Origin of the sequence: Cobetia sp. cqz5-12 (assembly GCF_016495405.1) — a bacterium.
In the GTDB taxonomy this organism is placed as follows: domain Bacteria; phylum Pseudomonadota; class Gammaproteobacteria; order Pseudomonadales; family Halomonadaceae; genus Cobetia.
This window is the reverse complement of sequence record NZ_CP044522.1, coordinates 2,244,062-2,474,747: the sequence shown is the minus strand read 5'-3', so window position 1 is coordinate 2,474,747 and position 230,686 is coordinate 2,244,062. Positions and strand designations below refer to the sequence as shown.

177 protein-coding genes, 1 tRNA gene and 1 pseudogene (2 of these 179 cut by a window edge) are annotated in these 230,686 nt (G+C 61.4%); 87 read left to right on the top strand and 92 right to left on the bottom strand.

All coding sequences use genetic code 11. The features are described 5' to 3' along the window. Together cydD and cydC are read left to right on the top strand one after the other, a co-directional pair. Positions 1 to 1,652, top strand: the 3' portion of a protein-coding gene (gene cydD / locus F8A90_RS10360; protein WP_233593278.1) for a thiol reductant ABC exporter subunit CydD. It extends 196 nt beyond the left edge of the window; only the last 1,652 of its 1,848 coding nucleotides appear in the window; its start codon lies beyond the left edge, outside the window; the stop codon is at positions 1,650 to 1,652. Then, positions 1,649 to 3,412, top strand: coding sequence for a thiol reductant ABC exporter subunit CydC (gene cydC / locus F8A90_RS10355; RefSeq protein WP_200017009.1), 1,764 nt, complete (start codon positions 1,649 to 1,651; stop codon positions 3,410 to 3,412). Before cydD ends, cydC begins: the two co-directional genes overlap by 4 nt. Before the next feature lie 167 nt (positions 3,413 to 3,579). On the opposite strand, the gene dkgB is transcribed toward cydC, so the two are convergent. The 4 genes from dkgB to F8A90_RS10335 form a co-directional block, all read right to left on the bottom strand. Next, the gene (gene dkgB, locus F8A90_RS10350) at positions 3,580 to 4,386 is read right to left on the bottom strand and encodes a 2,5-didehydrogluconate reductase DkgB (protein WP_200017001.1); all 807 of its coding nucleotides are present in this window, start codon (positions 4,384 to 4,386) and stop codon (positions 3,580 to 3,582) included. 157 nt (positions 4,387 to 4,543) lie between these two features. Further along, on the bottom strand, positions 4,544 to 5,551 hold the full coding sequence (locus F8A90_RS10345; protein ID WP_200016999.1) for an alcohol dehydrogenase catalytic domain-containing protein: 1,008 nt from the start codon (positions 5,549 to 5,551) through the stop codon (positions 4,544 to 4,546). A gap of 120 nt (positions 5,552 to 5,671) precedes the next feature. Then, complete coding sequence (locus F8A90_RS10340) at positions 5,672 to 6,586, bottom strand: TIGR03571 family LLM class oxidoreductase (RefSeq protein WP_200016997.1); 915 nt, start codon at positions 6,584 to 6,586, stop codon at positions 5,672 to 5,674. A gap of 108 nt (positions 6,587 to 6,694) precedes the next feature. Then, entirely contained in the window at positions 6,695 to 7,876 is a 1,182-nt protein-coding gene (locus tag F8A90_RS10335) for an MFS transporter (protein ID WP_200016995.1), read from the bottom strand. A 458-nt stretch (positions 7,877 to 8,334) separates the two neighbouring features. On the opposite strand from F8A90_RS10335, the gene F8A90_RS10330 reads away from it, so the two are divergent. From F8A90_RS10330 to F8A90_RS10320, 3 genes are all read left to right on the top strand, one after another. Then, entirely contained in the window at positions 8,335 to 8,535 is a 201-nt protein-coding gene (locus F8A90_RS10330) for a hypothetical protein (RefSeq protein WP_233593277.1), read from the top strand. A gap of 19 nt (positions 8,536 to 8,554) precedes the next feature. After that, positions 8,555 to 10,027 carry a sodium:solute symporter family protein gene (locus tag F8A90_RS10325; protein WP_200016991.1) on the top strand — a complete coding sequence of 491 codons (1,473 nt, stop codon included), beginning with the start codon at positions 8,555 to 8,557 and terminating at the stop codon, positions 10,025 to 10,027. Positions 10,028 to 10,243: 216 nt separating this feature from the next. Further along, entirely contained in the window at positions 10,244 to 11,473 is a 1,230-nt protein-coding gene (locus tag F8A90_RS10320) for a GGDEF domain-containing protein (protein ID WP_200016989.1), read from the top strand. Positions 11,474 to 11,526: 53 nt separating this feature from the next. Here the strand turns inward: F8A90_RS10320 and F8A90_RS10315 are convergent, their stop codons facing one another. Further along, positions 11,527 to 12,438 carry a LysR substrate-binding domain-containing protein gene (locus tag F8A90_RS10315; protein WP_200016987.1) on the bottom strand — a complete coding sequence of 304 codons (912 nt, stop codon included), beginning with the start codon at positions 12,436 to 12,438 and terminating at the stop codon, positions 11,527 to 11,529. 295 nt (positions 12,439 to 12,733) lie between these two features. Here F8A90_RS10315 and F8A90_RS10310 point away from each other — a divergent pair, with 295 nt between their 5' ends. The 5 genes and pseudogenes from F8A90_RS10310 to F8A90_RS10290 all read left to right on the top strand — a co-directional run bounded on the left by F8A90_RS10310 (position 12,734) and on the right by F8A90_RS10290 (position 18,942). Further along, on the top strand, positions 12,734 to 13,717 hold the full coding sequence (locus F8A90_RS10310) for a DMT family transporter (protein WP_200016985.1): 984 nt from the start codon (positions 12,734 to 12,736) through the stop codon (positions 13,715 to 13,717). Between the two features lie 330 nt (positions 13,718 to 14,047). Beyond that, on the top strand, positions 14,048 to 15,109 hold the full coding sequence (locus F8A90_RS10305) for a GlxA family transcriptional regulator (RefSeq protein WP_200016984.1): 1,062 nt from the start codon (positions 14,048 to 14,050) through the stop codon (positions 15,107 to 15,109). A gap of 204 nt (positions 15,110 to 15,313) precedes the next feature. Beyond that, a pseudogene (locus tag F8A90_RS10300) lies at positions 15,314 to 15,934 on the top strand (trimeric intracellular cation channel family protein); the annotation flags it as partial. A 435-nt stretch (positions 15,935 to 16,369) separates the two neighbouring features. Continuing rightward, positions 16,370 to 17,260: a LysR family transcriptional regulator gene (locus tag F8A90_RS10295; protein WP_200016980.1), complete on the top strand. Its 891-nt coding sequence runs from the start codon at positions 16,370 to 16,372 to the stop codon at positions 17,258 to 17,260. Positions 17,261 to 17,508: 248 nt separating this feature from the next. Continuing rightward, positions 17,509 to 18,942, top strand: coding sequence for a nuclease-related domain-containing protein (locus F8A90_RS10290; protein WP_200016978.1), 1,434 nt, complete (start codon positions 17,509 to 17,511; stop codon positions 18,940 to 18,942). Between the two features lie 110 nt (positions 18,943 to 19,052). Here the strand turns inward: F8A90_RS10290 and F8A90_RS10285 are convergent, their stop codons facing one another. Further along, entirely contained in the window at positions 19,053 to 20,183 is a 1,131-nt protein-coding gene (locus F8A90_RS10285; protein ID WP_200016976.1) for an L-dopachrome tautomerase-related protein, read from the bottom strand. A 542-nt stretch (positions 20,184 to 20,725) separates the two neighbouring features. Between F8A90_RS10285 and F8A90_RS10280 the strand changes: the two genes are divergently transcribed. The 3 genes from F8A90_RS10280 (at position 20,726) to F8A90_RS10270 (ending at position 22,778) form a co-directional block, all read left to right on the top strand. After that, positions 20,726 to 21,052, top strand: coding sequence for a thioredoxin family protein (locus F8A90_RS10280; protein WP_200016974.1), 327 nt, complete (start codon positions 20,726 to 20,728; stop codon positions 21,050 to 21,052). 14 nt (positions 21,053 to 21,066) lie between these two features. Beyond that, positions 21,067 to 22,014 (top strand): thioredoxin-disulfide reductase, encoded by a 948-nt coding sequence (gene trxB / locus F8A90_RS10275; protein WP_442778865.1) that lies wholly within the window; start codon positions 21,067 to 21,069, stop codon positions 22,012 to 22,014. Positions 22,015 to 22,124: 110 nt separating this feature from the next. Then, positions 22,125 to 22,778: a TetR/AcrR family transcriptional regulator gene (locus F8A90_RS10270; protein ID WP_200016972.1), complete on the top strand. Its 654-nt coding sequence runs from the start codon at positions 22,125 to 22,127 to the stop codon at positions 22,776 to 22,778. 108 nt (positions 22,779 to 22,886) lie between these two features. Here F8A90_RS10270 and trxA read toward each other — a convergent pair whose 3' ends face one another. Further along, a complete protein-coding gene (trxA, locus tag F8A90_RS10265; protein WP_054557199.1) occupies positions 22,887 to 23,210 on the bottom strand; it encodes a thioredoxin in 324 nt (107 codons plus the stop codon). Between the two features lie 481 nt (positions 23,211 to 23,691). Here trxA and F8A90_RS10260 point away from each other — a divergent pair, with 481 nt between their 5' ends. The 4 genes from F8A90_RS10260 (at position 23,692) to chrA (ending at position 28,164) form a co-directional block, all read left to right on the top strand. Further along, positions 23,692 to 24,096 carry a metalloregulator ArsR/SmtB family transcription factor gene (locus F8A90_RS10260; protein ID WP_325096913.1) on the top strand — a complete coding sequence of 135 codons (405 nt, stop codon included), beginning with the start codon at positions 23,692 to 23,694 and terminating at the stop codon, positions 24,094 to 24,096. A 114-nt stretch (positions 24,097 to 24,210) separates the two neighbouring features. Next, positions 24,211 to 25,260, top strand: a complete 1,050-nt coding sequence (locus F8A90_RS10255; RefSeq protein WP_200019981.1) for an ArsJ-associated glyceraldehyde-3-phosphate dehydrogenase — start codon at positions 24,211 to 24,213, stop codon at positions 25,258 to 25,260. Position 25,261: 1 nt separating this feature from the next. Further along, complete coding sequence (gene arsJ / locus F8A90_RS10250; RefSeq protein WP_200016970.1) at positions 25,262 to 26,581, top strand: organoarsenical effux MFS transporter ArsJ; 1,320 nt, start codon at positions 25,262 to 25,264, stop codon at positions 26,579 to 26,581. Positions 26,582 to 26,886: 305 nt separating this feature from the next. Continuing rightward, positions 26,887 to 28,164: a chromate efflux transporter gene (chrA, locus tag F8A90_RS10245; RefSeq protein ID WP_200016963.1), complete on the top strand. Its 1,278-nt coding sequence runs from the start codon at positions 26,887 to 26,889 to the stop codon at positions 28,162 to 28,164. Between the two features lie 147 nt (positions 28,165 to 28,311). Here chrA and F8A90_RS10240 read toward each other — a convergent pair whose 3' ends face one another. From F8A90_RS10240 to F8A90_RS10210, 7 genes are all read right to left on the bottom strand, one after another. Beyond that, entirely contained in the window at positions 28,312 to 29,472 is a 1,161-nt protein-coding gene (locus F8A90_RS10240; RefSeq protein ID WP_233593276.1) for a GAK system CofD-like protein, read from the bottom strand. 247 nt (positions 29,473 to 29,719) lie between these two features. Next, positions 29,720 to 30,394 (bottom strand): HAD family hydrolase, encoded by a 675-nt coding sequence (locus F8A90_RS10235; RefSeq protein ID WP_200016949.1) that lies wholly within the window; start codon positions 30,392 to 30,394, stop codon positions 29,720 to 29,722. Continuing rightward, entirely contained in the window at positions 30,387 to 31,574 is a 1,188-nt protein-coding gene (locus tag F8A90_RS10230; protein ID WP_200016947.1) for an ABC transporter ATP-binding protein, read from the bottom strand. Before F8A90_RS10230 ends, F8A90_RS10235 begins: the two co-directional genes overlap by 8 nt. Then, on the bottom strand, positions 31,574 to 32,554 hold the full coding sequence (locus F8A90_RS10225; RefSeq protein ID WP_233593275.1) for an ABC transporter permease: 981 nt from the start codon (positions 32,552 to 32,554) through the stop codon (positions 31,574 to 31,576). The genes F8A90_RS10230 and F8A90_RS10225 overlap by 1 nt, the downstream gene beginning before the upstream one ends. Then, positions 32,538 to 33,386: an ABC transporter permease gene (locus F8A90_RS10220; protein ID WP_200016945.1), complete on the bottom strand. Its 849-nt coding sequence runs from the start codon at positions 33,384 to 33,386 to the stop codon at positions 32,538 to 32,540. The genes F8A90_RS10225 and F8A90_RS10220 overlap by 17 nt, the downstream gene beginning before the upstream one ends. Next, a complete protein-coding gene (locus tag F8A90_RS10215; protein ID WP_200016943.1) occupies positions 33,386 to 34,219 on the bottom strand; it encodes an alkaline phosphatase family protein in 834 nt (277 codons plus the stop codon). The genes F8A90_RS10220 and F8A90_RS10215 overlap by 1 nt, the downstream gene beginning before the upstream one ends. 92 nt (positions 34,220 to 34,311) lie before the next feature. Further along, positions 34,312 to 35,400: an ABC transporter substrate-binding protein gene (locus F8A90_RS10210; protein WP_233593274.1), complete on the bottom strand. Its 1,089-nt coding sequence runs from the start codon at positions 35,398 to 35,400 to the stop codon at positions 34,312 to 34,314. Between the two features lie 640 nt (positions 35,401 to 36,040). On the opposite strand from F8A90_RS10210, the gene F8A90_RS10205 reads away from it, so the two are divergent. Continuing rightward, on the top strand, positions 36,041 to 36,811 hold the full coding sequence (locus tag F8A90_RS10205; protein ID WP_200016941.1) for a UTRA domain-containing protein: 771 nt from the start codon (positions 36,041 to 36,043) through the stop codon (positions 36,809 to 36,811). 151 nt (positions 36,812 to 36,962) lie between these two features. Here the strand turns inward: F8A90_RS10205 and F8A90_RS10200 are convergent, their stop codons facing one another. Continuing rightward, positions 36,963 to 37,520, bottom strand: a complete 558-nt coding sequence (locus F8A90_RS10200; protein WP_200016939.1) for a LabA-like NYN domain-containing protein — start codon at positions 37,518 to 37,520, stop codon at positions 36,963 to 36,965. Positions 37,521 to 37,725: 205 nt separating this feature from the next. Further along, positions 37,726 to 37,914 (bottom strand): hypothetical protein, encoded by a 189-nt coding sequence (locus tag F8A90_RS10195; protein ID WP_084589604.1) that lies wholly within the window; start codon positions 37,912 to 37,914, stop codon positions 37,726 to 37,728. Between the two features lie 330 nt (positions 37,915 to 38,244). Here F8A90_RS10195 and F8A90_RS10190 point away from each other — a divergent pair, with 330 nt between their 5' ends. The 5 genes from F8A90_RS10190 (at position 38,245) to F8A90_RS10170 (ending at position 42,879) form a co-directional block, all read left to right on the top strand. Further along, positions 38,245 to 39,330: an NAD(P)-dependent alcohol dehydrogenase gene (locus tag F8A90_RS10190; protein ID WP_200016937.1), complete on the top strand. Its 1,086-nt coding sequence runs from the start codon at positions 38,245 to 38,247 to the stop codon at positions 39,328 to 39,330. A gap of 148 nt (positions 39,331 to 39,478) precedes the next feature. After that, positions 39,479 to 40,342, top strand: a complete 864-nt coding sequence (locus tag F8A90_RS10185; RefSeq protein ID WP_200016935.1) for a PA4780 family RIO1-like protein kinase — start codon at positions 39,479 to 39,481, stop codon at positions 40,340 to 40,342. Between the two features lie 480 nt (positions 40,343 to 40,822). Then, positions 40,823 to 41,839 (top strand): substrate-binding domain-containing protein, encoded by a 1,017-nt coding sequence (locus F8A90_RS10180; RefSeq protein ID WP_200016933.1) that lies wholly within the window; start codon positions 40,823 to 40,825, stop codon positions 41,837 to 41,839. Positions 41,840 to 42,102: 263 nt separating this feature from the next. Further along, positions 42,103 to 42,516: an arsenate-mycothiol transferase ArsC gene (locus F8A90_RS10175; RefSeq protein WP_200016931.1), complete on the top strand. Its 414-nt coding sequence runs from the start codon at positions 42,103 to 42,105 to the stop codon at positions 42,514 to 42,516. 81 nt (positions 42,517 to 42,597) lie between these two features. After that, positions 42,598 to 42,879 (top strand): metalloregulator ArsR/SmtB family transcription factor, encoded by a 282-nt coding sequence (locus tag F8A90_RS10170; protein ID WP_442778907.1) that lies wholly within the window; start codon positions 42,598 to 42,600, stop codon positions 42,877 to 42,879. 89 nt (positions 42,880 to 42,968) lie between these two features. On the opposite strand, the gene F8A90_RS10165 is transcribed toward F8A90_RS10170, so the two are convergent. From F8A90_RS10165 to F8A90_RS10150, 4 genes are all read right to left on the bottom strand, one after another. Then, complete coding sequence (locus F8A90_RS10165) at positions 42,969 to 43,469, bottom strand: DUF1456 family protein (protein WP_054557257.1); 501 nt, start codon at positions 43,467 to 43,469, stop codon at positions 42,969 to 42,971. Between the two features lie 130 nt (positions 43,470 to 43,599). After that, a complete protein-coding gene (locus F8A90_RS10160; protein WP_200016923.1) occupies positions 43,600 to 44,364 on the bottom strand; it encodes a YiiX/YebB-like N1pC/P60 family cysteine hydrolase in 765 nt (254 codons plus the stop codon). 87 nt (positions 44,365 to 44,451) lie between these two features. Further along, on the bottom strand, positions 44,452 to 45,558 hold the full coding sequence (locus tag F8A90_RS10155) for an endonuclease/exonuclease/phosphatase family protein (protein WP_200016922.1): 1,107 nt from the start codon (positions 45,556 to 45,558) through the stop codon (positions 44,452 to 44,454). A 95-nt stretch (positions 45,559 to 45,653) separates the two neighbouring features. Beyond that, a complete protein-coding gene (locus tag F8A90_RS10150; RefSeq protein WP_200016921.1) occupies positions 45,654 to 46,583 on the bottom strand; it encodes a DMT family transporter in 930 nt (309 codons plus the stop codon). A gap of 208 nt (positions 46,584 to 46,791) precedes the next feature. On the opposite strand from F8A90_RS10150, the gene F8A90_RS17570 reads away from it, so the two are divergent. Together F8A90_RS17570 and F8A90_RS10145 are read left to right on the top strand one after the other, a co-directional pair. Next, entirely contained in the window at positions 46,792 to 46,989 is a 198-nt protein-coding gene (locus F8A90_RS17570) for a hypothetical protein (protein WP_233593273.1), read from the top strand. After that, positions 46,986 to 47,852: a cation diffusion facilitator family transporter gene (locus F8A90_RS10145; RefSeq protein WP_233593272.1), complete on the top strand. Its 867-nt coding sequence runs from the start codon at positions 46,986 to 46,988 to the stop codon at positions 47,850 to 47,852. Before F8A90_RS17570 ends, F8A90_RS10145 begins: the two co-directional genes overlap by 4 nt. 183 nt (positions 47,853 to 48,035) lie before the next feature. On the opposite strand, the gene F8A90_RS10140 is transcribed toward F8A90_RS10145, so the two are convergent. After that, a complete protein-coding gene (locus F8A90_RS10140; RefSeq protein ID WP_200016919.1) occupies positions 48,036 to 49,418 on the bottom strand; it encodes an NAD-dependent succinate-semialdehyde dehydrogenase in 1,383 nt (460 codons plus the stop codon). Positions 49,419 to 49,763: 345 nt separating this feature from the next. On the opposite strand from F8A90_RS10140, the gene F8A90_RS10135 reads away from it, so the two are divergent. From F8A90_RS10135 to F8A90_RS10110, 6 genes are all read left to right on the top strand, one after another. After that, the gene (locus F8A90_RS10135) at positions 49,764 to 50,204 is read left to right on the top strand and encodes an arsenate reductase/protein-tyrosine-phosphatase family protein (protein ID WP_077375822.1); all 441 of its coding nucleotides are present in this window, start codon (positions 49,764 to 49,766) and stop codon (positions 50,202 to 50,204) included. Between the two features lie 278 nt (positions 50,205 to 50,482). Further along, on the top strand, positions 50,483 to 70,879 hold the full coding sequence (locus F8A90_RS10130) for a VCBS domain-containing protein (protein ID WP_200016918.1): 20,397 nt from the start codon (positions 50,483 to 50,485) through the stop codon (positions 70,877 to 70,879). 126 nt (positions 70,880 to 71,005) lie between these two features. After that, a complete protein-coding gene (locus F8A90_RS10125) occupies positions 71,006 to 72,637 on the top strand; it encodes a TolC family protein (RefSeq protein ID WP_166019926.1) in 1,632 nt (543 codons plus the stop codon). A gap of 37 nt (positions 72,638 to 72,674) precedes the next feature. Then, positions 72,675 to 73,487: an efflux RND transporter periplasmic adaptor subunit gene (locus F8A90_RS10120; RefSeq protein ID WP_200016917.1), complete on the top strand. Its 813-nt coding sequence runs from the start codon at positions 72,675 to 72,677 to the stop codon at positions 73,485 to 73,487. Between the two features lie 74 nt (positions 73,488 to 73,561). Further along, positions 73,562 to 74,860 carry an efflux RND transporter periplasmic adaptor subunit gene (locus tag F8A90_RS10115; protein WP_200016916.1) on the top strand — a complete coding sequence of 433 codons (1,299 nt, stop codon included), beginning with the start codon at positions 73,562 to 73,564 and terminating at the stop codon, positions 74,858 to 74,860. A 3-nt stretch (positions 74,861 to 74,863) separates the two neighbouring features. Beyond that, positions 74,864 to 76,966, top strand: coding sequence for an HlyD family efflux transporter periplasmic adaptor subunit (locus F8A90_RS10110; protein ID WP_200016915.1), 2,103 nt, complete (start codon positions 74,864 to 74,866; stop codon positions 76,964 to 76,966). Between the two features lie 342 nt (positions 76,967 to 77,308). Here F8A90_RS10110 and F8A90_RS10105 read toward each other — a convergent pair whose 3' ends face one another. Beyond that, complete coding sequence (locus tag F8A90_RS10105; RefSeq protein ID WP_200016914.1) at positions 77,309 to 80,734, bottom strand: sensor domain-containing phosphodiesterase; 3,426 nt, start codon at positions 80,732 to 80,734, stop codon at positions 77,309 to 77,311. Between the two features lie 44 nt (positions 80,735 to 80,778). On the opposite strand from F8A90_RS10105, the gene F8A90_RS10100 reads away from it, so the two are divergent. The 6 genes from F8A90_RS10100 (at position 80,779) to F8A90_RS10075 (ending at position 86,457) form a co-directional block, all read left to right on the top strand. Beyond that, a complete protein-coding gene (locus F8A90_RS10100) occupies positions 80,779 to 81,300 on the top strand; it encodes a CidA/LrgA family protein (protein ID WP_200016913.1) in 522 nt (173 codons plus the stop codon). Beyond that, complete coding sequence (locus tag F8A90_RS10095) at positions 81,297 to 82,025, top strand: LrgB family protein (RefSeq protein ID WP_200016912.1); 729 nt, start codon at positions 81,297 to 81,299, stop codon at positions 82,023 to 82,025. The genes F8A90_RS10100 and F8A90_RS10095 overlap by 4 nt, the downstream gene beginning before the upstream one ends. 333 nt (positions 82,026 to 82,358) lie before the next feature. Further along, complete coding sequence (locus tag F8A90_RS10090) at positions 82,359 to 83,234, top strand: hypothetical protein (protein WP_200016911.1); 876 nt, start codon at positions 82,359 to 82,361, stop codon at positions 83,232 to 83,234. 148 nt (positions 83,235 to 83,382) lie between these two features. Beyond that, positions 83,383 to 84,045: a response regulator gene (locus tag F8A90_RS10085; RefSeq protein WP_107334631.1), complete on the top strand. Its 663-nt coding sequence runs from the start codon at positions 83,383 to 83,385 to the stop codon at positions 84,043 to 84,045. Next, positions 84,042 to 85,460 carry an ATP-binding protein gene (locus F8A90_RS10080; RefSeq protein WP_200016910.1) on the top strand — a complete coding sequence of 473 codons (1,419 nt, stop codon included), beginning with the start codon at positions 84,042 to 84,044 and terminating at the stop codon, positions 85,458 to 85,460. The genes F8A90_RS10085 and F8A90_RS10080 overlap by 4 nt, the downstream gene beginning before the upstream one ends. Positions 85,461 to 85,683: 223 nt before the next feature. Then, entirely contained in the window at positions 85,684 to 86,457 is a 774-nt protein-coding gene (locus F8A90_RS10075) for a 3-hydroxybutyrate dehydrogenase (protein ID WP_166019935.1), read from the top strand. A gap of 152 nt (positions 86,458 to 86,609) precedes the next feature. Here F8A90_RS10075 and F8A90_RS10070 read toward each other — a convergent pair whose 3' ends face one another. The 5 genes from F8A90_RS10070 to F8A90_RS10050 all read right to left on the bottom strand — a co-directional run bounded on the left by F8A90_RS10070 (position 86,610) and on the right by F8A90_RS10050 (position 90,954). Further along, positions 86,610 to 87,146 carry a response regulator transcription factor gene (locus F8A90_RS10070; protein WP_200016909.1) on the bottom strand — a complete coding sequence of 179 codons (537 nt, stop codon included), beginning with the start codon at positions 87,144 to 87,146 and terminating at the stop codon, positions 86,610 to 86,612. A 32-nt stretch (positions 87,147 to 87,178) separates the two neighbouring features. Continuing rightward, positions 87,179 to 88,450: an ATP-binding protein gene (locus F8A90_RS10065; protein ID WP_200016908.1), complete on the bottom strand. Its 1,272-nt coding sequence runs from the start codon at positions 88,448 to 88,450 to the stop codon at positions 87,179 to 87,181. 169 nt (positions 88,451 to 88,619) lie between these two features. Then, on the bottom strand, positions 88,620 to 90,167 hold the full coding sequence (locus F8A90_RS10060) for a DASH family cryptochrome (protein WP_200016907.1): 1,548 nt from the start codon (positions 90,165 to 90,167) through the stop codon (positions 88,620 to 88,622). Beyond that, complete coding sequence (locus tag F8A90_RS10055; protein ID WP_200016906.1) at positions 90,154 to 90,321, bottom strand: DUF2256 domain-containing protein; 168 nt, start codon at positions 90,319 to 90,321, stop codon at positions 90,154 to 90,156. The genes F8A90_RS10060 and F8A90_RS10055 overlap by 14 nt, the downstream gene beginning before the upstream one ends. A gap of 114 nt (positions 90,322 to 90,435) precedes the next feature. Continuing rightward, positions 90,436 to 90,954, bottom strand: coding sequence for a MarR family winged helix-turn-helix transcriptional regulator (locus F8A90_RS10050; RefSeq protein ID WP_200016905.1), 519 nt, complete (start codon positions 90,952 to 90,954; stop codon positions 90,436 to 90,438). Between the two features lie 247 nt (positions 90,955 to 91,201). On the opposite strand from F8A90_RS10050, the gene hmgA reads away from it, so the two are divergent. The 3 genes from hmgA to maiA all read left to right on the top strand — a co-directional run bounded on the left by hmgA (position 91,202) and on the right by maiA (position 94,430). After that, on the top strand, positions 91,202 to 92,539 hold the full coding sequence (hmgA, locus tag F8A90_RS10045) for a homogentisate 1,2-dioxygenase (protein ID WP_200016904.1): 1,338 nt from the start codon (positions 91,202 to 91,204) through the stop codon (positions 92,537 to 92,539). Positions 92,540 to 92,615: 76 nt separating this feature from the next. Further along, positions 92,616 to 93,635, top strand: coding sequence for a fumarylacetoacetate hydrolase family protein (locus F8A90_RS10040; RefSeq protein ID WP_200016903.1), 1,020 nt, complete (start codon positions 92,616 to 92,618; stop codon positions 93,633 to 93,635). A gap of 144 nt (positions 93,636 to 93,779) precedes the next feature. Continuing rightward, positions 93,780 to 94,430 (top strand): maleylacetoacetate isomerase, encoded by a 651-nt coding sequence (gene maiA, locus F8A90_RS10035; RefSeq protein WP_200019978.1) that lies wholly within the window; start codon positions 93,780 to 93,782, stop codon positions 94,428 to 94,430. A gap of 57 nt (positions 94,431 to 94,487) precedes the next feature. On the opposite strand, the gene F8A90_RS10030 is transcribed toward maiA, so the two are convergent. Beyond that, positions 94,488 to 95,387 (bottom strand): LysR family transcriptional regulator, encoded by a 900-nt coding sequence (locus F8A90_RS10030; protein WP_200016902.1) that lies wholly within the window; start codon positions 95,385 to 95,387, stop codon positions 94,488 to 94,490. A gap of 88 nt (positions 95,388 to 95,475) precedes the next feature. On the opposite strand from F8A90_RS10030, the gene F8A90_RS10025 reads away from it, so the two are divergent. The 3 genes from F8A90_RS10025 (at position 95,476) to F8A90_RS10015 (ending at position 100,053) form a co-directional block, all read left to right on the top strand. After that, the gene (locus F8A90_RS10025) at positions 95,476 to 96,495 is read left to right on the top strand and encodes a TAXI family TRAP transporter solute-binding subunit (protein ID WP_200016901.1); all 1,020 of its coding nucleotides are present in this window, start codon (positions 95,476 to 95,478) and stop codon (positions 96,493 to 96,495) included. 144 nt (positions 96,496 to 96,639) lie between these two features. Further along, positions 96,640 to 98,478: a TRAP transporter permease gene (locus tag F8A90_RS10020; protein ID WP_200016900.1), complete on the top strand. Its 1,839-nt coding sequence runs from the start codon at positions 96,640 to 96,642 to the stop codon at positions 98,476 to 98,478. A 3-nt stretch (positions 98,479 to 98,481) separates the two neighbouring features. Continuing rightward, complete coding sequence (locus tag F8A90_RS10015; protein ID WP_200016899.1) at positions 98,482 to 100,053, top strand: sulfatase family protein; 1,572 nt, start codon at positions 98,482 to 98,484, stop codon at positions 100,051 to 100,053. A 207-nt stretch (positions 100,054 to 100,260) separates the two neighbouring features. Here F8A90_RS10015 and F8A90_RS10010 read toward each other — a convergent pair whose 3' ends face one another. After that, positions 100,261 to 101,010: a cation transporter gene (locus F8A90_RS10010; protein ID WP_166019946.1), complete on the bottom strand. Its 750-nt coding sequence runs from the start codon at positions 101,008 to 101,010 to the stop codon at positions 100,261 to 100,263. A 160-nt stretch (positions 101,011 to 101,170) separates the two neighbouring features. On the opposite strand from F8A90_RS10010, the gene F8A90_RS10005 reads away from it, so the two are divergent. Further along, positions 101,171 to 101,590: a MerR family transcriptional regulator gene (locus F8A90_RS10005; RefSeq protein ID WP_233593271.1), complete on the top strand. Its 420-nt coding sequence runs from the start codon at positions 101,171 to 101,173 to the stop codon at positions 101,588 to 101,590. Positions 101,591 to 101,671: 81 nt separating this feature from the next. Here the strand turns inward: F8A90_RS10005 and F8A90_RS10000 are convergent, their stop codons facing one another. Together F8A90_RS10000 and F8A90_RS09995 are read right to left on the bottom strand one after the other, a co-directional pair. Further along, positions 101,672 to 102,412, bottom strand: a complete 741-nt coding sequence (locus tag F8A90_RS10000) for an aspartate/glutamate racemase family protein (protein ID WP_200016898.1) — start codon at positions 102,410 to 102,412, stop codon at positions 101,672 to 101,674. Between the two features lie 91 nt (positions 102,413 to 102,503). Then, a complete protein-coding gene (locus tag F8A90_RS09995) occupies positions 102,504 to 103,991 on the bottom strand; it encodes a Na+/H+ antiporter NhaC family protein (protein WP_200016897.1) in 1,488 nt (495 codons plus the stop codon). Positions 103,992 to 104,195: 204 nt separating this feature from the next. On the opposite strand from F8A90_RS09995, the gene F8A90_RS09990 reads away from it, so the two are divergent. From F8A90_RS09990 to F8A90_RS09970, 5 genes are all read left to right on the top strand, one after another. Next, positions 104,196 to 105,026, top strand: coding sequence for a helix-turn-helix transcriptional regulator (locus F8A90_RS09990; protein WP_200016896.1), 831 nt, complete (start codon positions 104,196 to 104,198; stop codon positions 105,024 to 105,026). Between the two features lie 132 nt (positions 105,027 to 105,158). Next, entirely contained in the window at positions 105,159 to 106,748 is a 1,590-nt protein-coding gene (locus F8A90_RS09985) for a peptide chain release factor 3 (RefSeq protein ID WP_153635928.1), read from the top strand. 398 nt (positions 106,749 to 107,146) lie between these two features. After that, positions 107,147 to 107,629, top strand: a complete 483-nt coding sequence (mscL, locus tag F8A90_RS09980) for a large conductance mechanosensitive channel protein MscL (protein WP_200016895.1) — start codon at positions 107,147 to 107,149, stop codon at positions 107,627 to 107,629. Between the two features lie 140 nt (positions 107,630 to 107,769). After that, positions 107,770 to 108,537 carry a TatD family hydrolase gene (locus F8A90_RS09975; protein ID WP_200016894.1) on the top strand — a complete coding sequence of 256 codons (768 nt, stop codon included), beginning with the start codon at positions 107,770 to 107,772 and terminating at the stop codon, positions 108,535 to 108,537. 74 nt (positions 108,538 to 108,611) lie between these two features. Further along, entirely contained in the window at positions 108,612 to 111,455 is a 2,844-nt protein-coding gene (locus tag F8A90_RS09970; protein WP_200016893.1) for a bifunctional diguanylate cyclase/phosphodiesterase, read from the top strand. A 92-nt stretch (positions 111,456 to 111,547) separates the two neighbouring features. On the opposite strand, the gene ygfZ is transcribed toward F8A90_RS09970, so the two are convergent. After that, complete coding sequence (ygfZ, locus tag F8A90_RS09965) at positions 111,548 to 112,684, bottom strand: CAF17-like 4Fe-4S cluster assembly/insertion protein YgfZ (protein WP_233593270.1); 1,137 nt, start codon at positions 112,682 to 112,684, stop codon at positions 111,548 to 111,550. A gap of 282 nt (positions 112,685 to 112,966) precedes the next feature. Here ygfZ and F8A90_RS09960 point away from each other — a divergent pair, with 282 nt between their 5' ends. The 8 genes from F8A90_RS09960 (at position 112,967) to F8A90_RS09925 (ending at position 121,681) form a co-directional block, all read left to right on the top strand. Beyond that, positions 112,967 to 113,158, top strand: coding sequence for a hypothetical protein (locus tag F8A90_RS09960; RefSeq protein ID WP_054557000.1), 192 nt, complete (start codon positions 112,967 to 112,969; stop codon positions 113,156 to 113,158). 87 nt (positions 113,159 to 113,245) lie between these two features. After that, positions 113,246 to 113,680, top strand: coding sequence for an OsmC family protein (locus F8A90_RS09955; RefSeq protein ID WP_166019954.1), 435 nt, complete (start codon positions 113,246 to 113,248; stop codon positions 113,678 to 113,680). Positions 113,681 to 113,746: 66 nt separating this feature from the next. Then, positions 113,747 to 115,774: an excinuclease ABC subunit UvrB gene (gene uvrB, locus F8A90_RS09950; RefSeq protein ID WP_166019955.1), complete on the top strand. Its 2,028-nt coding sequence runs from the start codon at positions 113,747 to 113,749 to the stop codon at positions 115,772 to 115,774. A gap of 653 nt (positions 115,775 to 116,427) precedes the next feature. Continuing rightward, positions 116,428 to 117,528, top strand: coding sequence for a branched-chain amino acid ABC transporter substrate-binding protein (locus F8A90_RS09945; RefSeq protein ID WP_442778905.1), 1,101 nt, complete (start codon positions 116,428 to 116,430; stop codon positions 117,526 to 117,528). Positions 117,529 to 117,821: 293 nt separating this feature from the next. Further along, positions 117,822 to 118,742 carry a high-affinity branched-chain amino acid ABC transporter permease LivH gene (livH, locus tag F8A90_RS09940; protein ID WP_043336883.1) on the top strand — a complete coding sequence of 307 codons (921 nt, stop codon included), beginning with the start codon at positions 117,822 to 117,824 and terminating at the stop codon, positions 118,740 to 118,742. After that, entirely contained in the window at positions 118,742 to 120,067 is a 1,326-nt protein-coding gene (gene livM, locus F8A90_RS09935; protein WP_200016891.1) for a high-affinity branched-chain amino acid ABC transporter permease LivM, read from the top strand. Before livH ends, livM begins: the two co-directional genes overlap by 1 nt. A gap of 82 nt (positions 120,068 to 120,149) precedes the next feature. Then, entirely contained in the window at positions 120,150 to 120,905 is a 756-nt protein-coding gene (gene livG, locus F8A90_RS09930; RefSeq protein WP_267906766.1) for a high-affinity branched-chain amino acid ABC transporter ATP-binding protein LivG, read from the top strand. A gap of 74 nt (positions 120,906 to 120,979) precedes the next feature. Further along, complete coding sequence (locus F8A90_RS09925; RefSeq protein ID WP_043336899.1) at positions 120,980 to 121,681, top strand: ABC transporter ATP-binding protein; 702 nt, start codon at positions 120,980 to 120,982, stop codon at positions 121,679 to 121,681. Positions 121,682 to 121,834: 153 nt separating this feature from the next. Here F8A90_RS09925 and F8A90_RS09920 read toward each other — a convergent pair whose 3' ends face one another. After that, entirely contained in the window at positions 121,835 to 122,194 is a 360-nt protein-coding gene (locus F8A90_RS09920; RefSeq protein ID WP_200016890.1) for a hypothetical protein, read from the bottom strand. Positions 122,195 to 122,373: 179 nt separating this feature from the next. Continuing rightward, complete coding sequence (locus F8A90_RS09915; RefSeq protein WP_200016889.1) at positions 122,374 to 123,303, bottom strand: N-acetylmuramoyl-L-alanine amidase; 930 nt, start codon at positions 123,301 to 123,303, stop codon at positions 122,374 to 122,376. 417 nt (positions 123,304 to 123,720) lie between these two features. Between F8A90_RS09915 and F8A90_RS09910 the strand changes: the two genes are divergently transcribed. From F8A90_RS09910 to F8A90_RS09895, 4 genes are all read left to right on the top strand, one after another. Further along, positions 123,721 to 125,226 carry a fumarate hydratase gene (locus F8A90_RS09910; protein WP_166019959.1) on the top strand — a complete coding sequence of 502 codons (1,506 nt, stop codon included), beginning with the start codon at positions 123,721 to 123,723 and terminating at the stop codon, positions 125,224 to 125,226. Between the two features lie 168 nt (positions 125,227 to 125,394). Continuing rightward, the gene (gene cls / locus F8A90_RS09905; RefSeq protein WP_166019960.1) at positions 125,395 to 126,822 is read left to right on the top strand and encodes a cardiolipin synthase; all 1,428 of its coding nucleotides are present in this window, start codon (positions 125,395 to 125,397) and stop codon (positions 126,820 to 126,822) included. Positions 126,823 to 127,035: 213 nt separating this feature from the next. Beyond that, complete coding sequence (gene mtnK, locus F8A90_RS09900; protein ID WP_200016888.1) at positions 127,036 to 128,286, top strand: S-methyl-5-thioribose kinase; 1,251 nt, start codon at positions 127,036 to 127,038, stop codon at positions 128,284 to 128,286. A gap of 182 nt (positions 128,287 to 128,468) precedes the next feature. Beyond that, complete coding sequence (locus tag F8A90_RS09895) at positions 128,469 to 129,008, top strand: YaeQ family protein (protein ID WP_166019962.1); 540 nt, start codon at positions 128,469 to 128,471, stop codon at positions 129,006 to 129,008. A 78-nt stretch (positions 129,009 to 129,086) separates the two neighbouring features. Here F8A90_RS09895 and F8A90_RS09890 read toward each other — a convergent pair whose 3' ends face one another. Both F8A90_RS09890 and F8A90_RS09885 read right to left on the bottom strand, forming a co-directional pair. Further along, complete coding sequence (locus F8A90_RS09890; RefSeq protein WP_200016887.1) at positions 129,087 to 130,178, bottom strand: GGDEF domain-containing protein; 1,092 nt, start codon at positions 130,176 to 130,178, stop codon at positions 129,087 to 129,089. 280 nt (positions 130,179 to 130,458) lie between these two features. Next, positions 130,459 to 130,728 (bottom strand): hypothetical protein, encoded by a 270-nt coding sequence (locus F8A90_RS09885; RefSeq protein ID WP_200016886.1) that lies wholly within the window; start codon positions 130,726 to 130,728, stop codon positions 130,459 to 130,461. 244 nt (positions 130,729 to 130,972) lie between these two features. Here F8A90_RS09885 and F8A90_RS09880 point away from each other — a divergent pair. Next, positions 130,973 to 131,049: transfer RNA gene (locus tag F8A90_RS09880), tRNA-Pro, on the top strand. A 508-nt stretch (positions 131,050 to 131,557) separates the two neighbouring features. Beyond that, positions 131,558 to 131,938, top strand: a complete 381-nt coding sequence (locus F8A90_RS09875) for a hypothetical protein (RefSeq protein ID WP_200016885.1) — start codon at positions 131,558 to 131,560, stop codon at positions 131,936 to 131,938. Positions 131,939 to 132,244: 306 nt separating this feature from the next. Here the strand turns inward: F8A90_RS09875 and F8A90_RS09870 are convergent, their stop codons facing one another. From F8A90_RS09870 to arfB, 4 genes are all read right to left on the bottom strand, one after another. Beyond that, positions 132,245 to 132,547, bottom strand: a complete 303-nt coding sequence (locus F8A90_RS09870) for a hypothetical protein (RefSeq protein ID WP_200016884.1) — start codon at positions 132,545 to 132,547, stop codon at positions 132,245 to 132,247. Between the two features lie 189 nt (positions 132,548 to 132,736). After that, on the bottom strand, positions 132,737 to 133,039 hold the full coding sequence (locus F8A90_RS09865) for a winged helix-turn-helix domain-containing protein (RefSeq protein ID WP_200016883.1): 303 nt from the start codon (positions 133,037 to 133,039) through the stop codon (positions 132,737 to 132,739). 41 nt (positions 133,040 to 133,080) lie between these two features. Beyond that, positions 133,081 to 133,788 (bottom strand): SIMPL domain-containing protein, encoded by a 708-nt coding sequence (locus F8A90_RS09860; RefSeq protein ID WP_200016882.1) that lies wholly within the window; start codon positions 133,786 to 133,788, stop codon positions 133,081 to 133,083. A gap of 51 nt (positions 133,789 to 133,839) precedes the next feature. Continuing rightward, on the bottom strand, positions 133,840 to 134,253 hold the full coding sequence (gene arfB / locus F8A90_RS09855) for an alternative ribosome rescue aminoacyl-tRNA hydrolase ArfB (RefSeq protein ID WP_043334927.1): 414 nt from the start codon (positions 134,251 to 134,253) through the stop codon (positions 133,840 to 133,842). 379 nt (positions 134,254 to 134,632) lie between these two features. Here arfB and F8A90_RS09850 point away from each other — a divergent pair, with 379 nt between their 5' ends. Next, positions 134,633 to 135,553, top strand: a complete 921-nt coding sequence (locus tag F8A90_RS09850) for a LysR family transcriptional regulator (protein ID WP_200016881.1) — start codon at positions 134,633 to 134,635, stop codon at positions 135,551 to 135,553. A gap of 59 nt (positions 135,554 to 135,612) precedes the next feature. On the opposite strand, the gene F8A90_RS09845 is transcribed toward F8A90_RS09850, so the two are convergent. The 11 genes from F8A90_RS09845 to F8A90_RS09795 form a co-directional block, all read right to left on the bottom strand. Beyond that, positions 135,613 to 136,554: an NAD(P)-dependent oxidoreductase gene (locus F8A90_RS09845; RefSeq protein WP_200016880.1), complete on the bottom strand. Its 942-nt coding sequence runs from the start codon at positions 136,552 to 136,554 to the stop codon at positions 135,613 to 135,615. A gap of 102 nt (positions 136,555 to 136,656) precedes the next feature. Further along, positions 136,657 to 137,820 (bottom strand): M20 aminoacylase family protein, encoded by a 1,164-nt coding sequence (locus F8A90_RS09840; RefSeq protein ID WP_200016879.1) that lies wholly within the window; start codon positions 137,818 to 137,820, stop codon positions 136,657 to 136,659. A gap of 110 nt (positions 137,821 to 137,930) precedes the next feature. After that, positions 137,931 to 139,226, bottom strand: coding sequence for a DUF3100 domain-containing protein (locus F8A90_RS09835; protein WP_200016878.1), 1,296 nt, complete (start codon positions 139,224 to 139,226; stop codon positions 137,931 to 137,933). 272 nt (positions 139,227 to 139,498) lie between these two features. Beyond that, positions 139,499 to 140,797 (bottom strand): AGE family epimerase/isomerase, encoded by a 1,299-nt coding sequence (locus F8A90_RS09830; protein WP_325096910.1) that lies wholly within the window; start codon positions 140,795 to 140,797, stop codon positions 139,499 to 139,501. After that, positions 140,797 to 142,140, bottom strand: coding sequence for an MGH1-like glycoside hydrolase domain-containing protein (locus tag F8A90_RS09825; protein ID WP_200016877.1), 1,344 nt, complete (start codon positions 142,138 to 142,140; stop codon positions 140,797 to 140,799). The genes F8A90_RS09830 and F8A90_RS09825 overlap by 1 nt, the downstream gene beginning before the upstream one ends. 67 nt (positions 142,141 to 142,207) lie before the next feature. Continuing rightward, positions 142,208 to 143,242: an ABC transporter ATP-binding protein gene (locus F8A90_RS09820; RefSeq protein ID WP_200016876.1), complete on the bottom strand. Its 1,035-nt coding sequence runs from the start codon at positions 143,240 to 143,242 to the stop codon at positions 142,208 to 142,210. Between the two features lie 87 nt (positions 143,243 to 143,329). Then, positions 143,330 to 144,247 (bottom strand): carbohydrate ABC transporter permease, encoded by a 918-nt coding sequence (locus tag F8A90_RS09815; RefSeq protein WP_200016875.1) that lies wholly within the window; start codon positions 144,245 to 144,247, stop codon positions 143,330 to 143,332. Further along, on the bottom strand, positions 144,247 to 145,095 hold the full coding sequence (locus F8A90_RS09810; protein WP_200016874.1) for a carbohydrate ABC transporter permease: 849 nt from the start codon (positions 145,093 to 145,095) through the stop codon (positions 144,247 to 144,249). Before F8A90_RS09810 ends, F8A90_RS09815 begins: the two co-directional genes overlap by 1 nt. 196 nt (positions 145,096 to 145,291) lie before the next feature. Then, positions 145,292 to 146,560 (bottom strand): extracellular solute-binding protein, encoded by a 1,269-nt coding sequence (locus tag F8A90_RS09805; protein WP_200016873.1) that lies wholly within the window; start codon positions 146,558 to 146,560, stop codon positions 145,292 to 145,294. Between the two features lie 143 nt (positions 146,561 to 146,703). Beyond that, on the bottom strand, positions 146,704 to 147,705 hold the full coding sequence (locus F8A90_RS09800) for a substrate-binding domain-containing protein (protein ID WP_200016872.1): 1,002 nt from the start codon (positions 147,703 to 147,705) through the stop codon (positions 146,704 to 146,706). Positions 147,706 to 148,173: 468 nt separating this feature from the next. After that, entirely contained in the window at positions 148,174 to 149,577 is a 1,404-nt protein-coding gene (locus F8A90_RS09795) for a sugar porter family MFS transporter (RefSeq protein WP_200016871.1), read from the bottom strand. A 464-nt stretch (positions 149,578 to 150,041) separates the two neighbouring features. Here F8A90_RS09795 and F8A90_RS09790 point away from each other — a divergent pair, with 464 nt between their 5' ends. The 3 genes from F8A90_RS09790 to F8A90_RS09780 all read left to right on the top strand — a co-directional run bounded on the left by F8A90_RS09790 (position 150,042) and on the right by F8A90_RS09780 (position 154,078). After that, on the top strand, positions 150,042 to 150,851 hold the full coding sequence (locus F8A90_RS09790) for an MBL fold metallo-hydrolase (protein ID WP_233593648.1): 810 nt from the start codon (positions 150,042 to 150,044) through the stop codon (positions 150,849 to 150,851). 79 nt (positions 150,852 to 150,930) lie between these two features. After that, positions 150,931 to 152,244, top strand: a complete 1,314-nt coding sequence (locus F8A90_RS09785) for an NAD(P)/FAD-dependent oxidoreductase (protein WP_200016870.1) — start codon at positions 150,931 to 150,933, stop codon at positions 152,242 to 152,244. Then, positions 152,237 to 154,078: a SulP family inorganic anion transporter gene (locus F8A90_RS09780; RefSeq protein WP_200016869.1), complete on the top strand. Its 1,842-nt coding sequence runs from the start codon at positions 152,237 to 152,239 to the stop codon at positions 154,076 to 154,078. Before F8A90_RS09785 ends, F8A90_RS09780 begins: the two co-directional genes overlap by 8 nt. Before the next feature lie 153 nt (positions 154,079 to 154,231). Here F8A90_RS09780 and F8A90_RS09775 read toward each other — a convergent pair whose 3' ends face one another. From F8A90_RS09775 to speB, 4 genes are all read right to left on the bottom strand, one after another. Then, entirely contained in the window at positions 154,232 to 155,683 is a 1,452-nt protein-coding gene (locus tag F8A90_RS09775; RefSeq protein ID WP_200016868.1) for an aldehyde dehydrogenase family protein, read from the bottom strand. Between the two features lie 94 nt (positions 155,684 to 155,777). Next, positions 155,778 to 157,430 (bottom strand): 5-guanidino-2-oxopentanoate decarboxylase, encoded by a 1,653-nt coding sequence (locus F8A90_RS09770; protein WP_200016867.1) that lies wholly within the window; start codon positions 157,428 to 157,430, stop codon positions 155,778 to 155,780. Between the two features lie 112 nt (positions 157,431 to 157,542). Beyond that, positions 157,543 to 158,859, bottom strand: coding sequence for a YjiH family protein (locus tag F8A90_RS09765; protein ID WP_442778903.1), 1,317 nt, complete (start codon positions 158,857 to 158,859; stop codon positions 157,543 to 157,545). 317 nt (positions 158,860 to 159,176) lie between these two features. Continuing rightward, on the bottom strand, positions 159,177 to 160,127 hold the full coding sequence (gene speB, locus F8A90_RS09760; RefSeq protein WP_077376000.1) for an agmatinase: 951 nt from the start codon (positions 160,125 to 160,127) through the stop codon (positions 159,177 to 159,179). A gap of 413 nt (positions 160,128 to 160,540) precedes the next feature. Here speB and F8A90_RS09755 point away from each other — a divergent pair, with 413 nt between their 5' ends. The 4 genes from F8A90_RS09755 to F8A90_RS09740 all read left to right on the top strand — a co-directional run bounded on the left by F8A90_RS09755 (position 160,541) and on the right by F8A90_RS09740 (position 165,098). Continuing rightward, on the top strand, positions 160,541 to 162,196 hold the full coding sequence (locus F8A90_RS09755) for a sigma-54 interaction domain-containing protein (RefSeq protein WP_233593268.1): 1,656 nt from the start codon (positions 160,541 to 160,543) through the stop codon (positions 162,194 to 162,196). A 74-nt stretch (positions 162,197 to 162,270) separates the two neighbouring features. Next, positions 162,271 to 163,344 carry a dsDNA nuclease domain-containing protein gene (locus F8A90_RS09750; RefSeq protein ID WP_200016865.1) on the top strand — a complete coding sequence of 358 codons (1,074 nt, stop codon included), beginning with the start codon at positions 162,271 to 162,273 and terminating at the stop codon, positions 163,342 to 163,344. A 50-nt stretch (positions 163,345 to 163,394) separates the two neighbouring features. Further along, complete coding sequence (locus tag F8A90_RS09745; RefSeq protein ID WP_200016864.1) at positions 163,395 to 163,856, top strand: hypothetical protein; 462 nt, start codon at positions 163,395 to 163,397, stop codon at positions 163,854 to 163,856. Positions 163,857 to 163,958: 102 nt separating this feature from the next. Further along, positions 163,959 to 165,098: a hypothetical protein gene (locus tag F8A90_RS09740; RefSeq protein ID WP_200016863.1), complete on the top strand. Its 1,140-nt coding sequence runs from the start codon at positions 163,959 to 163,961 to the stop codon at positions 165,096 to 165,098. 114 nt (positions 165,099 to 165,212) lie between these two features. Here F8A90_RS09740 and F8A90_RS09735 read toward each other — a convergent pair whose 3' ends face one another. Next, positions 165,213 to 166,307: a hypothetical protein gene (locus F8A90_RS09735; RefSeq protein WP_200016862.1), complete on the bottom strand. Its 1,095-nt coding sequence runs from the start codon at positions 166,305 to 166,307 to the stop codon at positions 165,213 to 165,215. A 157-nt stretch (positions 166,308 to 166,464) separates the two neighbouring features. Here F8A90_RS09735 and F8A90_RS09730 point away from each other — a divergent pair, with 157 nt between their 5' ends. Together F8A90_RS09730 and F8A90_RS09725 are read left to right on the top strand one after the other, a co-directional pair. After that, positions 166,465 to 166,971, top strand: a complete 507-nt coding sequence (locus F8A90_RS09730; RefSeq protein WP_200016861.1) for an OsmC family protein — start codon at positions 166,465 to 166,467, stop codon at positions 166,969 to 166,971. Positions 166,972 to 167,428: 457 nt separating this feature from the next. Beyond that, positions 167,429 to 167,680 (top strand): hypothetical protein, encoded by a 252-nt coding sequence (locus F8A90_RS09725; RefSeq protein ID WP_200016860.1) that lies wholly within the window; start codon positions 167,429 to 167,431, stop codon positions 167,678 to 167,680. Between the two features lie 131 nt (positions 167,681 to 167,811). Here F8A90_RS09725 and F8A90_RS09720 read toward each other — a convergent pair whose 3' ends face one another. The 5 genes from F8A90_RS09720 to F8A90_RS09700 all read right to left on the bottom strand — a co-directional run bounded on the left by F8A90_RS09720 (position 167,812) and on the right by F8A90_RS09700 (position 173,309). Beyond that, positions 167,812 to 168,480, bottom strand: a complete 669-nt coding sequence (locus tag F8A90_RS09720; protein ID WP_233593267.1) for an RraA family protein — start codon at positions 168,478 to 168,480, stop codon at positions 167,812 to 167,814. A gap of 22 nt (positions 168,481 to 168,502) precedes the next feature. Further along, on the bottom strand, positions 168,503 to 169,807 hold the full coding sequence (locus F8A90_RS09715; protein ID WP_200016859.1) for a TRAP transporter large permease: 1,305 nt from the start codon (positions 169,805 to 169,807) through the stop codon (positions 168,503 to 168,505). A 3-nt stretch (positions 169,808 to 169,810) separates the two neighbouring features. Next, positions 169,811 to 170,323, bottom strand: a complete 513-nt coding sequence (locus F8A90_RS09710) for a TRAP transporter small permease (RefSeq protein ID WP_200016858.1) — start codon at positions 170,321 to 170,323, stop codon at positions 169,811 to 169,813. A 10-nt stretch (positions 170,324 to 170,333) separates the two neighbouring features. Then, on the bottom strand, positions 170,334 to 171,323 hold the full coding sequence (gene dctP, locus F8A90_RS09705) for a TRAP transporter substrate-binding protein DctP (RefSeq protein ID WP_166018217.1): 990 nt from the start codon (positions 171,321 to 171,323) through the stop codon (positions 170,334 to 170,336). 615 nt (positions 171,324 to 171,938) lie between these two features. After that, positions 171,939 to 173,309 carry a sodium:solute symporter family protein gene (locus F8A90_RS09700; RefSeq protein ID WP_200016857.1) on the bottom strand — a complete coding sequence of 457 codons (1,371 nt, stop codon included), beginning with the start codon at positions 173,307 to 173,309 and terminating at the stop codon, positions 171,939 to 171,941. Positions 173,310 to 173,559: 250 nt separating this feature from the next. On the opposite strand from F8A90_RS09700, the gene F8A90_RS09695 reads away from it, so the two are divergent. Continuing rightward, complete coding sequence (locus F8A90_RS09695; protein ID WP_166018213.1) at positions 173,560 to 174,564, top strand: LysR family transcriptional regulator; 1,005 nt, start codon at positions 173,560 to 173,562, stop codon at positions 174,562 to 174,564. A 149-nt stretch (positions 174,565 to 174,713) separates the two neighbouring features. Here the strand turns inward: F8A90_RS09695 and F8A90_RS09690 are convergent, their stop codons facing one another. The 9 genes from F8A90_RS09690 to F8A90_RS09650 all read right to left on the bottom strand — a co-directional run bounded on the left by F8A90_RS09690 (position 174,714) and on the right by F8A90_RS09650 (position 186,058). After that, positions 174,714 to 176,246 (bottom strand): aldehyde dehydrogenase, encoded by a 1,533-nt coding sequence (locus tag F8A90_RS09690; RefSeq protein ID WP_200016856.1) that lies wholly within the window; start codon positions 176,244 to 176,246, stop codon positions 174,714 to 174,716. After that, positions 176,243 to 177,589, bottom strand: coding sequence for a Zn-dependent hydrolase (locus tag F8A90_RS09685; protein WP_200016855.1), 1,347 nt, complete (start codon positions 177,587 to 177,589; stop codon positions 176,243 to 176,245). The genes F8A90_RS09690 and F8A90_RS09685 overlap by 4 nt, the downstream gene beginning before the upstream one ends. Before the next feature lies 1 nt (position 177,590). Further along, positions 177,591 to 179,324 (bottom strand): thiamine pyrophosphate-binding protein, encoded by a 1,734-nt coding sequence (locus F8A90_RS09680; RefSeq protein ID WP_200016854.1) that lies wholly within the window; start codon positions 179,322 to 179,324, stop codon positions 177,591 to 177,593. A 152-nt stretch (positions 179,325 to 179,476) separates the two neighbouring features. Continuing rightward, positions 179,477 to 180,274 (bottom strand): aldolase/citrate lyase family protein, encoded by a 798-nt coding sequence (locus F8A90_RS09675; RefSeq protein WP_200016853.1) that lies wholly within the window; start codon positions 180,272 to 180,274, stop codon positions 179,477 to 179,479. Between the two features lie 3 nt (positions 180,275 to 180,277). Further along, complete coding sequence (locus F8A90_RS09670) at positions 180,278 to 181,567, bottom strand: TRAP transporter large permease (RefSeq protein ID WP_054556959.1); 1,290 nt, start codon at positions 181,565 to 181,567, stop codon at positions 180,278 to 180,280. Further along, positions 181,564 to 182,157, bottom strand: a complete 594-nt coding sequence (locus F8A90_RS09665) for a TRAP transporter small permease (protein WP_233593266.1) — start codon at positions 182,155 to 182,157, stop codon at positions 181,564 to 181,566. The genes F8A90_RS09670 and F8A90_RS09665 overlap by 4 nt, the downstream gene beginning before the upstream one ends. A 2-nt stretch (positions 182,158 to 182,159) precedes the next feature. Continuing rightward, on the bottom strand, positions 182,160 to 183,152 hold the full coding sequence (locus tag F8A90_RS09660; RefSeq protein WP_233593265.1) for a TRAP transporter substrate-binding protein: 993 nt from the start codon (positions 183,150 to 183,152) through the stop codon (positions 182,160 to 182,162). A 370-nt stretch (positions 183,153 to 183,522) separates the two neighbouring features. Further along, on the bottom strand, positions 183,523 to 184,830 hold the full coding sequence (locus F8A90_RS09655; RefSeq protein ID WP_200019969.1) for an O-acetylhomoserine aminocarboxypropyltransferase/cysteine synthase family protein: 1,308 nt from the start codon (positions 184,828 to 184,830) through the stop codon (positions 183,523 to 183,525). A 187-nt stretch (positions 184,831 to 185,017) separates the two neighbouring features. Next, positions 185,018 to 186,058, bottom strand: a complete 1,041-nt coding sequence (locus F8A90_RS09650; protein WP_200016852.1) for a helix-turn-helix transcriptional regulator — start codon at positions 186,056 to 186,058, stop codon at positions 185,018 to 185,020. A 141-nt stretch (positions 186,059 to 186,199) separates the two neighbouring features. Between F8A90_RS09650 and F8A90_RS09645 the strand changes: the two genes are divergently transcribed. After that, positions 186,200 to 188,371, top strand: a complete 2,172-nt coding sequence (locus tag F8A90_RS09645; RefSeq protein ID WP_233593264.1) for a TonB-dependent siderophore receptor — start codon at positions 186,200 to 186,202, stop codon at positions 188,369 to 188,371. Between the two features lie 194 nt (positions 188,372 to 188,565). Next, positions 188,566 to 189,423 carry an alpha/beta hydrolase gene (locus F8A90_RS09640; protein ID WP_200016851.1) on the top strand — a complete coding sequence of 286 codons (858 nt, stop codon included), beginning with the start codon at positions 188,566 to 188,568 and terminating at the stop codon, positions 189,421 to 189,423. 194 nt (positions 189,424 to 189,617) lie between these two features. Here the strand turns inward: F8A90_RS09640 and madM are convergent, their stop codons facing one another. From madM to F8A90_RS09620, 4 genes are all read right to left on the bottom strand, one after another. Beyond that, on the bottom strand, positions 189,618 to 190,379 hold the full coding sequence (gene madM, locus F8A90_RS09635) for a malonate transporter subunit MadM (protein WP_077376060.1): 762 nt from the start codon (positions 190,377 to 190,379) through the stop codon (positions 189,618 to 189,620). 10 nt (positions 190,380 to 190,389) lie between these two features. Beyond that, positions 190,390 to 190,872, bottom strand: a complete 483-nt coding sequence (gene madL / locus F8A90_RS09630; RefSeq protein WP_166018193.1) for a malonate transporter subunit MadL — start codon at positions 190,870 to 190,872, stop codon at positions 190,390 to 190,392. A gap of 288 nt (positions 190,873 to 191,160) precedes the next feature. After that, positions 191,161 to 192,720, bottom strand: a complete 1,560-nt coding sequence (locus F8A90_RS09625) for a malonate--CoA ligase (RefSeq protein ID WP_200016850.1) — start codon at positions 192,718 to 192,720, stop codon at positions 191,161 to 191,163. 164 nt (positions 192,721 to 192,884) lie between these two features. Beyond that, positions 192,885 to 194,351, bottom strand: coding sequence for a malonyl-CoA decarboxylase (locus tag F8A90_RS09620; protein ID WP_325096909.1), 1,467 nt, complete (start codon positions 194,349 to 194,351; stop codon positions 192,885 to 192,887). Positions 194,352 to 194,742: 391 nt separating this feature from the next. Here F8A90_RS09620 and F8A90_RS09615 point away from each other — a divergent pair, with 391 nt between their 5' ends. Continuing rightward, positions 194,743 to 195,408, top strand: coding sequence for a GntR family transcriptional regulator (locus F8A90_RS09615; RefSeq protein WP_200016849.1), 666 nt, complete (start codon positions 194,743 to 194,745; stop codon positions 195,406 to 195,408). A gap of 487 nt (positions 195,409 to 195,895) precedes the next feature. After that, complete coding sequence (locus F8A90_RS09610; RefSeq protein WP_200016848.1) at positions 195,896 to 197,635, top strand: DUF262 domain-containing protein; 1,740 nt, start codon at positions 195,896 to 195,898, stop codon at positions 197,633 to 197,635. Positions 197,636 to 198,083: 448 nt separating this feature from the next. Here the strand turns inward: F8A90_RS09610 and F8A90_RS09605 are convergent, their stop codons facing one another. From F8A90_RS09605 to F8A90_RS09565, 9 genes are all read right to left on the bottom strand, one after another. Then, a complete protein-coding gene (locus tag F8A90_RS09605) occupies positions 198,084 to 198,314 on the bottom strand; it encodes a glutaredoxin family protein (protein WP_200016847.1) in 231 nt (76 codons plus the stop codon). Between the two features lie 153 nt (positions 198,315 to 198,467). Next, positions 198,468 to 200,153 (bottom strand): GMC family oxidoreductase, encoded by a 1,686-nt coding sequence (locus tag F8A90_RS09600; RefSeq protein WP_200016846.1) that lies wholly within the window; start codon positions 200,151 to 200,153, stop codon positions 198,468 to 198,470. 16 nt (positions 200,154 to 200,169) lie between these two features. Next, positions 200,170 to 201,105, bottom strand: coding sequence for a pyrimidine-specific ribonucleoside hydrolase RihA (rihA, locus tag F8A90_RS09595; RefSeq protein WP_200016845.1), 936 nt, complete (start codon positions 201,103 to 201,105; stop codon positions 200,170 to 200,172). Positions 201,106 to 201,283: 178 nt separating this feature from the next. Continuing rightward, positions 201,284 to 201,937 carry a DsbA family oxidoreductase gene (locus tag F8A90_RS09590; protein WP_200016844.1) on the bottom strand — a complete coding sequence of 218 codons (654 nt, stop codon included), beginning with the start codon at positions 201,935 to 201,937 and terminating at the stop codon, positions 201,284 to 201,286. Between the two features lie 227 nt (positions 201,938 to 202,164). Then, on the bottom strand, positions 202,165 to 203,184 hold the full coding sequence (gene mmuM / locus F8A90_RS09585) for a homocysteine S-methyltransferase (RefSeq protein ID WP_200016843.1): 1,020 nt from the start codon (positions 203,182 to 203,184) through the stop codon (positions 202,165 to 202,167). Beyond that, positions 203,174 to 204,598 carry an amino acid permease gene (locus F8A90_RS09580; protein WP_200016842.1) on the bottom strand — a complete coding sequence of 475 codons (1,425 nt, stop codon included), beginning with the start codon at positions 204,596 to 204,598 and terminating at the stop codon, positions 203,174 to 203,176. The genes mmuM and F8A90_RS09580 overlap by 11 nt, the downstream gene beginning before the upstream one ends. A gap of 306 nt (positions 204,599 to 204,904) precedes the next feature. Next, positions 204,905 to 206,191: a 4-aminobutyrate--2-oxoglutarate transaminase gene (gene gabT / locus F8A90_RS09575; protein ID WP_442778863.1), complete on the bottom strand. Its 1,287-nt coding sequence runs from the start codon at positions 206,189 to 206,191 to the stop codon at positions 204,905 to 204,907. A 138-nt stretch (positions 206,192 to 206,329) separates the two neighbouring features. Next, on the bottom strand, positions 206,330 to 207,823 hold the full coding sequence (locus tag F8A90_RS09570) for an NAD-dependent succinate-semialdehyde dehydrogenase (RefSeq protein ID WP_200016841.1): 1,494 nt from the start codon (positions 207,821 to 207,823) through the stop codon (positions 206,330 to 206,332). Positions 207,824 to 207,981: 158 nt separating this feature from the next. Next, positions 207,982 to 209,406: an APC family permease gene (locus tag F8A90_RS09565; RefSeq protein ID WP_200016840.1), complete on the bottom strand. Its 1,425-nt coding sequence runs from the start codon at positions 209,404 to 209,406 to the stop codon at positions 207,982 to 207,984. Between the two features lie 415 nt (positions 209,407 to 209,821). Between F8A90_RS09565 and F8A90_RS09560 the strand changes: the two genes are divergently transcribed. Then, positions 209,822 to 211,288, top strand: a complete 1,467-nt coding sequence (locus tag F8A90_RS09560) for an aminotransferase-like domain-containing protein (RefSeq protein WP_200016839.1) — start codon at positions 209,822 to 209,824, stop codon at positions 211,286 to 211,288. Between the two features lie 111 nt (positions 211,289 to 211,399). On the opposite strand, the gene F8A90_RS09555 is transcribed toward F8A90_RS09560, so the two are convergent. The 4 genes from F8A90_RS09555 to F8A90_RS09540 all read right to left on the bottom strand — a co-directional run bounded on the left by F8A90_RS09555 (position 211,400) and on the right by F8A90_RS09540 (position 215,459). Beyond that, complete coding sequence (locus tag F8A90_RS09555) at positions 211,400 to 212,587, bottom strand: hypothetical protein (protein WP_200016838.1); 1,188 nt, start codon at positions 212,585 to 212,587, stop codon at positions 211,400 to 211,402. A 110-nt stretch (positions 212,588 to 212,697) separates the two neighbouring features. After that, positions 212,698 to 213,720: a patatin-like phospholipase family protein gene (locus tag F8A90_RS09550; protein ID WP_200016837.1), complete on the bottom strand. Its 1,023-nt coding sequence runs from the start codon at positions 213,718 to 213,720 to the stop codon at positions 212,698 to 212,700. A gap of 333 nt (positions 213,721 to 214,053) precedes the next feature. Beyond that, positions 214,054 to 214,908 (bottom strand): SDR family oxidoreductase, encoded by an 855-nt coding sequence (locus F8A90_RS09545; protein ID WP_200016836.1) that lies wholly within the window; start codon positions 214,906 to 214,908, stop codon positions 214,054 to 214,056. 197 nt (positions 214,909 to 215,105) lie between these two features. Continuing rightward, complete coding sequence (locus F8A90_RS09540) at positions 215,106 to 215,459, bottom strand: hypothetical protein (RefSeq protein ID WP_166018162.1); 354 nt, start codon at positions 215,457 to 215,459, stop codon at positions 215,106 to 215,108. Positions 215,460 to 215,930: 471 nt separating this feature from the next. Here F8A90_RS09540 and F8A90_RS09535 point away from each other — a divergent pair, with 471 nt between their 5' ends. After that, complete coding sequence (locus tag F8A90_RS09535; protein ID WP_200016835.1) at positions 215,931 to 216,734, top strand: hypothetical protein; 804 nt, start codon at positions 215,931 to 215,933, stop codon at positions 216,732 to 216,734. Positions 216,735 to 216,879: 145 nt separating this feature from the next. On the opposite strand, the gene F8A90_RS09530 is transcribed toward F8A90_RS09535, so the two are convergent. After that, positions 216,880 to 217,320, bottom strand: coding sequence for a hemerythrin domain-containing protein (locus tag F8A90_RS09530; protein WP_200016834.1), 441 nt, complete (start codon positions 217,318 to 217,320; stop codon positions 216,880 to 216,882). A gap of 337 nt (positions 217,321 to 217,657) precedes the next feature. Between F8A90_RS09530 and F8A90_RS09525 the strand changes: the two genes are divergently transcribed. From F8A90_RS09525 to F8A90_RS09510, 4 genes are all read left to right on the top strand, one after another. Continuing rightward, positions 217,658 to 220,108: an FdhF/YdeP family oxidoreductase gene (locus F8A90_RS09525; RefSeq protein WP_200016833.1), complete on the top strand. Its 2,451-nt coding sequence runs from the start codon at positions 217,658 to 217,660 to the stop codon at positions 220,106 to 220,108. Positions 220,109 to 220,645: 537 nt separating this feature from the next. Next, complete coding sequence (codB, locus tag F8A90_RS09520) at positions 220,646 to 221,947, top strand: cytosine permease (RefSeq protein WP_200016832.1); 1,302 nt, start codon at positions 220,646 to 220,648, stop codon at positions 221,945 to 221,947. A gap of 168 nt (positions 221,948 to 222,115) precedes the next feature. Then, on the top strand, positions 222,116 to 222,409 hold the full coding sequence (locus F8A90_RS09515; RefSeq protein ID WP_200016831.1) for a type II toxin-antitoxin system RelE/ParE family toxin: 294 nt from the start codon (positions 222,116 to 222,118) through the stop codon (positions 222,407 to 222,409). A gap of 14 nt (positions 222,410 to 222,423) precedes the next feature. Continuing rightward, entirely contained in the window at positions 222,424 to 222,753 is a 330-nt protein-coding gene (locus F8A90_RS09510) for a HigA family addiction module antitoxin (protein WP_166018152.1), read from the top strand. Between the two features lie 119 nt (positions 222,754 to 222,872). Here the strand turns inward: F8A90_RS09510 and F8A90_RS09505 are convergent, their stop codons facing one another. The 4 genes from F8A90_RS09505 to F8A90_RS09490 all read right to left on the bottom strand — a co-directional run bounded on the left by F8A90_RS09505 (position 222,873) and on the right by F8A90_RS09490 (position 226,625). Then, positions 222,873 to 223,871, bottom strand: a complete 999-nt coding sequence (locus F8A90_RS09505; RefSeq protein ID WP_200016830.1) for a DMT family transporter — start codon at positions 223,869 to 223,871, stop codon at positions 222,873 to 222,875. A 172-nt stretch (positions 223,872 to 224,043) separates the two neighbouring features. Beyond that, on the bottom strand, positions 224,044 to 225,171 hold the full coding sequence (locus tag F8A90_RS09500; protein WP_200016829.1) for a DMT family transporter: 1,128 nt from the start codon (positions 225,169 to 225,171) through the stop codon (positions 224,044 to 224,046). A gap of 190 nt (positions 225,172 to 225,361) precedes the next feature. Next, complete coding sequence (locus F8A90_RS09495; RefSeq protein WP_200016828.1) at positions 225,362 to 226,096, bottom strand: AraC family transcriptional regulator; 735 nt, start codon at positions 226,094 to 226,096, stop codon at positions 225,362 to 225,364. 64 nt (positions 226,097 to 226,160) lie between these two features. Next, complete coding sequence (locus tag F8A90_RS09490; RefSeq protein WP_200016827.1) at positions 226,161 to 226,625, bottom strand: carboxypeptidase regulatory-like domain-containing protein; 465 nt, start codon at positions 226,623 to 226,625, stop codon at positions 226,161 to 226,163. Positions 226,626 to 227,186: 561 nt separating this feature from the next. Between F8A90_RS09490 and F8A90_RS09485 the strand changes: the two genes are divergently transcribed. The 3 genes from F8A90_RS09485 to F8A90_RS09475 all read left to right on the top strand — a co-directional run. Then, positions 227,187 to 227,735: a sugar dehydrogenase complex small subunit gene (locus tag F8A90_RS09485; RefSeq protein WP_200016826.1), complete on the top strand. Its 549-nt coding sequence runs from the start codon at positions 227,187 to 227,189 to the stop codon at positions 227,733 to 227,735. A gap of 154 nt (positions 227,736 to 227,889) precedes the next feature. Next, positions 227,890 to 229,503: a GMC family oxidoreductase gene (locus F8A90_RS09480; RefSeq protein ID WP_200016825.1), complete on the top strand. Its 1,614-nt coding sequence runs from the start codon at positions 227,890 to 227,892 to the stop codon at positions 229,501 to 229,503. A gap of 2 nt (positions 229,504 to 229,505) precedes the next feature. Then, a protein-coding gene (locus F8A90_RS09475) for a c-type cytochrome (RefSeq protein WP_200016824.1) crosses the window boundary here: on the top strand, positions 229,506 to 230,686 show its 5' portion. Its footprint extends 349 nt past the window's final position; 1,181 of the gene's 1,530 nt are visible here — the first part of the coding sequence; its start codon is at positions 229,506 to 229,508; its stop codon lies off the right edge, out of view.

Sequence of the window (230,686 nt, the reverse complement as noted above, 5' to 3'; positions counted from 1 at the left end):
GTCGCCTGTTGGCTATGGCGGCGCTGTGCGGCGCATTAGCAAGTCTTGCGACCGTCGCACAGCTGGTGTGGCTTGCCTGGATTGTGGCCGAGGTGATCGAGCAGCCCGAGGCGTTGGCTCGTCTGTGGTGGCCGTTCGCGGGTCTGATCGCGCTGCTGGGGTTACGCGCCATGCTGAGCGCCGCGCAGGAGCTATGCGCCCAGAAGGCCAGTCAGCGTCTGCGCCAGCGGGTACGTCGTGATGTGCTCGATCACCTGCAGTCGCTGGGGCCGGTGCGGGCGGCGCAGTTTCATGGCGCCGATGTGGCCCAGCGCTGGGTCGAGCAGGTCGAGGCGCTGGAAGGTTACTTCGCGCGTTTCTACGTTCAGCTGCGCCTGGTATTGATCAGCCCGCTGGTGATTCTGGCCATCGTGGTCAATCAGGACTGGCTGGCGGCGATTCTGCTCGCGCTGACCGCACCGCTGATTCCGCTGTTCATGGCACTGGTCGGCATGGGGGCCGAGTCGCTCAATCGCGAGCAGTTCGTCGCGGTCGCGCGCCTGTCGCGCCACTTCGTCGATCGCGTACGCGGAATCACCACACTGCGGCTGTTCGGCCTGGGCGAGCAGGCCACGCGTGAGGTCACGCTGGTCGCCGATGATTATCGTCGCCGCAGTCTGCGCACGCTGCGCCTCGCCTTTCTCTCATCAGCAGTACTGGAGTTCTTCTCGTCGGTGTCGATCGCGGTGGTCGCGATCTATATCGGCTTCGGCCTGCTGGGCGACATTCCCTTCGGGCCCGCCCAGTCGCTGACCCTGTTCAGCGGGCTGCTGATCCTGCTGCTGGCACCGGAATTCTTCCAGCCGTTGCGCACCCTGTCTCAGCACTATCATGATCGCGCCTCGGCGTTGGCCGCCGCAGACTCGCTGCTGGAGCTGCTCGACACGCCCATTGCGCCAGCACGTCAGACCTCCATGACGGCGTCGGCCAGTGCCACGCTGCCCGAGGATGTGATGTTGCAGCTGGAGGCCGTCACGCTGGCGCATCCCGGGCGGGGCAGGGTGCTTGGTCCGCTGGATCTCACCCTGAAGGCCCACGAGGTGCTGGTGATCAGCGGTCCTTCCGGGGCCGGCAAGTCATCGCTGCTCCAGCTGATGGCGGGATTCGTGGCGCCTGATGATGGCCACTGTCATCGCCATGCGGCCACACGCCTTGCCTGGATGGATCAACGCCCGCTGCTGATGCAGGGCAGTCTGGCCGACAACCTGCGCATCACCGCGCCGGACGCCAGTGATGACGACATCGCGCAGGCGCTGACGCGCGCCGGCCTTGCCGAGGTGCTGGCGGCCTTGCCGCAGGGCATCGATAGCCCGTTGGGCGAAGGCGGGCGTGGGCTGTCCGGCGGCCAGGCTCAGCGTCTGGCGTTGGCGCGGGTTTTCCTGAGTGACGCGCCGCTGGTGTTGCTGGATGAGCCGACCGCCAGTCTGGATGCCGAGACCGAGCAGCGCCTGATCGCCGGTTTCCGAGCATTGGCCGAAGAAGGCCGTACGCTGGTCATCGCCACCCACCATCCGGCCTTGAGGGCCATGGCGACGCGGCAGCTGCCTCTGACCCGTGATGGGGTCGTTGGCACCGCTGGAAAGAAGCAGGATGTTGGGGAGGGTGCATCATGATCGACCCCGCTCTCATTCCCTCAACGCGCGAGGCACTGACTGCGCTGGCGCCCTGGTGGCGGGTGCATGAGCGCTACCGCCGTCGACTGCTGCTGGGCGTGGTGCTGATGACGATGACCGCGCTGTCGGCACTCGGACTGCTCGCGGTCTCGGGCTGGTTCATCACGGCGTCGGCCCTGACCGGGGCGACGTTGGCTGCCGGTGCCGTTGCGGTGCTGGATGTCTACACGCCGGGCAGCGCGATTCGTCTGTTTGCCGTCTCGCGTACCGTCTCGCGCTATCTGGAGCGTCTCTACAATCACGACACCATCCTGCGACTGCTGGCCAGCCTGCGTGGCAGTGCCTTTGCTTCGCTGGTCAGCATGGACCCCGCACGGCTGGCCTCGCGTCGCTCCAGTGACTGGCTCAACCGACTGACGGCGGATATCGACACCCTCGATGCGCTCTATCTGCGTCTGGCGGCGCCTCCGGTGATGGCCTTGCTGCTGATCGTGGCGCTGCTGGGCATCACGCTGGTCTGGCTACCGACCGCGACGCCATGGCTGGCGCTCTTGCTGCTGGCCGGCTGGGCATGGCTGACGCTGGGGCAGGCACGCTGGGGGCTGATGGCCAGCCGTCGGCGTGTGACCACTCTGGAGACATTGCGCTCAAGCCTGATGGAGGCGCTGCGCGGGCATGCCGAACTCGAGGCCTACGCGGCGCTTGGCCATGTGCGTGAGCGGCTGGAGGCGGTGGAGGCACGCCTGCTGGCGGACCAATGGCGGCTGGCGGTCATCAGTGCCGTCGGCAATGCGCTGGCCGTGCTGGTGATCGGGCTTGCCTGGTTGCTGTTGCTGGCGATGGGCATGTTCGCACTGCGTGATAGCCAGCTCAGCGGCCCGATGATGGTGATGCTGCCGCTTGCGGCGATGGCGCTGGGTGAGGGGCTGGCGGGGCTACCGGCCGCCTTCACTCAGGCTGGCGCGACATTGGGGGCCGCGGAGCGCCTCAATGACATCGAGCACGCCGCGGGTATCGTGCATGGCGATGCTCGCCTGTCAGCAGGACCGATCACAGTGACGCTGGAGCACGTCAGCTACCGCTATCCGGGCGCCTTGTTCGCTGCATTTTCAAACGTCTCGCTTACTGTCGAGGCCGGTGAGCAGGTCGCGATCTGTGGCGCCTCCGGTGCTGGCAAGTCGACGTTGGCGGCGCTGCTGACCGGGCAGACCAGCCTGGCCTCACGCGGCCTGCAGAGCAGAACAAGTGAAGAACCGAAAAGTGACGAGCAGAGCGGGCGGGTACTGCTCAATGGCCGTGAGGTGCATCATTACGCGCCGCTGGCGATTGCCGATGGCGTGGGCTGCCTTACCCAGCAGGTCGATCTGTTCGATGCCAGTCTGGCCGACAACCTGCGACTGGGGGCCGCCGATGCCGATGATGCCGCGCTGTGGCGGGTGCTGGATGCGGTGGATCTCGCCGACTGGGTCGCGAGTCTGCCACAGGGGCTGTCAACGCGTGTCGGTGAGGGTGGTCGTCAGGTATCGGGTGGTCAAGCCCGACGCATCAGTCTGGCGCGCCTGGCGCTGACCAACCCCGGCCTCGTGTTGCTGGATGAGCCCTTCTCGGGGCTGGATGCCACGACGGCGCAACGCGTCGCGCAAGGTCTTGCTGACTGGCTGGCGGGCAGGACGGTGATCTATCTGCTGCATGAGCATGACCTGGCTACGCCACGGCCCGGCACCGAGGGCGTGACCAGGGTGTGGTGGTTGGATCGCTGAGCCGCTCCGCAGATGGGGCAAGGCGGGGTGGAAAGCAGGACAGGGTAGAAAACTGAAAAAGCCTCCCGGGCAGGGTGCCCGGGAGGCTTTCGTTGTCACTGGCCCCGTCGATCAGGTTCAGTCAATCAATTCAGTCAAACGGTACCAGTCGATCAAATGCCAGACCATCAGTCCCAGTTCGGGGCGAAGTCCGGGTTGGCGATACGCTCGCCGCGGTCCAGCTCGGCAATCTTGGCCATGTCCTCGCCGGTCAGCGTCAGCGAGAAGGCCTCGATATTGCTGCGGATGTTCCTGGACTTGGTGGAGGACGGGAAGGTCACGATGTCCTGCATCTTGAGCCATGCCAGAGCGATCTGCGCGGGGCTGACACCGTGACGGTCCGCGATGATCTTGAGGGTCTCGTCTTCCATCACCTTGCCGACGGCCAGCGGCATGAAGGCGCTGACCTCAAGCCCCAGCTCCTGACACTTGTCGAGCACCTTGCGGTTCTGCAGGAAGGGATGCACCTCGACCTGATTGGTCAGCAGCTCATCACGCCCCAGAATGCCGACGGCGCGTTCCATCTGCTCGCAGGTGAAGTTGGAGATGCCGATATGGCGCGCCTTCTCCTCGGCCTTCATCTTGGCGAGCGCCGGCAGGTAGTCCTCCATGGCGACTTCGTCATTGGGTGACGGCCAGTGGATCAACAGCAGGTCGACATAGTCCATCTGGAGCTTCTCGAGGCTTTCCTCGACGCTCTTTTCCAGGTCACCTGGCTGGAGGCGGTCGTGCCAGATCTTGGTGGTGACGAACAGCTCGCTGCGCGGGATGCCGCTGTCGGCGAGCACCTGTCCCACTTCGGCTTCGTTGCCGTAGAACTGGGCGGTATCGAAGTGGCGATAACCGGCGTCCAGCGCTGCCTGCATGCTTTCACGCAGGGTGTCGCCTTCCAGACGGAAGGTGCCAAAGCCGGGATTCGGTAGGGTAGTCGACATGCGGTAACTCCTGTTGACGTTCCCGTAGAGCGCGGTGGGAACGATTCCATGTGTGGTGTCATCTTTACTGGGGCTATGAAACTGACGCGACAATGGCGTACCTACGCATCAGTCATGTGCCGGTTGCGCAACAATCCTGCGCCTCCCGCCATGCGCCTCATTCGTTGGCCGTGATCACGAATTTCAAGGCGCGACGCTCACCGCGCTTCAGTTCGGCGAGGCAGGTCGGCAGTGCCGTGAACGGCTCGATGCAGGGCGCCGGCTGATTCATGGAGCCATCGGCGATCGCTTCGAGCAGACTTTCCCCCGCCTCGACCAGGCGTGCCCAGTCCTCGTCGTCACCCGCCCAGTGCAGCGCGCCCAGCGCGACTTCATGCTGCGAGATGGCGCGATCGAAGGCAGGCGCGGCCGCCTGCTCCAGACGGTCCTGGATACAGATGATGTGGCCGTTGGCCCCCAGATGGCGGGTCATCTTGCGGGCGTGATCCCCATTGACGGTATCGATCACGGCGTAGACCGGGGCATCCAGCTGCTCGGCGTCCGCAAGCGTCTCGTCGGCGCCCAGCGCCTTGAGGTCCGCGTGGCGCTTCTCGGAGGCAACACCAATGACGTGGAAGTCGCGCTGTCTGGCCAGCTGGATCAGCCAGCGGCCCACGCTGCCGGAGGCACCGGTGATCAGCAGGCGTCGCCCGGCCTTGATGGGCAGCTTGTCGATGGCAAGCCAGGCGGTCAGCGCCGGGCACGGGAAGGCGGCGGCGTCATTGAAGCCCAGGGTGACGGGCAGGCGCATCACGGCGCGCGCCGGAACCCGCAGGCGTTTGCTGAAGGTGCCCGGCCCCGCCAGGGTGGTGTGGACCGCGATGCGATCGCCCGGCGATACGTGACTGACATTGGCACCGCAGGCAATCACCTCGCCGGAGGCATCGACGCCGGGAATCTGGCCGGCTTGCCACAGCTCGCTGTCCATCGCCATGAACTTCCAGTCGACGGGATTGAGGCCGATGGCACGCGTGGCGACCAGTACCTCGTCGTCTGCCGGGGCGCCGATGTCCACCTCTGACTGCTCGAGCGCCTCAGGCTCGCCCGGGCCTTGCCATACCCAGGCGGGTGCCCGGGTGGCGCTGTGACTGATGTCTTGTGTGGTGGTCTCTGTGGAATCTGACATGGGATCTCCTTGCAGCGTGAACGGTGAATCCTTTCCGCCATGGCGGGGGCAGGTCGCGCGACCCGCCCGGCTTACCAGTGCGTTCAGTCAGCCGGGCAGATCAGTGCAACCCTTGCGCCCTCATGAGAAGTGCGGCAGCACCTCACGCCCCAGTTCCTCGAGGGTTTCCGTGAGCGGGCGGCGATTGCGACGCAGGTGGAAGCCGATGTGATTCACCCCGGCATCCTGCATGGCCGACAATTCTTCCATGAGGGCAAGGCGGCCACTCGACAACCCGAAGCGATGACGACGCACCGGGGCGTGCGGATCTTCTTCCAGATTGAGGTGGATGAAACTGACGTAGGGTTTGTCGCCGGCGACCTGACGCCAGAGCGCCACGCGACGGATGTGGTCCTCCGGCGTGCCCGGATAGGCCAGCCAGCCGTCCATCTCGCGACCGATCCACTCGGGCGTCTGCTGGGAGAGCCCGGCACTCAACAGCGGCGGACGCGTCGCGGCAGGCAGGATGGCCTGACCGTCGCTCAGGGCGTCGTCCGCCTGGCCCTTGATGACATCCACCGCATGACGGAAGGCGGCACCACGGGTCGCGAACTCCTCGCCGAACAGCGGGTATTCCGCCGGTCGGTCGCCACTGGCGACGCCCAGCAGCAGGCGGTCTTCGCTCAGGGCCTGCACGCTGGCGGCGGCCTTTCTCACCAGCCACGGCTGGCGCAGCGGCAGCACCGCGGCGGCAGTACCCAGCAGCAGGTTGTCGGTGTGACTGGCCAGATAGCCCAGGTAGGTGAACAGCTCGAAGACCTGACCGGCGTCGCCGAAGGCGGGGTCGAACAGCGGCACGTCACGCAACCAGGCGGCGCGAAAGCCGAGCCTGTCGACCTGGCCGATCAGCTCGGCATGGGCGCGTATGTCAGGCACGCCGAAGGGCGTGGAGGGGGCTCTGTCAGTGCGGACCCAGTCATTGTCGAGGGGCAGTTCGACGCCCAGGGTCAGGGGGCCTTGAGTGAGACGATCCAGCGGGCGGGTCGGGGAGATCATGATGGACTCCATCAGCAAGCAAGTGGGTAGACGACGGTGCCCCCGAGCCAGCAGGCTGAGCTGTCGGAATCGGGGGCACGTCGTGATGGCGGGAGGCTTCGCGGCGGATCAGGCGGTCGCGATGGAAGACGCGTGACGCTTGTCGAGGCGACCGGCCAGCAGGGTCAGCAGCAGGGCGGCGGTGACGATCAGCGCGCCGATCCAGGCGGTGTCGGTCAGTGCCATCCCGGAGACCACCTGGCCACCGACGATGGAGCCCAGCGCGATGCCGATGTTGAAGGCGGCGATGTTGAGGCCGGAGGCCACGTCAACGGCCTGCGGCACGAAGCGTTCGGCCTGCTGCACGACGTAGACCTGCAGGCCCGGCACGTTGCCGAAGGCGAAGGCACCCCAGATCAGGATGGTGATCACGGCGGTGATCGGGTTGGCGGCAGTGAAGGTCAGCACGCCGAGGATGACGATCAGGCCACCGAAGATCAGGGTCAGGGCGCGGATCGGGCCCATGCGGTCGGCCAGCTTGCCGCCCTGGATGTTGCCGATGGCGACCGAGACGCCGTAGACCAGCATGATCAGACTGATGGCGCCTTCATTGAAGCCACTGACGTCCTGCAGCAGCGGGGCCAGGTAGGTGAAGGCCGTGAAGGTGCCGCCGTAGCCGAGAATGGTGATCAGGTAGACCAGCAGCAGACGTGGATGGGTCAGAACCTTGAGCTGTTGGGCGAAGGTGGCCGGTACGCTCTTCTTGAGATTGTTGGGCACCAGGATGGCGCTGCCGATCAATGCTAGCAAACCGAGGACCGAGACCACGAGGAAGGTGGCGCGCCAGCCGAAGTGCTGACCGATCCAGGTGCCCAGCGGCACGCCGGTGACCAGAGCCACGGTCAGGCCGGTGAACATGATGGCGATCGCACTGGCTTCCTTGTCCTTGCTCACCAGGCTTGTCGCGATGGTGGAGCCGATGGAGAAGAAGACCCCGTGGGCCAGGCCAGTCAGGATGCGCGCCGTGATCAGCGAGCTGTAGCTGGGTGCCTGCCAGGCCAGCAGGTTGCCGGCGATGAACAGTGCCATCAGTCCCAGCAGTACCAGCTTGCGATTGAAGCGGCCGGTCATGGCGGTCAGCACGGGGGCGCCGATTGCGACACCGACGGCATACAGGCTGACCAGCAGGCCAGCGGAAGGCAGAGAGACGCTCAGGTCCTGAGCGATGGTGGGTACCAGTCCGACGATCACGAACTCGGTGGTCCCGATGGCAAAGGCGCTCAATGTCAGCGCCAGCAGGGCAAGGGGCATGGCAGTTCTCCATCAGCAATGGGTGGGTCTTGGATGCTGTGCAGTCTGCCGTGAGATACCTTTGTGATAAACGCACGAAATGATGAAAGACTTTTGCATTTTTCGTAAAGATTGCCTGTGACGGCGTCCTTTCTCCCATCCTTGCAGCGCCTATCTCTGTCCCTGTCGGCTTGTGTCGCCATCTCGATCTCGTGTCACATGGCGTCACTGGCTGATTCAACAGGGCGACTCAACCGGGTAACTCAACAGCGTGATTCACCAGGGCGACTCCACAGGGCAGGGCGCAGCGGCTACACTGCGCGCCGAGAATTTTCATTCACTCCCTGTTCACATCGGAGATCGTCTTGGCCGCGCCTGACACCCCGTCTTCCTCTCAGCCTGATGCCCGCACTGCAGAGACTCCCTGTTCCTTGCCGCGCCTCGTCATGCCCTCGACCTGGCGAGGGTGGAGCTTGCTGGTGATCTTTGCACTGCTGGTCGTGATGGGCATCTGGCCGGTAATCGGTTGGGTCAATCAACAGACCCTGTTGTGGGGCATGCCGTCATTGATCATCTGGAGTTACCTGATCATCTTCGCGTGCAGTGGCGCGATGTTGCTGGGCAATCGATTGCTGACCAGGCGTGGTGATGCACAGCACGAGGAGGCCTCGCGTGATTGATCCGGATGCCTTTTCATCTATGCATGACAGCGTGCCCTTGCTGGTCACGTTGGGCTATATCGTGATTGCCATGCTCATCGGGCTTGGTGCCAGGGGCGGTCGGCGCATGGATACGCTGGAGCAATGGGGTGTGGCGGGGCGCTCGATGGGGCCGGTGACGCTGTATCTGTTGATCGCCGCGGGCAGTGTCAGTGCCTACACCTTCATGGGCGCACCGGGCTGGGCCTACAGCAAGGGTGTGCCGGTATTCTATGTCGCCATCTATCTGGCCTACCTGGCGCTGGTGGCCTGGTACTTCGGGCCCAAGGTGTGGAAGTTCGGTGAGCAATTCGGACATGTCACCCAGGCAAGCGCGATCGCGGACCGTTATCAGAGCCCGGTGCTGGGCGCGTTATCGGCGCTGGTGATGTCGATTGCCTCCATCGCCTACGCCGTCCTGCAGACCATCGGCTCGGCCTACATCCTGCTGGTGATGAGCGGCGGGCGTATTCCGTTATGGGCTGGTGTGCTGCTGGTGTTGAGCGCGATCGCCGTCTATCTGTTCGTTAGTGGTCAGCGTGCCATCGGCCGTACCAATGCCTTTCAAGGGGTATTGATGCTGGTGGTCGCCTGGGTGATCGGGCTATGGGCCACTCATCTTTCAACAGGAGAGTGGGGCTTCAGCGGCGTGTTCGCGCGTCTTGAAGCCAGCCATCCAGAGTATCTGCGCCTGCCCGGCGCTGGCGGAGACATGAGCTTCAGCTTCTGGACCACCTCGATCATCGTCTCGATGCTGTCGTTCATGCCGCCGGTATGGACGCAATGGATGAGTGCCGCCTCCGCCGGCACCCTCCGTCGCAGCGCCAGCTGGCTGCCGACCTATTATGTGGTGATCCTGCCGCTGGTGGTGGTCGGCTTCATCGGCATCTACAGCCTGCCGGAGCTTGCGCGCGCCGACACAGTGGTGCTCGAATATGCGATGGCCAACATGCCGGTCTGGCTGGTGGGCCTGTTGGGCGCGGGCACGCTGGCGGCCTCGATGTCCTCCAGCGAGCCCTTCATTCACTCGGTGGCCCTGAGCCTGAGTCGTGATGTGCTGCAGCCAGGCCTCAAGCTTGATGACCAATGCGCTGGCAAGCTGGCGCGCTGGCTGATCTTCCCGGTGATGTTCCTGATCGTGGCGCCGCTTGCGATCTGGGAGCCGGGCAATCTGGTGATGATTCTGTTGATCGGGCTGGGCTTTGCGTCTCAGGTATTGCCGGCATTCATCGGAATGTTCTTCTGGCCGCGTGCGTCGGCGGCCGGTGTCATCAGTGGTATCTGTGCCGGCTTCGTGGTCACGGTGCTGTTCACCGCTGTGTGGCCACATCCGTATGGCCTGCATGCCGGCTTCTGGGGGCTGATGCTCAACCTGCCGGTCTTCGTGCTGGTGTCACTGCTGACCCGTCCGGTGGAAGAGTCTGTCACGCTGCGCTTCTTCCGCATCGCCGCCCCCTGGAGTCTCAAGCGCTGATAGTCAGCAGGGAAGATCAGGAGCGGAGTGATGTCGGGGGAAGCACTCCGCTCTGCAAGGCTGCGTTCGGCTCGCCAACACGGTTGTCTAGAATTTGGACAAGCGTTTGACAAGGTTGTGAACGATTGTCACGTTTGCGCGCGAGCGCTTATTGATCCGTGTCGCCTTGTATAGAGTGTGATCATTGATTGGCTGTCCTCAAGGGAGGGGACGTGAATGAATGATCTGATGGTGCAGGTGGACAGACAGATACAGCGTGAGGGCGGTCTGGGAGTGCATTTCCCGGCCGAGATTGAAGCGCGCTTCGAGCGTGACATCCATGTCGCGCGCAGCCACAAGCTTGCCTGCATGGGGGCGGTGGCGATCAGTATCTATGTGCTGTTTCTGCTCAATGACTGGCGCTTTCGCCCAGACCACATGCTGGAGGCCATCGTCATTCGCGTCGGTGTCATGACGCCCATCGCCCTGATCTGTATCTATATGCTCAAGCGGGGTATCTCGCCGGTATTGCGTGAGATGTTGATGACTGCGCTGGTGTGCTTCGCGATGATCTTCACGGCCCTCTTGATCCAGTTGTCAGTCTCGCCACATTCCTTCCTCGACCTGTTTGCACTCGGGCTTATCGTGCTGGTGGGCAATGTCCTGTTTCAGCTGCGTTTCTGGTATGCCCTGTGCTCTTCGGCCTTCCATTTCGGCGTGATGCTGTATCTGGTCAATGCCCATCCTGCGCCTTATGCCTCGGCGGGTTTCATGGCGTTGATGGTCTTCTTGTCCATCACGCTGTTTTCGATCATTTCCAATCTGCGCAGCGAAAAGGCCGAGCGCCTTTCCTACCTGTTGTTGCTGCGTGAGCAGCTCAGGGTCGAGGAGTTCACTGAGAAGAATGAAGAGTTCCGACGCCTGGCCTCGATCGATCCTTTGACCGAAGTCTATAACCGGCGTCACTTCGACAGCCTCGTGAGTTCGCTGCTGGGCAAGCAGCTGGACAGCCGTCTTCAATACGGTGTGGCCATGATCGATGTCGACCATTTCAAGGCCTACAACGATCACTATGGTCACGTGAAAGGGGATCTGTGCCTAAAGCGTATCGCGACGGCCATCTTCGAAAGTGTGCACCCCGATGTCGATATCGTGGCGCGTTTCGGAGGCGAGGAATTCGTGGTACTGCTGCCATCCTGTACACCGCAACAGGCATTGGCGCGCGCAGAAGAGATCCGCCGCCACGTTCGCGACCTGGCACTACCCCATGCGGGAAGTTCATGCCAGGGCATCGCCACCATCAGCATTGGCGTCTCTGCCACCGGTACCGGTCAGGACTGCAGCTTCGAGGCCATTCTCAAGCAGGCCGATGAGGCGCTTTATCATGCCAAGGCATCGGGACGAGATCGCTGCGAGTTGTTTGCTCAGCAGGACCAGCAGGCACTGGGCCGAGCCTCTGCCGGCTAGCGTCCTGGTCGTGATGGTGTCGTGGAGTCTGCGACGAGAGCCCGCGGGCGTGCTCACGTCTCATGCGACAGTCCCAGCTGCTGGCGAAGCCACGGCAGCATGATCTGCTCTGCCTGATGCGCTCGCGCCCCGGGGTAGACCAGATAGAATCCCTGGCCCTGATCCGGCAGGCCACACAAGGTGACCAGTTTCCCCTTCGCAATGCCTTCCGTTGCCATCAGGCGCGGTGTCAGCGCGACCCCCTGATCCGCGAGAGCGGCATCGATCGCGAGACTGGTGTGATTGACCCAGAGGCGATCGGCCTTCTCAAGCCCCGAGAAGTGCGCCGCAAAGGTATGCCACCCCTGATGACTGTCCTCGATCAATACGCACCCGCGCATATCGAGCCTATCCAGCCGCTCGCCCAGCTGTTCCCGATAGCCGGGACTGCAGACGGCGATACGCTCAAGTCCCGTCAACCATATCGCCTTGAGTCCGGCGTCATGCTGGCCGTAGCCCTGACGAATGGCGAGATCGATTCCGTCCTGATGCAGATTCGAAAGTCCCTCGCTGGCGTGTACCCGCAGCTGCCATTCGGGGTGTGCGTGGCGAAAGCTTGCCAGCCGGGGCATCAGCCACTTGGCGGCAAAGGAGGGCGGTACGCTCAATGACAGGGTGGTGTCAGCGGGGTCATGGCTGGCATCGCGCACGGCCTTGTCGATATTGCCCAGCGCCAGGACGATCTGTTCATGGAAACGCTGGCCAGCGGGAGTCAATGCCAGACCACGCGGGAGACGATGGAAAAGCTTTACTCCAAGCTGTGTTTCCAGTTCGCGAACACGCTGCGCCACGGCGCTCTGGGTGAGCGACAGCTCTTGCGCCGCGCGGCGGAAGTTGAGATGGCGCGCTGCCGCATCGAAGGCTGGCAGCGCCCCCAAGCGCAGTTTCGTGCTCAGGTTCTTGCTCACGTTCTGGGGCGTGCTCATGTTCAGGCTCATGTCAGAGTCATGCTCATGCTTATGTTAAGCGCCATGGGCGATGGGTCGGCAGGGGGTGATGATGCCCCTCTGGTACCGGCACGCTATCTGAGCGGGAAGTGGCGCACCGCGTGTATCGCCAAGCGGCACAAGAGTGAAGATTTTCTACAGGGTAGTGCAAATAATGCTCGCTTGTCGCGGCGCGGAGCACAGCCGAACATGGCGATATCGACCTCACATGGCGCTATCGCTAAGAGCACCATGTAGTTGGCTCCCCAAGTATCCTCGCCACAAGGAGTACCCCATGCCTCGCTCACGTTTCTCGGCACATCTTGCCTTTCTGGCGCTCGGTACCATCTGGGGCAGCAACTTCCTGTTCATGAAATGGGCGGCGGAGTGGATCACCCCGGGTCAGGTGACCCTGCTGCGTGTCGTAGCAGGCTTCATCCCTCTGGCTATCTATGCTGCCTGTCAGGGTGTTCTGCACTGGGCGCACTGGCGTCATCTGCATCACTTCGTTGTCATGGCCCTGCTAGCGACGGCCCTGTACTACCTGGCATTCGCCTATGGCAGTTCAGTATTGCTGTCGAGTGTCGCGGGCATGCTCAGCGGCGCCATCCCGCTCTTCACCTTCGTGGCGGCGGCATTGCTCCTGCGCAACGAGCCGATCAATGCACGTTCGATCACCGCGACCTTGCTCGGTATCATCGGTATCGCGCTGATTGCCCGCCCATGGCAGGGGCTGCAGGCAGATGTCTCGTTGGCAGGCGTGGCCGCCATGCTCGGCGGCGCGATGTGTGTCGGCTTGTCATTCGTCTATGCCAAGCGCTTCGTGATGCCGTTGGCGATTCCTTCGCTGGCCCTGGCTACCTATCAGACGGGGATTGCCACTCTGCTGCTGCTCGCTGTCATCGAGCTTGAGGGTATCCAGGCGCTGAGCAACGATGGCGTTGCCTTGACCGGGCTGGTAATCGGCCTCGGGGTGTTGGGAACCGGCTTGGCCTATGTGCTTTATTACTTCATCGTCGGCGAACTTGGTGCCATCAAGGCCTCCGGCGTGACCTACCTGCCCCCGGTGGTCGCCGTCATCATCGGAGTGCTGCTGATAGGGGAGCCCATCCGCGGACTCGACCTGCTGGCAATGGCGATCATTCTGGTAGGCGTCATCCTGTTGCAATCCGCACGTCAGAAGCAGGAGGTTGCGCCTCCCAAGGCAGGCGGCAGCGAGACTGGACAGGCACTGCCTCGCTCAGGTGGACTCGAGGCCTCGAATCACTCGGCGCGATGAACAACACTGGGGATCACGACTGAGGGCCGCAGCTGAGACGCACAACCGAGAACCGCAACTGAAGCTCGCGATAGTGATGGTTTAATTATCGAACGCCTGATGATGCACCCCGCCTGTGTGCGGGGTGCATCATCAGGTCTCAGCCGTTGTACTTATCTCACCCCCGTGCCACTTACCTCGAGTGCCTGACACGGGTAAGGTTGAGGCAAATGGCCACAGGTTGATGAAATTTGCCTCATGTCTGAACCGCAGTCCGACCCCTCTGAACCCTCTGGGCTTTCAGCACGGTCTGAATTGTCAGGGGACTCTGAACGGCCCGCGCCATCCCGCATGCCCCCGCAAGGGGCGGCGACGGCGTCGGAGGCTCTCTCTGCGCCGTATCCGCGCCCGGATTCACCGCCGCTGCTGGCACCCGGGGCTGCCGAGCACACGCTGAATGTCTGGTTGGTGCCGCGCTTCTCGATGTTGACGTTGTTCTGCCTGCTGGAGCCGCTACGGGTCGCCAATCGCTTTGGACGGCCGCTGTTTGCCTGGCGCCTGCTGTCCAGTGATGGTGAGGCTGTCGTGGCCAGCAATGGCGTGCGTATCGACGTCGATGGTGCCTTGTCGTCTCTGGTCAATGAGCTGCCGTCGGGTTGCCAGAATGGGGCGCAGACTCGCTTGATGGTGGTGTCATCCTACGGACCGGAAGTCAGCGTCGGCAGCCAGGCGCGTGGCGTGATTCGCCATCTGGCGGCCCATGGCGCCTGGTTGGGAGGCTTGGATACCGCCCCCTTCATTCTGGCGCGCGCTGGGGTGCTGGCCGGCCATCGGGTCGCCCTGCATTGGGAGAGCGTGCCGGCCTTTCGCGAGGAATTCCCTCAACTCGAGATCAGTCGGGCCGACTATGAATGGCAGGGCGAGCGGCTGACGGGGTCTGGCGGCGCGGCCAGTATCGACATGATGCTGGCGTGGATCGAGTTTCTGTACGGGCCGTCGCTGGCGGACGCCATCGGGCGGCAGCTGGTGCATCAGCGCGGACATCTGGTTACGCCTGCTGCTGTCAGTAGTCGAGACGATTCGCTGCCACGCGGTGTGGTCAAGGCGCTGGCCGTGATGGAGGCCAATCTTGCGCAGGTGCTGACGATCCCCGATATCTGCCGTCTGGTCGGCCAGTCCCAGCGCCAGTTGACGCGCCTGTTCATGGCGCATCTTGAGGAAACCCCCAAGCAGCGCTATCTCGGCATGCGCCTGGATCATGCACGGTGCGTATTGGCCGACAGCAGTCGCAGTGTTTCCCAGGCGGCCCTCGGCGTCGGATTCACGCATCTGGCGCACTTCTCGCGTGCCTATCGTCAGCGATTCGGTGAGCCGCCCAGCGCGACCGCGCGCCGTGGCCAGGCCACGACCTGAGACGGATCGTTTCTTTTGCCGCTCAAGGCCTCGCGGATGACATCAAGGCCACAAAAAGCGCCGCAAAAGGGAGTATGATCGCGCCGCGCCGCCGAAACGGAATCGCAGAAGACGACTTGGCAGAAGGTGCCATCACGGTTCGCGACAAGCATATTCGCCATTGTTTCATGCGCACGCCAGCGCACTGCAGGAGGCTTCACGAGAATGAACTGGATAACCTGGCTCGACCTGGCCGGTGTGATGATCTTTGCCCTGACAGGTGTCGTCGTGGCGTGCCGTTCACGCATGGACCCGATCGGCATGCTGGTGCTGGGGGCCGTGACCGGTATCGGCGGCGGTACGTTGCGCGATCTCGTGCTGGGGATCGGCCCGGTGTTCTGGGTCGAGCAGCCGATCTATCTGTGGGTCATCCTGTTGACGGTGCTGGTGGCGACGCTCGGCTTTCATTATATCCATCGTCTGACGCGGATCTTCCTGCCGGTGACCGATGCCTTCGGGCTGGCGCTGTTCACGGTGTTGGGCGCGCACAAGGCGCGCATGCTGGGCGTGGATGGCATCGTGGCCGTCTTGATGGGCACCATGAGCGGTGTCGCGGGTGGCATGATCCGCGATGTGCTCGCGCGCCGTGTGCCGATGGTGCTGCGTCAGGAAATCTACGCCTCGGCGTCGCTGGCGGGTGGCATTCTCTATATCGCGCTTCTCGAGGCTGGCGTTGGCCTGGCGTGGGCCACCGGTGCTGCCATCGTGCTGATACTCGCGATTCGCCTGCCGGCGATCTATTGGCACCTGACCTTGCCGACCTTTGCCTGGGTGATCATTCCGCCGCCTCCGCTGGCTTCGCAGCCCACAGGTCATGAGCATGATCCATCCCCATCGAGGGCAGAGGGCAATGGCCTCGCAACTGACGATAGCGGCGGTGGTACGGCGGCCGAGAAAGATGGGTCTCCGTCCGCTCTGATCGAGGGCAAGCCGTCCCGGCGTTCGGAATTCGCGACGACACTGGGTGGCTCGATCGGCACTAGCGATGTCCCCCCTTCGGATCAGCTGGAGACGCCTCCTGCGCCACCCTCATTGCCGCGGCGCACGCCCAAGGCACGCGTCAGGATGCTGCGCCCCGGAGAGCGCCGCCGTGGTGGGTTCTAGAGGCCGTGACCCGATCGTCAAGCAATATCGCGGAAGTGAACATGAAGCGGATGATCATTGTGATTTCTGCAAAGATGCATGGGACCATGCGTTTTGAACTTTCCAGGAGATCACAGCATGCGCAGCCGTTCGGATGACCTCGAGTTGCTACTGGCCGTGGTGGATAGCGGGGGCTTCAGCGCCGCCGCCAATCGGTTGAATATTCCGGTGGCCAAGGTGTCGCGGGCCATCCAACGCCTGGAAGGTGAGCTGGAAACGCCGCTGCTGAATCGCACCACACGCAGCGTGGCGCTCACCGATGAGGGGCGCGGCTTCGTCGAGCGCGTGCGCGAGGGTTTGTTGCTGCTCGGCAGTGCCGAAGAGGCCCTGTTGCAGCAGCGCGATCAGCCCAGCGGGCGACTGCGCGTCGATGCCGCAAGTCCCTTCGTGCTGCATCAGCTGGTGCCGCTGGTCGCGGAGTTCTCCCGATGCTATCCCGGCATCGCGCTGGAGCTGTCAGCGGCCGATGACATCATCAATCTGCTGGAACAGCGGACCGACGTGGCCATCCGTATCGGCGAGCTGGATGACTCCACACTGCACGCCAAGGTGCTGGGCCGCTCCACGCTGCATCTGGTCGCAAGCCCCGCCTATCTGGCCGAGCATGGGGTGCCGTCCAGTGTCGCGGCGCTGCAGGCCCATCAGCTGCTGGGTTTCCTGCCCCCCAGTCGTCTCAATCGCTGGCCGCTCAAGGGGGCCGCAAAGGGGTTTGACACGACCCCTCATCTGCCGACCACCAGTGGCGAAGTCATGCGTCAGCTGTGCCTGGCCGGACATGGTATCGCGCTGATATCGTGCTTCATGCTGGGCAATGACCTCAAGACCGGTGCTCTGGTGGAAGTGTTGCCCGGCCAGATCCAGAGCCCCAATCCCCGCGAGCAGATCCAGGCGGTCTATTACCGCAACAGTACGCTGTCGCCGCGCATCAGCGCCTTCGTCGAGTTTCTCGCCACCCGCTTGACGCTGTGAGTGGCTGATGTCTGGCGCTTCAGACTTGTCCTGACAACAGCGGATTAAGGGGCGCTGATTTGTCCTGGCACAGAGTTTTAACGATTACCCCACTCCAGAAACATGGCAGTGGAGCCGGGCTGATTTAAATAAAGTTTATAATCTCTTGATGGAATCTGGTTATTGGCGCATGTTGCATGGCGTATTTTACGTGCAATAGCGATATATTGGGCTGACAAGGGTGTAATCAGCGCTTCAGGGACGAGCAGATGATAGCCAAGGAAAAAGAGGCCTACAGTGGCGACGATGAGCGCGCCAGGTACGGTCACCGCCAGGAAGAGGATGTGGCCTTCCATCTACGGCGTGCCTTCGGGGACGACCCCGAGGTCGTGATCTTCAATGATCTGCGACTGAAACACGGTGAGGAGAATGCCCAGATCGATCATCTGGTCATGCATCCCTTCGGCTTCATCATCATCGAGTCGAAAAGCATCACTGGTGAAGTCAGGGTCAATGCGGCAGGTGAATGGCAGCGCAGCTATCGAGGCAATTGGACTGGGCTCAAGTCACCACTGCGTCAGGCGGAATTGCAGCAGGATATTCTCAAGCGCCTGTTGATCGAACATCGCACTCATTTGATGAACAAGACCTTCGGGCTGCAAGGTGGCTTTGCCGGTCGGCAATGGAGAGTGCTGTGCGCCGTCTCGAGCAATGCCATCGTGCACCGTGACGAGATGGACAAGGGTGTCTCGGCTCAGGTGGTGAAGCCGGAGTTTCTCCACGAGCAGGTCAGTGGTCTGATCGGGGCGCGCTCGATGGTCAAGCGTGCCTTGCTGTTCGATACGCGTCCGGAGTTCACCAAGGATGAGCTTGAGCGTGTCAGCGAGTTCCTCCTCAAGCAGGACGCCCGTTCGCGTCGCGCGCATGCCGTCGAGACCGTTCGTCGCGAGGTGAGTCGCCGCCCGCAGCCTGCAGCGAAGACGCCTGACGCCGCTGACAGTGCCGCGAGTCGATGGGCGATCAACGAGGGGGGTATCCGCGAATCTGACGGCAAAGCCCTCGCCAACAAAGACCTCGGTACCGAAGCTCTCGGTATCGAAGATCTCGATAACAACGGCGCGGGCTACAGTGCTCATGGCGGCAATGGCATTGGCGACAAAGCGCCTGGCAACCACGAGCGTGGCGCCCAGAAGCGCGGCAGCCAGGAGCGCTGTAAAAAGCGGCTGGGAGGCGATTTGAGTGCAATGGCGGTTGCCATACCCGCCGCCGCGGCAGTCAATGAGGCGAAGACAAGCGCCGAGAGCGTCGCTGAGCCCAACGCTGAACCCAGCGCCGAAACAACAGCGGCGCCAGCCGAAGTACCTGTCGAATCGCCAGTACCTGAAGCGTGTCTGACCTCGCCACAGTTGAGCGAGCATCTCGACAGAATCACCGCACGCCTGAAGGCTTCCGCCACTACGCAAGCGCCACCGGAAGTGCGTGTCCAGTGCCAGAAGTGTCAGGAAAAAGATGCACTGCTGGGGCGTTACGGTCCTTACGGTTATTACGTCAAATGTCAGGTCTGCAACGCCAATACATCACTCAAGCAGGGCTGTCCGGCCTGCGAGCATCACAGTGTACGCCTGAGCAAGTCCGGGGCGGTCTATTCGGGGCATTGCCCGCAATGTGAGCACGAGTTCGTGATATTCCGTCAGCCCGATTGATGTGATGCCTTGCAGACAGACAACGCCCGCACTCCTTTATCAGGAATGCGGGCGTTGTCTTTCAGGGGGGCGACTCGACGGACCTCTCTATTTCCGACTCAATTGTCGACTCAATTGTCGACGGGCCAGACCTTGAAGATACGGTACGGCGCCTTGCCGCTGTCCTTGCCGTCATTGAAGGGCGGCGTGCTGTCGAGCTGATTGACGGTGACGTAGAGCCAGCCGTCGGCTGCCATGCGCACGCCATCCGGCCAGTCGAGACGCTCATCGCGCACCAGCGGCGTCAGCCTCCCATCGGCACCCAGCACATCCAGTCCATGCTGGTTGAGATTGGTGAAGTAGTGAGTGCCACCGGCGGTGTCCGCGCCATCGGAAACAGGCTTGTCGCCAACGCGCGTGATGGCAGCGGCGATAGTGGCGTGATCGGTGCCTTCGCGCAGCAGTCTGGCCGGTACGCTGTACCAGCTGTGGCCGGTCATGGCGCCGAAGAAGACCGTTTCGCCATCACCGGACAGAGTGATCGGGTCGACGCCGACCTTGGCAGGCTTGCCATTGAACTGGACGTCCTTGCCATCGATCTTGAGCTTGGCACCGGGTTCTGCCTCAAGCGCCGGGTGCTCGCTGAAGCGGGTGGCCTCGCCGCTCTCCAGGTCGACGGTGATCAAGCCCGGATTGGCGATGTCTGCCAGATAGGCCACGCCACGGCTGCGGTCCACTGCCAGGTCCTGCACGAAGCTGCCCTCGGGGGCGATATTCTCAGGCAAAGTCAGCTTGGTGATCAGCTTGCCCGAGGCAATATCGAAGCCCCACAGGCGGGTCTTGCCCAGATGCAGCCCCATGTCGGTAATCCAAAGCCCGCCTTGGCCATCCTGATAGATGCCCAGCGGGGAATCGATGGTGGCGTCGCTGTAGCGTCCGGCATGCGTCTGCAAGGCGGGAGAGGGCCAGGCGCGATAGCTGTTCTGACCGGTGATCTCGACCAGTTGCACGTCGTGATCCCCATCCATCGGGTGAATGGTGGCGAAGACCTGTCCATTGGGCGTCACTGCCACATTGCCGGGGCGAATCTGCATGACGGCGACAGAGCGCATCTCACCGTAGGCAGGTCCGGCCTTGAGCGCTGAGGTGGTGGCCGGCAGCGTCGTATGGCCGTTGGCACAGCCCGTCAGCAAACTACTGACCAGGGCGATGGCACCCAGAAACCGAGGGGAGCGTTTGACGCCAATGACTGCTGTGTACATCGATGCTTCCTTGTTGCTGTGAAGATAGCGCGCGGCATGCCATGAAACCTTCAGACATGTCTGGCTTGGGAGCGAATGGACCCCGGTCCCGGGCCCGGGCGGGGGCGGTGTTGTCATGCCCCCGCGATTGCCCACCTTGGGCATGCCAGCGACTCTGCACAAGTACACATAATAAAATCATGCGAATCAATCGGTTGTGCAAGGTTTCCTGAGATTGATGCGAGCGCCTTCCCAGTCAGTCGGTCTGGGGCTGTGGAGGGTGTGTCCAAGCGGTAGGAGTGCCGCGGCATGCAGCCATTTTGGATCGAGTGATCCAAAAGTTGTTGACACTGACTGGCTGGCTCAATATCTTATGGATCAATTGATCCACAACATGTGTCATTCATCGCCATGCCTCTGTCGATTTCTGGTGTGTAGCTGGTAGTCGTCAAGATGATCGAGCACGCTTGCCCCATGTTTTTGGCCACTGACAAGTGAGCGAGTGGCAGGCCACATGATGGGTTGATGGATCGCCACAGACCTATTTATCAGGAGTCAGACTCATGACAACCAACGTCGTCAATCTCAACGAAAAGGAATTTCAGTCTCTCAGCGATAAAGGCGTGACCTTTGCCGTGCGGCTCTGGGCTGAATGGTGCGCACCGTGTCGCATGATGTCACCGATATATCATCAGGTAGCCGAGGCCATCGCGAATGATGACCTGGTGATGGCAGAGCTGAACATCGATGATCATCCGGCCATTGCGGAAAGACTCGGGGTGCGTAGCATTCCGACCGTCGTCATCTTCAAGGATGGCAAGGAGGTCAATCGCTCTGTTGGCATGCTACCGACTCCTGAACTTCAGAAGCTGATTACACGCTACGCATAGGGCAAGGGCTCATCATGAGTACACACCGAAAATTGATAATACTCGGGTCCGGGCCGGCGGGTTACACTGCAGCCATCTATGCGGCCCGTGCGAATCTTTCCCCCATGTTGATTACGGGAATGGAAGTGGGTGGTCAGCTGACATCGACGACGGACGTCGAGAACTGGCCCGGTTATCCCAAGGGAGTGCAGGGTCCTGAGTTGATGTTGCAGCTCAAGGAACATGCGGAAAGTTTTGATACCGAGATCGCTTACGATCATATCACCGAAGTGGACCTCGACAATCGACCTTTCATCTTGAAGGGAGAAGATACCTATACCGCAGATGCGCTTATCATTTCGACCGGAGCATCCGCGAGATATCTCGGTCTAGAAAGTGAGCAAGTCTATATGGGGAAGGGGGTATCAGCCTGCGCTACCTGTGATGGATTCTTTTACAGAAACAATGAAGTTGCGGTCGTAGGAGGGGGCAACACTGCCGTGGAAGAGGCATTGTTCCTGTCCAATATCGTTTCTCATGTGACCCTTGTGCATCGTCGTGATCAGCTGAGTGCAGAGAAAGTGCTGCAGAAGCGGCTCTTTGACAAGGTTGAACAAGGCAAGATCACGATTCGATGGGACAGGCAGGTAAAGGAAGTACTGGGCGATGACACCGGTGTCACGGCGGTCTCCCTGACTTCCACGCTGACGGGGGAGGTGGAGGAGGTGCCTGTGGCGGGAGTTTTCATCGCCATTGGTCATGATCCCAATACATCGATCTTCAAGGGCGCATTGGCCATGACGGACGGGTATATCAATGTCTATTCCGGTATTGGAGGAGGCCAGACCTTGACCAGTAAATCAGGCGTCTTCGCGGCAGGAGATGTCAGTGATAACCACTATCGTCAGGCTATCACGTCTGCCGGTACGGGGTGCATGGCCGCACTGGATGCAGAGCAGTATCTTGCAGAGCTCAAGGGGTAGTCTGACATTATCGTGATATAGTATCCCCCGCCGATAATGAAACATGCCTGAGGATAGTGAATATCCAACGACGGAATGACTATTCTCAGGTATGACGACGGTGGGATGTCATGGCGAGTATTATCATGTGTAATACTTGCTTTCACTTTGCAGGTTGCTATCGAGATTATGCTATGGCTAGAACAGGTCGTCCACGTCAGTTTGATCGCGAAGATGCTGTGAGAAAGGCCATGGAGCTATTCTGGAAAAATGGCTTTGAAGGCACTTCGCTGGCCGAGCTGAGAAAGGAGCTGGGCAATTTGTCTTCCGCGAGTTTCTATTCGGCATTTGAATCGAAGCAGGCGCTTTATCGCGAATGTCTGGAGATGTATACCCGGACCTGTGAACAAGTGTTTGTGGAGCTCGAGAATGAAAAGGTCTCTGCTAGAGATGCCATCAAGAACATGTTGATCAAATATGTCACCATGCAAACGTCCTCAAGCCAGCCCTCGGGATGCATGATCGTGCTGTCAGGATTGAACTGTGGTGATGACAACAAGGACGTCGAATACATGGCACTCTCGGTGCGCAATGATATTCGTGCTTCCCTGATGACGTGCATTGCGCGAGGGCAGGAAAGGGGGGAGTGGCGTTATGAAAAACCATTGGATCAATTTGTTCTGATGCTGGATACCTTCGTCAATGGAATTGCCATCCAGGCGAGAGATGGTGTGCCTGGTGACAAGCTCAAGGAAGCCTGTGATCTCTTCATGGAAATCTGGTAGTCCGCCCGCGCGCCCCACTCCATGATCTGTTGTAGCAATGAAAAAACGCCCCCATGGAGGCGTTTTTTCATTGCGGCGTCAGTGCCTTGCGGCCAGAACCTGTTTCGATCAGGCGTGACGCGAGATCATGGCGTCGAAGTTTTCCTTCGGCTGGACGCCGGTCAGGGCTTCGAGCTTCTCGCCGGACTTGAACAGCGCGATGGTCGGCAGGCCACGGACGCCATTCTGGGCGGCGAGGTCCGGTGCATCATCGACATTGATGGCAACGACCTTGAGGGCATCGCCCTGTTCTTCGGCGATGGATTCGACGATCGGGTCGAGCATCTTGCACGGGCCGCACCACGGTGCCCAGAACTTGACCAGCACCGGCTGCTCGCTCTCGATGACTTCCTGGGTGTAGTTGCTGTCGACGACTTGTGCGAAATCCGCCATTTGACTCTCCTGTGCATCTTCGTGGATGCGTAATTCAAAAGGGCACTGGGTGTGCTTGATGGGCACACACTAACGCTGCTCGACTTTTGTTCGCAAGCGCATTCGCTTTTGAGCCCAGGCAACATATGCGTGCCGTTTGCGCAACAGTGGCGATGGTGTGGCCACCTATCCGCTGCTACACCCAGCCAGGCGATGCTCTGATCGCTCTACATTCGTCCTCAATCCTCTCTTCACTCGCCCTCCATCGCTGCTATCGCTGCCATCAATTCCCGCGCCTGCTGTCATCCAACTGTCATGCATGTGTCACTTGATATATGGAAAAACACATATATGATATTTCGTATGTCGCCGCGCTTCCGCTGGCTGGCAGGCAACCTGCCTCGCCATGCGTCAGGTGCCGGTGAGAGGGGGGCGGGAGAGGGAATCGGGTGGGGGATCGAGAGGGGAGCAGGATGGCTCAGGCATACGCGAGGACATCGCCATGAAACCGTCAACCAATGACGTTATTGATGGAGTGGAAGGCATGGCGGCCTGCCTGACACCGTTGCAGGTCTTCAAGTGCCTTGCTGAAGACACTCGCCTGACCATCGTGCAGCTGTTGGCCCAGATGGAAGAGTTGTGTGTCTGTGAACTCATCTGGCTGCTGGAGCAGCGCGCCATGCCCATCTCCCAACCCAAGGTCTCGCGGCATCTCGCCCAGCTGAGAGATGCTGGCCTGCTGACCAGTCAGCGGCGTGGTCAGTGGGTGCACTACCGCCTGGCACCTGATCTGCCGGCCTGGTGCCATCAGATTCTCGCGACTCTCTGTCAGGCCAACGCCCGCGAGGTGTCGCGCTGGATGGCGTGGCTGGAGACGATGCCCAACCGCCCTGTGCGCTGCTGCTGAGCGTACAGGCCGTAGAACGTTAGCCGAATCTTTTCGAACACTCTCAAGGAAATGCCCATGTGTCCTGCTCATAGCGCTCCGTCCTATTCCTCGTCCATCAGCGTGCCGGAGGGCATGCCGGCCCTGCGCGTCGGTATCAACGGCTTCGGGCGCATCGGTCGTCTCGCACTGCGCGCGCTGTGGAAGCTGCGCGAGGATATCGCGCTGGACGTGGTGCGTATCAATGACCCGGGTGGCGATGCCGCAACCTTCGCCCATCTGCTGGAATTCGATTCCGTGCATGGCCAGTGGTCGCCGGGCGCGGGAATCACCAGTGACGAGGATTCCATCACCCTCGATGGTCAGCGCACGGCGTTCTCAAGCCAGCGTGAGATCGGTGACACCGACTGGTCGGGTTGTGACGTGGTGATCGAGGCCTCCGGCAAGAAGAAGAGCACCGACGTGCTGAATGCCTATCTCGAGCAGGGTGTCGGTCGCGTCGTGGTCTCTGCGCCGGTCAAGGAAGAGGGTGTGCTCAACATCGTCATGGGCGTGAATGATCATCTTTACAGCGCTGATGAGCATCGCATCGTCACTGCTGCCAGCTGCACCACCAATTGCCTGGCGCCGGTGATCAAGGTGATCCAGTCGCAGTTCGGCATTCGTCATGGCTCCATGACCACCGTGCACGACATCACCAATACCCAGACGATTCTGGATGCGCCGCACAAGGACCTGCGCCGCGCGCGTGCCTGCGGCATGAGCCTGATTCCGACGACCACCGGCTCCGCCAAGGCGATCAGTGCCATCTTCCCGGAGCTGGAAGGCCGCTTGAACGGCCACGCCATTCGCGTGCCACTGGCCAATGCCTCCCTCACCGACATGGTATTCGAGCTCAACCGCGAAGTGACGGTGGAAGAGGTCAATCAGGCGCTCAAGAGCGCGGCGGAAGGCGAGCTGGCCGGCGTGCTGGGCTACGAGACACGCCCGCTGGTATCGATCGATTTCCGTACCGATTCCCGCTCCAGCATCATCGATGCGCCCTCGACCATGGTCGTCGCGGGCACCCAGCTCAAGCTGTACGCCTGGTATGACAACGAGTGGGGCTATGCCAACCGCACCGCGGAGCTGGCCTTGAAAGTTGGCCTGGGCGATCTGACCAAAGCCGCCTCACAGGAGCGCTGAAATGCTTGCCCGCCTGCGAGAGCTGCCCCATGAGGTGCGCCAGTACCTGCTGGTGACGGGGAATTACTGGGCCTTCACGCTGACGGATGGCGCCCTGCGCATGCTGGTGGTGCTGCATTTCCATTCGCTGGGCTATTCGGCGCTAGACATCGCGCTGCTGTTCCTGTTCTACGAAGCCTTCGGTGTCGTCACCAATCTGGTCGGTGGCTGGCTGGGGGCGCGGCTAGGCCTAAATCGCACCATGAATGCCGGGCTTGCGATGCAGCTGGTAGCGCTCGGCATGCTGTTGGTGCCGGAGCCCATGCTGACGGTGGTGTGGGTGATGATCGCTCAGGCGCTGTCGGGCATCGCCAAGGACCTCAACAAGATGAGCGCCAAGAGCGCCATCAAGGTGCTGGTGCCCAAGGGGCAGCAGGCAGCGGAATCGCAAAGCGCGCTGTATCGTTGGGTCGCGCTGCTGACCGGCTCCAAGAATGCCCTCAAGGGTCTGGGCTTCTTCCTCGGTGGTGCGGCGCTCAGTCTCATCGGCTTCCAGGGGACGGTGTTGGCCATGTGGCTCATGCTGGCCGTGGTGCTGGTGCTGTCACTGCGCAAGCTCTCGGCATCGCTGGGGCAAAGCAAGGCCAGCCGCAAGCCGGCGTTTCGTGAGATGTTCTCGACTTCGCGTGCGGTCAATGTGCTGTCGGCGGCGCGCATGTGCCTGTTCGCTGCACGCGATGTCTGGTTCGTGGTCGCCTTGCCGGTCTATCTGGCCGAGGTACATGGCTGGAACTTCTGGACGGTCGGTATCCTGATGGCCGCATGGGTGATCGGTTATGGCGGGGTGCAGACCCAGGCCCCGCGCATCACCGGGCCGATCTCGCGTCGCTTGCACGGTGATGCCGGCGTGCGCTGGATGACCGTGCTGCTGGCTGGCGTGCTGGCCCTGTTGCCCGCGCTGATGGCGAGCATGTCGCTGGATGTGCAGCAGGGAGGCGACAGCAGTGCGGCCCTCCTGCTGGGACTGGCACCTCTCGAGTGGCTGATCATCGGTCTGTTGGTGTTCGGCGTCATCTTCGCTGTCAATTCCAGCTGGCACAGCTACCTGATCGTGCGCTTCGCGCGCAGTGAGGGCGTGTCGATGGATGTCGGCTTCTATTACATGGCCAACGCCATGGGCCGATTGCTGGGCACCTTGCTGTCCGGTTGGCTCTATCAGGCCTATGGGCTGGAAGCCTGCCTGTGGTGGTCGGCGGCACTGGTGGCGGCAAGTGCCGTAATGGCCATCGCGCTGCCATCGGACACGCAGTATGCCTCTACTCAGGAGACGTCGGCCAACTGATACGCCGTGTCTCAAGGCGCCATGCACTTGATAGGCAGGTGCCAGAAAGACATGTTGCTGACGCCTGAGCCCTTGTGCAGGAAGCCCGTCCCATCATTGGGGCGGGCTTCCTGTCATCTGGCAGCGATAGTCTAGTGGGTGATGCCAGTGGCGAGAGGGGCAAGTGATTGTGCCGTCACCTGATCTCACCGTAGCGTAAGCAACTGAACGTTCTTTCGTGTAGCTCTCATATAAGCCCCTCGTATATAAGCCCCTCGCTGGATTTCTGGTCGTTAGCCTTTCCTTTCCGTTCCAAGAGAAACGTCATGTCACATCCGGATGAAACAGCAAAGCGTGAGCGCGACCATGCGACGCGTGATGCTCCACTTGCGAGCGACAAGGCGCGGCGCAGTGAAGTGCTGCGCACCTTTCTCACGCTGGGGCTGACCAGCTTCGGCGGCCCGATTGCTCACCTCGGATACTTCCACGATGAGCTGGTCCGCAGACGAGGCTGGTTGAGTGACAAGGCCTACGCCGAGCTGGTCGCGCTCTGTCAGTTCCTGCCGGGGCCGGCCAGCAGTCAGGTCGGGTTCGCGCTGGGCATGGTGCGTGGCGGTGGCGTGATAGGCGGGATACTGGCGTGGGTCGGCTTCACCTTGCCATCTGCGTTGGCGTTGCTGGTATTGGCGCTGGTGGCGGGCAGTCTCGACGGGCCGCTGGCTTCCGGGGTGATCCACGGCTTGAAGCTGGTGGCGGTGGCCGTCGTGGCCCAGGCGATCTGGGGCATGGCGCGCAAGCTGTGCCCGGATATGCGGCGTACCTGTCTGGCACTCCTGGCCATGCTGGGACTGGCGTTGGCGCATACCGCCTGGACGCAGGTCGCCTGGGCGCAGGTCGGGGTGATCGCGATGGGCGCAGCGCTCGGCAGCCTGCTGTGTCGTGATGACAAGGCGGCCTCCGTGCGCCAGCAAGCCCAGGCAGCTGGGCTGTCACTGCCGGTCTCGGCGCGCCTGGCACGCTACTGCCTGGTTGCGTTCTTCATGTTGTTGATCGGCCTGCCGCTGATGGCCTCCGACAGTCAGGTCGATATCTTCTACCGTGCCGGGGCGCTGGTGTTCGGGGGCGGGCACGTGGTGCTGCCGCTGCTGGAGGCCTCCACCGTCGAGACAGGCCAGATCGCGGCCGATACCTTCCTCACGGGATACGGTGCCGCCCAGGCGGTGCCGGGGCCGCTGTTCACCTTTGCCGCCTGGTTGGGGGCTGGCATGGCGCAGGTGGGCGGAGGTTCGGCACTGCTCGGTGCCGTCATTGCGCTGTTGAGCATCTTCCTGCCGGGGATTCTGCTGCTGATCGGTGTGGCACCATTGTGGGGGCGTCTGCGCGCCCGCGCCGGGGCGCGCGCTGCGCTCGCCGGCGCCAATGCAGCCGTCGTGGGCGTGCTGGGCATGGCGCTCTATGACCCGCTATGGACCACCAGCGTGCTGAGCCGCATGGACATGGTGATCGCGCTGGCCGCCTTCATCGCTCTGATACGTTTCTCGCTGGCACCCTGGAAGCTGGTGCTGGGGATGGTGATCCTCGGCGCGCTGCGTGGCGTGATCTAAGTCCCGACGTCGTATCTGACAACAGAACGCCCCCGTCTGCCGTTGGCAGGCGGGGGCGTTCCTGTTCTGTAGAGCCGTTCATGTAGAGCAAATCATGCAGAGCAACTCATGCCGAACATCTTCATGCCGAGCAGCTCGCGGTTGGCGTCACACCAGCGACAGCAGCGCGGTGACCAGCAGCTCGTTGTCGTAGTAGGGCGCGCTCTGCTCACTGATCAGCTTGGTGTCGATCACGGTGATGCCCATGCGCTCGAGCGCCTCGATGCAGGGGCCGCCGGGGTAGTCGCCGCGTTGGCTATCGAGGAGCACGATGTTGAGCAGGTTCTCGGTGGGGCAGTCTTCCATGCGGCTGGTGAGGTCGGCACACAGGGTGTCGAGCAACATGCTGACCAGCTCATCCATGCGCTTGCCGGTCTGCTCCGGGTCCGGGCAGCAGTTGGGGATGTAGACCTTGGGGCAGGGGTTGGCCAGCACCGCGCGCCCGACGCCCTTGGGCAGCAGATTGGCGAGCACGCTGGAATAGAAGCTGCCGGGAGGGAAGCAGATCAGTTCGGCCGACTCGATCAACTGGCGATTGTTGGCGTGCAGCTCTGGCACCACGGGCACATGGTGGTCACCGTCTGCCGCGGCCAGACGCATGCGCGTGATGGGCGAATCGAGTGGGGCGACTTCCTTGCCGGTGATGCGGTGCTGACCGATGATCTCACGACCATCTTCCAGCGTCACCGCCAGATGACAATCGGCATTGACCACGGCGCGAACCGTGCCGCGCACGTGTACCAGCTTGGAGAACAGGAAGATGATCTGATCCAGCTGCTGGTGATGGTTCAGATAGCCACCGGCAATGATCAGGTTGCCGATGCTGGCGCCGCGCAGATCGAAGCCTTCCGGCATGGCATCGATGAGAAAGCCCAGCTGATGGCAGATCAGGGTGCGCATCGGTTCCGCGACCGCCATGGTCAATGGATGACGCCCGGCAGCCAGTTCGCGCAGCGTGGCGTGCAGCATCTCGGGGCGCGCTTCACGCGGCAGGCGGTGAGTAAACAGGCGATAGATATCGGGATGGCCCAGGACGCTGTCATCGGCCAGCGCCATCAGGCGTGAACGCAGATCACCGATGGCGGGCATCGAGAAGGCGTCGCGTAGTTTGGCCGAGCTGCCACCGGAGTCGAAGGGCGTCACCAGATGGATGCTGTGGTGGGTATAGCGGGTCAGGGTGCGCGAAACCCCGGTCAGCGCGGTGCCGCCACTGAAGAACAGTACCCGCGGGCCGACTTCGGGGGCTTTCAGATAGCGCCTGACGCGCATGGGATCGGGGACTCGTGCGGTCCGACTGACCCTGACCTTGGCCATTGCATGGCTTCCTTTATGCTTGCATTTTTGGCATAGAGTGCCTTTTTTTACGCCCAGCGTCGCCTATTATGCACTTTCTCTCAATTTCAGTGCAGCGGTTCTCGATTCCGGTCCATCCCCTAATTCCAGCGCAGTCCTTCTCGATCCCAGCCCAGCGTCTCTTGCGCCAGCTCGGTTTCCTTCATTGCCAACCCGGTTGCCTTCATTGCCAGCGTAGTGTCTGCCAGGCGCGCTGTTGCGCCAGGCTGGCGAGGGTCGGATCCGGGTGGACGGCGAAGGGGTGATCGACGAATTCCAGCAAGGCCAGATCATTGCGTGAATCCGAATAGCCCCAGCTGGGCACTCCGGTGCTGTGGCTTGCGTGTTGCTGCTGCCATGCCTTGAGTGCCGCGAGCTTGCCCTCACGGAAGGTGCGAATGCCACGGGCTCGCCCGTTGTAGCAGCCTTGCTCGGTCTCGAGGGCCGTGGCCAGGGCCGTGTCCAGCGCCAGGCGCTCGGCGAGTGGTGCGACCAGATGCGCCGTCGAGGCCGAGATGATCACGACCTGATGGTGCTGCGCGCGGTGCCAGTGAATTCGCTCCAGGCCCTCACGATACAGGCGCGGCATCAGTTCGGCATCGAGAAAGCGTGCCACCTCGGCATCGACCTCACTGACGGCGCGCCCTGCCAGCGGGGCCAGCAGGTGGGTCAGGTGCGTCTCCATGTCCAGCTGACCGGCCGCGTAGTCCAGCATCTGTTGTGCCCAGATTGCGCGATATTCCTCGCCATTGGCGATCCAGCCCTGCGCGATCAACCAGTCGGTCCAGAGTCCCGTGGCATCGCCTTCGAGCAAGGTGTCATCGAGATCGAAGATGGCAAGCCCCGTGATGTTATCCATGGGACACCCGCGACGTGGCGACGGTCTCGTTCCCGCCCAGCGCCTGAACCTCATCCAGATCGGCATGCAGCATCACGCGCAGATGGCACGGCAGTAGCTGCCGAGCACTGCGATTGAGGACATCGACATTCAGGCGAAGTCCCTGACAGTCCACCTCGTAACGCACGATATTGCCGAGCAGCTGGTGGCGGCGAATCACGCCCGGGCAGCCGGGGCCGGCATTGTCCGGCAAGGGGTGGACCGGGAAGTTGGCGCATTCATCCTGCTGCCCCTGGGAGCTGGTGTCCGGTTGCAGATACAGCGCTTCCGGACGCAGTGCCACGCGCGGGCTGTCGCTTTCGTAGCCAAGCAGCGGACGCGCCAGCTCGCGACCGATCAGATTGTAATGCCCCATGAAGCCTGCCGCGGTGGCATCCACCGGGCGGGTATACAGCGACTCGGCATTGCCCTGTTGCAGGATGCGCCCCTGATGCATCAGGAAGATGCGGTCCGACAGCAGCAGCGCCTCTTCCTGATCGTGGGTCACGAACAGGGTGGTGAGGCCGAGGCTCTTCTGGATGTCCCGGATCTGATCGCGCAGATGGCGTCGGATACGCGCATCGAGTGCCGACAGCGGCTCATCCAGCAGCAGGATCTGCGGCTCGACTACCAGCGCACGCGCCAGTGCCACACGCTGACGCTGGCCACCCGACAATTGGTGCGGGAAGCGCTGCGCCTGATCGGTCAGCTCCACCAATCTGAGCACCTCGCTGACACGCCGTTCGCGCTCTTCCGGGCGCACCTTCTTCATGCGCAGCCCGAAGGCCACATTGTCCGCCACGCGCATGTTGGGGAACAGCGCATAGTGCTGGAAGACCATGCCGATGCCACGTCGCTGCGGCGGCAGCTGCGTGATGTCGTGACCATCGACGATGATCTGGCCGGCATCGACATCATTGAGGCCGGCGATGGCGCGCAGCAGGGTCGACTTGCCGCAGCCGGAGGGGCCGAGCAGGGTGATGAATTCTCCACGCGCGATCTCGGCCTCTATCTCGGCGAACACCTGGGTCTTGCCGAAGCTCTTGGCCAGGCCATTGAGCTTGAGGTAGTGCTGGTCGGCGGCGCGTTCGCGCAGGGCGCTGGTCAGAAGGCCACCGGCGCTCTGGCTATCGAATGTGGTGGCGGTGTCGATGGCAAGCATCAGCGGTCCCCTCGGGGTGCGGAGTCTGACGACTGGTGAATGGTGTGGCGCGGCTCGGGTTCGGCGCTCGGAAGCGGGACGGGCAAGCCGTCGGTCATGGTGGTGGTCAGTGCCTCGTCGGGGTCATCCGCGGGCATCTCCTGCTCGGCGGGCTGACGGTTGCCGAGCCAGGTCAGGATCAGGGTGAACACGAACAGGGTGATGACCAGGGCGCTGGTGAAGTGGCCGCTGGCGCCGCGGATATTGTTCAGATAGACCTGCAGGGTCTCGAAGCGTGTGCCTACCAGCATGTTGGCGAACACGAATTCGCCGGCCAGGAACGAGAAGGCCAGGAAGACGGCAATCTGTATGCCGACGCGGATATTGGGCAGCACGACCAGAAAGAACGCCTTGAGCGGGCTTGCCCCCAGCAGTTGAGCGGCCTCCATCAGGGACGCTACATCCAGTGCGCGCAGGCTGTTGGCCAGGGCGCGGTACATGAAGGGCAGCACGATGGTGAAATAGGTGGGGATCAGGATCCACGGCGTGCCGACGATGGCCAGCGGGCCGCCTGCGTAGAGCTGCAGCAGGCCAACGGATGACACGATGGGCGGCACGGCGAAGGGCAGCAGGATCAGTCCATTCATCACGCTATCCAGGCGCGGATAGCGTGTGTGGGCGAGAAACACCACCGGCACGATCAGCAGCAGCGACAGTGCCAGTGCGCCGACGGCGACCAGCAGCGAGCGTCCGAATGCTGCCAGAAAACGCGGCGTGGTCCAGAGTTCCAGAAACCATTTCACGGTCAGGGCGTCGGGGGTCAGGCTGGCGCCCCAGCGTGTCGCCAGGGCGTAGAACAGCGTCGCGATCAGCGGCAGTGCCAGCAGCGCGAAGACACTGGTGACGATGAAGGTGTAGATGTTCACGCGGCGCAGGCGCGCCATCAGGCTGGGCAGCAGGGGCTTGCCGTGGCGATAGGGTAGTTCAGCGGGAAGTGACATGGTAGCTCCTGCGCATCAGCCATTGCTGAATCAGCGTGACGATTACGAGAATGACGACCAGCACCAGAGCCAGCGCGCTGGCCAGTTCCGGCTGCAGGAACAGGTCCCCGGAGACCAGATTGGCGATGCGGATGGTCATCAGGTTGTAGCTGGTGTTCACCAGCGCATAGACGGTGGCGTAGGCCCCCATGGCATTGGCGAAGAGTACGGTGAGCGTGCCCGCCAGTGACGGCCACAGCACCGGCAGGCCGATGTGCTGCCAGTAGGCGAGGCGATTGGCGCCCAGCAGGCTGGCGGCTTCACGCCACTCCGTCTTCAGGGTGCTGAAAGCGGGATACAGCAACAGGATGCCCAACGGAATCTGGAACCAGGTGTAGATGACGATCAGGCCGGTGCGCGAGTAGAGATTGAAGTCCTCGAGCAGACCGAAGTGCTCCAGCATCAGGGTCAGCATGCCGTTGGCACCCATCAGGATGATGAAGGCGAAGGCCAGCGGGACACCGGCGAAGTTGCTGGTCATGTTGGTGAAGGCGATCATCATGCGCGTCAGGCGCGGACCACAGCGGTGCATGCTGTGACAGGTCACGGCGGCGATCGCCAGCCCCAGCACGCTCGACATGAAGGAGATCTCGAGGCTGCGCCAGATGGCCTGTCGGAAGAAGGCCGAGGAGGCGATCTCGTGGAAATTGGCCAGTCCCCAGCCCGTTGGGGTCTTGAAGGCGCTGACCATCACCCACACCAGCGGCGCGATCTGGAAGGCGCCGAAGATCAGCGCAAACGGCAGCAGCCACATGACGGGGCTGGTCAGGCGGCGCTTGAAGGCGGCAGACATCACTTTAGGCCTCGCGTGGCAGCATGGCTCGCCAGCAGCGACGGATTGCTCGCCTTGCTGTGCTCAAGCCCCAGCAGTGTGGCCAGGGTGCCGCAGAGCTCACGTTGCCTGAGATCCGTCGCGGCGTCGTTGGCGAAGGCGTTGCCGAAGGTCCACAGCGGCACGTGCCGCTCCTCTTCCAGCAGGCCGGAGTGTGATCGGTCGGCATTCATGCCGTGATCAGCGGTGATCATCACTTGATAGCCGGCTTCCAGCCATGCCGGTAGGTAGTCGGCCAGGGCGACGTCGGCATGCCGCGCGGCGTTGCGGTACTGCGGCGTGTCGCCGCCATGACGATGGCCGGCATCGTCGATGTTCATGCTATGCACTAGCAGGAAATCCGGGTCGTGACGCAGGCGCAGCATTTCGGCGTCACTGAACAGATGGTCATCCGGATAATGGTCCTGCCAGTAGAAGATGCCCGCCTGGATGGCGGATTCCGGGTTGTCGAGCCAGCGATGGCGGGCCGGCACGAAGGGGGCCGCGACATAGAGTTCGCTGACCCAGTGATAGGCGGCGGCAGCCGTGCGCTTGCCCTGCTGGCTGGCAAGGTCGAACAGGCTGGTGCCGCGTGAGCGACGCACGATACCGTTGTTGACGATACCTGAGTCGACAGGCAGGTCGCCGGTCAGCAGGCATTCATAGAGCGGGCGCGACATGGCCGGCAGCTCGCAGTCCAGTGATTGGTACTGGCCACGGCCGGCCTCGATCAGGGCGCTCAGATAGCCCATGGCATGGTGACCCACGGCGTGGTTGAGGCCGTCGAGCACGACAAGAATGACACGCTGAGACATGGTGACTCCGTGAAGCTCAAGACGGCACCGCAAAGGCGATGCCGTCTGACAGGATGGTGCGCGCTCTGCTCACGTGAAGCAGAAGCCGGGGATCACTGCTGGTGGATCAGTACCTGGGACTGCCACTGACGCGGCAGCTGCTTGGCACTGGCTTCCCAGCCCGCGAAGTCCTGGACCGGACGTGCATTGGCGTACTGTTCGTTGGGCAGCAGCTTGGCGGCGATATCCTCGGGCAGGGTGAGGTGCTCGGCGCGGATGGGACGGGCATAGCCCTTGGCCAGATTCAGCTGACCGGCATCGGAAAGGATGTACTCACGGGCCAGCTTGGCGGCATTCGGGTGCGCGGCATGCTTGTTGATGATGGTGGCATAGCCGGAGGTGACGGAGGCATCAGACGGGATGACGACCTCGAAGGTGTCGCGGTTGATCTGATCGCGATAGTTCAGGGCATTGAAGTCCCACAGCAGGGCGACTTCGACTTCGCCTTTCTCCAGGTTGGCGATGCTCGGCTCTGCCAGTGACAGACGGCCCTGGCGCGCCAGTTCCGCGAAGACTTCCAGGCCCGGTGTCAGGTCGGATTCCTTGCCGCCATTGGCGAAGGCAGCGGCCAGAATGGCGTTGTTGGCCTGGGAGGCCTTGCCCACGGCGCCGACGGACACCTTGTAGTCACCCTTGGCGAGGTCGGCGAAGGAGGTCGGGCGCTCATCTTCACTGACCAGCGTCTTGTTGATCATGAAGGAAATGGTGCCGGTGTAGCCCAGTACCCAGTGGCCATCCTTGTCCTTGGCCCACTCCGGGATCTGCTCCCAGGTCGTTGTCTTGTAGGCCTGGGTCACGCCTTGCTGCACCGCGATCGGGCCGAAGGCGAAGCCGACGTCACCGATATCGGCGGTGGCATTCTCCCCCTCGGCCTTGAACTTGGCGACTTCTTCAGCGGAGCTCATGTCGGTATCGCTATGCGCGATGGAATACTTCGACTCGAGGTCTGCCCAGGTGTCCTTCCAGTTGGCCCAGCTGTCCGGCATGCCGACGCTATCGACACGGCCTTCGGACTGAGCGGCCGCGAGAAGGTCTGCCGGGATGTCGGCGGCACTGACGGAGGCACTGCCCAACAGGGCGGCCATGCAGGTGGACACCAGCAGGCCGGTGGAGCGGGATGAGGTAGTGGCAATCGACTTCAAGGAGATTTCCCCAGTAGATGATGAACAATCGCTGCGCTGAAGGTATGGCGTGACGGGTATCAGACACCCCATCGACGCGCTGAGAGCACATCCGGGTGCTCAGGTCATTGCTCAGGCCGGTTCTCGGATCATTGATCAGACCAGTGCTCTGCCAAGTGCTCAAGCTAATGCCGAGACAGCCGAGACTGTGTGGTCTAGTTCAGCTCGAAAGGCACGATCGACTCTAGCGCTCGCCTGTGACAGTTGCGTGTCGTCAACATGTCGTTGTCATGGCATGGGGTGGCAGCTCTGCCTCTGCCTCTTTCATACCTTCCCCGTGCCTTCTTCGTGCCTTGTCGCAGGCTCCAGTCCTCACTATCTTCCACAGCTATAGGCGTGCAAGGTACAAGTCAGCGCGTGATGGCTGACCTGGCGTGCCAGCCAGAGCTGCGCTGTCATCGAGTTGTCATGCCGATGCCACTATTCTCCTCATGCGTGTCTCGGCATGCATGACTCGAAAAGTGACACTGAGCTTTGCGGGCCTTCTGAACTAGACCACAGAAATCGCTTTGCTCTGACCCTCTCCATCCTGGACGCCCTGGATGTCATGCAAGTGACTCGCCAGAAATTGCTGTCTTTCGTTATCTTTCAGGAACTTCGCATGCCTTCATCTTCGCTTGAGCCCCAGAGTGACGCCGCTTCAGCGGCAAATCCTGACTCGGATGTCCCCGTGGCAGGGCTCAAGGGCAAGTTGCTGAACCATCTTGAGGCAGCGCCGCTACGCGCTTCACAGCGCCTGCCTTCCGAGCGCGAGATGATCGAACGCTTTGCCACGACGCGGGTCACCCTGCGCGACACCTTGCTGCAGCTGGAGGCGGAGGGGCGTATCTATCGCGAGAATCGGCGGGGCTGGTTCGTCTCGCCGCCACGACTGCGCTATGACTTGCTGGCGTGCCTGCCATTTCGTGACATGGTCGAGTCACAGCAGCGGATGGCAAGCACCGAGGTACTGGCGGCAGGAGAAGTCGCTGCCAACGCGGTGATCGCGCGGCGACTGGGGATTGCGGAGGGCTCAGTGGTCTATCGCATCACTCGCGTGCGACGTATCGATGGGCGGCGCGTGCTGCATGTCTGCCATCACCTGCGACGTGACTGCTTCCCGGGTATCCTCGATTTCGACCTCGCTGCCCACTCCCTGACCGACCTCTACCGGCACGAATACGCCATTCGCGTCAGTCGCGTCAGCTTCGAACTGGCCTCCACGGTGTTCGACGCTGAGGCCGCCGCCGCGCTGAACGCCGCACAAGGCAGCCCCGCGCAGCGCATCACTCGCATCAACTTCGATCAGAATGGCCGCGCGGTGGACTGCGATGATGAACACTGGCGCCACGATGCCATCGAATTGACGCTGAGTGCCGCACCACAAAGCTAGTTGGCAAGTTCGCGGTAAAGCCTGAATGACTCACAAGTCGCTGGCGGCCCAGACGAAAACGCCCGCACATCCTCCTGTCAGTGGAGGGCGTGCGGGCGTCTTTTGTGCAATGGGTAAGCTTCGAGCGAGGGTGAGTCGTGACTGATCGGTTTCAGCGCATCAGCAGGCTTTCATCGACTTCGCGGAAGTGATGGGCGCTTTTCATCAGGGCGAGGGCGGTGAGGTCTTCGACGCCATAGACGCGTGTGGTGATGGCGTGGCGGGTGGCGACATGGTCCAGAAGCAGGGCGAAGTCGCCATCGCCGGAGGCGAGGATGATCTCATCGACCTCGGGGGCGGCTTCCATCACGTCGATGGTGATGCCGACATCCCAGTCGCCCTTGGCCGAGCCGTCGCCGCGCTGGATGAAGGGCTTGAGTTTGACCTCAAAGCCTATCTCGCGCAGACGCTGCTGAAATTGCTGTTGCTTGGGGTCGCCACGGTCGATCGCGTAGGCGTAAGCATGCTGAATCGAGCCGAGACGCTCGAGTTCTGCCCACAGGCGACGATAATCGAACTGCCGACCGAAGGTATCGCGGGTGGTGTAGTAGATGTTCTGCACATCGATGAAGACGGCCAGGCGTGTGCGTGCCCCATCCGCGTCGCGAGTGCCATGCGCGCTATTCTGGCGGGAGTCGAGAGAGCTGTCGCGCGAAGAGGATGCTGACATGGGCGTCGCCGTGGCGGGAGGGGCAATGGCAGGCAAGAGGCGGTTTTCCTCTCCCTAGAAAGAAGCCGGCCGCTACCTGATGATGCAGGGCAGCGGCTGGAGGTCCAGCGATGAACGTCGCTGTCACCGGTCAGTGACTCGATGGCAGATGCCAGTTGAGCGAGGCGAGCAGTGCGTTCGGGCACCAAGGCTTGATGGGCAAGCCTCAGCTCTTGGCAGCAGGGTTTGACGGCTTGGTCGGCTTGACGCCAATGACCTGGCCGCTGACACCGGATTCAATCACATCCACCTTGCCACCACGGTCCAGGAAGGCCTGCATCTGAGCTTCAAGCGAGGCTGAGGTTTCGACAGCAGCCGGTGCTTTTTTCTTTGCAGCAGTACGAGTATTCGCCATGTGGGACTCCGTTCCAAGACGTGAGGGGTGAAGGTGCATGATAACACAGTGGCAACTTTGCTGCTTGATGGCGTCAATTTGGAATCAGAAGCGGGATGTTTTGCGTCGCGTTCCCTTGTGCTGGCAAGCCCTGCAAAGCTTGGTGGGGCGCTGTTGCGATCTGACCAACACAGTGATGCAGAGTGGCCTAGCCATTGAAAAGTCGGGCCGCCGGCAAGAGGTCAGTGGGCATGATCGTGAGTGCCGCATGGCATGCAAATCCTTTTACGGGCGCTGAATCATCTTTGATGACCAGGCTGTCCGACGCTCAGCCAAGCAAGGAGAGACTCCATGACAAGCCCTTCCAACGGTGATTTTGACGGCCAGACACGCGCTTATGCCGTGGCATCCGAAACGGCAGACCTGGCGCCCTGGAACTTCGAGCGTCGCCAGCCGCGCCCGGATGACGTGGCCATCGAGATTCTCTACTGCGGTGTCTGTCACTCGGATCTGCACGTCGGGCGCAATGACTGGGGCTTTTCTCAGTATCCGCTGGTCCCGGGGCACGAGATCGTGGGTCGGGTGACCCATGTGGGCAATGACGTCAGTCAGTACAAGGTGGGCGACATGGTCGGCGTCGGCTGCATGGTGGATTCCTGCCGTGAATGCAGCGCCTGTCAGAAGGGGCTCGAGCAATACTGCCTCGACGGCATGACCATGACCTACGGCAGCCCGGACCGTCATGATGGCAGTCTCACTCAGGGCGGCTATTCCGACAAGATCGTCGTCAGTGAACGCTTCGTGGTCTCCATTCCGGACAAGCTCGACCCGGCTGTGGCCGCGCCGCTGCTGTGTGCGGGTGTCACGACCTATTCGCCTCTGCGTCACTATGGCGTGAAGTCCGGCGACAAGGTCGGGGTGATCGGCATGGGTGGCCTGGGCCACATGGGCATCAAGTTCGCCAAGGCGATGGGCTGTGAAGTGACGCTCTTCACCCGCAGCGAGAGCAAGGTCGAGGAGGCGCGCGAGAATGGTGTCGATCATGTGATCGTCTCGGGTGATGACGAGCAGATGGCAGCCGCCACCGAAACCTTCGACTTCCTGCTCGACACGGTGCCGGTACCGCATGATCTCAACCCCTACCTCAATACCCTGAAATATGATGGCACGCATATCCTCGTCGGCCTGGTGCAGGAAGTGGACCCCGCACTGCAGGGCGGCAACCTGGTCATGAAGCGGCGTGTACTGGCGGGCTCGTTGATCGGTGGCATGCCGGAGACCCAGGAAGTGCTCGACTACTGCGCCGAGCACGACATTGGCTGCGATATCGAGATGATCGATATCGACACCATCAATGATGCCTGGAAGCGCATGCAGGAAGGCAAGGTCAAGTATCGTTTCGTGATTGACATGCAGAGCCTCAAGAACGCCCAATAAGCGCTGGCGCTGCTGCCGACCAGGCAGTCTGTCAGTGAAGGCTGAAACCCCCGCCAATGACGCATTGGCGGGGGTTTTGTCGTAAGGTATGTCACAAAATTGCTACAGGGTGATTCCCGATGTATCGCAAAACGCGTATAAGAACGCGATGAAAACGCCAAAGAGAATCCAGCCGCTCATAGATGACGGTCTGGTCGATGAAGTGCTCCGCCCCTTGATGAGTGGCAAGGAAGCCTCGGTTTACGTCGTGCGCTGCGGAGAAGAGATTCGCTGCGCCAAGGTCTACAAGGATGCTGCCCAGCGCAGCTTCAAGCAGGCTGTGCTGTATCAGGAAGGCCGCAAGGTGCGTAACAGTCGCCGTCAACGGGCGATGGAGAAGGGCTCCGGCTTCGGACGCAACCAGCAGGAGGCCGCCTGGCAGAATGCCGAGGTCGATGCGCTGTATCGTCTGGCCGATGCCGGTGTGCGCGTGCCGCAGCCGTTCGGCTGCTTCGATGGCGTGCTGCTGATGGAGCTGGTCACCGATGATGACGGCAACGTGGCACCGCGCCTGAATGATGTCTCGATGTCCGCTGAGCAGGCGCGGGAAGATCATGCGCTGATGATGCAGTACATCGTGCGCATGCTGCATGCCGGTCTGGTGCATGGTGACCTGTCCGAGTTCAACGTGCTGGTCGATGACTATGGCCCGGTGATCATTGATCTGCCCCAGGCGGTCGATGCCGCGGCCAACAACAATGCCAAGAGCATGTTGGCACGTGATGTCGCCAACATCACCGCCTACTACGCGATGTTCGCGCCTGAACTGGCGCAGACACGCTACGCCGACGAGATCTGGGCATTGTTCGAGGCCGGCGACATGGACCCGGATGTCGAGCTGACAGGCCTTTATGAGGACGACGGCGAAGCACCGGACGTGGATGCGCTGCTCGAGAACATCATGGCGGCCATGGAAGAAGAGCAGGAGCGCAAGGCGCGCCAGAAGAGTGCCGAAGAGGGCGACGATGACTAGCGGCAACCTTTAGCGGCGAGCCGGAGCTGCTAGCCCCTGTTAAGACTCGAGCTCGCTCGGGAAGCTCTGAGGCGGGGCTCTCCACTGGTCAGTTGGACCACATGCTTCCGTTTCGATGGCCTGACCTCCCCGCAAGCTGACTGGGAAGATCAGGCCATTTCCGTTGGGGGCTTGTCTCGGCCGGAGGTAAAGCGGAGAGAGGGAAGCGGAAGGGATAAAGATAGAGAGGCAAGGCAATCCGCGACAGAGTTCTGAGCGGAGACGTCACGCGACTGCAATAAAAAAATGCTTATATGTGCCTATGCGTATTTTGAGACGTTGCCTGACGCCAAAATACGTGTGCAGCATGCCGAGGGTGATTCTCATCTCTGGCATGTGGCGATTGGCGAGGAGTCGCGTCAATCGGGATGGCGGAGTCGTGAGGGATTCCGTGACCATACATATGCTTATTCATATAAATCAATGCATCGGAGCACCGCAATGAATCGCCCTCTCAAACAGCTCGCTCTCGTGATCGCCTCTGCGGCCATCGTGTCCAGTGCCCAGGCGCGTGACCAGGTTCGCATCGTCGGTTCCAGCACCGTCTATCCCTTCTCGAGCTATGTGGCGGAAGAGTTCGGTGTCACCACGGATCATCCCACTCCGGTCATCGAAGCCACGGGGTCTGGTGGTGGCATGAAGCTTTTCTGTGAAGGTGTCGGCAGCAACACACCGGATATCACCAATGCCTCACGCCGCATGAAGGCCTCCGAATTCGAGCGCTGCCAGGAAAATGGCGTGACCGATATCACCGAAGCCTTCATCGGTTATGACGGCATCGCCTTTGCGCAGTCCAATACCAACGACGCAGCCGCCTTCACGCTGGAGCAGATCGCGCTGGCGGTCGCGGCCCAGGTACCGGTCGATGGCAAACTGGTGGCCAACCCCTATACCCGTTGGAACCAGATCGATCCCAGCCTGCCTGACCGCAAGATCACCATCTATGGGCCGCCCAGCACCTCCGGGACACGCGATTCCTTTGAAGAGCTGGTGTTGGAAGCCGCCACTGAAAAGATGGACGGCTATGGTGGCGAAGGCTACTCCAAGGTGCGCAACGATGGCGTCTTCGTGCCGGCCGGCGAGAACGACAATCTGATCGTGCAGAAGCTGTCGGAAGATACCGAGGCATTCGGTGTCTTCGGCTATTCCTTCCTCGAGGAGAACGAAGACTCGTTGAGCGGCGCCACCATCGACGGCATCGCCCCGTCTCCGGAGGCCATCTCGGAAGAGACCTACCCGGTCGCACGTACCATGTTCTTTTACATCAAGAATCAGCACGCGGAAGAAGCCCCGGTCATGTATGACTACGCGGATCTGTTCATGAGCGAGAAGATGGTCGGCAATCTGGGCTACCTGAAAGGTATCGGCCTGATTCCGGCGCACGAAGAAGCGCGCAAGGCGGCGCGTCAAGCCGTCGCCGACAGGAAGACCCTGACGCTTTCGGATTTGCAGGGCTGATGTCGTGAGCCACGCGGTGCGGCGGTCGAGCGCGTAGCGAGTGGCGACCTTCGCGGGCTGGCGTGGTGTGCCTGGCAGTTGCCGGTCACTGCGTCGGCCCGTTCGCGTCTGTTGCACGGTCTGTTGCAGGGGGGGGGCAGAAAGTGGTCTGAAGGTAGGGCGCAGTGCCCTGAAAGGCGACTGACATCAGTTTGTTATACAAGCGCGGTACTTCTGATATGCGACCCTATGGTAAGGTAAAATTGCAGCTCTGGAGATGAGTCATGACCAAACAGCGAGTGCTTTTTCTGTGCAATGCCAACTCTGCCCGCTCCCTGATGGGGGAGGCATTGCTGCGCAACATGGCGGGGGAAGAGTTTGACGCCTTCAGTGCCGGTGTCGCGCCTGATGCCCCGCAACAGCATGCGTTGGACGCTCTGGCGCGCGCCGGGGTGGAGACTTCGGGTCTGGCGAGCGAGTCGATCGATCGCTACCTCTCTCAGTCCTTCGATGCCGTCATCGTGCTGTGTCAAAAGGCGCAGCAGCAGTGTCGCCAGTGGGAGGGTCAGACCGATGAGCTGTTGTTCTGGGATATCGAAGATCCGCGCAATGAGGATACTGCGGTGTCCTATGGGCGCGCCTTGAACGAAATTCGCACTCGCTTGCAGCTGTGGTTGGCGGCACGCTCACATCATTGAATCAGGTGGAATTCTGCATTGTCTCTTCTGACCCCGACACGTCTTTTCAAATGCCTCAGCGACGATACGCGCCTTGTGCTGATGTTGCTTATCCATGCAGAAGGCGAGCTTTGCGTATGTGAGATGACCTACGTGTTGCAGGAGTCGCAGCCCAAGGTGTCACGCCATCTGGCCCAGTTACGCAATTGTGGTCTGCTGCTGGATCGCCGCCAAGGGCAATGGGTCTATTACCGTCTGATGCCTGATCTGCCGACCTGGGTATTGCCGGCGCTGGTCGCGGCGGCGGAAGGGAGTCAGCACCGCATGGCGCCGTTGATGGAGCGCCTGGCTACCATGGAAGGGCGCCCCAACCGCGAATGCTGAGCCGCTGTTGGTACCGCCACTGCCGTCATGCAACAACGCCGCCCCGGATTCCGGGGCGGCGTTGTTGTTGAGAGCCCTTCAAGGTCTGATCAGACCGGATCGACGGCGTGCTGCTCGGTCTCGGGGTCATGGCGACGATGACGCAGCTCGATGCCCTTGAGCAGGTTGCGCAGGATCTGGTCCTTGCACTCGCGGTAGTGGCGATGATCGGGCTTGCGGAAGAAGGCAGACAGCTCGGACTTGGTGATCAGCTCGAAACCGGCCAGTGCCAGCAGCTCGAGCATGTCGTCATCCTTGAGCTCGAAGGCGATCTTGAGCTTGCGCAGAATCACGTTGTTGTCTAGACGCTTCTCAGGCGCCGGCTGGGCGCCTTCGCGCTTGCCGCGACGCACGTTGATCAAGCCATTGAGGAATCTGGCCAGGTCGATGTCCTTGATGCGCTGCTGAGCTTCATCATCATCGCGCTTGAGCCAATCGCTGATCTGGGCACGAGAAACCTCGTGGTCCGCGGCAGCGAAGGTGTTGATCATGTCGGTGTCGGAGAGATTCAGCGCGTAGCGCAGGCGACGGATGATGTCGTTGTTGGTCACGGGCGTGGTTCCGGTCGTGAAGAGTGTCAGAGGGCGGCAGGCGGCTCAGTCGGCACAGGAGCTGATGTACAGGAGAATTGATGCACAGGTGCTGGCCAGCCAGGCCGCGGATGGCGCGCAGCATACCAGATCAGGCGGGCGGTTCGCTCCACTGCAGGCGATGGGGATCGAATCCGGCGCACAGGGTGGGCTTGATGATGTCGAAGTAGGGCGAGATATCGAAGTCGCAGGGCGCATACAGGCTGTGATGGCGGATATGCAGCAACTCCTGATAGCAGTGCAGACACGCCGGGTCACTGGAAGGCAGGACGTCACTGTCTGGCAGAATGGGATAGCGCACGGCCTGGAAGGCTTCGGCGATCAGCGATGAGCAGATCGCACGGGTCGGGTCGCCGCTGCCTAGTGCCAGCATGCGGCGTCGATAGCGGCTTGGCACCGGAGGCGTGCGAATCAGATAGCGAGCCAGATCGACGATGTTGCGCAGGTCATATTGATGGCCCAGCCGCGCCTCGGCATGGCCGATCAACGCGCTGATCTCCTCTTCCGTGAGTCCGACCGGACGGCAGATGCGCGTGTGCTGATGCCAATAAACGTTGAGAGGGACGCGGCGCACTCCGGCGGTGACATCCGCTTCCAGCAGGCAGTCACCCCTCACCGGGTGACCTCTGCTGTCCAGCGGCGTGCGCACGCAGAGTGCGGCATGAGACCAGGTCGATTGGGTGAGGTAGCGAATGGCGGTGCTGATACGCGAGGAGCCCTCGACCAGCAGGACATCGCCGCGCCGCAGGGTGGCAGCCAGCTTTTCCGGTGATGAGGTGGCGCGATGTGCTGGCAGCTTGCCCGGCGCCGTGAGATGACGCGCCAGCCGCGCGCCCAGCCAATCGAGTCCTCGCATGCCTGCCTCCCGTATGGCGCAAGTCTCACAAGCCAGTCTGGGACTTTTTGGGGGATTCAGCCAATTGCCACTTCATTCATGTCGCGCTCAGCGGCCCGGCTTCGGCACGTCCTGCTGGCTGACATTCTCGTCATTGGCGGTCTCGCTGGCCTCGGCCTGGTCGTCGGCGTCCGGCTCCGGGGCATCGAGCGTCTCGCCGGTGTCCTGGGCGGGTGTCAGTGCCAGTTCGGTGAGCAGCGGGAAGTGATCGGAGCCGAAGGCTTCCATGCGCGCCACGCGCACCACACTGAAATGCTCGCTATGGAAGAGGTGGTCCAGCGGCCAGCGCAGCAAGGGAATGTTGGCGTGGAAGGTATTGAACATGCCACGGCCCACACGGGGGTCCAGCAGGCCGGACAGCTTGCGGAACAGGCGCGTGGTGCGAGACCAGGCCACATCGTTGAGGTCACCGGTCACGATCACCGGTTGCTGGCTGTCGGCAACGCTGCGCGCCACGATGATCAGCTCGGCATCACGCTCGGAGGATTCGTCATTCTCGGTCGGGCTGGGCGGTGCCGGATGCAGGAAGTGCACCCGTACACGGTCACCGCTGGCCAGTTCCAGTTGCGCATGCATCGACGGCACATCCTCTTCGACCAGGTAGTCGATGCTGGCGTCATGCAGTGGCAGGCGTGAATAGACATGCATGCCATAGAGGTTGTCCAGCGGGCATTTGAGGGTGTGGGTATAGCCGTATTGCTCGCTGTCCGCCTCGAGCACGTCGAGCCGCTGCTGCCACCAGTCATCGGATTCCAGCGTCACCAGCACGTCGGGCTGTTCGCGTTCGACGATGGCCAGCAGCTTGTCACTGTCGTGGTTGCTGGTCAGGACATTGGCGGTGAGCAGGCGGACCTGACGCTGCCGGTCGTGCTGCTTCGTGCGCGCTGACTCGCAGGGGAAGAGGCGGGTATAGGGCATGATCCAGTGTGCCTGATAGACAAGTCCGGCCACGGCGATCACGGCCAGAGCCACCCTGAGCCCGAAGGCAAGCTGGGGCACTGCGAGATCGGCGATCAGCAACATTGCCCACAATGCGGCCAGCTGCAGGCGGGGGAAATCCATGATGCGCACCGACCAATGGCGAATACGCGTCAGTGGCAGCAGGGTGAAGGCTGCCATCAGCAGCGTCAGTACGCCGAGTAGCGTGGGGATCATGGTGGCTCCGGTGGCAGAGAATGGGGCGGGAAATCGAACGCTCAAGCGTCAGACATGGTGGCGACATGCCTGACACTCAAGTCAGTACGCTGTTCTCACGAGGCAACCCGCCGCTGACGCCACAGGCGTGAGATCCATTGCCAGCGATTGATCAACAGGGCGGTGAAGATGAGGCCGCAGCCGGTCATCTGGATCAGGGTCATGCGCTCACCGAACCAGGCAGCCGACATCAGGGCGGCCCAGACCGCTTCCAGCATCAGGATGACCGAGGCGTGGCTGGGGGTGGTCAGGCCCTGTGCGTAGATCTGCAGGAAGAAGCGCAGGGTGCTGGCGATCAGGGTGCTGGCCAGGAACCAGCTCAGGATGTCGAGACTGATGCCGGCGGGCCAGCTCTCGCTGAGTGCCGAGAGTATCAGGCAGGTGACGCCGGTGGTCATCAGCTGGATGGCCGTCAGCGGCAGGGCCGGGATATTGCGTACCAGGCGTGAATTGAAGTTGAACACCAGTGCGAACAGGCAGGCGGCACCGAAGATGAGCCACTGAGCGGGCTCGATGGTGAAGCCATCAGTCGCGCCGGGTTGCCCCATGCCGAGCAGGGCGAAACCAAGCAGGGCGGTGGGCAGTGCGATCCAGGTACTCAACGGTGGCCTGTCCTTGAACAACAGTCGCGCAAGTACCGGCACCAGCAGGATGCCGAAGCTGTTGATGAAGGCGATCACGCCCAGTTGATCCGACAGCGCGACCCCTAGCGACCAGCAGGCCATGGCACCCCCGAACAGGACACCGACGCCGCTGGCACGCACCTTGCGTGCGGTGGATAGCTGGCCCAGTGAGCGCGCATCGAAGATGGCCAGAATGAGCCCCGCAAGCAGGAAGCGACTGCCGATGAACAGCAGCGGAGGCATGCCAGCCATCGCCTCCTTGGAGAAGATCCAGCCTGCGGCGGCGATGATGGTGACCAGCAGCAGAAGCAGGTCGGCCTTGAGGGGCGAGCGGGAGGGGGTCGTCTCGGAGGAGAGGCTCATGGGGAGGGCTGGAATCCTTTATTCGTTGCTACACATGTAGTAACTATCCTACCAAGCTGGTGCAACGACTGCTGGTCTTTCTCGGAACGCGCAAATCCGCCAATGTATCTTGAAAGACGCGCGACTTTCGATGTTACGCTGCGCATCATGCAGACACGTTTCTTTCTTCAGAAGATGGCCGGAGGTTGAATGGCATCGATACCGCAAGATGACGCCCGCGATCCCTCTCATGGGCTACCCGGGCAGCACGATCATTCCCATGCCGACGACCCTTCAGACGGTCATTCGCATGGCCATTCTCACGGTCACTCACAAGATCATTCGCACGCTCACTCACAAGATCATTCGCACAGCTACTCACATGATCATTCACACGGGCACCACCATGATCATGCGCCTGAGGTGACAGCCGACAGCGAGCGACGTGTCAGGCTGGCGATGTATCTGACAGGCGGCTTCATGCTGGCGGAGGTGATCGGCGGGCTGGTCGCGGGCTCACTGGCCCTGCTGGCGGATGCCGGGCACATGCTCAGCGATACCGTATCACTGGCATTGGCCTGGGGCGCATTCCGCCTCGGGCATCGGGCGGCGACCCGCAAGCTGACCTTCGGTTATGCGCGCTTTCAAGTGCTGGCCGCGTTCGTCAATGGCCTGACCCTGCTGGTGATCGGGGCGGCGATCGTGGTGGCCGCCATCAAGCGGCTCTGGCTGCCCTCCGAAGTACTGGCGGGGCCGATGATGGTGATCGCCGTGCTTGGGCTGGTCGTCAATATCGCGGCATTTCGTATCCTGCATCAGGGCGATCAGGACAACCTCAATTTGCGCGGCGCGGTATTGCACGTGATGGGGGACTTGCTCGGCTCGGTGGCGGCCATCGTCGCCTCGCTGATCATCATGACCACCGGCTGGAATCAGGCTGACCCCTTGTTGTCAGTGCTCGCGGCGGTGCTGATATTGCGCGGTGCCTGGTCGTTGGTGAAACGCTCGGCGCATACCTTGCTGGAAGGAACGCCGGAGCAGCTCGATCACGCCGATATTCAGGCGGGCGTTCTGGCGCTTGAGGGAGTGGAGAGCGTACATGACCTGCATCTCTGGGGACTGACGCCTCAGTCGCCGATTGCCAGCCTGCATGTCGTCGTCGCCGCCACCAGTGTGCCCGGTGATGTGCTGGAGCGGGTTCAGCATTATCTGCGCGACGGCCATGACATCTCGCACGTCACGGTTCAGCTGGAAGGTGAGGCATGTCGGCAGGGCTGCGTGACGCGCTGACGTGATGGGCGCTCAGCGCGATGGTTGAGGAAGGGGAATATCGCAAGGCAAGGCATGCGAATGCCTGACGCAAAACGCCCCGCTGAAAAGCGGGGCGTTGTTGATTGCAGCCATGGGCTGCCTGACTTCGCGACATCAATGCCTCAAAAGCTCAGTGCTCAGGGACATCGACGATGTGTCACATCAGTGCTCAGCGACATAGACGGTGCGGATGTTCATGAAGGCACCGAAGCCATATTCGCTCTGCTCACGGCCATAGCCACTGCCTTTGACACCGCCGAAGGGCAGTTGGGCGAAGGGCGTGGTCGGGCGGTTGACGAAGCTCATACCGGCTTCCAGTTGACGAGAGACGCGTTCTCCACGTTCGTCGTCCTTGGCCACCACCGTGCTGCCCAGACCATACGGGCAGTCGTTGGCGAGCTCGATGGCATGCGCCTCGTTGTCCGCGACCACGACGGAAGCGACCGGGCCGAACAGCTCTTCATTGAAGGCAGGGTTGCCCTGGGTGACGTTGGTCAGCACCGTCGGCGGATACCAGGCACCGTCTCGATCCGGAATCTCGCCGCCGCACTCAAGCTTGGCGCCGGCCTTGATGGCGCGTTGGACCTGATCATGCAGATCATCGCGCAGGTCCTTGCGTGACATCGGGCCGATATCGACCCCTTCGCTGAGCGGGTCGTCCATGCGCATGTCCTTGACCTTCTCGATCAGGCGCTTGGAGAAGTCTTCGGCGATGGACTTGTCGACGATAAGGCGCTTGGAAGCAGCGCAGCTCTGGCCGGTATTGTCGAAACGTCCGGCGATGGCGAGATCCACCGCACGCTCGATGTCGGCATCATCCAGCACGATAAGCGGATCGATACCGCCCAGTTCCAGTACGCTTGGCTTGAGCGCCGCACCGGCCTGCTCGGCGACCTTGCGGCCTGCCTCCTCGCTACCGGTGAGGGTAACGCCCTGCACGACAGGATCATTGATGATGTCTTCGATCATCTCCGAGCCCACCGGCAGCCAGGTGAAGACGCCATCTTTGAAACCGGCCTCGTGGAACAGCTGGGTGATGAGCTCGGCACAGCCCGGAACATTGGAGGCATGCTTCATCAGGCAGACATTGCCACCTGCCAGTGCCGGGGTCGCGAAGCGAATGACCTGATAGAGCGGATAGTTCCACGGCATCACGCCCAGCACTGCGCCGATAGGGTCCTTGACGATCTTCGCTCTGACGGCACCCTCGGCGTCGCGCTGCTCGGTTTCCATCAGCGTGGGGAGGTTGTCGGCATAGAAACGCGCGATGCTGGAGGAGATCTGTGTCTCGCTGATGCCTTGCTGATACGGCTTGCCCATCTCATGGGCGATCAAGGTGGCAATGTCCTGCTGACGCTGATCTATCAGGTCTGCCAAGGCGTGCAGACGTTTCGCACGTTCTTCGAGCGAAAGCTCGCGATATTGCGGATAGGCATTGCGTGTCTGTTCCAGTTTCTGCTGAACCTCTTCCTTGCTCAGCGTGGCGTATTCATTGAGAACCTTGTCATTGGCCGGGTTGGTCGCGGTCAGTGTCTTGTTGCTCATCTTGCCTCCCTATCTGGGTGCTGGTTCAGCGAGTGGCCGAGCGATGGATATCCCCTGAGACATCGACCTCGGATCAGCCACATCATTGGCTACACGACAAGATCTGGAGATATCGCCACTGACCTTCAAGAGTCAGGAGGATCGATCTGACGTCATCTCAGTGTTGCCATATAAGCACGCGCGTTCCCCTTGAAACGTCACAGGCTGCGTCAATCGAGCTTCACAAGCCTGCCCCACGGGCTGCCAGCATGCGACAATGGACCTCTGGTGTCCGGGCGCTGGAAAGCGTCTCCAATCCCGGGCCATCGACATGAGTGCAAGCGTCACAAGGAAGAGGAAGTCAGCGTGTTCAACAATATTCTGGTGGTGTGTACCGGCAACATCTGTCGCAGTCCGGTCGGTGAGGCGCTGCTGAAGCAAGCGTTGCCGGGCAAGACCGTGCACTCGGCGGGTGTAGGCGCATTGGTCGATCATCCTGTCGAACCCACGGCGGCTAGATTCGCTCTCGAGTCCGGTCTGGAGGTTGATGGGCATCGTGCGCGGCAGGTATCGGTCGAGATGTTGACGGCGGCGGATCTGATTCTGGTCATGAGCGATGGTCATCGTCGTGCCATCAACCAGATGGCCCCGCAAGTCAGTGGCAAGACGATGATGTTCGGCCGCTGGCTGGCGGGGGGCCAGGGCGAAGAGATTCCGGATCCCTATCGCAAGAGTGAAGAGGCCTTCCGGCACGCGCACCAGAAACTCGTGGACGCTGCGGCGCTGTGGGTCAAGAAACTGTCGTAACCAAGGTCCAGCTTTTGTCGAAATCCAAAAGATGACCTGTATAGTTTTTAGAGAGAGGCTAAGTGCGATGCGCTTAGTCTCTTTTTCATGTTGGTACAGTCACCACGGGACTGATCTGCGAGTACCTCTTGATCCAAGATCCTGAATTTTGACTGTTTCATTGGATCGAATTCTCAAGCGTGGAAGGAACGTGAATTTTTGTTACGTTCCATTCGACGCAAGGCATAACGTATCTTTGTGTAACTTATAATTTCACAAATTTACAATGGTGCCCATCCATGCGCGAACTCGATCTCCAGGCTCTTGAGCCCCGTCTGCTGTTGGATGCCGCTGCTGCCGTGACCATTGCCGAGGGCGCCGATAGCAATGGCGACAAGGTGTCGGCCACCGATACTGGTGCTTCGCTGTCGGGTACCGAAGATACGCAATTCTCGCTCTCGAGCCTGAGTGTCACGGACAGTGGCAACGTGGATGATGAGGGCAACACCACGGACGAGTACTCGCTGACCTTGCAGCTGGATCAGGCAGCCGCCGATGCAGGAGCGGAGTTCAGTAGCGGCGGCAGCAGCGCGACCCTGACCGGCACGGCCCAGCAGATCACCGATCAGCTCGCTGGACTCGTGGTCACTCCGGGAGATGATTACACCGCCGATATCACCTTGAGCCTGAGCCTCACCGAAACCACGGACGGAGTGGTGGATACTGACCGAGGCAGCCTCGATTTCGTCGCCACTCTGACACCAGTCAACGATGACCCGGTATTCGGGGACAGCGGCGCGACGGTCACCGAGGCGGGGAGTTTCACCTTCTCCATCGAGGCCCTGGGGCTGAGTGATCCGGATATTGTCAGCGGCGAGCAGGATACTGACCAACTGATCATCGAGATCGACAGCCTGCCCACGGGCGGGTCGCTGACGTTCAATGGATCTCCGGTGGCAATTGGCTCAAGTTTCGATGCAGACCAGCTCAGCAAGCTGGTCTATACCCATGGCGGCAGTGATGTGGCCGTGGGCGACAGTGATAGCTTCGCCATCACAGTGGTGGATGGCGCGGGTGGTGAGGCCTCCAATACCCTCAATATCGAGCTGATTCCTGACAACGCCGCGCCGACCGTCACGGGCGACCCCCAGCAGTTCGAGGGCGAAAATACCTCGCTGGGCCTGAGCTACACCGATGAAGAATCCGGGCATGCCGATGCGGCGGCCAATGCAACGGTGGAAATCACCGATCTGGGCAATCTCTCGGAGCGTGGCACCCTCTATCTGGATCTCAACCAGGACGGTATCGCAGATGCTGATGAGATCATCTCGGACACGTCGGATGCGGCTGCCAGTTTCACTGCAGACAAGCTCGAGTACCTGTCCTTCGCCCATGATGGGGACGAGCCGATTGTCGATGACTTGCCCAGTTTCACCATCAAGGTGACTGACGCAGGTGGCGGTGAAGGGGCGGGGAATGAGCTTTCCAGTGAGCGTACCGTCGAGATCAGCATTCTCGAGAATGATGATGACCCGACGCTGACGCCCACTACCGATGTGCTGGACGCTACTGATGGGGCGGTGCTGATTGATGCATCTGCCCTGAACGCGCTAGACCCTGACAGCACCGATGATCAGCTGAGCTACAAGATCGACACCTTGCCGAGCTTTGGTGAGATCCAGATTCTCAATGGGTCTGACTGGGTCAAGCTGCCGGTGGGTGGCACCTTCTCGCAGGCGCAGGTCACGGCGGGCGAGGTCCGTTATCAACAGACCCTCGTGGATGGTACTGGTGGCACGGCGGACGACTTCACCTTCACGTTGGTGGATTCCGAATTCAAGGCATTTGAAGAGGCAGGCGACGCAGGGACCTGGGGCGGCGCGGATTCACCGACCGTCGGTACGCTGAATTTCCTGATTGACAATGTGGCCGGCGGCCCCGGGGAGCAGCAACAGGAAACCATCTACGCCGAGAAGGTGAACAATACCGGCGTCATCGTGAGCGAAAGTACGGCCGATCCTGCTTCCACCGCGGTGGTCATCACAGACGATATGCTCAAATATGGCGCCGAGCTGGACGGTTACGTGCTGCCTGCGACCCAGATCGTCTATACCGTGACGAACATACCGACCAACGGGACGCTATTCCTGGATGGTCAGGCGATTTCCGACTTCGGCAGCTTCACCCAGGAAGATATCGATAATGGGCTGGTCACCTTCCTGCACGATGGCAGCGAAGATCATGAGTCCAGCTTCACGTTTACCATCCTGCCGACGGACATCGACAAGGACCCCGACACGCTCGACCCCATTACCGATGTCTTCACCATCGACGCAACACCCGTCAATGATGCTCCTGTCGCAGGTAATTCCAGTGTCGGTCTGCTCGAGAAGACCGACACGACCGATGGCATCGTTCGAATCACCAATCTGGTGATGTCGGATGTGGATGGCAGTCTGGAGAATCTGGACGGCGAGGGGGAAAGTGATGACCTCTGGTTCCAGATCACCAGCACCGAGCTTAGCGGTGGCTCACTCGAAGTCTGGGATGGCGACAGCTGGGAGGCAGCCTCCACCGATGTCTGGTACTCCCAGGCGATTCTGACCGCGCAGGCGGATGGTCAGACGGGGGGATTGCGCTACGTTCACGACGGTGGTGAAAGTGTCGACTCCCTGAACGATAGCTTCACTTTCATCGTGCGTGATGATCTGACGGCGCCGTCTGATCCCTTCGCGACGGATGCTTCTACTCCGATAGACAATGGAAACGATACCAGTGTCGTTTCCAATGTCGGCAACGTGACTATCGAAGTCACGCCCTTCAATGATGCCCCTCTGATCCCGCTGACCTCCGATGCTGCGAATCAGACGGTCATTGATGCCCTGGATCAGTCGTCCACTTCCGCCAACGATGTGCTGACGCTTGGGGAAGGGGAAACGGCAGTCATCGACAATAGCCTGCTGCAGGCCGTGGACAGCGACAACACCACGCGTCAGTCGACTTTCGTGATCACGAGCCTTCCGGAGAACGGCACCCTGACGGTGAATGGCAAGGTTCTGCGCGTCGGTAGCTCCTTCACGCAGGCTGATATCGACAGTGGGGCACTGTCCTATGAGCATGATGGTGGAGAAGGCCATAGCGACGAATTCACCTTCACTGTCAGTGATGGCCCGCTGACGACCGACGTTGCAACGTTCAGTATTGATATTACCCCGCTGAATGATGCTCCCACGCTGACAGCTCTGCAGCCTGATCCGAACCTTGTCACCAGTGTTCCCTTGACTCTGGGGAATGCCTTCACGATTGCCGATGTCGATATTGACGATGGCAATATCGATGCGCCTGATGAAGAGGATCAGATCAGCATCACCTTGGTGCTCAATGATGCTGATGGTAACCAGTTGGACGGTGGAGTCGGTGGTGATGGTGCGCTTGCAGTTGATATCACCAGTATTGTGGGTGTTGACCTGACGCAGGGTGTGTCTGGTCTTGATACTCGGCTTGTGCTGACTGGTGAGGTGTCAGCGGTTCAAGAAGCACTCACCACGCTGACTGCTGTCGTCAATAATGACTTGAATACACGGCTCAATCTTGTGGCCACGGTCGACGATCGCCTGTCCTCGACTACCGCAAATGGTGGCGAAGGAAATGAAGGGGGCGATGCAATCAGTGACGAGAACAACACTGTCACCGAGAGCATTGAACTGCTCGCATCAACCGAGAACGATGCCCCAGTCGTGACGCTACCTGCCCCTGGCGAGCTGACCGTTGTCGAGGACTCCAACTGGAACACGCTTTCAGGTATTTCTGTCGCTGACCCCGATAGTTTCGATGAAGAGATGACTGTCGAAGTGTCGGTGGCCGAGGGAAGTGTCCGGATCACGGCTGCCAATGCTGGGGATGCTACAGTCAGTGGCAACAATTCAGGCACCATCACTGTCACTGGCACACTGGATGACGTCAATACAGCACTCGCCAAGGTGCAATACCGGCCGGCGACCAATGACAATGGCACGGTAGCGCTGACAGTCACTGCGACAGATTCAGAGCTCCATGGCTCAGGGACTGCTGAAACCGGCTCAAAAACTACTGACATCACTGTCACAGCGGTCAATGATGAGCCGGTACTGACCTCCACCACACCGGTGCAGACGATGGATGATGGTCAGCCCTTGACCATCACTGGCCTTTCCGTCGCAGACATAAATGATGTCGGCCAAGAAGTCTTCACTGATAGCCAGACCGTCACAGTGACTGTGCGGGGAGGCGCCACGGGTGAAACCGGCGGCACCTTGAATATGGATGCTGCCGGAGTCACTGGCAACGGTACCAGTGAAGTGACCCTGACGGGCACACTCAGCGAAATCAATGCCGCGCTTGATGACCTCGTATTGACTGCCGCTGAAGTGAACGCAGATACGTCAGTGATACTTGATGTCGAGTTCAGTGATGATGGTAATGGCAACTTGGCTCTAGCCAATGCCTTCCTTGTCTCCACCGCCATAACGGTCAATGTTTCTGGCACCAATGATACGCCCACTATTACGGTAGGAAATAACGCCCCTGAAGTTGATGAGGATGGCAGTCTCACCCTGTCAGAGCTCGGCGTGACTCTTGCTGATGCCGATGATTTCGGTGCCGACAACCTGACGCTGACGCTGACCGTGGTTGCCCCAGACATCCCGGATCGTGGCACCTTCAGCAATGGCTCTGAAACCATAACCTTCACTGGTACTGTTGCTGAGCTGCAGACTGTCCTGGATACAGAGGTCTATAAACCTGCTGATGATTATTACGGTCAAGTTACCCTCAACATCGTGTTCAATGATGCCGGCAATACCGGCCAGGGCGGTGCACAGATAGCGACCCGTGATATCACTCTCGCGGTGACGCCGGTCAATGATCGCCCAGTGGCCGATGGCGCCGATGAATCCATCGTTGCCATTGCGGAAGACACCGCGGCAGTGGATATCGCCGGCACGGATCTCTATACGCTGCTGGTCGATCAGTACGATGACACCACCGATGATCAGACCGATGAGAATGGCAATACCGCTGCCACCACCGAGACTGATCTCACCTATGTTGCCATCGTCGGGAATACGTCTACCGACGCGCAAGGGGAGTGGGAGTACAGCACTGACGGTGGTAGCACCTGGGAGCAGATTCCCGGCAATCTGCGTAACAATAATGCCCTCATTCTGCCTGCTGATGCCGACATTCGCTTTGTGCCTGCCGACGATTTCAATGGTGAGCCTGGTGCTCTGACCGTACGTTTGGGTGATGACAGCGCAGCACTGGTTGCCAGTACCGATGCCGATGATCTTCGTAATCTGAATCAAACTGCCAATGGTGACCGCGATCTGGCGACTGGCGTCTGGTCAAGCCGCACCATTGCCATCAATACCAGCATCACTGCCGTCAATGATGCCCCGGCGACACCTGATGACAGTGTGATTCTCGCGGCCATCAATGAAGACGACACTGATCCGGCAGGCGCCACCATCGCTGATCTGGTCGGCGACAACTTCGATGACGCCTCCGCCGATGATCAGACCCAGGAGGCTGTGTCGGGTGGCAGCTCTGCCAATGCGCTGGCGGGTATCGCCATCACCTCCAATCCTGCTGACGATAGCGAAGGGACCTGGCAGTACTCCACCGATGCCGGTGCTAGCTGGACCGATGTCCCGGCTGATGTCAGCGCCAGCAATGCGCTGGTGCTGTCGGCGACTGACTCTGTGCGCTTCCTGCCGGCTGAAGATTTCAATGGCGACCCGACAGGCCTGACCTACGTCGTGGCCGACGACAGTAGCGGTGCCGTGACGTCTGGCTCCAGCGTGGATGTTTCCACCTTCGACGAGACGGGTATCTGGTCAAGCGTAACCGATGCCGACACCCTCAACACGACGGTCAATGCGATCAATGATGCACCGGTACTCTCCGGTGGCACGGCGGCGCAAGCCTTCCCCATTTCAGCTGTCGAGGCTGGCGGTGAAGGCACCGGAACCAACGAAGTGTCGCTGGTAGCCGGGGCCTCGCTCTCCGATGTCGATACTGCACTGGTCGGTGACAACTTCGGTGGTGGCACCATCACGGTTTCCATCGATGCCGCGACGGCTGCCGATGTGTTTGCCGTCGATGACTCTCTGGCGGGCTTCGCCGGTGCTTCTCTTGCTGATGGCACTCTGACGGTGACGCTTGACTCCGGAGCAACGGCGGCCCAGGTCTCGGCGCTGATTGACTCGCTGACTTATCAGAACACCAGCGATGACCCGGACACCGATACGCGTGCCTACACCATAGTCGTCAATGACGGCAACAACGACGGTCTGGCCGAAATCGATGGTGCCGGGCTGGATAGCAATGTCCTGACCGGCTATCTGCAAGTCGTGGATACCAATGACGGCCCTGTGGCGAATGATGATGCCGATGCTACCGACGAAGGCGTGGCGCTGAGCACCGCTGATACCCCCAATCTGTTCGACAACGATACGGATCTGGATACCCCTACTGATGACTTCACCATCACCCAGGTGAATGGCAATTCTGGTGGGGTAGGCAGCGCGGTCTCGGGCAGCGAGGGCGGCTCCTTCACGGTCAATGCCGATGGCACCTGGAGCTTTGATCCGGGCGCTGATTTCGACGGCCTCACCGATGGCGAGAGTGCTGTCACCACCATTACCTATCAGGTCAGCGATGGCGAGGGCGGCGTCTCGACCGCCACCGTCAGTGTGACCGTCAATGGTGTCGATGACACCCCGACGCTGACCCCGGACACCGGCAATGTCACTGAAGATACCGATGTCACCTCCGACAACCTGACCACCAGCGGTACGCTTGATGCGGGCACGGGCGGTGACAACGGGGAAGACAAGTTCACGCCTGAGACAGTATCGGGCTCCTATGGAGCGCTGGTGGTCGATGCCGATGGCAACTGGTCCTACAGTGCCGACAATACCCAGGATGTCATTCAGCAGCTCAATCAGGGCGCCACGCTGACGGATACCCTGACCGTCACCAATGCGGATGGTGTCACTCAGACCACCGTCAGCATCACCATCACCGGTGTCAATGATGCACCGGTCGCTGTCGCCGATACTGGCGAGACTGCGGAAAATCTCGAGCTGAGCGTCGCGGCTGAAGATGGCGTACTGGCCAATGACACGGATATCGATACCGGCTCCACCGGCACCGTCAGTCAGGTGGCCGGTGATACCTCAGGCGTTGGGGCAGCGGTCGCCATGGCAGGGGGCGGTACTGTCACCATTGCCGCGGATGGCAGCTATGTCTTCGCGCCGGGGACTGACTTCGATTATCTCGCCGAGGGTGCGACTGCCACGACCACCGTTGCCTATACGGTCATTGATGACAATGGCGCCGAGTCGAGCAATACGCTGACGATTACCGTGACCGGCACCAATGATGTGCCGGCCGTGGTGGAGACCCAGGCTGCTCAAGAGAGCGTCGATGGTCAGGCCATCACGCCCTTTGATGTGGTGGATCTGTTCGCGGATGCCGATGACGGCGCGGTGCTGACCTATTCGGCAACCGAACTGCCGGACGGGCTGAGCATCGACCCGGATACCGGCGTGATCAGCGGCACGCTGACCAGTGATGCCTCCCAGGGCGGTAGCGGGGGCGTTCACACTGTCACGCTGACGGCGACGGATGAGAACAATGCGCCCGTGACCACGACATTCACGTGGACCGTGGCCAATGTGGATCCCGTCGCGCAGGACAACAGCAACGCTATCTCTGAAGGACTTGCCACTGATTCCGTCAGCACGGCCGACGGCAATGTCATTTCTGATGCAGGTACCGACAGCGATGGGGGCAATGACAACGATGCCATCGTCGTCAGCGGTGTCGGGGCGGGCGCTAATCAGGGCACGGACGAAGCGGCCGGTACGCCGGTTGCAGGTAGCTACGGCAGCGTGACCATTGCCGAGGATGGCCGCTACACCTATACGCTCGATAACACCGATCCCGTCATCCAGGCGCTGGATGTCGGCGACAGTCTCACGGACACCTTCACCTACGAGGTGTCCGATGGCCAGGGTGGCACCGATACAGCGCTGCTGACGATCACCATCAATGGCACCAACGATGCTCCGGTCGCGGCCGATGATGCATCAACCACCGATGAAGACACTGCGCTGGCCACGAATGACACGACCAACGTGCTGGGCAATGACGTTGATGTAGACGCTGACTCTGCGCTTGTCGTCAGTCAGGTCAATGGCAGTGGTGCGAATGTCGGTCAGCCGGTTACCGGCAGTGAGGGTGGCGATTTCACCCTGAATGCTGACGGCAGCTGGAGCTTCGATCCCAGCGGCGATTTCGAAGCGCTGAAGGACGGCGAAAGCGCTGTCACCACCCTGACGTATCAGGTCAGCGATGGCCTGGGCGGTGTCTCCACCGCCACGGTCAGCGTGACTATCAATGGCGTTGACGATGTGCCGACTCTGACGCCGGCTGCCGGCGACGTCACGGAAGACATTGCGGTCAATGGTGAGGGCGACCTCGTGGCTGCCGGCACTCTGGCAGCAGGTACCGGCGGTGATGCAGGCGAAGACAAGTTCACCGCCGGTACTCTCACAGGGGAGTATGGTGAGCTTGCGGTCGATACCGACGGCAATTGGGCCTATAGCGCAGACAATGCGCAAGATGCCGTGCAGCAGCTCAACCAGGGCGTTGAGCTGACCGATACCTTCACGGTCACCAATGCCGATGGCGTGACCACCACGACGGTCACTATCACTCTCACCGGAGTGAACGATGCGCCGGTGGCCGAAGCGGACACCGTCACCACGGCCGAAAATGCCAACCTGGTGGTGGACGCCGTCGAGGGTGTGCTCAGCAATGACACCGATATCGACACAGGCTCCACAAGCGTCGTCAGTCAGGTCGCGGGCACCGCCGCCGGGGTGGATGCCGCAGTCGACATGACCGGGGGCGGCAGCATCACCATCGCCGAGGATGGCAGCTATACCTTCGCGCCGGGGTCCGATTTCGACACTCTGGCCGTCGGTGAGAGCGCCACCACCACCATCGCCTACACGGTGCAGGATGATAACGGTGCAGAATCCAGCAGCACCCTGACCATCACCGTGACTGGCACCAATGACGCGCCGATCGTCGTCGCGACCCAGGGCGATCAGACCCATGAAGATGGCGAGGCGATCACCGAGTTCTCGGTGGCCAGCCTGTTCGAGGATGTCGATAACGGTGCCGAACTCACTTACAGCGCTGCACAGTTGCCGGACGGCCTGAGTCTGGACCCGCAGACGGGTGTCATCAGCGGCACCTTGAGCAGCGATGCCTCTCAGGGCGGCACTGATGGGGTGCATACCGTCGTGCTCACCGCGGACGATGGCAACGGTGGGGTGATCACCACATCCTTCACCTGGACCGTGGCCAACGTGGTGCCGGTGGCAGAGGACAACAGCGATTCTCTCGACGAAGGCGTGGCAGACACCAGTGTCAGCCAGGCTCAGGGGAACGTGATCAACGACGCCGGCACGGACAGTGATGGCGGCAACGACAACGATGACATCGTGGTCAGCGGTGTCGGTTTCGGCGAGAACGTCGCCACGGGGTCTGCAGCTGATACCGAGGTGTCCGGCACCTATGGCGCCGTCGTGATCGAAGCGGACGGCAGCTACACCTATACGCTGGACAACAGCAACGCAGCGGTTCAGGCGCTGGATATCGGCGACAGTCTGGTCGAGACCTTCACCTACGAGATTTCCGATGGCCAGGGTGGCGTTGCGACTGCTCTGCTGACACTCACCATCAACGGCACCAATGATGCCCCGGTATTGGTGGACAACGCTCAACCCGTCGAGCAGAACGATGCGGATGGCGATGAAGTGACGCCGGTGGATGTCTCCACCGCCTTCGCGGATGTCGATGGCGATGCCGTGCTGACCTATAGCGCAGCGAACCTGCCGGACGGCCTGACCATTGATCCGGATACGGGCGTGATCAGCGGAACGCTGACCAGCGATGCCTCCCAGGGCGGCACCGACGGCGCGCATTCCGTGACCGTCACGGCGACCGATGAACAGAACGCGACCGTCACCAGCACTTTCGTGTGGAATATCGACAACGTGGCACCGGTGGCGCAGGACAACATCGCGAGCGTGTCGGAAGGGCTCGATACCACCAGTACCAGTGCGACAGGCGGCAATGTCCTGACTGACGCGGCGCTGGATGCCAGTGTCGATGCGGACGGGGGAAATGATACCGATACCCTGAGTGTCAGCGGTGTCGGGGCGGGTCAGACCGTGGTGGACGCGGCAACGACTGCCTCGGGCACCTACGGCAGCCTCTCACTCGATAGTGCCGGCGATTACGACTATACCCTCGACAACACCAATCCGGATGTTCAGGCCCTGGCAGTGGGGGAAAGTGTCACCGAGACCTTCACCTACGCGATTTCCGATGGCCAGGGAGGCTCGGATACCGCCGAGCTGACCATCACCATCAACGGGACCAACGATGCGCCGGCCATCACGATTGCGACTGGTGACAGCATCAGCGCCGCGCTTTCAGAGTCGGATAGCGGCTTGACCGCGGCTGGCACCCTGACGGTCACCGATGTCGATACCTCCGACAGCGTGACGCCCACGGTCGAGGCGGTGGTCGCAGACGGGGACGTCAATGGCTTGTCGGATGCCGCACTGCTTGCGATGTTCAGCGTGGATGGTGGCGCAATCATCGACGGCACTGCCAACGACGGTACCCTGAATTGGGGCTTCGACAGCAGCGCGCTTCCCGAAGCCTTTGATCATCTCGAGCAGGGGGAAGTGCTGACCCTGACGTATCAGGTCGATGTCGCGGATGGCAACGGCGGTACCGACACTCAGGACGTCATGCTGACCATTACCGGCACCAATGATGCGCCGGTGTTGGTCGCAGGCGCTCAGCCGCAAGATCAGTCTGACAATGACGGCCATGCGATCACGCCGTTCAGCGTCGCGGATGCCTTCGCTGACGTCGACAACGAGGCAGTATTGAGCTTTGCCGCTGACAATCTGCCCCCGGGCCTGGTGATCGATGCCGACACCGGCGAGATCAGCGGCACCCTGTCACCGGATGCCTCCATCGGCGGAGACGACGGTGTCTATACCGTCACGCTGACGGCCACGGATGAAAACGGTGCCGAGGTCACGACGACCTTCACCTGGAGCGTGGCCAACGTCGCCCCGCAAGCCGAGAACGATGCTGCGTTCGTGACGGAAGGGCTTGATGCCGGCGACAGCAGTGACGTCAGTGGCAATGTCCTTGCCGCTGCGGGTGCCGGTGTCAATGACCAGGCAGACAGTGATGGCGGCAACGACTCGGATGCGCTTGTCGTCAGTGGCCTGGCCTTCGGGGCGGTCCCGAGCGCCTTCACTGCCGCCGGCAGCGATGTCGAGGGCAATTATGGCGCTGTCATCATCAATGAAGACGGCACCTATACCTATGCCCTGAACAATGCCCACGAAGATGTCCAGGCATTGGCAGAGGGCGAGGTGCTCAGCGAAACCTTCACCTACCAGATCTCGGATGGACAGGGCGGCACGGACACCGCACTGCTTACCATCACCATCAATGGCAGCAATGATGCCCCGCTCATCGCGATTGAAGGCGATGACAGCGCGGCCGAAGCGCTGACCGAGACTGACGACACGCTTGCCACTTCTGGCACGCTGTCCGTCAGTGATCTCGATACCTCGGATATCGTCACGTCCAGTATTGATTCCGTGACAGCTACCGGCGACACCGACGGCCTGAGCAATGCCGAGCTGCTGGGCATGCTCTCCGTCGATGCTGACGCGATCATCGATGGCGAAGCCAATGACGGCACGCTGAACTGGAGCTTCGACAGTAACAGTGTCGCCGGTGAAGCGTTTGACCACCTCGCCGTCGGCGAAAGTCTGGTGCTCGACTACACCGTGGTCGTCACCGACAGCCAGGGCGCGAGCGCCGAGCAGGTCGTTTCGATCAACATCAACGGCACCAATGATGCACCAGTCATTGCCGTTGAAGGCGACGACAGTGCCAGCGCCGACCTGTTCGAGACCAACGCACCGCTCTCCGCCGACGGCACCCTGTCCGTCAGTGATCTCGACACCACCGACGACGTCACCCCGAGCGTCACGGCTGTCGCTGCTGATGGCGACACCGACGGCCTGAGCAATGCTGAGCTGCTGAGCATGCTGAGTGTGGATGCCGACGCGATCATCGCCAACACCGAGAATGACGGCACCCTCAACTGGGCATTCGACAGCGCGAATCTGCCGGAAGCGTTTGATCATCTTGCGCTGGATGAGACGCTGGTGCTGGATTACACAGTGCAGGTGACTGACAGCCAGGGAGCGACGGCGGAGCAGGTGGTGACCATCACCATCACCGGCACCAATGATGCACCGGTACTGGTTGCTGACGCGCAGCCCGCTGATCAGGCCGATAATGATGGCGACCCCATCACGCCGTTCAGCGTCGCGGATGCCTTCACGGACATCGACAATGATACCGTGCTGAGTTTCTCGGCTGACAACCTGCCGGACGGGATCGAGATTGATCCGACCAGCGGTGAAATCAGTGGCACCTTGTCGACGGATGCCTCCATCGGCGGTGACAACGATGACGGCACCTACACCGTCATCCTGACAGCGACCGATGAGAATGGCGCCACTGTTACCACATCATTTACCTGGACAGTAGCCAACGTCGCGCCCGAGGCCTTCGACAACGTGGCGGATCTCGAAGAAGGTATCGCCACCGGCGATACCAGCACTGCCACAGGCAATGTCCTCGATGATGCGCAACCGGATGCCGACACCGATGGCGGCAATGACAGCGATGCACTGATCGTCAGTGGTATCGGTGCTGGCACCAACGCCGGTACGGCAAGTGCGGTCGATACTGACGTGACCGGTACCTATGGCAGCATCACCGTCGCGGAAGATGGCAGCTACACCTACACCTTGGACAACACCAATCCTGACGTTCAGGCACTGGCCGTCGGGGAAAGCCTAAACGAGACCTTTACCTATCAGATCTCCGATGGCCAGGGTGGTTTCGATACGGCATTGCTCACCATCACCATCAACAGCACCAATGATGCGCCTGTCATCGACATTGATGGCGACGATAGCGCGGCCGCGATTCTGACCGAAACAGATGCAACCCTGAGTGCCGCCGGAACCTTGTCGGTCAGTGATGTCGATACCACCGACGAAGTGACGCCGAGCGTCACTGCGGTGACCGCCGACGGCGATGTCGATGGCCTGACCAACGATCAGTTGCTAGGCATGCTCTCCGTCGATGCTGACGCCATCATCAATGGCGAAGCCAATGACGGCACCCTGAACTGGACCTTCGATAGCTCAAGCGTCGCCGGTGAAGCCTTCGATCACCTCGCAGTGGGCGAGAGCCTGGTGCTGGATTACACCGTGGTCGTCACCGACAGCCAGGGCGCGACCGCCGAGCAGGTCGTCCAGATCACCATCAACGGCACCAATGATGTGCCTGTCATTGCCATTGAAGGTGACGACAGCGCCGCCGAGTCGCTGACCGAGACCGACGACACGCTTGCGACCTCCGGCACGCTCTCCGTGAGTGATCTGGATACCAGCGACGAAGTCACGCCGAGCGTCACGGCCGTGACCGCCACTGGTGACACCGATGATCTGAGCAATGCCGAGCTGCTGAGCATGCTCTCCGTCGACGCCGATGCCATCATCGATGGCGTCAGCAACGACGGCACGCTGAACTGGACCTTCGATAGTTCCAGCGTCGAAGGCGAGGCGTTCGATCACCTCGCAGTGGGCGAGAGCCTGGTGCTGGATTACACCGTGGTCGTCACCGACAGCCAGGGTGCGACCGCCGAGCAGGTCGTCTCGATCACCATCAATGGCAGCAACGATGCGCCTGTCATTGCCCTCGAAGGCGATGACAGTGCGAGCGAGTCGCTGACCGAGACGGATGACACCCTGACCACCGCCGGTACGCTCTCCGTGAGCGATCTGGATACCACCGACGAAGTCACGCCGAGCGTCACCGCCGTGACCGCGACGGGTGACACCGATGGCCTGAGCAATGCCGAGCTGCTGAGCATGCTCTCCGTCGACGCCGATGCCATCATCGATGGCGTCAGCAACGACGGCACCCTGAACTGGACCTTCGACAGCTCAAGCGTCGCTGGCGAGGCGTTCGATCACCTCGCCGTTGGCGAAAGCCTGGTGCTGGATTACACCGTGGTCGTCACCGACAGCCAGGGTGTGACCGCCGAGCAGGTTGTCTCGATCACCATCAACGGCAGCAACGATGCGCCTGTCATTGCCATTGAAGGCGACGACAGTGCGAGCGAGTCGCTGACCGAGACGGATGACACCCTGACCACCGCCGGGACGCTCTCCGTGAGTGATCTGGACACCACTGACGAAGTCACGCCGAGCGTCACCGCCGTGACCGCGACGGGTGACACCGATGGCCTGAGCAATGCCGAGCTGCTGAGCATGCTCTCCGTCGACGCCGATGCCATCATCGATGGCGTCAGCAACGACGGCACCCTGAACTGGACTTTCGACAGCAGCAGTGTCGCTGGCGAAGCCTTCGATCACCTCGCCGTCGGCGAGAGTCTGGTGCTGGATTACACCGTGGTTGTCACCGACAGACAGGGTGTGACCGCCGAGCAGGTTGTCTCGATCACCATCAGTGGCACCAACGATGCGCCTGTCATTGCCATTGAAGGCGACGACAGTGCGGCGGAAACACTGACCGAGACAGACGCCACCCTGACCACCTCCGGTACGCTCTCCGTGAGTGATCTGGATACCACCGACGAAGTCATGCCGAGCGTCACGGCCGTGACCGCCACCGGTGACACTGATGGCTTGAGCAACGATCAGCTGCTGGGCATGCTCTCCGTCGATGCTGACGCCATCATCGATGGTGCCAACAACGACGGCACCCTGAACTGGACGTTCGACAGCTCAAGCGTCGAAGGTGAAGCCTTCGATCACCTCGCTGTCGGCGAAAGCCTGGTGCTGGATTACACCGTGGTCGTCACCGACAGCCAGGGCGCCACTGCCGAGCAGGTCGTCTCGATCACCATCAATGGTAGCAACGATGCTCCGGTCATTGCCATTGAAGGTGACGACAGCGCTGCCGAGTCACTTACAGAAACCGACGCGCCGCTGACCACCGCCGGCACGCTCTCCGTGAGTGATCTGGATACCACCGACGAAGTCACGCCGAGCGTCACCGCCGTGACTGCAACTGGTGACACCGACGGCCTGAGCAATGCCGAGCTGCTGGGCATGCTCTCCGTCGACGCCGATGCCATCATCGATGGTGCCAACAATGACGGCACCTTGAACTGGACCTTCGATAGCTCAAGCGTCGCCGGTGAAGCCTTCGATCACCTCGCGGTGGGCGAGAGCCTGGTGCTTGATTACACCGTGGTCGTCACCGACAGCCAGGGGGTGACCGCGGAGCAGGTCGTCAGCATCACCATCAACGGCACCAATGATGCGCCTGTCATTGCCATTGAAGGTGACGACAGCGCCGCCGAGTCGCTGACCGAGACCGACGACACGCTGACCACCGCCGGCACGCTCTCCGTGAGCGATCTGGATACCAGCGACGAAGTCACGCCGAGCGTCACCGCCGTGACTGCAACTGGTGACACCGATGGCCTGAGCAATGCCGAGCTGCTGGGCATGCTATCCGTCGACGCCGATGCCATCATCGATGGCGTCAGCAACGACGGCACGCTGAACTGGACCTTCGACAGCAGCAGTGTTGCTGGCGAAGCTTTCGATCACCTCGCTGTCGGCGAGAGCCTGGTGCTGGATTACACCGTGGTCGTCACCGACAGCCAGGGTGCGACCGCCGAGCAGGTCGTCTCGATCACCATCAACGGCAGCAACGATGCGCCGGTCATTGCCATTGAAGGCGATGACAGCGCGAGCGAAACGCTGACCGAGACGGATGACACCCTGACCACCGCCGGCACGCTCTCCGTGAGCGATCTGGACACCACCGACGAAGTCACGCCGAGCGTCACCGCCGTGACCGCGACGGGTGACACCGACGGCCTGAGCAATGCCGAGCTGCTGGGCATGCTCTCCGTCGACGCCGATGCCATCATCGATGGCGTCAGCAACGACGGCACCCTGAACTGGACCTTCGACAGCAGCAGCGTCGCTGGCGAAGCCTTCGATCACCTCGCCGTCGGCGAGAGTCTGGTGCTGGATTACACCGTGGTTGTCACCGACAGCCAGGGTGTGACCGCCGAGCAGGTCGTCAGCATCACCATCAACGGCACCAATGATGCGCCTGTCATTGCCATTGAAGGCGACGACAGTGCGAGCGAGTCGCTGACCGAGACGGATGACACCCTGACCACCGCCGGCACGCTCTCCGTGAGTGATCTGGATACCAGCGACGAAGTCACGCCGAGCGTCACGGCCGTGACCGCCACTGGTGACACCGATGATCTGAGCAATGCCGAGCTGCTGGGCATGCTGAGTGTCGACGCCGATGCCATCATCGATGGCGTCAGCAATGACGGCACGCTGAACTGGACCTTCGATAGTTCCAGCGTCGAAGGCGAGGCGTTCGATCATCTGGCGGTGGGCGAGAGCCTGGTGCTGGATTACACCGTGGTCGTCACCGACAGCCAGGGCGCCACTGCCGAGCAGGTCGTCCAGATCACCATCAATGGCAGCAACGATGCGCCTGTCATTGCCATTGAAGGCGACGACAGTGCGAGTGAGTCGCTGACCGAGACCGACGACACGCTTGCGACCTCCGGCACGCTCTCCGTGAGCGATCTGGATACCACCGACGAAGTGACGCCGAGCGTCACGGCCGTGACCGCCACCGGTGACACCGACGGCCTGAGCAATGCCGAGCTGCTGGGCATGCTCTCCGTCGACGCTGACGCGATCATCGCCAATACCGAGAATGACGGCACGCTGAACTGGACCTTCGACAGCAGCAGTGTCGCTGGCGAAGCCTTCGATCACCTCGCCGTCGGCGAAAGCCTGGTGCTGGATTACACCGTGGTCGTCACCGACAGCCAGGGTGCGACCGCCGAGCAGGTCGTCCAGATCACCATCAACGGCAGCAACGATGCGCCGGTGCTTGTGGATGGTGAGCAGCCGATCGATCAGAGCAGTAATGATGGCGATCCGATCACACCATTCTCTGTCGCGGATGCCTTCACTGATATTGATAACGGAGCAGAGCTGAGCTTCTCTGCTGACAACCTGCCGGATGGCCTGGTAATCGACCCGGCCACCGGCGAGATCAGCGGCACGCTGTCCCCGGATGCCTCCGCCGGCGGTGATAACGCTGACGGCATCTACACCGTCACGCTGACCGGCACCGATGAGAATGGTGCTGGGGTCACCACGACCTTCACCTGGACCGTGGCCAACGTTGCACCGCAAGCCTTCGACAACACTGCCGAGCTGGAAGAGGGCGTCGCGATCAGCGACACCAGCACTACGACCGGCAATGTCCTGAGCGATGGCGATACCAATGGTGACGTCGATGTCGACGGCGGCAACGACACGGATACGCTGGTCGTCAGCGGCATCGGTGCTGGCGCCAATGCCGACACTGACATCGCCGCAGGCACGCCGGTTACCGGCACCTACGGCAGCGTCACCATCGCCGAAGACGGCAGCTACACCTACACGCTGGACAACATCAATGCGGAAGTTCAGGCGCTCGCCGAAGGCGAGGTGATCACCGAGACCTTCACCTACGAGATCTCCGATGGGCAGGGCGGCACCGACACGGCGCTGCTCACCGTCACCATCAACGGCACCAATGATGCGCCAAGGGCGACCCTTCGAGCTCCGCAGGTAGAGACGGGAAGTGACGGGGAAGAAATTGCACCGATCAGCCTTCAGGATGCCTTCCAGGACGTCGATAGCGGCGCTCAGCTGAGCTATACGGCCGAAAATCTGCCAGATGGTCTGGTCATTGATCCGGTGACGGGTGTCATCAGCGGCACAATTGCCAACGATGCCTCCCAGTCAGGCAACACCCCGACGGACGGTCGCTACACCGTGACCGTGACAGCCACGGATGAGCAAGGCCAATCGGCTGACGTCACATTGAACTTCTTCGTGGCCAACGTCGCGCCTGACGCCTTCGACAATACCGCCGAGCTGGATGAGGGCATCGCCACCAGCGACACCAGCACTACGACCGGCAATGTGCTCAGCGATGGTGACATCAATGGGGACGTCGATATCGATGGCGGCAACGACACGGATGCGCTGGTCGTCAGCGGCATCGGTGCTGGCACCAATGCCGGGACTGACACCGCCGCAGGCACGCCGGTTACCGGCACCTACGGCAGCGTCACCATCGCCGAAGACGGCAGCTACACCTACACGCTGGACAACATCAATGCGGAAGTTCAGGCGCTCGCCGAAGGCGAGGTGATCACCGAGACCTTCACCTACGAGATCTCCGATGGCCAGGGCGGCACCGACACGGCGCTGCTCACCGTCACCATCAACGGCACCAATGATGCGCCAAGGGCGACCCTTCGAGCTCCGCAGGTAGAGACGGGAAGTGACGGGGAAGAAATTGCACCGATCAGCCTTCAGGATGCCTTCCAGGACGTCGATAGCGGCGCTCAGCTGAGCTATACGGCCGAAAATCTGCCAGATGGTCTGGTCATTGATCCGGTGACGGGTGTCATCAGCGGCACAATTGCCAACGATGCCTCCCAGTCAGGCAACACCCCGACGGACGGTCGCTACACCGTGACCGTGACAGCCACGGATGAGCAAGGCCAATCGGCTGACGTCACATTGAACTTCTTCGTGGCCAACGTCGCGCCTGAAGCCTTCGACAATACCGCCGAGCTGGATGAGGGCATCGCCACCAGCGACACCAGCACTACGACCGGCAATGTGCTCAGCGATGGTGACATCAATGGGGACGTCGATATCGATGGCGGCAACGACACGGATGCGCTGGTCGTCAGCGGCATCGGTGCTGGCGCCAATGCCGGTACTGACACCGCCGCAGGCAGGCCGGTCACCGGCACCTACGGCAGCGTCACCATTGCCGAGGACGGCAGCTACACCTACACGCTGGATAACAGCAACGCAGCGGTTCAGGCGCTCGCCGACGGGGAAGTGCTCACCGATACCTTCACCTACCAGATTGACGATGGCCAGGGCGGTACCGACACGGCGCTGCTCACCGTCACCATCAACGGCACCAACGATGCGCCGGTGCTGGTCGATGACGCACAGCCGGCGGATCAGAGTGCCAATGACGGCGACACGATCACACCGTTCACCATTGCCGATGCCTTCACCGACGTCGACGACGGGGCGGTACTGACCTACAGCGTCGACAACCTGCCGGACGGTCTTGTCATTGACTCGATCACCGGCGAGATCAGCGGCACGCTGTCCTCAGATGCCTCCACCGGCGGTGACAATAACGACGGTATCTATACCGTCACGCTGACCGGCACCGACGAGAACGGCTTGGATGTCACCACGACCTTCACCTTCGAGGTAGAGAATCCTGCGCCGCTGGCATTGGATCAAAGCGCGGACGTCTCCGAGGACGGAGTGACGACTGCCGAGGGCAGCCTGCTGGTCGATGCTGATGGCGAGCCGGTGACTATCGATGGTGATGGCGATTCACTGCTCATTGCGAGCATCAATGGTCAGGCCGTCGCTGGCAGCGATACCGTGATCCAGGGCACCTACGGTCAATTGATCATCTCTGTCGATGGCACCTGGAAGTATGTGCTGGACAACGACAGTGATGCCATCCAATCCCTCGATGATGGTCAGCAGGTGACGGATGACTTCAGCTTCGTGGTCAGTGATGGAGAAGGGGGCACGGCAGCCGGTGAGTTGACGATCCGGGTGGCTGGTCTCAGCGATAACGTCGTTCCGGAACCCGTGGTGCCGGTGACGCCAGTCGAAGGCTCCTCCGGTAATGGTTACCCGACGGGCAGAGCAACAGCTGGATCTGATGAAGGTGGAGCAGGCTTCCTGCCGGAAGGTGACGAGGAGCTTTTCCAACCGCTCAGCGATTCTACCTTGGTGGATATTCCGAGCATTCAGCCGGTTCAGTTGACCATCATCCTGCGTGATGTCGTGGCCAATGAAGCCGTGTATGAATTTGCGCTGCCGGCGGGCGCATTTGAAAGCACCAACAATGAAGAGATCAAGGTTGAAGCGACGAGAACCGATGGGTCGCCGTTGCCCGACTATGTCGCTTTCGACAGTGATTCCCTCAACTTCCGTGTCAATAGGGCGCTGGCCTTGTCTTTGGGCGTTGAGCGAGTCGACGTCAAGGTCATCGGTCGCGACGAATCCGGCAATGAGGCCAGTACCACCTTCGTCATCTACCTGACGCCTGAGCAGGAAGAGGAAGAGAGTCTCGAGTATTACCGCAACCTCGCCAACGACGGTGAAGAGCAGCCGCCGGCAGAAGGGCAGCAGGAAGACGAAGCAGAGCCGAGCACTGAAGTCACAGGCACACCTGATCTCGAAAACGGTGAGGATCAGGCTAGCGTATCTGGTGCCGTGCCACTGTCCGAGATGCTCAAGGTGGCCGGACGTGACGGGTTCAGTCACGACCATGCAGACGTGCTGGCCGATCTGATGGCGTTGTTGAGTGATGATTCAGAAAATTCTTGATTATCGTTAACAGAATAAACCGCAATGAGCTCACGATAGCGAGAAAGTGAGCTTGTCCAATACAAGGTGTCCGCCTGCCCCATATCAAGGGGTGGGTGAACAAGAGCAAGGGAACGAGGCGAGATCATGACGGGAAACAAAACAACGGAAACCGCCCGGGCGTTGTCTGAGTCGCGCGGGCGGGGTCGCCTCAAGACTCTGGCGACGATGGTTGCCATCAGCGCCGCGGGCATTGCCTTGTCGGCATGTGGCACCGTGCAACCTGAGCCTCTGGATCGCCAGGATATCGCGACTGCCATCCAGAGCGATGAAATGCTCTTCGAGCAGATGACACCGGCCATCACCGAGCCGCTGGATCTCAATCATGCGATGGCGCGTGCGCTGAAGTACAACCTCGACAATCGCGTCAAGCTGATGGAGCAGGCGTTGGCCGAGCAGAGCTTCAATCTGGCCAAGATGGACATGCTGCCGGTATTGGCGGCTAATGCCGGTTTCACCAGCCGAAACAATGAAGATGCTTCCTCGAGCGAGAACGTGCGTACCGGCGTGCAGAGTCTTGCCCAGTCGACCTCTGTCGACAAGGATCGGACGGATGCCGATCTGCGCCTTTCCTGGAACGTGCTGGATTTCGGTGTCAGCTACCTGAAGGCCAAGCAGGAGGCGGACCGCTTCCTGATCGTCAAGAACGCCCGGCGTGACATCATGGCCAAGCTGCTTCAGCAGACGCGCAGCGCCTATTGGAAGGCTGCGGTGACGCAGAAGTTGAAGCCGCGCATCGATGCCTTGCTGATAGATACCGAAAAGGCGCTCGCGCAGCTGGATCAGATCCAGCGCGAACGATTGCGGGCGCCGTTGGATGTCCTGCAGGAGCAGCGCCAGCTGCTCTCCATCATGCGCAATCTGAAGAGCTTGCAGCGTTCCGTCGAAACTTCGCAGATCGAACTGGCGAGCCTGATCAATCAGGCGCCCAATGTCGAGATCCCCTTGCAGGCGCCGAGTGAGTTGCCGGAACTTCCTCCGTTGCCTTCCAATGACCTGGATGTGTTGGAGCGTGTCGCGCTGGCCAACAGCGGAGAGTACGTCGGTCAGCTCTACAATGCGCGCATCGCGCAACGTGAAGCGCGCAAGAGCATGGTGCGACTGCTGCCGGGGCTGGAGTTCTCCTACAGCGCCAATTACGACAGCAACAGCTACCTCTACAACGACACCTGGGCACAGGCGGGTGTGCGAGTCAGTTGGAATATCTTCCGTCTGTTCGCGATCGATGAGATCAAGGCTCAGAACGAGGCGCGTGACCAGATGGTCGAAGCGCGTCGTCTCGCCAGCAACATGGCGACGCTGGCACGGGTGAATCTGGGCTGGCAGCAGTACCACAACTCGCTGGATAGCCTGGCGATCGCGCAGCGCTTCCAGGCATTGGATGAGCAGATCGCGGACTTCAGCAAGCAGGCGCGTGCTAGCCGTGCGATCTCAGGGACGCAATCCCTGCTCAATCAGGCCAAGGCCTTGAACTCCGTGCTGAGCAATTCATTGGCTTACGCTGATGCACAGGACGCCTATGGTGGCTTCCTGTTCAGTCTGGGCTTCAATCCGGTGCCCGAGGATTACCAGCGTTACGACGTCGATACGCTGGCCAGCAATCTGGATGCCTCCTTCCGCCAGTGGTCAGGCGGCAGCCTGCCACTGCAGGACCCGGCACTCTGGCTGGAAGCCCAGTCCGACACAACCCAAGCACAGGACGGTCAGGCCAGTCTGTAAGCTAGCCTCCCGCCATATTTCAACAGGGATGCTGACGATGATGATCGCAGGTAAAGGTATCAATCGCGACATGGCGAGGTTGGGGGGAACCCTGCTGGTCGCCATGCTGCCCGGGCTGATGGGTGTTGCGCACGGGGCGGATCAGCCGACCGTTCGCGGTCAGGTCAGTGCTGTCAATTCCACCATTCTGGCGGCGCCTCTTTCGGGGCGCCTGCTCGAAGTCAATCGGCGTGTCGGGGAAGAGGTCAACAAGGGCGATGTGCTGGTGCGCTTCGATTGTCGTTCTCTGAAGGCGGAGCGGGCAGTCGCGAGTGCGCGTCTGTCCGGTGCAAGTTCCCAGTACAAGGTCAACAAGCAGCTGGCGCGCTATGACAATGTCAGCCAGCTGGACGTGGATCTGTCGCGAGCAGCGGTCAATGAGGCCAGTTCCTCGGTCAAGCTGTCGGATGTCTATCTCAGTGATTGCACCATCACGGCGCCCTTCGATGCAGAAGTGGTCTCGCGTGCGGTCAATCCTCATCAGTTCGTCTCCAATGGCGAGCCTATGATGGAGCTGGTGAGTTCCGATGAGCTCGAGATCGAGGCCGTCATTCCCGCCATGTGGCTGGGGCAGGTCGGCGCAGGCACACCGATGACCTTCATCGCAGATGCCACGGGAGCGGAACTTTCCGGCAAGATCGTGCGCGTCGTCGACAACATTGACCCGGTCAGCCAGACCCTCAAGGTGATCGCGCGGCCGGATGCCAAGCCGGATGGCGGCATCAAGCCCGGCATGAGTGGTGAGGTGCATTTTCCCTCTCTGAGTCCTTCCAGCCTCGAAGATGTGGATAGTGGAGAGGCGGCACAATGAATCGGCGGGTCGAAATGCCAGGCAATGTCACGACAGATCGCCTGGCGGGGCTCATCACCTTGCAGAAGCGTTTGATGAGCGCCAAGGGGCGCAAGGAAGCAGAGTATGTGCTGGTCAATGACACAGGCTACCTCTTCCCCGCGCGCCAGATGTTGCTGGTCAGCAATGGCAAGCTCTCGTCACACTCCGGTGCCACTGATGTCGAGCAGCAGAGTCCCTACTTGCACTGGGCAAGACGCGTCATCAAGGCATTTGATCTCGATCGTCAGGTCGCCTCCACCAAGGCAGGTGACTCACAGGCGGCCAGGCCCGAGCAGGTCATGTCACTGACGCCGGAGCGCCTCAAGGAGCGTGATGCCTCTCTTGCCGAAGACTGGAGTGAGTATTGGCCGCGTGAAGGACTCTGGGTGCCCATGGTATGGCGAGGCCGTATCGAGGGTGGCTTGCTGTTGTTGCGCGAGAAGCCCTGGAATGAAGCCGAACAACGCCTGCTGACCCATTGGGTGCAAGGTGCCGAGAACGTGCTGGCACGTCATTCGGGGCGCAGGCGCCAGCCGGTGGGCAAACGTCTGCTGTGGGGCGCGGCCTTGGTGGTGATCGGTCTGTTGATGTTGGTACCGGTTCGCCTTTCCGTACTGGGGCAGGCGGAAGTGGTGCCGGAGGTCAGCAGTATCATCCGCTCGCCCCTGGATGGCGTGCTCAAGGACTTGTCCGTGGCGCCCAATCAGGTGGTGGAGAAGGGCCAGTTGCTGGCGAGTCTCGATGATGCCGAGCTAAAGGGGCGGCTGGCAGAAGCCAATCAGGCCATGGCGGTGGCACAGGCTGAATATGCGCGTGCCCGGCAGCGCTCCTTCACCGAGCGCGAGGCCAGTGCCGAGGTGCCGCTGTTGAGGGCGCGGGTGGACCAGACGCGTGCCGACGTCGAGTTTCTTGAAACACAGCTGACGCGTGTACGGGTTGAAGCGCCGCGGGGTGGGGTAGCGATCCTTGGCGATACCAGTGATTGGGCAGGGCGCCCGGTCAGGCTTGGCGAGCGTCTGCTGGAAGTGGCCGACACCCGGGGCGCCGAGGTGGAAATCTGGCTGCCGAGTGCCGACAACATTCCGCTGTCGGAAGGCGCCGAGGTCTCGTTGTTCTTGAACGTCGACCCCTCACAGGTTCGTGAAGCGCGGTTGACGCATGTCAATTATCGGGCCGAGCTGGCACCGGATGGCGAGCTCGCCTATCGCGCGCATGCCGTGTTGAGCGATGCCGAGAACCTGCCGCGCGTCGGCTGGCGGGGGACGGCCAAGGTAGAGGGTGAGCAGGTCACGCTGGGTTATTACCTGTTCCGTCGCCCGTGGGCCACGCTGCGCAGCTGGACCGGGTGGTAAGGCATGATCTCACAGACTCCCCCGTTGGCCGTGTTACGCGAAGATCTCAAGTTGCACCCCGTCGAGCAGGATCGCGATGGCAAACGGCGCTGGTTGCTGCATGACCCGGTCGCCCAGCGCTTCTATCGGCTGGGCGAGGCCGCCATCGAATTGCTGCCCTTCATTCGCGGTGGCCAGGAAGCGGCAGCCGCCAAACAGGCCAGTGCCAGTCTCGGTCGTGAAGTGCCTGGTGAGCAGTTGCGCGCCCTATCGGAATTTCTGCGTCAGCATGATCTGGTGCGCGGGGACCCCGGGCAGCAGGAACGCTACCAACGCCGTCTTGAGTCGCGCCCCACGGGGCTCAAGTGGTTGATGCATCACTATCTCTTCGTGCGCATTCCGCTGGCCAATCCGGATCGCTGGCTGAGCCGGCACGTCAACAAGGTACGCTGGCTGGGCAGCCGCGGCTTCTTCTGGAGCCTGGCGGTCCTGTTTCTGGTAGGCCTATGGCTGACGGTACGCCAGCTGGATACCTTCATCGCGAGCTTCGCGGCACTGGGCGCTGTCGGCGGCTGGCTGACGCTGGGGCTGGCGCTGGTCTTCGTCAAGATACTGCATGAGCTGGGGCACGCTTTCGTCGCCAAGGCCAAGGGCGCGCGCGTCCCGACCATCGGTGTGGCCTTCATCGTCGGCTGGCCGGTGCTCTACACCGATACCAGTGATGCCTGGCGACTCACCCAGGCCCGGGACAGAGTTGGCGTCGATATCGCGGGTGTCGCGGTCGAGCTCTCGATCGCGGTACTGGCGTTACTATGCTGGCATCTGTTGCCGGAAGGCTTGCCGCGCACCCTGTGTTTCTGGCTGGCGACGACGACCTGGATCATGTCGGCGCTGGTCAACTTCAATCCCTTGATGCGCTTCGATGGCTATTACCTGCTGTCCGATGCCTGGCGACAGCCCAATCTTGAACCCCGCTCCCAGGCGCTGGCACGTTGGCAGCTGCGTGAATGGCTATTTGCCTTCAAGGAAGCGCCGCCTGAGCGTCCGCAGCGTGCCCTGGTGCTATTCGCGGTGGGCGTCTGGGTATATCGCCTGCTGCTGTTTCTCGGGATCGCCCTGGCGGTCTATCACTTCTTCTTCAAGCTTCTCGGCATCGTGCTGTTCGCCGTCGAGATCTGGTACTTCATCATGCGGCCAATCGTGAATGAAATTCGGCGCTGGTTCAGTGAAGGTCGCAAGCCACGCGCCAATCTGGCTCTGTTGCGTACCGGTGTGATCGTCGTGGCGCTGGGAGCCTTGCTGATCTGGCCCTGGCAGAGTGAGTTGCGCCTGCCAGGGTGGCTGGAGCAACCCTCGGCTCGTCTCGAAGCGCCCTTCGGTGGCCGGCTGAGTCTCGATGTCGCCCAGGGGGACGAGGTGAGCGCCGGTCAAGCGCTGGCTACCATCAGTGCCCCGGAAGTCGCCCAGCGGCTTGCCAGTGCCGAGCGTCGCGTGGAACAGCTGGACTGGCGCCGCTCCGCCAGTGGTCTGGATCGCAGGTTGCTGCAGGATAGCCCGGTGGTGCAGGCCGATCTTGACGTGCAGCGCCAACGGGTCAGCGCGCTGCAAGCCGAGCAGGCGACCGGTCAGCTGGAGGCGGCATTCACCGGCAAGGTGCACTCGCTCAATCCTGCCTTGAAAGCAGGGGGCTGGGTCGGTGAAGGGGAGTGGGTGATGACGCTGCGCAATCCCCGGCAGGTGACTCTGACGGCCTGGGTGGAAGAGGAAGAGGTGTTGCGCGTCGATGAGGGAGCCACTGCCTGGTTCTATCCGCTGGCGCCGGTAGGCAAGCCGCTGGAAATGCGCGTGGTCAGCGTCGAGCCTCAGGCAGTCGCAGTGCTTGAGCAGCCGGAAATGGCCGCGCCCTATGGTGGTGACTTGAAGGTTCGCGAGGGTGATGAAGGGCAGCTGGAACTGATGCGCAGCCTCTATCGGGTCACGCTTGAGCCAGTGGATTTCTCTCAGGCGCTGGCACTCTCGATGCCTGGCCGGCGCGGCATGGTCAATGTCGAGACTGAGCCGCGCAGCCTGTTGAGCCGAACCTGGCGTGAAGTGGTGGGGGTCTGGCGTCGCGAATCCGGTTTCTGACACCACTAACCTTCTCTCCTGCACCCAGCCTTCTGAAACAGTGCAGAGAAGCCCAGCCTTTGAGTAGCGTTTGCCGCTCTGAGGCTGGGCTTCTTTCGTCTGATTCTGCAGAGCGGACTTTTGACGACAGGGCTTATGGAGAGGGCTTTGGAAATAGGGCTTTGGAAATAGGGCTTTGGAAAGAGAGCTTTGGAACAAGGCTTTGTGTGATTTCGGAGAAAGGCCGCGCTCTGCTCTGTAGGGCGCCCATGGGCGCTCCGCCTTGATTCGGCAAGCCTCTTGCTCAGCAGTCCCTGACTCAACAAGCCCTGATTCAGCCAGCCCTGGGAGCAAGAGGTCGCACTATTCGAGCGTCATTGACCCTGGATGCCGGGCTGGAGGCCGCTCCGTCAACATGCCCTTGCCGTGGTCGTCATCAATATTGGAGCAGATGGCGATTGTCTCGAGTGGCTCCGGCATGCCCAGCGCATAGCCCTGCACATAATCGGCGCCGATCGTGGCCACGGAGGCAAGTACCTGCGCACTTCCCACGAATTCCGCCACGGTCTTCATGCCCATTTCACGTGCGACCTCGGCAATGGCGCGTGCGATGGAGTAGGAGACACGGTTGGTGTCCATGTCGCGAATGAAGGCGCCATCGATTTTCAGGAAGTCGACGGGCAGGTTTTTCAGATAACCGAAGGAGGAGACTCCACTCCCGAAGTCATCCAGCGCGAAGGAGCAGCCGAGTGCGCCGAGTGCCTCGAAGAAGGCGCGAGCGTCGCCCAGCCGCGTGATGGCAACGGATTCGGTGATCTCGAAACACAGCTTGTCACCTGGGATGCCACTGTCGCGGACCAGCGTGACCAGCAGGTCGCGAAAGCTCGGACTGCTGATGGAGTGCCCGGATAGGTTGAGTGACACCATGGTGAGTCGCTGGGCATGCGCAGGGTGCGCCGCCAGCCAGCTCAGGTACTGGCGAATGACATGTTCATCGATGGCGGCGGACAGGCCATAACGCTCCGCCGCAGGCAGGAAGGCGCCCGGCGCAATGATGGTGCCATCCCGGCCCTTCAAGCGCACCAGCACTTCGTAATGTAGAGCGCAGTCAAGCTCGCAGTGCGGACCCTCGCCTGGCTCTGCATTGACGGCTTGTGCAGTGGCGAGGGTGCTGACTATCGGCTGTTGGTAAAGCACCAGGCGCTGCTCTTCGATGGCTGCGGTGATTTCTGTCAGCCAGTGCATTTCCTGCATGCGTCGTGCTACTTCATCACCGGATTCACTGTGACGATGGATGCGGTTGCGCCCGGCATCCTTGGCTTCATAGCAGGCAGCATCGGCGGCACTCAGCAGCTGATGCGGGTCGTTGTGATTGCTGTCGATGCTCACCAGGCCAATGCTGGTGCTGATGGTGAACAGCTTGTCATCCCACATGAATCGGAAGTTGGTGACGGACTGGCGCATCTCTTCGAGCAGCGCCTCGGCGGCGTCCAGCGTCATGTCGGGCATCAGCAAGCCGAATTCATCCCCTCCCAGGCGTGCGAGACGATCCTGCTTGCGCATGCCGGCGGCAATGACGTCGACCAGCTGGATCAATAGCGCATCGCCGGCCGAGTGGCCACAGGTGTCGTTGACGACCTTGAACTGGTCCAGATCGATGTAGGCGAGACAATGCAGAGCGCGGGTGGCGCGCGCATCATCACAAAGTGTCGTCAGTTCACGCTTGAAGGCGCCACGATTGAGCAAGCCCGTCAGGCTGTCGTGGTTGGCCTCGTGGGCCATGCGCTGCGACATGGTGTGATTGAGCGTGTTGTCGATCAGCGCCAGCAGCGTATAGCCATCCTGGTCTGGCGTAGCCTCGACCGCAGAGACACTGATCTCTGCATGCACCGAGTTGCCGGAGGCATGGATGAAGCGACATTGCTGGGTGAAGAAGTCCTTGCGCTGCTCGATCAGCGCCTGATGTTGTTGCAGGAAGCTTTCCAGGTCCTCTGGTTCGATCAATTCGCGTATCACACTCTGGGACAAGGTGGCAACGGTGTAGCCCAGGATGCTCTCGAGTCGTTGATTGACGCGCAACAGCTGGCCACTGGTGCTCAGGTGCGCCATGCCGACAGCTGAGTGCTCGAAGGTGGCGCGGTAGCGTCGCTCGCTGGCACGCAGGCGTTTCTGAGAGGCCTGTTGCTCGAATTCGGTCATGAGCTGTGAGACGTGATCCGCCACCGAGGCCAGAAACGCCTGCTCATCATCTGCCCATTCGCGTGGGGCATTGCTTTCCGTACAGCAGATGACGGCCACCACCTGGCCCGCCACTCGTATCGGGCTGTCGATGATGGCCTTCACGCTGCAGCGGAAGGTGCCATCAAACAGCAGTTCCTGGTTGGCCTTGGTCACATCGGCCAAGGCGAGAGCATGCCCGGCATCCAGGGCCTCGAAATAGACCCGGTTATGGGTGCGGGTAAGGCGAGTGGGGACTGTGTCATGCGTGGCATCGTGCGGCGGTGGGACCCACGCATCATGGACATGGGCAAGCGAAAGACAGTCGCGGTCTTCATTCATGTACCAGAAGCTTACCTTGCGTATCTGCAGGCCCTTGGCGACTTGCTCACATAACCACGGCAGCAGGCTGTCGAGCTGCGCGCTCTCATCATGGCGAGTGTTGCCGAGCTCGATCAAGGCCGCCTGCTGACGTTCATAGCGGCGTAGCTTGTCGGCCTGGGCATCCTTGGCCAGATGCTGCTGATGGATATCCAGCAATGAGCCGATGAAGCGGTAGGGCGCGCCGTTTCTGACCTCGAATTGAGCGCGCAGCTCGAACCAGCGATGATCTCCCTGCTGGGTGCGGATCAGCAACTCACAATTGAAAGGCGTTTCGCTCAGTCGCTTGGCGTTGATCAAGGCCTTGAAGTCGTCACGCATGTCGGGCGCGACTCTCTCATGCAACGCCTCGAGTGCGGTGTCGAGTGTACCGGCTTCATACCCTAACTGGTTTTCCAGGCGGGTAGAGATGGTCAGTCTCTCGTTGCCGGTTTTCCATTCGATGATGCCATCGGAAATGCTGCGCAATATCCAGCTGGCGCGTGACTGACTGTCTGCGAATTCTGCATTGAGGTAGCTTTGATTGACCTGGCGTTTCAGCGCCTCGGTCGCCAGGTCCGCGAGCTTGTCCAGCCGGGCGAGGACGTCCGGGCTGGGCAATTGTTGACGCGGCTCAGCATCTGCCAGGCTCATGCAGCCGATTATCTCGCCATTGTCTGCCTTGAGAGGCAGGCCGATGTAATAACGAATGCCATCGAAAAGGACCGAACTGCAACCGGCGAGTTCCGGATGTTGACGGGCGTCACACGTGATGAGGGGGCTGGCTTGCAGTACCGCCGCGCCACACAGCGCATCGTTGATGGAGACGGACTCTTGCACGTTGTCGTCCAGACTCAACCAGCGCTTGAGCTGCTCGCCATCACGCAGGTTGATCATCGCCATGGGAGCGCCAGCCAGGTCGGCAGCCAGCTCAAGGATCATCAGGGCCTGATGATCCTCTTCATGCCGCAATGTCTTGATCCAATTGGGAATAATGGATGTATCAAGCCCGAGAGAATCTGGCATCGTGTCGCAGCCTTCCCTGTCTGTAACGGTGATGGGGAGATCAAGATCGCAGACTATCACAGTAAAGCGTTGCCTCACCGTTGTTGGCGTCGGGAGCGCTGGGGGCAGAAAGGACGCTGGGGTCAAGAGGATGCAGGGGGGGAGAGGTAAGAGCGTCAGGGATGGCTGTGACATAATTGTCAGCATGGCGGCCTGACGGGCTGACACGGTCGAGAGGAGTCTGTAAGGAAATGGCGTTGATCAAGGGGTTCTGTATTCTGCTGCTTTGCCAGTTTCTCGGTGAGGTGACGGGGCGTGCGTTGTTGCTTCCGGTGCCGGGGCCAGTACTGGGAATGTTGTTCCTGCTGCTGGGGTTGATGTTGCGAGGGCGACTGCGCAAACGGTTGTTGCCTGCCCCGGACAGAGAGGGGGAAGGAGTACTGCGTGTTGACGAGAATGCCGATCGAGACCTCGGTCAACGTCAGCTGGCCCGTGCGCTGCTGCGGGAACGTGTGCCTGCCAGTCTCAGGCTTGCCAGCAATGGTCTGCTCTCTCATCTGTCGCTGCTGTTCGTGCCTGCGGGCGTCGGCGTGATGGTGCATTTCGAGCTCATCGCACGTGATCTCACTGCCATCGCCATCACGCTGGTCGCGTCGATCGCGGTCACCCAGTTCGTCACGGCGTGGCTGTTGCAACGTCTGATCGATCGAGGTTCTGCGACACCGAGTGGAGCAGGGGGCAAGTCAACCAGCGCCGATGAGGTGTCTTCATGAATCTGGCCCCGCTTGATGCCCTGTGGGTGTACCTGAGCGCTTCACCATTGCTGCATCTGCTGCTGACGTTGGTGGCCTTTCTGCTGGCGATGGCGATCAATCGTCTGGCCCGGGGCGCATCGCTGGCGCACCCGGTGCTGGTCTCCATCGCGCTGATCATCGGATTTCTGTGGCTGACGGACACTGACTATCCCACCTACTTCGAAGGGGCCCAGTTCATCCACTTCCTGCTCGGGCCGGCCACCGTCGCGTTGGCGGTACCGCTGTTCGACCATCTCGATCGCGTCAAGCAGATGCTGTGGCCACTGCTGACGGCCTGTTGCGTCGGAATCGTCACTGCCGTGACCACCACCCTGGGTCTGGCACTGGCACTGGGGGCACATACCCAGGTGGCCTTGAGCCTGGCACCCAAATCCGTCACATCGCCGATCGCGATGGGGATCGCCGAAAAGCTGGGCGGCATTCCCTCGCTGACGGCAGGGCTGGTGCTGCTGACCGGCACCCTGGGCTGTGTGGTAGGCCCCGTTGTCATGCGGTTGGCAGGGGCGCGAGACGATACCGTCAAGGGCTTCACCATGGGCTTGTCGGCGCATGGCATCGGTACTGCGTTCTGCTTCTCATCGGTGAGCACGCTGGCGGGCGCCTTCGCTGGCATGTCGATGGGACTGACCGGTCTACTGACCGCCTTCATCGTGCCGCCTATCGTTGGGCTGTTCGGCTTCTGAGCACGAGGGGGCATTCGTGGAGAGTCGAGCTGAGGGAGCTAGAGACGAGCAAGCGGCAGGCAGGAAGCAGGAAGGCCAGCGCTATCCTGGCACTGCCTTCTGTGGGCTTAAGTTTGCGTTAAGCGCGGCCGTTCATACTGGTGATCAATCCATGCTTCAGCTGAGCGCTTGTGTGTTTGCCAAGGCAATCGCCAGCATGTTTCGTGGAGATGTCACCTCGTTGCCACATGTCTGTCAGTGAGCTGATCGATCATGCTCCTACGCAGGTCCACCAGGCGTGGCATCCACTCGCGCCTGTGTGGCTGGCCATGCCTCGACCCAAGGAAAGCCGTCATGTTCACTTCTCTTGCCCGCACAGTTCTTGAACGCACTGGTCTTGCCCACACCGCTGCAAAGCTCAAGCTCGCTGGCCTTGCCGGGCATCGTGTACTGGTCGAGGCGCCGATGGCCTCCAGCTGTCGAGAGCTCTGTTGGCAGCTGGCGGCGGCAGGGGCTGCATTGATTCTGGTCGAGCGAGAGGGGGATGACCTTGCCTTGCTGTGCAGGTTGTTGCCCACCCCGAGTGGCCAGCAACACCGCCGCCTGTCACTGACGCACGCAGATGTGAGGGGTGACGCGCTATGCACGCAACTATGCAACATCCCGACTTCGGAGCGCCCCGATACCTTGCTGAGCCTGCCGGGCGATGGCCGCTGGCATCTGGAGAGTGGGCGCGCCTGGCATGTGCTCGAACGTGGGGGATGGCCGACTGAGGTGCGCGCCAAGGTACTGGAGTGTCTTGAGGTTCATGGCTCGGCGGATAGCCGACGCGCGCTGCTGGAGTTGATCGTGCAGGCAGACGGCGACTTTTTCGTTCCGCTGCCAACAGCGAAACACTCACGTATCCGGTTGCATACCCCGGCGCTGATCACCGGCGAAGAGGACCCTCTGTTGATGCGTCTGGCGCGTCATCAGGGCAATCATCCTGTCAGTGTGGCGCGTCAGTCGCGCAAGCTGATCTTCCGACTGCGTCTGGCGCGGGCCAGGCACCCGGTCGCGTATGGCTGGCTGATGGCGGGTGAGGCGTTGCGGCGTGTCATCGGCGGGCCGCGCCGCATGCTGGAGCGTGGCGCGCTCGGGCTGCGCGAGCAGAGGATGCTGCTGACGGCGCGTCTGGCCAGGTGGCGCCATGCTCGACATCAGGAGCGTCGCGCACGCAGCGGTGTGTGATGGCTGGCTGATCCATCGATACAGGCGATGTGCCATCCCGCAGTAGGCTTCCAACGTCCGTCACCTTTCGGGTGGCGGACGTCTTGTCTCATGTCCCCCCATGTCCCGATATGACATGGCAGAATCAGAACGATTTCAAGGAGTCCAGATGCGAGTTCTGCTCGTCGAAGATGATCCGTTGTTGGGCGAGGGAGTCAACCATACCCTGCGCCGCGAAGGCATGAGCACTGAATGGTTGAAGGAGGGCGCCAACGTTGCCGCCACGCTCAAGCATTCGCCCTTTGATGTGCTGGTGCTGGACCTTGGCCTGCCGGATCTCGACGGTCTGCAGGTCTTGAGTCACCTGCGCCGTCAGGGCCAGACGCTGCCGGTATTGATCCTGACGGCACGTGATGACATCAGCGATCGGGTACGTGGTCTGGACGGCGGCGCGGACGACTATCTGGTCAAGCCTTTCGACATTGCCGAACTGGTGGCGCGTCTGCGTGCATTGGTGAGGCGCCATGCCGGACAGGCCAGCGGTTGCCTTCAGCTGGGGCCGTTGCGCATTGATCAGGCTGGCCGCACTGTCACGCTCTCCGGTAGTGAGGTGGCGCTGGGACGGCGCGAGTTCGATCTGCTGGAGTTCCTGCTGTTGCATCCCAGTCGTGTCTTCAGCCGGGATCAGCTCGTCGAGCAGCTCTATGGCTGGGATGGCGATGTCGAGAGCAATGTCATCGAGGTACATGTGCACCATCTGCGCCGCAAGTTCGGCACCGGGGTCGTCAAGACCGTACGCGGTGTGGGCTATCGGCTGGGTGAGCTCACGTGAGGTCCATTCGCAGCTTCCTGCGGCGCAACCTGATCGGTGGCGTCGTGATCGTGCTGGGGACGGCCGCCGCCTGGAGCTACTTCGATTCCCGCGAGCAGATTGATGAGCTGTTCGACGCTGAGCTGGCCCAGAATGCACGTATGCTGGGGCGACTCTATCAGTCCCAGCTCGCATCGTTGACACCGACCGCCCGTCAGGAAAAGTTGCAGCAGATGACATCGGGCCAGTTCAGTCTGCGTCCACCCTCCCTGAGCTTTGCCGATGGCCACGAGAAATCCCCGCTGGGACATGTCTATGAAGACAAGCTGATCTTCCAGATGTGGGATGCGCTGGGCCAGCCGTTGCTTGGCCTCTCGTCACGCTCCGTGGCGCTCGATTACCTGCCGGTGCCCGGCTATGGCAGGCAGCATGACAATCACCATGACTGGTTCACCTTCACGTTGTATTTCCCCGAGAGTGGCATCTGGGTCACGGCGGCCCAGCGTGAAGATGTGCGTGATGAACTGACCGGCCAGATTGCGCTGCACAACGTGCTGGCGCTGGTGGTCGGGCTGCTCGTGATCGCCTTGCTGATCGGTGTGGCGGTCTCGCGGGGTTTTCGTCCCGTCTTGCGCATCAGTCATCAGATCACGGCCCGTCAACCGGGGTACCTTGAGCCGCTGGATGCCAGCGAGGCGCCGGACGAGATACGTGGCATGGTGGATGCTCTCAATGGGCTGTTGGCGCGCCTGGCGGACACCCTGGAGAAGGAGCGGCGTTTCACGGCCAATGCCGCCCACGAATTGCGGACTCCCCTGGCGGGTATCAAGGTGCATGCCCAGAATATGGAGGCCGATGCCAGGGAGGAGGCCTCGCGGCGCTCGGCACGCATGATCGTGGATGGCGTCAATCGCATGACGCGAGTGGTGGAGCAGCTGTTGACCCTGTCACGACTGGAAAGTGGTGCAGAAGCACCGCGTCGCCCGGTCGATCTTGCCCAGCTGACCAATGAGCTGGCGCGGGACCTGGGCCCCATGGCTCGCCAGCGAGGCCTCAAGCTGCATATCGAGGTTACCCCCGGCGCTCAGCTGGTCAGTCACGAGAACGGCCTCTACGTGCTGCTGCGCAATCTGCTCGACAATGCGCTGCGCTATACGCCAGAAGGCGGACAGGTGCGCCTGGATATCCGCCGCGACGATGATGGATGGCGTATGGAAGTGGCCGATACGGGCCCCGGAATCCCGCTGCGTGAACGCGAGCGCGTCTTTGAGCGCTTCGTGCGCCTGGCCGGCCAGAAGACTCAAGGCTCGGGGCTGGGCCTTTCGATCGTGCGCGAGCTTGCTGAACGTCTAGGCGCAGAGCTGGCGCTGAAGGAGAGTTCTTTGGGAACGCCGCAGGCGCCGGGGCTGCTGGTGCAGGTTCGCTTCACGACATAGCAGGTTCGCATCACGTCAGGGACAGCGACTGGCGGCCGGGTTGCGTCGGCGGATGCCATGATTGCATCGAATGCATCATGCGGCCGTGATGCTGGCTGGCGCTCGATAATGCCGGCGGGGAGTGCAACTCGGCGATGGTCGGGTGGCAAAGATGGCTAGATTAGCGCTATCTTCATTATATGTTGCAGAGCAGCATGACATTCCCCTCTGTCAGGAGATTCGCATGAGTGAACAACAGTCTTCCCCTGTCCGTGTTGCACTGGTGACCGGCACCGCCAGTGGTATCGGTGCCGCCATCATGCAAGCGATGTGCGATGCCGGGCATCAGGTGCTGGCGGTCGATTTCAGTGATGAGGGGGCAGAGGTCGCCGACAAGGCAGGGGCTGCCTTCTTCAAGGCCGACCTGACGGATGCCGAACAGTGTCGCGCGGCGGTGGAAGAAGCCGTGTCTCGTTTCGGACGCCTCGATATCCTGGTCAACAATGCCGGCATCCAGCATGTCGAGCGCATCAAGGATTTCCCCGAAGCCAAGTGGAATCAGATCATCGCCTTGATGCTGAGTGCGCCATTCACGCTGATCCAGGCGGCCTGGCCGCACATGGAGAAGAACGGCTATGGGCGTATCGTCAACATGGCGTCCATTCACGCCCATGTCGCGTCGCCGGGCAAGGCGGCCTATGTCAGTGCCAAGCATGGCTTGATGGGGCTGACCAAGACCGCCGCGCTGGAAGGGGGGGAAAGTGGTATCACCGCCAATGCCATCTGCCCGGCCTACGTGCGCACGCCGCTGGTCGACAAGCAGATCGCCGAGCAGGCCAAGCTCAATGACATGCCCGAAGATGAAGTGATCGAGAAGATCATGCTCAAGGGCGCGGCGATCAAGCACATGATCGATCCCTCCGAAGTGGCGGACATGGCGGTATGGCTGGCCTCCGACAAGGCAGGCTCGGTCACCGGCTCCAGCTTCAACATGGACCTGGGGTGGACGGCGCAGTAACGACGTACCCTTGAGTATCGACTCATTCCAGGCTGTAAAGAAACACCAAGCCCTCACCATCGATTCGCGCTTGCGAGCGAGGATGGTGAGGGCTTTTGCTTGACCGGCAGCGAAGTGTCGCCTGAGATGCAGAACAGGGCAGCGGCGCTATCTCAGCGCTTGACCGGGCGCTTCTGCAGCTTGCGTTGCAGGGTACGGCGGTGCATGCCAAGGGCGCGGGCCGTGGAGGAGATATTGCCATCGTGCTCGTTGAGCACCTTCTGGATGTGCTCCCAGGTCAGGCGGTTGACCGACGGCGGATTGTCGGAGATCTCGGCGGCAGGGTCGCCGTCTTCGCGGTTGAAGGCATTGAGAATCTCGTCGGCATCGGCGGGCTTGCACAGGTAGTTGACCGCGCCGAGCTTGATGGCTTCCACCGCGGTGGCGATGCTGGAATAGCCGGTCAGCACCACGATACGCGCGTCAGGCAGCAGGGCGATCAGTTCTGGCAACAGCTTGAGGCCGGAGCTCTGCTCCAGCTTCAGGTCCAGCGTGATCAGCTCCGGGCGGTGGCTGCGCGCCACGCTGAGTGCCTGAGCTTCATCACGGGCCACTTCTACCTCATAGCCGCGACGCGTCATGGCGCGCGCCGTGACCTGGCAGAAGAATTCATCATCGTCGATGATCAGCAGTCGGGTTGCATCGCTCATCAGGGTTCTCGCTTGGGCGGTCTTTGCCGCCATCATGTCAGATGAAGGGGGAGGCGCACTTCCGTCAAGGTGCCGCCATCTTCGTGGTTGTACAGACTGACGCCGCCACCGAATCGATTGATGGTGGCATGCGTGAGGAACAGGCCGATGCCCATGCCCTTGGATTTGGTGGAGATGAAGGTCTCACCCAGCTGATCCGCCACCGCCATGGGCACACCATCGCCATGATCGCGGATGTCGATCAGCACTTCCTGATCGCGTTGTTCCAGGGTGATCTCGATATCATCCGGGCAGGCGTCGGCGGCGTTGTTGAGCAGGTTCATCAGTGCCTGCTCGAGCGTGGTGTCCACCAGCATGGAGGCCTGTTCAGCACCGGGCGTCACCTCGACGCTATGCTGCACATCCGGGCGTACCACCAGCCAGCGCTGCACGATTTCCTCCAGCCATTGGGCAGCATTGATGGGTTGAGGCTGCTCCATGCGGCGGCGGTCGGCCGCGGCCACCATCGCCTGCAGGCGTTGCTTGCAGGTATCGACCTGACTGCGCAGCAGGGCAAGATCCTCCTCCAGCTGAGGGTCATTCCTGTCCTTGGCATCCTCGCGCATCTCGCTCAACAGCACCGCCATGGTGGAAAGTGGGGTGCCCAGCTCATGCGCGGTGCCGGCGGCCTGACTGGCCACCGCCAATACCTGTTCACTGCGCAGGGCGGCCTCACGCGTGGTGGACAGCGCCTGATCCCGGGTGCGCAGGGCATGGGCCATCTTGTAGATGAAGTAGGTCACCAGCGACGCCGACAGGCCGAAGTTCAGCCACATGCCGATGACATGCAGGCTGATGCGTCCGCCCAGCTCATAGGTCGCCAGCTGCGGCACCGGCTCATAGAACACCATCAGGAAGCTGTAACAGCCCATGCCGACCGTGGCAATCACCCAGGCATAGCGCCACGGGAGCGTTGCGGCCGCCATGGTCACCGGCACCAGATAATAGGGTACGAAGGGGTTGGTGGAGCCACCGGTATGGAAGAACAGCATTGTCAGACCGGCGATATCCACCAGCAGGTGAATCAGGTTCTCGGTGTCGGTGACAGGATGTGATTGCCCGAGACGCCACCAGGTCGCGACATTGACCAGCCCCATCGCGATGATGATCGAGATGACGGGCAGCACGTTGAGCTGAAAGCCGATGATCTCGATCCCGAAGATGATCAGGATGAGAAAGCCGGTCCAGGTGATGCCGCGTGCGATGGTCAGCCGAATGAGATTTCGGTGCGGCGTGGACAGTGGTGGCGGTAGCGGCTGATTCATGACGACTCCTGCGAGGAATGCGGCCATGATAGTGAATAAGGCTCATAAAGTGCAGCCCTGACGGCCAGTTAGCGCCAAGGCGCTATGGAATTCCCTTCGTTGTTGCCTCTGTGCTGTTTTCTCTGAATTATGCCCGCTTTGTGGCGCTCTCTTCCTGAATCAATGGATCTCAGCCTCGCTCGAAGGAGCCACTCAGCCACGGCGTCACGCGTGTCGGTGTGATGTCGGCCAGATGGGTCTCCCAACTCTCGATATGCGTGAGAGGCTGGCGCGGGTAGTGAGCTGTTGATCTATCGCGCCCAGTGTTGTTTGGCCAGGCGAGCCAGGGCGCATGGCGCTGCATGCCGGCGGGCAGTGTCGCAAGCTCCGGTATCCAGAGGCTGACGTAATGGCCGAGAGGATCATGCTGGCGTGCCTGTTTCATCATGTTGAAATGGCGGTCCCCGCGCGGATCACGTCCGATACCCGCCAGATAGCGCCAGTTGCCCCAGTTGGAGGCGACGTCGTGATCCAGGAGCTGATGTTCGAACCAGGCCGCTCCCTGGCGCCAGTCCACGCCAAGGTCCTTGATCAGAAAGCTCGCCACGTTCTGGCGCATGCGGTTGCTCAGCCAGCCGGTGGCCGCCAGTTCGCGCATGCCGGCATCCACCCACGGTACCCCGGTCATTCCGGCCTGCCAGCGCTCAAGCGCTTCTGACGTTTGCACAGGGCTGGTCGACTGGGCCGCATCGTGGCTTGAGGACTCGCCCATGAAGGTGTGTCTGCCCAGCCGCCGTGCATCCCAGTGGAAATATTCGCGCCATATCAGCTCGACGCGGATCCAGTCGCTGTCCTTGAAGGCGGCCTGTGGATGCTTGCAGTGCTCGGGCAGTGTGGTCTGGAAGGTGTGCAACGCGTCCAGTATCCGTCGCGGCGACAGACTTCCCAGTGCGAGCCACACGGAGAAGCGGGTCGAGAAATCTCCCCCACTGAGGCGATTGCGAGTGGTCTTGTACTGTCCGGCTCGCGCTGGAGTCAGGTACTCCTGCAGTCGTTGTCGGCCGGCGGGCTCTCCGGGGGCAAAGGTGTAGTCGCCGCGGGAGTCGGCCTGCCAATGACGTGCCTCGAACAGTTGCCTGGCCGCGCCCTGAAAGCCACGAGGGGCGGCCTCTGGCCAGCCGGGGAGCCGGGATGGCGCTTTTAGCGGGGCAGGCATGTCGGGAAGGCTCGGACGGGCCTTCTCCAGCTTGCGCCGGAAGGCACTGAAACTCTCGGGGAGTGCGGCGAGCGGTTCCGGCAGCTCGGCTTCGTTCAGCAGCAAACCACTGTTCAATTGCCGCAGGCGACATTGGCTTGCCACCGCGTGTTGCTGGCGTTGTTCCACCACTCCCGTGGCGCGGCGCGTGATGACACCTCGGCAGCCATATTGCCTTGCCAGCTGCCCAATCAGCTGTGCCGCATCGCCGTGGAGGATCAGCAGGTCACTGCCCAGTGCTTGAAGTCGTGTGCGCAGCGATTCCAGGCTCCCGAGCAGGGCATGTTGCCGTCCCGTGCTTAGCGGCTGCAGGCATGGCGCCGCGGGGCTGACGCTACCGAAGGGCTGGAAGGTCGTTTCCGCCAGAACATGTACGACCAGCAGGTGCGAGGCTCGCTCCTCGAGTGCGGCTTGCCATAACGGGTTGTCATCGAGGCGCAGGTCCTCGTTCAACCATACCAGCCAGGGGTCAGTGGACGTCATCGCGCGCCTCCCGTGCCAGCTGGCGTGCATTGTGCCGACAGCGCTGGCTGCAATGACGTACGTCGTCCCAACAGTCCTGCCACTTCTTGCGCCACGTGAAGGGACGCTGGCAGGTCTGACACAGCTTGCTGGGCAGGTGCGGTTTGCGATGCATGCTGGCAAGGCTCCATTAAAACAATACACAACCTATACCATATTTATACATCACACGAAATGGCGGCTAGGAAGTCCTCTGTCATCCTGCTTGCGAGTCCCTTGCATGCCTGCCTCAGTCGCTGCCCGGCAGTTGATCCAGTTGTCGCTCAAGAGTCTGCATGGTGATCAGCAGATCACGGTATTGGCGTGCGTCGACGGCCCCGAGCAGCTCATCCTCGAAACGCCGCGCTTCGGGAATCAGTTCGGCGAGCATGGCCTCACCTTCAGCGGTGAGGGCGAGCAACTGCGCACGCTGGTCCTGTTCGCTCGGACGACGCAGGATCAGTTCGCGACTTTCCAGTGATTTGACGGCGCGCGAGACCCGTACCTTGTCCATGTGGGTGCGCAGACTGACTTCTCGCGCGGTCATCGGCACGCCGCGGCTCAACCAGGCCAACAGACGCCACTCGGCGACATTGATGGCGAAGCGCTCGCCATAGCGGGCGAACATCGCCTCACTGGTACGCTCGGCCAGTCGGTTGAGGCGATAGGGCAAAAACTGGTCAAGATCCAGCTCGCAACGGGAGCGGTCCTGTGAGGTTTTCCCGTCAAGGGCATTGTGAACTTCGGGAGTGTCATCGGTGCGTTGCATCGAGAGTTACCTGACTTGGTGAGAGGGTTGGCATACGGCGTCGGATTGAAAAATTTCAGACGGATGATGTTACTGATGTTACCACTTGCGATAGAAGACAAGACAAAAGTCTAGCAATCAGGCGATTGCCAAGGTATAGGGTTGTCTATATAGTTTCATATGTAACCAATTGGAGCGGTGACGGCATGTCGTGCCGTAAATGCCCCAGGTCATCAGGAGCCGCGAGCCCACAAGGAGATGAATCGTCATGCGCGAGCGCAATGCTGAGTGTCATTATCACGCCGGTTTTCGAAATCATGTCTCCAGCGAGGCGTTGCCTGGCGCCTTGCCGCAGGGCCAGAACTCTCCCCAGCGTTGCCCCTATGGCCTGTACGCGGAGCAGTTGAGCGGCTCGGCCTTCACCGCGCCGCGTAGCCACAATCTGCGCAGCTGGCTTTACCGCATTCGGCCCTCTGTGGTGCAGGGCGCCTACCAGCCCATGGAGATGCCGCAGGTCGCCACTGCACCGTTGGCCGAGAGAATGCCGGATCCCAACCCGATGCGCTGGGACCCCATTGCATTCTCGACAGGGGACTTTCTGGACGGCCTGATCACGCTGGCGGTCAATGGAGATGCCCAGGCGCAGCAGGGCTGTGCCACGCACCTCTATGCCTTCTCTCGCGGCATGCAGCAGCGCTTTTTCTACAATGCCGACGGCGAATTGCTGATCGTGCCGCAACAGGGTGCCATTGAGGTGTGCAGCGAGCTGGGCCTGCTGGAAGTCGCCAGCGGTGAGATCGTAGTGATCCCGCGCGGTATCAAGTTCCAGCTCAATCCGCTGGCGGGCCACGCTCAGGGCTGTCGAGGCTATGTGGCCGAGAACTATGGCGCGCCTCTCGAGTTGCCCTCTCTGGGGCCTATCGGCAGCAATGGGCTGGCCAATCCGCGTGATTTCCTCGCGCCATCGGCGCGTTTCGAGGACGAAACCGGTGACTTCACGCTGGTGGCCAAGTTCGGCGGGCGTTTCTGGTGCGCGAGTCTGGATCACTCACCACTGGATGTCGTGGCCTGGCATGGCAACTACGCGCCCTACAAATATGATCTGGCGACCTTCAATACCATCAACACGGTCAGCTTCGATCATCCGGACCCCTCGATCTTCACCGTACTGACATCACCCTCGGACACCGTCGGGGTCGCCAATCTCGACTTCGTGATCTTCCCGCCGCGCTGGATGGTCGCCGAGAACACCTTCCGCCCCCCGTATTTCCATCGCAATCTGATGAGCGAGCTGATGGGGCTGATCCATGGTGAATACGATGCCAAGCGCGAAGGCTTCCGTCCGGGAGGCGCGAGCCTGCACAACGCCATGACCCCGCATGGCCCTGACGCTGCCACCTTCGAGGCCGCCAGTCAGGCGGAACTCGCCCCCCGCTATCAGGGCAATACGCTCGCCTTCATGTTCGAGAGTCGCTATCTGTTCCAGCCCACCCCACAGGCGATGTCGTCGAGTGCTCGTCAGCGCGACTACGGGTCGGTCTGGCAGGGGTTGGCGTCTCACTTCGCTCCTCATTTCACTCCTCACTTCACCCCGCATCAGCGTTGACGCCTGATTTTTCTCCGTCATCCGATTCCAGGCAATTCCCACATTCTTGCTCATGTTGCTCTTCAAGGAGGCACCCATGAAATTCGCTACCTACCAGGATGGTTCCCGCGATGGAACACTGCTGTTGGTCTCCCGTGATCTGACCCGCGCCGTGAAGGTCGCGGATGTCGCCACGACGCTGCAGGCACTGCTGGAAGACTGGATCTCGCTGGCACCCAGGCTCGAGCAACGCTATGCGGCGCTCAATGAGGGAGCGCTGGCGGATGCCTTTGCGCTGGAAAGCCAGGCGCTGCATTCTCCGCTGCCGCGCAGTTATCAGTGGGCAGACGGCTCGGCGTATCTGAATCATGTCCAGTTGGTGCGTCAGGCACGCGGCGCCGAGATGCCCGAGACCTTCTGGCACGACCCGCTGATGTATCAGGGCGGCAGCGACAGCTTCCTGCCCCCCACCGCCGATATCGTATGCGTCAGTGAGGAGCATGGCATCGATTTTGAAGGCGAGATCGCCGTCATCACCGATGATGTGCCGATGCACGTCAGTCCGGAGCAGGCCGAGAACCACATCCGCCTGTTGATGCTGGTCAATGACGTCAGTCTGCGTGGGTTGATCCCCGGCGAGCTGGCCAAGGGCTTCGGCTTCTTCCAGGCCAAGCCGTCGTCAAGCTTCTCGCCCATCGCCGTGACGCCGGATGAGCTGGGGGATGCCTGGCAGCAGGGGCGCGTGCATCTGCCGCTGAGCGTGCATCTCAATGGTGAGAAGTTCGGTGAGCCCGAGTCCGGGCCAGACATGATCTTCAGTTTCCCGCAGCTGGTGGCGCATGCCGCGAAGACTCGTCCGCTGGGCGCCGGTGCGATCATCGGCTCCGGCACCGTGTCCAATCCCGGCAAGGATGGCGGCCCTGGCAAGCCGATCAGCGAAGGGGGCGTGGGCTACAGCTGTCTGGCCGAAGTCCGCATGGTCGAGAAGATCCTGTTCGATGAGGTTCGCACGCCCTTCATGCGTTTCGGTGATCGCATCCGCATTGAGATGTTCGATCGCGATGGCCAGAGCATCTTCGGCGCCATTGATCAGCAAGTGACGCCGTTGGACGCCTGAAGGCGGCCTCATCAGGTATAACTTCTCAGAGACACGTCTCGGGAAGACGTCGTGTGCCGGTAAGCCTCAAGCCAACTGGAATCGAGGCAGGGGGGGGAGCGTCCGGCATCCAATCGCGCCACAGGAGAGTGCGGCATGAGTTCGATGAGTCTGCATGGCTATTACCGTTCATCTACCAGCTATCGGGTAAGAATCGCGCTGGCGCTCAAGGGGATTGAGGTCGCTCAGGTGCCGGTCAACCTGCTCAAGGGGGAACAGCGCAGCGAGGAGTATCTGGCCATCAATCCCCAGGGGCTGGTGCCGACCCTGAGGGTAAGAGATACGGACACATCAGTAGCGCTGACCCAGTCGCTCGCGATCATGGAATATCTGGAGGAGCGCTGGCCCACCCCGGCGTTGTTGCCCTCGGCGCCGGAGGCGCGTGCGAAGGTGCGCGCACTGTGCCAGTTCATGGCCTGTGAGATGCATCCGCTCAACAATCCGCGCGTGCTCAATTATCTGACGAATCGGCTAGAGGTCACCCAGGAACAGCGCCTTGAGTGGTACCGCCACTGGGTCGCCGAGGGTTTCGCGCGTCTGGAAGTGATGCTGGCGGAAAGTGCAGGGCGTTTCTGCCATGGCGATAGCCCGGGCATGGCGGATACCTGCCTGATGCCTCAGCTCTACAATGCGCGGCGCTTCGAGTGTGAACTCGAGGACTATCCGAGAATTCTGGCCATCGAGGCAGCCTGCCTGTCACTGAAAGCTTTCCAGCAGGCGCACCCTGAACGTCAGCCAGACTGCCCGGCCCCCTGACCCTGGTGATAGCCAGACTCGACAGCGCCTCACCCGACACGGTGGGGCGCTGTCGTTTCAGGAGGCCCCTCGACACCGGAACCTGTCTATCAACCATGTGGCGCCTTCATCGAGCTGTGCATTGCGACGTGTCGACAGCCCGATGGGACGATGAAACAGTGGATGATCGAATTCAAGGAATTTCAAGCGGTCTTCAAGATGGGGGAGCGTCATCTTGACCGGCATGGCTGTCAACAGATCAGTCGAACTGACGATCTCGAGGGCAGCGCTGATCGCGCCTACTTCACAGACGATATCCAGTGTCTCGACACCGGATTCCAGCAATGCCATTTCCGTCTGCTGTCGCAACAGACTGTCGCGGGAATGTGCCAGCCATGAGTGAGATTGAAGGTCCTTCGGTGAGACTTTCGTCTGGTGAACCAGGGGATGATCTGCCCGACAGAGTATTCCTATCCTGTCCTCTACCAATGGTGAAAACGTGATTCCCGTATCGGCATTCATCACATCACGCGGACCAATCACGATATCAACTCTCCCTCGCGACAGCATGGACCGCAATTCAGGGACCAGTCCCACTTGAAGGTCGACGCGCCAGCCGGGTTTTTCCTCCAGAAACTGAATCAGAATCTGCGTCAGATAGCGCCCAGCCACGATGGGAGGGGCGCCAATGCGTACGATGCCGCGCTTGCCTTCGGCCATCAGGCTGGCATCCGTCTCGGCCTCGGCCTGTGCGGCACGAATCGCCATTCCGGTTCTGGCCAGGCGTTTTGCCAGTGCCGTCGGCAGGGAACGCTTGCCTGAACGCTCGAACAATGGTGAGCCGAGTCTTGCTTCCAATCCGCGCATGTTTCGACTTATGGCGGGTTGTGTCAGCCCCATTCTTTCGGCAGCCAATTGGAAAGATTGCTCTTCCACAATGGCCGAGAGTTGAGCCAGATGACGCGGATCGATATTCATATCAACCTGCTATGCAAGATGTCGGAATTGATATTTTTCATCATAAGACAACGAGGCTAATCTGACGTTACAACAATAGGAGTACGCCATGAAAACCCATGCTGGACGTGCACGATTTCTCGCCATCACGTTGCTTTTTACCACCTTTCTTTCCTCTGGATTCGCCGAGGCCAGGATCTACAAGGGAGAAACCGCCGGGGCGGGGGACTCGGTGCATACCATGTTCGTATCATTCGTCAATCAGGCGCGATTGGCCGATGTGGATATCCAGGTCAATGCAGGCCAGACGCTGACGAAATCCATGCTCAATGGCGCACGCGGCAGAGTGGACTTCTTCTCTTCCGTCCCGTCGCTGGTCGACATGATGGCAGAGGGAGCCGGGATGTATCAGCCGATCACGAACGCTCCGGAGCTTTCGACTCACCTGCGCGCCATTCTGGGCTTTCAAAGCGGTGTCTATCACCCGGTGACACTGGAAGGCTCGGGAATCACTGACTGGGACGATATCGCGGGCAAGACAGTCTTTACGGGCCCGCCTGCGGGCTCGGCCGCTGCCACTTCCGAAGCGCTAATCCGCGGTATCACCGGCTATGAGCCGGGCAAGGACTATACCGCCGTTCGCCTGAGCTGGGGGGAAGCCTACGAGGCGCTGGCGGATGGCAAGATCGACATGATGATTCGTCCCTCGGAAATCGGTTCAGCCAATATCGAGCGTTTCGGTCTCACCGATGAATTCAGAATCCTTTCCATCCCTGACAGTGCCATCACCTCCCATCGACTGGATGACCTCATCGGCCAGGCTGGGCGGGGCACGACGAGCTTCGACGGTGATCTCTACGATGGTCAACTGACCCAGGGCAAGATCACGGCTCTCGCCTATTACCAGTTCATCGGCACCAATGACAGCGTCTCCGATGACGTGGTGTACCACGCGACCAAGGCATTCTGGGAGCACCTGGCCAGCGTGCAGAGCAGCGCCTCCTTTCTGAAGACCGTGACCCCGGATACGGCGTTCGCCGGTATCAACGTACCGCTGCACCCCGGTGCACTGCGCTACTACCAGGAGCAGGGCTACGACATCCCTGCGGCCTTGAAAGTCACACAATAACAATCGCCTGGAACGGCCACGTACATGTGACCGTTTGCCTGACTGTAGAAGGAACTCGCCATGAACGAACAGGCCACGGTGTCACATCCCTTATTACGTATATTGTTCTTCGCCTCCGTCGCGTGCTGCGGAGTAATCGGGGCGATGTCGCTCTACTCGGCCGGTATCGGTCTGATAGATCCCACATGGCACCGCACGCTGGGGTTTGGCCTGGCGCTCGTGATCGGCGTTGCCGCTGCGCGCCGCAAGCAGCTTTCCGCCGCACCGCAAGGCTCGGGTTACGGCATCCGTCATATCGCGGTGGATCTGCTGTTGCTCGGTGCAGGTTGCTGGGCAATCGTCAGCTTCTTCGTGGTCCAGAGTGAAATGCAGGTGGTGCTCTACGACGTGACCCGCCAGGATGCCTGGCCGGCGCTGGCCGGGTTGTGCGTATTTCTCGAGCTGTGTCGGCGTCTCTGGGGCTGGGGGCTCTTCGCTGTCGGGGCGCTGGCCGTGCTCTATCTGCTGTTCGGTCAGAGTCTGCCCGGCATTCTGGAACATACGGGCTTCACGCTTGCAGAAGTGGCCGAGAACCTCTGGTACAACACCAACAAGGGTGTGTTCGGTTCCATCACCAATATCGTGCTGGGGACCGTCTTCATCTTCATCATCTTCGGTGTGCTGCTGGAAGGCACCGGTGCCGGGGATACGCTGCTCAAGTTCGCTTTCCTCGCCACTCGTCGCTCGCGTGGCGGGCCCGCGCACGCCGCCATCCTGGCATCTTCGTTGTTCGGTACGATGTCAGGCTCCACGGTCGCGAACATCGTCGGTACCGGCACCTTCACCATCCCGATGATCAAGAAGCGGGGCTTCACGCCTGCCTTTGCCGCGGGTGTCGAGGCAACAGCCTCCACTGGCGGTCAGATCATGCCGCCGATCATGGGGGCAGCCGCACTGGTCATGGCGGACCTGACCGGCATGGGCTATCTGAACATTGCCATCGCGGCGCTGGTGCCGGCACTCTTCTATTACTTCAGCCTGTTCGCTGCGGTCACCATCGAGGCACGTCGCCAGGGCGTCCAGGTGCAACCGCTGGAGGTAAAGGACAAGATCACCCGGCTGGATGTCTTCAACTCGATCCTGTTCGTGGGGCCGATCCTGACGGTCATCATCTCGCTGGTCATGGGCGTCTCCACCTCGGCTTCCGGCTTCTATGCCACCCTGGTACTGGTCCTGCTCTCCGTCATCAATCCTGAGGTTCGCCGTGACCCGATGCGCCTGGTACGCTCGTTCATCACCGGGAGTGCCAGCGGTGCCTCGCTGCTGATCGCGATCGCGGCCATCGGGATTCTGGTCGGTGCATTGGATTCCACCGGTCTTGGACTCAAGCTGGCCAACGTGATCGCGATGCTGCGTGGCGACAGCCTGTTCTCGGCACTCTTCGTCGCCATGATGGGGGCACTGGTCTTGGGGATGGGCATGCCGACCCTGCCGGCCTATCTGATCATCGTGCTGGTCATGGGGCCTGCCATTCAGGCGCTCGGGCTATCGTTGCTGACGGCGCACATGTTCGTCTTCTACTACGGGGTCGCCTCGTCCCTGACGCCACCGGTGGCGATCGCCGCCTATGCCGCCGCTCCCATCGCGGGCGCAAACCCGCTCAAGACCTCGCTGGTGGCATTCCGCCTGGGGCTGGCGCAATTCATCATCCCCTTCATCTTCGTCTACTACCCGACACTGCTGATCGTCGAGGACTTCTCCCTGGCGTCCTTCCTGTGGATCGCGGCTCGCACCGCCTTCTGCATCTGGCTGTTCTGCTCGGCCATGGCGGCCTTCGATCGGGAACGCCTCTCCGTCGCCGAAGTCGTGCTGCGTTTCCTGGTGGCATTCCTGTGCCTGGTGCCGGACCCGCTGATCCATCTTCCTGCTGTTGCCATGGGCGCCTTGCTGGTGGCCTTCCATCTGCGCCGTACCCAACCCATCGCCAACGTGACCGGAGCCTGAATCATGACTGCACGTCCGAACTTTCTCTTCATCATCACCGATCAACACCGCGCCGATCACCTTGGGTGCTATGGCAATGGCGTCGTCAAGACGCCCAACATCGATCAGCTGGCGGCGAAGGGGACACGTTTCGAGCGCTTCTATGTCGCCAACCCGATCTGCATGCCCAACCGTGCCTCGATCATGACGGGGCGGATGAGTTCACTGCACGGTGCGCGCCACAACGGTATTCCTCTCTCGCGCAACCACACCACCTTCGTGGAGCTGCTCAAGGATGCAGGCTATCGCACTGCGCTGATCGGCAAGTCCCACCTGCAGAGCTTCACGGGGCTGCCTGCCACCAATGTCTTCACGGCCGAAGAGGGCAAGCAGGCACCGTCCGCCTCGCTGCGTGATGCCTTCAAGGACAATCGGCACACTGAGGACTATGAGCTGGAGAATACCCGGCATTGGGAAACGCCTGTCGCGGAGCGGCTCGCAGGAGATTTCTACGGATTCGAGCATGTCGAGATCGCCGCAGGGCATGCTGATGAGGCCAGTGGTGACTATCTGTTGTGGGCACGTCAGCAGCGGGCTGATTTCGACGACCTGGTCGGGCCCGAAAACGCCTTGCCGGATCAACGCTACCAGGCGCCACAGGCATGGCGCACCGCCGTGCCGGAGGAGCTTTATTCCACCAGCTGGATTGCGGAGCGCAGCCAGGCATGGCTGGAGGAGCAGGCCGCTTCCGATCAGCCATTCTTCCTGCAGATGTCATTCCCGGACCCGCATCATCCCTTTACCCCGCCGGGCAAGTACTGGGGCATGTATAGCCCTTCCGATATCGACCTGCCCGCGAGCTTCGGCAAGGGAGATTTGCCGCCGCTCCTGGCGATGCGCAAGGCGCTGGAGGAGGGGACCGACCCACGAGACAATCAGAGCCCCTTCGCGGTGACCGAGGATGAGGCGCGCTCCATCATCGCGCTGACCTACGGCATGATCCACATGATCGACGATGCCATCGGGCGGGTGATGGCATCACTGGAATCGCTGGGGCTGGCGGAGAATACCGTGGTCGTCTTCACCTCCGATCACGGTGATTACATGGGCGATCATGGCTTGATGCTGAAGCTGCTGCTTCACTATCAGGGGCTGGTGCGTACGCCCTTCATCTGGCACGACCCCCAGCATCCCCGGGATGCTGACTGTTCCACCGAGCTTGCCTCCTCGGTGGATATCGCCTCGACGATACTCGCCAGAGCAGGGATACAGGAGTTCAACGGCATGCAGGGGCGCGATCTGCTGTCGACATCGGCACCGGAAGCCGTCCTCGTCGAAGAGGACAGTCAGCGCACCATGACCGGCTTCGAACGTCCGCAGCGGGTGCGGACGGTGATCACCGAGCGCTATCGGATGTCGGTCCGCCATGGAGAGGACTGGGGCGAGCTCTATGATCTGGAGAACGACCCCGATGAGCTGGTGAACCTGCACGATGACCCCGACCATGCGGCGGTACGCGCCGAGCTTACCGATATCATGCTGCGACGCATGATCGAGCTTCAGGACCGCGCTCCGCTCCCGGCCTACCGTGCCTGATGGCTGCCGATCCAAGCCTTGCAGCGCTGATGGCCCGCGGGGCTGAAAGCTCTCGAGGCCTTGTCTGTCGGAGTGCGGGCATCTGTCTCATGGCATGCTTTGGAGGGTGACTCCTCCCTTTGGTCTCAATCACTTACGAAAGCGCCCCGTCGATAATGACGGGGCGCTTTCGTGTTGCTGGCAGTCATGGGTCAGCCACGTGGTACTTCAACCACAGCGCTTGCTTGAGCAGCAAGTACTGGCGTGAGGCTGCTCAATCACTACGGCAGCCGTCGGCGGGGTGCAACAGCTGCTGGTGCTGGAAGCGTCCTGGTCGTCAGGTATCTGATCGTTCTCGGCCTGCCTGGCCTCGCGCAGTTCCTCGCGCGCATCGCGAATCACCTGCCAGGCGGATTGCAGGAAGAGTGCGGCGATCGCCGCCCCCAGCAGCACGTCCGGCCAGCGAGAGCCTGTCCAGCCCACCAGTATCGCAGCGCCGAAGACCGAGGCATTGGCGATGATGTCATTGCGTGAACATAGCCAGGTGGAGCGCATGTTCAGATCATCCGACTTGAAGCGCCACAGCAGTCCGAAGCAGATGAGATTGACCGCCAGCGCCAGCAGGGCGAAGGCACCCATGCCGTGGGCGGCCGGTGCCACTCCATTGAGGGCTTGATAGCCTGCTTCGCCAAGGACGATCAGGCCCAGTGCCAGCATCACGATGCCCTTGATCAGCGCGCTCATTGCGCGTTCACGCACACTGCGGTGCAGGACGTAGAGGGTCAGGGCGTAAACGCTGGCATCGCCGAACATGTCGAGGGAATCCCCCAGCAGCGCGGTGGATCCCAGCCACCAGGCCGCGGTGAATTCGACGAAGAACATGCTGGCATTCAGCGCCAGCAGAATCTTCAGGACCTTGCCCTGTGAGGCTCTGAGCTCTGCCAGCTCGCCGGATTTGCTTTCGCAACAGCTTTTCATGGGTCTTGGCCTCCTGTCGTGTTGATGACAGCATGGAGGTTATAGTCACTATAAGGTCAAGTCGGCTGATGAAACGGTTGATGCATCGACATGCAACACATGGCGAGAGGAGAAGTCATCGATGACCGCAAGAGATTTCGCACGGAAAGGGGAATCGTCCATGTCATCGTACGGCGAGGTGACGATGGGCATCGGCCAACTGGCCAAGGCGTCTGATGTCCAGGCGGTGACGATCCGCTATTACGAGAAGCAGGGGCTGTTGGCCCCGATGCGACGCGCGCCCAATGGCTATCGTGAGTATGGCAATGCACAGCTCAGGCGTCTGACCTTCATCCGCCGTTGTCGGCGGCTGGGGTTTTCGCTGGATGACATCCGCGCCTTGCTGGGCCTGGCGGACCAGCAGTCCTTGCCTTGCGATCAGATAGACGCGCGCATCGAGGCGCAGCTGGCCGAGGTGCGCAAGCGCCAGCGTGACCTCGCCGTCATGGAGGAAGAGTTGCAGCGCCTGACGCACTGCTGTGCCGGCGGGGTGATGGCACAGTGCCATATCGTCGAGACACTGTCCGAGGTCGAGGAGTAAGGCCCTGACAGACAGTTCATCTATCGCCAGGGCTGGGTCACGGGTTGCAGGTCAGGCGGGTTCAGGCGGGGGCAAGGAGGATCAGACGCCGCAGGACTTGCGAGCGAGTTCCTCCGCGACCAGTTCCGTGACATCGATCAGTGTTTTGGCGGGGGCTGCGTCGTTGTCTGACGAGCTGACGGTGTTGACGGGAATCAGTGGCAGCTCGGTACAGGCCAGCAGCACGGTGTCTGCCGACAGGCTCTTCAGCAGCGCATGAAAGCGCTGGACCACGCTTGGGTCATCGCCGCCATGCGCCTTCACGTCATAGATGATCTGGTGTAGCAGGTGTGGGTCGGCGGGTACCTCGACTTCCACCACCTCCGCCAGCGCCCGATAGGGTGACCAGTCCCCCATGTCCGTCACGGAATTCGCGCCCAGCAGCGCCACCTTGCTCAAGCCGTCGCGCCGCACCCTGTCGATGACGACATCACTGAACGACACCAGCCGGGCATTCAGCGCCAGAGCCTCCAGCTGGGGCTGATAGTAGTTAAGCGTATTGCAGGCGATGGCGTAGTAGTCGACATGCTCGGCGAGCTTGAGGGCGCTGTCGGCCAGCGCCTCCCACACCTGTTGATCATGAGTCTCGAGTTCCATGGACAGCCCGAGCGCCGGCTGGGATATCAGGTGGACATGCGGGGCATCCAGATCTCCCCGATAGCCAGGCCCGATACGGGCCTTGTTGGCGATCAGCAGCTTGTTCCAGAGATCCAGACCGGCATCCGGGCCGGAGCCGGTGAGGATGCCGATCACGTTGCGTTGGCGCAGCTCAGTATCTTGCATGGCGGTGTCCGTCGTCTTGTGCGGGGCAGGCGGTGAAGGTTCAGTCGAGGGCAGCTCAGTCAGGAGCAGATCAGCTGGCTGAACTTGAGATTTAACTTGAGACTGAGTTTGAGGCTGACGCTGACGCTGACGCTGACAGTGAGGACCGCCCAGCGGGCATCTCGGTTGCAGCCTCGTCCTGAGCGCTTGCCTGGCATGACGGGCTGAAACGACGGCCCCAGCCGGTGGCGATGGAGACACTCATCACGGCCAGCAGGACCCAGGCGTAGAGCACCCAGGGCGTCAGATCGAGCGGCATCAGGGCCGGCACGCCGGGGAAGGTTTCGGCGGCTTTCACGGACAGCCCGGAGGCGAACAGCAGCGCGGCGGACCAGGGCAGCGAATAGACCAGGGTGCAAGACATGCTGTCGATGATGTTGGCGCGGCGGTAAGGGCTCAGGCCAAAGCGTTCGCCGACCGGTTTGGCGTAGGACAGTCCGACCGCGAGGATAGCGGGGGCATTGATGCTCATCAGCGAGGACATCAGCAGCGAGAGCCCGGCGGAGGAGGCTTCCGCACCACGTGGTGTGCGCACGACACCCTTGAGCGCATTGATCAGCCTCTCACTGCCACCGCCATCGAGCATCAGACGAATGCCCGCCGACAGCAGGATCACCAGAATCGACAGGTCTGCCATCCAGCCGGCCACGCCATTGATCAGCGCACCATCCTCGACCGACACGAAACCGCTCAGGGTGTTGAGGCCGGTAAGTATCGCCACCAGCATGCCGGACAGAATTCCCACGCTGGTGGCGAAGATCACATCGCCTTTCTTCATGGCCACGTAGATGGCAGCCAGGGCGGGCAGCAACATCATCAGGCCCTTGGGGTCCATATGTTCGGCCAGCTGTTCATGCGCGATGATCAGCGGCGTTGTTTGCTGCGTCAGACTGATCAGCACCATCACCACCAGCGTGATGCTGCCGGCCACCAGCGTGAAGGGCAGCCGAGAACGAACCACGCCACCGATATCAGCGCCCTGACTCGTCGCCGAGGAGATGGTGGTGTCGGAGATGGGCGCCAGGTTGTCGCCGAAGGCACCGCCTCCCACGATGGCCCCTGCCAGCAGCAGCGGGTCGGCTCCCAGCATGACGCCCGCGGGATAGAGCACGCCCATGCCCGCGGCGATGGTGCCGAAGCCGGTGCCTGCCGCGGTGGCGAACAGGGCGCAGGCGAGGAAGGTCACGACGAGGAAGGCCGTGCTGGTGGCGCCGGTGTGATAGGCCGCCCACAGGATGCCATCCACCAGTCCTGAGGAGCGCAGCACCGTGGCGAAGATGCCGGCAAAGATCCACGCCGCCACCGGGGCGATGGCCACCTTGCTGGCCATGCCCTTCATGATGGTGTCGCTGTAGACAGACTTGTCACGGGCAAACAGGAAGGTGGCCAGCAGGCCGGCGAGAATGCCGACCCACATGCCCTGGATGGTCGGCTCCTCCAGGCTGGTGGCTACATGGATGGCGGTGGTGATGAAGCACAGGATGGGCAGGAACGAGACCCAGGGCCCGCCGTGGAACGTGAGTTTGGATGCAGGAGTCATGCGATAGCCTCTTTTATGGTTGTTACTATCTGCGTGTGAGGGACTTCTGCATTGCATCATTCGCTGGTCAGCCGCGGAATTTGACGACCTGGCTCAAGGTGGCGCACTCAGACGCACTATCTGGTGCAGGCTGCGCCTGTCGCACTCTGGGTCATGGCGGGTGGGCGGCGTAGACTGAGGCTTTATCCCGCGCGAGACAGACCCATGAACGAAGACCTGGCCCTCAATCTGCGGCTGCTGTGCAGCTACTACCGATCCATCGCCGAGGTGAGTCGGCGGCTCGAGATCAGTCGGCCGCAGTTCAATCGATATCTGAGCGGTCAGTACCGGCCCGCCGCACATACACTGCGGCGGATCTGTGAGTTCTTCGGGGTGGAGGAGCACGAGATCCTGCTGCCCAATCGTCAGTTCCAGCGTCTGGTGCAGGTGCGTCCCAAACCGCGCGAGAGTCAGGCCACGCGTGTGGAGAGCGAGCCGCTGGCGCAGCTGAGACGCTCGGGCGCCTCCGAGTTGAGCCGCTATGTGGGCCATTACTATGAGTACTATCTGTCGATGTCGTCGCCGGGGCGGATACTGCGGGGGCTGGTGTCCATCATCCAGCGCGAGGATGGTGTCTATTACCAGCGTCTGGAGCGCCTGGTCGAGCGCGAGTCGTCCGGTGTCGGCGTGTCACATTGCAAGTATCAGGGGATGGCGTTCTACCTGAGCGATCGCATCTTCATGACCGACTACGAGTCGATGACCGGCAATGAGATCACCCAGACCATTCTCTACCCGACCTTCACCAGCCGTGTGTCGCGCCTCAAGGGGCTGCGGATCGGGGTATCGGCAAGCGGTGATCGCACGCCGGCCAGTACTCGCGTGCTGCTCGAATATCTCGGGCGTGACATCCGGGTTCGCTGCGCGCTGAAGCAATGCGGTCTCTATCTCCTGGACAGCGACGAGATCGAGGATGCCATCCGCCACGAGATCCTCAATGACCAGGCGCCGGCGGGCGAGGGACCCTGGCATTTTCGCGCACGCAAGGATGACTGAAGGCCGCTGATCGCGCTCGCCTCTGTTGCCGCGCCGCGCCAGCCGCTACAATGCGCGCCATTCGTCTTGTTCTGCTTTTCACCCAACAGTGCGCGCGGCGTGCCTCACGTCGGGCCGGATGCCTTTCAGCTCATGTCAGATTCCCAGATTGCCAAGGCGGCGGATGTGCGCCGTACATTCGCCATCATCTCTCACCCGGATGCCGGTAAGACCACCATCACCGAGAAGCTGCTGCTGTTCGGGAATGCCATCCAGATGGCCGGCTCGGTCAAGAGCAAGCGGGCCGATCGCCACGCGACCTCCGACTGGATGAAGATGGAGCAGGAGCGTGGCATCTCCGTGACCACCTCCGTGATGCAGTTCCCCTACAAGGACCGCATGGTCAATCTGCTGGATACCCCCGGGCACGAGGACTTCTCCGAAGATACCTACCGGACGCTGACGGCCGTCGACTCGGCGCTGATGGTCATCGATGGCGCCAAGGGTGTCGAGGACCGCACCATCAAGCTGATGGAAGTCTGCCGCCTGCGCACCACGCCGATCCTGACCTTCGTCAACAAGATGGACCGCGAGACGCGTGATCCCATCGAGGTGATGGATGAAGTCGAGACGGTGCTCAACATCCAGTGTGCGCCGATGACCTGGCCGATCGGCGTCGGCAAGGGCTTCAAGGGCGTCTATCACCTGCTCAATGACGAGATCCATCTCTACAAGCAGGGCCAGGGTAACCGCATTCCCGACGACGTGCGCATCAAGGGTCTCGACAGCCCCGAAGCCATCGAAGTGCTGGGTGAGGATCTGATCGAAGAGCTGAGCATGGAGGTCGAGCTGGTGCGCGGCGCCTCTCACGAGTTCGATCTCGAGGCATATCGTCGCGGTGAGCTGACGCCGGTCTACTTCGGTACCGCCATGGGTAACTTCGGTGTGCGCGAGATGCTCGACGGCTTCGTCGAATATGCCCCGCCGCCCCAGCCGCGCGATACCGATACCCGCGAAGTCACGGCCCATGATGAGCGCTTCACCGGCTTCGTGTTCAAGATCCAGGCCAACATGGACCCGAAGCACCGTGACCGTGTCGCCTTCCTGCGTGTCTGCTCCGGCAAGTACGAGAAGAACATGAAGATGCGCCATGTGCGCATCAACAAGGACGTCAAGATTCCCGACGCCCTGACCTTCATGGCGGCGGACCGCTCCCATGTGGAAGAGGCCTGGCCGGGCGATATCATCGGCCTGCACAACCACGGCACCATCCAGATCGGTGATACCTTCACCATCGGTGAGGACATGCGCTTCACCGGCATTCCGCACTTCGCGCCGGAACTGTTCAAGCGCGTGCGCCTGAAGGACCCGCTGAAGATGAAGGCGCTGCAGAAGGGTCTGCAGCAGCTCTCCGAAGAGGGCGCGACCCAGGTCTTCCAGCCGTTCGACAACAACGATCTGATCGTCGGTGCCGTCGGGACGCTGCAGTTTGACGTGGTCGCTCACCGCCTGAAGGAAGAGTACAAGGTCGAGTGCATCTATGAGGCGATCAACGTGCAGACCGCGCGCTGGATCTACTGTGATGACACCAAGATGCTGGAAGACTTCAAGCGCAAGGCCAGTGCCAACCTGGCCTATGATGGCGGCGGCTGGCTGACCTACATCGCGCCGACCCGCGTCAACCTGCAGCTGACCCAGGAGCGCTGGCCGGATATCACCTTCCGCGCCACCCGTGAGCACTGAGACAGTTGCCACAACGGCGTTGCCACAGCGGCGCTGTCTGGCGGCAATGTCGCAATGGTGCTGCCATAGCGACGCAGCGGTAGCGAGACTGTCGATCACGGCCTGAAGAACGCCACCCCTCGGGGTGGCGTTTATTTATGCCTGGATAAAAGTGGCGTTCTTTGTGTCCAGACATCCATGTAACCCTACGTTTACACAGCCAACCCATGGCGCGGCATCAGCACGGCATAATGTTAGGGTCATGTTGTCTTGCTGGCATCCGCGTGATGAAGCTTGCTGTGGCGAAGGTCGGTAGGGCGCAGACAATGACAACAACAATGGCGTGGGATGTGTTCAGGGCGGGCCATGTTTGATGCATGGCAATCCACCGGATGGACAGCGAGTAAAGGAGATGACAGATGTCCGGATTCATGCAGGAATTTCGTGATTTTGCCGTCAAGGGTAACGTTGTCGACATGGCCGTCGGCATCATCATCGGCGGGGCATTCACCCTGATCGTCAAGAGTCTGGTGGGGGACATGCTCAACCCGCTGATCGGGCTGCTGATCGGGGGTGTCGATTTCTCGAACTTCTTCATCGTACTCAAGGAAGGCGCTCAGGCTGCTCCCTATGCCAGCCTGGATGCCGCGAAGGAAGCGGGAGCCGTCACGCTGAACTATGGTCTGTTCATCAATGCCATCATCAGTTTCGCGCTGGTGGCGCTGGCGGTCTTCGTGTTGATCCGCCAGATCAACAAGCTCAAGAAGGAAGCCGAGGAAGCGCCGGAAGAGATCACCGACAAGGACTGCCCGTATTGTCTTTCCAAGGTGCCGCTGGCGGCGACCCGCTGTAGTCATTGCACCTCCGAGCTGGCACCGGCAGCGCCAGTGGAGGCGGCCTAGGTCATCTGCGGCAGTCGCGACGGCTGACAGGGCAACATCGACACTCGTCCTCAAGGGACCGGTCACCAGGCCGGTCCCTTCGTTTGTCTGTCACACGCTGATATAGCACGATGGCAGTTGGGCCATCACCGGGAGATTTCATGCTGATCGACAGCCATTGCCATCTGGATTTCGCTGACTTCACGCCGGATCGAGAGGCGGTCATCGCGCGTGCCGAGCAGCAAGATGTCTCGGCCTTCGTGGTGCCTGCCACCACGGTGGCAAGCTTCCCGGCAGTGATGGAACTGGTGGATTCATTGGCGTCTATCTTCGGTGCCCTGGGGTTGCATCCCTATTTTCTGTCCGAGCATGGTGATGATGCGCTGGCGGCGCTTCATCAGGCTCTCGACCAGCATGCGGGCCAGATCGTCGCGTTGGGGGAATGTGGCTTCGATGCGCGACTGGCGGATCATGACGCCCAATGGCAGCTGTTCGAGGCCCAGCTGAGCATGGCACGCGAATTCTCCCTGCCTGTCATCGTGCACTGCGTGCGCGCCAATGATGAAGTCGCCAAGCGACTCAAGCAGGCACGACTCACCCGTGGCGGCATCATCCACGCCTTCGCGGGCAGTCAGGTGCAGGCACAGCGCTTTCTCGAGCTTGGCTTCGTGCTGGGTCTTGGCGGCAGCGTGACCTACCCGCGTGCCAACAAGTTGCGCGCAGTGGTGGCGTCACTGCCCGACGATGGCTTCGTGCTGGAAACCGATAGCCCCGACATGCCGCTGTGCGGGTTTCAGGGCCAGCGCAATGAGCCATCGCGAGTGGCGAAGGTCGCGGACGTGGTGGCGGAACTCCGCTCGAGCAGTCGACACGATATCGCGTTATCCACGACGGCGAATGTGCAGCGTATTCTTCAACTGAACGTCTGATCTAGACTGACCTCAACGGCCAGGCGACAGCCTGCCGACCCGGTTCAGGAGGTCGCCTCATCATCGGTAAATCAATGTCAGATTCTTCAGCATCGCGTTCCTCCTCTCGTGTGCCGGCACACGAGTCTTCTGCTGTCTTCGCCCACGCCTCACTGCCTGCTGGCCCTCGCTATCGGATGTATCTGCTGCCGCTGCTGTTGCTGGCGGCATTGCTGGCCACCGGCTGGTTGACGGCCAGCCAGATATCCCAATCCCGCGAGGCAGATCGTGAGTCCGACCGGCAGCGGCTGGCCTTGTGGGTCAAGAGTGAGCAGCGCCTGCTCGCGGGACAGCTGCAGGAGAACGGATACTGGGAAGAAGCCGTGACCAGATTTCTGCGTGAGCCTGAGCTCGACACGACCTGGCTCGAGTACATGTATGGCCCCGAATTCGCTACCAATACCGGTATACATCTGATCTCTGCGGTGCGTGGCGATGGGCAGGTGGCCGCCTGGGTGCAGCACAACGCCGGGTCACCGGGGGCCGACTGGCTGGGCAAGCAGCCGGTGAGCTGGCGACGTGCGCTAGCCCCCGTCATGCAGATGGCTCGCCAGTCACCGACACAACCTAAGCTGGCCTGGTTGATCGTCGACAACCAGCCGTGGCTGATCGGCATGCAGGGGCTCTACGAGGATGAGGAGGCCCTGCCGCCGCAGGCGGAGCAGGGGCTGTTGATTCTGGGCATGCCGCTCACGGCAGACCTGCTGGACGAGCAGGCGGCCGTGCTGGGCTTGAAGGGACTGCAAGTGGTCAGCAACGCCATGCCACAGCCCATCGCGACGCAGCAGGTCTGCGTGGCCTTGCCCGCGTCTGGCCGTGCGGATCGCTACAACCATGCCAAGGCCTGCTGGCAGGATGAAAATCGCGTCGCTCAGCTGCTGCAGGAGATGGGCACTCCGCTGGCAGCGCTGTTGTTGATCATTTTGCTGGCGGGCATGGGGACACTGGGCATGCTGGTGCGCGACAGTCGACGCCGCAGGGCGAGTCGGGCCTATGGCGCCTATCTCGAGCATCAATACCAGCGCCACAGCATTCTCAATCAGCAATTTCTGAGCGTTCCCTACGAAACCCACACGCCGCAGAATGCGCGTGCGTCTCTCGCGCAATATCTGCAACGTGTGCGCGAGATGCTGGGGGCAGAGATCATCATCTATCGGCGCGAGGTGGGGAATCCCAACGCCGGCTACCTGATTCTGCAGAGTCATGATGAGCGTGAGTGGTTGAGTGAGGCATCGTTGCGGCGTGATCCTCTCTGGCGTCTGCCGGTGGGGCGCATGTGCGTGTCAGCCGGTGATCGCTCGCGGCAAGATGGCGATGAGACCGTTGACAGGGATGTCGATGAGCAGGAAGACCGTGCGCTGCTGCTGTGTCAGCGACTGGGTGCCAGCCAGTTGATGGGGTATTCGGTCTCGCCGCATCCCGGACGCAGCGAATTGCTGCTGGTAGCCAGCCGCGGCCATCGACTCAATGCCACCGAGATGATGCCGTTGCTGGATATGACACTCGATACCTTGGTGGTACGAGGACTGGAGCAGGAGCGTGTGCTGCTCCAGCATCAGTTGTTCGAGGAGCGCGAGACGGATCTCGATACTGGCCTGCTCAGCCGAGAGGGCATGCTGCGCCTGATCAAGGTGCGGATTGACCAGCTGGGAGAGGTCGCGCCGATGGAGGGCTTCGTGCTGTTGGCACTGCGGATCGGTGGCTTGCAGGTGCTCTATGATCATGCCGGCGCCGAGCCGGGCAATCATCAGCTGGAGCAGGTTCAGAAGCGTATCGCTCCCTTGTTGGGAAATTCCGGCGACGTGGCGCGCCTCGAGACCGACAGGCTGCTGATCATGGTCCAGCGCCGGCTGGTGGAAGCCACGCGTGGCGGTGTCAGCGGCTGGTTGGACAACCTGCTGAATGCCGTACGCGACAAGGTCACGCTCGATGATGAGGTGATCTATCTGCAGCCGAGCCTGGGCATCACGCGCTATCCCGAGGATGGCCATCAGGTGGATGCGCTGGTCTATCGCGCCGAACGAGCCTTGCACGATACCCAGCAGTGCCAGCGCGAGTGGCATTTCTTCGATGAGGAAGCGGAGCGAGAGTTGCGTCGCCTCAAGCAGCTGGAGGCCGAGTTCACCGTCGCGCTGCGCGAGAATCAGCTCAGACTCTTCGTGCAACCGATCGTCGATGGACGTACCGGCCGCTTGCAGCTGTCGGAGGCGTTGATTCGCTGGCAGCACCCGGAACATGGCTTGATGGGCTCGGCGGACTTCATGGCGATCGTCGAGTCCGCACGCCTGGATGTCGCACTGGGGCGCTGGGTGCTCAAGGAGAGTATCGCGACCTTGATGCGCGTCCACGAAAGCGGTCATGAGCTGCATCTGAGCGTCAACGTGACCGTGCGCCACATGATGGACAAGCGCTTCCTGTCAGACCTGGAAATGCTGTTCCGGCATCCGGAGCTGTGTGAGCGCCTGACGCTTGAACTGGTCGAGAGTCAGCTGCCGGATGACATCCAGGCTCTCGCCGTGCTGTTCCAGACCATCCGGGCTCACGGCGTGGCGTTGGCATTGGACGATTTCGGTACGGGCTACTCCTCGCTGTCACAGCTGCAGCGGCTGCCGTTCGACAAGCTCAAGATCGATCGACAGTTCGTGACGGCACTGGGCTCCAGCAAGGGGCAGGCCATGATCGAAGCGATGCTGGGGCTGGCGGAGGCCTTCCATCTTGCAGTGGTGGCCGAAGGCATCGAGACGCCAGAGCAGCGAGCGGAATTGCTCGCGCATGGCTGCTCGCTGCATCAGGGCTATCTCTATGCACGACCGATGCCGGTGCAGGAGCTGATCGAGCACCTGATCGCAGGGGATGGCTGGCTGCCGGAAGGGCTGTGAGCACCGGCAGGCCCTGAAATCCGCAATCCGTGACAGACAAAAGCCCCGCACGTTGGCACGTGCGGGGCTTTCCTGTGGCGTCCATGAAGCGATCAGCTCTTGAGCTGCTCCGGATCGCGACGCTCAACGGCATAGGGCAGCGCGCTGCGCTCAAGCTGGGTGCCATCTTCCAATGCCAACGCGATCTCTTCATCGCGCAGACTGATCACGGCCAGCAGCTCCAGACGTCCCTGCTCGTCATGGGCTGCCTGCAGCACTTCGCCGAGGGACTTGCCGTCGGGGCTGGTGATCTTGCTGCCCACCGCCGGCAAGTCGGCCGGCTGCGCCGTTGTCAGGCGTTGCAGACGCTTCTTGACCTGGCCGCGGAAGTGGGCTCGTGCCACGACTTCCTGACCGGTGTAGCAGCCCTTCTTGAAGCTGATCGCGGCGAGGGCTTCCAGATTGAGCATCTGCGGCAGCCAGCTGTCAGTCTGCGCGGAGGTGACCCACTGCAGACCGGCGCGGATATCTTCCAGGCACCAGCGGGTGTCATCGCTGGCGGCCACCTCGCGTGCGAAAAGCGTTGTCGCGAGGTCTGCCAGGGCGGCATGCGGACCGACCAGTATCGCGCGCGGGGTATCGCCTGACGGTTGGCGAGCCAGCGCGCAGGTCTGCGCTTCATCGTCCTCGCTCGACTGCAGGGGCGACGGGAGGACCGAGCGCATGGCCAGGTCATGCTTGGCCAGCGCAGGTGCCGCGAGCGCATCGGCACAGGCCGCCAGAGTCTGCTCGCCGAGCAGGCCGAGTACGCTCAGCTCGCTCGATACCTCCAGCGTCACCTTGTAGAAGGGCGCGAACTTGGCCAGATGGACGCGCAGCGGTTCGGCGGTGCCCGCTGGCATCACCAGCCACAGGCGCTCTTCGCTGACGCGCAGCAGCTGAGCCATGGCCAGAATGCGTCCCTTCGGGGTACAGAAGGTCGTCAGCGGCGCCAGCTCGCCATCGACCAGACTCAGCTGCTGTGAGGTCTGTCCCTGCAGAAAGCGTTCGCCATCCTTGCCGCAGACTTCGAGTACCTCGAAATTGCCCAGCGGGGTCAGTGCATTCTCGGCCAAGGCGCGGTCGGCCAGGTCAGCGTGAGGCATGTCAGCGAGTGGCATGGAGGCGTCGGCTGGCTCACCCAGCGTCAGGCGGCCATCTTCGCCGAGCTGGTAGCCGTGGTCTTGCATCAGGGTCTTCAAGGGATTCATCTACCATCATCCTGTTGCGAAGGAGTGAACTGCCGGTGGCGCACTGGCAACCATGCGGCATGTCGAATGCCCGCATTGTCACGCGCCAGCTGGCGGCTGTCAGCCCCTTGTGCTTCATGTGGCCGAAAAGAACGGGCAAATCAGTGTTCCCGTCCTGATAGCCGCCTCTCGGGCCTGGCGCGCGGCGAGGCTGCCCCGCGCTGACTGTCAGGCAACCGTGCTATTCTTGACGGCTGCAATGCGCTGCGGCGCCCCTTTTTACTGCATGACAGGAATGACACGATGGCCAGCTTTTCTCTTACTCTGATCGGCGTCGAGAGCGTCAAGGACGTCAACAAGGTCACCACGGCGCTGATGATGATGGATGGCGTCAAGGAAGCCGAGGTCGGGCGTGGCTTTGCCGAAGTCGACGGTCAGGTGCGTTATGACGCGCTGGTCAAGACGGTCGAGAAGGCCGGTTACAAGGTCAAGTGACCGCAGTGCGGTGACGCTAGACAGGCGGCAAGCAGACAACGTCTCACGAGCGGGATCACGGACAGATCAGCGACAGGGAGGTGACGAATGAGCATCGAGGTAATCAGCCGTCGGTCAGGCAGTTTCGTGCAACGGGTACAGGTGGCAAGCTTCGATGAGTTGCTGGTCGATGTGCCGGCGGTGGTCGGCGGCGACGAGAGCGCCCCGGACCCGCATGACTACTTCGATCTGTCGCTGGGGGCCTGCAAGTCGATCACCGTGCAGATGTACGCCCGGCGCAAGGGCTTGCCGCTGGCGGGGATCATCACCACGGTGGACCGGGACGACAGCGACGAGCGGCGTGGCAGCAACAGCGAATATCGCCTCACGGTCAGCATGCAGTTTCTGGCCGAGGAGGGCCATGAGCTGGACGCCGAGACCCGCGCGCGCCTGCTCGAGATCTCCGAGCGTTGCCCCATCCATCGCCTGATGACCAGCACCCGGGTCTCGGTGACCAGTCGAGAAGCGCCCGCGAGCGAATGATACCGTCGGGCAATCATCTGCCTGTCGTCAGTTGAAGACCCGACTGACTGCCACCATTGAGAGCGCATGAGCAAACCATTTCGCATCGATTCCAAGTTTCAGCCGGCCGGTGACCAACCGGCGGCCATCGAGAAGCTGATCACCGGCCTGGACGCGGGCCTGGCGCATCAGACCCTTCTGGGCGTGACCGGCTCCGGCAAGACCTTCACGGTGGCCAACATCGTGGAGCGCCTGCAGCGTCCGGCCATCGTCATGGCCCCCAACAAGACGCTGGCGGCGCAACTGTACGGCGAGTTCAAGTCGTTCTTCCCCGACAACGCCGTCGAGTACTTCGTCTCCTATTACGACTACTACCAGCCCGAAGCCTACGTCGCTTCCTCGGACACCTTCATCGAGAAGGATGCCTCGATCAACGACCACATCGAGCAGATGCGTCTGTCGGCGACCAAGGCGCTGCTGGAACGCCGCGACGCGATCATCGTGGTCTCCGTCTCGGCCATCTACGGCCTGGGTGACCCGGATCAATATCTGAAGATGCGTCTGCACTTCAATCGTGGCGAGCAGATCGACCAGCGCGGCTTCCTCAGGCGTCTGGCGGAGTTGCAATACACCCGCAACGACATGGATTTCCGGCGTGGTACCTATCGGGTGCGCGGCGACGTGATCGACATCTTCCCGGCGGACTCCGAGGAGCAGGCGGTGCGTGTCGAGCTGTTCGATGACGAGATCGACTCCATCCGGCTGTTCGATCCGCTGACCGGTGAAGTGGCCGAGTCGGTGCCACGCATGACCATCTACCCCAAGAGCCACTACGTGACGCCGCGCGAGACCATCGTCGCCGCGGTCGATCACATCAAGGAAGAGCTGGTCGAGCGCCTCGATTACCTGCGCAAGCACGACAAGCTGGTCGAGGCTCAGCGTCTTGAGCAGCGCACCCTCTATGACATCGAGATGATGATGGAGCTGGGCTACTGCAACGGCATCGAGAACTACTCGCGCTATCTGTCCGGGCGTGATCCCGGCAATGCGCCGCCGACCTTCTTCGACTACCTGCCCAAGGACGCGCTGGTCTTCATCGACGAGTCCCACGTCAGCGTGCCGCAGGTCGGTGGCATGTATCGCGGTGACCGCTCGCGCAAGGAAACGCTGGTGGAGTACGGCTTCCGCCTGCCGTCGGCGCTCGACAACCGTCCGATGAAGTTCGAAGAGTGGGAAAGCATCCTGCCGCAGACTGTCTTCGTCTCGGCGACGCCTGGCCCCTACGAAGAAGAGCATGCCGGCCAGGTGGTGGAGCAGGTGGTGCGTCCCACCGGGCTGCTTGATCCGGTCATCGAGGTGCGTTCAGCCTCGACTCAGGTCGATGATGTGCTCTCCGAGATCAAGGCGCGTACCCAGGTGGGCGAGCGCGTGCTGATCACCACGCTGACCAAGCGCATGTCGGAAGACCTGACCGAGTATCTGGGTGAGCACGACGTGCGGGTGCGCTATCTGCACTCCGATATCGATACCGTCGAGCGCGTGGAGATCATTCGTGACCTGCGTCTGGGCAAGTTCGATGTGCTGGTCGGCATCAACCTGCTGCGTGAGGGCCTCGACATTCCGGAGGTCTCGCTGGTGGCGATTCTGGATGCCGACAAGGAGGGCTTCCTGCGCTCGGAACGCTCCCTGATACAGACCATCGGTCGTGCGGCCCGTAACGCCAACGGCAAGGCCATCCTGTATGGAGATCGCATTACCGACTCCATGCAGCGGGCCATCGCCGAGACCGAACGGCGTCGAGAGAAGCAGATGGCCTTCAATGAGGAGCACGGCATCACGCCGCGCACCATCACCAAGTCGGTGGCCGATATCATGGAAGGTGCCCAGGCGCCGGGACGCAAGAGCAGTCGTCGCAAGGGCAACGAGCGACAGGTGGCGGAGGAGACGCCGGACTATGCGGCTCTGGCGGCCGAAGGCCCTCAGGCACTCGAGAAGGAAATCAGCCGTCTGGAAGATGCCATGTTCGCGGCGGCCAAGAACCTCGAGTTCGAGGAGGCCGGTCGTCTGCGCGACCAGATCAACGATGTCCGCAATCGCCTGATCGCGCTGGGCTGACATTATTCTCCAGCCCCCAGCATTCGCGTGACTGAAGGCATGACCCCACGCGCCCGACGATGTCACCCATCGTCGGGCGCGTGGCGTTCAGGGCTGGCGGGTATCTGACGGGGAAGTGCCATCGGCAGGTTATCCCGTTATCTTGATTGTTGCCTTGCAGATCATCACATTGCAGCTCAGTGCATGACTCAGGGGCAACCGGTTGCTCGGGAAGGGCGGCAGGATTGCTTCTGTTACAACCTTGGGCGTAGCCGAGCGGGGTGCCGTGGTGCGTCCTGATGGTGCAAGAGGAGAGGGAAATCCTGTTATCCGCGTGTTGGCATGTGCCAATGACTGGCTTTGAACGTGATTTCCGAGGATTGTCTGGCCACATTGGAAAGCGTGGTGCTTTTCGCTATTGGCGGGCTGCCGAGTCGCATTCATGAGCGCCCAAACGGTCACTTTACATGCGTATTCGCTGCTGCCAATAATGCTTTCAAGGCATTCCTGACGTGTCGACCCCCCCTGCCAGCAGGCTGGCAACGGCGCACAAGGTCAGCGAATGACAGACACTGTCGCCAGCCTTTTCGGTCAGCCCTGCGCTGACACCAGGCGTCAGTCAGGTCTGCCCGGCCGTAGTACAACAATAATCGGGAACAGGAATTCTCATCATGATGCGCAGGTCTCTTCTCGCTCTCGGTATCGCCGCGGCGATGTCCACCCAGGCTCAGGCAGATATCACCATCGCCATGGCAGGCCCGGTCACGGGGCCGGTCGCCCAGTACGGTGACATGCAGTTCATCGGTGCCGAGATGGCCATCGAGCGGATCAATGCCGCCGGCGGCGTCGACGGCGAGATGCTCAAGGGCGTGAAATACGACGACGCCTGTGATCCCAAGCAGGCGGTGGCGGTCGCCAACCAGATCGTCAATGACGGTGTCCAGTACGTGATCGGGCACCTGTGCTCCAGCGCGACGCAACCGGCCTCGGACATCTACGCCGAGGAAGGCGTGATGATGATCACGGCGGCTTCCACTAGTCCGACCATCACCGAGCAGGGCTATGAGCTGGTCTTCCGCACCATCGGTCTGGACTCGCTGCAGGGGCCGGTTGCGGGGCGCTATATCGCCGAGACGATCAAGCCCAAGCACATGGCCGTGATCCACGACAAGCAGCAGTACGGGGAAGGCATCGCCACCGGCGTGCGCGACACCGTCGAGGAAGCGGGCATCGATGTGGTGCTGTTCGAGGGCATCACGGCGGGTGACAAGGACTTCTCGGCGCTGATCTCCAAGCTCAAGAAGGAGAACGTCGACTTCGTCTACTACGGCGGCTATCACCCGGAGCTGGGCCTCTTGCTGCGTCAGTCGCGTGAACTGGGCTTTGACGCGCCCTTCATGGGCCCTGAGGGGGTCGGCAACCCGGATATTTCCAAGATCGCCGGTGAAGCCTCCGAAGGCCTTTACGTGACGCTGCCGCCGGCCTTCGAGACCGACCCGAAGAATGCCGATCTGGTCGCGGCCTTCAAGGCCAAGGATCAAGACCCCTCCGGCCCCTTCGTCATGCCGGCCTACACCGCAGTGGAGTTGATCGCCGATGGCATCAAGGGCGCCGATTCCACCGACCCGTATGACGTTGCCGAATATCTGCGCGCCAACAGCTTCGACACGCCCATCGGCAAGGTCGAATACGACGAGAAGGGCGACCTGAAGGACTTCAACTTCGTCGTCTACAACTGGCACGCCGACGGAACCAAGAGCGAAGCGGCACATTGATCAGCGGCTGGCCTCTGCTTGTCTGAGCCCAGCCTTCGCCACGGCCATGTGATATCAACATTCTATACCTCATCTGAACGATCATTTGAGACCTTGTTCGAGACTTTATGTGGCCGTGGTGGATCAACCCCGAGACGCTTCCCGTCATGCCACCTGGCATGGCGGGCTTCTTCGTTCGGTCGAGTCCACGGTGATGCAATATCGCCGTGCCTTCCCGTTGTCGTCGCGCATGCGGCATTTCCCTGACGATCACCGGCCACAAGCCGATGATCGTCGCGGCCAAGGGTCGTTCCATGGAAGACATCCTCTACTTCCTGCAACAGGTCATCAATGGCCTGACCATCGGCAGTACCTATGCCTTGATCGCCATCGGCTACACGATGGTCTACGGCATCATCGGCATGATCAATTTCGCCCACGGCGAGATCTACATGATCGGCACCTACGTGACCTTCATCGTCATCGCGGCGCTGGGCATGCTGGGCATCGCCAACCCCTTCTTTCTGATGGCGGCCGCCTTGCTGGTAGCCGTGCTGGTGTCCTGCGCCTATGGCTTTGCCGTGGAGCGTGTCGCCTATCGGCCTGTGCGAGGCTCCAAGCGTCTGATCGCGCTGATCTCGGCGATCGGCATGTCGATCTTCCTGCAGAACTACATGCGTCTGGCCCAGGGCTCGCGTGACATGGCGATCTCCAGCCTGATTCCGGGCGGTTGGGAGTTCGGGCTGGAAAGCTTCGCGGTCAATCTGTCCTACATGCAGGTGATCATCTTCAGCGTCACCCTGGTATGCATGCTGCTGCTGTCGTCCTTCATCTCGCGCTCGCGCCTGGGGCGTGCCTGTCGGGCCTGCTCCCAGGATGCCGGCATGGCGCGTCTCCTGGGCATCAATACCGACATGATCATCTCGATGACCTTCGTGATCGGGGCGGCGCTGGCCGCCGTCGCAGGACTGCTGCTCGGCATGTACTACGGCGTGGTCAATCCCTACATCGGCTTCCTGGCCGGGCTAAAGGCGTTCACGGCGGCGGTGCTTGGCGGTATCGGCAGTATCCCCGGCGCGATGCTGGGCGGCCTGCTGCTGGGTGTCGCGGAGGCACTGACTGGCGGCTATCTGTCCACGGAATACAAGGACGTGGTGGCCTTCGGACTACTGATCCTGATTCTGCTGTTCCGTCCCTCCGGGATTCTCGGCAAGCCCGAAGTGGAGAAGATCTGATGCCCAAGCTTGCGAAACAGACTCTGAAGACAGCGGGCACCTCGCCCGCCGAGACGATTCCGCCACAACCTTCCTATCGTCGTCCCTGGTGGTCGGCACTTGCGGCCGCCGTGTTGACTCTCGTGCTGGGTGGCTCGGTACTGGGGGTGCAGCTCGAGTCCACCGGCATCACCACCACAGTACGCTTGATGGGCATGGATACCTGGGGCTGGTTGCTGGCCGCGGCGCTGGCCGTCTTCCTGCATCAGCTGGTGCGGCCACAGATCGAGGAATGGCGTGCGCGTACCCGCAAGCCATCACGATTCCGCGTCCCTGACGTGATGAGCGGTCAGAAGCGTCAGCTGTGGATCATGCTGGCCATCGGTGCGCTGCTGATCTTCCCGTTTCTGTCCAACCGCTCGGCGGTGGATCTCGCGACCCTGACGCTGATCTACATCATGCTGGGCCTGGGGCTCAACGTGGTGGTGGGTCTCGCCGGGCTGCTGGATCTCGGCTACGTGGGCTTCTACGCCGTCGGGGCCTATACCTATGCGCTGCTCAACAGCTATCTGGGCTTCAGCTTCTGGGAAGCACTGCCCATCGCCGGGTTGATGACGGCGCTGTTCGGCTATCTGCTTGGCTTCCCGGTGCTGCGGCTGCGGGGTGACTACCTGGCCATCGTGACACTGGGCTTCGGCGAGATCATCCGTATCCTGCTCAACAACTGGACGGAGCTGACCGGCGGCCCGAATGGCATCGCGCGCATTCCCAAGCCGACCTTGTTCAATCTCGAGTTCTCGCGGCGAGCCGATGAGGGCAACATCGCCTTTCATGAGTTCTTCGGCATCGACTACGACCCGGCTTTCAAGGTGATCTATCTGTACCTGCTGGCCTTGATTCTGGTGCTGATCACGCTGTTCGTGATCTATCGACTGCTGCGCATGCCCATCGGGCGGGCGTGGGAGGCGTTGCGCGAGGATGACATCGCCTGTCGCTCGCTGGGCATGAATCCTACCGGCATCAAGCTCTCTGCCTTCACGATCGGTTCGAGCTTCGCGGGCTTTGCCGGCGCCTTCTTTGCCGCGCGTCAGGGCTTCATCAGTCCTGAATCCTTCACCTTCATCGAGTCGGCGATCATTCTCGCCATCGTGGTGCTGGGCGGGATGGGCTCGCAGTTGGGCGTGATTCTGGCGGCGATCGCCATGACGTTGTTGCCGGAGCTGGCACGTGAATTCAATGAATATCGCATGTTGCTGTTCGGGTTGATGATGGTGCTGATGATGGTCTGGCGTCCTCAAGGCCTGGTGCCGCTCAAACGACCGCAGATGGAGCTCGACCGTGGCTGACGCACATGACAAGCAAGCATTCGACAATGAGGCGCCAGCCGCTTCCTCACACGGCCAGGCACGCGACGAGGGTGGGGCACCGCTGCTGGACGTACGTGATCTCACCATGCAGTTCGGTGGCCTCAAGGCCGTGGACGGCGTGACGCTTGAGGTGCATCCGGGCGAGGTGGTATCGGTCATCGGGCCCAATGGTGCGGGCAAGACGACCGTCTTCAACTGCATCTCTGGCTTCTACCAGCCTACCGGTGGCGAGGTGTATTTCCAGAATCGCGCCATGCATCGCCTGCCGGGGTACCGGATCGCCCAGGCTGGCATGGTACGCACCTTCCAGAACGTGCGGCTGTTCAAGGAGATGACCGTCATCGAGAACCTGCTGGTGGCGCAGCACATGCACGCCGAGCGCAACCTTCTCAAGGGTCTGTTCAAGACGCCGGGCTATCGACGCAGTGAAAAGGCGCTGATGCAGCATGCCGGCGACTGGCTGGAGCGAGTCGGTCTGCTCGAATTCGCCAACCGCGAGGCAGGCAATCTGGCCTATGGCCAGCAGCGGCGACTCGAGATCGCGCGTTGCATGGTCGCCAGGCCGCGGCTGCTGATGCTGGATGAGCCGGCGGCGGGCCTCAATCCCAACGAGACCCGGGATCTCGATGACTTGATCGTCAGCCTGACCCGCGATGAGGGCATCTCGGTGCTGTTGATCGAGCATGACATGAGTCTGGTGATGGGCATCTCGGATCACATCTACGTGGTCAATCAGGGCCAGCCGCTGGCGGATGGCAGTCCGGAGGACATTCGACGCAACGATGCCGTGATCAAGGCCTATCTGGGGGAGGAATGAGCATGAGTGAGCATGTTGATGCAGTCATGCCAGAGACCGTGCCTGCCAGCGAGGCACTCGCGCCGCGGGATGCCATGCTGGCGCTCGAGCATCTGACCACCCATTACGGGCCGGTGCAGGCGCTCAATGATGTTTCGCTGGCTGTAGGGCAGGGCGAGATCGTGACGCTGATCGGTGCCAACGGCGCCGGCAAGACGACGCTTTTGATGTCGATCTGTGGCGATCCGCGTCCGACCAGCGGACGGGTGTGGTTCGAGGGCGAGGAGATCACCGGCACGCCCACGGCGCGCGTGATGCGCGGTGGGCTGTCGGTGGTGCCGGAAGGTCGCCGCATCTTCACCGGCATGACGGTGGAGGAAAACCTGGCCATGGGCGGCTATTACCAGAGCAAGGAGGAGAACGAACGCAGCATCGAGCACGTGCTGGGGCTCTTCCCGCGCCTCAAGGAGCGCTTCCAGCAGCGCGGCGGCACCATGTCCGGTGGCGAGCAGCAGATGCTGGCCATCGGGCGCGCCCTGATGAGTCGGCCGCGGCTGCTATTGCTCGATGAGCCATCGCTGGGGCTGGCGCCCATCGTGATCGGGCAGATCTTCGAGATCGTCGAGCAGCTGCGCGAGCAGGGCACCACCATCTTCCTGGTGGAGCAGAATGCCCATCGTGCCCTGTCGATCGCCGATCGCGGCTATGTGCTGGAGCACGGTCGCGTGGTGCTGGCGGACAGCGGCAAGGCGCTGCTGGCCAATGACGACGTGCGTCGCGCCTATCTCGGCGGTTGAGAGGCCCGGCACGTGATTCGCTGTCGCGTCTCACCAGAGGATGGCAATGCAACAGAACGCGCCCCTGTCACTGAACTCTCGGTGGCAGGGGCGCTTTCTTGAGGATGCGATGCAGGGTGCGAGCCAGGGGCCGGTAAAAGTGGCGTGAATGGCTTACGCCGAGAGAGGGGTCACGAATTCTTCGGGAGCATAGGCGACGCCGTCATGGATACGATAATGATCGGTAGGGCCGGAGACCTGGCAATTGCTGACGCAGGCCTGGCTGGCGGGAAGCTGGCGCAGGGGGTAGCGCACTCCGGCCTGGCACAGCTCCAGCATCTTCTTGAGTGCGCTGCGTTCACAGTAGCCACACAGGCACTCGAGGGCGTTGTCGAGGCAGTCCTCTTCGCTCATGCCTGCACCGTAGATGCGCTTGTCATCACAGACGACGAATCCGAGCGCGCCGGGGGATGTGGCGGGTGTTGTCATGTCTGCTGCCGTATCAGGTACTGCACTGAGAATGTTGTCAGCCATGATGAACCTCATTGGAATGGGGTATGCCGGCTTCTGCGAGCCAGTGTCAGGTCCGAGAGTGGTGCCCCTCCTTGGCCATGCCTCTCCCAGCGTAGACGTCAGATGCCAAAACGCCATCTCTGTCCTTGTCATATCTCCGGGGCTCCCTGATGCTGCGACAGAAATATGACGAAGGGATGTCAACTGGATGACAGTGCGCCCTGTTGAAAATCGCTGCAGGTCGCGCCGTCACGGTAGCGAGCATTGAGGGCCAGCAATATCGCGACACTCTCGGCGTCAAATACGCCAGTGATGGCTCCCGGGCGGAAATGCGCCTGAAAGGCGGCGATGGCAAGCCAGGGACGCTCGGTCTCCACTGGATAGCCATAGCGGGTGAGAGTCGTGATCAGAATCCGCTTCTCTGGCAATCCTGTTCTGGCCAGCTGCCGCTGGAAGCACAGCACGTCAGAGGTGCGTGGCCAGGCACCGATCCCGGCATCATGCAGCCGTTTCCAGGGAAAGCGCGGGCCGGGGTCGGTCTTGCGGTCCGGCGCGATGTCGGAATGCCCGATGACATCCACCGCCTTGATGCCATGGCGCGCGATGATGGGCTTGAGCAGCGTGATCAAGGCGGTGATCTGCGCTTCGCTCCACGGTGCGAAGTCACGTGATGGAGCCCAGCGCCTGGCGACCGCCGCCCTGGCGTCTTCCTGCTCGCCTGCCTGCAGGGGTACCAGTGCCTGCGGCCCGGCATTGACGATCTCGATGCCGATGGAGGTGTCATTGAGGTTGCTGCGCTCTCCCCACTGACTGATGCCCGCATGCCAGGCACGGCGGTCCTCCGGCACCAGCGAGTAGACACTGGGCAGCGCTTCGCCATCTGCAGGCGCCGACAGCAGATAATGCGCGCTGACGTCCTGTCCGGTCAGGCTGCTCAGGGAGCCGCGCAGATCATCATCGGTGTAGTGCAGCACCAGATGGCGAACCCGCGAATTGCTCTGGCTCTGGCCAGACGCCGTGGCCCACGCGAAGGTCTCGCTGGCATCCGCCGTGACCGTCTGCTGCGTTGCGCTGCAACCCGCCAGCAGCAGGGCGAGGGTCCCGCCGCCAAGCAGGAGCAGCAGACGCACGATGGCGGGCCGTGAACGGAGGGGGCTTGAGAATCTGCGTGGCATCATTGGGCAATCTTCGTGGCCTGGGTGGGAAAGGAGCGCATGAGTGACAGGAATGCCTTGTCACCGGTCGTCAGGGAAATGCAGTGGTGGCCCTTCCTGCTTCACACGGCAAGGCGCGTTCTGAACGGGGCAAAACATCAGCGATATTGTGACATAACCTGCTGAATTCTCGTGTCTGGCGGGTTGCAGGATTCGCTCTGCCGCCTGGTGGATGCTTGAGGTATAATCCCGCGCACCTGACCTGACGCTCGCCCGCGGCGGCGTGATCGCCGTCCCTGACAACGGTGATCGCCCTTTACCCTGATCGCCGCCGCGCCCCGTGTGCCAGCATGTCTGTCTTTTCCATCGCTTGCCCTTGAGGAGCCGATCCTGATGACCGTGATCCGCCAGGATGACCTGATCCAGAGCGTCGCCGACGCGCTGCAGTACATCTCCTATTACCATCCGAAGGACTTCATCGACGCCATGAATGCGGCGTACGAGCGTGAAGAGAATCCTGCCGCCAAGGATGCCATCGCACAGATCCTGATCAACTCCCGGATGTGTGCCCTGGGTCATCGTCCCATCTGTCAGGACACCGGTATCGTCACCGTCTTCGTTCACGTCGGCATGAACGTGCGCTTCGAGGCCGACATGAGCCTGGACGACATGGTCAACGAAGGCGTGCGTCGCGCCTATCTGCTGCCAGACAACGTGCTGCGTGCCTCCGTGCTGGCAGACCCGGACGGCAAGCGTGCCAACACCAAGGACAATACGCCGGCCATCATCCACCACAAGCTGGTGCCGGGTGACAGCGTCGAGATCCACGTCGCGGCCAAGGGCGGCGGCAGCGAAGCCAAGTCCAAGTTCGCGATGCTCAACCCGTCCGACTCCGTGGTCGACTGGGTGCTGGAACAGATTCCGAAGATGGGTGCTGGCTGGTGTCCGCCCGGCATGCTGGGCATCGGTATCGGCGGTACCGCCGAGAAGGCGATGCAGCTGGCCAAGGAGTCCCTGCTCGAGCCGATCGATATCCAGGAGCTGCAGAAGCGTGGTGCCTCCAATCGCGCCGAAGAGATCCGCCTCGAGCTGTTCGAGAAGGTCAATGCCACTGGCGTTGGCGCACAGGGCCTCGGCGGCCTGACCACCGTGCTCGACATCAAGGTCATGGATTACCCGACCCACGCGGCCAACAAGCCGGTGGCGATCATCCCGAACTGCGCGGCGACCCGTCACGTGCACTTCACCCTGGATGGCAGCGGCGCGGCAGAACTGCCGGCACCGAAGCTCGAGGACTGGCCGGAAATCACCCGTGAAGCGGGCGACAGCGTCAAGCGCGTCAACCTCGATACCGTGACGCCAGAGGAAGTACAGAGCTGGCAGCCGGGCGACACGCTGCTGCTCAACGGCAAGCTGCTGACCGGCCGTGATGCGGCCCACAAGCGCATGACCGAGATGCTGGCACGTGGCGAGCAGCTGCCGGTGGATCTGAAAGGGCGCTTCATCTACTACGTCGGCCCGGTCGATCCGATCCGAGATGAAGTCGTCGGTCCGGCTGGCCCGACCACCGCGACCCGCATGGACAAGTTCACGCGCACGCTGCTGGAAGAGACCGGCCTGCTGGGCATGGTCGGCAAGGCCGAGCGTGGCCCGACCGCGATCGACGCCATTCGCGACAACAAGTCCAGCTATCTGATGGCCGTCGGCGGCGCTGCCTACCTGGTCGCCCAGGCGATCAAGAAGTCTCGCGTGCTGGCCTTTGAAGACCTGGGGATGGAAGCGATCTACGAATTCGAGGTCGAGGACATGCCGGTGACCGTGGCGGTCGATAGCGCGGGCGTCTCCGTGCACCAGACGGGCCCGGCCAAGTGGAAGGAAATCATCGCCAGCCGCGCCTGATGGCCTTGTCGTGAAACTCCGTCATATCGTGTGGATATGATCTGAAGACCCCCGTCGGTGATTATATGCCGGCGGGGGTCTTCGTCTGTGTGCCGTCGATGTCATGGCATCGTTGCGCGCACTGCTGTGGCATACTCTGGCAACCCTGACGCCTGCAATGGAGCTGCAATGACCGCCTGGTTACTTGGCTTTCTGCTGTTGAGCAGTCACATTCTGGGTGCGATGACCGCCGTCATGGCCCTGATGTCCAGTCGTACCTCACAGGGTGCGATCGCCTGGATTCTGTGTCTGCTGACCTTTCCCTATGTCGCCCTGCCGCTTTACTGGGTATTCGGGCGTCCCCGTTTCTATGGCTATGTCAGTGCTCGCGAGGAACGCGACTCGACCATGCGACGCGTGCTGATGCGTTTCCGCCCCAAGCTTTCTCCCTGGCTTTCCCGTCCGCTGGGCGGCAATCCCACCCATCTGGATGCCATCGAGCGTCTGGCGATGATGCCGGTCACCACCGGCAATCGTGCCAGGCTGCTGATCAATGGCGAAGAGACCTTCGACGCCCTGTTCGCGGCCATCAAGGCCGCCGAGGACTACATCCTCATCCAGTTCTTCATCGTGCGAAATGATGAACTCGGTGTGCGGCTCAAGCAGGCATTGATGAAGCGTGCTGAGCGTGGCGTGCGGGTCTGCTTCCTGTATGACGAGATAGGCTCACGCAAGCTGCCGGATGGCTATCTGAAGGATCTGATCGAATCCGGCTGTGAGGTGAGTGCCTTCAATTCCTCGCGTGGCTGGCGTCACCGCTTCCAGATCAACTTCCGCAATCACCGCAAGATCACCGTCATCGATGGCCGTGTGGGCTTTGTCGGCGGGCTGAATGTGGGCAATGAGTACCTGGGCCATTCCGAACGCTACGGCGCCTGGCGCGATACTCACCTCAAGCTGGAAGGACCCAGCGTGATGGGGCTGCAGGAGGCCTTCTGGGAGGACTGGCACTGGGCGACCGGCGAGGTACTGTCACTGGAATGGGAGCCACGTATCAGCTGTGAAGAATGTCAGCACGTGGTGATCGTGCCGTCTGGCCCGGCAGACCGTCGTGAGACGGCCAGCCTGCTGGTCCAGCAGGCCATCCATTCCTCGGTGAGCCGTATCTGGATCACCAGCCCTTACTTCGTGCCGGACCAGGGTGTGCAGGACGCTCTGAAGCTGGCGGCGTTGCGTGGGGTGGACGTGCGAGTGATGATTCCGGAGCGCCCTGATCACCTGCTGGTGTTCCTGTCGGCGTTTTCCTTCCTGTCCGAGATGATTCGCTCCGGTGTGCGTGTCTTCCGCTATCAACCGGGCTTTCTGCATCAGAAGGTGATGTTGATGGACAGCCATACGGCCACCATCGGCACCGTCAATCTCGACAATCGCTCCTTCCGTCTGAACTTCGAGGTCACCGCCTTCGTGCCCGATCACCAGTTCGCGGCGGAGGTCGAGGCCATGCTCGAGGAAGATTTCCGTCATTGTCGCGAGATCAGCTGCGAGGAGCTGGATGCCCGGCCGATGTGGCGCAAGCTGGTCTCGCGGGCGGCCTATCTGCTGGCACCTATCCAGTGACGCTTTCGGCAAAATGAGTCCGTTACCTGCCGAGTCGAGAGAAACTCGCTCGGCAGGTCTTGTCATTCGTGGCCATTGCAGGCATCTTCTCGCTATAACTGGTCGCCTGTTTATTTCTTTTTGGAATAAACTGAGAGCCTGGATGCTTCCCTCACCCTGCATTGGAGAGGGCGTCCAGGGCGGCGGCTACATGATTCCGCGCTGAGACCTGCCATGACCGTTCAAGACACTCACGCCAGCCAGGCACCTTCCATCGAGTATCAATTCCGGGATGACGCCGATGTCATCGCCTTCGCACGCCAGCATGTCGGCGATCAGTTGCCTGCCTTCACTGCGGCCAGTGAGCTTCAGGTCGAGGAGATCGGCGATGGCAACATCAACTATGTCTATCGCGTCTGCACGCCGGACCGCTCCGCCTCGGTGATCGTCAAGCAGGGACTGCCCTGGGTGCGCATCATCGGTGAGAGCTGGCCGCTGTCGCTGGTGCGTGTGCGCATCGAGGCAGAAACGTTGCAGTTCGAGGCCGACTGCGCACCTGAGCTGGTGCCGGTGCTCTATCACTTCGATGAGTCTCGCTCGGCCATCGTGATGGAAGATATCGGCGATCACCGCAATCTGCGTCATGCCTTCCTGGAGCGTGCATCACTGCCGCGGCTTGGCGAGCAGATGGGACATTTTCTGGCCACCAGCCTGTATCGCAGCAGTGATCTGGCACTCGATGCCCACGACAAGAAGTCTCGCGTCGCACGCTTCACCAATCCCGATCAATGCAAGATCACCGAAGACCTGTTCTTCCTGGACCCGTTCTGCGATCACGAGCGCAACAGCATCAATCCGGCGCTGCGCGCGGATGCCGAAGCCCTGTGGCAGGACGCCGCCCTGAAGGTCGAAGTGGCCGAGCTCAAGCAGCGTTTCCTGTCCGCGCCCGAGGCACTGCTGCATGGCGATCTGCATGCCGGTTCGATCTTCGTGCGGGAAGACAGCACCAAGGTCATCGATCCGGAATTCGGCTTCTTCGGACCGGCAGGTTTCGATATCGGCAGCTGGCTGGCAGCACTGTGGCTGGCGGCCTGTGCGCACACTGAGCTTGACGGAGAGCAGGGCAACAAGCGTGACTACGTGGCGCAGCTGCGCGCCCAGGCGGTCACCAGTTGGGAGCGCTTTGCCCGCGAGTATCGCGAGCAGGCCGCGCTGACGCCAGATGCCAGCTTCGCTGCGCCGGGCGTGGCAGAGCGTCTGTTGTCTCGCATGCTGCGTGATGCGCTCGGCTACGCCGGCTGTGAGCTGATTCGCCGCACCATCGGGCTCGCGCATATTCTGGAACTTGAATCCATCAGCGATGAGACCACCCGTGCGCGTGCCGAACGTCGTGCGCTGGCGCTCGGGCGTGAGCTGATCATGGCGCGCGACAGCCTGAGCGATATCGATGCCATCGATGCCCTGGTGGCGCGTCACCTCGCCTGAGGGCGGGCATGCCAGGCAGGAGTCGGGCGTTCAGGGCTCGGCTAGGGTAGACTCTGCGCTCCGCACCCACGCGCTTGCACTGTCACGCGCGTGGTTCAGTCGAGGAGCATGGTGCTTTACCGGGAAAGCAACTTCCCGCCATTGCCTTTCCAAGACGTTTGTCTTTTCAAGAAGAGATTTTCATGGCCCTGTCTTCCACGCCTTACAAGGTGGATCTGTCGCTGACCGACCTGGATCGCGGCGTCTACGAGACCCTGCGTTTCACGGTGGCTCGTCACCCCTCCGAAACCGAGTTGCGTCTCTGCGTGCGCCTGCTGGGCCACGCCCTGTGGTACAGCGAGAACATCGCGTTTGGTCGTGGTCTATCCGATGTCGATGAGCCGGCGCTGTGGGAAAAGAGCCTCGATGGCCGCGTCCTGCACTGGATCGAAGTCGGTCAGCCGGATGCCGAGCGCCTGACCTGGTGCTCGCGACGCACCGAGCGTACTTCGTTGCTGGCCTATGGCAGTCTGCGCGTGTGGGAAACCAAGGTCGTGCCGGCAGTGGCGGGGCTCTCCAACCTGAGCATCGCGGCCGTGCCGGAAGGGTCGCTGGACGCCATCACCGAGTCGCTGCCACGCAACATCAAGTGGACCGTGATGATCTCCGAAGGCACCATCTTCATCACCGATGACAACGGCCAGCACGAGATCAACCTCGAGTGGCTGAAAGGCGAGCGCTGAGGGATATCAGCCTCGTATCCGGCCCCAACGACAACGCCCCCGCAAGCATTGCTTGCGGGGGCGTTGTCGTTGGGGGGCTCAGATGATGCTCAGGTCCTTGTCGACCATGAGGCGGCCTCGGCCATTTTCCTTGGCGTGGTAGAGGGCGTCATCGCTGCGCTTGACCCAGCTCGACAGGGTGTCGTCGGCGTGCAGTTCGCTGGCGCCGGTGCTGAAGAGGATCACGCCATGCAGCAGGGGCGAGGCTTCGCAGCGCTCGCGCAGGCATCTGTCGAACTGGCGAGCCGTCGCCAGGGTGCCGGGGATCAGGATCATGAACTCCTCGCCGCCATAGCGTCCCGCTTCTCCCGAGAGCTCCTGCGTCAGCTGGCTGACATGGCGTGAGAACTCTTCCAGTACCTTGTCGCCATACGGATGCCCGTGGTTGTCATTGATCATCTTGAAGTGATCCAGATCACAGATCAGCAGACAGGAACTTTGCGAACGTCTGATCCAGGCTTCGGCCTGTTCGTGGATGGCACGGTGATTGTAGAGACCGGTCAGGCTATCCAGCAGGTTGAGGCGCTCGAGCCGCGCCGCATAGGCATTGGCGATATCGCGCTCTTCATGGATGCGTCGGGCGTAGCCTGCGATCACCACGCTGAGCAGCCCGAAGGCCAGCGTGTAGCTGAAGCCCATGTCGAGAAAACGCATGCCTTCGGAGGCATAGCCGCTGACCAGCCCCGGCCTGGCGTGTTCAAAGGCCAGCAGTGCCCAGGGCATGAACATCAGGCCGATGATGATGATGCCTCGGCGTTTGGGATTGGCGGGCAGAACCGCCAGCACATAGGCCGACGCCATCAGGTAGAACAGCAGGGTCGGGCCGGTCGCGCCATGATTGAACAGCCAGTTGCCGGGCAGCATCACGAAGGTGACCAGCGCACAGAACAGCCAGGCCATGCGTTTGAACTCACCATGAAAGCGCGAGCGATACCACATCAGGGCGATGAACGCGCTGGTGATGACCAGCACGATGTTGTACGCCGGCAGGGTGAGGTCCAGCAGGGAATTGAAGAGGGCCGAAATCAACCCGATGAAGAATGCGGAAACGAGAAAGCCATGATGGAGTATCTCGCGGGCGGAGCCGGTCTTGCCGACCAGCCAACGCCAGGAGGTAACTATCAATTTCAATGGGCTGACCATATGACCTCGGGCATCGGGATGTCAGTGCACGCCAGGTACCAACCGGGAAAGGCTGGATGATACACCACCTCATCATCAGCCACAGCTCACCAGAGCCAACGAAAGGTACGCAAACCCTATGCTAACGTAGCGAGGGTCAGAAAATGCCTTATTTCTCATTGTTCGCAATAACATGAGGCGGTATTGCGCCTAATGCGCAATATATTGCCTGTTCGACGCTGGCGCGATACCCCCTGATGTCTTCCCACTGATCTACGCCGCCGCCCGCTTACTTCCAGGGCGTGTAGCGGTAGCTGTCGGGGTCGTTGGCATCAGGGCTGTCGGCTTCCTTAAGGCGCACCAGGGTGTTGCCATCGTCGTCCTCTTCGACTCCCGTCACTGTCACCGGAAAGTTGGGTGACAGGGCATCGAGTGCCGGCCATTGCCCCTTGGTGATCTGGCTGCCCGCGGCAGGGGCGCTGTCGGCGCTGATCTTGATGGGGTCTCCGCTGACACTGGTGCCGCCCTTGAGCGTGGTCGTAAGCGTGAATTGGATCATCGGTCGCGAACTCCTCTGGAGGATTGTCGTTCATGGGGCGTTGCATTCGAAGGTGCGCAATGAATGCCTGCCTCATGAACATGCGTCGCACCCGGACATTTTGCAATGCTGACGGTGGATTCAGGCGTCACTGCGATACCAGATCACGACGCAGGTAAAGAAATGTGAGATTCCTGCTTTTCTTTTTGAGATCAATGCGGTACATTACGTCTCGTCTTGAGGGGGAAGCTCTTCCAGACACAGTCGGGACGTGGCGCAGCTTGGTAGCGCGCTGCAATGGGGTTGCAGAGGTCGCAGGTTCGAATCCTGTCGTCCCGACCAGATTCAAGTGAAAAGGCCATCCGGAAACGGATGGCCTTTTTGCGTTCTTGCATGTCGAAAAGATGCCTGTCTCATCACGACTCACTCTCTGCTCTCGATCATCATTCTCCACGCTTCTGTCCATTCTCCGCTCCTCATTTCCGTTCTCTCGACAACCAGTCTGCCTCCCGTTTTTCGTCTTCGGTTCGTATTGCCCACCTTCCTGGCGACTCATTTCAGTCAGCGCAGGGCTCGCGAAAGCTCTTATCTGAAGTCCCTTTTCTAAAGCTCTGTTCTGAAGTTCTGGCGCAAAGTGGTGCTCTGATCCGTTGCGACTCGGCATGTGACATCCCTTGAGCGGTGGTCCATGCAGATGCCACTGACCTCTGGTACTGAAAGCGCTGCTGCTTGAGTTGATCTGGATCAATTGACTGCCGGTTCGAAGGCCACGGCAGGAAGGATGAGTTCTCTAAGCATGTAAGTATTAGAGTTTTCGTATATACTGCGCCAGTCGATATTGGGGGTGATAATGAAAATCATAGACATTTACACGGCATCTCGCTTCAATCCCGAACGATCCATCCTCAGAGAACAGCTGGGCGGAGGCTACGTGGTGCAGACCTGCGCCGTGGCCGCCGAGAACTATTGCTTCGAGGTCTCTCAGTCGCGCCATTTCATTCTCGGGTTTGAGGTCGCGGGTGCACGCAGTGCTGAATTTCTGTCGATCATCACCGAGGATTACGTCTTCCAGCATCCCGGCATTCGCCCGGAAACGCTCTCGGCCTACCTGCAGGATCGCGCTCGACACCCACTGCGTCGTCGCGCAGCCTCTGCGCCTTCCGCCACAGCGCTTTCCGCCACTGCGTCGGGCGCCGCACGGCGCAGTGTCACCAGCATTGCCGTTGGCTGATGATGCTTGAGGCAACGCTCTTCAGTGAATATCGTTGCGCAGTGTTGAGGTGAAAAGCAGGCCAGATGTGGCCAAGAGGCAGGCAAGCGCAGAGCTAACGAGACAGCTGGTTAGACAGCCAGGCAGACTCCAAAGACATGAAAACGCGCAGGGCAAGGAAGGGTAGAGCGCAGCGCTGGGGAAGGGGAGCCGTTCAGAGAAGACTGCGCAGGTTTTTCACTTTTCACTTTTCACTTTTCACTTTTGACGACGTTCACTTTTCGCCTTGAAGTGCGCGACTCTCTCAGTCGCAAGGCGGGCGCAGGATCATGCTCGGGCCAGGTAGCGCCTGAGTGCCCAGACCGTGCTGGCCAGGCTCACACAGCAGAGCAGCGGCAGGGCAACATCGAGACAGGAATCCAGATTCCAGTGTTGCAGCAGGCCGTAGTCCCAGCTTTCTGCCTTGGGGCCATCGCCCTTGTATTCATGCTGAGCAATCTCGCGGCCCAGAAACAGGGCCACGGCGATGGCCCCTGCCGACCACACGCCAAACAGCGGCCATAGCGCCAGCTGGATCAGCACGGCGATCGCGCCATGCTGAACGGCACTGCCCAGAATCTCGGCCGTCATGGGGCATCCATCATGCTTCAGGTCTCATGCTTCAGGTCTCATGCTTGAGAGCTCATTCTTGAGAGCTGAATCTTGAAAGCTGATTCTTGTAAGTCATCTCTCGCCCTTCACTTCTCGATCCTCATCTCTCGACTCTCGTTCTTCGACCGTCGTTTCCCGAATTTGGTTGTTCGAGCCAGGCTTGCGCCCTCACGCATAGCCCAGCGCCTTCTGCAGACGCTCGGCGTTGTCGGCCACCCATTGCGCATTGATCGGTCCCCAGTCACGAATCACGTAGTGGCCGATATTGTTGCGCTGGCCTTCCTCGCGCTGGAATTCACAGACGATCTCGAGCTCACCCAGGGCGGTGATGGTGTCCTGGGCGGTACGCCGCGGCATGCCAGTGGCGGCGATGATGGCCGGTACGCTGGCGATGTCATGCGCAATGAGGTGGGCCACGAACAGGCGTCGATAGAAGCTCGTCTGGGTCTTGCTCAGCGGGGTGTCGGTCATGGGGGCTCCATGTGGCGAAGAAGGGGGCTGGCGAGAGGTGATCAGTGGCTCAAGGTGTAGTCGATGGTGGTTACGACTCTGATTTTCTTGATGTCGGGGGTGTAGCTGTCGAGATCCGAGATCGAGAAATAGCCCTGGCTGGCATGCTTGATGTGGCCGACCGTGCTGCCGGAATCCTCCGCGAACTGCTGGGCGGCGCGCCGGGCATCCGCGGTCGCGGCCGCGATCATGTCGGGCTTGATGGCTTCAAGTCCCGTGAACAGGAATTCGGTGCGATAGGCATAGTCAGCCGAGAGCAGGATGCCTTCACGTACCAGCTCACCGGTCAGTGAGGCACTCCGCTTGACGAGGTCGACCTTGGGCGAGCGCACCAGCACCGTGGCTTCGGCGCGATAGCGCTCATCCGGGCGCTGGGCGTTGTAGCTGTTGGCGTAGAGGTCAGTCACCTGAGGAGAGGTCACGCTGACCTGGTCGGCGGGGAAGCCCTGTGCGGTGAGAAAGGCGCGAATCTTGCGCTCATCATTGGCCAGCGCTTCGTGAAGTCCGGTCAGCTGATTGGCATTGACGCTGAAATGCAGCGGCCAGAGGGCCAGATCGGCCTTGACCTCACGCTCCGCAAGTCCCTTGACGGTCACTACGCGGCTGGAAGATTCCCACACCTGTGCGGCCTGCTTGAGATAGCTGCCACTCCAGACCATCCCCACGGCCAGCAGGCCGCCCAGCACGGCCGAGCTGATGATGTTGCGCATGAATTGTCGTCCCTGACGTGAGCTGTGAGCTGGCCGCCGCCTGTGGCGGGGTCAGTCCTGTACCTTGCCGCGCATGGCCTTTATCTTGCCCTTGCGCGTCTTGCTGTCGACGCGGCGACGCTTGGCGCCCTTGCTGGGCGCGGTTGCGCGACGTGCCTTCTGTACCTTGACTGCCTCCAGAATCATCGCCTTGAGGCGTGCCAGCGCATCTTCCTTGTTGAGCTCGAGAGTACGATGGCTCTGCGCCTTGATGATGATGACGCCTTCCTTGCTGATGCGCTGATCCGACAGCTGCATCAGGCGTTCCTTGTAGAATCCGGGCAGTGTCGAGCGCTGCACATCGAAGCGCAGGTGGACGGCGGAGGCGACCTTGTTGACGTTCTGGCCGCCATTGCCCTGGGCGCGAATCTGGGTGAGGTCGATTTCCCAGTCGGCCAGCGCTACCGAATTGGAGATGGTCAGCATATTGAATCTCCTTGTTTTTGGGACTGTGTGGTATGTCACGCAGGCACAGTCAGTGAAGCGATGGTCCATCTTAGCCTATTCGCGCACTGGCTTCAGAATGGCGGGTGCGTCGTGCGTCGTGCGTCTGCCTCTCCATCGGGTCGGCTCGCGGCACTGATCGCTTTTCCTCGCTTCCTGGTCTTCACTTGACGGTGCAGAGGACCATGAGAACTGGCAGGAAGGGGCGGTGCGAGGATTCATTCTGACATGGCGTTTAGGGAGGGGGAGTTCAACCGCACGCTGCCCGAGACGCCCGGATATCGGGTACTCTGCTGGCTGCGTCTTGAGTGAAGACTCTCCGCTTTTCGTAGCCCCTTTCCCATCCTTTGCAGAGCGCCTCATGGATATCCCGCATCAGCGTCTCGTCTATTTTCAGGTCACCGTCGAAGCCGGCTCCATCCGGCGTGCCGCAGCGCGTCTGAACATCGCCCCTTCGGCTGTCAGTCGTCAGATAGGTCTGCTGGAAGAGGCCATGGCCGCATCGCTCATCGAGCGTACCCGTGACGGCGTCCAGCCGACGCGGGTCGGCGAGATGCTGCTGGATTACATCCTGCAGCGAGAGAAGCTCGATCAACACCTCGGCGAACGCCTCGATGCCTATCAGCGGCTGGAAACCGGGGAAATTCGCCTGACCATCGGCGAAGGCTTCGTCGGCGACATCATCAACAGTCCGCTGCGCGCCTTTCGCAAGCAGTACCCCGGCATCACGCTCAAGGTCGATACCGGCAGCATGCAGAGCATCATCAACAGCGTGATCGAGGATGAGGCGGATATCGGCCTGATGTATCACGAGCGGGTCCATCCCCAGTTGCGCTTCTGGCATTCAAGCCCGCAGCCGCTGGTGGCCATCATGTCGCCGGAACATCCGCTGGCGAGCGATGCCCATGCGCTGACGCTCGAGGAAGTGGCGCAGCACCCCATGGCACTGTGGGGGCCGAGCCACGGCGTGCGTCAGCTGATGGACGATGGTTTTCGTGAGGCAGGGGTGCGCCCGCACATGGTGGTGCAGACCAATTCCATGGAGGTGCTCAAGCAGGCGGCGCGCTCCGAGCTGTGCATCACGTTGTTGCCGGCCTTCGCCGCGGCCCGTGAGCTTCAGGAGGGCGTGTTGATCGCGCGGGATGTGGAATGTGCCAGCTTCCGCCAGGCCCGCGCGCATATCATCACGCGGGTCGGGCGGCGCATGCCGCGTGCCAGCCTGCAGTTGCTGCGCCATCTCGAACGCTGGATCACGGCGTTCAGTGGCCCGCGTCAGGAATAGTGCTGATGTCGGGGCATATGGTCTCGAGGCTGTGGTTTCGGGGTTTATGCTCTCGGGGCTTATGCTCTCGGGGCTGTAGTTTCGGGAGTTTCGAGAGTTTCGGGAGTTTCGCGAGCTTCGGCCGCGGGTACTCTAGTTGCGCAAAACCCGGACGGGTGAAGCTGGGCGGGCACCATGCTCAGCCAGCGATCGCAGAGATGATGGAGATCATCCTCGTCCGCAGGACACAGTTCCGGCGGCTGACAGCGCTCGAAGACCGCCTTCATCAAGCCTTCCGGCAGGTTGAGCGTGGTGACGAAGCTGCGCGCCAGGCGCAGGTCGCGGCGCAGCTGACCCGTGGAGATCCCAGAGTCATAGCGGCCCGGCAGCACCCAGCGCGGAAAACTCACCTCGCTCACGGCACTGCGCCCGGCGCCCAGGTTGATGGCATCGATGCACGCCTGAGGTGTCACGCCCGCGCGATAGGCCATGGCGACCGCCTCGGCGGTGGTGATCAGGTGCGCGGCATGCAGATAGTCGCTGGCCAGGGCGGTGGCATGGCCGCAGCCGGCGTCTCCAACATGCAGATGCTGCGTGCTGATGGCGTCAAGCAGCGCTGATATGCGCGCCACTGTCGCCTCATCACTGCCGATCAACAGCGTCAGGCTGTCATTCGCTTCATCGGCGGGATTGCGACTGGTGGCCGCTTCCAGCCAGTGATGGCCAGCGAGGCGTGTCTGCACGGCCAGTTCGCGGCTGAGCGTGACATCACCACTGGAAAGGTCGATCACGGTGCTGCCTGGCGGTGCCATGCGCAGCAGGCCTTGCTTGCCCGTCAGTACCTTCTGCACCTGTTGTGATGTGGCCAGCGCCATCAGGTAGACCTCGGCGCTGAAGGACGAATGGCTCGCGACTTGCACCTCGGACTCTGCCACTGTCATGACGCCCTCGACTCCGGCACGCGCAAGCGCCTTTATGGCCCGGGTGCCAATGGGCGCATCGCCAATCACGCAGATCTTCATGCTGAGCACTCCTCGCCGGGCCCGTGTCGCTGGTGGTCTTGATCAGTGATGGTGGTCTTGATCAGTGGTGGTTGATCGTCAGAGTTTTACCCCAGTCAAGTGCTATCCGCCAATGCTCAACAGCTGACGTACGAGCGTTGTCCAATAGCTGACGCCGATGGGCGTGGCAGCATCATTGAAGTCGTAGTGCGGGTTGTGCAGCGAGGCGCTGTCTTCGCCGTTGCCCAGCCAGATATAGGCACCCGGGCACTCCTGCAGCAGATAGGCGAAGTCTTCCGAGGCCATCGAGGGCGGCAGGTCACGATGGACCTTTCGGATGCTCGGCAGCTGCTCGAGGACGCTGGCGCAGCGTTCGGCATGGCCAGGAGCATTCCGGGTCGCGGGGTAGCGCGGCTGATAGTCGAAGTTGACCTTGAGACCGTGGAAGGTCGCCATGGCATCGACAGCGTCATGGAAGCGCTGCTGCAGATGCGCGCGCAGTGCCGGGTCGAAGCAGCGCAGGGTACCGCGCAGTTCGACCTCTTCCGGCATCACGTTGAAGGCGTCGCCGGCATGGAACTGGGTGATGCTGAGAATCGCGGTCTGGTGCGCCGGCGTCTCGCGGCTGATCAGCCCCTGCAGCTGGGTCACCAGCTGACAGGCTGCCAGGATGGTGTCCTTGCCCAGATGCGGCATGGCGGCGTGACAGCCGTGACCACTCAGCGTCAGGGTAAAGACGTCGAAAGCCGCCATCACTGCCTCTTCATGTACCGCCGCCTCGCCGAGTGCCAGCCCCGGCCAGTTGTGCAGGCCATAGATGGCATCCATCGGGAACCGCTCGAACAGGCCGTCCTCGACCATGCGCCGGCCGCCGCCTTCGTTCTCCTCGGCCGGCTGGAACACGAACACCACGCGGCCGGCAAAGTCCGGATCGCGCGCCAGTTCACAGGCCGCGCCCAGCAGCATGGTGGTATGGCCATCATGGCCGCAGGCATGCATCTTGCCCGGTGTGTGCGAGCAATGTGAGACGGCGTTGGCCTCGGTGACATCCAGCGCATCCATGTCGGCGCGCAGTCCGATGGTCTGGCCCTTGCCCAGCTTGCCGTCGAGCACCGCGATCACGCCGGTCTCGGCAAGCCCCGTGGTGACTTCCAGGCCTGCCGCACGCAGGATCTCGGCGACGCGCGCCGAGGTGCGGTGCTCCTCGAAGGCCGTCTCGGGATGCTGATGAAACTCATGACGCCAGCTGCGCAGCAGTGCCTCGTCGATCTTGTCGGGTAGTTGCATGCTGAATTCCTGTGGAAACCGGCACTCTGGAGTGCCGGCTTGAATGTGTTGAAAAGGGGTGAGCAACGTGCGAAGCCCGTGTGGTCAGGGCAGGGCCGAAGCCCGTGTGATCAGAGCAGTGCCTGCGCCACGACCGCCGAGCCGATATAGGTGCCAGTGAAGACCAGCAGCGAGATGATCACCAGCTTCCAGCCCGCCTGGCGGAACATGCTGAACTCGCGCTTGCTGAGCGCCAGACCCGCATAGCCGAGTACCGGCGTGACGATGGCGAGGAAGTTGACGAAGCCCAGCTGCTCGGTGATCCAGCCGCTGCCCGGGAACCATGGCAGTGTCATCACGATGCTCACCAGCGACACCCAGGCGATCGCCGGCAGATAGAAGGGCATCAGGCGAGCGACGCCAAGGCCGAGCATGGTCATCACGTAGAGGATCAGCATGCCGGGGGCGGCGTCGATCAGGCTGGCACCGTTGATGGTGTTGACCACCCAGCCGACCACGCAGACCGCCGCGACGACCAGGGCCGTCTTGCCCAGCTGGTTCTCCGGGCGATCTTCGGCCAGCGCCTCGGAGGCAAGCTTGGCTTCCTCGTCATTCATGGTGCCATTGTCGCCAGCCCGCTTGCGGCTGAAGAAGGTGAACAGGCGCTCGGCGACCGGCAGGGCGATGAACAGTGACACGTAGAGGCCGGTGGCATAGGTCAGCAGGTTGCTGGCGCCGGCGAAGGCCAGCAGCTCTTCGCCCATCTCCGGCAGGGCACCGGCGATGGCGCCGGAACACGCCGCCACCATGCTGCCGCTGCCGACACCGCAGGCCATGGCCAGCGCACGCGGATCGAAGATGTCCAGTGAGGTCAGGTAGCCCGCCATCAACGCGAACCACAGGGTGCCGAACATGGTGCCCACCACATAGACGCCCATCACGCCGACACCTTCCGGGCCCTTGAGGCCGTATTTGTCGGAGATGATCGCGATATTGGGTTCCCGCGCGATGGAGTAGGTCGCGCCGATCGCCTCACGGCCCATCTTGAGCACCACGACCGCGATCGGCATCGCGATCAGCATGGTGCCCAGATTGCCCAGCTCCTGCAGGATCAGCGCCGGACCCGCGGAGATCAGCTGCTCGATCGCCGGGCCGATGGTGGAGCCGAAGCGGGCGATGAACGGCATGATCGACAGCAGGATGACCGGCCCTGCCGCCGCGCTGATCACCGGTGGGATGACCCGTTTCGTGCCGCTGAACAGGTGCGGATTGCACAGTACGGCAGCAATGAAGGCATAGAACAGTGGCAACAGCAGCAAGGTGCCGGGGCCGAGCGGGAACTTGAGGATACCGATCAGTTCGGCGCCGAGAGACAGCACCACGACCAGCAGGTGCAACCGCCAGTCCAGGAGTTGAGCGAGGGGCATGTGGGACTCCGCTTGTTATTGTAGTGTCTTGAGCTTTTGAAACGTCTGGAATGCAGCGCGCCGGGCATGCCCGAGGCTGTCGGCTGCCACCCTCTGCCGGGGTGGTCAGCGCAATCCAGTATTGTCAGGAGCGGTGTTCTAAAGAAACACGGCGGGTGTACCAATAAATAGAGCAGTCTGGCGCGTGATGACGGGCAGTGAAGGCTCCCCCGAACGACGACACCCCGCACAGGGCGGGGTGTCGGGTGGTGCAGTCGGCAGTGCGACAGGGCTCAGTCGTCCGTGATCACGCGCAACAGTTCATGGCAGGCACCGAGGTTGTGATAGTCACACTTGGCGCCGGGCGAGCTCTTCAGGTCATCGAAGCGCTGGTTGTCGGCATTCAACAGGCGATACCAGGCACCGTACTGGTGGTCGATGAAGTGCTGCCAGGTATAGCTCCATAGACGCTCGTACCACTCGGCGTAGTGCGAATCGCCGGTGGCCTCGTGCAGCAGCGCTGCGGCCACCAGGCTTTCGGCCTGTACCCAGAAGTACTTGTCGTCATCGCAGATGGTGCCATCCGGCGCGAAGCCGTAGTAGATGCCGCCACGTTCGCTGTCCCAGGCCAGATCCATCGCGGTATCGAACAGGCGCTGTGCGGTCGGCAGCAGCCAGGCGTCATCGCGGTGACGCCTGAGCATCAGCAGCAGCTTGGCCCATTCCGTCAGATGCCCCGGCTGGAAGCCCCAGGGGCGATAGAGGTTCTTGGGGTCGTCGCGGTTGTAGTCCCAATCGACGTTCCAGTCGCGATCGTAGTGCTCCCAGATCAGACCATCGGCCTTGGCGGCCTGACGCTGGCAGATGTTGCTGGCCAGGGTCATGGCCCGCTCTAGATAGTGCGCCTCGTCGGTGGCCTCGAAGGCGGCCAGCATGGCTTCACAGGCATGCATGTTGGCATTCTGGCCACGGTAGTCGGACAGCGTCTGCCAATCGGCGCTGGCCTCGTCGGCATAGAGCCCCGCCTCCGGCGACCAGAACCTGTCTTCCATCAGCGCGCGGGTCTCCTCGAGCCAGCCGCGAGCCTCCTCGATACCGGCGCGCCAGGCCGTCGCATAGGCCAGCATCACGAACGCCAGGCCGTAGCACTGGTTGGTGTGGTCTGCCTCGCCTTGCTCGCTCAGCGACCACAGATAGCCACCGGTCTGCGGATCGAGATGGACATCGCGCAGGTAGTCGATGCCGTGACGGGTCGCGGCCAGACACTGCTCATCACCGCTGCGCAGATATTCCATCGCGAAGTTGAAGACCATCCGCGTGCTGCTGACCAGATGACGCGCCGCGGGCGCATACACCGTGCCGTCGTCGCGCCAGGCCTGGAAGTAGCCACCTCGCTCATGGTCTATCGCCTTGGGCAGATAGAAGTCCATGATCGAGCGGATATGCGTGTCCAGAAAGCCGCGGCTGGCGAACGTTGCCGGCATGGGCGGTACTGTCTGGCGTGACAGCGGTGCCTTCTGCGGCGCCTGCGCCAGTGGAGAGGCGTGTTGGGACCGTTGTTGAGGCTGTTGCCAAGAGGCGTGCTGAGTCATCAGGAAGCCTCCACGACGCCGGCTGCCGCCTTGCTGGCGGTGAAGCTCTCCAGCGGGTTGAGCCAGTAGAGATCCATCGCCGCGGTCCATGAGAAGTCGCGGCCACCACAGCCCTCGCCGGTCACCGAGTTGAAGTACTCGTAGTAGCCGGCGGCTTCGATGCACTGCTGGCTGGCCTGCTTGATCCGGTCGGCCTCGCGGGACATGCCATATTCCTCGCAGCCGATGGCCAGCATCCAGTTGATGTGCAGCCAGCTCGGTCCGCGCCAGTAACGCTTCGGCTCGAAGCGGGTGCTGGCCGGATGGGTGGAGGCGACACCGAAGGGCGCCTGGGCCAGCCATTCCACGAGCAGCCCGCCCATGCGCTGCGCCTGGGCGGTGCTGGCGACACCGGCGAACAGCGGCAGAATGCCGGCGGTGGTGACGTGCTCCAGCAGCACGTTGGCACGCGCATCGCGACTCAGGAAACAGCCCAGCTCATCGCTCCACAGCGCCTGCACGCCTTCCTCGGTGCGTGCCAGCGACTGCTTGAGGCTGAAGAGCGCCTCGCCGTGGGTGTTGACCAGCCCCAGACCGGCGGCATCCTCTTCGCACAGCGCGATCAGGTCGCGCGTACCACGGTGCAGGATGGAGATCAGGCTGATGTCCTCGACGCGGTACGGGCAGTCGCGATACAGCACCTCGGCGTCGTGCGCGTTCTGCTGGAAGAACTTCACCAGATAGATGTAGCGATCATATTCGTACTTGTGCGGGCGCTCGGAGGGATCGACCAGACCGGTATCGCGACGCACGTATTCGGCATCGACCGGTGGCACGCCAGCCAGCGGGCCATCCCACTGGGGGCTGTTGTCCATGCCCGATTCCCACGGGTGATAGCTGCAGACGCGGCCGGTGTGTTCCGGATCACGGTCGCGGTAGAACCACAGGTGGTAGCGGATGACGCCGGGCAGGGTGGCGGCCAGCTTCTCCTCGGCAAGCCGGCGATCACGGCCCTGTTCGAACAGCAGCTTCATGACGCTGGCCAGCACCGGCGGCTGGGAGATGGCGCTGGTCGCCGGGCTGCGCTGGACACCCCAGACTTCCGGCCCCGGGAAGTAGGTTTCTGCGTCACCGTGGAAGACGATATGCGGCACCATGCCGTTGTCCCACTGACCTTCCAGCAGGCGCTCGACCTCACGCCATGCACGCGCCTCGTCACCGGCGGCCAGCCAGCCCAGCGCGGTGATGGCGGCGTCCCAGTTCCATTGGAAAGGGTAGAGGCCACGCGTGGGCACGGTGTAGCCGCCCAGGTCGTTGAGCTTGAGAACGTCGTGAGCGCTGAGCGCGTCGAGCTTGGCATTCATGTAAGTCGGCTCCGTTCGGGATGAAAGGTCTGGGCTGAAAGGTCGGGTAGAGAGAGGTCGGGGTGCCTTATGCCGACATCAGGTGGCCGCTGTGGTCGTAGAAGCGCACCTTCTCGGCCAGCGGGCGGATGTGGATATCGCTGCCATTGCCGACATCGAGATCGCTCGGCACGTTGACGCGAATCATCTCGTCGCCGAAACGCGCGGTCAGCTGCTTGTGCGATCCCAGCAATTCCGAGACCAGCACGCGCACCGGGGCGAAGTTCTCGGTGGGCTCGAAGCGCACCTCGAAGTCCTCGGGGCGGATACCGCACTTGTGCACCTGCTGGCTCGACTGCTCGGGGCGGCTCGGGTGATTCCAGCGTGCATCTGGCGGGATGAAATTCATCGGTGGATTGCCGATGAAGCTGCCGACGAATTCGGTCGCCGGGTAGTGGTAGATCTCGGACGGCGACGCGTACTGCTCGATCTGGCCCCCCTTCATGACCGCGATGCGATCCGCCAGGCTCATGGCCTCGACCTGGTCGTGGGTCACGTAGATGGTGGTGGTGTCGGAGGCGGCGAGGATGGTCTTGAGCTCGGCACGCATCTCCAGGCGCAGCAGGGCATCCAGATTCGAGAGCGGCTCATCCATCAGCAGCACTTCCGGTTCCATCGCCAGGGCGCGCGCGACCGCGACCCGCTGTCGCTGACCGCCGGAGAGCTGACCGGAGTAGTGATCGAGGCGGTCCTCGATATGCATCAGTGCGGCGGTTTCCTTCACCTTGCGCTGGATATGCGCCTCACTGTCCTTGCGCACGCGCAGGCCGAAGGCGATGTTCTCGGCCACCGTCATGTGCGGGAAGACGGCGTAGTTCTGGAACACCATCGCGATGCGACGATCGCGCGGTGCCAGCGAGGTGATCTCGCGCTCGCCGATGCGGATCGAGCCGCTGCTCTCGTATTCCAGCCCCGCGATGATGCGCAGCAGGGTGGACTTGCCGCAGCCGGACGGGCCGAGCAGCACGGTGAATTCCTTGTCACGGATCTCGAGATCGATGGACTTGAGGATTTCCTGCTTGCCGAACTGCTTGCGTACGGCGCTGATCTGGATGGCTGACATGGTCGGACTCCTTGTAATCGTGAGCGACGGCGCTGGATGGGCAGGTGACAGCCGTCGTCATGCATTGGCCGGTTGAAGGGCCCTACGCTAGCGGTTGGAAATGCCCCACATGCTGAACAGGTACTTCCTGATCGCGAACAGGAACAGCAGCGCCGGGACGACCAGAATCAGACCACCGGCATACTTGATCTCGGCGGGTGACTCGGAAAGGCTCTGCACCAGGAAGGCGGTCAGGGTGCGGTTCTCGACGGTGAGAATCGCCGAGGCGAACACCTCGTTCCACGAGATCACGAAGGCGAACACGGCCGAGGCGGTGATGCCCGGGGCGGCCAGCGGCAGCACCACGCGGCGGAAGGCCTGCCAGCGGTTGCAGCCCATCAGCCAGGCGGCTTCCTCGAGTTCCACCGGAATGCCCATGAACAGGCTGGAGGTGATCAGCACCGCAAACGGCAGTGCCAGGGTGGCGTGCACCATCGCCAGCCCCAGGATGGAGTCATCGATGCCGACCTGGATGAAGATGACGGCCAGCGGCAGCGCCAGCAGCGGCATCGGGAAGGCCCGCGACAGGATGATGATCATGCGGTAGGCATTCATGCCCGGGAACACGAAGCGGGCCAGCGCATAGCCTGCCGGTGCGCCGAGCACGATGGCGATCACCATGGTGAAGGCGGCGGCCAGCAGCGAGTTGCCCAGCGCACTGATCACGCCCTGGTAGTGCCAGAAGAAGTCGAGGGTCTCGAAGCTCAGCGCCGGGGTCAGGGTCTTGGGCCAGCCGGTGATCTGCTCCGGCGTGCTGACGCTGTTGAGCATCAGCAGGGCGATGGGCACCAGCACCCACAGCACCAGGATCGAGACGCCAGCCCGGAACAGCCATTTCCAGGCCATGTCATTGCGACGTGGCTTGTGGGCGGTCTGCGCCACCTGGCGTGAGCAATCGGCTGAGGAGGCGCTTGCGCGTGACGAAAGCGATGACGGCATGACGGCCTCGGAAGAAGAGGATTTCATCAGCGGGCCTCCTTCGGCACGTTGAGGAACTTGATGTAGCAGCCGGTGATGACCACCGAGATCAGCATGATCAACACCGCGTAGGCCGCAGCGGCACCTGTCTGCTGGTAGAGGAACTGCCAGTCGAAGGTCTCGCTCATCAGTACCGGCATGTCACTGCCGCCCAGCATCATCACTACCGCGAAGACCTCGAGGGCCAGCAGGGTGCGCAGGATCAGCGCCGACTGGATGCTCGGGCGCAGCATCGGCAGGGTGATCTTCCACAGGCGCTGCCAGTAGCTGGCGCCGAACACCTGACCGGCCTCGTCATATTCCTTGGGGATCAGCCCCATGCCCGATACCAGGATCACCAGCACGATGGCGGTACCGCGCCAGATCTCGGCGACCACCACGGCCAGGAACAGCGCGAAGGCATTCTGATAGTTGAGCCAGGACGCCGGCGCATCGATCACGCTGACCGCGCTCAGGAAGCTATTGAGGAAGCCGAACTGCTCGAGGATCGCCAGCCAGATGATGCCGGCGGCCAGATCGGAGATGCCCAGCGGGATGGTCCAGATGTAGAGGATGCTGTCGCGCCCCTTGTTCATCTTTGTGACCATCAGCGCCATGCCGATGGCCAGCACCAGCTGGACCGGCACCACGACCCCGGTGAGCAGCAGGGTGTTCTTGAGTGAGGGCCAGAAGTTGAAGTCCTGATAGATGCGCGTGAAGTTGGCCAGGCCCACGTCGCCGTCACTGCTGGTGAAGGCCTCGGCGAAGATCTGGATGAACGGATAGAGAAAGAAGGCACCCATGAACAGCAGGCTGGGGGCGATCAGGTAATAAGGTAGCCAGCGATCGTGCTTCATCTTTGCTCACCTTTGGCGTTGTTGTGATGGCTTGTCGGAATGGTTTGGTGGCACCGGGTCGGCATGACAGGGGTTGGCGTACCGTCATGGCGACCCGTCGGGGGGTGCCGTTGCTGCTGCTGTGTTGCGAGTGCTGCGAGTGATGCGTGTGTGGCGAGTGAGGCGTTCTTGAGTGTTGCGTTCTGGCGCCAGCGGCTTACTTGACCGGGCAGGGGCCGTCGCTGGGCGTATCCGGGAGCCAGCAGCCTGCGCCTGATGTGTTGATCAGCGTCTGCAGGCGCGGGGCGAGGATATCCAGCGTCTCCTCGATGTCGGCGTCGCGCAGTACGATCTGCACGAAGGCATCGCGGTAGATCTTGTTGAACAGGCCCGACTGCTGGCCCAGGCCGCTGGGCAGCAGCGAGAGCACGGCGTCATCGGCGGAGGACTGGGCCGCGACCGCCTTGCCGGACATGCGAATGCTGGCGGGCAGGTCATCGGGAAGCTCGGCCTCTACCACCGGGAAGAAGTTGGTGGCGCGCAGGGTGCGAATCTGTGCCTCGGGTGTCATCAGATAGCGGATCAGCTTGCGCGAGGCGTCAGGGTTCGGGGCATTGGCGGGCACTGCCAGGCCAGCGACCACCGGCATGTAGCCGCGCCCGCTGGGGCCGGCAGGGGCCGGGAAGGCCACGTACTGATCCGGCTGCTTGTTGAAGGCATCCTTGAGGCGCGCGGTGTGATCAAAGGCGACCCACACCTCGCCATTGAGCAGCGGTTCCTGCATGAAGCCGTAGGCGGTGGAGCGCGGATTGGTCACCGCCCAGATCTTGCGGAACTTCTGCCACATGGCCACGGCACCGGCGCTGCGGAACTCACGTACCACCGAGTGGGTGAAGGACGGGTAGAGATAGCCTTCCAGGAAGCGGTGGATCAGCCCCTTGCGACCGGCCGGGAAGCCCAGCTTGGGGCTGCCGGTGGCCTCCTGCATGTTGCGTCCCCAGGCCAGCAGCTCGTCATAGCTCAGCGCATTCAGGTCAGCGCCTTCGGGCAGGTAGGGCAGTGCCTTGCGATTGGCGGCCATGATGTAGGTCGCCTGCATCCACGGGATGTAGCGCTGCTTCTCGCCGCCCAGCTTGCCCAGCGTCATGTACTGCTGGCTGATGCCCGTGTCCGCAAGCGAGCCTTGCAGGTCATCCAGCGGCGCCAGAATGCTGGGCGTCAGCGACCCCAGTTCGCCGTGCAGCCCGCCGAGCAGGTCCAGCGCGCCCTCGGGGCTGGTCTTCTCCGCCTCGAGACGCGACAGGAAGGTGCCCGTCTCCTGCGGCATGTAATTGATGGCCTCGGCGTAGGGTGCCAGCGCGATCTCGCGCATCTGCTGGGCCTCTTCCAGCGGTCTGGCCTGGGTGCTGAAGAAGGTGATGTCAGCGAGGGCGGACGTACTGCCCAGCAGCGCCAACAAAGCGAGGGCGGTTGGCATCTTGCGCATGGAAGTCTCCCCGGTCGGGTGTTGTTTTTCTGGCGTCACGCTGACCCCGTTCTGGCGATGGCATTTTCAGATCAGGCGTTTTGCGGTCAGGCGTCTGGCGTCGTGAGGTCAGTCGATGGCCCTGTGTGCTCAGGCATGTGTGCTCAGGCAGTGGTATCGCGCAGCAGCAGGTCGTAATCGAAGCAGCGATGGCGTGGCGCGCCCTCCTGCGGTGCCAGCACCAGTTCGATCAGCGCCTGACTGACGGTCTCGAACGAGATGTCCAGGGTGCTGAGGCTGGGCTGGCGGTACATCTGCGGCGGCAGGTTATCGGCGCCGATGATGGCGATGTCCTCGCCGGGTGTGTGGCCGCAGGCGCTGACCGCTTCCATCACGCCGTAGGCGAAGATGTCGCTGGCACACACGAATGCGGTGGGGGCGTTGGCCCCGGACAGCGCTTCATGGGCGACCTGATAGGCGCTGGCATAGCCGTGCGGGCAATGGCGCGAGCTGGGCGCGAGGCCGGCGTCGTGCATCGCCTGCAGATAGCCGGTCTCACGTTCGACGGCGGTGTAGAGGTCGCTGAAGAAGTTGAGGAACAGGATGTTGCGATGGCCCAGGCCAATCAGATGGCGGGTGGCGCGCATGAAGCCGTCGGCGGCATTGATGTCGACCCAGTCGTGCTCGCTGGCGCGGCCGGTACGACCGTGAGTGACGAAGGGGACCTTGCTGTCGAGTAGAAAGTCGACGCGCGGGTCCTGAATGCGGGTACGGGCTACCACGAAGGAATCGACCTTGCCGCCATCGATGAAGCGCTTGTAGGTGTCCAGCTCGTTGCGGTCCTCGGGCACCGTGGTGACGATGAGGTCATGTTCCGGTGCGGCATCATGCAGTGCCTGCCCCAGCGCCACCAGCAGGCGGGTGTTGAACTGGTCACGAAAGTCGCCCTGGGCGCCGTTCATGATGTAGCCCACCGAGGAGGTGCGGCCTGTCTTCAGGCGGCGTGCGCTCTGATTGGGCTTGTAGCCCACTTCACTGGCGTAGGCCTGCACCCGCTCACGGGTCGTGGCGCTGACATCCTCGAATCCGCCCAATGCCCGCGAGACCGTCGTGACCGACAGGCCCAGCTGGCTGGCGAGGTGCTTGAGTGTGATGTTCGGCGGCATGGCACTTTTCCCTTTGCGGTAACTTTGAGCGAAAACCGTTACCCGAAACGTTTCGGAAGCGATCTTTTCACTGTTTCAATTGGCTTGGCAATAATGACGAGACCAAAGAATATGTCCGTAATAATCCCGATATCTTTCGCTGAAAATCGCCGATCTGGCTGGCGATTGAGCCGGCGACGATACCACGCTATTTGCACGTAGCGATCTGGCCCACGTCATCGTAGGAAGAGGGGGAAATCCATGTGTCTTGCTGGCAGCGTCGCCGTTCTTTCGTGTCGCGAGGCGACGCTCAAAGGGGGCTCGTGACAGGCATGACCTCCCGGCGGACCTGGTTTGCTGATGACCTGCCGTCAGAGCCAAAAACGCCGACACCCCGCACGGGGCGGGGTGTCGGCGTCTGGAAGCTGATATTGGAGTCAGCTCAGGCGACACTGTCGTGTCATTGTCAGGACCCGGTCATTCAGAGCATCAGTGGCTCTGTGGCGCGAGTGCCGCGGCCTGTTCCTGCTGCTTCTCCTTGCGTGAAGGGCGGATTAGGCGGCCCTGCAGCTCCTCAAGCGAAACACCCTTGGTCTCGGGCATGAAGAACAGCACGAACACCAGTTGCAGCAGCATCATGAACGCGAAGAAGGCGAACACCGGCCCACCGCTGAAGTGGCTGAGGATGGTCGGCATCAGCAACGCGATCAGCGCCGCGAAGATCCAGTGTACGGAGCTGCCGAAGGACTGCCCCATGGCACGGACCTTGTTGGGGAAGATCTCGGAGATGAACACCCAGATCACCGTGCCCTGGCTCATGGCATGCGCCGCGATGAACACGCCCAGCAGCACCGGCACGCCATAGCCGCCCATGGCGGAGAAGTCCTCGAGATGGAAGGCCCAGGCGATCAGGCACAGCGACAGCAGATAGCCGGCCGAGCCGATCAGGATCAGGGTGCGGCGGCCCAGCTTGTCGATCAGTGACATCCCCAGCAGGGTGAAGACGAGGTTGATCACCCCGATTCCGGCCGTCGAGAGCAGGGCGGCGCTCGCTTCCAGCTGCGCCTCGGCCAGAATGCGTGGCGCGTAGTAGATGATGAAGTTGATGCCTGACAGCTGATTGAAGGCCGCGATCAGGAAGGCGAACAGGATCGGCAGGCGATAGCGCCACGCGAACAGACGGGTGTGCTGCTTGGCACTTTCCTCGCTCTCGGTGCCACGGATGATGGCGATTTCCTCGGCGATGTCGGCCTTGGGGTTGATCAGTCGGATGATCTCGGCAGCGGCCGCCTCATCGTTGCGCTTGAGGATCAACCAGCGCGGGCTGCGCGGCACCTTGCAGATCATCAACAGATAGAGCGCGGCCGGCACGGCTTCCACCCCCAGCATCCAGCGCCAGTTCTCACCATCGATGAAGCCGATGAAGTAGTTGGAGACGAAGGCGATCACGATCCCGAATACCACATTGAACTGGTAGAGCCCGACCAGCGCGCCCCGGCGCTCGCGGGGGGCGATCTCGGAAATGTAGATGGGCGCTGCCACGGAGGACGCGCCGACCCCCAGCCCCCCCAGCAGGCGGAAGAATGAGAACACATAAGGGTCGGTCGCCAGCGCCGAACCCAGCGCCGAGACCAGATAGAGGATCCCGATCCCGATCAGGGTCGCGCGGCGGCCGAAGTGATCCGTCGGCCAGTTGCCGAAGATGGCACCGATCACCGTGCCCCACAGTGCCATCGACATGATGACCAGGCCGTGCATGAGGTCGCTCAGACCCCACTGGCTCTGCAGTGAGGTATCCGCCCCCGAGATGACGGCGGTATCGAAACCGAACAGGAAGCCGGCGAGGGCAACCGTGATCGACCATTGAAGAATGCGTGGCATGGCGTGTCTCATCCTTGAGGGCGGGTGGAAGATTAGGGCGTTGGCATGAACGTCGAAAGACAGGCGCAGCCGACTCCATCATGCTGATCTCAGCGGTAGGCGCATATGAGCGCTTGTATCAGTCATTTCACGTGTATATGGCTTGGATACGCCAAGATGAATCGTGTCACCTGACAGTTTCAGCCTATCTGCCCTGCTGAATGTCATCCGCTATACCTTAGGGGGAGAGTCGCCCGAGAGTCGCTTTTCCTCGGCCTCAACTCAGAAATTCCCTCGTCAGAACAGCAGGTTATTGATGTCGCCTTCTTGTTATTCTTTATTGTTTTAACGTTATTCTATTTTGCGTTGTCGCCGCTGCAGGCGTAGGCTTGAGGCATCAATCCTTGAGCGAAGCAGGAGGTCGGAAGATGGCAACCTCAACACAGCGCCCCTAGGTCGAGAGCTTCTTCGACGAAGACAGCAATACCTTCACGCATCTGGTGCGCGACCCGCACTCCCGGCGTTGCGCGATCATCGATCCGGTACTGGATTTCGATTACCCCGCAGCCCGCACCACCACGCAGTCGGCGGATGCCCTGCTGGCTCACATCGCGGACGAGTCGCTGGAGGTGGAATGGATTCTCGAGACCCACGTCCATGCCGACCACCTGTCGGCCGCCGCCTACCTGAAAGACAAGCTGGGCTGTCAGTTGGCGATCGGGGCACGCATCCGTGAGGTGCAGGACATCTTTGCGGACATCTTCGCGGCCGAGGCGGGTTTCGCGCGTGACGGACGCCAGTTCGACCGCTTGCTGGAAGAGGGCGACAGCCTGGCGATCGGCGGGCTTGAATGCCGCGTGCTGCATACGCCGGGCCATACGCCTGCCTGCGTGAGCTACGTGATCGGTGACGCCGTCTTCGTTGGCGATACGCTGTTCATGCCCGATTACGGCACCGCGCGCTGTGACTTCCCCGGCGGTGATGCGCGCACCCTGTACCGCTCCATCCACAAGGTACTGGCGCTGCCTGACAGCACCCGCCTGTATCTGTGTCACGACTATTCCGCCGAAGGGCGCGAGGGCTTCTGTTGTGAGACCACGGTCGGGGAGCAGCGCCTGCACAATATCCACGTGCACACCGGCGTCGATGAAGCGGCCTTCGTCGACATGCGCACAAAGCGTGATGCCGGGCTTGGCATGCCGCGCCTGATGCTGCCGGCGGTGCAGGTCAACATGCGGGCCGGCCAACTGCCGCCTGAGGACGCCAATGATCAGGCCTATCTCAAGATTCCGCTCAATCGTTTCTGACCCTCGCCGCCTGCATAGGTAAATAAATGACGTAGACTTCTTACGTGTCTATGCCCATTTTCTTTTCAAGGAGTCACGGATGAACAATTCTGCCAGCGATCCAGCCTCATCACCGTCACCGGCCACCAGGGGCGAGACGACCGTCACGGTGCCCCCCAATGCCCACAAGGTGGTGATTCTGGGAGGAGGGGCCGGCGGGTTCGCCGTGGCAGCCAGCCTGCTCAAGCGTCAGGCCGGCATGGATATCGCCATCGTCGAGCCATCGGAGCAGCACAGCTATCAGCCGGGCTGGACGATGGTCGGCGGCGGGATCTTCACCCCGGAGTCCACTCGCCGGCCGATGTCCTCGGTGATGCCCAAGGGCGTGCACTGGTATCGCGACTCCGTGGTAGGCATCGACGCGGACGCGCATGAGGTCACGCTGGGGGATGGGCGCAAGCTTTGCTATGAGCGTCTGGTGGTGGCCATCGGGCTTGAACTGGACTGGGCGGCCATTGAAGGCCTCGAAGAGACCCTGGGCAAGAATGGCGTCACCTCCAATTACCGCTATGATCTCGCGCCTTACACCTGGCAGCTGGTGCAGTCCCTGCGCAGCGGTCGTGCGCTGTTCACCCAGCCACCGATGCCGATCAAGTGTGCCGGCGCCCCCCAGAAGGCGATGTACCTGTCCTGCGATCACTGGCAGCGTGAAGATGTGCTGTCGCAGCTCGAGGTCAGCTTCCACAACGCTGGTGGGGTGATGTTCGGCGTGCCGGCCTATGTGCCTGCGCTGGAAGAGGCCGTGAAGGGCTATGGCATCGATGTCAGGTTCCATCAGCGTCTGATCGCCGTGGATGGGGAAGCGCAGACGGCGCGTTTCGAGGTGGGGGCGGCCGAGGAGGGCGGTGAGCCGCAGATCATCGAGCAGTCCTTCGACATGCTGCATGTCGTCCCGCCGCAGAAAGCCCCTGCATTGATCGCGGAGTCAGGGCTTGCCAATGCCGGTGGCTGGCTGGACCTGGAGCCGGAAACCCTGCAGCACATCACCCATCCCGATATCTTCGGTCTGGGAGATATCAGCGGTACCTCGAACGCCAAGACCGCCGCGGCCGTGCGCAAGCAGGCGCCGGTGGTGGTGGAGAATCTGCTCGCGACCCTGGCCGGCGGTGCGCTCTCAGCGGGCTATCGTGGCTATGGCTCCTGCCCGCTGACGGTGGAGAACGGACGCATCGTGCTGGCGGAATTCGGCTACGGCGGTGAGCTACAGCCGACCTTCCCCAAGTGGCTCAATGACGGCACGCGCCCGACGCGCCTGGCCTGGCAGCTGAAGGCGCGCGGACTGCCGTTCATCTACTGGAACCTGATGCTCAAGGGCCATGAGTGGCTGGCGCGTCCGGCGTCACGCGATGTCTGAGCCGTCCGAGCTGACCAACATACGCTCGCGCGGCGCGCTTGCCCGCTGGCTGCCGCTGGCGGGTTGGCTGGCCCAGTATGATCGCCAGAGTCTCGAGCGTGATCTGCTGGCGGCGGTGATCGTCAGCGTCATGCTGGTGCCGCAGGCACTCGCCTATGCGCTGCTGGCGGGGCTGCCGGCGCAGGTCGGCCTGTATGCCAGCATGTTGCCGCTGGTGCTGTATGCGCTGTTCGGCACCAGCAGCACGCTGGCCGTCGGGCCGGTGGCGATCATCTCGTTGATGACGGCGTCTGCCATCGCAGGCATGAGCGGTGCCGATGGTGCCGCGCTCTCGACGCCCGAGATGCTAGCCGCTGCGCTGCTGCTGGCGCTCATCTCCGGTGCCATGCTGGTGGCGATGGGGCTGTTGCGGTTGGGGGCGCTGGTGAATTTCATCAGCCACCCGGTGATTTCCGGGTTCATGACGGCCTCCGGTGTCCTGATCATCGCCAGCCAGCTCGGGCCCTTGAGTGGCCTGAGCATCAAGGGCGGCAATCTTCTGGAGATGGGCGAGTCGTGGCTGTCATTGCCGCAAGGGGCCGGCGTGCATTGGCCGACACTGGCCCTCGGACTGGGCTGCTGGGCCGCCCTGACGCTGGCGCGTCGTCATCTCAAGCAGGGCCTGATGGCCCTCGGGATGCGCGAGAGCGCGGCGGGCATGCTATGCAAGACCACGCCGATCCTCGCCGTCATCCTGTCCAGTCTGCTGGCCTGGGGACTGCATGATCCTCTTGATCAGGGCGAGCAGGGTATGGCACTGGTCGGCAGCGTGCCCGGCGGATTGCCCGACATCAGTCTGCCGAGTCTTGTCAGCAATGACTGGTCGGGGCTGTTGATCTCGGCACTGTTGATCAGCGTGGTCGGCTTCGTCGAATCACTGGCACTGGCCCAGACCCTCGCCGCGCGTCGGCGTCAGCGCATCGACCCCGACAAGGAGCTGATCGCGCTGGGGCTCTCTAACATGGGCGCAGGCGTCAGCGGCGGCATGCCCATCTCGGGCGGGCTATCGCGCTCGGTGGTCAACTTCGATGCCGGGGCGGCCACGCCACTGGCGGGGGCCTTCACGGCCATCGGCATTCTGCTCGCCAGCCTGTGGCTGACCGACTGGCTGGCGTGGCTGCCACGCGCGACGCTGGCGGCCATCATCATCGTCGCCACCACCAGCCTGATCGATATCGCGGCGATCAAGCGTACCTTCCGCTACTCGAAGGGCGATGGGGCGGCCCTGATGATCACGCTGGTGATTACCCTCGTGCAGGGGGTGGAGAGTGGCATCATCGTCGGTATCCTCGTGTCACTGGGGCTCTATCTCAAGCGCACCAGCCAGCCGCACAGTGCGCTGGTCGGACGCGTGCCGGGCAGTGAGCACTTTCGCAATGTCGAGCGCCATGAGGTCGAGACCGACCCCGAACTGGCGATACTGCGCATCGACGAGAGCCTGTATTTCGCCAATGCGCGCTATCTGGAAGACACCGTGCTGGCGCTGATGGCCGAACGCCCCTCGCTCAAGCATCTGGTGCTGGCCTGTCAGGCGGTCAACCTGATCGATGCCTCCGCGCTGGAAAGTCTGGAAGTCATCAATGAGCGCCTGAGCGCCGCTGGCGTGAAACTGCATCTGAGTGAAGTGAAGGGCCCGGTGATGGACCGCCTCAAGCGCTCGGAGCTGCCAGCGAATCTCGGCGGTGACATCTATCTCAGCACCTTCGATGCCTGGCAGGCGCTGAGCATCCACGGCAGCCATTGTGGCCAGTGCTGCGCACGGGATGGGGTCAGCCAGACGGCGGCGGCCGGCTGATAGGAGAAGGCGCTGGTTTCATGGAAAAGCCGTGAAGGGAAGCCGTAAAGGAAAAGTGGTGAAGTAAAAATCGTAAACGAAACGCCCCGCCTCGAGGATTGCCGAGGCGGGGCGTCGTGTCATCGGGTCAGGCAAGACGCTCAGCCAATACGTTCAGTCAAGTACCGGCCCAATGATGTGCTTGACCTCCAGATAGCCCGCCAGGCCCCACGGGCCCAGCTCACGGCCGATGCCGCTACGCTTGAAGCCACCCCAGCTGGCCTGTACCAGCGGCAGCTGCTCGCTGTTGTACCACACTACGCCTGCGCGCAGACGACGGCCGACCTGCTGGGCGCGCCTGGCATCACCACTGACCACCGTGGCCACCAGCCCGAAATCGCTGTCGTTGGCGAGGCGAATCGCCTCGGCCTCATCCGCCACGCGACTTGAGCACAGCACCGGCCCGAAGATCTCCTCACGCCATAGACGGCTTTCCACCGGGACATCGGTGTAAAGCGTCGGCGCCACGAAGTAGCCCTTGGCCGGCAGGCTGCGATAGGTATCATCACGCAGCGCCGTCAGACCTTCCTCGCGCGCCACATTGAGATAATTGAGCACGGTGTCACGTTGACGCGCGCTGGTCATCGGTCCCATCTGGGTCGCGGCGTCCAGCGGGTCACCCAGCACCAGGGCATCGATACGACTGGCCAGGGCGGTGTGCAGGTCATCGGCGATGGCCTCATGCACCAGCAGCCGCGAGGTGGCGGAGCAGATCTGCCCGGCATTGAAGTAGATGCCCGCCATCACCCAGTCGGCAGCGTCGTCGACGTCGGCATCGTCGAGCACGATGATCGCTGACTTGCCGCCAAGCTCCAAGGAGACGCCGCGCGTGCCGCAGGCCGCGGCCTGCATGACCTTCTCGCCGACCACATTGCTGCCGGTGAAGGAAATCTTGTCGATGCGCGGATGACGCGTCAGCGGCGCGCCGATGCCCTCGCCATCGCCGTGCAGCAGGTTGAACACGCCTGCCGGCAGACCGGCTTCCAGCGCGATCTCCGCCATCACCTGCTCCGGCAGCGGTGTCACTTCAGACGGCTTGATCACCAGGGTGCAGCCCGCGGCGAGCGCCGGCGCGACCTTCCAGGCGCTGGTGACCAGCGGGAAGTTCCACGGCGTGATCAGTCCCACCACGCCGGCCGGCTCCTGATAGCTGTGCGCCGCATAGCCTTCGACATCATGCGCTACCACCGCGCCCTGACGCGCATCCAGCGCGCGTGCCTGGGCGGCGTAGTAGCGGTAGCAGCCGATGGCGTCATCGAGATCGATCTCGGCCTCGGCGCGAATCTTGCCGTTGTTGCGGCACGACATCTCCACCAGCGCTTCCCGGCGAGATGTCAGCCCCTCGGCGAAGGCCTCCAGATAGACGGCACGCTCGGCGCCACTCAGTGCCTGCCAGCCCTCGAAGGCATTGGCAGCCGCCGTGACGGCAGCCTGTACATCACGCGCGTCACCCGCCGTCACCTCGGCGATGACGGTTTCCTCGAAGGGATTGGTGACCGCCAGACGACGCTCGCCGTGGGACTTGACCCACGCGTTGTTGATGAACTGATGATCGAGCTTGTGCATGGACATTCCTGACATGTGTGTGTCTTGCCGCCTGCCAACTCAGGGCCACAGGCGGGCATTGTTCAGTGTTGTGGCGCGATGTGGCGAGCCAGGCTCACTGTGCGATTGAGCGCTGCCACCCGGCCGCGTCGATTTCCACCAGCAGCGGGGCGCTAGCGTCGCGCTCGTCCAAGGCGACCTGCAGTGCCTGGGGGGAATCGATGGCGACGGCGGCACAGCCGAAGCCGCGGGCCAGCAGCTGGAAGTCGGGGGCCTGGATGTCGACGCCCAGGCGCGTGACGCCGGCGTTGTCCATGAAGCGGCGAATCTCCTCATAGCCCTGGTTGTGCCACAGCACGATGACGACCGGCAGCTGTTCTTCTACCGCGCAGGCGAGTTCCGACAGCGTGAACATGATGCCGCCATCGCCGACCAGCGCGATCACCGGCAGGTCCGGGCGGCCGAGTGTCGCGCCCATCGCTGCGGGCAGGCCGTAGCCAAGCGTGCCGTAGCCGGTGGAGGCATTGAAGTAGCGGCGTGGCGCCGGCTGGCTGAGCAGATGATTGGCGGCGTAGACCGTCGCGCAGGAATCGCCGACCCAGATTGCCTCCGGCAGCGCTTGCTGCAGGGTGTCGAACAGCGGCACGTAGGGCGCGAAGGCCGGGTCGGTCGGTAGCGCGAGGGCTTCCAGCGTGGCGGCGGTGATCTGCGCGCCGCGACCTGTGCCTTGCGGGCTGCCCTCGGGGTCAGTCAGCCGACTGGCGAGAATCTCAAGCGCCAGGCCGGCATCGGCGACGATACCCAGTGCGGCGGCATGATTGCGCGCCAGCTGTTCGGGGTCGATGTCGATGCGAATCAACTCGCCGCCGATCACGAAGCCATCATCGAACACCACGTCGTAATCGGTCTCGCCAAGCTCGGTGCCGATCGCCAGCACCACATCGGCGTCGCGCGCCAGTTCGCGTACCGCAGGCAGTGCGGCATTGGCGCCGAGATCCAGCGGGTGGGCGCTGCCGAGAAGCCCCTTGGCATTGATGGTGGTGACGGTGGGGGCATCCATCGCCTCTACCAGCTGACGCGCGGCATCGGGTGCGGCGACACAGCCACCGCCCAGCAGTACCAGCGGGCGCTCGGCGCCTGTCAGAAGGGCCACGGCCTCGTCGATCAGCGTCGGGTCTGGCGCGAGGCGGCCGATGCGCGGGCGCGTGACGTCATGGGGGGTGCGACCGGCGGGCGGTGCGATCTCGGCATTGAACAGGTCGATGGGAATCTCGATATGCACGGGGCCGGGGCGGGCGCCCTCGAACAGCGCAAAGGCGCGGGCCAATACTTCCGGCAACGCGGACGGGTCGAGCAGGGTATGGCTGAAGCGCGCCACGCCCGAGACCAGCTGCTGCTGGCTGGGCAGCTCATGCAAACGCCCCTGGCCCCGGCCGAGGGTGTCGGTGCGATTGACGCTGGAGATCACCAGCATCGGGATGGAGTCGGCCAGCGCCTGTCCCATCGCGGTGGTGATGTTGGTCATCCCCGGGCCGGTGATGATGAAGCACACCCCGGGCATGCCGGTGCTGCGGGCATAGCCATCGGCCATGAAGCCGGCGCCCTGTTCATGGCGTGGGGTGACGTGGCGAATGCTGCGCGCGGCGGGGTCGGCATCCGGCTCCAGGCCCCGGTAGAGCTCGACGGTATGCACGCCGGGAATCCCGAAGACGGTATCGACGCCGTAGGTATCACGCAGCAGTCGGATGAGGAGTTCAGCACAGGTCATGGCAGGCTATCCAGCAGGCGGGAACACCCGAGTGCTCCCGCGGAGTCAACAGACAAGTCGTTAGGGGCATCGCCACAAACTCTCCTGGCAAGGCCCCTGACGCTGACAGGTCTCAGAACACGAAGACGTGAGCGATACCGGCGATGATCGGCAGGGTGATCAGTGTGCGCAGCACGAAGATGGCCACCAGCTCCCACAGCTTGAGCGGAATCTTCGACTTGAGCAGCAGGGCACCGATCTCGGACATGTAGATCAACTGGGTCAGGGACAGGCAGGCGATCACGAAGCGGGTCAGTTCGCTGTCGATGTCCTTGGCCAGCACCGCCGGCAGGAACATGTCGGCAAAGCCGACCAGCGTCGCCGGGGCTGCCTCTGCCGCGTGGGGAATCTGCAGCAGTTCCAGCAGCGGAATCATCGGGTAGGACAGCCAGGTGAACACCGGCGTGAACTCGGCCAGCATCAGCGCCACGGTCCCGATGGCGATCACCACCGGCAGCAGACCAAGGAAGATGTCCGCCACGTTGAAACCGGCCGATTTCACCAGCTTGAGCGGGCCCGGGGCATGCTCGGCGCGCGCGACCGCCATGCCGAGTGAGTAACGCAGCACGCCACAGTCACTCTGGTTCTCTTCACTGATCTGGCAGCCGACCGGCTCGTGGTAGTCATCTCGCTTGCGCGACAGCGGCGGCAGACGCGGCACGATGACGGCGGCGATCAGCCCTGCGATGACGACGGTCAGATAGAAGGGCACGAACAGGTGATTGATGTTCATGAAGCTGGTGACCAGCAACGCGAAGGCAATCGAGACCACCGAGAAGTTGGTGGCGATCACCGCCGCTTCGCGCTTGCTGTAGAAGCCCTGCTCGTACTGCTGGGTGGTGATCAGCACGCCGACGGTGCCGGAGCCCATCCATGAGGCGGTAGCATCGATGGCGCTGCGCCCGGGCAGATTGAAGATGGCGCGGAACGGACGGCGCACCAGGCTGCCGATGAATTCCATGAAGCCGAAGTCGACCAGCAGCGGCAGCAGAATGGCCGCGAAGAAGAAGAACGTCAGCAGTACCGGCGCGAGATCATTGAGCATCACACCGCCGGTGAAGGCCGCGGTGACCTGAGTCGGCCCCCACTGGAAGTAGGTCATCAGCGCGAAGATGGCGCCGAGAGCGCGCATGGCAAACCACACCGGCGCGACATCGAACAGCTCGTGCGCTGCGCCCTGACGTGCCCAGTTCGGCCTGGCGAGCTTGACGAAGCCGGTGAGGATCACCGACAGACATAGCACCGCGACGGCGATGGCGGGCAAGGCGCTGCCGAGCGCGGCCTTGAGCCAATCGGCCATCAGGCCCATGCCGATGTTGATGGTGTCGCCGACACTGAATGGCACCAGGAAGAAGCTGACGCCGAGCAGTGACGGCACCAGGAATTTCATCAGTCCCTTGGCCGTGAGCGGCACCGGGCGGGTGGCGATGAGGTCTTTCTGAGCTTTCTCGCCATTTTGTGTCTTGTCGGAACGTGAATCACCGCTTGAGCTGGAGCGGGGCGGCGTGTGATCCGCCGTCGGGTCGATGCTGGTTGTCATTCGGGTCACCTTGATCTTGTTGTAATGGTCAGGCTCTGATCGGTCATTCGGCATGCGACATGCCGTCTTCGCGGGGGATTCTTCACGTGCCAGGGACGGGACAGGCCCCTGGCACGCGACCCGCCCTCCGGCGGGGTCTTTCACTGGCAATGGAGGTGCGGTGCGACTCAGTCGCGCTGTTGCACGCCCGGCAGTACGCAGAGCATCTCGTAGAGCAGGGTCGCGCCCATCAGCGCGGTGTTGCCGCTGGTGTCGTAGGGCGGGGAGACTTCCATCAGGTCACCGCCGACGATATTGAGGCCACGTGCGCCGCGCACGATTTCCATGCCCTGGGGCATGGTCAGGCCGCCGGCTTCCACGGTGCCGGTGCCGGGGGCGACGGAGGGGTCCAGTCCGTCGATGTCGAAGGTGATGTACACCGGGCGATCGCCCATCATGTCACGCACTTCGGCCATCAGCGGGGCGAGTGATTTGAACCAGCACATCTCGGCGGTTTCCACGCGGAAGCCCTGCTGCCGGCACCAGTCGAAGTCATCGGCGGAGTAGCCGGTGCCACGCAGGCCGATCTGCACCACGCGGTGGCTGTCGAGCAGGCCTTCTTCCTGGGCGCGACGAATCGGCGTGCCGTGGGCGATGGGCTCGCCGAACATGTGGTCATTCACGTCGGCGTGGGCATCGATGTGGATCAGGCCGACCGGGCCGTGCTTCTTGGCGATGGCGCGCAGCACCGGCAGGGTGACGGTGTGGTCACCGCCCAGGGTGAGCGGCACGCAATCGTGGCTGAGCACTTCATCGTAGAATTTCTCGATGATGTCCATGCTCTTGGGCAGGTGGAAGGTGTTGATCGGCACATCGCCGATGTCTGCCACCTGCAGGCTGTCGAAGGGCGCGGCACGGGTGGCCATGTTGTAGGGGCGCAGCATGCGCGATTCATCACGGATCTGACGCGGGCCGAGACGCGCGCCCGGACGGTTGGAGGTACCGATGTCCAGCGGAATGCCGATGAAGGCGGCATCCAGGCCTTCTGCGGTTTCCTGAGCCGGCAGGCGCATCATGGTGGCCGGCCCGCCGAAACGTGGCATGTCGTTGCCGCCTAGTGGCTGATTGAATTCGCTCATCTGTCTCTCCAGGGTCTTGAGTCGCTCGCGATACGCTGACGGCGAGCGGGGTATTGTGATGGTTCGCCTGATCGCCTGGCCGGACGGTGTGATGAAAGCCGGCGATTCTCCTTGGCGCATACCCCAGCATTGCAGTAACCATGCCAACTTTCAGTCGATTGATTTTATTGGATTTTCTAAAGAGTTGGTTGTCGAGTGATTCATTTGTGGATCGCTCGTCCGCCAATACCGATTCAAAAATGGATCATTGATTCATTTGTGGATCGCATTCAGGCATCATCGAGACTGTCTCCAGCGCAGTGCGAGAAAGACCTGCTGGATAGAGCTGCTGAGAAGAACTGCTGGATAGACCTGCTAGAAAGAAGCCCAGAAAGCCTCGCCCGATTCACAGGCTCGACCATGAGGTGCCCGCCATGTCAGAGCTCGACCGTCAGATTCTCAAGACCATCATCGACACCGCTCACGATCACTACTTCTTGGTGAATGCGGATGGCCAGGTGATGGATGTCAGCCCCGGCGCTGCGGCGGTATATGGCATGACCCGCGAGGAGTTGTGTGCCGCCAACGTGCATGACCTGGAAGCCAGCGGGGTGCTCAAGCCCTCCATCAGCCTGGAGGTGCTGCGCACGGGGAAAACGCTGCAGATGATGCAGCTCACCGCCACCGGGCGGCGGGTGGTGGCGCAGGCGCATCCGGTTTTCGTCGCGGGCAAGCTTGAGTGCGTGGTCAGCCGCTCGATGGATCTCACCGATATCCAGCTGCTGCAGCAGGAATATGCCGTGCTCCAGCAGCGCTTCACGGATCACCTGCGCCGCAACTCGCGGGGCAGTGAGCTGGGCGGGGGGAGTGCGGGGGAAAGTGATTGGGGGGCGGTGGGGAGTGCGCGCTCCGGTGCCGAGCAGACCACCCATGACGCGCAGCAGCAGGGGCGTGCCCTGTGTGAGCAGGCCGCGCGTGAGCAGGCGGAGTGCGAAGACGCCGCGCTGGAACTGGGCGAGCTACAGGTCAAAAGCCCCGTGATGCGTGAGATAGCGCTGCTGCTCAAGCGGGTCGCGCCCACCAACGCCACGGTACTGATGCTGGGCGAATCCGGGGTCGGCAAGACGGCCTTCGCGCATCAACTGCATCGCTGGAGCCAACGCGCCGACGGCCCCTTCATCGAGGTGAACTGCGGCGCCATCCCCGAGAGCCTGTTCGAGTCCGAGATGTTCGGCTATCAAGCCGGTGCCTTCACCGGCGCGGGCAATCGCGGCAAGGCGGGCCTGATGGAACAGGCCGAAGGCGGCACCCTGTTTCTGGATGAAATCGGTGAGCTGCCGCTCGCCACCCAGACCAAGCTGCTCAAGGTGATTCAGGACGGAATGATCACCCGCCTGGGCGACACCACCACCCGCCGCGCCGACTTCCGACTGGTCGTCGCCACCAATCAAGACCTCGCCGCCCGCGTGGAGCAGGGCCAGTTCCGTCTCGACCTCTACTACCGCATCAATGTGCTCCCCGTCAGCCTGCCGCCGCTGCGCGAACGCCGCGAAGACATTCCCGCCCTGATAGAGCAACACCTCTCCCGCCTCAATCAACGTCACGGTCGCCGCAAACTCCTCGACGCCACCCTATGGCCCATCCTCATGCGTCAGGACTGGCTCGGCAATATTCGCGAACTGGAAAACTGGCTGGAACGCGCCTGGCTCAGCGCCCCCAGTGATGTCATCGACAGCGACTCAGTGAAAACACTGCTCAACACTTGTTCCACGAATAACGCTAATGGACTAGGCAATTCATTTGGCTTCAGTAATGACAAATCTAATGGAATAGGCGTTACTGAAAGTTTTCCCACTGCCGATACCTTACATAGTGACAAATCCCTCTCAGCGCCTACCGCTGAGGGGGCGGTAGCCATGCCAATACCCAAACTCGGCCCCAACGAAACCCTCAAGGAAGGCCTGGCACGCATCGAAGCACAATGGCTACGTGAGATGGCAGCGGAATTGCCCAGTACCTATGCGATTGCCAAGAGGGCAGGGATTAGCCAGCCGTCAGTAGTGAGGAAGTTAAAGTATATAAGCAGCTAAATTTCTCGTTAATGTTTTTGTTAAATGTTAGCCATCATTTGCATCAGGTCTAAGGCTTAAAAATAGGGGGAGGAATGAATAATCCTTTGAGTGAAGCTCCAAAAAAAGAAAAGTCTGGAAGTCAAACTTTTTCTAAATATAATTATCAATATCACTGGGCATTTTGTCGTGCCCTTCGTGAATATGAGCAAAATAACGAATTTGCTCTTTTTATAGAAGAGCATGAAGACGTAGTGTTAGCTAATTCGTTGAATGTTGAAGAAGCCACTTTTGAGTTTAGCCAAGTTAAAGAGGTTTCTTATAAATATACTGTAGATAGGTTGGTAAAGAAGGGGGCTAAATCACCAACTTCGGTAATTGAAAAGCTTGCTAACAATTGCTGTGGTAAGCCATATTCTTATAAAATTTCTAAAGTTTGTTTTGTTTCAACTGGCGAATACAGTTTTAGCTTGCATACTAATGACTATAGATTTGAGGAAATTGAGTATAGCTCGTTAAGCAAAGAAGAATCTCAAAAAATTAAAAATTCTATCAATAGTTTAGAAGAGGCAGATGCTTTTTGTGATAAGTTGGTTTTTATAATTCCAGATCTTCCAAGAAAAGGCTTTGATGAAGTTGTTATTGGGAGGATTAGCAATATTATAAGCAGTCAGTCTCCGCATTACAATTATAACTCTAGGAGTATCTATGATGTATTGATACGTGAAATGAATCGCAAAGGTGAGAATTATTTTGACTACTCGAAATGGGCAGACGCTCTTAAAAATAAAGCTATTACAAGCATTCAAATAGGCGATGTCTTTCATCGCCATGTAACTCGAGCTCCTGATGATATAATTGCTGATGGGGTCAAAGATATACTTGAAGAATCCTTTCAATTCACAGCACTTAGAAGAACAAGGATTCGCCATTGTTTTAATAGGTATTATGAAAAAAAGATAAGTAATAGAGATCCTTTTGTTGCCAGTATATCAGAAGAGATTTTGAGTTTTATCGCAGTATTTCCGGGGGACAAAGACAGTATTGCTCTCCTTGGTGATTACGTATATTGTAACTTGAGCGAAGCTTCTAAGGAGTTTTTCGATACTTATGATGATTACCTGGCTGCTTTAATTTGTGAAATCCTCTATAGGTTACAATATGAATGATATTGAGAGTTTATATAAAAATTTAATTCGAAGCTTAAGGATTGATGGTTATGAGCCGAATGTATTACAAAAACTTGATGATTATGAGTCGTGCAAAGGGGATAGCAGCGAAGTTCGACTTCTCAGAAAGCTACAATCTGATTCTTTCGGATCAAAAGAATAATGTTGGCAAGTCTTCGTTAGTAAAAAATATTTTCTGGTGTTTTGGGTGTGAGCCATATTTTGATGATAGGTGGAAAAGTCTAGATTGTGAGGTAGCTTTAGATTTTCGAATTGATGGTAAGATATTTTGCATACATAGATATAAAAACACCATCACTTTAATTGATGATATTGGTGTGAAACACAAATATACCACCATTGGGGGCGACTTTAGTAGTTACCTTTTAGAGCTTCTTAATTTTGATGCAAAGTTAAAGGTACGTGATGAAAAGCATTTGATTACCCCGCCTCCTGCATTTTATTTTTTGCCCTTTTATATTGACCAGAAAAAAGGCTGGTCAAACCTATGAGCTAGTTTTGACAAGTTACAACAATTTTCCGATTGGAAAAAAATAATTGTTGAGACTCATGCGGGAATACTTGATAAGCAATATTTTGCGATAACGGAGGAAATGTTAGATGGAGAGATTAGGATTGATAAGACTAATAAAGAAATAGAAAGATACGATACAGCTATATCGGTTATAAATGAAGGAGTGGAGTTAGCAGGTCTATCATTTGATATTGATGATATCGACGTTTTACAGCATGAAATAAATAATGATCTTGAGCCGTTGTGTCTGAAGAAAGAAATAATTATCGAGGAGCTTTCAGCTCTAAGAAAAGATAAAGCTCATATATCTTCGAGATTGAAGATTGCCAAAGGTTATTATTCCGAGGTAAATGAAGATTATGAATACGCTCAAAGCTTGAGTAATGAAATTGAATGTCCTACGTGCGGAGCCAGTTATAATAATTCGGTTGTGGAAAAGTTTACATTATATCAAGATGCAGACCAATTGCTTAGCCTGATTAAAAGGTTCGATAAGGAGTTTAGTGAAATAGTCGACCTGATAGCTGAAAAAAATCTTGAGTTGAATAATCTTAGCCATGAGCTCGAAAAGTTGAATAATAAATATTCATCTAAGATTGTAGATGATATAGAACCAGGGACTGCACTCTCATTACTGGCTTCAAAATTTTCCAGTAATCGTATAGGTAATAATAGGAAGCAGAAAGTTGATGTGATTGATAAAGTATTAAGAAAGAATAAAGAGTTAAAGGCAGAGCGGTTGGCTAATGTTAAATTAAAAAGAAAGCAAGTGAAAGACAGGTTTCAGTTAAGGTTTGGTGATTTCTTGTTTAAGCTTAAATCTTTCGGAGTAGATTCAAGCTCTGTGCCGTCTATACTAAGTTATAATAAGGTTCCAAACAGCGGGGGAGCAGCTGAATCTATTCGTGCTATGTTATCCTATTATATTTCTGTTTATAATATTGTAGATGAGTTTAGTGAGGAGGTGTTAGCTCCACTAGTGATCGATACACCTAATCAGCATGAGCAAGCAAATAATCATTATGACAATATTGTTGACTTCTTAATGACAGAATTACCTAAAGATTCACAGCTTTTTTTATGCAGTATGGATGATGTAAAGCTTGATCCATTGAAAGGGATTGGCAATGTTATTTATCTTGAGGATGAACGGTCTTTGCTTAAAAAAGACATCTATGAATTAGTGAGTGCATTTATTGCACTTAAAATAGACTTGTGAAGATCGTGCTCTAGCTTGCTACTCCATAAGTTTGAGGGTACGTTGAAAAGTCGGTTGCAGGGGCTTACAAAACTCGCTTATGAGTTATATTGTGAGTTTTAAATGACAGCGCAGTTAGTTATTTCCCTCCATCACCACCAAACTTCCCATCACCCCTTCACACAACGGCTTGATCTCGCTGAAGCCTTCCTCGACGGTAAAGTCCGTCTTGGCTTTGGCGTAGGCGGTGCCGTCGGCGGCGGGGTGGTAGCTGGTGCAGTGCAGGCGGATCAGCTTGTCATCGAGAAAGAGGCCGTATTCGCGGGTCTGCGAGGTGATGGGCATGCCCTGGTGTCGTTGTGTCATGGCGATATCGAACCAGTAGGCCTGTCGGTGATCCACTCGTGTCAGGCCGGAGTCGAGCATCTGGCTGTTGATGGGCGCCCACTGGGCCAGCGTATTGGTGGAGGCCATCACCTTGAGCTGCGCGTCACTGACGGTGTCACCATGCAGGTCATAGATCTCGAGGATGATCATGTCGGTGCCGGTACCGGCCTGACTCTGCCATTTCTGCACGATATGCGGCAGGCGACCCTCGGCGGCAGACCACGAGGCGGGCAGGTGCAGCGCGAGGTTGATGCCCAGCGACTTGGGATGGCCCTTGGTGTGGAACTGCTGGAAATAGCCGTCGTACAGCTCGTACACCGGCTCGATCTGATATTTGGTCGCCAGCAGAAATTCCTTGAACGGCGAGGGCAGATATTCCCCCTGGGCGCGCAGATGAATGGCTTCGATGAAGCGGGCCGCGAAGTCGCTGGTCAGCTTGTCGGTGGTCAGTTGCGAATCCAGTTCCTTCTTTATCTGACGGCGAATGCCATCCAGCACTTCGCGTGCGTGCTCCCGCCCCATCAGGGTGGCGAGGTTGTCCGCCAGACGATGGGTGATGTTCGGGAAGGCATTGTCGAAATAGGCGGAGGCAAGCTCTGCATCCGGCGCGAGGCCGGGGTACTCCTCGGCGATGCGTGACAGCGTGATGTCCTGGGCGATGACGAAGCCGTAGGTACTGCTCAGCGTGTTGATGACCTGAGGCGAGGAGCGAAACTGTGCCGCTTCGGCGCGTGCCGAGGCACCGGGAGTCATGAGACATGAGCCCAGGCTCAGGCCGAGCGTGAAGGCGGTGACGGCCAGCCCGGGAATTGCCCCAAAGGAGCGTATTACGGCAAACGCCATGCGTGACATCCTGTCAGAGTGCGATCAATTCAATCCTATCATCGGCTTACGATGACTTCTCGTGTGCTGGCGCTGTTCAGATGCCTAATCAGGCAGAAGTATCAGGCTGTGCGTCATGCGCCGCACGCGGTTTCCCTTCAGAGAGCAGCAGACAACGATGTCCAGACGACACCAGTATTCGGTTGATCTCGAGTGGACCGGCAATCGCGGCGATGGCACCCGCCATTACACCGCCTATGAGCGTGATTTCGTGGCCCGTGTCAGTGGCAAGCCGAGTATTGAAGGCTCCGCCGACCCTGCCTTTCGAGGCGACGCTGGTCGCTTGAATCCGGAAGACATGCTGGTGGCCTCCGTCTCGGCCTGCCACAAGCTGTGGTATCTGCACCTGTGTGCCGAGGCCGGCATTCGTGTCATGCGCTATCACGACCACGCCGAGGGCACGATGCAGGAAGGCGCGCCCGCCGCTGATGGCAAGACTCAGACAGAGAGCCAGGGCGAGGCGGGACGTTTCACCTCCATCGTGCTGCGCCCCGAGATCACGCTGGCCGCCGGTGACGATATCGCGCTCGCTCATGAGCTGCACCACAGGGCGCATGCGCTGTGCTACATCGCCAATTCACTGAATTTTCCGGTCAGCTGTGAGGCGGTGATCATCCATGAGTGATGTGTAGCAGTCAGCCTGCGTCAAATTGGCCGTGTCGGACTGACCGTGCCAGACCCCAAAAGGCCACCAGAGCAATCTGGTGGCCTTTTTTGGTTTCAGCGCTCTGTTTCTAGCATTGTTGTGCGCAGGATGAGGTTGAAGTCCCATTTCATGGGGCCTTCAAGAAGATACGTACGTACTTAATTATTTAAATAAATAACGAACGAAACAATAATGGCAACGCTTTTTTTATTAATTTACATCCCGTTGTAAAATTTTCGTTATGTGTTTTTGCGGTTAGGCGAGCATACTAAAATGCGCAAATGTACATAATAAATATTTATGTTTAAAATTCCTTGATTTGATTCCTTCGAGCTGTTTAGATGATGCCGCTTCAGTAAGTAATCCACATGGCTATTTCTGTTGAAGGGGTGTAGGTTTGGTTAAAAAATACGTTACGAGTGATGAAAGAGTTGATATGGTAAAAAGAAAAGAGCGAGGGGACAGTCTTCTGTCGATATCTCAAGCTACGGGCTATGGTGTGTCAACTGTTGAAAAACACTTAAAAAAAGCCGAAATGGAAAATTTGCATTTAAATCTTGAGCAAAGCACTGAACTAGAGCTCAAAAAAGCTAAAGAGTTAATTAAGAAGCTCAAGGGAAGAATCGCTGAGCTTGAAAAAGATTTGAGTGGTTATAAGATAGTGCTAAAAGCAGAATTTGGGAAGTGAGATAGCTCACGCCTAGAGGTCAAGTGTTAGATGTTTCCTGTAGCCCAATGCTGCCTTAACTAAAAAGGCCACCAGAGCAATCTGGTGGCTTTTTTGCTTTCAGCGTTTCACCGGCGAATCAGGAGAGTGGATCAACTGCGTGCGTTCACTTCCTCGATCAGCTTGCTGGAACCGGTAAGATCCGGCAGGCAGGCGCCGTCGGCGATCTTCGCCAGCAGCACGTCTTCCGCTTCTTGTACCTCGATGGCGTGGCTGGCGATGGCGGTGACTTCCTCTGGCGCCATGACGATGACACCGCTTTCATCAGCGAGGATGGCATCGCCCGGATTGACGACCACGCCGCCAATGCTGACCGGGACGTTGAGCGTGCCGCCGATTCCGGCGAAGCGGGTGGTCAGGGAGGCGACACCGCGACTCCAGACCGGGAACTGCTTGTCGCGAATGGTCAGTGCATCGGTGGCCATGCCGTCGATCACCACGCCTGCCACGCCGAGGCGTGAGGCGACCGTGGTCATCACGCCGCCCCAGCAGGCGCGGTGGCGATCGCCCTGACGATGGACGATGAGCACATCGCCCGGCCGCACCAGACGCATCAGGTGGTTGAGCAGGGTGCCATCTTCCGGCGGCAGCGAGACAGTGACGGCGGTACCGGCGATGCGTACTTCCGGCAGCATGCTGGCAATCGCCGGTTCGACGAAGCCGTGGGTGTGGAAGTGGCCGATGGTGGCCGTCTCGCACTGCATGAGCTGTTCCAGCAGCTCCGGCGCGACCTGGTCTGGCATGTCATTGAGTTGGTACATGAAAGTCTCTCGCTGTGGTCGGTCAGATCAGGCTGGGCAGGAAGGTCGTCAGCCACGGGGCCCAGTAGAGCATCAGCATCGCGAACAGGAAGCAGATGACGATCGGCCAGGCGGCGGCGTAGATGGTCTGCATCGGTGTCGCCGGGGCGGCGCCTTTCACCGCGAACAGATTGTAGCCGAAGGGCGGGGTCAGACTGCCCACCGAGATGTTGATCAGGAACAGCGTCCAGAACCACACCGGATCAAAGCCATACAGCTTGACCAGCGGCGCGTAGATGGGAATCACCACCATCATGAAGGCGATCTGGTCGATGAACATGCAGGCGATCAGCGGAATCAGCATCAGGATCAGCAGCATCCACACCGGGTCGAGATCCAGTCCGGTCACGCTGCTCACCAGCCCGCTGGTGGCGCCGGTGAAGCTCAACAGCTGCGAGAACAGCTTCGAGCACGCCAGGATCAGGATGATCATGGTGCTGACCTTGAGCGACGACATTACCGCTTCGCCCGCCATCTTGAAGGAGAACTTGCGGTAGTAGGCGGCGACCAGCAGTGAGCCCAGCACGCCGGTGGCGGCGGACTCGGACGGTGTGGCGATGCCGAGCAGAATCAGGCCCAGAACGGCGAAGATGATGATGGTGAACGGCAGCATGTTGATCACGGCGCGGCGCTTTTCCTGGGCCGTGCCACCTCCGCTTTCATCGACGGGCGGCGCACGGCGCGGGTCCATCGTGATGCGCACCTTCACATAGAGGATGAACAGCGCGGCCAGCAGGATGCCGGGCAGGATACCGGCGATCAGCAGGCGTGCGATGGAGACATCCACCATCGAACCGATGATGATCACCAACAGACTCGGCGGGATGATCGGCGCGAGGCTCGCACCGCCCAGGATCAGGCCGATGGAGAGCCTGTCGTCATAGCCGCGCTCCTGCATGGTCGGCAGCGCCGAGCGGCTGAGCATAGCGGTCACGGCCAGCGCCGAGCCGGACAGGGCACCGAACAGCGTCGAGAGGGCGACGACGAAGAAATAGAGACGACCCTTCATGCGGCCCATCAGGGCATCCAGCGAGTCGAAGATCACATCGATGGAGCCGGAGCGGAACAGCAGCTCCCCCATCAGCACGAACAGCGCGATGGTGGTCAGCGTCTCCGAGGTCATGCTGTCGTAGACACTGTTGGCGAACATGCCGAAACCGGCGGTGCCCATCAACCACAGCGTGCCGAGCACGTTGATGGTCAGGAAGGCGGCGAAGACGGGAATGCCGAGGGCGAACAGGCCCATCAGCAAGGCGATGGCCAGGCCCAGAGAGGTATACCATTCCATGACTCAGGGTCCTTTTCTGGTGTCGGCGGTCGCCGAGGGCGTCGCGCGGCTAAAGGCGTGACGCAGGAAGTACAGGGCGGCGCTGATCATCGCGTAGGCGATGAAGCTGGAGACCCAAACCTTGGGAATGTCGAGACCCATGGCGGTGGTGGTGTGGTAGCTGAACTGACGCAGGCTTTCCTGCACGCAGATCCAACCGGCCACGGCGCAGACGGCGCCGGTCACCAGGGCAAGGAGACGATCATAGACAGCGCGCGCGGCAGGGCCGAGGCGCTCCGGCAGCACGGTGATGGCGATATGGCCATGGGTGCGTGCCAGTTCCGGCGTTGCCAGCGAAATCGAGAGGCATAGCAGGTAGGCCACCATCGCGCCGGACCACAGGGTGGGTGAGTTGAAGAAGTAGCGCGCGATGACTTCCAGCCAGAAGCACAGGACGATGCCACACAAGGTGACACCGCCCAGAAGGAAGCCTGCTCGCGTCACGCCGTCATGCACACGTGCAAGCAGGGTTAGCATGGTGAATTCCTTACTCGCTGACGGTGGTCAGGTGCTTCTCGATCGCCAGCTCGCGCATGGCGGTCACGGCTTCCGGTGACTTGTCGATGCCCAGCTGCCAGATACCGTCGGTGACCAGCGCATCCAGACGCTCGGCGTCTTCCGGTGCGAATTCGGTGGGCTGCATGCCGGCTTCGTCCAGCGCCTTCCACTCTTCGACCGCCAGTTCATCCAGGATCGGGACAATCTCGGTTTCCAGCTCACGCCCTTCGTCGAGCAGCACTTGCTGCTGTTCCGGCGACAGGGTGTTGAAGGCGTTCAGATTCATCAGCACGAAGTTGTAGGTCTGACCGAAGGTCGGCTTGGAGTAGTAGCCGGCGACTTCCTGCCAGCCCATGTCCTTGACGCCATTCAGGCCCCAGGCGGCGCCGTCGATCACGCCACGGTCCATCGCGGAATAGACATCGCCACTGGACATCAGCACCGGCGTACCGCCCAGGCCCTTGGTGACGTTGGTATAGGTGGGGCTGCCGCGCAGACGACGGCCATCCAGACCCGGCGTGCCGGTGATCGGCTCCTTCAGCACGTACTGGAAGCCGTGGCTGCCCAGCGGCGGAATCGCGATCAGCTTGAGGCCCAGGCCGTTGTAGTGCTCATCGACCATGTCCCACAGGCCGGATTCACGTGTCTGTTCCGGGTTCACCGCCACGCCATCCATCGCGGCGCCGACGCCGGTGGTGTTGGTGTGATAGGCGGCGTGGGTATACAGCAGCTGGAAGACACCGGCAGCGACAGGCTGCAGCTGCTCGAAGGGCGGCACCACATCCGGGCCGGTCAGCTTGATGGTGAGGTCGGCGGCCTTGTTGGCTTCGACTTCCTTGATGAAGCGCTGAGCAATCTCGCGGGAGTAGGCGGTGGTCTGGTCGTAACTGGACAGCATGCGCAATTCGGTGGCCATGGACTGGGTGGCCGGGAGGAGCGCGAGCAGCGGGAGAAGAAGAGCGGGCTTGAGGGTTTTCATGACAGTATCCACGTTATCGTTATTGTGAGCGGGGCAGTGCATGCGGGACATCCCGTGACCCTGATGCTGAGTCGTAGAGAGGCATGCGGTACCTGTCCCTGCTTCTTGTTGTGATGGTACGCCTTCAATCTATGAGGCCCTCCCTTCGCGGTCAACGAATCATCAGCCTTTTGGGCTTTCAAATTTCAATACGCAGTATTTGCCAGATTTATGCAAGAAAATATGTGTGTATAGTGCGCTGACAAAAAGCGAGGGTTTCGAGGGTAAATAGGCCGCTTCATGGTAGAAAAGACCGTCAAGTCATCGCAAGGATGGCGGTCAGTCAATCGAGGAAATCCTTCTGAAGCCATCTGCTCGCTCAGCAAGCTGGTCAAGAAGATAGTCAGTAGAATGGCGGGCATGAAATCATCGAGTGACTGCTGCTGAACACAGGAAAGCCCCCGTTGCCGATGCTCACGAGAGGTCATCGGTCACGGGGGCTTTCGGTTGGTGCATCACTGTCTGAGGCGCACTGAGCGCCACTGTCATCTCAACCAGCCAGGTCGGCCAGTCAGTGCGGTAAGTCAGTGCGCCAAGTCAGCTTGGCCAGTCAACACGGTCAGTCAGCTCGGCCAGTCAGCGCGGTGCAGACTCGGTCGAGAGGCTCAGGCTCAGGCTCGGCTTGCGCAGTGCCAGCGGCATCAGTGCCAGCGAGACCGGCAGACCGATCATCACCGGGTGCAGGCCGAAGGGATGGCCCAGTACCTGCCATAGTACGGCGGTGGCCAGCCCGCCCCACATCATGATCACTCCGCCACGCGGGTCTGGCGTGCGACGGCACAGCGCGACCACCGTCGGCACCAGCACACCGCAGACCAGCATCGCGCTGCCGAGAATCCAGATATCGAGCAGACGCGGTGCGTAGAGCGCCAGGCCCAGTGAAATCAAGGACATGGCGACCACCGAGTGGCGGCTCATGCGCAGCATGAAGGCATCATCGCGGCCTTTCATGCGCGGCTTGATGATGTCGTTGGCAATCGACGACGCGCCGGCGATGAAGAACGAATCGGCACACGAGATGATGGTCGCCAGCAGCACGACGACCATGCTGACCATCAGCGGCAACGGCAGCGTGGTCTTGATGATGGCGTAGAAGGACAGGTCCGGATTGGCCACCGCGATATCCAGCCCCAGCCTGGCGAAGGCACCGATCAACACCACGGCAGCGCCGACCAGCAGCGTGAAGACGATGGCGACGGCGTAGCCGGTACGTGCCGCCTTGAGGCTGCGTGCGGCCCAGAAGCGCTGCCACAGGTCCTGGCGCACGAACTGATAGGCACCGATGGTCAGCATGTAGACCGCCAGTTCATGGCCGGAAATGCCGGTCAGGCTCAGGAAGTTAGGGTTGCCTTCGGGCATGGGCGCCGCACTGATGAACGCCCAGCTGCCGCTGGCGTAGTAGACGGTGACCAGCAGGAAGAAGATGCCGACGGTCTGCAGGGTGCCCAGGATGGCGTCAGACCAGATGACCGCCATCAGGCCGCCCAGCCATGTCTTGGCGGTCAGCAGTGCCCAGGTCAGCAGGATGCCCACCGGCAGCGCCAGGCCGAACACCAGCTTGAGCACCGTGGCCACGGCCACGAACTGCATGCCGGTGATGGCCGCGTAGGCGCACAGGATACTGAGCAGGGTCGGCACCCTGACGCCTTCGCCGAAGCGACTGACCAGGAAGTCGGCCAGCGTCACCATGGTAAGGCGCTCGCCTTCGGCGTGGATCTTGCCGATGAAGAAGTACAGCGCGATGCCCGCGAAGGTCATGCCCACCGGCAGCCACAGCTGGCCCATGCCGAAGGTGTAGCCCTTGGAGACGAAGCCCAGCAGGGTAGAACCGCCGACGGCGGTACCGATCAGCGTACAGATCAGCGGGAAGGTCGAGGTGGAACGGCCTGCGACATTGTAGTCATCATAGGTCTCGATGCGGCGGAAGAAATACAGCGAAAGCCCCATCAGAAATACGCCGCATGCTATGATCATTATCGAGAGAATGAAGGTTTCTCGGGTATCGAACATCGTCGTGTTTTCCGCTTTATTGATATTGTATTGATCGTCATTGCCGTCTTGAGCGAGAGGGAATATATCACTCGAGGGCAGACGTTGGTGACGCGGTGCAGACTTTATTACCATCTGGCGTGCCGCCGAGAGTGCGTTTCATTGTCCTCTTGCCGGCCGCGCCACTTTCGGGACAGGAACAATCGCCATGCGACCCATCCATGACACGCTGGACTGGAACCTGCTGAGAACCTTCATCGTCATCGTCCAGGAGGAAAGCGTCAGTCGGGCCGCGGCGCGTCTCTACCTGTCACAGCCAGCGGTGAGTCTGTCACTCAAGCGTCTGGAAGAACGTCTCGGGCAGCGACTGATCGAACGTGACAGCCATAGCTTTCGCGTGACGGGGGCGGGGCAGGTGGTCTATCGCGAGGCGGTGGAGATCTACGCCAACGTGGCGCGTCTCGCCTCTGAGGTGGGCAACAGTCATACGGAGATTTCCGGGCATGTCTCGCTCCTTTTCATTACCGGCATCGAATGCCGATTCCTTGATAGCGTGTTCGCGCGCTTTCATCGCTGTTTTCCCCAGGTCACCTTCTCGATCCAGGAGATGTCCAGTCACGAGGTGCAGCAGGGCCTGTTGCAGCGCCAGGGTGCGCTGGGCATCTGTCTGGCCCAGCAGACCCCGGAGCCACTGATGTCCCAGGTGCTGGCGCGCCAGAGCTACCGCTACTTCTGTGGTCGCATGCACCCGTTGTTCGGTCAGCAGAATCTACCGCTGGAGGCGCTGCGCAATGAACGTTATGTCTCCTTTGGCAGTGAGCAGCTCGATGGCGTGCTGTCACCGCTGGCGATGTTCCGCGCCCGCGAGGGCTTGCAGGGCCCGGTGATCGGTCAATCCAGCAGCCTGCAGGAAATCCGCCGCATGGTGCTGGCCGGCTGGGGCATCGGCTGCATGCCGGAACACACCGTGCGGCGCGAGATCGACGAAGGGCAGCTGTGGCCCTTGCCACCCTATGGGGGCGTGGCCGATATCGACCTGCATCTGATGTGGCACCGCGAAGCGCGTTTCAGTGCCGCCGAATCCACCTTCGTCGACTTCCTGCACAACGCGCTGGCCAAGGTGCCGCTGGAAGAGCGTCTGCATCGTGGGCTGGAAATGCAGCTGCCGGATGCCAATGCCGTGCTGGCCAGCGACGGCGCACCCGCTACTTGATCCACCGCTGGCGCTCGATCAAGGGCTTGCTCTCAAGCCCGTCTTGAAGCCCGCCCTGATGCGCGTTTTGAATGGCCCGCGCCGCTGTCACCAGAGAGTCCGGGTGGCAGCGGCGCTTCGGGGTCGACCCTCGGGGGGCGACCGACGGTTCAATAGGCCAGATTGATCCAGGTGGTCTTCAGATCGGAGTACTTGTCCAGCGCGTGCAGTGACTTGTCACGCCCGAAACCCGACTGCTTGACGCCACCGAAGGGCACGCTGATATCGCCATCGGCGTAGCAGTTGACCCACACCAGCCCCGCCTTCAAACGTCGCGAGACACGATGGGCACGCGCCAGATCCCGCGTCCACAGTCCAGCGCCCAGCCCGTAGATGGAATCATTGGCCAGTTCGATGGCCTCTTCCTCGCCGCTGAAGCGGGTCACGCCGAGCACCGGGCCGAAGATTTCCTCGCGCATCACGGTGCTGTTCTGGCTGCCTTCCACGATGGTCGGCTCCAGATACCAGCCACCGGCGGTGGCGTCGCTGGGCGCGATGGCGCGGCCGCCCTGATGCAGCGTCATGCCTTCCGCGAGTGCCGTCTCGACGAAGCCGAGCACCTTCTCGTGGTGGTCCGCGCTGACCAGTGCGCCCATGCGCGTGGCCGGATCGAGCGGGTCACCGGCCGGCATGGCGCGGGCGCAGGCGATCAGGCGCGGCATGAACTCATCGAAGATGGCCTCATCGACATACAGGCGCGAACCGGCGATGCAGACTTCGCCCTGATTGATGAAGATGGCGTCGGCGGCGGCGCGTGCGGCCTGGTCGAGATCCGGGCAATCGGCGAACACGATATGCGGTGACTTGCCGCCGCATTCCAGCCACACCCGCTTCAAGTTGGAGTCGCTGGCGTAGCGCATGAAGCGCTTGCCCGTCGCGGTAGAGCCGGTGAAGGCCAGCGCATCGACTTCCATGTGCAAGCCAAGCGCCTGACCCGCCACCGCGCCGAGGCCCGGCGTGACGTTGAAGACGCCCGCCGGAAGGCCGGCTTCATCAGCGAGTGCTGCCAGACGCAGCGCGCTCAGGCTCGAGGATTCGGCCGGCTTGAGTACCACGCTGTTGCCCAGCGCCAGCGCCGGCGCGAACTTCCAGGAGGCAATCATCAGCGGGAAGTTCCACGGCACCACCGCCGCGACCACGCCCAGCGCTTCACGGGTAATGGTGGCGTGCACGTTCTCGCCGGTGGGCGCGATCTCGTCGTAATGCTTGTCGATGGCCTCGGCGTACCAGTCCACCGCGCGCGCGGTTTCCACCAGATCAAAGCCCAGGCTGTCGCCGATCGGCTTGCCCATCTCCAGTGTCTGCAGCAGCGCCAGTTCTTCGGCATTGTCGCGGATCAGCTGCGCAAAGCGCTGCAGCACGGCCTTGCGCGCCTGGGGCGACTGGCGCGACCACACGCCGGAGTCAAAGGCACGCCGCGCCGCCATCACGGCGCGGTCGATGTCCTGCTCGGTGCAGGCGGTGACATGCGCCAGCACGTCGCCGGTGGCCGGATTCCAGGCCGGGAAGGTGTCACAGCCGGTGCTTTCCACATAGGCACCGTCGATGAAGGTACGCGTCTCGAAGGTCAGCTCTGCCGCGCGCTGCTGCCAGTCGGCATGGGTCAGCGGAGCGGCAGGGGTCGAAGCAGTGGCAGCGCTCATTGGGCGTTCTCCGCGGTGGTGGTGTTGGCGCTGTCGGCGAGAGAGCCGCGGATGACGACACCGGCGCGCTTGAGCATCGCCAGCAGCAGCACATTGGCACCGGCTTCGAGATCGGCAGGCTCGGCGTTCTCGCTCTCGTTGTGGCTGATGCCGTCTTCGCAGGGCACGAAGATCATCGCTACCGGATTGATGCCGGCGATCTGCACGGCGTCGTGACCGGCACCGGTTTCCATGTCGCGGAAGCTGAGGTTCAGCTCCTGACTTGCACTGCGCACCATCTCGATCAGTTCCGGCGCGAAGGGCGTCGGCGGAATGTGCTGCACTTCGATCAGTTCGACATCGACGCGCTGCTTGTCGCTCTGGTTGGCGGCGTGATGCTTGAGGCACAGCGCCTTGAGCTGGTCGTGCATCTCGGCCAGTACCGCCGGTTCCAGGTGGCGCAGGTCGACACTGAAGCGCACCTGGCCCGGAATCACGTTGCGCGAGTTGGGATGCACATTGAATTCGCCACAGGTGACGCGGCCATTGGGCTGGTAGGCATCGGCCAGTGTCAGGATATCGCTGACCAGCGCGCAGGCGGTCTTGAGCGCATCGCGGCGGTAGGGCATCGGCGTCGGGCCGGCGTGGGCTTCCTGACCGCTGACTACCACGTCGAACCAGTGCAGACCCAGCGAGCCGGTGACGGCACCGATGGTGATCTCTTCCTGCTCCAGCACCGGGCCCTGCTCGATATGCGCCTCGAAATAGGCGCCGAAATCATGGCTGCCCACCGCCACGTCGCCGGCATAGCCGGTGCGCTCAAGCGATGCGGCAACGCTGTCGCCGTCACGGTCGGTGGCGGCCAGCGCCTTCTCCAGCGGGATCAAGCCCGCATGCACGCCGGACCCCATCATCACCGGCACGAAGCGGCTGCCTTCCTCGTTGGTCCAGATCACCACTTCCAGCGGCGCTTCGGTCTCGATGCCGTGTTCATCCAGCACGCGCATGACCTCAAGGCCAGCCAGCACGCCGAAGCAACCGTCGAACTTGCCGCCGGTGGGCTGGGTGTCGATATGGCTGCCGGTGGCCACCGGTGGCAGGCTGTCATTGCGGCCCGGACGACGGGCGAAGATGTTGCCGATCTCGTCGACGCGCAGTGTCAGGCCGGCGGCCTCGAGCCAGCCGGTGACCAGCTCGCGGCCGGCGCGGTCTTCTTCGGTCAGGGCCAGACGGCAGTTTCCGCCCTTGGGCGTGGCGCCGATCTCGGCCAATGTCATCAGCGCGTCCCACAGGCGCTTGCCATCGACGCGCAGGGCGAGGGAGTCCAGCACGTCTTGAGTCGCTTGAGTTGTGGATGTGCTCATGTCAGATACCTGCCTTGTCGTTGCGTGTCAGAGCGTCTTCGCGGATGCCGCTCAGCAGCTTGCCCGGGGCGATACCGTCCGGGTCATAGCGCAGCTCGATCAGGGCCGGCAGACGCTCGCGGTCGGCGAATTCCAGCGCGCGCGTGAAGCTTTCCTCGAAGTCCTCGTCCTTCTCCACCACCTGACCGAGGCCGCCGTAGGCGGTGACCAGCGCCGCGAAGTCCGGATTGGTGAAGGTCAGTGCGATCTCGCGGCCCGGGAAGTCGTTTTCCTGGTGGGCACGGATGGTGCCCCACATGCCGTTGTTGAACACCAGCACTACGATGCCGAGGCGGTACTGCAGCGCCACGCCCAGTTCCTGCAGGTTCATCTGGAAGCAGCCATCACCGGCGTAGCAGACGGCGGGGCGCTCCGGGAACTCGAGCTTGCTGGAGATGGCGGCGGGCAGGCCATAGCCCATGGAACCGACGGTCGGAGCCAGCGAACTGCCCAGGCCACGGAAGCGCACATAGCGGTGGGCGTAGAGCGCGTAGTTGCCGGCGCCGACGCTGATGCAGCCCTTGCCATCGAGAATGCGATCGACGGTCAGGCTGACCTTGTCCAGGCTCAGCGGGCCCGGCGACGGCTGCTCTTCCAGCGTGGCCAGATAGGCGGCGCGTGCCTCGCGGGTGATGTCAGACCAGCGCGGTGCGCTGTCCGGTGACAGGGTGGAGAGCGCCAGTGAGAAGCCGTTGACGTCGGTATTGATGGCCAGCGTCGGTTGATAGACACGGCCCAGCTCTTCCGGGTCTGCGTAGATGTGCACCAGCTTCTGGGTCGGCACCGGTGACTGGATCCAGCTGTAGCCTTCGCTGGTGGCTTCGCCGATACGGGTACCGACGGCGATCACCAGATCACTCTCGACCAGCTGCTGGCGCAGTGCGTCATGCATGCCCATGCCGACATGACCGGCGAATTGCGGCAGTTCCGCATCCACGCACTCCAGACGGCGCCAGGCGACACCGGTGGGGATATCGAAGCGCTGGGCGAAGCCTTCCAGCGCGACCTGGGCATCGCGGGTCCAGCCGCTGCCACCGACCAGCAGGAAGGGGCGCTCGGCAGTCGCAAGCAGGCGCTTGAGCTTATCCAGCTGCGGCTGACCCGGGTAGGTGGCCAGACGCGGGTGCGGCTTGACGTCCGCGACCTGCGCCTCGCCCCACAGGGTGTCTTCGGGCAGTGCCAGCACCACCGGCCCCGGACGACCGCTGCGCGCCACCTGATAGGCACGCGCGATGTATTCCGGAATGCGCGAGGTGTCATCGATCTGCGCGACCCACTTGGTCATCTCGCCGAACATGCGGCGGTAATCGATTTCCTGGAAGGCTTCGCGCTCGATGAAGTCGCCACCGACCTGACCGATGAACAGGATCATCGGCGTGGAATCCTGATAGGCGGTGTGTACGGCGATGGAGGCGTTGGTGGCGCCCGGGCCACGGGTGACGAAGCACACGCCCGGCTCGTTGGTCAGCTTGCCGTAGGCCTCGGCCATATAGCCCGCGCCACTTTCCTGGCGGCAGACGATGGGCTCGATGGCACCCTTGTGCTCATTGAGCGCATCGATGCACGGCAGGTAGCTTTCGCCCGGCACCAGGAAGACACGCTTGGTACCGTGCAGACGGATCTGGTCGACGAGGATCTGCCCGCCATTGCGCAGCGGCAGGGTGGAAGCGGAGGAGGTGTTCGCGGCCTGAGTCATGGGAGTGCTCTCGTTGTTGTTGAGAATTCGATGTTGAGAAATCGGTACTGAGAAACGGTGTTGAGAAATCGGTGCCTTGAAGCGGCAATGAATTAGGTGCGGGGCTCGTCAGGGAAACCCTCAGCACTGAGATGCGTTGCTGTCGACGGGCATCAGGTCTGCGTCCCACCAGCGGGCATCGGGTCAGCGCCGCGAGCGGGCATAAGGTCATAAAGCGCTTCGAGCTGTTCGGGGTGGATGACGCAGCGTGCCTTGAACCCCTGCTGGTTGGCCCAGTGCTGGTCGGTGCCCAGCCCGTGCTGCCAGCGCCATGGGCCATCGATGGCCAGTCGTTCATGGCGCTGGCAGACCTTCGCCAGTCGCTCGCGCCACGGCTTGAGCGTCTCGGTGATGATGGCGACGGGCAAATCCGGCATCAGTCCGAGATCCGCGGCCAGATCCCCGGTACCGATCAGCGCACCCAGCAGGCGTGGCGTGTCATCGCCCGGGGCAAGCAGTTCCTCGGCGGCCAGCAGTCCGGCCTGGCTTTCCAGCGTCGCGACACTTTTCAGGCAAGCCTGTGGCAGGCCATGCAGGTCTTCCTGCTCGGCGAGGGCGTCATCCAGAGCTGCCAGCTGGGCGCGTTGCTCGACGGCGGGCAGGAAGATGGCGGCAGGAGTCCCGGTGGAATCGCCCAGGGCGGTGCTGATCAGTTCGGCCAGCTCGTCATGTCCGCCGTGCGTGAGCCGGTTGAGACGCACGCACGGCCATATCTCGAGGGCACGGGCGCGTCTGGCGAATTCGGCGAAGCGGCTGATGGCAAGCTCGCGTCCGACGGCCGGGGTGAACTCCTCGAGATCGACCACGATGGCATCGGCACCGCTGGTGAGCGCGGCTTCCAGTCGTGCAGCGTCATCGCCGGGCACGAAAAGCCAGCGCTGCGGGAGGGGCTGAGTGGCAAGAGAGGTCATCGCTCAGCCCTCCATCAGGTTGGGCAGGAACAGCACGAGTTCCGGAATGAAGGTGATCAGCATCAGCACGGTCAGCATCGCGCCCAGCATCAGGCCCAGCGGACGCAGCGAGTCGCTGACGTTGATCCCGGCGATGCGACACGCGGCCATCAGGTCGATGCCCAGCGGTGGCGTGTTGGCACCGATGGCCAGATTGACGGTCAGCAGCACTCCGAAGTGCACCGGGCTGATGCCGTATTGCGCCAGCAGCGGCATCACGATGGGCGTCACGATGATGATGATCGCCACGCTTTCCATGAAGGAACCCAGCACCAGCAGCACGGCGGTCAGCAGCAGCAGGACGCTGATGCGGCTGTCGGTGAATTCGCCGATCAGCTGGGCGATGGCCTGCGGCACCTGCTCGTAGGTCAGGCCCCAGGCGAACATGCCAGCCGCACCGATGATCAGCAGGATGGCGCCGGTGGTTTCGGCGGTCGCGCGGACACTGTCCAGGAAGCCGCGCCAGGTCAGACTGCGATAGACACAGGTACCGATGATGATGGCGTAGAGAATCGCGGAGGCGGCGGCCTCGGTGGGCGTGAAGACCCCGAAGCGGATACCGCCGATGATCATCACCGGCACCATCAGCGCCGGCATGGCACTGAGTAGGGCGCGGCGACGCTCGCCGGGCACACGGGCCGCGACACCGCCCGACCAGCCATGCTTGCGTGACATGTAGAGAGCGACGCCGACCAGCGCGACCGTCAGCATCAGGCCGGGGATGATGCCGCCCATGAACAGCTGGCCCACCGAGGTGTTGGAGGTGGTGCCGTAGACGATCATCACGATGCTGGGCGGAATCACGGTGCCGATGGAGCTGGCGGTACCGACCAGCGCACTGCTGAAGCCCTTGTCATAGCCATTGCGGGCCATGGTGGGCAGCAGCATGCTGCCGATGGCGATCACGTCCGCCACACCGGAACCCGACAGCGCGCCGAACATCATGCAGGCCAGCACCGCGACCACCGCCAGGCCGCCGCGGATATCACCGACCATCGCCATGCACAGTCGTACCAGGCGCTCAGTGAGGCCAGCGCGATTCATCAACTGGGCGGCGAGCACGAACAGCGGGATCGCCAGCAGGGTGAAGCTTTCCATTCCGGCCACGAATTGCTGCGCCGAGACCATCATGGGCGCGGCACCGAAGGCCAGCAGATAGAAGAGGGCCGACATCAACAGCGCGAAGGCGATGGGAATGTCGATGAGGATGCCGAGCGCGAATACGCCGAGCAGAGCCAGGGCGCCGAGAGTCATGGGGCATCTCCTTGGCGAGAGGAAGCGTTGTCAGGCGCAGTGGCATGCGTCTCGTGAGCCTCGGCTCCGATCGCTGAAGGGCTCAACAGATGCTCAAGCTGGACGAGTGCCATCGCGGTGCAGCACAGCGGCACGGACAGATAGACGATGCCGGCCGGAATCTGCAGCGCGGTGGTGGTCTGGCGCATCGTGATGGCGGTCAGGTCCATGCCTGCCTTGGCCAGCAACACCAGCATGATCAGGATCATGGCGTCAGTGATGCGTCCGGTGATGCGCTGGATACGCACCGAGCGCACCAGCAGCGGCAGCAGGCCCGCACTCAGGTGAGTGCGGTTGCGGGTGCAGGACACCGCGGCCAGCAATGTCGTCCAGACCAGCACCAGCTGCGGCAATTCCTCTGCCCAGTGCGGCGGCTGACCCATCACCCAGCGCATGAAGACGGTCCAGATCACCAATGCCGACAGGGCGGCCACGCCGCTGGCAGCCAGGGCCAGACAGCCCCGGCAGCTCCAACGTGAGAGGGTGATCATCAAGGTACGCACGGCACACAGCACTGCCAGCGGCTTGACGGAGGGAGAGGCGGAAGACATCGTCACTCGCCCTTGCGGTATTGCTCGACCAGGCCCATCAGCTCAGGCCCGAAGACGTCGGTGTACTCGGCCCACACCCCCTGCACCTTGGCATTGAAGGGCGCGGTATCGACCTCGTTGACCTGCATGCCGGCTTCTTCCAGCTTGGCGACCAGCTCGGCGTCATCCTTCTGGGTCATCGCGCGCTGCTTGTCACGCCATTCGTCGGCGCTCTTCTGTACCGCGGCCTGATCCTGCTCGGAGAGCTGATTCCAGGTGAAGTTGGACATGGTCAGACACGCCGGTGCCCAGACGTGACCGGTGAGGGAGACGTAGTCCTGCACTTCGCTGAACGAGGAGGAATAGATGATGGCCAGCGGGTTTTCCTGGGCATCGAACACGCCCTGCTGCAGCGCGGAGTAGAGTTCACCGAAGGACAGCGGTGCCGGGCTTGAACCCAGCGCGGTGAAGGTGTCCAGACGCATCTTGTCCGGCGTGACGCGAATCTTCAGGCCGGCGAGGTCTTCCGGGGTGGTGATGGGGCCGCGATTGTTGGTGACGTGACGGAAGCCGTTCTCCCACCAGGACAGGATCTTCATGTTGTGCTCGTCGGCGATGTCCTCGAGCGCATCGCCCAGCTTGCCGTCATAGGCGGCGTAGGCATGTTCGCGGTCCGGCCAGGAGTAGGGCAGTTCGACGATGCCGAAGCGCGCATCCAGCGGCTGGAAGGAACCACAGCCGATCACGCCGGCCGGCACGCTGCCGATCTGCATGCCTTCGACGACGGTCTTCTCGTTGCCGAGCTGACCACTGGGAAAGACCTGGAAATTGACGCGGCCCTCGGTGGCCTCGGCGACATCCTTGGCGAAGCCTTCCGCCGCGATGTTCCAGCTATGGGTCGGCGCCAGCACGTGGCCGAGCTTGATATCCTGGGCCTGAGCGGCGCTCAGGGGCATGGCGCAGGCCGCCGTGATGGCAGCGGTCAGCAGGGCAGGCTTCAGCGGGACGGATTTCATCGGGACACCTCTTGGAGTTGTTATCGTCGTGACAGGCGTCTCTGTGTACGCCTTGACCCAAGAGTGTGTTCTGCTCGTGTATTTCGGTAGTTGCGAATTCTTATTCTTGGTATTAACCAGATTTATGCTGGGTCTGGATGTCCCGCCCATCTGAGAGTCAGTTATGAATATACCGTTATATTATTGGTGCCCATTTCGGTTCTGGCAGACCTGAGAGAAGCAGCAGTCATCGGGACACGCAATGCAGGGCACCCGCGAGCAATGCAGGGCGCCCGCGAAGAGGCGTGTCTTCGCGGGCGCTGATATGTCGCTGAGGCGGCCTGGTTGGCGCCTGATGGCACCTGACTGTCGTTCAAGAGTCGCGCTCGGGTCAGACCACCGCCTTGTCCAGCGCCTGACTGACATCGGCGATAATGTCGTCGATATGCTCGATCCCCACCGAGATACGAATCAGGTCCGCCGAGACCCCGGCCTTGGCCAGTTCTTCCTCGTTGAGCTGGCGGTGGGTGGTGGAGGCCGGGTGGCAGGCCAGCGACTTGGCGTCGCCGATATTCACCAGGCGCAGAATCATCTGCAGCGCATCGATGAACTTGCCGCCGGCGATTCGCCCGGCTTCGGCCTGATCGGCCCCTTTCGTGTCCGTCTTTATGCCGAAACTGATGATGCCGGAGGCCTTGCCGCCGGTGATCTTCTGGCAGGTGGCGTGATAGGGGCTGTCCGGCAGCGCGCCGTAATTGACCCAACTGACACTCGGATGTTGCTGAAGGTATTTGGCCAGCGCGAGCGCATTGCTGCAGTGGCGCTCCATGCGCAGGGCGAGTGTCTCCAGCCCCTGCAGCAGCAGGAAGGCACTGTGCGGCGCGAGCGCAGCGCCGGTATTGCGCAGCGGCACTACGCGGCAACGCCCGATATAGGCAGCCGGACCGAAGGCTTCGGTGTAGACGACGCCGTGATAGGAGGGGTCCGGCTCGTTGAGGATCGGGAAGCGATCCTTGTTGGCGACCCAGTCGAACTTGCCGGAATCGATGATGATGCCGCCCACGGTGGTGCCGTGGCCGCCGATGTACTTGGTCAGCGAGTGGATCACGATGTCGGCGCCGTGATCGAAGGCACGACACAGCACCGGGGTGGCGACGGTGTTGTCGACGATCAGCGGCACGCCATGCTTGTGGGCGATCTCGGCCAGACGTTCGAGATCGACGATGTTGCCGGCAGGATTGCCGATGGACTCGCAGAACACGGCGCGGGTCTTGTCATCGATCAGCGCTTCGAGTGCGGCGAAATCATCAAAGGCCGCCATGCGCACCTCGACCCCCTGACGCGGCAGGCTGTGGGCGAACAGGTTGTAGGTACCGCCATACAGCTGGCTGGTGCTGACGATGTTGTCGCCTACCTGCACCAGTGCCTGGATGGCATAGGTGATCGCCGCCATGCCGGAAGACACCGCCAGCGCTGCGATACCGCCTTCGACGGCGGCCATGCGCTGCTCCAGCACGTCATTGGTCGGATTCATGATGCGGGTATAGATGTTGCCCGGCACCTTGAGATCGAACAGATCCGCGCCGTGCTGGGTGTCATCGAAGGTGTAGGAGGTGGTCTGGTAGATCGGCACCGCCGCCGCCTTGGTGGTGGCTTCCGAGGTGTAACCGTGATGCAGGGCGAGGGATTCCAGCTTCATGTTGTCTACCGACATGACAGTGTCCTTGTGCGAGAGCGTGGCGAAATCTTGTTATGTGGTGCGGTTTTCGTGCGTGCTGTTGCCGTTCGTCCCTATGTGGCTGCGCTTTGCCTCCACCGCCAACTGGGGCGCATGCCGCGACGACGCTCAACATTAGCAACGGGACATCGGCAAGTCCAAGCGTCCCTCACGTCGTCACGTCAGGTCGCTGACTGGGTGGCACGCCGAACTGACGACGAAAGGCAGTAGCGAAATTGGCGGCGCTGCGATACCCCGCCATCTCGGCGGCGGCCTCCACCGTGAGCTTGCGGTCCTGCAGCAGGTGAGCGGCACGGATCAACTGTCGCCGTCTCAGGTCCTGCGTCATGGTCTGGCCGTAGGCGTCGCGATAGCGGCGCTGCAACTGGCGCACGCTCATGCCCAGACGAGCGGCGATCTCCGCCTGACTCAGATAGGCGACTTCTCCATTGTGGATCCAGTCTTCCAGCGTTTCCTTCCAGTCTGCCGTCTCTTGCGGGGGATGCCGTGTCGTGTCATCCGCCTGGGCCGGTCTGGCCGCCAGGCATTCACTGATCACCTCCAGCGCCAGCGATTCGAATCCCAGACGCTGGGCCGGGGAGGTGGGCCGCTGTCGGCTGAAGGTATCCAGTCGTTCCAGCAGACGAGGGGACGGCCACCAGTGGAAATGCGCCAGGTGGCGCATGTGGGACATCACCTCACTGGCACGGGACACGTTCAGGTGCCATTTCAGCCAGGCCGGCGTCAGCGTGAGGATGGCGCTGTGTTCGTGGGCTCCCTTGAGACTGTTCAGTCGGAATTCGGTGGGTTCGTCGAGTGCGATGCACAGTGCACGTCCCGGCTTCAGCGCATGGCACTGTGGCCCGAAACTGACCCTGGGCTCCCCTCGCCACACCACGGCGATCTTCAGCGATGGCTCGATACTGGACCGAATCATCAGATCCGCCCGCTTGCGCACGCGGTTGAGGCGCATGAACAGGCCCGGCTGCGCTTCCTGTAGATGCATGTTGCCGATCAAGGCGCCGTCAGCGGACTGGCCCTCGGCGGGCTGGCATTGGTGGTCGCTGGTCAGCGCTCGCGCCATGCGGTGGACGTGATCGAGCTCGATGATCCGGTGGCGCGCGCTTGCGGGATGGTGAGGGCTGGCGGGGGCAACTGGGGAGGCGGGCGAGATCGTGCCAGCCCGGCCCGAGGGGGGAGTAAGGCTCATCTTGTCGCACCTGCAAACATCAGGGAGGGTTCCGCAAAGGTTTTTGTCGTCATGGAGTGCCAAAATGCCCCGTCAGCACATCAAATGCAAATAATTATCATTAGTGGCGATAACCAGAGACACAAGAGGCAAGGGGACACGATGAAGAAGGTGAATGCACGAGGACGCGGTCTGTGCGGGGCAGGCACGCGTCGTCTGATGATCGGGGCAGGTGTGGCGCTGGTCAGTCTGCCGGCACAGGCGGAAGACGCGACGATGGTGCTGGATACCCAGCGGGTGACGGGGCTGCGCCTGTATGACATGGCGTCCAGTGAGCAGAGCGGCGGCTACAGCGTTGACGCTGCCACGGTGGGCTCCAAGGTGCCGGCCTCGCTGCGCGACATTCCGCAGTCGGTAAGCGTGGTGACCCATGACGCCATCGAGGACCAGAACTTCATCACCCTGGATCAGCTGGCAGCACGGACGCCGGGCGTGCGGGTGCTGAACAATGACAGCGGTCGCTCCTCGATCTTCGCGCGTGGCTATGAATACGATGCCTACAGCATCGATGGGCTGTCCGCGCCGATGTCGAGTCTGACGGGCTCGGTGCCATCCTTGACCGCCATCGACCGGGTCGAGGTCATGCGTGGGCCGTCCGGTCTGTTCAACAGTACCAGTGAGCTGGGCGGGGTCATCAATCTGGTGCGCAAGCGCCCGACCGATACCTTCCAGGGCTCCATCAGCGGCAGTGTCGGTACGCTGGAAGACCGAAGCGTCAGTGTCGATATCTCCGGGCCCATCGATGAACAGGGCCGTATCCGCGGTCGCCTGGTGACCCGCTCCACCGAGCAGGCGCAATGGGTGGATGACAACGACAACACGCTGAATGATTTCTATGGCGCGCTGGATATCGATCTCGACGAGAATACCGAGCTGTCACTGGGGGTGATCCACAATACCAAGGACATCACCGTCAATCAGGGGCAGCCGGTCGATGGTGACAACAACTTCACCTATGGCCGCCGTTCGGCATTCTACGGCGCGGACTGGAACAGCTTCGAGAGTGATTCCACCGATGTGATCGCAGAGCTGACCCACCGCTTCAGCTCACGTGGCTATGGCCGACTGGCGGCGCGTTACAGTGATCGCAATGCGGATTACAACTATGCCTACAGTGGCTCGGCACTGAGCGATACCGGCGACTTGAGCAGTGTCGCGGGCTATGCCGGTTTCACCGATGAGACCTCGGTGAGCGTGGATGCCAGCTACACCCAGGGCTTCGATGCCTTCGGCAACCAGAACGAATTCGTGGTCGGGGTCGATTACAAGACATCGGAATCGGATACCACCGCGGCGCGCACCAGCAACCTGACCGGCTCCAGCGCCACCATCAGTGAGCTGAACTCTCTGTCCTATGTCGACATACTCGGCAATGCCCGTGATGGCGTGAGCGGCTATAGCCTGTCGCGCACCGAGACCACTCTGGAAGAGCAGGGCCTGTACGGCAAGGTGACACTGCGTCCCGTGGCACCGCTGGCAGTGATACTGGGGGCACGCGTCAGCCAGTTCTCGGCCGAGACCGAAGACAAGCTCAACGGTGGCAGCAGCGACATGCAGGACACCGCCGTCACGCCCTATGGCGGTATTGTCTATGACCTGGACGCCGACCACTCCCTCTATGCCAGCTACTCCAGGGTCTTCGAGCCGCAGACCCGCGAAGACGAGGATGGCGACCTGATCGACCCGCGCGAAGGCGAGCAATACGAGATCGGCATCAAGGGCAGCTATCTGGATGGTGCGCTGAATGCGCGCATCAGTGGTTTCCAGCTGACCGACAGCCACCGTGCGGCCTCCTCGACCGACGGTAGCGTCAGTTACTCGGTGGATTCCGGCAAGATGCGCATCACCGGTGCGGAGCTTGAGCTGGCCGGCAACATCACGCCGCAGTGGGATGTCATCTTCGGCTACACCTACATGGATTCCGAGGTGCTGGAAGCCGGCAGCTCCGATGCGCTGCTGATGCTGATGCCCAACAACATGGTCAATCTGTGGACCCAGTATCGCTTCGAGGGCAATCTGCTGGATGGCGTGTCCGTCGGTGCCGGCATGACCGCGCTGAGCGATTTCGAAAGCACCCAGGGCACCATCCAGGCACCGGGCTATGCCGTGTTCGATGCCATGCTGGGCTATCAGTTCACGCCCAGACTCAGTGGCCAGCTCAACGTCTACAACCTGTTCGATCGTGAATATTACGTGCGTGCCGGCTCGGCCAGCGTCTTCAACTTCGTGGGACGTCCGGCCAGCGCCGTCGCGACCCTCAAGTACGAGTTCTGAGCATGACAGGCCTCTGCCCGACAACGGCAGTGAGGGAAGGACAGGGACGTCCTTCTCGCACTCGTCCACCGTTGCACGACCGATGGCACCACCGCCGATGGCACCACCGCTTGCACGACCGACTGCGAGGCTGGGCGCGCCGGTGGGTGATGGCAGGAGTGACGTCAGGCGTGCTGCTGTCATCAGGCCCCGTCATGAGCCACATGGGAGACGCCAGGGTGCTGCAGGGAACGACGACCGCATTCACGCAGCACTCATCCACCACGGGACATGACTACCTGATCCAGGTCGCGCTGCCGCAGGTCGCACCGCCCGAGGGCGGCTATCCGGTACTGCTGGTGCTGGATGGCAATCGCCATCTGGATCTGTTCACGGCGGCGCGCGACATATTGGGACGCCGTGGCTTTGACAAGGCGCCGTCAGATCTCGCCATCGTCGCGGTCGGTTATGCAGGCGCGACGGACGGGCAGGCAAAGGCGGCGCGTCACATCGTCACGAAGCAACGCTTCAAGGACTTCACGCCACCGCTCACTACCGGCACGGCCCCTGAGGGGACGGGCGGTGGCGAGGATTTCCTCGCCTACCTGACCCAGGCTCTGCCGCCTGAACTGGCCTCACGCTATCCGCTCGATCTCAAGCGGCCTGCGCTGATTGGCCACTCGCTCGGCGGCCTGTTCGCGCTCCATGCCCAGCAGAAGGCGCCCGAGGCCTTCGGCGCCATCTTCGCGATCAGTCCTTCGCTGTGGTGGTTGCAGGAGAATGCCCCGGCCAACTGGCCGCTGCGTCTTGCCTGCTCCGAGGCGGCGGGTCCGGTGTACATCGCTGCTGGCGGACGCGAGCAATCGCCTCAGCCACAGCGCAATGACCCGGAGCGGGACAGGCTGCGTGTCCAGCGCGCGATGATCGACAACGCACGCGACCATGCACGCCAGTTGGGCGAGCGCTGCCCGCAGATCGAGGTGCAATGGAAGCTGTATGAGGGCGAAGACCACGGCAGCGTGATGTGGCCCGCCGCGCGCGCAGTGATGGAGCGATTGGTGAGACCGCGCTGATCCGACCGGCCGCCACGGTGTGGCTTGGGCAGTAAAGTGGACAGTCACATGGGCGGTAAACGCCACGACGGCGGCATCAGCGTGGGACATGTATTGTCCTGACTGATGCCGCCGTCGTCGTGTTTCAGCGCCGCTTGTTCAGAGCGGCTCATACCAGAGCGGCTTGTGTCATTGCCTCTCGTGTCAGAAGCGCTTTACATCACTGCACGTACCGCGAGGAACAGCACCGTCGGGGCGAGCAGAATGCCCAGACCGGTATAGAAGGTGGCGGTCATCGCGCCGTAGGGCACCAGACGGGCGTCAGTGGCGGCGAGGCCAGCCGCGACGCCGCTGGTGGTGCCGATCAGGCCACCGAAGATCATCGCGGAGCGCGGATTGTCGAGCCCGATCAGGCGCGCCGTCATCGGCGTGGCGACCATGGTCAGGATCGACTTCACCAGGCCGGCGGCGATCGACAGCGCGACCACTTCGGAGCTGGCCCCGAGGGTTGCACCGGTGACCGGGCCGACGATGTAGGTGACCGCGCCCGCACCGATGGTGGTGATATCGACCGGGTCGGTATAGCCGAAGGCGATGGCGACGCCACCTCCGGCGACGAAGGAGATCAGCACGCCGACGAACAGCGCGATGACGCCCCGAAAGCCGGTCTGGCGGATTTCCTTGAGATTGACCCCGTAGGCGGTGGCGATGATCGCGAGATCACGCAGCATGCCGCCCCCCATCAGGCCAAGTCCCGAGAACAACGTGACATCCGAGAGCCCCTTGCTGCCGCCGGTGGTCGCGCCCCCCACGTAGGCCAGCACCAGGCCGAGGATGATGGCGATGGCGGAGCCATGCAGCTTGCCGCGTGTCAGGTTGTTGCTGATCCAGTAGGCGACATACATCGCCAGCCCGATCACGGCGAAGGCCGCGACCAGGTGATACTTGTCGAACAGATGGACGAGTGAATCGATCATGGGTCGGCCCTCAGTGTTTGTGCGCAGGAGTGGAGGAGGCGTGGCGGTTGCGGTCCAGCACCGGTGCACCCGTCGTCACTGAGGTTCTGGTCGGCGTGTAGCGGGTCTCGCCGGCGAGCGGGTCATCTTCCAGCGCACTCTCGGGACGCTTGCCGGTCAGCAGCGGCACGAGGGCCAGCCCCAGCACCACGGCCAGTACGCCCGCGACCAGCGCGACCATGCCGCCGCTGAAGGCCGCGACCACGTTCTGGCTGGCGGCCATCGCGACCACGATGGGGATGTACATCGCATTCCAGAAGTTGATGCCGCTGGCGGTGCTGTCGGCCATCTTGCCGCGGTCCTTCAGCACACCGGTGATGAAGATGAGCAGCAGCATGGCGATGCCGACACCGCCGAGGTTGGAATCGATATTGAGCATTTCTCCAAGCAGATCACCGATCACGAGACCGGCCATCATGCACCCTGCGAGCAGGGCAACTCCGTAGATCACCATGGCGTATTACCTTCTTGTTGTTGTGGTGAAGTGGTGGTGAATCAGTGTGGCGTCTTGTCGTCTATCTGATGTGTGTCATCTCATTCGTCTCATTCGTCACGTCCATCCAGGCCGGCGAGCCTGGCTTTTCGTGTCTCGTGTCTGATTATCGGGCGTTCCTTGCCTGTCCTGGCAAGGCGTCAGGGGGAGTGAACCCACCGACATGACATGATGGCGTCACGCCATGCCGGTGGCACGAGGGTGTCAGGTGTCGAGCCTGACAGGGGTGGAAAAGGCGACAGGGATGGCTCAGCCGTGTGAACGGGCCGGCTCAGGGGCGAACAGCTGTGCATATTCCTCGCGCAGCTGTTTCTTCTGCACCTTGCCCATCACGTTGCGTGGCAGGCTGTCGATGAAGAACACGCGCTTGGGCTGCTTGTAGCGGGCGAGCTTGTCGCTGAGGGCGGTGAGTACCGCCGCTTCATCGAGACTGCCCTGGTGGCCGGCCTGCATGACCACCACCGCGCAGACACCTTCGCCGAAGTCCGGGTGGGGCACGCCGAACACCGCCGATTCGTTGACGCCGGGCATGTCATCGATCAGCAGCTCCACCTCCTTCGGGTAGATGTTGTAGCCGCCGGAGATGATCAGGTCCTTGTCACGGCCGCTGATGCACAGATAGCCATCGGCATCGATATGGCCGAGATCCCCGGTGATGAAGAAGCCATCCTCGCGGAACTCGCTGGCGGTCTTCTCCGGCATCTTCCAGTAGCCCTTGAAGACATTGGCACCGCGCACCTCGATCAGGCCTGTCTCGCCACGCGGCAGGATGGCACCTGTCTCGCGGTCGGTGATGCGCACTTCGCTGCCGGGCAGCGCCATGCCCACCGTGCCGGGGCGCCGCTCGCCGTCGTAGGGATTGGAGGTGTTCATGTTGGTCTCGGTCATCCCGTAGCGCTCGAGAATCGCGTGGCCGGTACGTGCGCTGAACTCGCTGTGGGTCTCGCTGAGCAGCGGCGCGGAGCCGGAGACGAACAGCCGCATGCCGGCGGTCGTCTCGCGATTGAGGCGCTCGGATTCCAGCAGGCGGGTGTAGAAGGTCGGTACGCCCATCAGCACGCTTGCGCGTGGCATCAGATCGAGAATCTGTTCGGCATCGAACTTCGGCAGGAAGGTCATCGAGGCGCCCACCGTCAGCACGATGTTGCAGGCCACGAACAGGCCGTGGGTATGGAAGATGGGCAGGGCGTGGATCAGATGGTCATCACGGGTGAAGCGCCAGGTCTCGGCCAGCGCCTGACAATTGGAGGCCAGATTGGCGTGGGTCAGCATCGCGCCCTTGCTGCGCCCGGTGGTGCCGGAGGTATAGAGGATGGCGGCGAGATCATCGGCGGCGCGTGGCTCGATTTCACTGCTTGCGCTGCACTGGCGGGCCTGCTCCATCAGGGTGCCGTCCTGCTCGGTGCCCAGGCTCTCGACACGCGGCACATCACATTCCTTGCCCAGTGCGCGTGCCGTCTCCAGCACCTTGGGCTGGCAGACATACAGATGCGGCCCGGCGTCGCCCAGGAAGTAGCGGATCTCCTCGCCGGTGTAGGCGGTATTCAGCGGCAGATAGACCGCGCCGACCTGCAGACAGGCCAGATACAGGATGACGGTCTCGCAGCTCTTGTCGATCTGCACCGCGACGCGGTCGCCCGGTGCCACGCCCAGCTCGCGTAGCGCGGTGGCCATCTGACCGGCGGCGCTGCGTGCCGCGGCGAAGGTGTAGCCGTGGCCTTCGACGGTATCGAGGAAGGTGGCATCCGGGCGCTCATCGAAGTTGCGCGCGAATTGCAGATAGAGGTTGTCGTGGTTGGCGTGAGGCATCGTTGGCTCCAATGGCGTTGTTCTTGTAATGAGGCGTTGTCTTGTCATGAGCCTTGTCTTGTCATGAGGCGTTGACGCAAGGCGGCGTTCTGGTCAGGCGGGCTCCGGCAGATGGCGTGTCTGCCGGGCGGCTCATTTCTTGTGTGGCTCTTTCCTCGAGTGACTTATTCCTCGAGTGATGGCGTTGGCTTGCTGTCGGTGGCATCCGTGGCCGATCTGGTCGCGGGCGACTGCTCGGACGCTTTGGATGACAGAAGCTCACTTTCCTTCCTGGTCTCGCGCTTCGGCGCCTTGGCCAGCTCCTTGTTGGCTTTCGATTCCTTCTTGACCTCGCTGCTGCACACCACGCTGTCGTTGCGGCTGAAGGCCTCGTGATTCTGCTCGATGCGGTGCGGCTCATAGAGGTAGTTGACCATCAAGCCGTGGGCCTGCTGGCGGCCATTGGGGGAGGTGTCACCTGGCCAGTTGAGGCGATGCAGGCTGGCACCATTGCCGAGGTGGAAGCGGGCGACCGGGTCCATCGGCTGGCCGCTGCGGTGCTTGACGTTGACCAGGTAGTGGGCGGCGAGGGCGCGCAGTTCCGGCGCCATCTTCTGCTGGGCCTCCTCGTCATTCATCCAGTCATCGTGCTGCAGGTGATGGGCCAGCAGGTCGGAGACTTCCAAGCCTTCCTCATCACGCGCGCGGGTCAGCCACTGACTGAAACCGGGCACCGGCGAGAGGGTGACGAAGCGGCTGAGGTTGGGCAGTTCGCGCTGCAGCTCCTGCACCACCTGCTTGATCAGGAAGTTGCCGAACGAGATGCCTTTCAGGCCCTTCTGGCAATTGCTGATGCTGTAGAAGACGGCGGTGTCCGCCTCGCGTTCGGTGGTCTGGCCGCTGTTGGCGAGCAGATGCTGGATGTTGTTGGGCACGCCCTTGCACAGCGCCACCTCGACGAAGATCAGCGGCTCGTCACCGGTGGCCGGGTGGAAGAAGGCGTAGCAGCGGCGGTCCTCGGGGTCGAGACGTCCGCGCAGGTCGCTCCAGTCCTGGATGGCGTGCACGGCCTCGTAGCGGATGATCTTCTCCAGCACCGCGGCGGGCGTGTTCCAGTCGATGGCCTCCAGCATCAGGAAGCCACGATTGAACCAGGAGGCGAACAGGTGCGCGAAGTCGGCATCCAGCGGTTTCAACTCCGGATGCTGCTTGATGAGCTTGAGCAGGTCGGCGCGCATGCGCACGATTTCATAGGTGCCGCCGGGGCACAGGTTGAGACGGCGCAGAAGCGATTGGCGTCTGGGTTCACTGGCGGCAAACAGCGCACTGAGATTGGCGTTGTCCGGGGAGTCGCGATAGGCGGCGTAGGCAGCGTGGATACGGTCTTCATCGGCGGCGTAGTGCTCGGCCAGCACGCGGAAGAAGGCGAGGCGCTGCTCGTGATCCAGCTGCTGATAATCCTCAAGCGCCCGCTGGGCCATCATGATGCGCGAGGCTTCACCGCTGCTCTCGGTGAGGTTGTGGCAGCTCTCGGTCAGGCGGGCGAGGGCGGTATCTTCATTGCCGGCGCCGGGTGAGAGGCCAACCTGCTGACGGGCACGCTGGCCGACATGGGTCAGCAGATCCTGCAGAAAACTCAGATTGATGTTCATGGCGGTCTTCCTCAAGGCGCGAGACGCGAAGCTGTGATGATGGGGCATATCCATTGCTCAGTATGGCGTCTGAGACTTGAATATTTGGCTTCGTCTTGTTGTATACAACAGATAGGCGTCTGGTGTGTTAGCGTCAAGTCCTGGCATGCCAGACACGACTAAAGTCAGTTTCCTGCGCGGCCACTTCCCCTGTTCAATGAAGGCAAGGGGACGAGGCAGCGACTGGCCTCATGGCCGGTTGGCATGTCTGCGAGGGGGGTGAGGCGGAGGGCGGCAGGGATTGGCGCCATCGTCAGCGCAACCTTCGTTGCGAAAGTCGCCGCGACAGCCATCGCGACAGGGCCGCAAGGCATCAGCATCACCGTTTCGTATCAGTACAAGGACGCCGCAGATGATCAAGATGTCCCACACCCAGCGCCTTCGCGATCTGCTCGAAGATGCCATCGTCGAAGGGCGCTTCCCGCCGGGCACCAAGCTCGACCCCGAAGCGCTGGGCCGCGAGTATCAGTGTTCCCGCACCCCGATCCGCGAGGCGCTGCAGCAGCTGGCGGCCTCCGGCATGGTGAATGTGGTGCCCAAGCGCGGCACCTTCGTGACGCAGCTGGGCGTCTCGGAGCTGGTGGAACGCTTTGAAGTCATGGCGGAACTGGAAGCCATGTGCGGCCGACTCGCCGCGCGGCGCATCACCACGCAGGAGCTTTCGGAACTCAAGGACGCCCACGCCGCCTGCCGTGAACGCCTGGAAGCAGACGACGCCAATGGCTACTACTACGAGAACGGCCTCTTTCATCACTGCCTCTACCGCGCCAGCCACAACGCCTTCCTCACCGAAGAAGCCACGCGCCTGCACGCCATCCTCAAGCCCTATCGCCGCCTGCAACTTCACGTCCGCCACCGCATGCACAGCTCCTACGCTGAACACGAAGCCATCGTCGCCGCCATCGAAGCCGGCGACGCCGCTGCTGCCGAACAGACGCTGAAGGATCATGTGCATATCCAGGGGGAGAGGTTTACCGATCTAGTGGCGAATATTGAGCGGTTGCATGAAGTGAGGTAAGATGATTAGGTATAAATATATTCTTATATTTAAATGTAAGTGGCAAGCCGTAACCTAGAATAACTAATATTGTTGCAAGTACAGCTTCTTCTTTTATAGCTGGAAATTATTATAGTCATGCGACTATGGTCTTCTCATGCTTGATATTTGAAATGAAAATATGTTATTAGCATGGAAAGATATAGTATAATAAGAAGTAGGTTAAGTTTTTTTGTTGTTTACGCTATATTTAATGCTGGTGTATAGGTATACGTTATTTATATGCTTTCGAGTAGTGTTATGGATAAATGAGATGTAGCCGATCTATGAATGTTTGCATCAGTGTTATGACTTGCTTAGCATTAACGGATTTAATAGCTCCTAGACGGCTATGCCGTCTGTACCTGAGATGATATTAGTTTCGTGAAATTGTAAAAGTAAGTGTATCTCGCGGTCGTTTGTTGTTGTAGTGCTTGGGTAAGGTTGTCCTTTGAATTGGAGATTTTAAATGGAACTTAATGCTCATACCCCCGACTTGGGAACTCTTCTTTCACAAAAGAGTGTGTATCGTGTACCTAGATTTCAGCGTGACTATTCATGGAAAGTAGAAGAGGTTGCTGAGCTTTGGAGTGATCTTGAAAACTGTATTGTGCTTGAAGAAGGTGAGTTAAAATGTTCTGAGTATTTTATAGGTACTTTGGTTTTAGTTGGTAAAGAGGGTAGCAGTACGTACGATATTGTGGATGGGCAGCAGAGACTTACTACGATAACTATTATGCTTCGTGCAATCCAAGAAGCATTTGTGACTCTTGGTGAGTCTGGAATGGCCAATGCTTTATATTCAAATTACATTGAAGGTATTGATGATGAAGGAAAGCCATTTTTTAAGGTTGTAAATGTTAATCATAGTCCATTTTTTGAGGTGGCAATTCAACATAGAGTTAGAGGAGATGATCCTTTATTACCACGAAATGAAGCTGAGAGAAATCTTCTTTCTGCGTATAAGGAAGCTCTATCTAAAACTAATAAAAGTTTAGTTAGTACTTTGATGGGGAGTAAGCAAGTTTATACTAAAGAGCTTCACTTGCAGTGTTTGAAATCTATTCGCGATCAATTGACAAAGTATTTAAAGGTTATCTTTATAAGAGTTCCAAAGGAAGAAGAAGCTTATACTATTTTTGAGACTCTAAACGCGAGGGGGTTAGGGCTGGCGTCGGTGGATTTGATAAAAAATACTGTGTTTAAGGATCTAAGCGCAACCCATCCTGAAGATAAAGCAAGGAGGGAGTGGACGGCCGTGCAAGAAAAGCTTCAGGATGCTAACGCTAACGTGTCTCTTAAAGAATTCATGAGGCATTGGTGGATATCTCGCTATACTTATGTTAGCGAAGATAATTTATACAAAGAGTTCAAGAAAGCTAAGAAAAGCGGGCTTCTTACATCTCAGATACTATTGTCTGAAATTACAAGCGATGTCGAAACTTATGTTAATATAATCGATCCTCAGTTTGAGAAGCACAAACAGGTCGAAGATAAACGAATATTTAGATCCTTGATGGCCCTAAGAGCTTTTAATGTAACTCAGCCTAGAGCATTTTTACTTAGTCTCTTCAACTCCTATAATAGGAAGTTGATAACCAAGAAGTACTTGGTAGAGACTCTTGAGTTCCTTGAAAGTTTTAATTTTCAATTTGTCGCTATATGTAAGAAGCGTTCATCCGGTATAGAAGGAGCTTACTCAAGCTCTGCTCGGAAGCTATTTTTCGCAGAAAATAAACCTGCCGCTAGACGCATAATTCTTGATTTTATTGAGCAGCTTAAGCAAAAGTCACCATCCAAGTCGGAATTTGAGATTAAGTTTAAAGGTTTAAAGTTTAGCAATGATTATACTAAGGATAAAAAAATTATTCAGTACGTGTTTAATAAAATTGAAATGTATGAAAATGGTAGAGGTGAGTTGGTGCCAGAGGATTTAACGCTTGAGCACATTATGAGTCAATCATCTGGCCTCGATACTAAATATGTAAGTATTGGTAATTTATTGCCACTCTCAAAAGAGCTAAATGAGCAAGCAGGTGATAAACCGTTTGTTGATAAGGTTGCTATATATCGGTCTTCAAGTTATAAAATTACTCAAAAGTTTTGTGATGATTACAAGGACGTTGGTGAGTGGGATAAAGATAAGATTATTGCTAGAGAGGATGAGCTTTCAGCTTTATGTTTTAATAAATACTGGAAGATTGGGTAAATATTATCAAGGTATTTCCTGATTTATTTTACTCTATAAGCACGTGATGTGAGTCGCGTGCTTTATTTTCTTGGTTATATAAATTGATTGCAGTGATTTAAGCTACACTGTGGGGCAAGGAGGAGAATCGATGGTAAGTTGTCTCGGCTAAGTCAGCTAAGGCGAGAAATATCAAGGTGCGCTGATAACTAGTTAAAGTATAATGATAAAATTTTTACATCCGTTTTTCTGGTGCTTGTATCAATGACTGAACATGCTTAGAACATAGGCTCCAAAAGAAAGTTTGTCGTAAATTGCGCCGCAACCCCTTAATGGCTAAGCCTGAATAGTCTCAGGCCCTTAGCGATTATAGGCGTTGCTCCAGCCATAAGCGTACGGAGCGTTTACCGAGGATGATGGCTGATGGTGTCGTCCCGCGTGTAAGTAATACCCTGCCCCTACGAGTGTATTACTCATCCTTATACAACTGATTGAAGCCCTTCACGCTGAAGCTTTTCAAGTACTGATCGCCAATCTTCAGGACAGGCACGCTGCGAAAGCCTGTCTTGGCGAATTCCTTCTGTCCCGCGGGGGAGCGGACATCCACCAGGCGGAAGCCGATCTTCTGCTGCTCCAGATACTGCTTGGCTGTCTTGCAGTGTGGGCAGTTCGCCATGGTGAAGAGTGACACCCGTTTCATTGATGTGCTCCCGTGTTGATCGATCTTGCGCGTTGTACGCATCTGGCCCGAGATGCTGGCCTGAGGCGCTGGCGGGCAATGATACCAGCCGTCGCTTTCTCTCTACACCAGCACTTCCCGCACCAGCACATTCGACACCACGCATCCTGCAGATCAATCCTTGCGCGGGATATGACTCATCGCATGTTCCGCCAGGGCGGTGATGGTCAGGCTGGGATTGACGCCCAGATTGGCGGCGAGCATCGAGCTGTCACAGATCAGCATGTTGCGGTAATGGAAGACGCGATTCTGGCCATCGCAGACGCCGTCCTCGGGGGAGGCCGCCATGGCCGCGCCGCCCATGCAGTGTGCCGTGGTCGGGATGTTGAACAGTATCTCGGGGATGCTGCTGCCGGGGATGGCGCCGATGGCCTCTGCGCCACGCGTGACGAAATCATTCGCCTCGGGGATGAAGGTGGGAATGCGCTTGCCCTCGGTGACCAGTGCCTTGCGAAACGGCCAGTACCACAGGCGTTTGAGCGTCATGTCGAGGTGGCCCTCTGCCGTCTGCATGCACAGGAAGATGATGGTCTCCTTCGCGAAGCCCCACGGCAGCTGGAATCTCAGCGCGCGCAGTGGATTGGCGAGGAAGAGCTTCGCCATCGCGCTCAGCCAGGAAAAGGGGCGTGTCCAGCCAGGCTTGCCCCTGGCCATCGCGGTGAACAGCAGCCCCATGAAATCTGAACCGGCCGGATAGCGCGTGGCTTCGATATGGGTGTGCTCATCGATATGGATGCCGGAGCCGATGGCGATGCCCTGGGACATGTCATCGCGACTTCCCGGCATGCGACAGCTGATCAAGGACTCCGCATTGGTGCGCACCCGCTTGCCCAGCGCATCCGAGACGTTCGGCAATGAGCCCTTGTCCTTGAGGCGGAACAGCAACTCCTGGGTGCCCAGCGACGAGCCAGCGAAGACGATGGACTGACAGGTCACACGACGCTTGCCCAGGCCAAGATAGAGCCCGGCAAAGGTGGAGGGCACCGTCGTCACCACATAGCCATCGGCACCATCCGTCTTGCCATTGAGCGGTACGACGTCGATCACCTTGGTCTCGGCGTGCACCTTGGCACCGTGCTTCTCGGCCAGATACAGATAGTTTCTGTCGAGTGTGTTCTTGGCGCCATGACGGCAACCCATCATGCAGCCGCCACAGCCGATGCAGCTTTTTCGTTCAGGCCCTTCACCAGCGAAGTAGGGGTCTGGATGGGGGCTACCGGCAGCCGGCGTGCCGCTTTCGCCTTCGGGGCCGAAGAAGATGCCGACCTCGGTGGGGTACCAGGTGTCTTCACAGCCGGCGACGTGTGCCATGCGTTTCAGGGCGTCATCCGCCGGCGCGATGATCCGATTGGTCGTCACGCCAAGCATCTTCTGCGCAGTGGCGTAGTGCTCAGGCATCACCGCATGCCAGTCATTGAGTCCCGCCCACTGGCCGTTGTCCCAGATCTTGTCAGGCGGTACCAACAGCGTCTGCGCATAGGTGATGGAGCCGCCGCCCACCGCGTTGCCATGCAGCACGATGACGTGACGGAAGAAGCTCATGGTAAAGAAGCCGCGCAGGCCCAGCATCGGCCGCCACAGCCAACGACTCAGACGCCAGTTGGAGCGCGGCATGTTGTCCGGCGTCCAGCGTTTGCCCTGTTCCATGACCGCCACGCGATAGCCTTTCTCGGTCAGGCGATGCGCGCACACCGAGCCGCCAAAGCCCGAGCCGACGATCAGGTAGTCGTGGTCGTAGTCGAAGCCATAGCCGTGCTCTTGTGGCGCAGTGGCACTGGCGTGGCGTTCAGCGGTAGTCATCGATAGTCATCGGTAGTCATTGATAGTGCTTGAGCTGTTGCGCGATCAGGTCAACGAAACCCTCGCGGTCAATATCGAACAGCACCCTGGCGTTGTGTGGCTTGCCGGTGAGCTGGTAACGGTCGACCACCGTCATGCCCTGGGTATGCTCGCCCTGTGTCTCGACCCCGACCCAGCAATCGACAGCGGTGAACAGTTCAGGCTTCAGCAGCCAGGCGATGGTGCAGGGGTCATGCAATGGTGCGCCGGTGAATCCCCACTTCGGGTCGCGATGGTAGATCATGAAGAAGTCGAGCAGCTCGGCGACGCATTGGGCGACGGGATTGTCGATGGCACGGATACGCTCGATGTCCTCATCCATGATCTGCGCCTGATGGGTGACATCCAGTCCGCACATCACGATGGGCAGGCCGGACTTGAACACCATGTCAGCGGCTTCGGGGTCGACGAAGATGTTGAACTCGGCGGCGGGGGTCCAGTTGCCGACACCTGCCGCGCCCCCCATCAGCACGATGCTGTCGATCTTGTGGTGAAGCTCCGGGTGGGCTGAGAGAAACAGCGCGATATTGGTCAACGGGCCGGAGGGCACCAGCGTGACCTTCTGCTCACAGGCACAGACCTTCTCTGCCATCAGCTCGATGGCGCTCTGCGTGACGGGAGCGAAGGCGGGGTCCGGCAGTTTGGGGCCATCCAGGCCACTTTCGCCATGCACGTTGTCGGCGATGATCAGCTCACGCGCCAGCGGCTTGGGCGCACCACCGGCGACCGGAATGTCATGCCGCCCCAGCAGGGTGAGTACCCGCAGCGTGTTGTTGAGGGTCTTGTCGGGCGTCTGATTGCCGGCGCTGGTGGTGACGGCCAGTACGTCGAGCGCGTCTGAACTCAGGGCCAGAATCAGCGAGATGGCATCGTCGTGGCCGGGATCACAATCGATAATGATGGGGCGCGGCATGCAGCAGTCCTTGTCGTGAGTCGTATTGTTGTCGTGACTTGCCTCAATCAGCCTTTCCTTTATGCCTGAACGCAAAACGACACGCCATCCTTGCGAAGGGCGTGTCGTCTGTCCGTTCATGGCATTCGCGCTTGGTGCCAGCGCTTGGTGTCAGTGCTTGGTGACAGTGCGTGGCAGATCAATCCGTCTGCTGGGCACGCGCCTCATTGAGCATCTGCACCAGCACTTCCACCGGCTGCGCGCCGGGCACGTAGTACTGACCGACGATGGTGCTGGGCACCGACTGGATACCGGCGTTGCGCAGCGCTTCCTGCTGGGCGGCGACTTCCTGCTCGCCCGCGCCGGATTCGAGGAAGGTCAGCGCCTGTTCGACGCTCAGATTCTCATCGTGGTGGCTTGCGATCTCGGCCAGCACCTGACGGTCACCCACATCCTTGCCATCGTGGAAGTAGGCGGTGAACAGCGCTTCCAGCAATGGGCGCTCCGCCAGGCCCGCGGACTGCTGGCGCCAGACGATGCGCTGGGCATCGGTGGAGTTGGGCGTGCGCTCCATCAGGGCGTGGCGGAAGGTGACGCCGCTCTGCGCGCCTGACTGGGCCACCTGGGCATCCAGTTCCGCGCCACGCTCGACACTGCCGAACTTCTGAGCGCGGTAGTCGGCGCGCGCCATACCTTCACGTGGCACCCAGGGATTGAGCTGGAAGGGCAGGTAGCTGACGCGCACCTCATCCTTGAAGTCGAGTTGCGCGATGGCGTCATCAAGATGACGCTTGCCGATCCAGCACCAGGGGCAGACCACGTCGTAGGCGACCTGGATATCGAGCTGTGACATGGGGATTCTCCTGCTGATCTCTCACGCGCTCCTCAATGCAGCTTGAAGGCCGCTTTGAGAGCACGTCGGAATGATTTTGAGCAATCGCTCATCAGTGTCCTGCCATCCTAGCGATTTGGGCCGTGGGACGCTACCGAAAACGCCCTGTCCGATCATGTGACATGACCGGGCAGGGCGTTCGGTTCAGCGCTTGCTTGCCAGCGCCTGGCGCTTCGGGACTTGCTGTTTCAGCTCAGCGCCTTGCGCAGATCCGCCAGCGCGCGGATGTCGTCCGGGCCGGTGCGGCAGCAGCCACCGATGGCCGTGGCACCAGCGGCCAGCCAGCGCGGTGTCCAGCCGGCGAGGTCATGATCGTGTTCATAGCCGTGGTCATGGTCGTGGTCAGAGCCGTCGCCATCAGAATCTACCGAGACGGCGCAGGCGGCGGACCAGGTCTTGGTGACCGGGTCATAGACCTCACCGGAGTTCGGGTAGATGACGATGTCCTTGTCCGTCTCGCCACGAATCTCGCGCACCAGCGATTCGATGTGCTCAAGCGCGGTGCAGTTGACGCCGATGGCGACCACCTGCTCGCAGTCGGCGATGGCGCGCACGGCCTCTCGGATCGGCGTGCCGTCGCTCAATTCGGTGGCGTTGCGCGCGCTGAAGGCGATCCAGGCACGCGCCGTGGGGAAGTCATCGCGCAGCAGGTCACACACGGCCTGGGCTTCCTCGGCACACGGCAGCGTCTCGACGGCGAGAATGTCGGGTTTGGCATCGAGCAGCGTGGCGAGGCGGGCACGGTGGAAGTCGCGCAGGCCGGCGCGGTCCAGCGCGTAGCCACCACGGTATTCGCTGCCATCGGCGAGATATGCGCCATAGGGGCCGACCGAGGCCGCGACCAGCGGCGGGCAGTCCAGACGCTCCGGGTGCGCTGCCAGGTACTCGCTGCGGGCCTGGGCGGCCAGGGTGACAGAGCGCTGGATCAGCGCGCTGGCCTGGGTCTCGCTCAGGCTGCGCGCCATCAGGCCCTCGAGCGTGGCCTGATAGCTGGCGGTGGTGGCGACATCGGCACCGGCCTCGAAGTAGGCGCGGTGCACATCGACGATCGCCTGCGGCTCATCGGCCAGCACCCGAGCCGACCACAGCGAGTCGTTGAGATCGAATCCGGCACGCTCAAGCTCGGTGGCCAGGGCGCCATCGACGATCAGGAAGGGCTGCTGGGCGGTGATGGCGCTCAGCGGATTGCGGGTGGCATCAGCGGGCATCGAGGGCCTCCTGCGGGGGCGGAGTCGGGGAATTGGCGGCGTCGGTAGACGAGCGATGGGTCAGAAAGTGGACCAGATAGCACAGCGCCACGAAGGGCACGCCGAAGTAGAGCGCGATGCGCTGGTTGGGGTCAAAGGCGATGCCGATGCAGGCCAGTGCGCAGAACAGGAAGGCGGCAATCGGCACGATGGGGTACAGCGGTGCGCGGTAGGTCAGCTCGCGGGCGCTGTGGCCGGCCTTCAGCCACTGACGGCGGAAGCTGAACTGGCTGGCGGCGATCGCCATCCACACCAGCACCACGGCAAGCCCGGAAATCGACACCAGCGCCAGATACAGGGTGTCTTCGGCATACACGCTCGAGAGCAGCGACAGCAGGCCGCCGAGCATGGTGATCAGCAGCGCGGGTACCGGAATGCCACGCTGATTGACGCGGCTGAATACGCGCGGCAGCGTCTTCTGGTCCGCCAGGGTCCACAGCATGCGCGAGGCGGCGTAGAGACCGGAATTGGCCGCCGACAGCAGTGCGGTGATGATCACGAAGTTCATGATGTCCGCCGCGTAGGGGATGCCGGTGAGCTGGAAGACCGCCACGAAGGGGCTTTCCTTGAGACCGGCGCTGTCCTGAGGCAACAGGGCGGCGATGACGATGATGGTGCCGATGAAGAAGATGATCAGCCGCCACAGGGTGGCGCGGATCGCCAGGGGCACGTTCTTCTCGGGATTCTCGCTTTCGCCGGCGGCGATGCCGATCAGCTCGGTGCCGGAGAAGGCGAAGCTGACGGCCAGCAGTGTCATCAGGATCGGCATCACGCCGTGATCGAACACCCCCTCCTGGAGGATGCGCGTGACGCCCGGCGCCTCGGTATTGCCCGACAATGACGTGAAGCCGAACATGGCGGCGGCGCCCACGGCGATGAACACGATCACCGCGGCGACCTTGATCAACGACAGCCAGAATTCGGATTCGGCAAAGAAGCGCGCCGAGACGATGTTCATGCCGAACACGATCAGTGAGAAGATGCCGCACCAGATCCAGGGTTCGACATCGGGGAACCAGCGCCCCATGAACACGGCAGAGGCGGTGAATTCCGAGCCCAACGCCACGGCCCAGGTCAGCCAGTAGAGCCAGGCGACGGTGTAGCCGGTGGCCGGGCCCAGATAGCGGGTGGCGTGGGCACTGAAGGCGCCGGGTTCCGGGTGGTGCACGGCCAGCTCGCCGAGACACATCATTACCAGATAGACCACCAGGCCGCCGATCAGATAGGCGAGTACCGCCCCCGCCGGACCGGCCTGTTGAATGGTATAGCCGGAGCTGAGAAACAGGCCGGTGCCGATGACACCGCCGAGGGACAACATCACCAGGTGGCGCTGCTGCATGCTGCGTTTGAAGTCGTGGGCGTTGCTGTCAGTCATGGTAGGGGTCACTCGAGGTGCTGCCGAGGAGAAAGGTCTCTCTCTGGCAGCCGTCGTTCACGATGGCGTGTGGCATGGCGAGAATCGGTCGGGAATACGCAGAAATGCAGCGAATATCATAATTTAATCAATTAGTTGCCACAAAAGGCTGCTTGGGTTGATTGGCTATATGGTTAGACGGGTAATGAGCTTGCGATTCATTTCTCGGCCCGGGGTTTCCCTCCTGCGCAGCGAGTGGCGCTGGAAACGACAACGGCCACCCGTGGGTGGCCGTTCTGATACAGGTGTGTCGGAAAAGGCAACCGATCAGACGAGGCTTTCCAGCGCCTTCTCGACGATGTCGAGACCTTCTTCCAGCACTTCCGGCTCGACCGTCAGCGGCACCAGCACGCGAATGGAGTTGGAGTAGAAACCACAGGACAGCAGGATCAGCCCCAGCTCCTTGGCCTTGGCACACACGGCCGCCGTCGCGGCGGGGTCCGGCTTGCCATCGGCGTCCACCAGCTCGAAGGCCGCCATGGAGCCCTGGTTGCGAGAGTGCGCGACATGCGCGAAGCGTTCTTCCCACTGGGCGAAACGCGCGGCCAGTTGCTCGCCCATCTGGGTGCTGCGCTCCAGGATGTTCTCTTCGCGGATGACGTCGATGACGGCCAGGGCCGCGGCGCAGGACAGCGGGTTGCCGCTGTAGGTGCCGCCCAGCGATCCCGGGCCGGAGGCATCCATCACCTCGGCGGTACCGACGACGGCCGACAGCGGCATGCCGTTGGCCAGACTCTTGGCCATGGTCATGATGTCGGCTTCGACGCCGCTGTGCTCCATCGAGAACAGCTTGCCGGTACGCGCGAAGCCGGACTGCACTTCATCGGCGATCAGCAGGATGCCGTGCTCGTCACACAGCTCACGCAGCGCGGTGAGGAAGCTCGGTGAGGCGATGTAGAAGCCGCCTTCGCCCTGCACCGGCTCGATGACGATGGCGGCGGTGCGGTGCGGTGCGATGTCAGTCTTGAACAGGGTGCGGATGGCGTTCAGGGACTGCTCTTCGCTGATGCCGTGAATCGGGTTCGGGTAGGGCGCACGGAAGATGTCACCCGGCATCGGGCCGAAGTCGTTCTTGTACGGCAGCACCTTGCCGGTCATCGCCAGGGTCATCATGGTGCGGCCGTGGAAGGCGCCGTCGAAGGTGATGACACCGCTGCGGCCGGTGGCGGCACGTGCGATCTTGATGGCGTTCTCGACCGCTTCCGCGCCGGAATTGACCAGCAAAGTCTTGCGTTCCGGGCCGCGCACCGGCGTCAGCTCGGCCAGCTTCTGGCTCAGTTGCACGTACGGCGCGTAGGAGATGACGCCTGCGGCAGTGTGCATGACCTTGTCGAGCTGTGCCTTGACGGCGGCGACGACCTTCGGGTGACGGTGACCCAGGTTGAGCACGCCGATGCCGCCGGCGAAGTCGATCCAGCGGTTGCCGTCCGCATCCCATATTTCCGCATTCAGCGCGGTGTCGGCGAACTGTGGCGTGGCGGTGACGGCACCCTTGGCGACGTACTTGTGCTTGAGGACGTCGAGTTGTTCGTTGCTCAGCTGGGAGTGGCTCATGTCAGGTTCCTTTTCTTGTTGCCGGTGGCATGGCGCGGGCCATACCACCGTTGTCTAGTAAACGTGGTGGGATAACGTTGTGAGACGTCTTATCGAGGCGCCCTCGTGAGACAACCACGCGAGGCGTCCTCACAAAAATCAGAGGCCGCCGATGCAGACGTACTTCAGCTCGGTGAACTCTTCCAGACCGTGATGAGAGCCTTCACGACCCAGACCGGACTCCTTGATGCCGCCGAAGGGCGCCAGCTCGGTAGAGATCAGGCCCTCATTGACCCCGACCATGCCGTATTCCAGCGCTTCCAGCGTGTGCCAGATGCGGCGGTAGTCGGTGGCGTAGAAGTAGGCGGCCAGGCCGAAGGGCGTGTCATTGGCCATCGCGATGGCCTCTTCATCCTTGTGGAAACGGAACACCGGCGCCAGCGGGCCGAAGGTCTCCTCATCCGCCACCACCATCTCGGTGGTGACATCGGCCAGCACGGTGGGCTCGAAGAAGCTGTGGCCCAGGGCGTGTGGCTTGCCACCGGTGACCAGGCGTGCGCCCTTGCCGATGGCATCATCGACGTGGCTCTGCACCTTGCTGACGGCAGCGCCGTTGATCAGCGGACCGATGGTGTTGCCATCGACCAGCCCATCGCCGACCTGCATGGCGGCGACCCGCGCCGCGAGCTTCTCGACGAAGGCATCGTAGACGCCGTCCTGGACGAGGAAGCGGTTGGTGCACACGCAGGTCTGACCCGCATTGCGGAACTTGGAGGCGATGGCACCATCGACGGCGGCATCGACATCGGCGTCATCGAAGACGATGAACGGCGCGTTGCCGCCCAGCTCCATGGCGGTCTTCTTGACGGTGGAAGCACACTGCGCCATCAGCGTCTTGCCCACCGGGGTGGAGCCGGTGAAGGAGACCTTGCGGATGCGCGGGTCGGTGGTCAGCACCTCGCCGATGGCGATCGGCTTCATGGCGGTGACGACACTGATCAGACCTGCCGGCAGGCCGGCTTCCAGCGCCAGATCCGCCAGTGCCAGCGCGGTGAGCGGGGTGGCTTCGGCCGGCTTGATGACCACGGCACAGCCTGCGGCGATCGCCGGCGCGCACTTGCGGGTGATCATCGCCAGCGGGAAGTTCCACGGCGTGATGGCTGCCACCACACCGATGGGCTCGCGCAGCACCATCAGGCGCTTGTCGGCACCGTGGGACGGCAGGGTCTCACCGGCCATGCGCTTGGCTTCTTCGGCGAAGAACTCGATGAAGGAGGCACCGTAGGTCACCTCGCCACGCGATTCCGCCAGCGGCTTGCCCTGTTCCAGGGTCATCAGCTGGGCGAGGTCTTCCCGATGCTCAAGCACCAGGTCGAACCAGCGACGCAAAAGGGCGGAGCGCTCCTTCACCGGCACCTTCTTCCAGGCGTTGCCGGCGATCTCGGCGGCGGCGACGGCGTCACGGGTATCCTCGGCGCTGACTTCCGCGACACGGGCCAGTTGCTCGCCAGTCGCCGGATTGGTCACGTTGAAGGTGGTACCGGTCTCGCGGCGCTCGCTGCCGATCAAGGCAGGGACAAAGACGTCGCGGCTGTTCTCCGAGTTGACGTAGCGCTTCAGGAAGTCGCTGGTCGGGAGGGCAATACGGGACATATGGAGCTCCTCTGGCGGTCTGGCGTGCAGTGCATTCATTGAGTGGACAGCGCTGGCGAATCGCGCGGACTGTCCTGATATCGGCTCGCGGTAGTCGAGTCCGATGGGGCCGGGCAGGCGGACGGACCTGCCCGGCGGTCACATGACGAGGCCTTTGCTCAGTGAGCGGTGAAGGCCGGTGCCATGATGCGGTCGCTGTATTCACGGCCGAATTGCTTGAGGGCGATGGCGTACATCACCAGGCCCAGTGCCATCCAGGCGCCGAAGATCATCCACTCGGTGCCGGTCAGTGCGGAAGGGCTGCCCGGCAGGTACAGACAGGCCATGGCGAAGGACAGCAGGATGGCCAGCACACCGCACAGCTTGCCGTGACGTACGCGGAACGGGCGCGGCATGTCCGGCTCGCGGATGCGCAGGATCAGGAACGAGATCGCCACGAACAGGTAGGCGATGACGATACCCAGCCCGCCGGCATCGACGATCCACACCAGTGCCGGACGACCGAAGAAGGGCGCGATGCAGGACAGCAGGCCGATCAGCAGTACGGCGTTGGTCGGTGTCTTGTGTTTCGGGTGCAGCTTGCCGAGGGCGGCCGGCAGCATGCCGGCATGCGCCAGGGCGTAGATGGCGCGTGAGCCACCGATGTAGAAGGCGTTCCAGCTGGTGATGATGCCGGCGATACCGGCAAGGATCATCAGCTTGCTGGCCCAGGGCGTGTTGAACAGCGCCTGCATGGCGTCCGGCACGCTCAGGGAGCTGGCGACGAGCGCGTCGTGATCCAATGCCAGGCTGGTGGCCAGGATGATCAGCGCATACCACACCACTGCCAGTACCACGGACATCATCAGCACCTTGCCGATGGCGTTGTAGGGCAGATTGATCTCCTCGGCGGCCTGGGGGATGACATCGAAGCCCACGAACAGGAAGGGCACCAGCACCAGTACCGCGATGATGCCAGCCGTCACGCCACCCTCAGACTGGGTGAACAGCGGCGTCATGTTGGCGACGTCCCCCTCGAACAGGGCGCCGGTCACGAAGAGGACACCGGCGATCAGGATCACCCCGGTCACGACCTTCTGCAGCAGCGCAGCCGTGGTGATGCCGACGTAGTTGATGGCCATCATCGCCAGAGACCCGCCGACACCGACGGCGACCCAGGTGGCCTTGACGTCCCAGCCGGCGATGGTCCACATGTGGCCGACGGCATAGCCGGGCGCGAGGTTCTCGATGACCGTGGGCAATGCCACCGCCTCGAAGGACACCACGCTCAGGTAGCCGAGAATGATGGTCCAGGTGCACAGGAAGGACGAGAAATGCCCCATGGCCCGGTAGCTGTAGACGTGTTCGCCACCCACCTTGGGCATGGCGGCGGCCAGTTCGGCATAGGTCAGGCCGATCAGCACGACGGCGATGCCGCCGATGATGAAGGCGATGATGGCACCGATGCTGCCGGCATTCTGGATCATGCCGCCGGTCAGGACGATCCAGCCCCAGCCGACCATGGCACCGAAGGCGAGGGCCAGAACGTCGCCGCGGGCGAGGACTCTGACAAGTTGTTCTGCAGGGGGAGTTGTTTGGGTCATGGGGGATGCGTCCGAGTCGATCTTGGAATTTGTTATATGGCGGTGCCGGACCTGCTGATGTCTTTCGTGTGCGTCTGCTGTCCTCTGCCGAACGTTCTGGCGGGTAGGCAGATGCAAGGTCAGTCCTGTCGCTGGCTGAGGCTTGTGGAAAAATTCGCTCCTGTCGACATCGCAGGAGCGATCCAGCCATCGTGGGCTGTGAGCATCAGTCAGTAGGCAGCGCCTGAGGGACACGCTATCAGCGCCCACTGTTCAGGCGAATAGACCAATTGAGCGTTTGACTGGACCAATCTTGTTGGGCTGCGGATAATCAGGGATGAATGGGCGCTGTACCCCGCCAGCCAGGCTGGTTGCTCACGTGATTTATGCAGCGTATGGACGTTACGTGCTACATGAACGATATCGGGAGACCTGCATGGAACTGGCCACGCTTGAGCCGCTGATCGAATGTTATCGCCGCCAGTCAGAGACGCTGGGCAAGCAGGTGCGGCTGGAGCAGGCATTGCTGGAGATGATCCGCGAACAGTGGTCCGTCGGTGCTCGGCTGCCTGCGCACCGCAAGCTGTGCGAGGCGCTGGGCGTGGCACGCAACACGTTGTCATTGGCCATCAAGTCGCTGATCGAGGAAGGCTATCTGCACACCGGGCAGGGTCAGGGCACTTGGACGCGCCGCCCGCATGCCACCAGACCCGGGAATGCCTCGCCCGAGGCACCTGCGCCACTGCCGCTCTCCACTCGCGCACGCCGGGTACTGGGTGGGCAGGGTGCCAGCCTGATCCAGAGTGGCGCCTTCGTGCCGGGTATTCCGGATATCGCGCGCTTTCCGATGCGCAAGTGGCGTCAGCTGTATGCCAGTGTGACGGTGCCCCACAACGCGCTGCTGCTGTCGTATTCGAGCGGTGGCTATGGCCCGCTCAAGCGGGAGATTCGGGATTTTCTGCGCCGCTGGCGCAATATCGATTGCGATACCCAGCAGATCATCATCACCGAGGGCACCCACCACGGCATCGAGCTGTGCGCGCTGGCGCTGGCGGACGCCGGCCAGCGGGTGGTGATGGAGTCGCCCTGCTACTGGGGGGCACGCAATGTCTTTCTGGCCGCCGGACTCGAGACCCAGCTGATTCCCTGGCGGCCCCGGGATGACACCGCCGATGCCCCGGGCCACGAGATCGCCCTGCTGGCGCGTCGTCCGGTGCAGATCGCCTATTTCACCGGCTCGCATCACTATCCCTTGAGTGTCCCTACCTCACGGCGTGACAAGCTGGCGCTCTGCGAGGCCTGTCAGCCCGCCTATATCCTCGAGGATGACTACGAGTTCAGTGGCGATGACCATGATCAGCTGCTGTTTGACCCGGACGCCGACAATCGCCTGCTGGTCGGCTCGTTCTCCAAGCTGATGTTTCCTGGCCTGCGGCTGGGCTATCTGGTGGTGCCGCGTGCGCTGGCCGGGCCGATGAATCGGCTGCGCAGCGAGGTGTTTCGCGAGGGGCGCATGCTGGATCAGGCGGTGCTGGCGCAGTTCATCGCCGATGGGGATCTCGATGCCTGGTATCAGCGCATTCAGCGCGATTATCTCGGCCGACAGCAGGTGGTGCATGACCAGCTGTGTCAGGTGAAGGGCGTGATCAGCGTCTCGCCGCCCTCGCGCGGCATCAGCCTGTGCGTGCAGTTCGCTCCCGAGATCGATGACAAGCGTGTCGCGCAACTGATGGTCAAGGAGCATCTGATCGTGCGGCCACTGAGCATGGTCTGCAGCAGCGAGGACTCGCGGCGCGGGCTGGTGCTGGGGGTCGGCATGCTGGCGGGCGAGAGTCTGGTCAGTGAGGTGGCCCGGCTCAGACGCACGCTGGAGAGCATATTGACCATGCGCGACATCCGGTAGGGCGGCACTCCCTGGCCTAAGGAATAGCGGGCGCGGCACTGAGCAGCGCCAGAACTGAAAACGCCTTCGCCCGGCAGGGCGAAGGCGTGGTATCGATATTGAACGCGAGTGCTACTTTGCCTGCTGCATGCGCTCGGTCAGCTTGCGGAATTCCTCACGCATGGCGCTGTTCTCGAAGCTGGTGGCGACCAGTACCTGCAGGCCGGCGAGGGTGTCGAAGGTCTTGACGCCCTGGCGGATCAGGTCGGCGACATGCGCGCTGAGCTTGACGGTGCGATAGGTATTGGTCGCCACTGCAAGCTCGCGCTGGCTCTTGGTGAGCGATGTCTTGACGCGGTCGCGTTGCTCGCTCACCAGCGCGCGATACAGATTGATCGTCTTGAGTGTCAGCGCATTGGCGCGGATGTTGTTCTCCAGACTTTCACGTGAGCCGCCTTGCTTGATCAGCGTGCGGGCTTCGCGCGTGGTGGCTTCGGCTTCGTCGGCGAACCCTTGCAGTTGCGGTAATACCTCGTCATCCACGCGGGCGATGAAGTCCTGCTGCATGGTGACGATCATGCGGTGGAGCATGACGACCATGCCGTAGTAGCGACGCGCGTACTCCAGATTCTCGCCACTGTCGCGGGTCAGCTCCGCGAGCTGCTGGGCCACCGACTTGATGCTGGCGAACACGACACTCATGGTCAACACGTCGTCGCCGACCACCGAGGACAGCCACACCTGGACCTGGTCCGGCGTCAGGGTGATGCCGATCTCCTCGAGCCGCGCGGCCAGCTTGCCTTCCAGCGTGGTCAGCTCGTCTTGATAGGCGGTGATGTTCTTCTCATGCGCGGCGATCAGCAGGTCATAATCGCCGCGTGTGCTGGCGGTGAATTCGCGCAGGGTATCGGTAGGCGTGAAGCGCGTCAGCGTAGAGACCTCGGTGTCGGGCGCCAGGATACGCTTTTCCTTCAATTCGGAAATCTCACTGCGCGAATCACGGATCTTGTCCTCGACCTGTCGATAGGTGCTGCGCAGGGTCGAGAGTTGTGGCACGTCGAGGGCCTGCATGGCTTCCTCGATCATCTCGTCCATATCGCTGCGCGCGGAGGCCTGATCGCGGCTGATCCAGGCCTCTTCCGGCAAGGTGTCCATCTCCTCGAAATAGCCGACCGCCTTCTTCAAGGTGGCGAAGGCTTCCGGCTGGTCGAAGTGCATGTCATCGGCCGCCAGGGCGATGCCTGGCGTCAGGGTGGGCGCGAGGGTCGCCAATGACAGACTGAGCGCTGCCAGGAGGCGGGTGACGGGGCGGCGAGACACTGGCGAACTACCTTGGGGCATCGGAGACACTCGGGTCGGCATGAGCATGGCAGCGCAGAGTAGCAAAATCGCTGACAGGCGTCTCCGAGTTCGCGTCGCGCAAGGCGTGCTCAGTGAGGCTCATAGGCCTCGGGCTTGCCGGTCGCGGGGTCGATGCGGTCCAGCGACGGGCCACGATAGTAATCCATGATCAGCGCCACCGCTGCATCGCCGTACTGCGCGAACCAGAAGTCGCCCATGCCCTTGAGGCGCTGGATATTGGTGACGCTGATGTCGTCCATCGCATCATCAGGCGCCTTGGGCAATCCCGGTTGCGGGCGCATCTCGGCGTTGACGCGGATGTAGCTGCCCGGCGGAGAGATGGTGATGGCCTGATAGCCGACGACCTTCTCGTCGGAGAGCACGTCGATCAGACTGCCTTCCAGCATCCACTGCACCGCGCCCCAATGCTGGGAATCCGGGCCGTTGATCTTGCGCGTGCGCGTCCCGGTACCGATCGACAGCACGCGCCGGGTGTCATGTGGCCACAGTCGACAGGCTTCGGCGATGGCGCACATGGTCGGGTTGTTGGCGATCACGCCGCCATCGATCAGCCAGGTCTGCTCATTGTCCGTCCCGAGTTTCATGTCGCGGGTCGGGAAGTAGGTGGGCGCGGCGCTCGAGGCATCCGCCACCTGCCAGGCCAGCAACTTGTGATGCTCGCGCTTGCTGGACTTCAGCACATGCGGGCGGCGTCTCTCGATCCCGTAGGTGACGACGAGGACCTGCTTGCCGTCAGGGACATCCCGGAGCTTGGCCTGGCCGAGATGCTTCTTGAGCATCGCGCTCTTGCCCCGGGCCTCGTACCTGGGCGCATTGATGCCATCGAGTTCGAACCAGCCGCGGTTGTCGACGAAGATCTTCCTGGCATTGGTTGCGCTGTAGAGCCCGTTGATGTCCTCGAGGCTCATGTCGGTGGTAGCCAGCGCCAGCGCGATCAGGCTGCCGGTAGAGGTGCCTGCGTAGAAATCGACGCAGTCGCGCAGTGTGGTCTGGTGGTCGCGCTTGAGTGTCGCATCGATATGCATCAGAAACCGGGCGGTGGCTGCGCCACGTATGCCGCCACCATCCAGCGAGAGAATCAACTTGGACATGCAGGCCTCCTGCAGCGCGAGTGACGTTCCTTTCCTGTCCATGTCATCTCCTGGGCTGCTACCAGAATAGAGAGGCCAACGCTGTTCAGCTGTCTGAAATGCCTGATACGGACCGACAGGAGGGCCTGATACTGGCAAGGAGAAGAGGTGATTCGAACGCGGCACAAGCGCTGAGACGCGGTACGTATTCCTTGAGCGGACTCCTATGGGAATGTGAAAAAGGCCACCCGGATCGGGTGGCCTTTGGTGTTGCTGCGTGGTGATCGTCTCGTCGCTGGCTGGGCAGTGATCACCAGCCACTGGCGCAGTGAAGCGACCGGGGACGCATCGTGATCAGGTGTTGAGCACGACGCCACCATTGAGGTGAATCGTCTGGCCTGTCATATAGCTTGAGTCTTCGCTGGCCAGATAGACGTAGGCCGGGCCCATCTCGCTTGGCTGGCCGGGACGCTCCATCGGCACCTGCTTGCCGAATTCGGCGACCTTGTCGTCATCGAAGCTGGCGGGGATCAACGGTGTCCAGACCGGGCCGGGGGCCACGGCATTGACGCGGATGCCACGGTCCATCAGCGTGCCGGACAGCGAGCGCACCAGCCCCTGGATGGCGCCCTTGGTGGCGCTGTAATCGATCAGGCTGTCATTGCCCTTGAAGGCGTTGACCGAGGAGGTGGCGATGATGGAGTCGCCCTTGGAAAGATGCGGGACGGCGGCCTTGATCAGATAGAAGTGACTGAAGAGATTGGTCTTGAAGGTGCGTTCGAGCTGCTCGTCATCTATCTCGGTCACGTCATTCCAGTCGTACTGCTCGGCGGCGTTGTTGACCAGGATGTTGAGCTTGCCGAATTCCTCCAGCGTGCCTTCTATCACCTTGCGGCAGAAGGCCGGGTCACCGATGTCACCGGCGATGCGGCTGGCCTTCTGACCTTCGGCCTCGATCAGTCGGATGGTTTCCTCAGCGTCCTTTTCCTCGCTGCCGACGTGGGTGATCATGCAGTCGGCCCCTTCGCGCGCGAAGTGGACGGCGGCGGCGCGCCCGATGCCGCTGTCGCCTCCGGTGATGACTGCCACCTTGCCCGTGAGCTTGCCACTGCCGCGATAGCTCTCGCGGATGTATTCGGGCTTGGGGTCCATGCGATGTTCATCGCCTGGTTGATGGTTCTGATGCTGTGGGGGCTGTTGCTGAGTCATGCCGTCACCTCCGGTTCGTTGATCGTGAATGCGCTATGCGCGTTCAGACGCTGAACGTCTACCCACAGATCTGTGGACGATCGCGACGGATTAAACCCTTCATGATGATTTTCTTGTTTAGCAATATTAAAACGCCCAGTTCCGCATGAACGGAACTGGGCGTCGGAGTGAAGCGTCATCAGCAGACCTGGCGGTTGTCAGGAGGCGATGTCCTCATGCTTGTCATGCATGGTAGCTGGCGTACTGGCACCCGCTGCCATGGTCTGCGCAAGCGGAATACGCGGCTCGCTTTCCTGGGTCTGTTCTATGCCATGCAGACTCGGCAGATTGGAAGGGTCATGCCCGGGGCCGGTTTCGAGGCTGGGCAGTGCCTTGCGAATGATGCTGGCGCACAGGCCTCGGTGTGCATGCAGTGTCAGACCTTCCCGTTCGAGGAATTGCAGCAACCGAGTGGCTGAGACCAACGCCACGATGGGATGGAGATCGCGAAAGTGTTCCTCGACCTGGCTGGCACTGATCGTCGCGAGTCGCTCCGGATGGGTATGCGGCATCGAAATATCCTCTTTTCGGGTTCCGATGAGTCGGAATCTTGAGTGATTCTCTAGGTGTCGGTGTCACTTTGCCTCGACGGCGGTGGGGGGCCATCTGCCTGCGTGCCCCTGCGCTTGTCTTGGCGCATCGGTCATCGGTCAACGTGACAGTTCTACTGAGAGTGTTCGTACTGAGATCGGTCGTACTGGGATCTGTCGTACTGGGATCGTTCGCACTGTGACGGTGTTGCGTTCTTCAAAAGCTAGTATTAGAGAATTCGCGAATATCTTCCAGCCTTGATGCGCGCATGCTCTCATTTTTATCGTCAATTCGCGAAACTTCATGCCTTCGCGCAGGCGGATACCTGCCTGGTGTTCTGACTGTTAGACTAACGCTCCCCCATGTCGAACAGATGTCCGTCATGTTGAATATAGTCAGGATGGCCACGAAGCCACCTGACAGATGATCATTTTTCCTTCAATGGATGTGCCATGAAACGCTTTGTGCTGCTCGATACCGCGCCGATCCCCGGCACGACGGATTCGTTGTGTCTGTTCGAGTATGGCGAGGACTTCGTCATCAAGATCGAGAGCGGCAAGGGCGGGCAGCTGATGAATACCCGCATGCATGGATCGGAAGACGCCTTGGCTGAGATTCCTGCTGGCCTGCTCAAGAGTCGTGGTACGGCCTCGGCGCCGCAGCGTGTTCTGATCGGTGGTCTGGGCATGGGCTTCACGCTGGCCTCGGCGCTTGCGCACTTCAGGGCAGATGCCGAGGTGGTGGTCGCCGAGCTGGTGCCGGGCGTGATCACCTGGAATGACGGCCCGTTGGGGGCCAAGGCGGGGTATCCGATCCGCAATCCGCGCACGACCGTCGAGAATCGCGATGTGGCCGATGTGCTGCGCGAAGCGCCTGCAGGCTTCGATGCCATCATGCTGGATGTGGACAATGGCCCGGAGGGGCTGACCGCTGACGACAATGATTGGCTCTACAGCGCGGAAGGGTTGGCGGTATGCGCCAAGGCGCTGCGACCTGCCGGCATTCTGGCAGTGTGGTCGGCCACGGCCGATGCGCGCTTCTCGCAGCGTCTATCGCGGGCCGGTTTCAAGGCCGAGGCGCGTCAGGTGTATGCCCATGGCACGTCCGGAGCCAAGCATACGATCTGGATCGCCCGCTATATCGGACGTTCCGCGACCTCACAGACCGGGTCAGGGGCGGGCAAGGGAGAGAAGAAGGGCAAGCGAGCCGGTGGCACATTCAAGGGTGCCGGGGAGAAAGGCCGCCGCCGCCGGTAAGGTCGTGCGGCCGTGGCGTCAGCCTCTTTTGCTCAACTTCTCGACCACCATCAACGACAACGGGCTGGCCACATCATGTGGCCAGCCCGTTTCATTTGCCGCTTGGTCAATGTCGAGCGTCAGGCGCTTGGCATAAAGAGACGTATCAGGCCGCTTCGCGCGCCTTCATGTCCTTCAGGTACTCATCGGCGAGTTGCTGCTTGGTGGCGTCGTCGAAGACGCGACCGGCCAGCTGGAAGACTTCTTGCTCTTCCTCGTCCAGATGGTGAGTCACCAGATGCTCGAGCTGCTTGGCGGCGGCCAGCCAGCCGGGTGAGCTGTAGTCCGTCGTCTCGAGTTTCTCGACCAGCTCATCGATTTCATGGTGCTCGGCCACGCTGTGACGCGCCTTTTCCTGCGTCATGTCGTGTTCCATCATCGGGATGTAGAGCGCACGCTCCTCAGCTCCCGCATGGTTGGTGAGCGATTCCTTGAGGCGCTTGAACAGGTCATCGCGCGGTTCGCTGTCACCTTCGGTCTTGAGCAGCATGTCCAGCAGGCGGCGTTGTTCGTCGTGGGTCTCACGCAGGGCTTCAAAGATGGTCATGTTCGGGCTCCTCATCAGCGTCAGCTTGTCGAGTGGCTGGGCGAGACGCGTGGCCTGTCTCTCTTCTTGCCGGACTCTCAGCTTCTACCTTCAAGCTTTTGGAGTGCCAGCTTTTCAGAAGAGGGCTCACGTCTGTCAGGGGCTCGCCGTGTCAGCGCATTTTCTCGAGCTCATTGTGTCAGGTATGTACAACTCTGGTGGCGGATCGAAAGAACTTCAAGGGCGCAACGCCGACTGCCCTTGAAAATCCCCCGCGCGAGAGCAAGAGATGAGGTATTGCTCATTTATTGTCTGCTGCAGCCTCATATGTCAGCAGGCGCTGCCCAGGAATCCTGACATGTCACACGATGCGACCACCTCCCGCTCCGACACCCCGGATACCTTCAGTCGCAAAGGCTCCCACGCCCCTGAGTTGTCTGCCGAGCTTTCCGGCAGCCAGCTGGATCGTCCACCGGGCGGCGGCTGGCCATCGCTCAAGGCAGTGGAGACCTTCATCTGGCAGGAGCATCTGCCCGTCAAGGGCCACCTCAGCCTGATGAAGATGAACAAGCCGGATGGCTTCATCTGTCCGAGCTGTGCCTGGCCGAATGGCGACAAGCCCAAGGGGGCCAATTTCTGTGAGAACGGTGCCAAGGCACTGGCATGGGAGGCGACGCGTGAGCGCGTCAGCGATGAACTCTTCGCTCAGAACAACGTGAGCCAGCTTCGCGAGTGGACGGATCATCATCTGGAGAAGGAAGGGCGCCTGACGCACCCGCTGTGTTACAACGCGGCTGAGGATCGCTATGAGGTCACCAGCTGGGAGGCGGCCTACGCCGAGATCGGTGAGCGTCTCAAGAGTTATGACGACCCGAACCAGGTCGAGTTCTACACCTCGGGGCGCACCTCCAACGAGGCGGCCTTCCTGTTCTCGCTGTTCGGGCGCATGTACGGCACCAACAACTTCCCCGACTGCTCGAACATGTGTCACGAGACCACCTCGCGGGCCTTGCCCGAGTCCATCGGCATCGGCAAGGCGACGGTGAATCTCGAGGACTTCAAGCAGGCCGATGCCATCTTCATCTTCGGTCAGAACAGTGGCACCAACAGTCCGCGCATGCTGGGCGATCTCCACGAGGCGCGTGGCCGTGGCGCCGAGGTGGTGAGCTTCAATCCACTGCGCGAGCGGGCGCTGGTGAGCTTTGCCGACCCGCAATCGCCCAGGGACATGCTGAGCGGCAAGGGCGTCGAGATCAGCACCCAGTACCATCAGCTGCGCATCGGCGGGGATCTCGCTGCCGTACAGGCGATGTGCAAGTACGTGATCGAGGCCGACGATGCGCTGCGTGAGCGCAATCCGCATGCGGTGGGGCTGCTGGATCATGACTTCATCGCCCAGCATACCCACGGCTTCGAGGCCTTCGCCGATCACTGCCGCAAGCTCGACTGGCAGGATCTGGTCGAGATGTCCGGCCTGTCGCGCGAATCACTGGAGCAGGCGGCACAGACCTATCTGGAAGCCGAGCGCGTGATCTGTTGCTGGGGCATGGGCATCACCCAGCACGCGCGGGGTGGCGATACCATCCAGCAGATCGTCAATCTGCTGTTGTTGCGCGGCAATATCGGCAAGCCCGGCGCCGGGCCTTGTCCGGTGCGCGGCCACTCCAACGTGCAGGGCGATCGCACCGTCGGTATCGAGAACCTCCCCAACGGCGCGATGCTGGATGCCTTCGATCGCGTCTTCGACATCCAGTGCCCGCGGGACAATGGCCATGATGTCGCCGAATGCTGTGAAGCGATTCTGCGCGGTGAGACACGGGCCTTCATCGGCATGGGCGGCAACTTCTTTCGCGCGATTCCGGACCAGAAGCGCATCGTGGAGAAGGTGCACGAGCTGGACATGACGGTGCATGTCGCCACCAAGCTCAATCGCAGCCATCTGCATCCCGGCAAGCACGGCTGGGTATTGCCGACGCTGGGTCATAGCGAGCGGGATCTGCAGGCCGGCGCCGATGGCAAGGGCGCGGAGCAGACCACCAGTGTCGAGGACGGCATGTGCAATGTCTCGCCCTCGCGCGGCGTGATGGCGCCGGCGGATGCCAGCCTTCACTCCGAGATCGCCATCACCTGTCAGCTGGCCAAGGCCACACTGCCGGCACATCCCACGCTTGACTGGGACTGGCTGCAGGCGGATTACGCGCGCATTCGCGACCGTATCGAACAGGTCTTCCCGCAGATATTCCCCGACTATAACGCGCGTCTGGCTCAGGGTGGCTTCCACATCCGCATCGCCCCGCGTGAGCGCATCTGGCACACCGACTCCGGGCGCGCCAACTTCCTGTTCCCCGAGGGACTTGGCACCGATGAGCAGGGTCTCGACAAGGTCACCCACGAGACGCTGGACATGGACAGTACCTTCCTGCTCAGCACCATGCGCGGCCATGATCAGTTCAATACCACCGTCTATTCCAATGACGATCGTTATCGTGATGTCTATGGCACGCGGATGGTGGTGATGATCAGCCCTGAGGATCTGGCAACGCTCGGCCTGTCCGAGGGCCAGCGCGTGCGTATGGAAACCGTGAGTGAGGATGGTGTCGAGCGCAGCATGGCCGGTTTCAAGCTCAAGGCCTACGATATCCCGAGCGGTTGTGTGGCAGCCTATTATCCGGAAACCAACGACCTGATTCCGCTGGATCACCGTGATGCACGCAGCAATACGCCGGCCTCGAAATCCGTGCCCGTCAGATTGCGTCTGATGGACAGCGAGGAGGTCAATGCCACGGAGGGTGTATTGGCGAGCAGTTGAAGGAGTCGCCAGCTGGGCCCGTGATCAAGGAAAAAGTGAAAAAACTCCATCCTGCTCATGCGGTCAGGTTATGTCGTCAGGGTGAGGAACAGTCCCAGCGCCACGCGTTGCACTCCTGAGGTGCAGCGCGTGGCGTTTTTGTATTCTCGCGTCGCAGGGCAGGCTTTCTCGGGCTATCGCTCACCAACGTCGTGCAATTTCAGGTAGGCATTTCTGTCACCGAGCATCACCTCATCAATGCCCATGGCGCGAGGGATCCTGTCGCTTCAGACAGCTTGCAGTGTTGCCAAGCGGCAGTGATTGTCATCAGCCATTTCGAGGGCTGGCGCGTTTCTTGCGTAGTGGTAGGGTAGCGTGCGCCACGCCCCGCCAGTCGCTTCCCGATGACATTTCCGCTCGCTGCCAGCTCTGTCAGCCAGGGCGTCAGGAAGGTGTCCGTCGCGGCAGGACGGCAAGGCATCGCGACGTCATTCCCGGCCAGTTCGGCCCAACACGAAGAGACTCGACACCTTGTACGAGTCCAAGGACATATCCCGCATGGCAGATGACCGCTCATCAACTTCGCAGACTGCACCGCTGGCCTCGGCTGTGGGCAATGACTATCCCTTGAGCGAAGTCCCCGCTTCGGCACGACGTGGGCTGCTCTCTACCTCGATGGTGCTGCTCGGCTTCACCTTCTTCACCGCCACCATGTGGGCCGGTGGGTCACTGGGCGCGGCCTTCGAACTCAACGAGCTGATGTGGATCATCGTGATCGGCAATCTGCTGCTGGGGAGCTATGCGGCGGCGCTGGCCTACATCGCCTGCAAGAGCGGCCTTAACTCGGTGTTGATGGGCCGCCTGTGCTTTGGCGAGAAGGGCAGTCGTCTGTCCGACTTCGTGCTCGGTTTCACCCAGATCGGCTGGTACGCCTGGGGCACCGCGACCATCGCCATCGTGCTGGTCAAGACGCTAGGCTTGCCGGAATGGCTGACCACGCCGCTGATGGTCATCTTCGGATTCGCCTTCTGTCTGACGGCGATGATCGGCTATCGCGGTCTGGACATGCTGTCACGGGTCGCCGTGCCGGCCATGCTGCTGTTCATCCTGTTCAGTCTCTACACCGGCATGGTCGATGTCGGCGGCATGGCAGGACTTGCGGCACTGACGCCGACGGATTCCATGAGCTTGACCGCCGCCATCACGGCGGTGATCGGTACCTTCATCAGTGGTGGCACCCAGGCGACCAACTGGAGTCGCTTCGCGCGCTCGCCGAAGATCGCCGTGATCGCCACGCTGGCGGCCTTCTTCGTCGGCAATGGCCTGATGGTGCTGACCGGTGCGCTCGGCGCGATGATCTATCAGCAGGCCGATATCGTCGATGTGATGATCGCCCAGGGGCTGGTCAGCCTCGCCGTGCTGATGCTGTTTCTCAATATCTGGACCACCCAGGACAACACCATCTACAACTTCGCCATCGCCGGCTGCAATCTGCTGCGTACCCCGCATCGTCAGCGTGTCACTCTGGGCGGCGCGGCCATCGGCACGGTGCTGGCGGTACTCGGCATGTATGAGTGGCTGATCCCGTTCCTGATTCTGCTCGGTACCTTCATTCCGCCGATCGGCGGCGTGATCATGGCCAACTTCTGGCTGGGTCATAAGAGCCAGTACCCGCGCCTCGCTGAGATGCCCAAGGTGGATTACCACTGGCCGGGCCTCGCCGCCTACGCCATCGCCTGCCTGTGTGCCTGGAGCTCCCCCTTCATGCCGCCCGTCGTGGGTGTCGTGGTCGCCTTCGTCGTCTACGGCGGGCTGATCAAGCTTGCCAAGGTCGAGCTGGCCAACAAGACGGCGGCGTGAGTCGCTGAGCGCTGATGTGAAGGGTAGAGGCATACGAAGCGCCCAACGAGTCCTGGACTCGTTGGGCGTTTTTCATGTGTGAAGAAGCGTCAGGGGAGAGCCACCTCAGGGGAGAGTCACTTGATGCACAACATGGTTGTGCATAGAATGAGGGAAAAAGGTGCTGCCATGGCGGTGGAATTCAGGGATGAGTGGCTCGAGAGCTTCTACGAGCAAGATGTTGGCCACCGCAAGATACCTGCGGCGCTCTCAAGTTCGCTCTATCGCAAGTTGCAGATTCTCGATGCCGCAAGCCAGGAGTCTGATTTGAGGATTCCGCCAGGCAATCGTTTCGAGCATCTACAGGGCAATCTCGCAGGTTATTGCGCGATTCGCGTCAACAGGCAGTATCGGCTCATCTTTCGATGGGAGGCAGGGATTGCCCATCAAACATATCTAGACCCGCATGCTTACAAGGGCTAGAGGAGGTAGCAGTGATGAGAAATACCCAGCGGCGCCCACTGACGGTAGGCGAGATGTTGGCGGCAGAGTTTCTGGAGCCGATGGACATCGACATCCGCACCCTGGCCGAGGCGATGGGAGTGCACAGAAATACCCTGAGTCGTATCGTGCATGACAAGGGCACCTTGACGGCCCCGATGGCTATCAAGCTGGCGGCTGCGTTAGGCAATACGCCGGAGTTCTGGCTCAACATTCAGCATGCCGTGGAGCTCTGGGATGTGCGTCATCGTGCCTACGCGCAGGATGCCAAGGGCGTGCGTCGCATAACACCACAGGTCGATGCCGCCGAGCTTGCCTCGCATTGACGTCACGCGCGCTTCACGGCGAGAGATCGGAATGGCGTGAGGCCGAGAGTTGATGTCCAGTAACACAGAAAGCCCCAGCCTGAGGATCAGGCTGGGGCTTTCTGTCATTCAGGCTTCAGTCATTCTTCAGATCGTTTCGGCTTCACCTGAATCACCAGACAGACAGCGATCAGCACCATGCCGAGCCAGCCGAGCGGAGCGATATGTTCCCCGACGATGGTCACGGCGAGCAGCGCGGCGACCAGCGGTTCGAACAGTGTCAGCAGGGTGGCCTTGCTGGCGGCGACGGTCTTGAGGCCATAGCCGAAGGCGAGATAGCCGAGGAACATCGGCACCAACGCCATATAGAGCGCGACCGTCGTGTTGCCGGGCGTCGCGAACAGGCGCGGGTCTGCCACCAGCATGCTCACGCCCAGGCCTGCGATCAGCGCGATACCGGCAACACCGAATAGGCTGCCCATGGCCGCGCGGGCGTGGGTGCCGTGGTCCATCATGCGACGGGCGATCAGCGAATAGGCGGCGTAAGTGGTTCCGGCGATGATGCCCAGCACGATGCCGGCCAGACGTTGCCAGTCAGCGTCAGGCACGCTCCCTGACCCTGCCGCCATCGGGTCTCCAGCGGCGCTGACCGCGGCAATGTCCCCGCCATGAGTGGCCGTTTCGCCCATCGCCACCATCACCACACCGGCAATGCCCAGCGCGAGGCTGATGTACCAGCTCAGCGTGAGTCGGTGGTGGCCGAACAGGCGCTCGAGAATCGCCGCGGCCAGTGGCGCCGTGGCGATGGTGATCACCGTGCCGATGGCGACACCCGCCAGGTGCATGGAGGAATAGAAGGCCAGCGGGTAGATGACGACACACACAGCGCCAAGCAATACCCGGCCCTTCTGCGCCATCAACAGGCCCAGGCAGCCGATGATATTGGGCCGTGCGATCACTGCCTGAAGCAGGCCGCCGACGCCCATGGCGAAGGCGCCGGTCGCCAACGGACTGACATCCTGATTGAAGTGGGCCGCCGTGCCGGTGGTGCCCCACAGCAGCGCGGCAAACAGAACGGCCAAGCTACCCATGTCGGTCGACCTTGAAGAGGCCGCGATATCGGAGCGAGTGGTTGTCATGGTGATGTCCTTGCGTGTCTTGCCAATCCTGTGGCCGTTTTCAGTCGCGGCATGAGTCCTGGAGAAAGTGTGCTGAAACCACTTTCGGCCAGGTGATGCGTCACGCCAGCTGGCTGCCGCTCAGTGCGTCCAACGTGGCTTGCCACCAATTCCCTCATTACCCTCATTGCCGTCAGGCGTCGTGACGATGCCATGGCGGCGATCCTTGGTCGTTATCGCTCCACGATTCACGCTCACCCCAACAGGCCGTGTCGCCTTGTGTCTCAACCAGAGCGTCGGAGGCGGTGTCTGGCGTCGTCCAGGCCGCGAGGTCTGCCTGCGGGCTGGCCATCGACGCCTGCGTTGCCTGCGGACGCAGTTGCAGCATCAGGCAGGTCATGATCAGCACCATGCCGATGGCCCCCATCAGCGTGAACTGCTCGCCGACGACGATGACGGCCAGCAGGCCCGCCACCAGTGGCTCGAACATGGTCAGAACCGTCACCCGGCTGATGGGCACGCTGGCGAGCCCGCGCCCGAAGATGAGGCTGGCCAGCAGCATCGGGATCAGCGCCATGTAGATGGCGACCGCCGAATTCATCGGCGTGGCGAACAGGCGCGGATCGAGGAACAGGCAGCTGATGGCCAGGCCGATCAACAATACGACGCCGGCACAGCCGAACATCGCCCCCATGGCCGCGCGGCGATGGACGCCCAGCAGCATCATGCGTCTGGCAAGCAGCGAATAGGTGGCGTAGCTCGCGCCGGCCAGCACGCCCAGCCCGATACCGATGAGCTTGCGGCTCTCGCTGGCAACGCCGCTGGCAGTGGCGTGCGCCGCCGTATCTGCCAGACGTGTCTCGCCCATCGCCATCAGCCCCACGCCGGCCATGCCCAGTATCAGCGCCGCGTACCAGTGCGCACTGACGCGCTTGCGATCCAGCACATATTCCAGCACCGCCGCCGCCAACGGCGCCGTGGCGATGGTGATCACGGTGCCCATCGCGACGCCGGTGTATTCCATGGCCGAATAGAACGCTAGCGGGTAGACGATGATGAACAGCGCTGCCCACAGCACGAGATGCTTGTGGACCAGCAGGGCGGCCAGTTCCGCATGAAGGATTCGTCGCGACAGCACGGCCTGCAGAATGCCGCCAAAGCCCATGGCGAAGGCGCCGGTGGCCAACGGGCTGACATCCTGATTGAAGTGGGCGGCGGTGCCGGTCGTGCCCCATAGCAGGGCGGCCGTGAGGACGGAAAGGTTGCCGATCTGGCGTTCCAGCGCTGGGCGGAAGGGCGTCCGGGAGAAGGAGTGCTGCATGGTGGATGGCTCGCAATGAAGTGTGTCTCGGTGTGCACGAGATTACGCCTCATCGCGAGAATATATTGTGCTGAAACTACGCTCTGTTCTGCCAGGAGAAGCAAAACGTCATGGACCGCCAGAGTGCGGTGATTGACTGCCGGGTTCGGGGACTCAATCGGTCGTCCAGATGATCGAGTCAGTCGCTCATTCAGTCATTCGCGGGAGTGAGACTCGAATACTGGCGCGTCATCTCGCGCGGGGACTGGCCGAAGTAGCAGGAAAAGCGCCGTGAGAAGGCGGAAAGGTTTTGATAGCCGACGGCCTCGGCGACCTGCTGGACGCTGAGATCGGTATGGATCAACTGTGCCCGCGCGCGCTCCATGCGTCTCGCGGTCAGGTACTGCTTGACGCTGACGCCCAGATTGTCGCGGAACACCTTGTGAAACTGGGTCGGGCTCAGGTGGGCGAGCCTGGCCAGTGATGCTACGTCGTGGGGCTGCTCAAGCTGCGCATTCATGATGTCGAGCACTCTGAGTAGACGACGATCGACACGTTGATCACAGGTCTGCTTCTCCAACAGGCCGAGAAACAGCGCGATGGACAGCTGATTGATGTGCTTGTCGACCTCGCCCTGCAGCTGGGCTTCGAGAAACAGCAGGTAGTTCATCAGCAGGGTGCTGATTGAGAACACCACGCGTTGCGACGCCGCGAGATTGTCGGGCAGGTAGTCCAGGTCTGCCACGATGAAACGCGCGGCGTCCTTGGCATGAAACAGGTGTGACTCTCCTGGGCGAATGATGACGCACTCGCCGGTGACCACGGTGCCGTGATGGCTGCCGACCTGGATATCGAGATGGCCGCGGATCGGCAGCACCAGCTGGTGGTGGTCGTGGTCGTGAACCGTGGCCTGCGGGGTATAGGCGCGCAGCGAAAGCGTCGTCATGGTGCGGTGGCCTTCATCCGGCGGTCCAAGGGCAGCAAGCAGAGCAAAAGAAAAATGCAGGCCGTCAGCGGCTCAGCTCGATGTCGCGGGTCTGGCCACTGCCCACCTGCACCTGACTGAGAATCAGCGGGCTGCGTGTGCCGTCCGGCAACTGGATGACACCGGCGACATAGAAGGTGCCGGAGGGCAGGCCAGTGGCAGTGAAGTAGCCATTGCTGTCAGTGCGCACGAGGTGGGTGTAGGCCTGGGCACGGGGATCGGCACGAGACGCCGTCTTGCCTGCCAGCGCCAGTTCCGCCGCTTCTGCGGAGTAGGTGGTGACCGGCGCGATCGAGATGCCTGCCCGGTTGGCGTAGATCGTCTGGCCCTGCCAGTCGTAGGACATGCGGCCCTTGATCACCGAGGTGCCGGTCTTGTCGAGCTTGGCGTACTCCGCCTCCGGGAAGGCGACGCTACGCTGGACGCGCTGCTCATCCTGTTCGGTCCGGGAGGAGGAGCCGAAGTCCGGCAGTGAAATGCTGTCAGCCATGCGCGAGGCGCTTTCACACCCGGCAAGAACGGCGGTACACATGAGCAGAGCGAGCGGAGTACGCAAGTGACGAAGCATGGCGAGTCTTCCCTGAAGTCGTCGAATGGTGGGCAGCTCGTGAGCGAGTCGGTCTGGCGACACCGGCTGCCTTTGCCCCACATCCTACTGCGCCGAGCACAGTCAGGGAACTGCCAGCGAGCGCTAGGCAGGCGAGTGTGACTTTCGCGTCAGGCATCGGCATCCGCTGGTAACTTTCGCGGTTTCCACCGACTCTTGTAAGTAGGCCAACAGGACGCGTTTGCCTGTGGACTGACTGGGTTGCGCAAAGCATGACTCTGGAGTTGCTAAAAAAGGAACTCCTTGTTCATTATACGTTTGTCTATAACGTAACGGCGCTTGTTACCATGCTGTTCATCAAACCCTGTGCAAGGGCTGCTCAAGAGCTGTTCACAACCTCACAAGACTTGCCTGAGGGCTGTTCGAATGCAGCTCAGGTGGCAGTACCGCCTTGCGCACGCTGCGCAGGCGTCGGGTGAACCATTCATTGTCCGGGAGGGCCGCATGTCGACATCCCAGAGCGCTACTGATTCTTCACGTCGCCAACTATTGAAACTGGGGCTCGGTGGGGCAGGCATTGCCATGTTCGGCGGCCTGTCGCTTCAGGCCCTGGCCGAGATGGTCGATGACGAGCAACAGACGCAGGATGACAGTGCCTTCGCGACGTTCATGGCCCTGTCGCGCTGGCTGCTCAGCGACAAGACACTGGATGAGCGGCTGGGTCAGCGCTATTTCGAGGCGCTGGCGAGAATTCCGGCCGAGGGAGTGCCTGGCGTCGGCAGCTTGCCGGACCTCAAGACCCGCTTGCTGGCCCTGGGCGAGTCGCGAGAGTACCTGAAAAAGGAAGACCTGAGCGACGGCGAGATAGCGCTGGTGCGACGTCTTTTGCAGGCCTGGATGCTGGGCACGGTTGGCAAGTCGATTAGTGACCCTGCCGCCGAGGTCATCGCCTTCGAACGCGCTGGCATGTATGCGGGGCCGCGCGATGTGCAGGTGGTGCGTACCTATTGCCCCAATCGTCCGGGCTTCTGGGCAGAGGCACCCAAGGCCTGAGCGGCCACGCTTTTCCCCAGGCTTGCGCGTGGTGGATGGCCGGGCCTTGGCCCCGTGCCTGGACCTCGGCTTCTGACATCGCTTGCCTGCCAGACCTTTCAGGGGCGTCCTGACCGCCCCGTTGCTGTTACCCTTTTCCCGAGGAGAATCCTGCATGGCCGAGGAATCCCGTTCGTATGATGCCGACGTGATCGTGGTCGGGTCTGGTGTCGCCGGTGCCCTGATCGCACATCGCCTGGCCGAGGCCGGCAAGTCGGTCATCATGCTGGAAGCAGGCCCGCGCATGCAGCGCTGGCAGATTGTCGAGCGCTTCCGCAACCAGGCCAACAAGATGGACTTCATGGGGCCCTATCCTGCCAGCAAGGCAGCGCCCCATCCGATGCTCTACGGCGAGAATGCCGACTATCTGGTGCAGAAGGGCGAGCAGCCCTATGACGCCCAGTATATCCGCGCCGTCGGCGGTACTACCTGGCATTGGGCGGCCTCGGCCTGGCGCTTCCTGCCCAGCGATTTCCGTCTCAAGAGCGAGTATGGCGTCGGGCGCGACTGGCCGATCGGCTATGACGATCTGGAAGACTATTACTTCCGGGCCGAGGTGGCGCTGGGTGTCTGGGGGCCGAATGATGTCGATCTCGGCAGCCCGCGCAGCGCCGAGTATCCGATGGCGCCTCTGCCGCTGTCGTGGAACGAGCGGCGGGTTAGCGAGCGCATCAATCCCCACGGCTTCGACATGGTCACCGAGCCGGTGGCGCGCAACAGCCGCCCCTATGATGACCGGCCGACCTGCTGCGGCAACAACAACTGCATGCCCATCTGTCCGATCGGGGCGATGTATTCCGGCATCATCCATGTCGAGAAGGCGGAGCGCGCCGGTGCCCGGCTGATCGACAATGCCATCGTGCATCACCTGGAAAGCGATGCCAGCGGCAAGATTCGTGAAGTGCGCTATCTGGACCCCGACGGCAAGCAGCATCGCCTGAGTGCGGCGCGGGTGGTGCTGGCGGCCAATGGTATCGAGACGCCCAAGCTGATGCAGATGTCGGTCAATGCCCATACCCCCGATGGGGTGGGTAACCAGAACGACATGGTCGGCCGGCATCTTATGGACCATCCCGGCACCGGGGTGAGCTTTCTGGCCGATGAGCCGCTGTGGGCTGGGCGAGGCCCTCAGGAGATGACCTCGATCATCACCTGGCGCGACGGCGACTTCCGCAAGGACTTCGCGTCCAAGAAGCTGCATCTGTCCAATATTGCCCGCACGCAGCAGATGACCACGGAGGTGCTGTCGGAAACACCGCTCAGGCTCGGCGCGGAACTGCAGGCACAGATCGATAACCGCGCCAGCCGTTATGTGCAGTTCGACAGCTTCCACGAGCTGTTGCCGGAAGCTGCCAATCGCATCACGCCGTCAAAAAAACGTGACGCCCTCGGCCTGCCGCGCCCGGAATTCCGTTATGCTATCGATGATTACGTCAAACGCAGCGCCGCGCATACCCGTGAACAATATGCGCGTATCGCTCAGTTGATGGGAGGCACCGACATCGCGTTTCGTGATGAGTACTCCAACAACCAGCATATCTGCGGTACGACCCTGATGGGAGACAACCCCAAAGACTCCGTGGTGGATCGCGATTGCCGAGTGCATGGCCATGACAATCTGTTTGTCGCCAGCTCCGGCAGCATGCCCACCGTCGGGTCGGTCAATTGCACCCTGACCATCGCGGCGTTGTCTCTGCGTATTGCCGATCTGCTCGAACAGGAAATATAAGCATGGTTCCGCACGTCCGTACTGCTGGCACCCGTGATGCCATTGATGAGAAAGGTCGTGGTGCCCGCCCGATCCTTCGCCCCGCACGCCTGACTCGTGCCGTCCGTCTGGCCGCCATTGCGGGTACCAGCGCCTTGTTGCTCAGTGCCTGTGGCAGCGGCGAGGACGAGCACGCCAGGCAGGTGGAAGCCGACAAGGCCGCCACCCATGACCCCGCGCTGATCGAGAAGGGGCTGTATATGGCGCGCGCCAGTGATTGCGCGGCCTGTCACAGCACCGAGGACGGCGATGAATATGCCGGTGGCCTCGGCTTCGAGACCCCGGTGGGCGAGATCTACGCCACCAACATCACCCCGGATACCGAGCACGGCATCGGCAACTACACCCTCGAGGAGTACACCCGTGTGCTGCGCGAGGGTGAAGCCGCTGATGGCCACAACCTCTATCCGGCGATGCCGTTTCCGTCCTATGCCCGTCTGACGGATGAGGACATCAAGGCGCTCTACGCCTGGAACATGCATGACGTGACGCCGAGCAGCACGCCCAACCGCGAAAGCGAGATTCCGTTCCCACTCAACATGCGTTGGCCGATGGCGCTGTGGGAAGAGATCTTCTCGCCGCTGGAGCCGTGGCAGGATGACCCCGAGAAGAGCGCCGACTGGAACCGTGGCGCCTATCTCGTCCAGGGGCCGGGCCACTGTGGCAGCTGTCATACCGAGCGCGGCGTCGCCTTCCAGGAGAAGGCACTGACCGGTGAGGAAGAAGGCTATCTGGGTGGGGCGATGATCGAAGGCTGGCGCGCCTTCAATCTGACACCTGATCACAAGGACGGATTGGGCAGCTGGAGCGAGCAGGATATCCAGACCTATCTGGCGACCGGCAACCTCAAGGGCAAGGCGCAGGCTGGCGGCCCGATGGCGGATGTGGTCGAGCACTCAATGCGTCACATGAGTGAAGATGATCTGCGCGCCATCGCGGTCTATCTGAAGTCGATTCCGGCGGTGGATGGCAAGGGCGAGCAGGGCGAGGCGGTCAATGATGGCGATCGCGAGGCCGAAAGCGAGCCGCAGGTCGCCACACGCTTCAATCAGGGTGCACCGGCCGATGACGTGCTGTTGCTGCGCGGTCAGCCGCTGGACAAGCGCCCCGATGATGAAGACCTGATCGGTCAGCTGACCGACGC

What these genes read in the sequence shown, in the direction of transcription:
- F8A90_RS10185 (WP_200016935.1), top strand. Translation starts at nt 39,479, where the DNA reads ATGAAAACGCCAAAGAGAATCCAGCCGCTCATAGATGACGGTCTGGTC.
- F8A90_RS09715 (WP_200016859.1), bottom strand. Translation starts at nt 169,807, where the DNA reads ATGGAATGGTATACCTCTCTGGGCCTGGCCATCGCCTTGCTGATGGGC.
- F8A90_RS09560 (WP_200016839.1), top strand. Translation starts at nt 209,822, where the DNA reads ATGGAACTGGCCACGCTTGAGCCGCTGATCGAATGTTATCGCCGCCAG.
- F8A90_RS10060 (WP_200016907.1), bottom strand. Translation starts at nt 90,167, where the DNA reads ATGACGTCCACTGACCCCTGGCTGGTATGGTTGAACGAGGACCTGCGC.
- F8A90_RS10085 (WP_107334631.1), top strand. Translation starts at nt 83,383, where the DNA reads ATGCGAGTTCTGCTCGTCGAAGATGATCCGTTGTTGGGCGAGGGAGTC.
- F8A90_RS10295 (WP_200016980.1), top strand. Translation starts at nt 16,370, where the DNA reads ATGCGCAGCCGTTCGGATGACCTCGAGTTGCTACTGGCCGTGGTGGAT.
- codB (WP_200016832.1), top strand. Translation starts at nt 220,646, where the DNA reads ATGGCAGATGACCGCTCATCAACTTCGCAGACTGCACCGCTGGCCTCG.
- F8A90_RS10105 (WP_200016914.1), bottom strand. Translation starts at nt 80,734, where the DNA reads ATGCTGACAATTATGTCACAGCCATCCCTGACGCTCTTACCTCTCCCC.
- F8A90_RS09970 (WP_200016893.1), top strand. Translation starts at nt 108,612, where the DNA reads ATGTCAGATTCTTCAGCATCGCGTTCCTCCTCTCGTGTGCCGGCACAC.
- F8A90_RS09490 (WP_200016827.1), bottom strand. Translation starts at nt 226,625, where the DNA reads ATGGCTGACAGCATTTCACTGCCGGACTTCGGCTCCTCCTCCCGGACC.
- F8A90_RS09885 (WP_200016886.1), bottom strand. Translation starts at nt 130,728, where the DNA reads ATGATCCAATTCACGCTTACGACCACGCTCAAGGGCGGCACCAGTGTC.
- F8A90_RS09570 (WP_200016841.1), bottom strand. Translation starts at nt 207,823, where the DNA reads ATGTCCCGTATTGCCCTCCCGACCAGCGACTTCCTGAAGCGCTACGTC.
- trxA (WP_054557199.1), bottom strand. Translation starts at nt 23,210, where the DNA reads ATGGCGGATTTCGCACAAGTCGTCGACAGCAACTACACCCAGGAAGTC.
- F8A90_RS09895 (WP_166019962.1), top strand. Translation starts at nt 128,469, where the DNA reads ATGGCCCTGTCTTCCACGCCTTACAAGGTGGATCTGTCGCTGACCGAC.
- livM (WP_200016891.1), top strand. Translation starts at nt 118,742, where the DNA reads ATGCCCAAGCTTGCGAAACAGACTCTGAAGACAGCGGGCACCTCGCCC.
- mscL (WP_200016895.1), top strand. Translation starts at nt 107,147, where the DNA reads ATGTCCGGATTCATGCAGGAATTTCGTGATTTTGCCGTCAAGGGTAAC.
- ygfZ (WP_233593270.1), bottom strand. Translation starts at nt 112,684, where the DNA reads ATGAATCCCTTGAAGACCCTGATGCAAGACCACGGCTACCAGCTCGGC.
- F8A90_RS09515 (WP_200016831.1), top strand. Translation starts at nt 222,116, where the DNA reads ATGGCGGTGGAATTCAGGGATGAGTGGCTCGAGAGCTTCTACGAGCAA.
- F8A90_RS09770 (WP_200016867.1), bottom strand. Translation starts at nt 157,430, where the DNA reads ATGACCTGTGCTGAACTCCTCATCCGACTGCTGCGTGATACCTACGGC.
- F8A90_RS09800 (WP_200016872.1), bottom strand. Translation starts at nt 147,705, where the DNA reads ATGCCGCCGAACATCACACTCAAGCACCTCGCCAGCCAGCTGGGCCTG.
- F8A90_RS09485 (WP_200016826.1), top strand. Translation starts at nt 227,187, where the DNA reads ATGTCGACATCCCAGAGCGCTACTGATTCTTCACGTCGCCAACTATTG.
- F8A90_RS10290 (WP_200016978.1), top strand. Translation starts at nt 17,509, where the DNA reads ATGATAGCCAAGGAAAAAGAGGCCTACAGTGGCGACGATGAGCGCGCC.
- F8A90_RS10140 (WP_200016919.1), bottom strand. Translation starts at nt 49,418, where the DNA reads ATGAGCAACAAGACACTGACCGCGACCAACCCGGCCAATGACAAGGTT.
- F8A90_RS10015 (WP_200016899.1), top strand. Translation starts at nt 98,482, where the DNA reads ATGACTGCACGTCCGAACTTTCTCTTCATCATCACCGATCAACACCGC.
- F8A90_RS10325 (WP_200016991.1), top strand. Translation starts at nt 8,555, where the DNA reads ATGCATGACAGCGTGCCCTTGCTGGTCACGTTGGGCTATATCGTGATT.
- F8A90_RS10235 (WP_200016949.1), bottom strand. Translation starts at nt 30,394, where the DNA reads ATGGATAACATCACGGGGCTTGCCATCTTCGATCTCGATGACACCTTG.
- F8A90_RS09690 (WP_200016856.1), bottom strand. Translation starts at nt 176,246, where the DNA reads ATGAGCGCTGCCACTGCTTCGACCCCTGCCGCTCCGCTGACCCATGCC.
- F8A90_RS10240 (WP_233593276.1), bottom strand. Translation starts at nt 29,472, where the DNA reads ATGCGCGTCAGGCGCTATCTGAAAGCCCCCGAAGTCGGCCCGCGGGTA.
- F8A90_RS09735 (WP_200016862.1), bottom strand. Translation starts at nt 166,307, where the DNA reads ATGGCGTTTGCCGTAATACGCTCCTTTGGGGCAATTCCCGGGCTGGCC.
- speB (WP_077376000.1), bottom strand. Translation starts at nt 160,127, where the DNA reads ATGAGCGAATTCAATCAGCCACTAGGCGGCAACGACATGCCACGTTTC.
- chrA (WP_200016963.1), top strand. Translation starts at nt 26,887, where the DNA reads ATGTCACATCCGGATGAAACAGCAAAGCGTGAGCGCGACCATGCGACG.
- F8A90_RS10255 (WP_200019981.1), top strand. Translation starts at nt 24,211, where the DNA reads ATGCCGGCCCTGCGCGTCGGTATCAACGGCTTCGGGCGCATCGGTCGT.
- F8A90_RS09875 (WP_200016885.1), top strand. Translation starts at nt 131,558, where the DNA reads ATGAAAATCATAGACATTTACACGGCATCTCGCTTCAATCCCGAACGA.
- F8A90_RS09840 (WP_200016879.1), bottom strand. Translation starts at nt 137,820, where the DNA reads ATGCAACTACCCGACAAGATCGACGAGGCACTGCTGCGCAGCTGGCGT.
- F8A90_RS10270 (WP_200016972.1), top strand. Translation starts at nt 22,125, where the DNA reads ATGGCGAGTATTATCATGTGTAATACTTGCTTTCACTTTGCAGGTTGC.
- F8A90_RS10215 (WP_200016943.1), bottom strand. Translation starts at nt 34,219, where the DNA reads ATGTCTCAGCGTGTCATTCTTGTCGTGCTCGACGGCCTCAACCACGCC.
- F8A90_RS10075 (WP_166019935.1), top strand. Translation starts at nt 85,684, where the DNA reads ATGAGTGAACAACAGTCTTCCCCTGTCCGTGTTGCACTGGTGACCGGC.
- F8A90_RS09700 (WP_200016857.1), bottom strand. Translation starts at nt 173,309, where the DNA reads ATGGGGCTTTCGCTGTATTTCTTCCGCCGCATCGAGACCTATGATGAC.
- F8A90_RS10125 (WP_166019926.1), top strand. Translation starts at nt 71,006, where the DNA reads ATGACGGGAAACAAAACAACGGAAACCGCCCGGGCGTTGTCTGAGTCG.
- F8A90_RS09640 (WP_200016851.1), top strand. Translation starts at nt 188,566, where the DNA reads ATGAGCCACATGGGAGACGCCAGGGTGCTGCAGGGAACGACGACCGCA.
- F8A90_RS10100 (WP_200016913.1), top strand. Translation starts at nt 80,779, where the DNA reads ATGGCGTTGATCAAGGGGTTCTGTATTCTGCTGCTTTGCCAGTTTCTC.
- F8A90_RS09720 (WP_233593267.1), bottom strand. Translation starts at nt 168,480, where the DNA reads ATGTACCAACTCAATGACATGCCAGACCAGGTCGCGCCGGAGCTGCTG.
- F8A90_RS09625 (WP_200016850.1), bottom strand. Translation starts at nt 192,720, where the DNA reads ATGCCTCACGCCAACCACGACAACCTCTATCTGCAATTCGCGCGCAAC.
- F8A90_RS10055 (WP_200016906.1), bottom strand. Translation starts at nt 90,321, where the DNA reads ATGCATCGCAAACCGCACCTGCCCAGCAAGCTGTGTCAGACCTGCCAG.
- F8A90_RS09685 (WP_200016855.1), bottom strand. Translation starts at nt 177,589, where the DNA reads ATGAGCACATCCACAACTCAAGCGACTCAAGACGTGCTGGACTCCCTC.
- F8A90_RS10070 (WP_200016909.1), bottom strand. Translation starts at nt 87,146, where the DNA reads ATGAGCGATGCAACCCGACTGCTGATCATCGACGATGATGAATTCTTC.
- F8A90_RS10280 (WP_200016974.1), top strand. Translation starts at nt 20,726, where the DNA reads ATGACAACCAACGTCGTCAATCTCAACGAAAAGGAATTTCAGTCTCTC.
- F8A90_RS09920 (WP_200016890.1), bottom strand. Translation starts at nt 122,194, where the DNA reads ATGGCTGACAACATTCTCAGTGCAGTACCTGATACGGCAGCAGACATG.
- F8A90_RS10260 (WP_325096913.1), top strand. Translation starts at nt 23,692, where the DNA reads ATGAAACCGTCAACCAATGACGTTATTGATGGAGTGGAAGGCATGGCG.
- F8A90_RS09580 (WP_200016842.1), bottom strand. Translation starts at nt 204,598, where the DNA reads ATGACTGACAGCAACGCCCACGACTTCAAACGCAGCATGCAGCAGCGC.
- F8A90_RS09615 (WP_200016849.1), top strand. Translation starts at nt 194,743, where the DNA reads ATGATCAAGATGTCCCACACCCAGCGCCTTCGCGATCTGCTCGAAGAT.
- F8A90_RS10205 (WP_200016941.1), top strand. Translation starts at nt 36,041, where the DNA reads ATGCCTTCATCTTCGCTTGAGCCCCAGAGTGACGCCGCTTCAGCGGCA.
- F8A90_RS17570 (WP_233593273.1), top strand. Translation starts at nt 46,792, where the DNA reads ATGACGCCCGCGATCCCTCTCATGGGCTACCCGGGCAGCACGATCATT.
- F8A90_RS09825 (WP_200016877.1), bottom strand. Translation starts at nt 142,140, where the DNA reads ATGAATGCCAAGCTCGACGCGCTCAGCGCTCACGACGTTCTCAAGCTC.
- F8A90_RS09695 (WP_166018213.1), top strand. Translation starts at nt 173,560, where the DNA reads ATGCGACCCATCCATGACACGCTGGACTGGAACCTGCTGAGAACCTTC.
- F8A90_RS10020 (WP_200016900.1), top strand. Translation starts at nt 96,640, where the DNA reads ATGTCGCTCTACTCGGCCGGTATCGGTCTGATAGATCCCACATGGCAC.
- F8A90_RS09765 (WP_442778903.1), bottom strand. Translation starts at nt 158,859, where the DNA reads ATGAAATTCCTGGTGCCGTCACTGCTCGGCGTCAGCTTCTTCCTGGTG.
- F8A90_RS09535 (WP_200016835.1), top strand. Translation starts at nt 215,931, where the DNA reads ATGAAACGCTTTGTGCTGCTCGATACCGCGCCGATCCCCGGCACGACG.
- F8A90_RS09805 (WP_200016873.1), bottom strand. Translation starts at nt 146,560, where the DNA reads ATGCGCAAGATGCCAACCGCCCTCGCTTTGTTGGCGCTGCTGGGCAGT.
- F8A90_RS09815 (WP_200016875.1), bottom strand. Translation starts at nt 144,247, where the DNA reads ATGAAATCCTCTTCTTCCGAGGCCGTCATGCCGTCATCGCTTTCGTCA.
- F8A90_RS09730 (WP_200016861.1), top strand. Translation starts at nt 166,465, where the DNA reads ATGTCCAGACGACACCAGTATTCGGTTGATCTCGAGTGGACCGGCAAT.
- F8A90_RS10315 (WP_200016987.1), bottom strand. Translation starts at nt 12,438, where the DNA reads ATGAGCACGCCCCAGAACGTGAGCAAGAACCTGAGCACGAAACTGCGC.
- F8A90_RS09785 (WP_200016870.1), top strand. Translation starts at nt 150,931, where the DNA reads ATGAACAATTCTGCCAGCGATCCAGCCTCATCACCGTCACCGGCCACC.
- maiA (WP_200019978.1), top strand. Translation starts at nt 93,780, where the DNA reads ATGAGTCTGCATGGCTATTACCGTTCATCTACCAGCTATCGGGTAAGA.
- F8A90_RS09710 (WP_200016858.1), bottom strand. Translation starts at nt 170,323, where the DNA reads ATGCTAACCCTGCTTGCACGTGTGCATGACGGCGTGACGCGAGCAGGC.
- F8A90_RS09505 (WP_200016830.1), bottom strand. Translation starts at nt 223,871, where the DNA reads ATGACAACCACTCGCTCCGATATCGCGGCCTCTTCAAGGTCGACCGAC.
- trxB (WP_442778865.1), top strand. Translation starts at nt 21,067, where the DNA reads ATGAGTACACACCGAAAATTGATAATACTCGGGTCCGGGCCGGCGGGT.
- mmuM (WP_200016843.1), bottom strand. Translation starts at nt 203,184, where the DNA reads ATGCCCGCTGATGCCACCCGCAATCCGCTGAGCGCCATCACCGCCCAG.
- F8A90_RS10345 (WP_200016999.1), bottom strand. Translation starts at nt 5,551, where the DNA reads ATGTCAGATTCCACAGAGACCACCACACAAGACATCAGTCACAGCGCC.
- gabT (WP_442778863.1), bottom strand. Translation starts at nt 206,191, where the DNA reads ATGAGCCACTCCCAGCTGAGCAACGAACAACTCGACGTCCTCAAGCAC.
- F8A90_RS09780 (WP_200016869.1), top strand. Translation starts at nt 152,237, where the DNA reads ATGTCTGAGCCGTCCGAGCTGACCAACATACGCTCGCGCGGCGCGCTT.
- F8A90_RS10130 (WP_200016918.1), top strand. Translation starts at nt 50,483, where the DNA reads ATGCGCGAACTCGATCTCCAGGCTCTTGAGCCCCGTCTGCTGTTGGAT.
- F8A90_RS10320 (WP_200016989.1), top strand. Translation starts at nt 10,244, where the DNA reads ATGAATGATCTGATGGTGCAGGTGGACAGACAGATACAGCGTGAGGGC.
- F8A90_RS10310 (WP_200016985.1), top strand. Translation starts at nt 12,734, where the DNA reads ATGCCTCGCTCACGTTTCTCGGCACATCTTGCCTTTCTGGCGCTCGGT.
- F8A90_RS10010 (WP_166019946.1), bottom strand. Translation starts at nt 101,010, where the DNA reads ATGAAAAGCTGTTGCGAAAGCAAATCCGGCGAGCTGGCAGAGCTCAGA.
- F8A90_RS09675 (WP_200016853.1), bottom strand. Translation starts at nt 180,274, where the DNA reads ATGACCTCTCTTGCCACTCAGCCCCTCCCGCAGCGCTGGCTTTTCGTG.
- F8A90_RS09725 (WP_200016860.1), top strand. Translation starts at nt 167,429, where the DNA reads ATGGTAAAAAGAAAAGAGCGAGGGGACAGTCTTCTGTCGATATCTCAA.
- F8A90_RS10050 (WP_200016905.1), bottom strand. Translation starts at nt 90,954, where the DNA reads ATGCAACGCACCGATGACACTCCCGAAGTTCACAATGCCCTTGACGGG.
- F8A90_RS09955 (WP_166019954.1), top strand. Translation starts at nt 113,246, where the DNA reads ATGAGCATCGAGGTAATCAGCCGTCGGTCAGGCAGTTTCGTGCAACGG.
- F8A90_RS09665 (WP_233593266.1), bottom strand. Translation starts at nt 182,157, where the DNA reads ATGTCTTCCGCCTCTCCCTCCGTCAAGCCGCTGGCAGTGCTGTGTGCC.
- F8A90_RS09960 (WP_054557000.1), top strand. Translation starts at nt 112,967, where the DNA reads ATGGCCAGCTTTTCTCTTACTCTGATCGGCGTCGAGAGCGTCAAGGAC.
- mtnK (WP_200016888.1), top strand. Translation starts at nt 127,036, where the DNA reads ATGACCGTTCAAGACACTCACGCCAGCCAGGCACCTTCCATCGAGTAT.
- F8A90_RS10110 (WP_200016915.1), top strand. Translation starts at nt 74,864, where the DNA reads ATGATCTCACAGACTCCCCCGTTGGCCGTGTTACGCGAAGATCTCAAG.
- cls (WP_166019960.1), top strand. Translation starts at nt 125,395, where the DNA reads ATGACCGCCTGGTTACTTGGCTTTCTGCTGTTGAGCAGTCACATTCTG.
- F8A90_RS10305 (WP_200016984.1), top strand. Translation starts at nt 14,048, where the DNA reads ATGCCCCCGCAAGGGGCGGCGACGGCGTCGGAGGCTCTCTCTGCGCCG.
- F8A90_RS09650 (WP_200016852.1), bottom strand. Translation starts at nt 186,058, where the DNA reads ATGAGCCTTACTCCCCCCTCGGGCCGGGCTGGCACGATCTCGCCCGCC.
- arsJ (WP_200016970.1), top strand. Translation starts at nt 25,262, where the DNA reads ATGCTTGCCCGCCTGCGAGAGCTGCCCCATGAGGTGCGCCAGTACCTG.
- arfB (WP_043334927.1), bottom strand. Translation starts at nt 134,253, where the DNA reads ATGCTGACCATCTCCAATTCGGTAGCGCTGGCCGACTGGGAAATCGAC.
- F8A90_RS09500 (WP_200016829.1), bottom strand. Translation starts at nt 225,171, where the DNA reads ATGCAGCACTCCTTCTCCCGGACGCCCTTCCGCCCAGCGCTGGAACGC.
- F8A90_RS09755 (WP_233593268.1), top strand. Translation starts at nt 160,541, where the DNA reads ATGTCAGAGCTCGACCGTCAGATTCTCAAGACCATCATCGACACCGCT.
- F8A90_RS10030 (WP_200016902.1), bottom strand. Translation starts at nt 95,387, where the DNA reads ATGAATATCGATCCGCGTCATCTGGCTCAACTCTCGGCCATTGTGGAA.
- F8A90_RS09835 (WP_200016878.1), bottom strand. Translation starts at nt 139,226, where the DNA reads ATGCCCCTCGCTCAACTCCTGGACTGGCGGTTGCACCTGCTGGTCGTG.
- F8A90_RS09910 (WP_166019959.1), top strand. Translation starts at nt 123,721, where the DNA reads ATGACCGTGATCCGCCAGGATGACCTGATCCAGAGCGTCGCCGACGCG.
- F8A90_RS10155 (WP_200016922.1), bottom strand. Translation starts at nt 45,558, where the DNA reads ATGATCCCCACGCTACTCGGCGTACTGACGCTGCTGATGGCAGCCTTC.
- F8A90_RS10335 (WP_200016995.1), bottom strand. Translation starts at nt 7,876, where the DNA reads ATGCCCCTTGCCCTGCTGGCGCTGACATTGAGCGCCTTTGCCATCGGG.
- dctP (WP_166018217.1), bottom strand. Translation starts at nt 171,323, where the DNA reads ATGAAAACCCTCAAGCCCGCTCTTCTTCTCCCGCTGCTCGCGCTCCTC.
- F8A90_RS10195 (WP_084589604.1), bottom strand. Translation starts at nt 37,914, where the DNA reads ATGGCGAATACTCGTACTGCTGCAAAGAAAAAAGCACCGGCTGCTGTC.
- F8A90_RS09670 (WP_054556959.1), bottom strand. Translation starts at nt 181,567, where the DNA reads ATGACTCTCGGCGCCCTGGCTCTGCTCGGCGTATTCGCGCTCGGCATC.
- F8A90_RS09565 (WP_200016840.1), bottom strand. Translation starts at nt 209,406, where the DNA reads ATGACCCAAACAACTCCCCCTGCAGAACAACTTGTCAGAGTCCTCGCC.
- F8A90_RS09820 (WP_200016876.1), bottom strand. Translation starts at nt 143,242, where the DNA reads ATGTCAGCCATCCAGATCAGCGCCGTACGCAAGCAGTTCGGCAAGCAG.
- F8A90_RS10190 (WP_200016937.1), top strand. Translation starts at nt 38,245, where the DNA reads ATGACAAGCCCTTCCAACGGTGATTTTGACGGCCAGACACGCGCTTAT.
- F8A90_RS10000 (WP_200016898.1), bottom strand. Translation starts at nt 102,412, where the DNA reads ATGCAAGATACTGAGCTGCGCCAACGCAACGTGATCGGCATCCTCACC.
- F8A90_RS09510 (WP_166018152.1), top strand. Translation starts at nt 222,424, where the DNA reads ATGAGAAATACCCAGCGGCGCCCACTGACGGTAGGCGAGATGTTGGCG.
- F8A90_RS10150 (WP_200016921.1), bottom strand. Translation starts at nt 46,583, where the DNA reads ATGAGCCTCTCCTCCGAGACGACCCCCTCCCGCTCGCCCCTCAAGGCC.
- F8A90_RS10115 (WP_200016916.1), top strand. Translation starts at nt 73,562, where the DNA reads ATGAGCGCCAAGGGGCGCAAGGAAGCAGAGTATGTGCTGGTCAATGAC.
- F8A90_RS09985 (WP_153635928.1), top strand. Translation starts at nt 105,159, where the DNA reads ATGTCAGATTCCCAGATTGCCAAGGCGGCGGATGTGCGCCGTACATTC.
- hmgA (WP_200016904.1), top strand. Translation starts at nt 91,202, where the DNA reads ATGCGCGAGCGCAATGCTGAGTGTCATTATCACGCCGGTTTTCGAAAT.
- F8A90_RS10220 (WP_200016945.1), bottom strand. Translation starts at nt 33,386, where the DNA reads ATGTCTGCCGCCTTCAAGCGCCGCCTGACCAGCCCCGTCATGTGGCTG.
- F8A90_RS09745 (WP_200016864.1), top strand. Translation starts at nt 163,395, where the DNA reads ATGAGCCGAATGTATTACAAAAACTTGATGATTATGAGTCGTGCAAAG.
- F8A90_RS09545 (WP_200016836.1), bottom strand. Translation starts at nt 214,908, where the DNA reads ATGACTCAGCAACAGCCCCCACAGCATCAGAACCATCAACCAGGCGAT.
- F8A90_RS10160 (WP_200016923.1), bottom strand. Translation starts at nt 44,364, where the DNA reads ATGCGAGGACTCGATTGGCTGGGCGCGCGGCTGGCGCGTCATCTCACG.
- F8A90_RS09610 (WP_200016848.1), top strand. Translation starts at nt 195,896, where the DNA reads ATGGAACTTAATGCTCATACCCCCGACTTGGGAACTCTTCTTTCACAA.
- F8A90_RS09750 (WP_200016865.1), top strand. Translation starts at nt 162,271, where the DNA reads ATGAATAATCCTTTGAGTGAAGCTCCAAAAAAAGAAAAGTCTGGAAGT.
- F8A90_RS09540 (WP_166018162.1), bottom strand. Translation starts at nt 215,459, where the DNA reads ATGCCGCATACCCATCCGGAGCGACTCGCGACGATCAGTGCCAGCCAG.
- F8A90_RS09530 (WP_200016834.1), bottom strand. Translation starts at nt 217,320, where the DNA reads ATGACCATCTTTGAAGCCCTGCGTGAGACCCACGACGAACAACGCCGC.
- F8A90_RS09740 (WP_200016863.1), top strand. Translation starts at nt 163,959, where the DNA reads ATGTTAGATGGAGAGATTAGGATTGATAAGACTAATAAAGAAATAGAA.
- F8A90_RS09655 (WP_200019969.1), bottom strand. Translation starts at nt 184,830, where the DNA reads ATGAAGCTGGAATCCCTCGCCCTGCATCACGGTTACACCTCGGAAGCC.
- F8A90_RS10200 (WP_200016939.1), bottom strand. Translation starts at nt 37,520, where the DNA reads ATGTCAGCATCCTCTTCGCGCGACAGCTCTCTCGACTCCCGCCAGAAT.
- F8A90_RS09925 (WP_043336899.1), top strand. Translation starts at nt 120,980, where the DNA reads ATGCTGGCGCTCGAGCATCTGACCACCCATTACGGGCCGGTGCAGGCG.
- dkgB (WP_200017001.1), bottom strand. Translation starts at nt 4,386, where the DNA reads ATGTCGACTACCCTACCGAATCCCGGCTTTGGCACCTTCCGTCTGGAA.
- F8A90_RS09550 (WP_200016837.1), bottom strand. Translation starts at nt 213,720, where the DNA reads ATGTCCAAGTTGATTCTCTCGCTGGATGGTGGCGGCATACGTGGCGCA.
- F8A90_RS10025 (WP_200016901.1), top strand. Translation starts at nt 95,476, where the DNA reads ATGAAAACCCATGCTGGACGTGCACGATTTCTCGCCATCACGTTGCTT.
- F8A90_RS09975 (WP_200016894.1), top strand. Translation starts at nt 107,770, where the DNA reads ATGCTGATCGACAGCCATTGCCATCTGGATTTCGCTGACTTCACGCCG.
- F8A90_RS09480 (WP_200016825.1), top strand. Translation starts at nt 227,890, where the DNA reads ATGGCCGAGGAATCCCGTTCGTATGATGCCGACGTGATCGTGGTCGGG.
- F8A90_RS09850 (WP_200016881.1), top strand. Translation starts at nt 134,633, where the DNA reads ATGGATATCCCGCATCAGCGTCTCGTCTATTTTCAGGTCACCGTCGAA.
- F8A90_RS10040 (WP_200016903.1), top strand. Translation starts at nt 92,616, where the DNA reads ATGAAATTCGCTACCTACCAGGATGGTTCCCGCGATGGAACACTGCTG.
- F8A90_RS09600 (WP_200016846.1), bottom strand. Translation starts at nt 200,153, where the DNA reads ATGACTACCGCTGAACGCCACGCCAGTGCCACTGCGCCACAAGAGCAC.
- F8A90_RS09620 (WP_325096909.1), bottom strand. Translation starts at nt 194,351, where the DNA reads ATGAACATCAATCTGAGTTTTCTGCAGGATCTGCTGACCCATGTCGGC.
- F8A90_RS10095 (WP_200016912.1), top strand. Translation starts at nt 81,297, where the DNA reads ATGAATCTGGCCCCGCTTGATGCCCTGTGGGTGTACCTGAGCGCTTCA.
- F8A90_RS09645 (WP_233593264.1), top strand. Translation starts at nt 186,200, where the DNA reads ATGAAGAAGGTGAATGCACGAGGACGCGGTCTGTGCGGGGCAGGCACG.
- F8A90_RS09830 (WP_325096910.1), bottom strand. Translation starts at nt 140,797, where the DNA reads ATGACTCAGCACGCCTCTTGGCAACAGCCTCAACAACGGTCCCAACAC.
- F8A90_RS10005 (WP_233593271.1), top strand. Translation starts at nt 101,171, where the DNA reads ATGTCATCGTACGGCGAGGTGACGATGGGCATCGGCCAACTGGCCAAG.
- F8A90_RS09605 (WP_200016847.1), bottom strand. Translation starts at nt 198,314, where the DNA reads ATGAAACGGGTGTCACTCTTCACCATGGCGAACTGCCCACACTGCAAG.
- F8A90_RS09795 (WP_200016871.1), bottom strand. Translation starts at nt 149,577, where the DNA reads ATGAGACACGCCATGCCACGCATTCTTCAATGGTCGATCACGGTTGCC.
- F8A90_RS09945 (WP_442778905.1), top strand. Translation starts at nt 116,428, where the DNA reads ATGCGCAGGTCTCTTCTCGCTCTCGGTATCGCCGCGGCGATGTCCACC.
- F8A90_RS09775 (WP_200016868.1), bottom strand. Translation starts at nt 155,683, where the DNA reads ATGCACAAGCTCGATCATCAGTTCATCAACAACGCGTGGGTCAAGTCC.
- F8A90_RS10175 (WP_200016931.1), top strand. Translation starts at nt 42,103, where the DNA reads ATGACCAAACAGCGAGTGCTTTTTCTGTGCAATGCCAACTCTGCCCGC.
- rihA (WP_200016845.1), bottom strand. Translation starts at nt 201,105, where the DNA reads ATGCCGCGCCCCATCATTATCGATTGTGATCCCGGCCACGACGATGCC.
- F8A90_RS09680 (WP_200016854.1), bottom strand. Translation starts at nt 179,324, where the DNA reads ATGACTCAGGCCGCGAACACCTCCTCCGCTTCCACCCTGCCGCTGCGC.
- F8A90_RS10180 (WP_200016933.1), top strand. Translation starts at nt 40,823, where the DNA reads ATGAATCGCCCTCTCAAACAGCTCGCTCTCGTGATCGCCTCTGCGGCC.
- F8A90_RS09660 (WP_233593265.1), bottom strand. Translation starts at nt 183,152, where the DNA reads ATGAAATCCGTCCCGCTGAAGCCTGCCCTGCTGACCGCTGCCATCACG.
- F8A90_RS10065 (WP_200016908.1), bottom strand. Translation starts at nt 88,450, where the DNA reads ATGAATCAGCCGCTACCGCCACCACTGTCCACGCCGCACCGAAATCTC.
- livH (WP_043336883.1), top strand. Translation starts at nt 117,822, where the DNA reads ATGGAAGACATCCTCTACTTCCTGCAACAGGTCATCAATGGCCTGACC.
- F8A90_RS09810 (WP_200016874.1), bottom strand. Translation starts at nt 145,095, where the DNA reads ATGAAGCACGATCGCTGGCTACCTTATTACCTGATCGCCCCCAGCCTG.
- F8A90_RS10285 (WP_200016976.1), bottom strand. Translation starts at nt 20,183, where the DNA reads ATGTACACAGCAGTCATTGGCGTCAAACGCTCCCCTCGGTTTCTGGGT.
- F8A90_RS09870 (WP_200016884.1), bottom strand. Translation starts at nt 132,547, where the DNA reads ATGACGGCCGAGATTCTGGGCAGTGCCGTTCAGCATGGCGCGATCGCC.
- madL (WP_166018193.1), bottom strand. Translation starts at nt 190,872, where the DNA reads ATGGTGATCTACGGAGTTGCCCTGCTCGCAGGGTGCATGATGGCCGGT.
- F8A90_RS10340 (WP_200016997.1), bottom strand. Translation starts at nt 6,586, where the DNA reads ATGATCTCCCCGACCCGCCCGCTGGATCGTCTCACTCAAGGCCCCCTG.
- F8A90_RS09590 (WP_200016844.1), bottom strand. Translation starts at nt 201,937, where the DNA reads ATGTCACAGCTCGATATCCAGGTCGCCTACGACGTGGTCTGCCCCTGG.
- F8A90_RS10090 (WP_200016911.1), top strand. Translation starts at nt 82,359, where the DNA reads ATGTTCACTTCTCTTGCCCGCACAGTTCTTGAACGCACTGGTCTTGCC.
- F8A90_RS10230 (WP_200016947.1), bottom strand. Translation starts at nt 31,574, where the DNA reads ATGCTTGCCATCGACACCGCCACCACATTCGATAGCCAGAGCGCCGGT.
- F8A90_RS10120 (WP_200016917.1), top strand. Translation starts at nt 72,675, where the DNA reads ATGATGATCGCAGGTAAAGGTATCAATCGCGACATGGCGAGGTTGGGG.
- madM (WP_077376060.1), bottom strand. Translation starts at nt 190,379, where the DNA reads ATGATCGATTCACTCGTCCATCTGTTCGACAAGTATCACCTGGTCGCG.
- F8A90_RS09990 (WP_200016896.1), top strand. Translation starts at nt 104,196, where the DNA reads ATGAACGAAGACCTGGCCCTCAATCTGCGGCTGCTGTGCAGCTACTAC.
- cydC (WP_200017009.1), top strand. Translation starts at nt 1,649, where the DNA reads ATGATCGACCCCGCTCTCATTCCCTCAACGCGCGAGGCACTGACTGCG.
- uvrB (WP_166019955.1), top strand. Translation starts at nt 113,747, where the DNA reads ATGAGCAAACCATTTCGCATCGATTCCAAGTTTCAGCCGGCCGGTGAC.
- F8A90_RS09860 (WP_200016882.1), bottom strand. Translation starts at nt 133,788, where the DNA reads ATGCGCAACATCATCAGCTCGGCCGTGCTGGGCGGCCTGCTGGCCGTG.
- F8A90_RS09525 (WP_200016833.1), top strand. Translation starts at nt 217,658, where the DNA reads ATGTCACACGATGCGACCACCTCCCGCTCCGACACCCCGGATACCTTC.
- F8A90_RS09845 (WP_200016880.1), bottom strand. Translation starts at nt 136,554, where the DNA reads ATGAAGATCTGCGTGATTGGCGATGCGCCCATTGGCACCCGGGCCATA.
- F8A90_RS09865 (WP_200016883.1), bottom strand. Translation starts at nt 133,039, where the DNA reads ATGACCGACACCCCGCTGAGCAAGACCCAGACGAGCTTCTATCGACGC.
- F8A90_RS09495 (WP_200016828.1), bottom strand. Translation starts at nt 226,096, where the DNA reads ATGACGACGCTTTCGCTGCGCGCCTATACCCCGCAGGCCACGGTTCAC.
- F8A90_RS10170 (WP_442778907.1), top strand. Translation starts at nt 42,598, where the DNA reads ATGTTGCTTATCCATGCAGAAGGCGAGCTTTGCGTATGTGAGATGACC.
- F8A90_RS09995 (WP_200016897.1), bottom strand. Translation starts at nt 103,991, where the DNA reads ATGACTCCTGCATCCAAACTCACGTTCCACGGCGGGCCCTGGGTCTCG.
- F8A90_RS10225 (WP_233593275.1), bottom strand. Translation starts at nt 32,554, where the DNA reads ATGTCACTTCCCGCTGAACTACCCTATCGCCACGGCAAGCCCCTGCTG.